Below are 194,088 nucleotides of genomic sequence, written 5' to 3'. Positions count from 1 at the left end.
CGAAGGGGGTAGTCGATGGGAACCACGTTAATATTCGTGGGCCTGGTGGTGTGTGACGGATCTCGTGTGTTGTACGATCTTATCGGATTGATCGTGCTTCGAAGAGGTCCCGGGAAATAGCCCCACCGTATAGACCGTACCCGAAACCGACACAGGTGGTCAGGTAGAGTATACCAAGGCGCTTGAGAGAAGTGTCCTGAAGGAACTCGGCAAATTGCCTCCGTACCTTCGGAAGAAGGAGGCCCTCACTGAGCGCAAGCTTTTTGAGGGGGCACAGGCCAGGGGGTAGCGACTGTTTAGCAAAAACACAGGGCTCTGCTAAGTCGGCTTCAAGACGACGTATAGGGTCTGACGCCTGCCCGGTGCCTGAAGGTTAAGTGGAGGGGTGCAAGCTCCGAAATGAAGCCCAGGTAAACGGCGGCCGTAACTATAACGGTCCTAAGGTAGCGAAATTCCTTGTCGGGTAAGTTCCGACCTGCACGAATGGCGTAACGACTTCCCCACTGTCTCCAGGACATGCTCAGCGAAATTGAATTCTCCGTGAAGATGCGGAGTACCCGCGGTTAGACGGAAAGACCCCGTGCACCTTTACTGCAGCTTCAGAGTGGCATTAGGAAGAAACTGTGTAGAATAGGTGGGAGGCTTTGAAGCATGGGCGCCAGCCCGTGTGGAGCCACAATGTGAAATACCACCCTGTTTGTTTCTGATGTCTAACCACGCACCGTCATCCGGTGCTGGGACCCTCTGTGGCGGGTAGTTTGACTGGGGCGGTCGCCTCCTAAAGAGTAACGGAGGCGCGCGAAGGTTGGCTCAGGACGGTTGGAAACCGTCTGTTAGAGTGCAATGGCATAAGCCAGCCTGACTGCGAGACTGACAAGTCGAGCAGAGACGAAAGTCGGTCATAGTGATCCGGTGGTCCCTCGTGGAAGGGCCATCGCTCAACGGATAAAAGGTACGCCGGGGATAACAGGCTGATAACCCCCAAGAGCTCATATCGACGGGGTTGTTTGGCACCTCGATGTCGGCTCATCACATCCTGGGGCTGGAGCAGGTCCCAAGGGTTTGGCTGTTCGCCAATTAAAGTGGTACGTGAGCTGGGTTCAGAACGTCGCGAGACAGTTTGGTCCCTATCTGCCGTGGGCGTCGAAATTTGAGAGGAGTTGACCCTAGTACGAGAGGACCGGGTTGAACATACCTCTGGTGTACCAGTCGTTCTGCCAAGAGCGCAGCTGGGTAGCTATGTATGGACGGGATAACCGCTGAAAGCATCTAAGCGGGAAGCCTCCCTCGAGATAAGATTTCATAGGACGGTCGGAGACCACGACCTTGATAGACTGGATGTGGAAGTACGGTAACGTATGGAGCTAACCAGTACTAATTGTCCTGTTCGCGCTTGAGAGTTCCACCATCAATGACAATTCTGGGTACAAACCCGGCGTTGCATATGGTCGGATGATCATCGCAGCTTGTATTCAACCGTGTGCACGGTATCGATTTGAACCCATGATTTTCAGCGCGTCTGCACGGGCTCCATTGCCTGGTGGCTATGGCGTCTGTGAACCACCCGATCCCATCCCGAACTCGGCCGTGAAACCAGACAGCGCCGATGGTACTATCGCTCAAGCGATGGAAGAGTAGGTCGCCGCCAGGCATTGCAGCTCGTGCAAATGCGCTGAAGATCAAAGGTTCTGCAAAGAAAAACCCATTCACAACGTCAGAAACGCCATCGGGGCGAAGCCCCGCAAGGCCGAACGGCCGCCGGGTTCCGGACCATGTCCGGGACGCGAAAGTCGCCGGCGCTTGAGGCAACAATGTGCCGCGGGATGGAGCAGCCCGGTAGCTCGTCAGGCTCATAACCTGAAGGTCGCAGGTTCAAATCCTGCTCCCGCAACCACACCACAACCAGACCGTCTCGGGACACCCCGGGGCGGTTTTTTTGTGCCTGTTCTCCAGCCCACGCCGGGTCGCACGGATCCAGAACCTCTCGCCGGATGCCGCTGGATGACACTACGTCGATTGGCATTTGGGGGTATTTTCTGGGGTAATCCCCGCAGACGCCTGCGGAGTACCCAAATGGCTCTCATCGGGGTTACGCCCACTGAGCGGCGGCAGTCATGCGAGGATGGCTCTGATCTAGCGCTATAACTGCGTAAGTCATCCCGTGCTTGCAGCCATATTTCACCGTTAAAGGCGACGGACGGATCTGCGGGAGTTTTCAGCGGAATGATACATTTGCATGAAGTATTGACGTAGCGAGAAGTGCTTGACTCGACGCTGCGTTTTGGAGGCAGGTTTGAGCCGAGGTGATCTGGCCGAAGCAGAGGCGCGTTCTGAATGACTTGGAGGCGCCGCTGGTACGAAATCGGTCGTTCGCTGACCTTGGCGATTCGCTTCGATTACCGACGAGCCCCATCCCCGCCGTCAGCCGAGTTCCGCCCTGAGCAACGCCGCGACCGAAACTCGTCCGGGGTCGAAACTCTGGATCGCGCCGGAGGCGATCATTGGCTCGAGGCCATCCAGGAAGCGGTTCGGATCGGTTGGATCGAGCGAAGCGAAGTCGACATAATTATAGTCCCACCATCGGCTGGCGAGTAGCCGCTCGACGGTCTCGTCGTCGAAGCGCATCCGAATGGTTCGGGCGGGAACCCCGCCGACGATCGCATAGGGCGGCACGTCCTTGCTGACGACCGACCCGGCCGCGACGATCGCGCCGTCGCCTATTGTGATGCCGCCCTTGATAAGCACATCTTGGCCGATCCACACGTCATTGCCGATCCTCACGGTCCCGAGGTCGGTCTGAAAATGACGGATTGGTACCTCACGGCCGAACTCATTTTTGGCGAGTTCATTCATATGCCAGCGCCAGGGCCAGAAGTGGCTCGATACCCAATCCGAGGGGTGTGTCGGCCCCATTACCCGTGTCCCCAAGGCGATCGAGCAATAACGGCCGGCTTCGAATGGCAAGATCAGTCCTGGCGACTGACAATAAGTGAAGGCTCCAAAATTTGCGAACCCGCCCCTCGGCATGGATGCAAAACGCTCGGGTCGCCAGGCGCCAGGGACCCGCACTGTTGTGCCGGGTGCGAACACGCCTTCCACCAACCATTCGTGGGCCAGATATATCTTCTCGCGCCTCAAGATGGCTTCGACGGCCGGAGACCAGCATGCCTCATAATCGGGGCCGGCAATGTCGCTGGCCGCGACCATCGAGAGAAGGTGCCCCCGGGCCCCGGTCAGAAGCGCGCTCGGACGTTTGGCGGACAGTTTGTCGATCTCTCGAACACCCGCCTCCGCTTTACCCATCGCGCCGTAGCAAAGCGCGAGGATGGTTGTCAGCGCAGCCTCCGCCTGAGGCTCGCGCTCTGCGTTGAGCCGGATCGCCACAGGTATGGCGAGATCCGGAAAATGGTCGAGAAACTGATGAAAGACAGGCCACAACTCGGGGTGATCGAGTTCGTCTGACAAATCCGGGACGATGATATCGATGATGCCGTTGTGATCCAGCGTCGACGCGGGCGCTTCATTCGTCGCCGGCAGCTCCTGATGAGCGGTCATTGTTCGAATCCCAATAATCATGCCTAACGCGCATTATAGGCGGCTGGCACCGTTCGAGCCTAAGTGCGGGATCCTGGAACGGTGGTCCTCGTTACCGTTCCGCCCGGCGGCGTGATGCGAGTCGAGCCTCGGCGAGTGCGCGGGGCGTCTGGCCCGCGTCCCCGCTTTTGCTCCGCGAGCGCCCGTGCCGGCGAAGTCTTTCTACAATGGGAGAGTTAACCACCGCCGGTGATCCGGCGAAGAGAGGGATTTCGTGACTCCGCAATTCGGCCGCGCCTGCTTCTTCGGACTGGACCATTCCCCTGAAGGAGGGATCAAGAGCTATCGCGCCCAGGTCGCCGAAGGCATCCGCCGCGATGGCGCGATCCGCCGTCTCGGCTATCTCGTTCGCGCCAATTACGCGTACAACTACATCTGGTGGTTCAAGACCCGGTCTAACGACCCGGCGAGGATCGCGCGACTCGGCAAAGTGGAGCGGCTTCTCAAGCAGCCTTTCGCCGCGCGTCGCCCGAGGACCGAACGCGCCGCCGAGTTCGACAATGCCGACTTTCACTTCGCCTCCGGCATGCTCGACCCGGCACTGCTGCAGAAGTTCGCAGGCGATCTCTATGCGGCCGGCCGCTACAACGAACCCTATCGCCCGGAGTTCGAGCATGTCGGCCGGCCGGAGGAGAGCGACAGTCCATTCCTCTACATGCTTCCGCAGACTCTCTTCGAGAACGAGACTTTCCTCGAAATCTGCTCCTCGCAGGCGCTGATCGACTTCTGCCGTGAGGCGCTCGGTCCCAAGGCGGCGATGAGCTGGGCGTGGTCGTGGATCAGTCAACCGAGCCAAGCGCCTTATCAGAACCAGAACTGGCACCGGGACGCCGCGGAGCCGTTAAACTTCGTGCGCGTCTTCATTCCGCTACAGGCGATCGAAACGCGCGCAGACGGCCCGACCGAACTCATTCCAGGCACTTCGGGGATGCGCGAATTCTACGAGATACGGCGATTTTCCGACGCCGAGCTCGAGCCTACGAAGGCGGCAAAGGGTGCGGGCGTGGTTCTGGCGGAACCGGGAGACGTCTATTTCGTCAACACCTTCGCATTGCACCGAGGCACCCCGCCGGCGAAGCGCCGCGCCCTCCTGACGCTGCTGATCTCGCTGTCGCCTTCGCACCGCACGCCCTCGATCCGCAAATTGTCGCTGCGCGAAGTTCCCGAGCGGCTGCGTCCGGCCATCCGCGCGAACAAATCGTTCTTCCGGCATCTCATCCGATAGGCCCCGAATGATCAAGCTCGTCATCTGGGATCTGGACGATACGCTCTGGCGCGGCACTCTCGCCGACGGCGACGATGTCGCGCTGTTCGAGAGCCGTGCCGCAATCGTGCGCGAACTCAATGCGCGCGGCGTCGTATCGTCGATCTGTTCGAAGAACGATCGGGACAACGCGAAAGCGAAGCTCATCGAACTCGGCCTGTGGGATGCGTTCGTCTTCGCGCACATCGCCTTTACCCCCAAGGCGGCGGCGATCGGAAAGATCATCGCCGACATGCAGCTGCGCGCCTGTAATGTGCTGTTCGTCGACGACAACCTGCTCAACCTCGAGGAAGTGCGGTTCGTCCTGCCCGAGATCCAGTTGCTCGACATCACCCGTCCCGACGCGGATGCACAGCTCCAGGCCCTGGTCGAGGCGCTCCCGGTCGGCAGAAGCCGGGTCGAGGAATACCGCATCCTCGAACGCAAGACCCGCGACCGCGACGTCAGCGCCGGCTCAAACGAGGACTTTCTCCGCTCGTGCGGCATCAAGGCCTGCGCGCCTTTCCTCATGGACAATCTCGATTTCACCGGCCGGCTCGCCGAGCTGATCAACCGCTCGAATCAGCTGAATTACACCGGATCACGCGTCGAGCGCGCCGATCTCGAGGCCTGCATCATCGACGTCGTCGGCTATGACAGCTGGTCGATTTTCGCCTGGGACCGCTATGGCGATTATGGCCTTGTCGGCTTCGTGATGGTCGATCGCCGCAGCCAGCATTTCGTCCATTTCGTCTTCTCGTGCCGGGCAATGCACATGGGTATCGAAGCCTATGCCATGTGCAAGGTGGAGGAAAAGTGGCCGGCGATCGACGCCGCACGGTGGCAGGACCGGTTCGACCGCGCCCGGCCCGACTGGATCGAGGACTGCTCCTTCCATGATCCGGACATCCGAAGCAGATTGATCGCCGGCCAGGTGACCAGTCTTGCCGAAGCGCCGGTGCTGCGGGTCATGTTCGATTGCCAGTCCGGCGGTATCGCTCATTTCAGCCGCAATCGCAGCCGCCTCGAGTTCGACAACAATCCGCGCCTGTTCGCGCTGCGAATGGTGTGGGACGACAGCCACAGGGAACAGACCTATCCGCCTTACGTGGTCTATGGCGCCGGGATAGACTATACCGATCCGCGCTGGCCGGGCCTCGCGCCAATGCTCGATCACGGGATCTATCGCGAGTGCGTTCGCAAATTCTGCGCATTCCTCGACGCGCAAGGCATGCGCGCGCTGATCGTGCTTCCGCCCGACAATGCGCCGGACGCGATGTATCGGCCCCAGATGAACCAGACGCGGGATCGCACGATGCGCTTCAACCGCGAATGGTGGCTGGCGGCGGCAGAATGGAAGTGCATCGACATCGTCGATCTATCTCAAGCGGACAGCGCAGACATGGCCGACGTCAGCCACTATCGGCCCAATCTGCTCGTCGAACTGGCTGAGACGATCGACGACTGGCTTGATGCAGCGGAGCCGGCGGCGCTCGACCAGGCGGCGTGACCTCCTTCATTCTTAACCGGTCTCGCTGATGCAGTTCAAGCCCGACGGACTGGGAACTCGACGGCCATACGCGTGATCGGTGGAGGGAATGTCCGCCCTCCCTGTCGCTTGCCTCATTCCGGCAACATCGGCCGTCCTCGTGATCGCGCTCTGTGCGCCCTCGCATCTAAACTGCTGTTCGCTCTCAAGCTAAACTAACGTCCGCTTTCAGGAGAGTGTCATGGCAGACGTCGAGTTATCGGGTTGGACATCGAGAAGTCCGTTTTCCAGCTGCGCGGTGTTGATGATGCCGGAGTGACGGTGCTGCAAAAGCGACAGACGCGAGCTCGCCTGCTGCCATTCTTCGAGCAACTTCCGCCCTGCCTGGTCGGGATCGAGGCGTGTGCCACCTCGCATTTCTGGGCTCGCGCGCTCACCCGGCTCGGTCACGAGGTGAAACTGTATGTGAAGCCATACGTAAAGCGGCAGAAGAACGACATGGCCGATGCCGAAGCGATCGCCGAGGCCGCCATCCGCCCGAATATGCGGTTTGTCGAACCAAAGGCGCCGGACGAGCAGAGCGCATGATGCTGCATAAGGTCCGACGGATGCTCACCCGGCAGCTGATCATGATCATCAACGCCACCCGCGCCCATATGGCGGAATTCGGGATTGTCGCGCCGGTCGGAAGAGCCGTCGTCGATCGACTGCTCGCGATCATCGACGATGAGACCGATATACCATCGGGTATACCAAGGTGATCACATCCGCGGTCCGAGCAATTCGATATCTTCGGCGATGTCGGGTGCCGGCTCGAACGGCCCGGTGCCCGGACGCAACGGCAGCCGCGAAGCCCTCGCGATCGGGATGGCCCAGCACAACCACGTGAAGCGGCTGAACGAGTGGCGTCGATTTCGAAAGCCGATCCATCAGATCGGTGCCGCCAGTACGGCTCCGCCAATGCGGCCAAAAGGATGACCGACAGCCTCGAACCGCCGATCAGGATGCGGAGCTTGCGCTCTGCCGCGCATCGATCCTCCGAAACTGCATGAGTGCAACGTTCATCTCAGCCTCCGATATCGGCAGCTGCTTTTCGGCCAGAGTGGAACGCAACGACATTGGGATGTTTACGGAGTTATTCCGACCGGGGGAGAGCGGCCGCTGCGGGGGCGTGGTGTGCGGCGCGCCATCGTCGCTGTCGCAGACCCTTGCCGTCATGCCCAAGGTCGCCATAGTGCCCGCCCGGGAGTTTGCTGCGGCGTGACCACGAGCCTTGATGATACGCCAGAGCAGGCAAGCGCCCGACCAGCGGCCCCCCGTGCCCGCCGGCCGTGGGGCCGTCTCTTCCTGACACTGGCGCTGCTGATCCTCGCCGCGCTCTTCGCGCTCTGGCTCCAGCGGCGGACGATCGCGCGCGAGTTCGTCGATCGCGAACTCGCGCGCCGGGGCGTGCGTGCGCAATATCAGATTGAGCGCCTTTCTCCCTGGCATCAGCGGCTTACCGGCGTAGTGATTGGCGATCCGCGCGACCCCGACCTGGTCGCCGACTGGGTCGAGATCGGGACCTCGCTGTCGCCGTGGAATGCCGAAGTGCTCGAGCTTCGCGCCGGCCGGGTCCAGCTGAAGGGCCGGGTGATCCATGGCCGGCTGTCGCTCGGTGCGATCGACCGGCTGCTGCCGCCGCCCTCCGGCAAGCCGTTCGCGCTTCCGCACGTCAAGCTCGACGTTGCGGACGCGCGGCTGCGCCTGAATAGCGGGCACGGCATCGTCGACGTGGCGCTGGCAGGGCGCGGCATGCTCGATGACGGGTTTGCCGGGACGGCGCGGCTCGCTGCGCCGCGGCTCGATCTGGCGGGCTGCTCGGCCTCGCGGGTGGCGGGAACCCTTAACTTGCAAATTCGCCGCGCCCGACCGGCGATCGCCGGGCCATTGGCAGCGGCACAGCTCGAATGCGGTGCGGTGCGTGTGGCGACACCGAAGGTGGCCGTGCAGGCGATCTTCGGCGCCGCGCTCGACAGCTGGACCGGGGCAGCCGACCTCGCGCTGGTCCGCCTCGATACGGCCGGACGCCGGGTCTCCGACCTCCGGGGACGCGTCTCGTTCGATGGCGGCGCCACGGGCACGCGCGGGAAGATCGCGCTGCATTCGGGGCGGTTCGTGGCGCCCGAGGCCGCCGGTGCGGCGCTGCACTTTGCGGGCGATTATAGCCAGCATGCCGGCCGGTTCGAATATCGCGGAAAGATCGTCGGGCGATCGGTGGGCGTGTCGCGTCCGTTGCGCGCGAGCATCGGCGGCACGGCTGCGGCGGCGCAGGGCACCCCGCTTGCGCCGATCGCCGCGCGGCTCGCGCAATCCGCGGCCGCTGCCGCGGCGGCGTTCGACGCGAGCGCCGATCTGTCGTTCGCCACTTCCCCGGCGGGAATAGTCTATAGCCTTCCCCGGCTCGAGATCGTCGCCGCTACGGGCGCGCGATTGTCTTTCGATCGCGGACGCGGGCTGACCGGCGCGACCAACCGAGCGAGTCCACGGATAGACGGCACGCTCGCGCTTCGCGGTGGCGGCATGCCCGAGGCGATGATCCGGCTTTCGCAGCGGCCCGGCGACGAACGCCTCCACGGCGTCGGCTTCGTCCAGCCTTACGCCGTCGGCGGTTCGACCCTTGCGCTCTCTCGAATCACCTTCGCGGTCGGGCAAGGCGGGGGCGCGTTGAAAACCGCCGCCACGATTTCCGGCCCGGTCCCGAATGGCCGGGTCGAAGGCCTGTCGCTTCCGCTCGATGCGCGCTGGCGCGGCACGCATGTCGCGCTGAATCCGGGCTGCGCCACGGTCCGCTACGCGCGCATCGCCATTGCCGGGGCGGTGCTGGCACCGGGGAGCGTGCGCGCCTGTCCGATCGGCGGCGCGATGTTCGAGGCGTCGCCGCATGGCGTGGCGGGAGGGATCCGCTTCGCGCAGCCCATGCTCGTCGGACGGGTCGGTTCGAGTCCGCTCCAGCTCGCCGCGGCCGAGGGCCGGCTCGATCTCGGGACGCGGCTATTCTCGCTCGCCGATACGCGCGTGCGGCTGGGAGCGGCGAGCGTCACGCGGCTCGATGTCGCATCGTTCAGCGGCAGCTTCGCCAAATCCATCGCCGGCGATTTCACAGGGCTGAGCGGGCAGATCGGCGCCGTCCCGCTGGTGATCTCGGGTGCCGCGGGCAATTGGCAGGTGCGCGACGCCGGGCTCTCGCTCGCCGGGAAGCTGCAACTGACCGACGCAGTCGCGCCGTCACGCTTCCATCCGCTGGTGAGCGAAGACGGCGCGCTGCGGCTGGCCGGCAATGTCATCATCGCGACGGCGGGGCTGAAGTCGCAGGCGACCGGAGTGTCCGTCGCGCGGGTCGAAATCCGGCACGATCTGGGCGATGGCCGGGGCCTCGCCTCGATCACGGTGCCGGCATTGCGTTTCGCCGAGGGGGGGCTCCAGCCCAGCGATCTCACACCGCTCACCTTCGGCGTCATCGCCGACGTGACCGGTACAGTAGAAGGCAGCGGCAGGATCACCTGGTCGCCCGACGGCGTGTCGAGCACTGGCCGCTTCGGCACGAGGGCGACCGATCTTGCGGCGGCGTTCGGGCCGGTGCGCGGCCTCGCGACCGAGCTGCGGTTCGACGACTTGCTCAACATGCGCACCGCCCCCGGGCAGATCGCGACCACCGTCGAGATCAACCCCGGCGTGCCGGTCCGCGACGGAACGATCCGCTTCCGCCTGCTCGACAGCCAGCGGGTCGAGGTCGAGGCTGCGCGCTGGCCCTTTGCCGGTGGCGAGCTGGTGCTCGAGCCCACGATCCTCGATTTCAGCGAGCGTCGCGAGCGGCGGATGACCTTCCGGGTGATCGGCGCCGATGCGGCGTTGTTCCTCAAGGAAATGGAGTTCGACAATCTCGACGCCACCGGCACGTTCGATGGCACGCTACCGATGATCTTCGACGCGAAAGGCGGGCGGATCGAAGGCGGATCCCTGCGCGCGCGTTCCGGCGGGTCGCTCGCTTATGTCGGCGAGATCTCGCAGCGTGACGTCGGGGTGTGGGGCAACATGGCATTCCAGGCCTTGAAAGCGCTCGACTATCGCAGCCTGACGATCGACATGAACGGCCCGATCGCGGGCGACATGGTGACCGAGATCCGCTTCGCCGGGGTCAGCCAAGGCAAGGGCACCAAATCCAATTTCCTGTTGCGGCGACTGGCGAAGCTCCCCTTCGTGTTCAACGTTCGGGTGAGCGCGCCGTTCAAGCAACTGCTCGATTCGGTACAATCCTGGTACGATCCCAACCGGTTGATCGAACGGAATTTGCCGGCATTGCTCCAGGAGCAAGACCAATCCGATGGCCAGAACGGCAGCAAGCCGGTTCAGCCGCGCGAAAGCGAGAAGCTGCGATGAAGGGAGCCGTAATGAGGTTGAATCGATCACGAGGCCTTTTGGCCATGGCGCCGGTCGGCGCTCTCGGGATGATGGCCGGGTGCGTCAATGTGAGCGCGCCGGACAAGCCGATCGTCATCAACCTCAACATATCGATCACACAGGAAGTGGTGTATCGTCTCGACAACAAGGCGAAGACACTGATCCAGGAAAACCCAGGGATATTCTGATGCGCCCAATGTTCTTCACTGCCGCACTCGCGGCAACCGCGCTGATCGCAGGTCCTGCATTCGCCCAGCGCGATCCGGCCTATTCGGCTGCGCGCGCCGCGGGTCAGGTGGGCGAGCAGCCCGACGGCTATCTCGGCGTGGTCGGGGCCTCGACGCCGACGCTCCAGGCTCTGGTCAACAACATCAACATCCAGCGCAAGAAGCAGTACACCGCGCAGGCCGCCAACGGCTCGACCGTCCAGCAAATGGCGTTCGTCACCGGCTGCAACCTCATCCTGCGCAGCGCGCCCGGCGAGAAATACCAGGCGCCCGACGGCCGCTGGCTCACCCGCGGTGCTGAGGCTCCGGTGCGCGATCCGCGCTGTTTGTAACAACCTTCAATCGTCATCCTGGCGAAAGCCGGGATCCAGAGGCACGAATGCTGTCCGATTTGACCCTGGATCCCCGCCTTCGCCGGGATGACGAAGAGGGAAACTAGTGCGCCGCGCCCATCTCGACCGTCCGTGTCGGCCGCGGGGTGAGCCAGATGATCATCGCCGCGAAGGCGAACACCACTGCCGAGATCAGGAAGATGTGCGTGGTGGCCAACGCCATCGCTTCCTTGTCGACCAATTGCGCGATCACCGCGCGGATCTGATCGACCGAGAAGCCCTGCGCGGCGAGCGCCTCGCTGGTGCCTTGCGTGTTGAGCTTCGAGACGATCTCGCTGCGCGCGATCCGGCCGCTATTGTCCCACATCGTCGCCGAGATCGAGGTCCCGATCGCGCCCGCCATGGTGCGCAGGAAGCTCATCACCCCCGCCGCCGACGCAGTTTCCTCCGGCTCCACCGCGCCGAGCGCCAGCGTGGTCAGCGGGATGAAGAAGAACGGCATGCCGAAGCCCTGGAGCAATTGCGGGAGAGCCAGCGTCCAGAAATCGGCGCCACTGTTCCAGTGGACCCGGAGCAGTGAGGTCATTCCCAGCCACAATATGCCGAAGCATACCAAGGCGCGCGGATCGAACTTCGACGACAGCTTGGCGACGATCGGAGACATGATCACCGCGGCCACGCCGGTGAAGGCAGTGGCGTAGCCCGCATAAGTCGCGGTGTAGCCCATGCTCGTCTGCAGCCATTGCGGGATGATCACCGCCGAAGCGAAGAAGGTCGCAAAGGCGAAGGACAGTGACGCCACCGCCACGGTGAAGCCGCGATGGCGAAACACCCGCAAATCGACGATCGGCTGGTCCTCGGTGAGCTCCCAGGCCAGGAACACCACCAGCCCCACCGCGGCGATCACTGCCAGCGCGACGATCGTCGGATCGCTGAACCAATCATGCTCGCGGCCGAGGTCGAGCATGATCTGCAGCGCGCCGATCCACAACAGCATCAGCGCGAGGCCCACCCCGTCGATCCGCAGCTTCTCGGTTTTGGTCTCGGACGAGCCCAGCAGCCGGGTCGCGCCGAACGCGCAGAGCGCGGCGACCGGCAAGTTGATGAAGAAGATCCAGTGCCACGACCAGGTGTCGCTGATCACTCCGCCCAGGATCGGGCCGAGGATCGGCGCAGTCACGGTGGTCATCGCCCACACCCCCATCGCCTGCGCACGTTGCTCGGGCTTGAAGATGCGCATCAGCAAGGTCTGGCTGAGCGGCATCAGCGGGCCGCCGCACAGTCCCTGCCCGATCCGGCAGGCGACGAGCATGCCGAGCGAGGTCGACACCCCGCACAGCAGAGAGAAGATGCCGAATCCGATCATCCCGAAGGTGAAGGTGCGCACCGCGCCGAACCGGCCGGCGAGCCAGCCGGTGAGCGGCACGCATACTGCTTCGGCGACGGCGTAGGACGTGATGATCCACGTCCCTTGGCTGGCCGAGATGCCGAGGCTGCCGGCGATGTGCGGCACCGAGACGTTGGCGATGGTGGTGTCGAGCACCACCATGAAATTGGTGAGCGCGAGCACTGCGCCCGCGAGCAGCAGACGCATGCCCGTGAGCGGCGCCGCAACCTCGGCTTTGGCGTTCATTGCAGCCGTCCTTAGTTGGCGGAGACGTCGATCTCGGCGTCCATCGACAGGCCGACCCGCAAGGGGTGCGCCTGCAATTCGCGCGGATCGAGCGCGACCCTGACGGGCAGGCGCTGGACCACCTTGATCCAGTTGCCGGTGGCGTTCTGCGCCGGGATCAGCGCGAACGACGATCCGGTGCCGCCCGAAAGCCCGACGACACGCCCATGATATTCGACATCGCCGCCATAAAGGTCGGACGTCAGCGTCACGGGCTGGCCGATCTTGACTCGGGTGAGCTGGCCTTCCTTGAAATTGGCGTCGACATAAAGCTGGCCGACGGGGACGATCAGCATCAGCGGCGTGCCGGGCGCGACACGCTGGCCGATCTGGACGTTGCGCCGCGTGATCACTCCGTCGATCGGCGCGCGGATCAGCGTGCGCTCGAGCTCGAGCTTCGCCTGCGCGACCCTGGCCTGCGCGGCGAGTACTTCGGGCGCGGTGGAAGCCGTGGTGCCGCTGATCAGCGCGTTGTTCGCGGCGAGCTGGCCGCTCGCGGCGCCGCGGGTTGAGCTCGCCTGCGCGATGGCCGCGCGCGCCAGTTCGAGATTCGCCCGCGCCGAGGCAAAGGCATTGACCGCCGAGCTCAGCTCGTCGCCCGACACCGCGCCATTGGGAGCGAGCTTCTGGCGCCGAGTGAGATCGAGGCGGGCTTTCTCATAGGCGGCCTGCGCGGCGTCAAGCTGCGCGCGGGCGCTGGTGATGTCGGCGCCACGCGCCTCGACCTGGGAGGCGAGCGCGGCACTGGTCGCCGTGGCCTGGCCATATTGGCGCCGCGCCGTTGCCATGTCCGCTTCGGCCTGGGCGAGCGCGATCCGCGCGTCGCTGTCGTCGAGCTGGACGAGTATGTCGCCCTTGCGCACGGCCTGGGTGTCGGCCACGCGGACATTGAGCACCTGCGCCGCGATCATCGGCGTGACGCTCGCGGTGTCGGCGCCGACATAGGCATTGTCGGTGCCGATATGATGGCTGCCGACCAAAGCGTACCAGCCACCGTACCCGGCGCCGATAAGCAGAACCGCGCCGGCGATGCCGCCGAGCAGCTTCTTGCGGAGCGTGTTGGGTTTGGCCTGTTCGGCGCGGAATTCGTGGAGCGCTGCGGGATCTGCGTCAGCCATGGGTCGGGTCCTTGCGCGCGGCCGCGGCCGCTTCGTTACTGGAAAAGCCTCCGCCGAGCGCGCGGACCAACTGGACGTCGAGCGTGAACGCCCGCGCCTCGAGGTCGGCGACGATCTGGCGGTTCTGCAGCGCCCTGTCTTCGGCAGTCAGAACATCGAGGAAGGTCGAAAGGCCGCCTTCAAAGCGTTGCCTCGCGATCGAATAAGCGGCTTCCGAATCGGCTAGCGCCTGCCGGCTCTCGGAAAGGCGGATGCCCAGCGCACGCTGGCTGGTCACTGCATCGGCGACTTCGCGGAACGCAGTCGCGACCAGGCCGTCATAATTGGCGACCGCCTCGTCATAACCGGCGCGCGCGCCTCGATACTGACCCGCGAGCTGGCCGCCGCGGAAGATCGGCAGGCTGATCGCAGGGCCGGCCTGACCGAAGGTCGAGCCGCTGTCGAACAGGTTGGACAGGCCAAGCGACTGGAGCCCGACCAGGGCACTGATATTGACCGATGGGTAGAAGTCGGCACGCGCCACCTTGATCCGGCTAGCGGCCGCCTCGACCCGCGCGCGGGCGGCGGCCACGTCGGGACGGCGACCGATCAGGTCGGTGGTGACCCCGGCGGGAAACGAGCGCGCCTCCGCAGGCTGGGCGGGAAGCGCGATGGTCAGCCCGCGATCGGGGCCCTTGCCGAGCAGCGCGGCGATGCGGTTGCGGGTGAGCCCGATCGCTTCGTCGGTCGCGGCGAGATTGGCACGCGCGCCCGGCACCGCTGAATCGGCCTGTTTGAGTTCGGCGCGGGTGTCGAGCCCGGCGGCGACCCGGTCGGCAACGAGCTTCTGCGTCTGGCTGCGCAGGCTCAGCGCCGTTTCCTGCACCCGGTGCTCGGCGGCGAGCCGCGCGAGATCGGCATAGGCACTGGCAATGTTGGTCGAAAGCACCAGCCGCGATTGTTCGAGCTCGATCCGTGCGGCCTCGGCGTCGGAAGTCGCGGCGGCAAGCGCGGCGCGGTTCTTTCCCCACAGGTCGAGGTCGAAACTCAGGCTCGCGGCGACTCGGCCGCTGTCGTTCCAGCCCTGTGGCACGAATGCGGGCGGAATCCCGTTGTTATAGCTCTGCTTGGCCTGGGTGGCGCTGGCCTCGAGCCCGATCGAGGGGAGGCGGGCGGCGCCGGCTTGCTGTGCATAAGCCTGCGCCGAGCGCAGTCGCGCCGCGGCGGCGGCGAGATCGGGCGAATCGGTAAGCCCTTCCTCGATCAGCGCACTGAGCTGCGGGTCGGCATAATCGGCCCACCAATTGCTCGCGGGCCAGGCCGAGGCGGTAGCCGCAGGCGCGAACGTCTGGCTGACGGCATAGCTGGCGCTGGCGCGAACCTCGGGGCGCGCGCCGAGCTGCGGCACCGGCGCGCAGGCGGAAAACAGCAAGGGGGTGGCCAGCGTTGCAAGAAGCGCGGGCCGGAAACGGAAAGTCATCATGATTTAAATACCGTACTATAGGGTACGGCAGCGCAGATGGTCTCGCCGGCGCGGCTTGTCAATAGAAAATCGTACCCTATAGTACGGTTATGGAAACCCTAACGGAAAAGGCGCCTGGCAAGCGCGAGGCGCGCAAGGAAGAGCGGCGGCTGGCGATCCTTCAGGTCGCCAAGCGCTCGTTTCTCGACAACGGCTATTCGGGGACGTCGATGTCGGCGATTTCGGCCGAGCTGGGCGGCTCCAAGGGCACTTTATGGAGCTATTTCCCGTCCAAGGAAGAGCTGTTCGCGGCGGTGCTCGACCATGCGACGACCTCCTATCGCCAAGAGCTCGGCGACTTGCTCGCGCCCTCCGCCGATCTGCGCGCGACCGTCTTCGCCTTTGCGCGAAGCTTCATCGCCAAGATCACTTCGCCCGAGGCGATGCGCCTGCACCGCCTCGTGGCGGCCGAATCGGGACGTTTCCCCGAGGTCGGGGAGATCTTCTACCGCCGCGCGCCGCAACCGACCCAGCAATTGATCGCCGGGTTCTTCGCCGTCCAGATGGACGCCGGGCATATGCGCCGCGACGATCCGCTCGCCGCCGCGCGCGTGCTGACCAGCCTGTGCATGGGCGGCGCGCATCAGCGGCTGCTATGGGGCATCGACACCAGCCCCGGCGACCTCGAGGCCGAGGCGCATTACGCTGCGGACATCTTCGCCCGCGCGTTCGAGATCACCTGACACCGTCTCCTCGCTCAATCGCAACCTCGGGTGAGTCAACGTGACGGCGTGGCACCGGCGCGTGGGTGTCGCGTCAGTGTTGTTTCAGTGCGGCGTCGATGCCGCGTGACGGGCGCGGCGACGGAGTGGAGTCAACCGAGCATCGCAAATTATACTTTTAAAAGAACGACGTAAGGAGATTGACTTGCCTGCAAAAGCCGCCGGCGAGTCAAGCGCCACTGCGTGCCGGCCCGCGACGTGCCGCGATAAGTTCGGCAGATGCTAGGCCTGGTTCCGTCGCCGCGGTTGCTGCGGACCGAAATTGAGGCGCCGGGTGACGTTATAATCGAGCACCGCCATGACGAAATAAGCGGCCAGTTGCTTTGCCCGCGTCCACAGGCCGGTGCGCGCCTTGTGGATTTCGGCGGTGATCAGCTCCGACTGGCCGATTTCCTGTTCGACGAAGCACCGGACGTGTGCGGCAAAGGCGCGATCCTCGATCCGCAGCATCAGCTCGAGGTTGAGGAACATGCTGCGAATGTCGAAATTGGCCGAGCCGATATGGACGACGTCGTCGATGACGAACAGCTTGGTATGCAGCTTGGTCGGCTGATATTCGTAGATCTTGACGTTCTTGCGGAGCAGGCCGGCATAAGTGAAATGCGCCGCCCACAAGGAGGCGGTGTGATCCACTTTCGACGGCAACACCAGCCGCACGCGGCCGCGCTTCCCGGCTTTGTCCAGCCGCCGCAGCATCGCCGGGTTGGGCGCGAAATAGGAAGTGATCAGGTCGATCGTCCGGGCGCGCTCCATCTCGCGCTTCACCACGCGGGCCCAGGGCGAGAGTCGCCGCATCGGCCCACCCAGCAGCCAGCGCGCCGCGCCATCCACCTCGCTTCCCGAATTGAGCGTGCGCCCCAGCGAGCGCATCGATGCGCGCGGTTGGCCGGTCCAGCGGCGCAGTGCGTCGAAATAGTTGACCAGTCGCGCGGCAGCCGGCCCTTCCACCAGCAGCCCGAGGTCGCGCCACGCATCCTGCTCGGGCGTGCCGAAATAGCTCTCCTCGATATTGAACCCGCCGATGAGCACCCGTTCCTCGTCGGCGAGCGCCAGCTTCTGGTGGTTGCGCAGCAGATAGCGGCGCCCCCAGCGCGGCACGAAACGGCAGACATCGACGCCCGCCGCGTGCAGCGGGTCGAAGAAATGGTGCGCGGCGGCCTGTTCGCTGCCAAGCCCGTCGACGATGAGGTGGACCTCCACGCCGCGACCCGCGGCTTCGATCAGAGCCTCCCGCACCGCGACACCGGCGCCGTCATCGACAAAGATGTAATAGAGCACTCTGAGCGACCGCTTCGCCGAGCGGATCAGGCCGAGCAGCGCCTCCATCCGTTCGGGCCCTTCGGGCAATATCGTCAGGCGATTGCCATCGACAGTGAAGGGTTTCGACCAGGGATCCATGCGGCGGTCATGGGCTGCACCTGCGCCATGGGCAAGGGCGACGGTGTCCGGTGCGCGCATCTCGGGCAAGTGCCCTTGGGGCGGCGAACCCTTGAACGCGCAGCCGGCGCGGCCGCTGCGCCTGGGCGGCGAACCGGCGTTTTTCTTGACAATCCACAGCCTCATGCCTAAGTGCCGCCCCTCTCCCGAATTCCCAAATCAAGGAAGCGTAGATGGCGCGCGTCACAGTCGAGGATTGCGTCGACAAGATCCCGAACCGGTTCGATCTGGTGCTGTTCGCAGCCCAGCGCGCGCGGCAGATCTCGGGCGGCGCCGAGCTGACCCTCGATCGCGACCGCGACAAGAACCCGGTGGTCGCGCTTCGCGAGATCGCCGAAGAAACTGTTCACCCCGCCCATCTCGAGGAATCGGTGGTCTCCGGTCTCCAGCGCGTCCAGATCGACGACGAGGAAGCGCCGGACGAAGTCGGCTCGCTGGCACAGTCGGCCGAGGCGCTCCGCCTCACCGCGGCGGCCCCGCCCCGCAACCAGAATCTGGGCGCCGATTACGAAGGCTGAGCCTTCAGGCGACCGAATCGAAAACGGCCCCGGAGCGATCCGGGGCCGTTTTTCATTCCGGCACTTCTTCGGTCCGCCCCTTGAAGCCTTGCGCCACGACGAACCATTCGACCGAGCCCTTGCGGCTGGCGGGCGGCTTGGCGTGCTTCACGGTAGTGAAGTTGCGCTTCATCTCGGCGACCAGCGCCGAATCGGCGCCGCCGGCGAACACCTTGGCGACGAAATCGCCGCCCGGCGCGAGCGTGCGTATCGCGAAGTCGAGCGCAGCTTCGACCAGCCCGAGCGTGCGCAATGCGTCGGTCTGCGCATGGCCCACGGTGTTGGCGGCCATGTCCGACAGGATCAGGTCGGGCGCGCCGCCAAGTTCTTCGACGAGCCGATCGGGCGCCGCGTCGTCCATGAAGTCCATCTGCAGGATCGTCGCGCCGTCGATCGGATCGACGGGGAGCAGGTCGATCCCCACTACTGCCGCCTTGGGGAGGCGCTTGCGTACCAGCTGTGTCCAGCCGCCCGGCGCGATGCCGAGGTCGATGACGCGTTTCGATCCTTTGAGGAAGTCGAATTTCTCGTCGAGTTCGAGCAGCTTGTAGACCGCGCGACTGCGATAGCCTTCGGCCTTGGCGCGTTTCACATAGGGGTCGTTGAGCTGGCGTTCGAGCCAGCGATTCGATTGCGGGGTCCGCCCCCGCGAAGTCTTGACGCGGGTATGTCCGCGTCCGCCGCCACGGCTCATAGTCGCTCCCCGTTCATCAGACGCCGCAATATGCCTTCGCGAATGCCGCGATCGGCGATCCCCAGGCGTTCGGCGGGCCACAAATCTATGATGGTCTCGAGGATCGCGCAGCCCGCTACCACCAGATCGGCACGCTCGGCGCCGATGCACGGCACTTGCGATCGCTCCGCCATGCTCATACCCGCAATCCGCTGGCTCACCTCGCGCATCGCCGCGGCGGGCACGATCAGCCCGTCCACCACCGAGCGATCATAGGCCGGCAGGCCGAGATGAACGCTCGCCAGGGTGGTCACGGTGCCCGACGTCCCGAGCAGCCGCCGCGTGCCCTTGGGGGTCCGCAGCCGCGCAACGAACGGCGCGAAGCTCTCCGAGACGCGCGCGCGCATATCGGCATAGACGGCGGCGCCATGGTCCGCGCCATCGGCGAGACCTGCGGCCTCGGTGAGCGACACCACGCCCCACGGCGCGCTGTGCCAGTCGAGGATGCGTGGAACTTCGGCGCGCGAGTCGACCAGGACGAGCTCGGTCGAACCACCGCCGATGTCGAACACCAAAGCCGGCCCGTCGCCGGGCTCGAGCAGCGCATGACAGCCCAGCACGGCGAGCCGCGCCTCCTCTTCGGCAGTGATGATGTCGAGCGCGATCCCCGTCTCGTGATAGACCCGCTCGATGAACTCGGCGCCGTTGGACGCCTGACGGCATGCCTCGGTCGCCACCGAGCGCGCCAGCGCGACGTTGCGCCGCTTGAGCTTGTCCGCACAGATCCGCAGCGCGGCAAGGGTGCGGTCGATCGCCGCGTCGGAAAGCTTGCCGTTGGTGGCAAGGCCTTCGCCCAGCCGGACGATCCGCGAGAAGGCGTCGATGACGGTGAAGCCCGTCCCTTGCGGCCTGGCGATCAGCAGCCGGCAATTATTGGTGCCGAGGTCGAGCGCGGCGAAATGGCGCGATTCGGGCCAGCGTGCGCGGGCCTGCCGCTCGGGCGGTGCTTTGGGTATCGGCCGGGCGGAACCGCCGCCCTGGCCACGGGGCACTCTGGCTGGGCCATCCCCCATCACGTTCACTCGCTTATATTCTGTTCCGTCTCGGCCACATGCGGCCGTCCGGTGCTTGGCAGCATGGCTAGCGCAGCCGCGCGGGCGGAGCAAGGCGCGGCCGAGAAGCGGCGTTGACAGCGCCGGGATGCCGCCCTATTTCGCCGGCCCTGTTGCCCCGTCGTCTAAAGGTAAGACTACGGACTCTGACTCCGTCAATTGAGGTTCGAATCCTCACGGGGCATCCAGGTTCTCCTGCTCATCGCGCCTCGGCGATCAGCTTCGCGGCTGCTCCCCCGGCCCAGTCGGTATCACCGAGTATCCGCCAGACTTCGCGGCCTGCCGAATCATAGAGAATCGTGGTCGGCAAATTGACGCCCAGCTGCGTGCTGAACGCGGTTTCAGCGTCGATATAAGGCTGGAGCTTCCTGAATTTCTTCTCGGCGAAGAACGGCGCGACCTTCGCCGCTTCGAAATCCTGGCTCACCGTCAACACCTGAAGCTTCTCGCCTTCGCGCACTGCCAGCGCGTCGAGCGTGGGCATCTCCTTGACGCAGGGCGCACACCACGTCGCCCACAGATTGAGCAACACAGGCTTGCCGCGAAAATCGGCGATCGTCAGCTTCTTGCCGCCGCTGTCGACAAAGGAAATCGCGGGTGCGGTCTCGCCCTTGTGGCTGCGGTCGAGCTTGTCGAGCTTCGCGGGCGACGTCGGCGCCGCCGCGGCGACATTCGTCCCCTCGGCTTGCTGCGTGGCCCCGGATTGCCTATCGCAGCCGCCGATCAGGCCTGCTGCTACGAGGAGAAGCGCGATAGTCGAGCGCAAGCATAGCTCCAATGCGATGTGGGGGGGGCGCTTCGCCGAAGGGCCGTCCGCCGTCATGCGCGAGATAAACGCGTCCATTCCTTTCGACAAGCGGATGTGGCGGCAGGATCTGCGCGGCTCGCAGGCGCATGTCGCGATGCTCGGCAAGCAGGGAATCGTGTCGGCTGAGGACGCCGCACGCATCGCCGAGGGGCTGGAACAGGTCGCCGCCGAGTTCGAGGCCGAGGGCGTCCCCGACGATCTCGCGCTCGAGGACATCCATATGCTCGCGGAGGCGCGGCTCGCCGACCTTATCGGACCATCTGCGGGCAGGCTCCACACTGCGCGCTCGCGCAACGACCAGGTCGCGACCGACTTCCGCCTCTGGGTGCGCGACGCGATCGACCAGGCCGAGGCCGCGTTGGAGGGGCTGCAGGATGCGTTGCTCTCACGCGCCGAGGAACATGCCGCAAGCGTGATGCCCGGCTTCACGCATCTCCAGAGCGCCCAGCCGGTGACGCTTGGGCACCACCTGATGGCCTATTTCGAGATGTTCGCGCGTGATCGCTCGCGGTTGACCGACGCCCGCGCCCGGATGAACCTGTGTCCGCTCGGCGCGGCTGCGCTCGCCGGGACCGGCTTCCCGCTCGATCGCGACGCCACCGCCGCCGCACTCGGCTTCGACGGGCCGACGCGCAATTCACTCGATTCGGTCTCGGACCGCGACTTCGCGATCGAATATCTGACCGCGGCGGTGCAGTGCAGCCTGCATCTCAGCCGCCTTGCCGAGGAATTCGTGATCTGGGCGAGCCAGCCCTTCGGTTTCGTCAGCCTCTCGGACCAATGGTCGACTGGCAGCTCGATCATGCCGCAGAAGCGCAACCCCGATGCCGCCGAGCTGGTGCGCGGGCATTCGGGGCGGATCGCCGGCGCTTTGGTCAGCCTGATGATGACGATGAAGGGCCTGCCGCTCGCTTACTCGAAGGACATGCAGGACGATAAGCCGCCCGTGTTCGAGGCGCACGATCTGCTCGGGCTGTGCATCGCGGCGATGACCGGCATGGTCGAAAGCGCGACCTTCCGCACCGATCGCATGCGCGCGCTCGCCGAATCGGGGTTTGCGACCGCCACCGACCTCGCCGACTGGCTCGTACGTGAAGCGGGCGTGCCGTTCCGCGAGGCGCACCACATCACCGGGCGCGCCGTCGCGGCAGCGGAGGGCGCGGGCATCCGGCTTGATCAGTTATCGCTCGATGCACTCAAGGAAATCGACGCGCGGATCGACGATCGCGTATATGGCGTGCTCAGCGTCGATGCTTCGGTAAACAGCCGGACGAGCTTCGGCGGCACTGCGCCGGTGCGGGTTCGCGCGGCGATCGTTGCGGCCCGCAAGGGCCTCGAGGAGGAAGGACGATGATGCGCGAGCTGTTGCTGCTCACCGCGATGCTGGCGCTGGCCGGCTGCGGCGCGCGCGAAGGTCTCAAACCGGCGGAAGGCGCGTCGCTGCCCCCCGCGCCTTATGGCGCGACTGCGACCCCCACGCCCGATGACTTGCTCAAGCCGCCGGTGCAGACGCGCCCGGCGCGCAGCGACGACCTCATCGAAAGCACGGACAAAAGGCGCACCGACAAGTTCGATCTGCCGCCTCCCAACTGACGGAATATCATGGACCATTACAATCTGATCGACGGCGAACTGCACGTCGAGGACGTACCGCTCGCGCGAATCGCCGAGGCAGTCGGCACGCCCGTTTATGTCTATTCGGCCGCGACCTTCCAGCGGCACGCCCGTGCCTTCCGCGACGGGCTCGCGGCCATCCCGCGCAAGCATCTTGCCTTTGCGGTCAAGGCCAATCCCAACCTCGCCGTGCTGCGGCTGCTCGCCAATGAAGGCTTCGGCGCCGACGTCGTCTCCGGCGGCGAGCTGGCGCGCGCGCTGGCCGCGGGCATGGCGGCCAAGGACGTGGTCTTTTCCGGCGTCGGCAAGACGCGGGCCGAACTCGACCAGGCGTTGCAGGTCGGCATTGGCCAGTTCAATCTCGAACTTGAGGAAGAGGGTGTCGTTCTCTCGCAACTCGCCGTGGCGCGCGGCGTCCGTGCCCCTGCCACAATCCGGGTGAATCCCGACGTCGATGCCGGCACCCATGAGAAAATCTCCACCGGGCGGGCCGAAAACAAGTTTGGACTGCCGATCGACGAGGCGTTGGCGATCTTCGGTCGGCTCGCGCCGTTGCCCGGGCTCGAGCTCCGCGGTGTCGCGCTCCATATCGGTAGCCAGCTCCAGAGCCTCGCGCCGCTCGAACGCGCGTTCGAACGGGTCGGCAGACTCGTCGCCGATCTTCGCGCCGCCGGCCACACGATCACGCATGTCGATCTCGGCGGCGGGCTTGGTGTGCGTTACCGGGCCGGCGACACGCCCCCATCGCCTGCCGAGTTCGGCGATATGGTCGCCCGCGTCACCCGTGACTGGGACGTCGAATTGATGTTCGAACCCGGCCGGGTGATCTCGGCCAATGCCGGCGTGCTGCTGACCGAAGTGCTCTGGGTCAAGCCGGGCCCGGTCAATCCTTGGGTGATCGTCGATTCGGCGATGAACGACCTCGCCCGCGTCGCGCTCTATGATGCGTGGCACGATTTCGAGGCGGTGCGGCCGAGCGGCGAGAAGATGACCGCCAATGTCGCCGGCCCGGTCTGCGAAAGCAGCGACGTCTTCGCCAAGGGCCGCGAGATCGATGTCGTCAAATCGGGCGATCTTGCGATCCTGCGCAGCGCCGGCGCTTATGGTGCGACGATGGCGAGCACTTACAACAGCCGCCCGCTCGTCCCCGAAGTGCTCGCTTCGGGCGACAGGTTCGAAATCGTCGCGGGCCGCATCTCGGCCGAGGCGATCATGGCCGAGGAACATGTCCCGGACTGGCTGAAATGAGCCTCGCTGCCCTGCCGATCTTTGTGAAACTGGTGGGGCGGCCGGTGATTTTGATCGGCGAAGGCGAGGCTGCGGAGGCCAAAAGGCGTCTGCTCGCACGCGCCGGCGCGTGCGTGGTAGACGAGGCGGCGGAAGCGGTGCTCGCGATCGTAGCGACCGACGATCCCGAGCCAATCGTCGCCCGCCTGCGCGCCCGCGGCATCCTGGTCAACGCAGTCGATCGGGCGGATCTCTGCGATTTCACGCTCCCCGCGATCATCGACCGCGATCCCGTGTTGATCGCGGTCGGCACCGGCGGCGTTTCGGCGGGGCTCGCGGCGGCGCTTCGCCAGCGGCTCGAGGCCGTGCTGCCAGCTTCGCTCGGCCGCCTCGCGCGCGCGCTGGCGGCGGCAAAACCCGCGCTCCGCAGCCGCTGGCCCGATGCCGGCGAGCGCCGTCGCGCCTTGGGTGCCGCGCTGGCCGGGCCGCTCGATCCTCTTGAGGACCATGGCGAAGCGGCGGTCGAGCGTTGGCTTGCGTATCCCGCAGAGCCGCGCGCGCCGCTGCTCCATTTCAGCCTGACTTCGCCCGATCCGGACGCGCTGACCCTGGGTCAGGCGCGTGCGCTTGCGCAGGCGGACCGGGTATATCATCGTCGAGACGTGCCCGAGGCCATATTAGACCGCGCCCGCGCCGATGCCGCGCGTATTCTTTGCGACGCGATACCCGCCGCGGCGGGCGCGGGCCTGTCGGTCTATCTAGAGATGCGACCGTGAGCGGCTTCGCTTATGTCGTGCGCGGCGGACAGGTCGAGTCACCGCCGCTCAAGCAGGCGCTCGGGATCCGTGCCGATCTCGCCTGGATCCACCTCACTACCAATGACGAGCGTGCCAAGGCGTGGCTCGGCGGCGAAGCTCGGCTTTCTCCCTATATCATCGAAGCGCTGACCGCCGCCGAGACGCGCCCGCGTTGCGATTCGGTCGGTCCTGGCGCAGTGATCAATTTGCGCGGCCTCTCTTCCGAAGCCCTCGCCGCTTCCGATCCGCTCGCCTCGATCCGCATCTATGCGCATGGCGGCTGCGTTTTCTCGGTCACCCGCAAGGCGTTGAACGCGCTCCACCCCGTCCGCGAACTGGTCGCGGCGGGGAAGATCCTCGATCCGGGCGACCTGATCGCCGCTTTGGCCCAGGCGATCACCGAGGAGCTCGACCCCGTCGTGGCCGATCTCGGCGACTCGCTCGATGATTGCGAGGAGCAGATCGCCACCGGTCATGCCTTCGATCTGCGGCGCATGGTCAATCGCGTCCGCAGTCAGGCCATCGGGTTTCGCCGCTTTCTCAATCCGCAGCGCGCCGCGTTGGAAAAGCTGGCGACCATCCCGAGCGACTGGCTGGGCGATGACGATCGGCTCCATCTCTCCGCCGCGGCCGACCGTGCAGCGCGCATGGCCGAGGAACTGGAGAGCATCCGCGAACGCGCCGCGCTGACTCATGAGACGCTCACCGATCTGCGCGCCGAGCAGCTGGATCAGCGCTCGCTGATCATCGCCATCGTCGCGATGGTGTTCCTGCCGCTGACATTCATTACCGGATTGCTGGGCATGAACGTCGACGGAATCCCGTTTGCGCACGAGCCCTGGGCGTTCTGGGGGGTGTTCTGGTTTTGCCTCACGATCGCCGTGGTGATCACGGTGTATTTCGTTGGCCGCCACTGGTTCGAGCGCTAGGCGGCGCTCCGCCGGGTGGCGAGCTCGTCGTTCAACTGGCGGACTGCGCCCAGCAGCCGGATGCGGTCGGCGCGGGCGGCGGCAAGCTCGGCCTGTGTCTCACCCAACTCGATCGCACGCGCCGCGATCCGCGCGTCGAGCGCCAGGTTGGAGCGCTTGAGTTCCTCGATCCGGCCCGCGCGTGCGAGCGTGCGTTCGATGCGCGCTGCGAGCACCTCGAAAGGCGCGGGCTTCAAAAGCCAGTCGTCGGCCCCGGCCGCGAAAGCCTCGACCGCGCCGTCCTCCCCGCTCAGCATGATCACCGGCAGATCGGCGGTATCGTGCGACCCGCGGATTTCGTTGAGCATGTGTATCGCGCCGGACTCGGGGTCGAGCGCATCAATGAGTACGAGATCGAAGCCACGCGCGGAGACGAGCTCCAGCGCCTGGCAAGCCGAGTCGCTGAGCACGACCAGATAGCCGAGATTGCCCAACCGCTGGGCAATGTCGTTCAGGCTCGCCCGGCAGCCGCCTGCCGCGAGGACGGTACGCACCGTCCTCCGACGCGCGCCGGCTATCGCGTGGCCTGAAGCCTGTATCATTCGCGCTCAAAACCCCCCTGATTTCAAAGATCGGTGTTAGCGCACAAGCCCTCACAAAAACGTTAAATGTAAAGATCAGCGGCGCAGGAAGTCGAAGATCTGGTCGACCATGATCTCCATCTGCGGCTGGCATTTCGCGATCGCGTCGCCCGGCTCGGCGGTGTTGATCGCGAGGCCCATAGGCGTCGGCCAGCCGCGCAGCGAATGGGTGATCGTGCGCAACGCCTGGAGCGTCGATACGGCCGCCTGCCAGCCCGCCGCCGTGGCTACCAGTCCCACGGGAAGCCCGTCGAAATAGACACGCTCGTCGGCGCGGAGCTGTTCGACATAATCGAGCGCGGTCTTGACCAGACCCGATAGCGTGCCGTGATAGCCGGGCGATCCCACGATCACGGCGTCGGCGCTGCGCAGCGCGTCCAGATAGCGGCCGATCGTCGTATTTCCCTCGGCATTGCCTGGCTCGTAGTGGGGAAAGGCGATGGCGTCACCCGTCAGCAGCGTCGTACGTGCGCCGCGGGCGGCGGCAATATCCAATGCCGCCGCAAGCAGCCTTCCGGTCACTGATTCGGGTCGCAATGTTCCGCCCAGGGCGACGATATGGGGTGCGCTCATGCCGCATGCGCTAGCCCAAAGGGGCAGACCGCGCCAGCATCCAGCGGGCGGCGTGCACTTGCCTTCGGATAGCTGGCGCGGTTGGATCGTTGATCGATCGATCGAACGAAAGGGAGAGGCGGGTGCTCGAACATGTTCCCCATTGGCTGGGCAGTGCGCTCAAGGGGCTGCGTGCCGGGTCGGACAAATTGGCGATCGCGCAACCCGGGCTGGGATCGTTCGAGTCGCTGCATCTCGTCAGCCCTGCCTTTGCCAACGGTGCGCGGCTGCCCGAGCGGTTCACCGCCGATGGCGAGGGCGTGTCGCCGCCTTTATTCTGGACCAGTGTACCCGAGGGTACCGAACGGCTCGCTTTGATCGTCGAGGATCCCGACGCCCCGGCGCCCCAGCCGCTGGTGCACGCGGTGGTCTGGGATTTGCCGCCCCACGAAGGTGAGCTCAAGGAAGGCGCAATCCGCGCCGACGGCGCCGGCAGCATCAGCGATGTAGGGCGTAACAGTTATTTCAGCGAAGGCTGGCTGCCGCCCGATCCGCCCACCGGACACGGGCTGCACAATTATGCGTTCCAGCTGTTCGCGCTCGGCCCGGGGCCCGACGCCGGCGAGACGCCCGGCCGCGGCGCGATTGTCCGGGCAATGTCGGGGCGGGTGCTTGCCGCCGGGCTGCTCACGGGCACTTATTCGCGCGGCGAAGAGGCGCCGATCCGGCTTATCGGCAGCGTCGCTCCCGCCTAACCGTTGACGATCGTCCCGCCATTGGGGTGGAGGACCTGGCCCGACATATAGCTCGAATCCTCGCAGGCGAGGAACAGGAAGGCGGGGGCGACTTCGTTGGGCTGGCCCGGCCGACCCATCGGCGTGTTCTCGCCGAAATTCTCGAGCTTTTCAGGGCTCGCGCCACCCATGGGGTTGAGCGGAGTCCAGATCGGTCCGGGGGCGACTGCGTTCACCCGGATGTCCCTCTCGACAAGGTTCTCGGACAGGCTGCGTGTGAAGGCGGTGATCGCGCCCTTGGTGCTCGAATAATCGAGCAGTTCCTTCGAGCCCTGATACATGGTGACCGAAGTGCAGTTCACGATCGCGGCGCCTTGCTTCAGGTGGGGCATCGCCGCCTGGACCATGAAGAACATCCCGAAGATGTTGGTCTGGAAGGTGCGCTTGAGCTGCTCCTCGGTGATGTCGGTGATGTCCTTGTCCGGATGCTGCTCGCCGGCATTGTTGACGAGCACGTCGATGCGGCCGAACTTCTCGATCACTTGCGCAATCGCCTTGGCGCAGAACGCCTTGTCGCCCACGTCGCCAGCGATGGTCAGCGCTTCTCGGCCTTCGGAACGGACGATGTCGGCGGTCATCGCGGCATCGTCATGCTCGCAAAGGTAGAGGATCGCGACATGGGCGCCTTCGCGAGCATAGAGCGCGGCGACGGCGCGGCCGATGCCGCTGTCGGCGCCGGTGATCACGGCGACCTTGTCCTGCAATCGGCCGGAGCCGGGGTAACGCGGCTCCCAATCAGGCTTGGGGTCGAGCGCGCTTTCGTGTCCCGGCAGCGCATCCTCGTGGATCATCTCGATCGTGTCGGTATCGCTCATCGGCGTGGCTCCATAGGGAGGGTTTGCCGAGGGAAAACCGGTGCGGAACGCCGGAGGTTCCGTCTGGCGCCTGCACTTTGGCGGGCGCCGGGTTCAGCCGAAGAGAGCCGAACCCTGCGCTGCGGTTGCGACGATCATCGTCGCGGTGAGGCCGAACGAGGCCAGTCCGAGCACTGCACTGCGTACCATGGTGATCTTCTCCATCTTCAGATTCCGGGTCATGCGATCGGCAGGACGGGGGTCGAATAGACCACGAAGGCGGCGGTGAAGAGCACGGCGCCGACGAGCGAGACGGCATAGTGGAGCGAGGAAAGACGAGCGGTCATTGAAGTTACTCCCTGGTGTCATCGGCGGGCCGGACCATCCGGCTGCCGATGCCAAGAGGTTAGCAGGGAGCGTGCCAACTACGCTAAGTAGCTGAAAATGCTGCGTGCGCCTTGATATCGCTCAAGGATGTTGGGAAATTTTACGCCTCACTTGGTGTAAATTGCCAATCAAGGGCGAACAGTCGTGTCCGATTTCGGTCAGTCTATGTGCAGACGGTTTCGTCCGGCGGTCTTGGCGGCATAGAGCAGGCGATCGGCGCGGTGAAACACGGTCGAAAGTCCGTCACCGGGAAGCGCCACCGAAATACCGGCGGAGAACGTGATTTCCCCCAGCGGCGCATCGCTTTCGCGTAGCCGATAGCGCTTGGTCGCCACCTTTACCCGGGCAGCGTCGAGGATGTCGCGCGCCCGGGCGAGGTCGACGCCGGCGAACAGCACTGCGAATTCCTCGCCGCCATACCGCGCGACCAGATGCCCCGAGCAGGTGTGGCTGAGCGCCTCGGCGATCGCCTTGAGGACGCGGTCGCCGACGGCGTGGCCGAAGCGGTCGTTGACCGATTTGAAGTGATCGACGTCGCAGACCGCGACGCAGATCGGCGACCCCGATGCCGATTGTGCTTTATAGGCTTCCTCGAGCGCGCGGCGGTTCGGGAGGTCGGTGAGCGGGTCGCGGCGGGCATTGTCGCGCGCTTCCTCGAGCTCACGGCGCAGGTCGCTCGCTTCCTGTGTCGCCGATTCGAGCCGCGTCTCGGCGCTGCGGACGCGGTCGAGCATCGCCGTGGTCAGCCGTGCGACCTCATCGATCATCGGCGCACCGCTCGCGTCGGTGGAGCGCGAGATCGCTTCCGCGCTGGCGGCGAGATCGCGGCCGAAATCTTCGGTCTCGGCGCGCATCGCGGTTACCATGTCCTGAAAGCCTTCAACCTGCATCTGGGTGCGGGCGACGAGACCGTCGGCCTTCTCCTTTGCGCCCTTGGCCACGGCGCCGGGCTGGATTTCACAGCCGAGAGTTTCGATGTCACGCTGGGTGAGGCGGACGCCGCCGTCGGTCAACGTGGTGACCGCGCGGGCGAGCGGCCCATTGGGATTGGCGAGCAGATGATAGGCGAACGCATAATTGGCGGGATCGGCGTCGAGACGCTGATCGACCAGGAAGTCGCCGATTCGGTCATAAAGGCGGCGCGACGGATCGCTTCCCTGTGCCGCCCGGACCGCCCTTGCGCCGGCCATAGGCTCTACCTTTGCTTCTCAAGTTGCGGACAATTTGCGGTCCCGCCCGCATATTTCTTGGACCAGCGGTTTAACGCCCAACTGCTAACATACGGTGAGCGAAAGCTTTCCCAAGCGTGAAGCCCGGCCTCCGGATCAGCCCCGCTTGCCCGCCTTGAGCTTGCGCACCGCATCGAGCGTCAGCCGGATATGACTGCCCGGATTCATGTCGGTGTGCGCGAAGACGATGTGGCCATCGGGCGCGATTACATAGCTGGTGCGGCTGGTGATCGTCGTCGCCGTGCCGTCGGGCTTCTTGAGCAGCACGTCATAGCCCTTGATCACTGCCGGGCTCGCTGCGGCGACGGCGAATTTGCCAGCGCAATGCTCGCTCGAGAAGGCGACGAGCTTGTCGACATTGCCTGCGGTCATGCCGATCACGGTTGCGCCTGCTTTGGTGAAATCCGGCAGCGCCGCGGCAAAGGCGGCCGCTTCGGCATTGCAGCCGCCGGTAAACGCCGCCGGGAAGAAATAGAGCACGACCGGGCCCTTTTTGAGCGCGGCCTTGAGGTTCACGCTGTGCGGTTTGCCGGCCATCGCGCCACCGGCCGAGAAAGCGGGGGCCACTGCGCCGGGCGCGAGCGCCGCCTCGACCGGCAGCGACAAGGGCAGAAGCAGGGCAGCGAAGAGAAGCTTGGTCCGCATGGCATCACTCCTGTAGGTCGGGTCGGTCTATCGCGTCAGTGCGATGCCGATCCGTGCATGGGTGTCGTTCCGTCGATAATCGTCGAGCGCCTCACCATAGCCGGTAAAGGCCTGGCCGAAGAGATAGAATCCGATCCCCCCGCCGAGCGGCGCCAGCGGCCAGGAGACGAACAGCTCGGCACCGCCGCGCCTCGTGTCGAAATTGCCGCGGCCGGTGAGTGCCAGCTTGAGCCCGTCTTTTTGGCGGATCGCGGCGGTGAGCGCGGTATAGCCGAGATAGTCCTTCACGTCGGGCGCGGTGCCGAACTTGCCTACATAGAACCAGGCTTGCGGCGCGACATCGAGATGCCAGTCGCCGCCGAGATCGAAGCTCTTCTCGACGCGGCCGAAGATGCGATTGACGTCGATCGAATTGACCATGCCCCGCCCGTTCGAATCGTGCCGCCAGCCGAGCGCGACCCTGGTGCTCTCATTGAAGGGAATGTCGGCATAGACTTCGGGGCTGTAATTGGTCGAGCGGAACGGACCCGAGGGCTCGCGCAGCGCCCAGAACATCGTCTGGGTGTAGGCGAAGCGCAGATTGCCGAGCTTGAGCGGGGCGTCCTCGGCAAAGGGCCGGAAGGCGAAGCTGACCTGCAGCTTGCCGCCGGCATCGCCGGTGCCGAACACGCCGTAGATCGGTTCGTGCGGCTCGAAGCGATCGACGAACGCCGCCGACGTACCGGTCGAGCTCTGGACCACCGTCTCCTCGGCGGGGATGATTGCGGCCGGGTGCTGCGCCGACGGAGGCACCGCGGCCTGCGCGACGCTCACCGGCACGTAGCGCGCCTTGGCGAAGCTGCCGGGCGCAATCACGGGCGTGGGGCCGGGGACCCGTTCGAGCACGAGCCGGGTGCCGTCCACCGCAGTGACTTCGATCTGGCGCGGCCCCGAATCCACGATCGGCGCCGCGCTCTCGTTGACGAGGAACACCTCGACTCCGCGCAGCGCCTCGACTTCGGAGGCCGGCTGGGCGGGCACCGCGCGCAGCTGCGCCGCGGCCGGCGTGGCGAGCGAAACGGCGATGGCGAGCAGGAAAAGGCGCATCGCCGAAACGACTGGCAGCGCTTTGTGACCTTGGCGAGTCAAAAACGGGCGGGTAGGGCTGAGCCATGCCCGTTTCCTCCAATGATATCGCGCTCGCCGAGCGTCTTGCCGACGCCGCCGGCGCCGCGATCCGCCCGCGCTTTCGCGGTTCGTTCGGGCTGGAGGCCAAAGACGATCTGTCGCCGGTGACTCTCGCGGACCGCGAAGCCGAGGAGGCGATGCGCCGGCTGATCGTCGCCGAGCGCCCGATGGACGGCATCATCGGCGAGGAATTCGGCATCCGCGAAGGCAGCAGCGGCCGCCAATGGGTGCTCGATCCGATCGACGGCACCCGCGCCTTCATCGCCGGCCGCCCGATCTTCGGCACCCTGATCGCCTTGCTGGAGGATGGCTGGCCGGTGCTCGGAATCATCGATCAGCCGATCATCGGCGAGCGCTGGCTCGGCGTCGCCGGGCGCCCGACCTTGTTCAACGGCAAGCCCGCACAGGCGCGCGCCTGTCGCGAGCTGAAGGGGGCGATCCTCGCCACCACGTCGCCGGCCTTGTTCGACGACGATCAGCTCCATGCCTTCGAACATCTCGACGCAGCGGTGATGAGCACGGTGCTGGGCGGCGACTGTTATAATTACGGCTGCGTCGCCAGCGGCTGGATGGACGTCGTGGTCGAGGCCGGGCTCAAGCTCCACGACTTCGCGGCTTTGGTGCCGGTGGTCGAGGGCGCGGGCGGGCGGATGTGCGACTGGCAGGGCGATCCACTCCACGCCGGCAGCAACGGCGAAGTGATCGCCGCGGGCGACCCGGCGCGCGTCGAGGACATCCTCGAGGCACTGGCCTGCCGGGGACATTGACTCGGCAAAGTTGCGGGAGTCGCGGTCCATTCGTAAACTTTGCCCCGGGCCGGAGCGGACCAACGAATCAGGGGCGGCGCGAAAGGGTCGGCGGCGCGGCATCGGGCCAGCCAAGCAGGCCAAATCCTACATTGCAAGGAAGATGGCGGTTGCGCTGGCGTTACGCCTTTAACGGGCCGCCGATCGACCAATGATGACCGAACGGATCGTCGAGCTGGCCGTAACGATCGCCCCAGAACTGGTTGTCGAGCGGCATTCGCACGGTTGCGCCGGCAGCGAGCGCGCGCTCCCACCATTGGTCGGCATCCTCGGTGTGGATGTGGAGCGTGACACCCGCCGGAACCGCGACGCCGCCGGTATATTCGGGGAAATCGTCGTTGAGCATCAGCGAACCCCCGTTAATCTTGAGATGCGAATGCATGATCCGCGTTCCATCTTCGGCAAGGTGTCGGCCGATCTCCTCGGCGCCGAACGCCGCCTGGTAGAAATCGACCGCCGCGCTGCCTTTGCCGTCGCGGATCGTGAGGTGCGCTGTGACGCCGTGCATCGGGTCTTGTTCGTCAGCCATACTCGCTCTCCTGAGTCGGGTGGCGCGAGTGTAGCGGTTCAGAAGATGCCGAGGAACTTCTTGCGCTGCTTCTGGCGGTCGCCCTTCGAGCGCTTGCCGTCTTCGGACTTGGCGGTGGTGCCCTTGCCGACATCGTCGCGCGGCTTACCCTTGTCGGTGCGCTGGCCGCCCGCCGAGGCGCCGGCGAGCACCGGGCCGCAATCGGCGGCCTTGGCATCGCCGACATCGACGAAGGCGATCACTGCCGCCAACGGGCTGGCGACGAGCGCGAGGCCTATCCCGGCGCCGGCGCGCCCGATCAGCTCCGGGCTGATCACGTTGAAGCTCGGCCGCGCGAAATAGCCGCCGATGCTCACCGGCGACTGGCCGGCGAACAGGCTGAACTTCTTGCTGTCGGCCCGGAAGGCCATGTCGATCGTCTCGTTCTTGAAGCTGAACCCGCCGCGGCCGAGCATCACGTTCTTCTGCGTATCGATCAGGATCGGGTCGGCCGCGGCGATGCCGCCCCGCACGCTGAAGCCGATCAGCCCGCAATTGATCTGCACCGGCTCCTTCAATTTCTTCTCGAACATCTTCTGGACGAAGGTGCCGATGTCGAGTTCGGAGAGTTGGATGTTGCGTGTCCAGAAGCTGCCCTTGGGCAGGATTACTGCGATGCGGCCGTTCGAATTGGCCAGCGAATCGTGCACGCTGTTGCCCGAACCGGTCAGCTGGACCCGCGCCTTCAAGGTGCCGGTAGTCCCCGATTCCTCGACCCCGAAGCCGGCGAGCAGCACGCCCATCGGAGTGGGCGAGAGGCGGATGTCATAGTCGGTGAAGACCGGCTGGCGGCGCGCGTTGATCGTGATGTCCGAATTGACCGTGCCGCGCGCGAGGCTGAAATTGAGCGGGCTGAGCTTGAGCAGCCGATTGTCGAGGTCGAGCCCGAGCGTGATGTTCGAGATCGGCAGCTTCTCGGCCCGCACGGTGCGCACCGTCCAGTTGACCTTGGCGTCGAAGTTCTTGAGCGATTCGACCCGGAGCGGAGCGTCGGGAAGGATCCGCGGGGTACCCGCGGCCTGCGTCACTACCGCGCCCGCGGCAGACGCCTGCGGGCTGTAGCCGATGAATGGCCCGGCATCGATGATGTCGAGCACGCGCGTCGCCAGATCGGCGGTGAGCAGCAGCCGCGGCTCCTTGAGTGCCACGGTGAACTTGCCCGACAGATCGCTGGCGCCGAAGCGGCCGCGCAAGCCGGTGAAGCGCCATTCATCGCCGCGCTTGGTCGTCGCCGCGCGCAGCCGGTAATTGCGGGTGTCGGGGACGGCGATGCCGAACACTGCGAAGATGTCGGCGAGGTTCTGGCCGCGCGCGTCGACATGGAGATCCGCACCCTCGAGCTCGGTCGCGCCGGGGAGCGTGCCCGAAACGTCGATGTTGGTGCGCACGCCCTCGACATGGAGCTGGAGTTCGTTCTCGCCGCCGCTGACCGTGGCGTTGGGACTCAGCAACGCGCCGTTCAGCGTGAAGCGCGTGCCGCGGGCAGTACCGTTGCCGTCGAAGCGGACGGCGTTGGCGACCTTGGTGTCGGTCGCCTCGACGGTGTGGACGCGGATCGCGGCCTCGATTTGCATCCGCGGATCGACATAGCGGACCAACGTGCCCTGGACGAGCGCGCGGCGGATCGCGGGAAGCTCGAACGGGTCGCCCTTCTTCTTCTGGCTGAAGGTCCATGTGTTGCGCTCGCCGGCCTTGTCCCATTGCAGATCGACATGGCCGTCCTCGATCCCCACCCAGTTGAAACGATATTTATGCGCGAACAGGCTCCAGGTGGAGATGCGCGTATCGATCTTCTTCGCCGAGAAGAAATTGCCGCGGCCAGCCCATTCGGGGTTCGAGACCGTCAGCCCTTCGGCGAGAAACTTGACGTTGAACGGGGCGAAATAGAGCTGGAAGTCGCCCGCGACATGCACGTTGCGATGGGTCTGCGCGGCGGCGATACGCTCGAAGGTGGATTTGAGAAAGCGTCCCTTGGTGACGAACAAAACCGTCCAGGCGAGCACGATCAGGCCGAGGAGGGTGGTGACGACGGCGATGATACTGGCCAAGGGCGTGCCTGGCGCGTGTGCGGGCCTTGCCGGAGAATCGCCGATCGGTGGCGCGGCCTCGGGAGTGGTGATTGAGGAGTCCCGGTCTGCCATCTGGGACAAAAAGCCTGTAGACCCTGAGGGTTCCGTTCCCCTTCCGTTTGCGGAGAGGTTAGGGGAAGGGCCCGACGGGGAGGGCCGCGCCGGACTCAGGTTGCATTGCGCGCCGTTCACGGTTATGCGCCCCGCTTTCCTCGAACGTCAGGAACACGCCCGGCCATCAAGGGCTGCCGCGGCTGTTCGCACGTTCGAGATTGCAAGGAGACCAAAATGCCCAAGCTCAAGACCAAGAGCGGTGTGAAGAAACGCTTCAAATTCACCGCCACTGGCAAGATCAAGCACGGATTCGCTGGCAAGCGTCACCGTCTGATCAGCCACAACGCCAAATATATCCGCCAGAATCGCGGCACTTCCGTGCTTGCTCATGCCGATACCGCTCGTGTGGTCGGCTGGGCTCCGTACGGTCTGAAGTAAGGAGCCCGAGACATGGCACGCGTCAAACGGGGTGTTACCACCCGCGCCAAGCACAAGAACATTCTGGAACAGGCGAAGGGCTATCGCGGCCGTCGCAAGAACACGATCCGCATCGCGCGGCAGGCCGTCGAGAAGGCCGGCCAGTACGCGTATCGCGACCGCAAGGTTAAGAAGCGGACCTTCCGGGGTCTGTGGATCCAGCGCATCAACGCCGGCGTCCGCGCCGAAGGCCTGACCTATTCGCAGTTCATGCACGGGCTCAAGCTCGCCGGCATCGAACTCGACCGGAAGGTCTTGGCCGACATCGCGATGCACGAAGGCGAGGCGTTCAGCGCCATCGTCGCGCAGGCGAAAGCGGCTTTGCCCCAGGCCGCCTGAGGCAGTCCGAAGCACGAAATCGAAGGGCGTCGGGGCTTGGCTCCGGCGCCCTTTTCGTGGCCGCGCCCTTACTTGCGGAGTTGACAGCGGGACCCCGGTGGCCGGATAGCCGGGGCATGGTTCCCCTTTCGTTCGGCAGTCATGATTTCGAGGCGTTGGCAGAAGGCGCGCTCTATTGGCGTGCCCGGCGGGCATTGCTCGTCGCCGATCTGCATTTCGAAAAGGGCAGCTGGTTCGCGAGCAAGGGGCAGATGCTGCCGCCTTACGATTCGCTGGCGACGCTCAGCCAGCTGGCGGCTTTGGTCGATCGTACCGGAGCGGCGGAATTATGGTGCCTCGGAGACAGTTTCCATGATTCGGCAGGCTGCGAGCGACTTCCCGCCGATGCCCGCGCGCTGCTCACCGGGCTGACCGCGCGGCTCGACTGGCGTTGGATCACCGGCAATCACGATTCGCTGCTCGTCGATCATTGCGGCGGGACGATCCTCGAGGAAGCCGAGGTCGACGGGCTCGTGCTTCGCCACGAGGCCGTACCGGGCGAGCCGCGGCCCGAGCTTTCGGGGCATTTCCATCCCAAGCTGCGGATCAGCGTGCGCGGCCGGCAAGTGGCGCGGCGCTGCTTCGTCGCCACCGCGACCAAGCTGATCCTGCCGGCGTTCGGCGCGCTCACCGGTGGGCTGGATGCGCATCATCCCGAGATCGTCCGCGCGGTCGGCCGCGGTGCGCAGGCGCTGGTCGCGCTCGACGATCGGCTGCTGCGCTTCCCGCTGGCCGCCTAGCGCCGGACGATCGTCCCCGAACATGCCATCGGCCCGGGGCCGCGCAGCGTGCATTCGGGCTTGCCGGTGATGGTGATCCCGCCGCTGGCCAGCGCCGTCGCGCGCGCAGTGAAGCGCACATCGATCCGGATGTTGCCGCTGCTCTCCGAAGTGAGGCTGGCATCGCCGGCGGTGAGGCCGCTCGCGTCGATCGAACCTGCGCCGTAATTGCGTATTCGGGCGCGCTGGGCGGTACCGGCCAGCGTCATCGTGCCGGTGCCGGTGAGGCTGGCGTTGAGATCGTCGGTGCGGATCGACGCTATTTCGAGCGTTCCCGTCCCGGTCTGCAGCAGTTCGACGCGGGCGCCGCGCATCTCCGCGACGCGCACCCTGGCGCCGCCGTTGAGGATCACCCCGCGCAGCGACCGGCTGGAGACACGCAGCGTCGGCAGCGTCCCCTTGCGGCCGGCCTGCGAGAGCGGGCCGCTGCTCACCACCAATGTATCGCCGTTGCTCCGCACCGAGACCTGATCGAGCGCGACACGGTCGCCGAACGCCGTTGCCCCGGGGGCGCCGGGAACGACCTCGACTTCGAACGGGCCGTCGACGCGTAGCCGCTCGAAGTCGCTGATCATGAAGCGGCGGTCCTGTGCCGGCGCGGCGGCGACGAGGAACAGCAACGGAGCGAGGAGCAGCGGACGCATCGCGCGACAGTCGCGCGGCGCGCCTGCCCAGGCAAGCTTTAGCTGCAGCGCGCCTCGCCCGAGCCCACTGCGTTGACCGAGCATTTGGCCCCGCCGCCGAGTTCGGCATCGCCCGATCCGACGATCGAGACCGAAGCCGGCCCCTTGACGGTGCCGAAGACATTGCCCGAACCGGCGATCGAGACATCGGCGTTCGCGGCGGTAAGGCGCCTGGCGTCGATGTTGCCCGAACCGGCGATCGAGGCGGACAGCTTCGACGCGCTTCCCGCGACGCTCATATCGCCCGATCCGGCCACCGACAGGTCGGCACTGCCGGCGCGAAGATCGGCGATGGTGAGATTGCCCGATCCGGAGACAGCGCCGCCGAAATCGCCCTCGGCGCGGTCGACGGTGAGATCGCCCGAGCCCCCCACGGCAGCCGCAGTGAGCCTGGGCATGACGACATGCACGCGCGCACCGCGGTCATTGCTGAACCATTTGCTGTCCTTGCGGGCGACGCGGAGCGTGCCGTTGACCACCCGGATGTCGAGCTGGTCGAGGACCTTCGTATCGCCCTCGGCGGTCACTGCGAAATTCGCCCCGGTCTTGACGTCGACATCGTCCGAGCCGCGCAATTCGACGCCAGTGAAGCCGGTAGCGGCGAAGGTGCGCGTGGCGCCGCTGCCGCTCGCCTGCGCGGCCTCGCCCTTCTTCTCCCAATTGGATTGGCATGCGGCCAGCGGCAGCAGCGCGACGATCAGCAACATACGCATTTCCTTCTCCCGAACCCGTGTATTACATGATCAATACACCAGATGGCGGAAAAGGAAAAGGGGCGGCGGTTTCCCGCGCGCCCCTTGCCGGTTTTCGACAAGTCCCCGGGATCAGGCGGGAACCTTGTCCTTGTTCCAGATCGCTGCGGCCTTGCGCAGGATGTCGAGGATCTTCTCGAGCGCGGTCGGCTCGTCGACTTCTTCCATCGCGGCGAGTTCGCGCGCGAGGCGGCTGGCGGCGGCTTCGAAGATCTGGCGCTCCGAATAGCTCTGCTCGGGCTGGTCTTCGGCGCGGAACAGATCGCGGACCACTTCGGCGATCGACACGAGGTCGCCCGAATTGATCTTGGCTTCATATTCCTGTGCGCGGCGCGACCACATGGTGCGCTTGACCTTGGGCTTGCCCTTGAGCGTCTCGAGCGCCTCGCGGAGCGTCTTGTCGCTCGAAAGCTTGCGCATCCCGACGCTCTCGGCCTTGTTGGTGGGCACGCGCAGCGTCATCTTCTCTTTTTCGAAGCGCAGCACATAGAGTTCGAGCTGCATGCCCGCAATTTCCTGTTTCTGCAGCTCGATAACACGGCCCACGCCGTGCTTGGGGTAAACGACATAATCGCCGACGTCGAAGGACAGCGCCTTGGCAGCCATGGGCTAGAGACCTTTCCGTGAATAACTGGTCCCGAACGGGTGCGGCGTCGGCCCTGACGCGGCTGGCGTCGGGCAGGCGGTTCGGGACAACAACCTATGCTTCTCCGGGCGGAAGGGCGATTTACCGCCTCCGTCCCGGACTATTTAACACGGTTGCAATAAAATTACCAGCCGCGCGTCATCCTCGCAGCGCATTTATGTGCACTGCGGCGAAGATTCCTGTCGATGGCCGGGCGCGGGGGGGCGCCGGGGATCAGCTTCCGGTGCCGGGGCTCGTCGAGAAATACTTCTCGAACTTGCCTTCCTCACCCTTCAACGCGTCGGCATCGGCGGGAACGTCGCCCTTCTGGGTGATGTTCGGCCATTCCTCGGAATAGGTCTTGTTGAGCTCGAGCCACTGTTCGAGGCCGTTCTCGGTATCGGGCAGGATCGCCTCGGCGGGGCATTCGGGCTCGCAGACGCCGCAGTCGATGCACTCGCTGGGGTTGATGACGAGCATGTTCTCGCCTTCGTAGAAACAGTCGACCGGGCACACCTCGACGCAATCCATGTACTTGCACCGGATGCAGGCGTCGGTGACGACATAGGTCATGGCAGGTCGGCTCCCCTGAGCGGCAATTGAGCGGCAATGGTCTGTAACGCGGCCCCTGCTATGCCCCGGATTCTGCGGCGTCAACGTTTCTGGGGCTCGCGGTTTCCAGTCGCGTGTAGAGTTGGGCCGCCTCGGCCGGCGGACCGCGGCGCTTCGGCAATGCCTCTACCCGCAGCGCTAGCACCTTGCCGTAGAGCGGGAAGACGATGATCGTCCCGACGCGCACTGCCGCCGCCGAACGCTCGATCCGGCGCCCATCGAGGCGCAGCGTGCCTTTTTCGGCGATCGCCTGCGCCGCGCTGCGCGACTTGGCGAGGCGAGCGAACCACAGGAAGCGGTCGAGCCGGAGAGTCTCGCCGTCAGCCATCGCGCAATCCCGCGAGTGCCGCGAAGGCATTGTCGATGGGCGCGGCACGGGGCCTCGCGACGGGTGTCAGGCCTTGCCAGATCCAGCGCTGCGGCTCGCCGTCACGCGGCTTCGCAGTTTTGAAGCCGAGTTGCGCCATCAGCCGGGCCAGCGTCTCGGTGGAAAGGCCGATCGAAGTGGCAAGCGCGGGATCGGGTGCGAAGGGCTTGCGCCCCTGCCGGGCGTCGTGCGCGGCGCGTGCGATTCGCTCGACCAGATCGACGCGAACCGCCTGCGCGCCCAGCGGGCGGTAGCCATAAGCGAGATCGGCGCCGGGGGCATTGCGTGCGAGCACTGTCGTGCCTTCGGCAGGCGCATCGGCCAGCCCCATCAGTGCGCGCCGCCAGCGCGCGGCGACGGGCTTGAGCAAGGCGGGCGCGAACAGGTCGAGCGTGCCGATCGTCACCCCGATTGATCGCAGCTGCTTGCGCGCGTCGCCGTCGAGGCTTTCGACCAAAATCGCGGCAGCCCGGCGCGGGAGCAGTCCACCGGAATCGAGCAGCGCGTTCGCCAGCGCGCGGAGCGGACTGCCGGCGGCAGGATCGCGGCTGGCGGCGTCGAGCTTGGCGAGGACGGGGAGATGGCGCTCGATCTGCGTGGCGAACCACGTCTCGAGCCGCGCCTGCACTGCGCTGCGCGCCTGCGGGTCGAGCACATCGAGTGCGCGATCGATCGTGATCCTGGGGCGAACCAGATTGACGCCGGGCCGCAGCATCGCGACCGCGAAGCCGCGCCATTCCACGGCATTGTTCGCAATAGCGAGATCGGCATCGCTCGACTCGATCAGCGCCTCGCCGCGTTTGCGAAATTCGCCCGCCAGCCTTTTCTCCGCCGCCGCGAGCAACATGCGCTTGTCCGCCGCCCGCGCTTCGGCCTGCACAGTGAAGCGGAAGCCCTCGAGCTTGCCCAGCGGATGCTCCTCGACGCTGACTTCGCCTTGCGCGCCGATCGTCACCGGCAGGTCCGAGGCGCCGGCGCCGATCTGGCGGAGCAATATTGTGGTGCGCTTGTCGACGAAGCGCTGGGTAAGGCTGGCGTGAAGCGCGTCGGAAAGCTTTTCCTCGATCGCTCGCGTACGTTCGGCCCAGTGGATCGGGTCCTCGAGCCAGTCGGCGCGGTGGGCGATATAGGCCCAGCTGCGCGCCGCGGCGATCCGTCCCGCAAGCGTTTCGACATCGCCGGCCATATTGTCCAGCCGCGCGATCTCGTCGGCGAACCATTGGTGCGGAACATGGCCATTGGCTTCGGAGAGGTGCCCGAACAGCCGGCCGACGAAGCGCGCATGCGGATCGACGCCCAGCTTGCGGAAATCGGGTAGGCCGCACGCCGCCCAGAGCCGCATCACCATCCGCGGCGCGCACACCCGCGCGCGCACCCAATCCTCTTCGGCGAGATGCTTGAGCACGGCGAGGTCCACCGCCTGCGGTGCGGCACGCAGCGCCTCGTCGCGGGGCTTGGCCTCGAGGCTGGCGATCAGCGCGTCGATGCTGGCGAAATCGGGCGCGCCTTCGCGCCAGAAGAGATGTTCGAGCCGGGGCACTTGATGCGCTTCGAGTGCCAGCACTTCCTCGGGCGTGAAGGCGCTGGGGCCTTCCTCGTGCAGCGCGCCGAAGGTGCCGTCGCGCTGGTGGCGGCCGGCGCGGCCGGCGATCTGCGCCATTTCCGCAATGGTCAGCCGGCGCTGGCGGCGGCCGTCGAACTTGGAGAGGCTGGCGAAGGCGACATGGTTCACATCCATGTTGAGCCCCATGCCGATCGCGTCGGTGGCGACGAGATAATCGACTTCGCCGGCCTGGAACATCGCGACCTGGGCGTTGCGGGTGCGCGGGGAAAGCGCGCCCATCACCACCGCAGCGCCGCCGCGCAGCCGCCGGAGCGCCTCGGCGACCGCGTAGACTTCCTCGGCCGAAAAGGCGACGATTGCCGAGCGGCGGGGAAGGCGCGAGAGCTTCTTCGCGCCGGCATAGCTCAAGGTCGAGAAGCGCGGGCGGCCAATGATCTCGGCATCGGGCACGAGCGCCTTGAGCATCGGCTTCAGCGAATCCGACCCCAGGATCATCGTTTCGGCATAGCCGCGCGCGCGCAGCAGCCGATCGGTGAAGACGTGCCCGCGCTCGGGGTCTGCGCCGATCTGCGCCTCGTCCAATCCGACGAACGCCACCTCGCGCTCGACTGGCATGCTCTCGGCAGTGCACAATAGCCAGCGGGCTTTCGGGGGCAGGATCTTCTCCTCGCCGGTGACCAGCCCGACCGATTCCACTCCCTTGATTCGGACGACGCGGTCATAGACCTCGCGCGCCAGCAGCCGCAGCGGGAAGCCGATCATGCCGCTGGCATGGCCGCACATCCGCTCGACCGCGAGGTGGGTCTTGCCGGTGTTGGTGGGGCCGAGCACCGCAGTGACCGGCGAACGCGCGAACTGGCTCATGTCGCTTCCAACATCGGTCCGAGTCAGCCCTTAAGCAACACCCCCTGATTGCGAAGCTTCCTTAACCATGTTGAATTATAGGGAGATTTGAGGCTGGACTTCCCTTTACCCCGGCGCCTGCACAGGTCGCCGCAGGCACGGGAACGAACCGGGGTGCTTAATTTGACTTTAAACGCTCTCTTCCACAGTGATTTGGTGTTCGCCGGGGGTGGCGGCACGTTCGACGACGGGGTTTTCGGGGGGCATCGCGCCTTGTTCCTGCGTAACGATCATGGCCTGGAGCTTGGCGGCGGTGCGGTGGTCACGCCTGCGTTTCCGCCTGTGCCCGGCACCGCGCTCAGCACCAGGCTCAAGCGCCGCGTCTTCGCCAATGTCGACCTCGCACCCGATCTCGGCGCGCGCATCGGCACGCTGACCTGGTATCGAGGCGTCGCGACCTGCGTCGGGCTTTGCGCGATGACGTTCCTGATGGCCCCGGGATTCGAGACTCCGATCTACGGGACCGTCGCGCCGGCGCTGATCGGCGCTGATCTCGACGCCGCGCGGGCGCAGGCGATCAAGCCGCTCGCGATGGGCGCAACCATGGGCTACCACGTCGCCGCGACCAGCCTCGTCGCGCCGCTGACCGACACGCCCGAGCGCCCGATCATCAGCCTCGATGCCAAGCTCGCTTCGGGCGACGCGCTGCTCAGCGTCCTCAAGCGGTCGGGCGTCGGTGCCGCCGATGCCGAGCAGGTCGGCGCGTTGGTCACCAAAGCGGTGTCGTTCGACCAGATCCAGCCGGGCACGATGCTCGACATCACATTGGGGCGCCGCACAGACAAGGCGCAAGCACGCCCGCTGCAGAACATGGCGTTCCGCGCCAGGTTCGACCTCAAGCTCGAAGTCGCCCGCAACGGTAACAGCCTGTCGCTCAAGCAGATCCCGATCGCGATCGATCACACGCCCCTGCGCGTCCAGGGTGCGATCGGATCGAGTCTCTATCGCTCGGCGCGTGCCGCCGGCGCGCCAGCCAAGGCTGTCGAATCCTTTATCCGCACGCTGGCGACGCGAGTGCCGGTCTCGCATCTCGGCTCGAACTGCAAGTTCGACATCATCGTCAAGCAGGCGCGTGCCGCCACCGGCGAGGTTCAGCTCGGCAATCTGCTCTATGCCGGAGTCAGCAGCTGCGACAACAAGGTCCAGCTGATGCCGTGGGAGAGCAACGGCAAGACCGAATGGTTCGACGGCGGCGGCAAGGGCAACAAGACCGGGATGATGGCGATGCCGGCCAATGGTCGCTTCTCGTCGGCGTTTGGAATGCGCCGCCATCCGATCCTCGGCTACAACCGCATGCACAAGGGCATCGATATCGCCGCGCCCTGGGGTACCCCGGTCTATGCCGCGACCGACGGCACCGTCCAGTTCGCCGGGCGCAGCGCGGGTTATGGCAATTTCATCAAGCTCAACCATGGCGGCGCGTTCGGCACCGGCTATGGCCATCTCAGCCGCATCGTTGTGCGTGGCGGCCAGAGCGTGCGCAAGGGGCAAGTGATCGGCGCGGTGGGCAATACCGGCATGTCGACCGGTCCGCATCTGCATTATGAGCTGTATAAGAATGGCGTCGCAGTGAATCCGCGCTCGGTGGCGTTCAGCTCGCTGCGCCAGCTGACCGGGAGCGATCTCGGCGCCTTCCGCTCGAAGCTCAGCCAGCTGCTGTCGGTGCCGGTGGGCCGCGGCGCGGCGAAGGACGAGGATTAAGCCCTGACGTCACCCCGGCGAAAGCCGGGCCTCGTGCCGTAAGCGCTTCGTCCGCCGCCTGAGATCCCGGCTTTCGCCGGGATGATGGAAATCTACCGCCCCTGTGAACGCCAGCGCTTGATCGTGCGTTCGAGCATCTGCTCCTCGCCGCCGCTTTCCCGCCACAGCTCGGAGAAGAGCGGATCGTCCGAAGCCGGGCGTTTGCCGTCTTCGAGAGCATCGAACAGCAGGCGGATCGGCGTGGCGACGCCTTCGCCGACCGCGATGCATTCGCGGTTCCTGAGCGCCGGGATCGAATCGAGGAAGCCGCGCGCGCCTTCGGGCATCGCCGCCTTGACGAAGGCCTGGTCGCGCTCGTTGTTGAGCCGCATCGCGAGAATCGTGCCGCACTGCGAGAGCACGCCCTCGGCGAGATCCGAGGGGCGCTGGGTGATCAGGCCGAGCGAGACGCCGTACTTGCGGCCTTCCTTGGCGATCCGGCTCAAGATGCGCCCGACCGACGAGCCGTCGGCATTGCGCTCGTTGGGGACGTAGCGGTGCGCCTCTTCGCAAACCAGCAGCACCGGGCGCTTCGATTCGCCGCGCGACCAGATCGCGAAATCGAACACCATCCGGCTGAGCACCGCGACCACCACCGACGTGATTTCCGAAGGCACGCCCGATACGTCGATGATCGAGATCGGCTTGCCGTCGCCCGGCAGGCGGAAGATGCGCGCGAGGAAGTTCGCCATCGTATCGGCGACGAGCATGCCCGAGAACATGAAGGTGTAGCGCGGATCGGCCTTGATCTCGTCGATCTTGCTGCGCAGGCGCAGATAGGGCGCCGTGTCGGTCGCCTTGTCCATCTTGCCCATTTCGAGCTGGAGGATCTGGGTCAGGTCCGACAGCAGATAGGGGATCGGGGCGTCGACGGTGAGCTTGCCGAATTCCTGCGCCAGCCGGTTCTTGCCCTTGGCGAGCAGGATGCATTTGGCGAGGATGTCGGCATCGACCTGGCGGGCCGAGTTCTGCGTGGTGAGGAACACCTCGCAATGCTCCTCGAAGTTCATCAGCCAATAGGGCATCTGCAGGTTCGAGACGTCGTAGAGCGCGCCGGTGGTCTTGAACGCGCTGCCATATTCGCCGTGCGGGTCGATCATCACGATGTGACCTTGCGGCGAGAGCTCGCAGATCCGGTGGAGGATCAAGGCCGCGGCGGTCGATTTGCCGGTACCCGTCGAGCCGAGCAGCGCGAAATGCTTGCCGAGCATCGCATCGACATAGAGCGCGGCACGAATGTCCCTGGTCGGATAGACATTGCCGATCTCGATGTGCGCGCGGTCGTCGGCGGCGTAGATCTGCTTGAGATCTGCGGTAGAGACCGGGAACACCGCGCAGCCGGGCGTGGGATAGCGCGTTACGCCGCGGCGAAACTTGTAGAGCTTGCCAGTGAGCTTCTCTTCGTCGCCTTCGCCGAGAAAATCGACCTGGGCGAGGATACGGTCGCCGCTGGCATCGAGGCGGAGCGAGCGGACATTGGCGATCAGCCAGGTGCTGCCGACGCGCATCTTGACCTGGCTGCCGACCTGCCCTGAATTGGCGATCGCGGCGTCGCTGCTGGCGCCGAGCGCCTCGACTTCCGCGGGATCGAACATCACCTGGCTCGACGAGCCAGCGATCTCGAGCACCGCGCCGATCGGGCGCCCTGCGGCGCGCGGCGCGGCCGCATCTCCCGACGAAATGGGCGCGGCATTCTCGAAGACGCGCGCGCCAAACTGACCTTCCATCGGATACTCCCCGGGTTTACGCCATGCACCATGCCCGAAGAGGGTAAATTTCAGGTTTCCCGAAGCGCACTTGTCCGACGATCAGAACCGCCGCCACAATGCGCCTGCGCCCCAGCCGAACAGCACCGACAGCGCCACTGCGACGAGGCCATAGGGAATGGAGTAGCGCTCGGCACTGGTCGCGACGAATCGCTCGAAGCCCGATTTGCGGATGTCGATCGGCCGCACTGCGGCGGCGAGCACCCGGCCGTTCTGGATCAGGAAGGTCTCGGCAGTGAAACGCCCGACCGGCACCCGCGCCGGAATGTCGATGCGGGCGCGATAGAGGACGCCGCCGGTGATCTCGACTGCGTGCGAATCCTCGTAGAACAGGCCGCTGCGAGTGCGCAGGGCGACCAGCCCGCGATCGAACCGCGCCTGCACTTCGGGCACCGCGCTCGACGCGGGGGAGAGCTGGAGGCTGTCGACCCCGAGCTCGTAGATCGCCCGGGTCCGCTCGTCGACGATGCCGCGCATCGGGCGCGACGAGGCGACGGCGTAGAAGCTCGGCGCCGAGCGATAGCGCATCGATTCGGCGTTGAGCCAGATGCCCGCGAGCTTTTCCTTCTCGCGAACCAGCACTGCCTGGGTCGGCCCGCGGACCACCACGACAATGTCGACCGGCCCATCCTCGGGATCGGGCGCACGTCCGCGTGGATAGAGGATTGCGCCGAACAGCAGCAATTCGGCGCCGGTGAACGAATAGGCGATCTCGATGTTGCGCTGCGACACGTCGGGAACGAGCACCGGCTTGGCCTGCCCCATCAACAGCGGGGCGGCGAGCATCAACAGGGCGGCGGCCAAGGTCTTTAGAGGCGCCCGCTTCACAGCAATTCGACCGAATAGATTTCGTCGGGCCGCCAGGCGAGCCCGAGCAGCATCCGCAATGCGACTGCGATTACGATCAGCGCCAGCGCGAGGCGGAGATATTCGGGCTTGGCCTTTTGGGCGAAGCGTGCGCCGAGTTGCGCCCCCGCCACCGATCCGATCAGCAACAGCACGGCGAGCACGATGTCGACTGCCTTGGTGGTGGTGGCGTGGACCATCGTCGCCGCCGCGGTGACGAACAGGATCTGGAACAGCGAGGTCCCGACTACGACCTGGGTACCCATGCCGAGCAGATAGAGCATCGCGGGGACGAGAATGAACCCGCCGCCCACGCCGAGCAGCACGGTGAGGATGCCGGTGAAGAAGCCGAGCAGCAACGGCGCGAGCGGCGAGATGTAGAGCCCGGAGCGATAGAAGCGCCAGCGCAGCGGCAGCATCGCGACCAGCGGATGGTGGCGGCGCTTGCGGGCGCGCGGAGGCACGGCACCGCGGCCGACGCGTACCGCGGTGATCGACTCGTGAAGCATCAGCCCGCCGATCGAGCCGAGCATCAGCACGTAGAGAATCGCAATCACCGTATCGATCACGCCGGTGACCTGGAGCAATCGGAACAGGCCCGCGCCGGCGATGCTGCCGACCACGCCGCCGGCGACGAGCACCAGCCCCATATGCACGTCGACGCCGCCGCGGCGGAAATGCGCGAACACGCCCGAGACGCTGGCGCCGGTCACCTGGCTCGCGGCCGAGGCGGCCGCGACGGTGGGCGGGATGCCGTAGAAGATCAGCAGCGGGGTGGTGAGGAAGCCGCCGCCTACGCCGAACATACCCGAAAGCAGGCCGACGCCGAGGCCCAGAGCCACGATCACCAGCGCATTGACCGAGAGATTGGCGATTGGGAGGTACAGATCCATCGGAAGCAGGCGATACCGCGTTTGCGTGGCGCTGCAAAAGCCCGCTTGGCTAGAAATCGCTCCCGAGGGTCAGCGCGAAGCCCGAGCCGGGGCGCGCGGTCCCGGCGACACGCTGCCGCCAGTCGAGCACGAGACGGACATTCTGCTTGCCGAGCGGCAGCGCGAGAGTGGCCGAGGGGCCGATGTCGAGCCGCGTCGCATCGCGCTGGGCCGCCGCCCAGGCGCCGCCGCCCAGCGCGAGGCGCTCTCCGCCGCCTTCGGCCAAGGTTCGCGTCACACGGACGGCGCCGTCGGCATAAGCTTCGGTGCGGAGGCGACGGATCGCCCCGGCCTGACCATAGGTTTCAAGCCGGAAACCCGGCCCGACGGTTCCTTCAAAGCCGCCGGCCACGCCCAGCCCGGGTCCGCCGCGGATGCCGTCGAGTCCGAACCGCTGCTCGGCGACGACGCGTACCGGCGCACGCGTCGGCTGCCATTCGAGGCCGATCGATGCTTCGGCGCCTTTGCCCCGGAGCGGAGTCACCAATCGACCGAAACCGGCCAGACGCTGCCTGGGCCAGAGCAGCCACGCGACGCGGAGTCCGGCCTGGCTGCCGCCGAGTTGGCTCGCGCCGGGCGCGGCGCCGAGGCCGGTGCCGGGACGCGCGACCAGCCACGCGCTCGCCGACCAGTGCGACGGCAGCGCCGGCAGATTTTCGGGCTGTGCCGCCGGAGGGAGTGGCGTAACGGCGGCGGCGACGATGGTTGCGGGCACGCCGTATTGGATCAGCCCCATCAGCGCCATCTGCACGCGCTCCGGGTCCGGGGCGGGCGCGGCCGGCCGGGTCGACAGGGGGGCTCCGCCGATCCGGCGCGGGCCGGGCGGAAGCCGGGCCGGTGGCAGTCCGGCGCGCTGCGCGGAATGCCCGACGGCGGTCGGGGTGGCCGGCATGTCCGGTGTCGCAGCGATTGGCGCAAAGGCGCGGATCGCCTCGGGAAGCGAGCCGGTGGCGGACCAGAGCAAGGCGATGCGGACGCCGATCCAGCCCAGCACGACCAATGCGAGGAACCGGATCGGCCGCCCCTGGCCCGTCACGGCGCGGCGCGCTCCGACAGATCGGGGAATTGGTGGTCGGTCTTGTCCCAGCGGGGCGCCGCGCCGAGGAGGATCCGGACGTAGAGGACGATCGCGCGGCGCGCTGCGAACAATGCGATATAGTTGCCGACCAACACGCGTGGCGCCGACCAGAACGCCTCGCCCCAGCCATAAGCCCGCTGGACGAACGCCGCACGGACCAGCAGCCGCCAGAGGAGCAAGGCGAAATTGACCCAGAGCAAGGTGCGTACCGCCGGGGCGAGCGCGGGCATGGCCGAGCGATCGATGAAGTGAAGCGTCATCGATACGCTCCACAGCAGCAGCGTGGCATAAGCGAGGGCGAGTACCGGCAGCGCGAGCGTGGCGCGGCGGTCGCGCATCCGCATCCAGTGATCGCCGGGGTTCAGCGTCGCGCGCCAGCCGGTCCGATCCCAGCCGGCGAGCGCGATGCCGGTGAGCCAACGCGCCTTTTGCCTGACGGCGGCGGCGGGCGTGTCGGGAAAATAGGCCCGCACCGCTACCGGCGGGCCGCCGGGCCGTTCGGCGACGCGCGCGAGGCACACCCGGCCCCCCTGGCGCTGATCGTGAGGCCTAGTTCGTAATCTTCGGTGAGGCTGGTCGCATCGAACGGAGCGCCCCCGCGTGCCGCGGCGATCCCGTCGAGAACGTCGCGCCGGATCGCACAGCCCACCCCGGCCAATGGCAGCCCCGCGCCCAGCGCCTGGCGTACGACGAGCACTTTGGCATGTGCCTCGGCGAACTCGTCGCAATAATGGCCGGCAACGAAGCGCGATCTCGGATGCGGCAGCGGCAGAACCGGCAGCTGCACCGTCGCGCAATGCTGCAACCAGCGGGCGTAGACCTGAAGTTCGAGCGGATGAACGATATCCTCGGCGTCGTGCAGGGCAATGCCTAGCGGAGCGACGCCCTCTGCCGCTTCGTCGCGCAGCAACGCGCGCCATAGCGCGTTGAGGCAATCGGCCTTGGTGGTGGGGCCAGGCACGCCGCCGATCACCAGCCGGACTCGCTGATCCAGCTCAGCGACTTCGGCGACCGCGGCGATCGTGGCGGGATCGTTGGGGTAGGTGCCGACATAGATCCGGTAATCGTCATGCTCGAAGCGGGCGAGCGCGGTGCGGAGCATCCGCCCGATCACGCCGGCCTCGTCCCACGCCGCGACGAATATGACGATCCGGCCGGACGGAACGGGCGTGGCGAGCGTCGAGACATCGGTGGGCGGACGAAACGGGAACAACAGTTGCAGATAAGCCCGTCTGGAAAAATAGATCAGGTCGACCAGAAGATCGTCTATACCGCCGACGAGGAACCAGATCGCAGCGAACAGCGTCGCCTCTCGGGCAATCGTGTCTATCGCGGTGATCAGCATGACCGTCCAGGCACCGCAATGTCTCCGATTCGGATGCAGTCATCTTCGGAGTTGTTTATTAAATGATCAAGTTGACTTGGAAGCGGCTGCGGCGATTTCAATCCGTTTCGGAGTCAGTCAATTGGGCGTTGGCGTGAATCCTCTCCGAGGCTAGGGTGCGGGCGCCTTTGGGGGAATTCGGTACCATGAAGCTCGTTGCCCGGCTCGGGATCCTGGCGCTGATCGCGGCGCCGCTCGGCGCGACGCTCGCGATGGGCGACAACAGCCCGCAAGTCGAAATGGCCACGCCCGGCGTCGGCGACGGCGCGATCGAGCGGTTCACTGCGCGGTTCAACCAGCCGATGGTGCCGCTCGGCGACCCGCGTGCGGCCGGGCCGTTCACCGTCGAATGCCCGGTGGGCGGCGAAGGGCGCTGGGTCGACCAGCAGACCTTCGTCCACGAATTTGCCAGCCCGCTCCCCGGCGGGGTGACCTGCACCTTTACGCTCAAGGACAAGCTCAAGAGCCTCGCCGGCTATGCGCTGACCGGCCAGACCAAATTCACCGTCGACAGCGGCGGCCCGATCGCCCGCGCGGTGCTGCCCAGCCGCTATGGTAACGAGATCGAGGAGGACCAGACCTTCCTCGTCGCCGCCAATCTGGCGCCCGATCGCGCCTCGGTCGGTGCCCATGCCTATTGCGCAGTCGACGGCGTGGGCGAGAAGATTCCCGTCGATGTGCTCCCCGCCGATGTTCCGGGCAAGCTGCTCGCCGGGCTCGGCACCGATCAATGGGCTGTGCAGAGCTTCCTCGAGGAAGCGGGCTTGCCCAAGGCGCTCCCCGCCAGCGACGCCGATCGCGCGAAAGCGACTGCCAGCGTCGTCGCGCTCAAGTGCCGCCGGCCGCTTCCGCCGGGGCGCGATGTCGCATTGGTCTGGAGCAAGGATATCGCCAGCGCCACGGGCCGCGTCGCGGGCACCGACCAGCGCTTCGACTTCACTGTGCGCAAGCCGTTCGCCGCGCGCTTCGAATGTTCGCGGGTCAACGCGCAGGCAGGGTGCAGCCCTGTGCAGGACGCATGGGTGCGTTTCTCGGCGCCGATCCCGCGCGCCCAGGCCGAGGCGATCCGCATCACCTTGCCCGACGGCAAGGCGCTGACCCCGGTCTTCTCCGACGAGGAGAAGCGCAAGGCAGTGATCGCCGACGTCAAGTTCAAGGCGCCGCTCCCCGCCGCGGTCACTGCCAAGCTGACGCTTCCCGCCAATGTCACCGACGAGAGCGGGCGCAAGCTCTCCAACGCCGAGCGATTCCCGCTCGACGTGCGCTTCGACGAGGCGCCGCCCTTGGTGAAGTTCGCCGCGGATTTCGGCATCCTCGAAGCGGCCGAGGGCGGCGTGCTGCCGGTCACCGTGCGCAACGTCGAGGGACAGCTAGGCGGATCCCAGATGGCAGTCGGCGGCCAGAGCCTCAAGGTCGAGGGTGGCGACGGCGAGATCGCCAAATGGCTGCGCGCGATCGACGATGCCGCCGAAACCAAGAGCGACGACATCAAGCGCGGCGAAGAGACGATCCGGATCAACCAGACCGGCGCGAAGCCGTTGCTGACACCGGCGACCGGCAAGCCGTTCCAGGTCTCGTTGCCGGGCAAAGGCAAGGACTTCGAAGTCGTCGGAATCCCGCTGACCAAGCCCGGATTCTATGTCGTCGAGCTCGCCAGTCCGCGGCTGGGCAACGCGCTGCTAGGCCGCAACGCCCCGCGGTACGTCGCCGCAGGCGCGCTCGTCACCAATATGAGCGTGCATTTCAAATGGGGCCGCGACACCTCGCTGGTCTGGGTCACTGCGCTCGACAGCGGCAAGGGCGTCGGCAGCGCCGAAGTGCGGATCACCGACAGCTGCACAGGGCAGGTTTTGGCAAAGGGCACTACGGATGCCTCGGGTCGGCTGGGTGTCCCCGCCGGGCTGCCCGAGCCCGAAACCTATTCGAGCTGCGAGAATGACAGCGGCTCGCCGCTGATGGTCTCGGCGCGCAAGGCCGACGATTTCAGCTTCACGCTCACCCAATGGGGCGAGGGCATCCGCCCGTACGACTTCGACCTGCCTTATGGCTATTCGGCGGCCGAGCAGGTGTTCCACACCGTGTTCGATCGCGCGCTCGTCCGCCAGGGCGAGACGGTCCACATGAAGCATATCGTGCGCAAGCCGATCGCCAGCGGTTTCGGCACCTCGCCGGCCTTTACGGGCACGCTGCGCCTCTCGCACCGCGGTTCGGACACCAAATACGATCTGCCGCTGACGATCGACGCCAATGGCATCGGCGAGACCGAATGGACCGCGCCGCAAGGCGCCAAGATGGGCGATTACGACATCCAGGTCGTGACCAACGAGGCCGAAAACGAGAAGGTCGTCTACACCAGCCAGTCGTTCAAGGTGGACGAATACAAGCTTCCGACGATGAAGGCTTCGGTCGCGGGACCGAAGGAGGCGGCGGTGCGCCCCTCGACGTTGCCGCTCGATCTGTTCGTCGGCTATCTCTCTGGCGGCGGCGCGGGCAATCTGCCGGTCGAATTGCGCGTCGGCTGGTTCGAAGGGCTGACAACGCCCGACGGCTATGACAGCTACAGCTTCGGCGGCCGCGCACTGACCGAAGGCGTCAAACCGTTGAACGGCGACAGCGAGACCGACGAGGAATCGACTCCGCTGCCGCCGACCCAGACCTTGCCGGTGACCTTGGGTGGCGACGGCACGGCGCGCACTTCGATCGAGGTGCCCAAGAGCCTCGACCAGCCGACCAACATGCAGATCGAGATGGATTATCAGGACGCCAATGGCGAGATCCTGACCGCGTCGCGACGCATCCCGATCTACACCTCCGCAGTCCAGCTCGGCATCAAGACCGACGGCTGGCTGATGAAGCAGGACGATCTGCGGCTGCGCTTTGTCGCGCTCGACACTTCGGGCAAGCCGCTCGCCAATCAGGCGATTTCGGTCGAGCTGTACAGCCGCGAGATACTGACGGCACGGCGCCGGCTGATCGGTGGCTTCTACGCCTATGACAACCAAATGAGGACGACGAAGCTGGGCGCGACCTGCTCCGCGACGACCGACGCGCAGGGGCTGGCCACGTGCCAGCTCGACCCGGGCGTGTCGGGCGAAGTCTATGCCGTCGCGACCACCAAGGACGCCAATGGCAATGTTGCGCGGGCGACGCGCTCGACCTGGCTGGTCGGCGACGATGATTGGTGGTTCGGCGGGGACAATGGCGACCGGATGGACGTCATCCCCGAACAGCTCGAATACAAAGCCGGCGAGACCGCCAAATTCCAGGTCCGCATGCCGTTCCGCGAAGCGACTGCGCTAGTCACCGTCGAGCGCGAAGGCGTGCTGTCCAGCTTCGTTGTCGGGCTCTCGGGCAAGGATCCGGTGATCGAAGTGCCGATGCCTGCCGCTTATGCGCCCGACGTCTATGTCTCGGTGATGGCGGTGCGTGGACGCGTGTCGGGCCTGTCCAACTGGGGATCGAGCCTCGCGCGCGACTGGGGGCTGCCCTTCTCGCAGGACGGCGGCAAGCCGACCGCGACGGTCGATCTCGCCAAGCCCGCTTATCGGCTCGGCATCGCCAAGGTGAAGGTCGGCTGGGAAGGCCATCGCCTCGGCGTCGCAGTCAAGGCCGAGAAGGCGACCTATGCCGCGCGCGACACCGCCAATGTCGACGTGCAGGTCAAGAACCCCGACGGCTCGCCGGCACGCGAGGCGGACGTGGCGTTCGTCGCGGTCGACGAGGCCCTGCTCCAGCTCGCGCCCAATGAGAGCTGGGACGTGCTGACCGCGATGATGGGCGATCGGCCGATCTCGGTGCTGACCTCGACCGCGCAGACGCAAGTCGTCGGCAAGCGCCATTACGGCAAGAAGGCCGTCGAGGCCGGCGGCGGCGGCGGCGGCGATCTCTCCGGGCTCAACCGCGAGAATTTTCAGCCGGTATTGCTTTGGAAGGGCAAGGTGCCGCTCGACGGCAAGGGCCGCGCACGGGTGCAGGTGCCGCTCTCGGATGCGCTGACGTCGTTCAAGCTGGTCGCGATCGCCACCAACGGCGCGCAATATTTCGGCACCGGCGAGGCGAACGTCCGCACCCATCAGGATCTCAGCATCTATCCGGGCGTGCCGCAGGTGGTGCGCACCGGCGATACGTTCGGGGCGATGTTCACGCTGCGCAACGGCTCCGACAAGCCGATGCGAGTGACGGCGGAGGTCGTGCTCACGCCTGCGGTTGCCCAGGGCAAGCCGCTGACCGTGGAGATTCCGGCGGGCGGCGCCGCGCCGGTGAGCTGGAACCTCACTGCGCCGAACGCGGCGGGCAAGCTCAGCTGGACGGTCTCGGCGAAATCCGCCGACGGCAAGGCAGTCGACAAGGTGACGGTGGCGCAGGACGTGATCCCTGCGGTGCCGGTCGAGACCTGGGCGGCGACTCTCGCCCGGGTCGGCGAAGGCACCAGCTTCTCGATCGCGCCGCCGGCGGGGGCCTTGCCGGGCTTCGGTATGGTCGACATCAGCCTCGCCGACACGCTCGCCCCGCCGCTGCAAGGGGTGCGCGACTATATGTCGGCCTATCCCTATGGCTGCCTCGAACAGCGCACTTCGCGCGCGATCGCGCTCGGTGACACCGGCATGTGGAACGGGATCGCCGGCGAGCTTCCCGCCTATCAGGACGCTGACGGGCTGCTGCGCTATTTCCCCGGCGAATGGGCGGGATCGGAGGCGCTCACGGCCTATATCCTGTCGATCACTGCCGAGGCCGGACTGCCGCTCCCCGAGGGGCCGCGCGCCAAGGCGATCGACGCGATGAAGGCCGTGCTCGACGGCCGCCTGCGTCGCGAGGATTATGGCGATGTCCGTCTCCAGCGGATCGCCGCCTTCTCGGCGCTCGCCCGTCAGGGTGCGGCGACCGGCGCGATGCTCGGCCAGCTGGGTATCGCGCCGGCCGAAATGCCGACTTCGTCGCTCGCCGACTATCTCGCGGCGTTGGGCAAGGTGCCCGGTCTCGCCAATGGCGCGCAGCTCCGCGCCGATGCCGAGAAGGTGCTGCGCACGCGGCTGGTCTATGAAGGCACGCGGATCGACCTCAGCGACAAGGGCAACATGCCGTGGTGGCTGATGTCGTCGGACGACGAGGCGGCGATCAAGGCGGTGATGGTGACGCTCGGCCGCCCCGGCTGGCAGGATGACTCCGCCAAGATGATGGTCGGCGTGGCGATGCGCCAGCAGCGCGGCCATTGGGGCACCACCACCGGCAATGCGTGGGGCACGATCGCCGCGCGGAAATTCATGGCGGCCTATCCGGCCGAAGCGATTGCGGGGGTGACCACCGCCAGCCTCGGCAGCGCCAGCGTCAGCCGGCCCTGGCCTTTGCTCGAGCCGCAGCGCAGCTTCAGCCTGCCATTGCCGACGGCGACGACGCCGCTGGTGATGCGCCAGGCGGGCGGAGCCGGGCCGTGGGCGTTCGTCCGCGTAAAAGCAGCGGTGCCGCTCACCCAGCCGCTGATGGCGGGCTACAAGATGACCAAACAGGTCAGCGTGGTGCAGGGGCTGGTGCCCGGGCGCCACACCCGCGGCGACGTGATCAAGGTGACAATCAGCGTCGAGGCTTCGGCCGAGCGCAACTGGGTGGTGATCAACGATCCGGTGCCGACCGGCGCCACGGTGATCGGCAGCCTCGGCGGGCAATCCGAGATGCTCAATGCGCAGGCGGGCACTGCCGAGGGTGTCTCGCCCAACTGGATCGAGCGCGGGCAAGGGTCGTGGCGGGCTTATTATGGCTGGGTGCCGCGGGGGAGCTTCACCATCTCGTACGTGATGCGACTCAATGCCTCGGGACGGTTTAGTCTGCCGGCGACGCGAGTCGAGGCGATGTACTCGCCCGAGATCCGGGCGCAGTTGCCCAACGCGGTAATGACGGTGGCGGAGCGGTGAAACCCTTCTTCGTCATCCCGACGAAGGCCGGGATCTCGGGCAATTGCGGGACGAGAGCCGTACGAGATCCCGGCGTTCGCCGGGATGACGAGGTATGAGGCAGCAGCTCAAAACCCTGATCACCCGCATCGACGACTTTCCCCCAACGCTCGCCGCATGGGGCCGACGCCAGCGCGACGCGGTTCGCGCGCGCGGCTGGCGCGGCATCTTCACGCCGATGCGCGTGGTGCTCGCGGCGGCGGCATTGCTCATCGGCAGCTTCGCTTCGCTGTCCTGGGTGACGCGGCCGCCGCCGCTCCCCGGCTACGACGTGGTGGTCGCCGGCTGGAAGCCGTCCGAGGCGTGGCTCTACGACCGCAACGGCCGGCTGATCGACAGCAGTCGCGTCGACTATCAGGCGCGGCGGCTCGGCTGGGTGCGGCTCGCCGATGTCGCGCCGGTAGCGCGCGACACGCTGATCGCCGCGGAGGACCGGCGCTTCCGCAGCCATAAGGGCGTCGACTGGTGGGCACTGGGCGGAGCGTTGCGCGACCGGATCGAAGGCAAGCGCGCGCGGGGTGCCTCGACGCTGTCGATGCAGGTCGCCGCTTATCTCGCGCCCGACCTCGCCTCGCCGGGCCATCGCGGGACCTGGGACAAATTGCGGCAGATGCGGGCGGCGCGCGCCCTCGAGGCGGAATGGAGCAAGGACCAGATTCTCGAGGCGTATCTCAATCTCGCGGGCTTCCGCGGCGAGGCGCAGGGGATCGCCGCCGCCTCGCTCGGTCTATTTGGCAAGACCCCGGCTACGCTCACCCGCGACGATGCGTTGCTGCTCGCGGCCTTGCTCCCCAATCCGGGTGCGGGATCGACCGAAGTCGCCCGGCGGGCCTGTGCGCTCGGCCGGGACAAGGATTGCAGCCGCTTCGCCGGCGCCGCCGCGTCGATGCTCGGCCCAGCGCGCAGCCTCGCACTCGATCCGGGGCTGGCGCCCCATCTCGCCGCGCGATTGCTCGACACGCCGGGTGCGCGGATCACCACGACGCTGGACGCGCGCATCCAGTCGGTCGCGATCGCCGCGCTGCGGCGCCAGCTGGAGGGGCTGGGCGGGACGCGCGCGCGCGATGGCGCGGTGGTCGTCGTGGACAATGCGAGCGGCGAGGTGCGCGCTTATGTCGGTGGGATCGGCGGCGAATCGACCGCGGCGGCCGTAGACGGCGCCTCGGCATACAGGCAGGCGGGATCGACGCTGAAGCCGTTCCTCTACGCGCAGGCGATCGAGAAGGGGTATCTGACCGCGGCCTCGATCCTCGACGATTCGCCGGTCCAGCTCGACACGGCCTCGGGACTCTACGTCCCACAGAATTACGATCATGCGTTCAAGGGGCCGGTCTCGGCGCGGATCGCGCTCGCGGGATCGCTCAACGTGCCCGCGGTGCGCACCTTGCTGCTCACCGGGGTCGACGCCTTCCGCGACCGGCTGTGGGATACCGGCTATCGCGGGCTGGTCGAGGACGGCCAATATTATGGCTATTCGCTGGCGCTGGGTTCGGCCGAGGTCACCCTGATCGAGCAGGTCGCCGCTTATCGCAGCCTTGCACTCGGCGGGCGCTGGACGCCGCTGCGGCTGACTGCGGCAGCACCGAAGGAGCGGCTGCGGGAGATCGTTTCGCCAGAGGCCGCGTGGATTGTCGCCGATATGCTCGCCGACCCCAATGCCCGTGCCGGCACCTTCGGAGTCGATTCGGCGCTGCGCCTGCCGTTCTGGGCCGCGGCCAAGACCGGGACGTCCAAGGCAATGCGCGACAATTGGTGCGTCGGGTTCAGCGACCGCTTCACTGTCGGCGTATGGGTGGGCAATCTCGAAGGCGATCCTATGCGCGCGGTGTCGGGCACCAGCGGCGCGGCACCGGTCTGGCGCGACGTCATGATGGCACTCCACGCCGCCGCTCCGGGCAAAGCGTCGCCTCCACCGCCCGGGGTCGAGGTGCGATCGATCCGTTTCGCCGACGGCATCGAGCAGCCGCGCCGCGAATATTTCATTCGGGGCACCGGGCTCAGCGAAATCGCTTCAGCACCCGCGGCGGCGCGACGACCACGGATCGTCAATCCAGTGGCGGGCAGCGTCTATGCGCTCGATCCTGACATTCCGGTGGATCGCCAGCGCCTTGCCATCGCCGTCGCGGGCGAGGTTGCCGGCCATCGCCTGCTGCTCGACCGGCACGATCTCGGCACCGCCGACACCCGACCGTTGATCCTGCCGCAGCGCGGCCAGCACCGGCTGAAGCTGGTCGATCTCGGCGGCCGGGTGGTCGATCAGATCCTTTTCACGATCCGCTGAAAACACGGTTTTGCTTCGGGAGCGGAATGCCTTTCGGCGCGTTATCCGCGCGGTCCCATCCCTTTCGGGGCTGTGCTCACGGGCACCGGCCGCGCCGCCGCATCGGCGCGGCCGAACCCCGGAGCGGCGCGGCCGCCCCGGGGCGTTCGGTTTACTGGTAGAAACCCGGGATCGTCCGGATCACGATGCCGCGACGCGTGTCGATGAGCAGCACGTCATCATAATGGCGGACCCAGCGCTGGCTGCGCCCGACTGACGGCAGGCGATAGCGCCACGGATCGGCAATCACATAGCGCGAACCCCAATAGCTCGGTGCGATCCGCACGCCGGTGCGAAATCGGGTATAGCCGAACGGTGCGCGCCAATTGCCACGGGCATAGACGCCGCGATTGCGCCCGCGATAATCGCGCCAGTCATTGTCGCCCCAACGGCGATTACGGTCGCGCAGATCCTCGCGATATTCCTGCCGAGCCTCGCGGACGTCGCGACGCTCCTCGCGGATGTCGCCGCGATCACCGCGACGGCGGGCGTCGCGCAGCTCGCGCTGCTCCTCGCGAATGTCCTGACGGTCGCGGCGAAGCTCGCGCTGCGACTGGGCGCTCGCCGCACTCGGCAGCGCTACCGCCGGCATGGCGACGGCGGCCAGCAGGGCTGCGGTGATGAACTTCTTCATGTGGATTCCTCCAAAACTTACAGGCCGGTTCTCTCCGGCACCGCTGCAATCTGGAGGAGTCTCGCTGAACCGCGCGGGAACGGCGCGGTCAGCAACCAGCAAGTTTCGTTACTGGCCCGAACCGCCCGGGGCGCCGCCGCCGCCGGTGCCGGGCGCGCCCACCGTGCCGATATTGCCGAACAGATCGCTGAAGAAGCTGCGCTTGCGGCCGAGGGTCGGGGTGGTCTTGCCATAGGGATCGACCGAGGCGATCAGATCCTGGTTCATCCGGTCGACCGCGGCGACGTTGCCGGCCGCGTCGAAGCGCACGCGGATCGTGGTCTGTTCGCGCACCTTGGGGTCGCTATAGCCGAAATTCCGGCTCTCGCGGGACACGTAATACCATTCACCCTGGTTGAACTGGCTGGTCAGCGTCGGCCGGCCGAGCGTCTGCATCACCGATTCGCGATTATCGATGCCGGGCTGGACCGAATCGACCAGCTCCTTGTCGATCACATAGCCTTGATGCGTCTTCATCGGCGCGCAGGCGGTGCTGCCCATGGCAATGAGGAGCGCGGCGCAACCGGCCAGGCGAACGGGGAAGGGCATCGAAATCTCCAGGCCAACGCGAGCACCGGCGCGCATTGCATCGCGCGCCATTCGCCTCAATATGCGGCAAAATGCGGCCAAACAAGGTCGCGCCCGCTTAGCATGGACGAAAGAACCAGGATGGGATTGCTCAAGCGCCTGTTCGGCGCTCCGGATCGCGGCACTTCGCCGCAGCTCTACGCCGCGATCGTCGCCACCGGCCGCGCGCCGCATTGGTATGCGCAAGGCGCAGTGCCCGACACGATCGACGGCCGATTCGACATGATTGCGGCAGTGCTGTCGCTGGTGCTGCTGCGGCTCGAGAACGAGCCCGAGGCGACTGCGCCGAGCACAGCGCTCGCCGAATGCTTCATCGAGGACATGGACGGCCAATTGCGCGAGATCGGTATCGGTGACGTCGTGGTCGGCAAGCATATGGGGCGGATGATGGGCATGGTCGGCGGCCGGCTCGGCGCCTATCGCGCTGGCCTTGGTGGAGACGGGTTGCGCGGAGCGCTGGTCCGCAACCTCTATCGGGGCGACGCGCCGGCCGATGCGGCCTTGTCTCATGTCGAGGCGGGATTGCTTGGTTTGCGCGACACGCTGGCGGCGATGCCGACAGCCGCAATCCTCGCCGGGGAATTGCCGCAATGACCCCCGAATTTCCGCGCCCGCACCGGCTCGACCAGATCGGCACCGTGGAGACCAATGTCGAGATCGAGGCCAGGCCTGAAGAATGCGCCGCGCTTGCCCGCCGCTTCGATCTGGTCGCGATCGAGCGGCTGCGCGCGCGCTTTACGCTCCGCCGTGCCGCGACCGGCTTTCTTGCCACCGGTCATTTGTCTTCGGCCGTCACACAGTCCTGCGGGGTCACCGGCGATCCGCTGCCGGCGACGATCGAGGAGGACTTCGCGATCCGCTTCCTGCCCGAACCGGGCGAGGACGAAACCCACGACGACATCGAGCTTGCCGAGGAGGAGATGGATACCGTCTTCTACGCAGGCAGCGCGCTCGATCTGGGCGAGGCAGCGGCGGAGACGCTCGCGCTGGCGCTCGATCCCTTTCCGCGCAGCCCGGCCGCGGCGGAAGCGCTCAGGGAGGCCGGTGTGATCAGCGAAGAGGAGGCGGCGCCGCTGAGTCCACTCGCCGCCGCGCTCAAGGGCAAGCTGCAAAAGAAGTAAGCGCGTAAGGCAGCGCCGTCCTGACTCCAGCATCAAAAACCATGATCTCCCAAGCACGCGGTGCGCGGACCTGCGGGAGATCGAAACTTGCCCCTGCGATTCGCTGTGGTAGCGATGATGAAAGCTCGGAGGGGTAATGTGACTCAACTCACGAATTTCGTGCGCCGCTATACATCGATATCTGCCGTCATCGACATTCTTCGGCGCAAGGAACTGCCGCTTCTCGATCCCCAGAACTGGGACGATCGAAACGATCGCTATTACATGGCGCTATACAAGCAGGAGAAGAAGCTCGGCGGCTTATATGGGCTGTGCGCTGCGCGTTGCTCTGAAACCTATCATCATTGGCGCGTCTTCACCGGAACCTCTGACGGGGCCTGCGTCGAGATCAAGCGGGGCGCGTTCGAAGAGGCGCTGGCCAAGCTGGAGGGGGTGCGGTTCGGCGAGGTCCAATATCTCCGGCTCGAGCAAATTGAACGCCCAAAGGCCATCGATGTTGATCGCATGCCCTTCGTAAAGCGAGAAGGCTTCACCGCCGAAGAGGAATATCGAGTCATTGCCGAAACGGGGGAAGATCAGAAGAGCGCGCTCTCGATCGAGTTCCCCCACAGCATGATCAATTGCATTTATCTGAATCCCTGGCTGCCCAAAACCGTCGCTGAAAGCATTCGCGAGACGCTGCGATCCTTGCCCGGCTGCGCCAAACTTCGGGTAAGCCGGTCGCAGCTCATCGAAAGCAGTCGATGGAAGCGTGCCGGCGATGAGATCGTCGGGAAAAAAGCGCAAGAGAAGCTGGTGCTGAGGGCCAGGTCTGTTCCGACGAAAAGCGCGTCCAAGACGTCACGCTCCACAAGCTGAAGAAGCCATAGCGTTGAACTCCCGCTGCGAGGCAGCCGGCAAGATGAAGAACCCGCCCGGGATATAGCCGTGCCAAACGCCACCACCGGGCGCTGAGCCGCTACCCGGTGTTGGTCGCGATCCCCCGCGCCAGCATCGCCGCCACCGTTTCGGCGATCGCCTCGGGCGCGACGTCCTCTTCCCAGACGCTGTAGCGCAGCCCGAGGAAAACGTTCATTCCCATGATCGCCCAGGCGTGGACCTCGCTCACCTCGTCGCGCACCTCGCCGCGTTCGGCTGCGGCGCGCAGACGTTTGGCGATACGGTCGGCGGTGGTCGCATAATGCATGCGGAAGCTCTCGGGATCGACGAATTCGGCCTCGTCGATGATCCGGTAGATTTCCTTGTGGGTGCGGGCGAACCGGATGAAGGCTAGCAAGGCCGCCTGCTCCGCCGCAATCTGGCCGGGGGCGTCCTTGAGCGCGGGCGCGACATGTTCGCGGACCTGTTCTGACATGTCGCGGACAAGCGCGCGGAACACCGCGTCCTTCGAGTCGAAATAGGTATAGAAGCTGCCGAGCGCGACGCCCGCGCGGCGGGTGATTCCGCTGATCGAGCCCTCGTGAAACCCCTTTTCGCCGAACTCCACCGCCGCTGCATCGAGGATCGCGCGCAGCGTCTTGCGGCCGCGCGCGGTGCGCGGTTCCTTGCCCAGGCTCGCTGCCTCGCTGTCCATGCCTCCGCCCCCATTCTTCCAAGTTGAAACCCGGTTCAGGTTTCAGTATAGGCTCTCTCGACAGCTTACAACCCGCACAAGACCGGGTCGAATTCTGGGGAGGAAAACCATGTCACGCCTGATGCCGTCTGCTCGAACGATTCTCCACGCCGGCGCCGCCTTCGCCGCGCTCGCCGCTGCGCCCGCCTTCGCGCAAGAGCGAGCTGCCGACGCCGCCCCGGCCGCGCAGACTGCCGACGCCGATCAGGCGGGGCCCAACGACGAGATCGTCGTCACGGCACGCCGCCGCGAGGAGAGCCTGATCGATGTTCCGATCTCGATGTCTGTGATCTCGGGCGATGCGCTGGTGCGCAGCGGTGCCGCCGACATCACCGCGCTGCAGGACAAGACCCCCAATCTCACGCTGCAGATCGCGCGCGGCTCGAATTCCACGCTGATCGCGTTCAGCCGCGGCGTCGGCCAGCAGGACCCGCTGTGGGGCTTCGAGCCCGGCGTCGCGCTGTATCTCGACGACGTCTATGTCGCGCGACCGCAGGGCGCCGTGCTCGACATCTTCGACGTCGAGCGCGTCGAGGTCCTGCGCGGACCGCAAGGCACACTCTATGGCCGCAACACGATTGGCGGCGCGGTCAAATACGTCACCCGCAAGCTCGGCAACCAGTTCCGCGGCACGGCGCGCGCGTCGTACGGCTCGTACAATCAGGTCGATCTGATCGGGCAGGTGACGATCCCGCTGACCGACAGCCTGTCGATCGGCGGCGCAGTGGCGCGCTACACTCGCGACGGCTTCGGCGAGAACCTCACCACCGGCGTCGAGCATTACAACAAGGACGTGATCGCGGCACGGCTCTCGGCCGAATTCGCACCGACCGACAACATCTTCTTCCGCGTCGCCGGCGATCGCACGCTCGACAAGTCGAGGCCGCGCCACGGCACTCGCCTGCTGCCCAACGGCGCCGACCCGCGCTATTTGCCCACCGACAGCGTCTACGACACCCGCGCCGGCATCGGCGACGACAACCGCGTCGAGAACCGGGGCGTCTCGGTCACCGGCGAGATCGGGGTGTCGGACACGCTGACCTTCAAGGCGATCACTGCGTGGCGCGACGGCAGCACCGATACGCTGATCGATTTCGACAACACCATACTCCCGACGCTCGACGTCCCGGCCTCCTATGACGATCGCCAGTTCACCCAGGAGCTGCAATTGCTGTTCGAGGGCGAGCGGCTGCAAGGCGTGGTCGGCCTCTATTATCTCAACGGCCGCGCGAGCGGCGCGTTCGACACCGTGGTCGGGCTGCTCAACACCACTACGCTCACTTCGGGCACGGTGGACACCAAGAGCTATGCCGCGTTCGGCGATCTGAGCTTCGATTTGACCGACAAGTTCAAGGTTTCGGGCGGGCTGCGTTACACCCGCGACGAGAAGACGGGTACGGTGTTCCGCCGTAACTATACTGGCATCCGCAGCCCGGTGTTCGGCAATGCCGCGGCGGTGCCCGGGCTGCTGCGCACCGATTACACCAACGACCGCAGCTTCGAGAAGCTGACGCCGCGGGTGAGCATCAGCTACGCGCCGCGTCAGGACCTCAATTTCTACGCGAGCTACGGCCAAGGCTTCAAATCGGGCGGGTTCGACATGCGCGGCGACGCGATCCTCACCCCGACCACGGTCAACGGCTACGAGCCGGAGACGATCGATTCGTGGGAGCTCGGGATGAAGGGCGCGTTCCTTCAGAACAGCCTGTTCGTGAACCTCGCCGGCTTCTTCTCCAACTATAAGGACCAGCAGGTCACGATCCAGGTGCCGGCTCTGCCGAGCGGGATCACCAGCTTCGTCGACAATGCCGGCAAGGCCGAGATCTACGGCTTCGAACTCGAGACGCGGATGGTGCCGTCGCGGCATTTCTCGGCCAGCGTAGTGCTCGGTTACACCCATGCCGATTACAAGGAGTTCCTGACCTATATCGGCGGCGGCACCACGCCGGTGGACGTCGCGGCCCAGCGCGCGTTCCAGAACACCCCGGAATGGACCGCGAATGCTTCGGCGACATGGTCCGAGGATCTCGCTGGCGGCACGATCGCGTTTACGCCTGCGGTGTCGCTGCGCAGCGATATCCAGATGTTCGAGATCGCGACGCCCGCGCTCGATCAGGACGGCTATGCTTTGGTCGAAGCCTCGCTCAACTGGACTTCGGAGGGCGGCCGCTACCGGATCGGCGTCGCCGGGCGCAATCTGACCGACGCGCGCTATCGTGTCGGAGGCTACAACTTCCCCGGCGCGCTCACCGGCAATTCGGTGATCGGTTATTATGGCCCGCCGCGCACCGTGACCGGGACGGTCGAAGTCCGCTTCTGATCTGATCGAGAGCCGGGCGTCGCGTGACGCCCGGCTTCGTTGCTGCCAGGGAGCCTCACATGGCCGAACCCACCCCGCGCACTCGCGGCGTCGTCCTTGCGATGCTGCTGCTCGTCTACACCTTCAATTTCCTCGACCGGCAGATCCTGAGCATCCTTGCCCAGCCGGTGAAGAAGGATCTCGGGCTCGACGACGCGCAGCTCGGGATGCTGGGCGGGCTTGCCTTCGCGGCGCTCTATTCGACCTTGGCGATTCCGCTGGCATTGCTCGCCGACCGGACCAGCCGGACATGGGTGATCACGGTGTCGCTCGGGGTGTGGAGCGGGTTCACGGCGTTGTGCGGGTTCGCGCAGAACTTCACCCAGATGTTTCTGTTCCGCCTCGGAGTGGGCGTCGGCGAGGCCGGCGGGGTCGCACCGTCCTACGCGCTGATCTCGGACTATTTCCCGCCCGAACGGCGCGCGCGGGCGCTGTCGATCTATTCGCTCGGCATTCCGCTGGGGGCCGCGGGCGGGGTGCTGCTGGGCGGCTATATCGCGCAGAATGTCGAGTGGCGGACCGGGTTCATCGTCGTCGGGCTCGCCGGGGTGGCGATCGCGCCGATCTTCCGGCTGGTGGTCAAGGATCGCCCGCGCCCCGCGGCCACGGTGGAGAATCAGGTGCCGGTGAGCAAGGTCTTCGCGATCCTCGCCGCGAAGCCGGGATTCTGGCTGATGGCATTCGGCGCGGCTGCCGGATCGATGTGCGGATACGGCGTGGCGTTCTGGCTGCCGAGCCTGATGCAGCGCAGCTTCGCGCTCAGCCTCGTCGAGACCGGCCAGTTTTTCGGCGCTTTGCTGCTCACCGGCGGCGTCGCGGGGATCCTGCTCGGCGGCTGGCTCGGCGACCGGCTAGGGCCGCGCAACCGCCGCTGGTACGCGCTGGCGCCGGCGATCTGCTACGTCGCGGGCGCGCCGCTGTTCATCGCGGGGGTGCTGGCAAACAGCTGGCCGATCGCCTTCGCCTTGTTCCTGCTGCCGCAAGCCCTGGTCTATGTCTGGCTCGGCCCGGTGCTCACCGCGGTCCAGCACCTCGTTCCGGCGCACATGCGCGCCACCGCCTCGGCGAGCTTCCTGCTGATCAACAATCTGATCGGGCTGGGGCTGGGGAGCTGGGCGATCGGCTCGCTCTCGAAGGCGCTGACGCCGGCTTATGGCGACGAGGCGCTGCGCTATGCGATCGCGGCGGGGCTATGCCTGTACGTCGTCGCCGGCGCGCTGATGGCGCTGGCGAGCCGCTTCCTGCAGCGCGATTGGGTGGACTAGCGCTCTCGCGTCGCCGCGAACTTCACCTTGGAGTAGCGGTCGGCAATATAGCCCACTTCCCACGCCGACTTGGCCATGAACACCGGATTGCCGTCGCGGTCCTTGGCCATCGCGCCGCGATTGAGCCCGATGAATTCCTGCAGGTCCTTGGGATCCTCCGCCGATATCCAGCGCGCCGTCTCGAACGGCGCCATCTCGAGCCCCGCTGCGACCTTATACTCGGCATCGAGCCGGCTGAGCAGCACGTCGAGCTGAAGCTGACCGACCACGCCGATGATCCAGTTCGAGCCGATCTCGGGATAGAAGACCTGCGTCACCCCCTCCTCGGCCATATCGTCGAGCGCCTTGCGCAGCTGCTTGGTCTTGGTCGGATCCTTGAGCTGGACGCGACGCAGGATTTCGGGCGCGAAATTGGGCAGCCCGGTGAAACGCACCTCGGCACGCTCGGACAAAGTATCGCCCACGCGCAAGGTGCCGTGGTTGGGAATCCCGATGATGTCGCCCGGATAGGCCTCGTCCGCCAACTCACGCTCGCGCGCGAAGAACAGGATCGGCGAGTGGATCGCGATCGGCTTGCCGTGCCCGGTCGGCGTCAGCTTCATGCCGCGCTTGAAGGTCCCCGAGCACAATCGCATGAACGCGATACGGTCGCGGTGGTTGGGGTCCATATTCGCCTGGACCTTGAACACGAAGCCGGTGACTTCATCGCGATCGGGCGCGACCGGCGCGGGCTCGGCGGGCTGCGAGCGCGGCGGTGGCGCGAAATCGGCGATCGCGTTGATCAGCGAATCGACCCCGAACTCCTTGAGCGCCGACCCGAAATACACCGGCGTCAGGTCGCCGTTTCGATAGGCCTCGCCGTCGAACTCGGGATAGCCGACCCCGGCCAGCTCGACATTCTCGCGCAGCTTGGCGAGATTATCGGCCGAGACGATCGCATCGAGCTGCGGATCGTCGAGCCCGGTCGTCTGGATCACCTTGCCCTGAAACTCGCGGCTGTCGCCCTCGGGAAGCAGCAGCCGCTTGTTGGCGAGGTCGTAAATGCCCTCGAAGGTGCCGCCCATTCCCACCGGCCACGTCATCGGTGTCACGTCGAGCGCAAGCAGATTCGCCACCTCGTCGAGAATGTCGAACACTTCGCGGCCCTCGCGATCGACCTTGTTGACGAAGGTGATGATCGGCACGTTGCGCAGCCGGCAGACCTCGAACAATTTGCGCGTCTGGCTCTCGATACCCTTGGCGACGTCGATCACCATGACGGCGGAGTCGACCGCGGTCAGCGTGCGATACGTGTCCTCGCTGAAATCCTCGTGCCCCGGGGTGTCGAGCAGGTTGAAGGTGATGCCCTTGCGCTCGAAGGTCATCACGCTCGACGTGACCGAAATCCCGCGCTGCTGCTCGATCTTCATCCAGTCCGAGCGCGCGCGCCGCGCCTGACCGCGCGCCTTGACCTCGCCAGCCAGGTGGATCGCGCCGCCGAACAGCAGCAATTTCTCGGTGAGCGTGGTCTTGCCGGCGTCGGGATGCGAGATGATCGCGAAGGTACGGCGGTCGTTGATATGGTCGGAAGGCATCGCGGCCCTCTAGCGGCTTAGTCCGCCAGCGTCACCTGCATGCTGAAAATGCGCGCTTCGCCCGGAGCGAAACGCAGCATTCCCGGCTTGTCCCAGATCTCGCCGTCGAAGCCGACCGGATCGGCGATCCCATGCCACGGCTCGATGCACACGAAACGCGCGCCCGGCCTGGTCCAGATGCCGAGCTTGGGCATGCCGGCAAAGCCGATCTCGAGCCCCGGGCCGTCGCCGCCGTCAAAACGCAGCGATTGGCTCTCGAGGCTGTCCCACACCAGCGCGTCGCGCTCGAACAGTTCGTCGTCAAGCCCCAGCTCGCGCCCATCCAGGGGGCTCGGCCAGGTCTCGGGCGCGATCCAGCCCCCCTTGATGATCGCCGAGAGTGCGGCCGGCTCGTGCTTTTCGAAGACGAGGCGGTGATCGCAGCGCGGCCGGTCGAACGGCAGCGGCCAGGCGAAGGCGGGGTGGAAGCCAAAGCTGGCGGGCATGGCGCGATTGCCGGTGTTGGTGACGGTGATGTCCATCGCCAGCGTCGCCGCGGCCAAGGTGAAGGCCGCGTCGAGCGTGAAGGCGAAGGGATAGACCGTGCGGGTTTCGTCATTGTCGGACAGGCGAAACACCGCGCGGTCCTTCGTCTGTTCGATCAGCGCGAAATTCTGCCGCCGCGCAAAGCCATGCTGCGGCAGCGGATAGTCCTTGCCGTCGAAACGATATTTGTCGCCCACCAGCCGCCCCACGATCGGGAACAGTAATGGCGCGCGCCCGCTCCAGAATGCCGGATCGGCATCCGTCATCAACTCGCGGCCGTCGGCATCGCGCAGGCTCGAAAGCTCCGCCCCCAGCGGGTCGATCGCCGCCGTCAGCCTCTCCGATGCAATTTCAATCATGGCGTTCTCCGCGCTTCGTGCTCGTGCGATATGGCGGCGGCACTATGGGGGCAATCGCGATATGCATGTCGAAGTCGAAACCTTCCTCGCCGCACTCGCGCCCGACAAGCGCGCGCTGACCGATCGGCTGCGCGCCTTGATTCACGCCGCCGCGCCGGCGCTCGACGAGCATATCAAATGGAACGCGCCGAGCTTCGACGATCGCGTGACGCTCAACTACGCGCCCAAGGGCGGGATGCGGGTGATCCTCCACCGCGGCGCGAAGCCGCGCGACACCGCCGGCTTCGCGTTCGACGACGCTGCCGGGCTGGCCGCCTGGCCGTCCCCCGATCGCGGGGTGGTGACGATCCGCGACATGGCCGATCTCGACGCCAAAGCCGCGAGTCTGTCGGCGCTGATCGCGGCATGGATCGCCGCGGCGCGCTGAGCCTCAGCCCTCGCGGTGGACGAGGAAGGGCGACCAGGCCTGGTTGACCGGCATCAGCTCCAATGCATTGATGTTGAGGTGCGGCGGCTGTTCGGCGACCCACAGCATCGTCCTGGCGATGTCCTCGGCGGTCATCGGGTTTACCCCGGCATAAACCCTGTCCGAGGCCTCCTGGCTGCCGGTGCGCACCAGGCTGAATTCGGTCTCGACCATGCCCGGCTCGATCGAGCAGACGCGCACCCCGGTGCCGATCAGGTCCGAGCGCAGATTGAGGCTGAACTGACGGACGAACGCCTTGGTGGCGCCGTACACATTGCCGCCGGGATAGGGGTAGTTCGCTGCGACCGAAGCGAGGTTGATGATCGCGCCCTTGCGCGCGATCAGCCCGGGCAGCAATTTGTGGGTGATCGAGACGAGCGCGGTGATGTTGGTGTCGATCATCGTCGTCCAGTTGGACAGCGACGCGTTCTGCGCGGGCTCCAGCCCGAGCGCGAGCCCGGCATTGTTGATCAGCAGGTCGATCTCGGCGAACGGCGCCGGCAGCGCGTCGAGCGCCGCGTCGCGGGCGGCCTCGTCGCGCACGTCGAACCGCGCGGCGTGGAAACGCTCGCCCAGCGCGCTTGCCAGCGCCTCGAGCCGGTCGGCGCGCCGGCCCGTGCCGACGACATGCCAGCCCGAATCGACGAACGCGCGCGCGGCGGCCTCGCCGATGCCGGCAGTCACGCCGGTGATGAGTGCGGTGGGCATGGCTTAGATCTCCTCGATGCTGCGCGGTTCGCCGAGGTGCCAGCGCTCGCCGTCGAACCGGTCTTCGTAATCGCCGTACTGGACAAGGGTCCCGGCTGGCGCGCCAAGTTCGGGCATGTGCAGGCGGATCAGCGCGCGCGCGCCTTCGACATCGGTCGCGTCGACATCGAGGATGCACGAGACGATTTCGTCCTCGCCGTCCTCATCCTCGTCTTCGTCCACCCCGCGGTACAGCGTGCCGCCGCCGACGCTGCATCCGAGGCCTGCGAGCCGCAGTTCGGCGTCGATATGGATGCTGAAGCGATAATGGCGATCGAACGGGTCGAGGTCGCCGGGGACGACCACGATCATCGGCTCATAAACGTCCGGGTCCTCCATCTTCTCCTGAAGACCGTGGAGGAACCGTTCGATCACGCGATCAGCTCCGGAGGCTCGCGCCGAGCTTCGCAGCCGCGGCGACCACCTTGTCGGCCACGCCCTTGAGCTCGGCATCGGTGAAGCTCTTCTCGCCCGGCTGGAGGGTGACTTCGACCGCGAGGCTCTTCTGCCCCTCGGGGACGCCGGTGCCGGTGAAGATGTCAAATAACCGCGCATCGACGATCATTGCCTTGTCGGCGCCCTTCACCGTCCGGACGAGATCCCCCGCGGCCAGCTCGGCCGGCACGAGAAAGGCGAAGTCGCGCGTTACCGCCTGCAGCGCGGGCGGGGTGTAGGCCGGGCGCATGAAGCCGGTGCCGCGCCTGGCGGGCAATGCATCGAGATAGATTTCGACCGCGGCGACATCGCCGTCGAGGTCGAACGCCTTGAGCACCGACGGGTGGACCATGCCGAATGCGGCGAGCACGGTCTTGGGTCCCAGCCGCAGCGTCGCCGACTGGCCGGGGTGATAGACCTCGCCCGCCTCGCCCATCACTTGCAGATTGGCGACCGGCGCGCCGGCGGCTTCCAGCAACGCCAGCGCCTCTGCCTTGGCGTCGTACGCACCGAAGCGCTGCGCCTTGCCGCCCTGCCACCCGCGCGCCGAACGGTCGCCCGCCAGCACCACGCCGAGCGTCAGCCGCTCTCTGTCGGCGAGATAGCGGCGGCCGATCTCGAACAGCCGGATGCCGCTCGCGCCGCGCTTCACATTGCGCTCCGCCGCGGCGAGCAGGCCGGGCAGCAGCGAGGGGCGCATCACCTTCAAGTCTTCGCTGATCGGATTGGCGAGGCTCCACGCGCCGCCACCAAAGGGCGTCGCCTCCTTTTCGGAGATGAAGCTCCACGTCACCGCTTCGTTGAGCCCCCGCGCCGCGGCGGTGCGGCGCAGCTTGCGTTCGAGCTTCTGCTCGGGCGTCGCGGTGGGCCGGGCGACGCCGGGAATGCGATCGAGCGGTGTCGAGGGGACCTTGTCGATGCCTTCGATGCGGATGACTTCCTCGACGAGATCCGCGGGGCCGTCCACGTCGCGGCGCCAGCTCGGCACGGTCACGTTCCAGCTCGGGTCCACAAGGAAGCCGAGGCTTTCGAGGATCGCCTTCTGCCGGTCGGGCGGCACGACGAGGCCGCCCAGGGTCGCGGCGAGATCCGGATCGTAAAGCGTGCTGCGGGGTTCGGTCGGCGCCTGCCCGGCGCGCGTCACTTCGCTCGCGCTGCCGCCGCACAGGTCGACAACGTAGCGCGCCGCGATCGCGATGCCGTCTTCGAGGAACGCGGGGTCCACCCCGCGCTCGAAACGCGAGCGGGCGTCGCTGGTCAGGTTGAGCTTCTGGCCCGTCTTCGCGATATGATCGGGATCGAAGAACGCGCATTCGATCACCACGTCGGTGGTGGCCTCGGACACGCCGGTGTTCTCGCCGCCCATGATCCCGCCGATATCGTGCACGCCTTCTGCGTCGGCGATCACCGTCACGCTGTCGTCGAGCGTGTAGGTCTTCTCGTTGAGCGCGAGCACCTGTTCGCCCGCCCTGGCCTTGCGGACGACCAGCGCGCCCGAGAGCTTGGCCTTGTCATAGACGTGGAGCGGCCGGCCGAGATCGATCATCACATAATTGGTGATGTCGACCAATGCCGAGATCGGGCGCTGGCCGATCGCCTTCAGGCGGCGCTGCATCCAGTCGGGCGACGCGCCGTTGGTGACGCCGCTGACGGTCTGGCCGAAATAGGCCGGGCACCCCTCGGGCGCCTCGATCCGCACTTCGGGCCCGGCGCCGCTGGTCGGCACAGGATCGACCTTGAGCGGTTTGAGGGTCCCCAGCCCGGCAGCAGCGAGGTCGCGCGCGATGCCGCGCACGCCCATGCAGTCCTGCCGGTTGGGGGTGATCGCGACGTCGATCACGGCATCGTTTAGCCCGGCATAATCGGGGTAGGGCGTGCCGACCGGCGCGTCGGCGGGAAGCTCGATGATCCCGTCATGATCGTCGCCGAGCTCCAGCTCGCGCGTCGAGCACATCATCCCGTTCGATTCGACCCCGCGCACCGCGGCGACCTTGAGCACCATGCCGTTGGCCGGAACCACCGCACCCGGAAGCCCGAGTACGCCGACCAGCCCGGCACGCGCATTGGGCGCGCCACAGACAACTTGCAGCGGCGGGCCTTCGCCGGTGTCGACGGTCAGCACCTGGAGCTTGTCGGCCTGCGGGTGGCGTTCGGCGGTGAGCACCTTGGCCACGCGGAAGGCGGCTAGCTTCGCGCCCGGATTCTCGACGCCCTCGACCTCGAGACCGACGCGCGTCAGCGTCTCGACGACATCGTCGAGCGATGCGGTGGTGTCGAGATGCTCCTTGAGCCAGTTCAACGTGAACTTCATGCGCCCACTCCCGCGCTCAGCGTGGGCACGTCGAGCGCCGAGAAGCCGTAATGGCGCGCCCAGCGCAGGTCGCTCTCGAAGAAGGGGCGCAAGTCGTCCATTCCGTATTTGAGCATCGCCAGCCGATCGACGCCGACGCCGAAGGCGAATCCCTGCCATTCGTCCGGATCGAGATTGCACGCCTCGATCACTTTGCGGTGGACCATCCCGCTGCCGAGCAGCTCCATCCAGCCGTCACTGCCCCCCAGCACGCGTTTGCCGTTCTGAATCGTGAAGCCGACGTCCACCTCGGCCGACGGCTCGGTGAAGGGGAAATAGCTGGGGCGCAAACGCAGGACGATATCATCGCGCTCGAAGAACGCCTTGAGCAGCGTCTCCAGCGTCCATTTGAGGTGGCCGAGCGTAATCCCCTTGTCGATCACCAGGCCTTCGATCTGGTGGAACATCGGGGTGTGCGTCGCATCCCAGTCGGAGCGGTAGACGCGGCCCGGCGCGATGATCCGGATCGGCGGCTTCTGCGCCATCATCGTGCGGATCTGCACCGGGCTGGTGTGCGTGCGCAGCACCATCTTCGGCTCGTGCTCACCGGCGAGGTAGAAGGTATCGTGCATCGCCCGCGCCGGATGGCTCTCGGGGATGTTGAGCGCCGTGAAATTATGCCAGTCGTCCTCGATCTCTGGCCCGGTCGCGACCGCGAAGCCGAGATCGGCGAAGATCTCCGCCAGCTCGTCCATCACCTGGCTGACCGGGTGCACGCTGCCCGGCGGCACGCCTTCGACCGGGAGGGTCATGTCGAGCGTCTCGCTCGCCAGCCGGGCGTCGAGCGCCAGCCGCTCGAGCACGGCCTTGCGTTCGACGAGCGCCGCGGTCACCGCCTCACGAAGGCCGTGGATGCGCGGGCCCTGCTCCTGTCGCTCCTCGGGGCTCATTCCGCCCAAGGTCTTGAGCAGCCCGGTGATCGCGCCCTGCTTGCCGAGCGCGTGGACGCGGACGGCCTCGACTGCGTCGAGCCCGGTCGCGGCCTGGATCGAGGCGAGCAGATCGTCGCGCAATTGTTCGAGATCGGGTGTCATGGATTTCCGTTCACTGTGCGAAGAGGCCCGAACCCCAGAGTGTGGGCGAGGTCAACCCTTCGGTGCAAGATTCGCCCCCCGGGGCGGGCCATCGCGAACATGGGGCGCCGCGACGCAGCCCGCTTCCCACCGATCGGCGATCATGAAACCATCGTCTGCATGTTGATGCAGGTACGACTCGAAACCGTCGATTGCCCCTGCTGCGAAAGCAAGGGTCATCGGCACTGGGCATCCGAAAACGGCTATGACGCTGTCAAATGCACCCGTTGCGGCACGGTCTATATCCGCGAGCGTCCGCGCCGTGAGGATATCTCGGCCGCCGCGCGCGACGGCGTCCACCCGACCGAGGACGGCGTGCTCGACCAGAGATTGCACCGCCAAGGCTGGAAGGTGCCCTTCTATGCGGGCATCGTCCGCCGCTTCTTCGAGGGCGAGAAGGGACTGCGCTGGCTCGACGTCGGCGCGGGCAATGGCGAGTTCGTCGAGGCGGTTCAGCGGGCGCTACCCGATGCCGAGGCCATGGGCATCGATCCGATGAAAGTGAAGGTCGCGTGCGCGCAGAAGCGCAGCGTGCCGATCACGGCCCAGACGTTGGAGGAAGTGACCGGCAGCTATGACGTGATCTCGATCATCAACGTCTTCTCGCACATCCCCGACTTCCAGCATTTCGGCAGGCTGATCCGCGCACGCCTCAAACCCGGCGGCTCGCTGTTCATCGAGACCGGCAATGGCGGCGACCTGCCTTCGCGCGCCGATTATCCGGGCGAGCTGCTGCTGCCCGACCATCTGGTCTTCTCAGGGATAGAGCAGATGAAGCAGACGCTGGGCAGGCTGGGCTTCGGGCGGGTCGAACATTTCAGCCGGCGCACCGATCACCCTCTCTGGGCTGCCAAGCAGATGGTGAAAGGCGCGCTCAAGGGGAGGCCAAGAGTGTTCATCCCGTGGACGCGCAAGTTTCGCACCATATTCTACCGGGCGTATCTCGACGGCTGAACGGCCTAGACCCGGCTGCCGAGCAGTGCGCCGCCGAAGCCGATGAACATCACGCCCGTCGCGCGGTTGAACAGCTTCTGGCGATTGGCCGGCGCCAGCCACCCGGCGAGCGAGCGCCCGCCCAGCGCATAGACGCCGTACCAGCAAGCTTCGATGACCACGAAGCTGACGACCAATATGCCAAGCTGGAGCCAGAACGGCCGGTTCATGTCGATGAACTGCGGAAAGAGCGCTGCGGCGAAGATGATTAATTTGGGGTTGGAGAGACCGGTGGCTAGCCCTGTTCCATAGAGCGCGCGCGCCGAGCGCAGGGTATGCGGGTCGTTGGCCGCGGCGCCCACCGGCGCGCGCCACGCCTTGATCCCCAGCCAGACCAGATAGGCGACGCCGGCATAGCGCAGCACGTCGTACAAAGCCGGCGACGCCTTGAGCAGCGCGCCGAGGCCCCCTGCGGAGGCGAGCAGGCAGAGCAGGACGGCGCTCATCAGCCCCGCCATCGCGAACAAAGCGCGGCGCGGGCCGTGATGGATGCTCTGCACCATCACGTGGAGCATGTTGGGCCCCGGAGTGCCCGAGATCAGGAACACCGCAGTGACGTAAAGCCACCAGGTCTGCATCGCCATCGTTTCACCCTTCTCAGGCGGTCGCCGCCTCCGGTTGTTCGGCATTGGCCATCGCGCCGAGTTCGTCGAGGATCCGCACCCACGAGCGGATGCCCTTGTGGAAGCTGTTGAGGTCGTATTTCTCGTTGGGCGAGTGGATATTATCGTCGTTGAGCGCAAAGCCGACCATCACGCTGTCCATGCCCAGAATCGATCGGATCGAATTGACCACCGGGATCGAGCCGCCGCTGGCGAGCAGCGCCGACTTGCCCCATTCGGCATCGAGCGCGGCGCGCGTGGCGGCGAGCGGCGGGCTGTCGCTCGCGAGACTGATCGCGCGCGATCCGCCGCGGACGTTGAATTCGGCGGTGCAGTCGCCCGGCAGGCGGGCGCGGACATGGTCCTCGAAGGCGTTCCAGACCTGATCTGGATCCTGATCGCCGACGAGCCGGAAGCTGACCTTGGCATGCGCTTCGGCAGGGATGACGGTCTTGAAGCCTTCGCCGGTATAGCCGCCCCAGATACCGTTGATCTCGGCAGTGGGGCGCGCCCAGCTCTGCTCGAGCACGCCGACGCCCGTCTCGCCAGCGGGAACGCTGAGCCCAACATCGCCGAGGAACGCGCGCGAATCGAAGCCGAGCGCGTCCCAGCTCGCCTGGACGTCGGCGTTCAGCGGGTGGACGCCGTCGTAAAAGCCCAGGAGCGTGACGCGGCCGTCTTTGTCCTTGAGGTCGGCGAGAATGTTGGTCAGCACCTGGATCGGATTGCGCGCCGGGCCACCATAGAGGCCGGAATGCAAATCGCGCGAGGGACCGCGGACGGTGACCTGGCCGCCGGCCATGCCGCGCAGGCCAATGGTGAGGCCGGGGGTCGCAGTGTCCCACATCGAGGTGTCGCAGATCAGCGCGAAATCGGCGCGGAGCTCGTCGGCATATTCGTGGAGGAACGGCTCGAGGCTCTCCGAGCCCGATTCCTCTTCGCCTTCGAACAATATGGTGACGCGAACCGGGAGCTTGCCGGCAGTCTCCTTCCACGCGCGGCAGGCCTCGACGAAGGTCCGCAATTGGCCCTTGTCGTCCGAGGCGCCGCGGCCGACGATTGCCTTCGTACCGTCGGCACGCGTCTCCAGCACCGGATCGAACGGATCGCGCTTCCACAATTCGAGCGGATCGACCGGCTGGACGTCGTAATGCCCGTAGAACAGGACGTGCGGACCCTCGCCGTCATGATGCGCGACTACCATCGGGTGTCCCGGCGTCGGCGCGACGCGCGCAGCGAAGCCGAGCGCGGTCAGTTCGTCGGTCAGCTGCTGCGCGGCGACGCGGCACTGCTCGGCATAAGCCGGATCGGTGGAGATCGACGGCACGCGCATCAGCGCGAACAGGCGATCGAGGCTGTCGTCGAGATGGCTCTCGACATAAGCGAGCGCAGTTGCGGAGTCGGTCATGGCCGAGCGCTAGCTCCGCATAGCCAGCGGGGCAAGAGAGCGGCGAGGCCCCCCCTCGAGCTGGAATGCATCAATCTTCAATAAATCATTACCGAAAATTAACCAATTATTAAACTATTAAGTATAGTTTAGTATTTCCAACGTACTGGTTTCACACTTGCGTCCGTTACCAGAATGGCGGAATGTGTCTTATAAGAAACGATCGCTTGTCGGCGTTGTTATCTTCAGACGGATAGTGGCTTACAGTGACTCAAAATGCGTCAGACCCGCCTCAAGTGGCGCATATCGATTTTGTTCGGCAGGGCATGGCCGTCGACAAGTCGGCCGCACATCTCGTCCATAACTTCAGGCTTAGTCTCCGTGCCGGCCGGTAGCGAATCGCTCGCCCGGCTCCTGCGCGACTGCGAGGCGCGTCTCATCGAGAGCAGGCGCAGCGTTGACGATGCGCTCGACCTGGTCAGGCGTGCATCGGAACTGGCACAAGGGGCGTCGCCGACGGGGGAGGGGCCCGCACTGCAAGCGGTGCTCGATTCGCATCGGGACGAGTTGGTCGGCCTGGTCCTCTCGGCGCTCGAGCAGGGCGGCAGGTCTCGCGAGACGCGAACCGACTATCTCAACGCGCTCGTTTATCGAGAAGAGGAAAACCAATACCGCGTCGGTCGCCGGCAGGTCGGCCTGACCGAATCGGAGAAGCGGGTGCTCGACTTGCTCTGGCAGGCGATGCCGCAGCCAGTCTCACGCCCGAACATCCATCGGGCGCTCTACGCTGACGGCGAGCAGGCGACGATCGGAACGATCGACGTGTTCGTCTCCAATCTTCGTCAGAAGCTCAAGCTTGCCAGCGGCGGCCGCGACTTCATCCAGTCGGTTCGCGGTCAGGGCTGGGCGCTCAAGCCCGATTACTGCCGTAGCCGTCCGCCCCAGAGTGAAAGTGCCAACGCCGAGGCGGGTCGCCAGCGCGCCTGAACCTCAGGCCTTGCCGCCCCGTACCAGCTTGAGCTGAAAGCGCGGGCGAGAACCGCTGCGATGCGCCTGATCCAACCCTTCGGCATAATCGCGAATACGCGCCCCCAGCGCGGCTGCCACGGCCGGATGGCGCTGGAGGGGGCTCGCCGCAATGTCGCCGAGCGCGTGCAGGCGTCGGGCCGCGGCGTCGGTTTCGAGCAGGCCCAGATTGACCAAGTCTACATAGATGGACGAGGCGAGCAGCGCCTGTGCCTCGATCAGCGTTTCGACGATCTCGGCGAGATCTTCGGAATGAACGGGCGTTTCCATGGCCGCAGACTAAAAGCCCTTCCGGAAACCGCGCAACGGATTCCGGAAGGGCAACAGGTTCAATCCGGGACAGTCGGGCGCGACGCCCGACGATCTTCAGGCTTCGAGATTGAATTCGAGACGATCGGTGTCGAAACCGGCGGCGCCGGGCTCCGCGAAGATCTCGCGATCGCGGATGCGCGGACCGGCGGTGCGGCCGATCACTGCGCGGCCCGAGCCGTCGAGCACGACGCGCTCCTCGCCGACGGCGACCACAGCGCCCTTCATCGAGCCGGGCGCATAGTTGACCACCAGCGCGTAACCACCGGGCGCGTTGCAATATTCGCGCAGCTCGCCGAGCCGATAGCCGGCACCCGCCGCGCTGATCGCGCTCTGATGGCTGACGGCGCAGATGACGGGGACGGTAAGCCGCAGGTTGAACGTGCCCGACGCAGTGGATTCGGCGCCTGCTGCGGATCCGCACAACAGCAGGATCACCGCAGAGAATTTGGGGAGAGAGCTGATCGGCATCGTTATATCCGTTGCTGGCTGATCAGCCCTGATCGCATCTCCCGTTGAAAATATGATTGATACGCAGGGTTAATGATCTAAGAATAGATCAACGCAGGGGCAAAGAGGCCGTTTCAGAATGGTCCGCGATCTGCGGTGAAGCGTGAAAACGACTCGACGGGACGCCGAGTCGCAACAGGCGGATGGGCCCTGGCAGGACCCAACGGCCTGCTTGCGGCCGCCGTCCTATAAAAATATATAAGGCACAACTCGCTGGAAATATTCCAGAAAAGTCCGGATGTGCGCTTCCGGGACGCCTTAACCACTTAATTAGATCGACTTCTTGCCCGTTCAAATCTTATTAAAGATTGAACGATGGACGGGGAGTTGAGGGTTATGTGCTCCGGGGGGAGCCGCCCGCGCCATCCGCAAACCGGTAGCCTGCGTGCCTTGGGTGGCGCGCAGACGACCGATTTCGTGGGTGCAGCGGCGGATTATAGGGTTGGTGTAGCGTCGCAGGACGCGCAACGGGCAGCCATTTCATCCAGCTTTGCAGGCAGACTCTTCGGCTCGGCGCGTGTGTGCTTCGCCAGTGCAGCTGTCGGCGCCGCGCTCATTCTGGGCGTGGCCGCATCACCTGCCTCCGCGCAGGATATCTCCAACGTCAAGTCGATGGACATCGCGGTGCAGGGCAGCATTGCCCAGCGCTGCCAGATGGGCACGATCCCGACCGCCGATTTCGGTGAGCTGACGCGCGCCGGAAGGTTTGCCGCCGCGAAGGTCGCGCTCGACTGCAACTTGCCGTTCACGATGCTGATCAAGGCCCAGAACGGCGCACTCGTACATTCCGAAATGCCGCACGGTCAGGGTCCCTATGCCGGCTCGGTGCCCTACAGCCTCGATGTCGAGCTGCCGGTGCGGCGGCCGGCCACCGAGATGATCTCCAAGGTTTTCGAGGGGCGTTCGCTCGTCGGCGGCCAGGAGATCTCCAGCGCTGGCGGCATCGCCATGGACGGGCTGCTGTTGCGGCTCAGTCTCGGCAGCGTCTCGAGCGAGGCGGGGTTGCTCGCCGGTCAGTATGGCGAGGTGATCGAGATCACCATCGCGCCAAACTAAAGAACATAGAACAATAACCCGAAGTAATGGGTCGCATCTGATCGATAAATGGCGCTCCAAATATCGATCATCACTAGATCATTGTTGTTCCTTTGATGAAACAATGGTGGTTAACGCAAACTAAATAATTGTTGAATGTTTGCGAATACTTGTTAAACATCAACCGTCGGTGATCGACTCGACAATAACGTCGGGGGCACCGAATCCAGAAGTGGGGATTTGCACATGAAGAAGCTTCTTTCGGCAGCCGCTCTCGCGCTGCTCTCGACCGCCGGCGTTGCACAGGCCGACGACATTGCGTTCTCGGGTCAGACCCCGGGCGTGTTCGGTGGCACCAGCAACCATTCGTCGCTCCTCGGCTATGCCGTTGGCGTGGTCCTGAGCGGCGGCGTCGGCTACAACCAGTTCGGCCTGAACGCCGGCAACACGCAGACCGCGTCGCCGACCGTCACCAACACCTGGCTGATCAAGGGCACCGTCACCAAGGATTGCTCCTATTATGGCGGCAGCAGCACGGCGCACACGCTCGACTTCGGCACGATCGGCGTCAACACCAACTCGAACACCAACGTGAACAGCGCGTTCGACATGGTTTCGCCGGCAACTGCCGTCGTCAACTCGACCACTGCAGGCTGCAACTTCAACAACACCGTGACGCTCTCGAAGCAGAACGGCGCGCAGGGCCTGCTGAACGGCGCAGCCGGCGGCTATGACTCGAACGAGTTCCAGGCGAACATCCCCTATTCGGTGGCTGCTTCGTTCCAGGGCACGACCAACACCTCGGCCGGCGCTGCTGGCAGCCCGCAGACCGTGACCGCCGCCACCGGCGACGCGTCGAAGGTCTGGACCGGCGGTGCATGGCGTTCGGACATGACGCTGACGATCAACGCTCCGACCCCGGGCAAGGCCCTGGTCGCCGGCAACTACCAGGACACGCTGACTGTCGAGCTCAAGGCTCTCTGATCCAGCTGGTCCGGCAGTAATGCCGACTTAAGGAAGGGGGAGGAGACAATCCTCCCCCTTTCGAGTATTGCGTAAGAATGCGCCCGTAGTCCGGGTGCAGTCACAGGGGTGGGGGCCTCGCCAGTGTTCAGCAGTTTCCAGCGGACAGCCGTCCGTTCGGCCATAGTTGCGACCGCGCTCGTCGCCGGTGCCGCTACGGTCTATGCGATGCGCGTTTCGCCGATGATCGTCGAGATGACCACCACGGGAAGCGATTCGGTCGCGCGCGTGGAAGTGCAAAATCTCAACGCCGGCAAGTTGCCGTTCGAGACGCGGATCACGCGCCTGAGCTTCGACGAGAACGGCGTGCCCAGCGAAACGGCTGCCGATGCCGATTTCATCGTCTTCCCGCCGCAAGGCATGCTGCCGCAGGGCGCGCGCCAGGTGATCCGCCTGCAATGGGTGGGCGGCGCGGACATCCCGACCTCGCAAGCCTATTACCTCTCGGTCAATCAGCTACCAATCCCGGTCGATCCGGGTGCGGGGGCACAGGCCGCGCAGGTGCAGGTCGTCTATCACATGAAGGCGCTCGTCGTGGTGGCTCCGCCGAACGCGCAGCCCAATGTCAGCGCGACCTCGGTCAAGCCGATCGACTATCAGCCGCCTGCCGCGAAGCAGGGCGACCCGCTGCCGCCGACGGTGCCGGGTCTCGAAGTCAGGATGAAGAACATCGGCCGTCGCCATGCGATGATGTCGGCGCTGAAATGGGTGATCGAGGGCAAGGACACCGCCGGCAAGTCGTTGCGGGTCCTGATCTCCGAAGAGGATCTCAATCGTGGCATCGGCAGCGGTTACGTTCCCGGCGGCGGCGGCACGCGCGTGTTCCGCTTCGCAGTGGTCAAGGCATTCGGACCCGGTCCTATCAACGTCAAGTTCGTGAAATGAAGCGCGGCAGGCTGCTCAGCGCGACGGCATGGTTCTGCCTGACCGGCGGGACCGCCGCGGCGCAGGTCTCCGTGCCGCTGCCGCGCACGCAGCCGGTGCCGCAGAGTGCGCCGCCGACATCGGCACCGCCGCAAAGCACGTCGGTGCCGTTGCCCGGCGGCACCAAACCGAACATCGATACGCTGCCCGTGGTCGGGCAGACCGGAACCGCGTCACTGCCGATCGGCAAATATGGCCGTCCCGACATCAATCCCTATGATCGCGACATGGATCTCACCGTGCCGTTGCTGTTCAAGCAGCGCGCGCTCGGCGACATGCCGATCCGGCTGACTTATGACGATCGACTGCTCGCCGAGCGCAAGCCGTTCGAAGGGCTGATCGGGCCGCTGCTCAACCAGCAAGCGCGCGATCAACTGCTCAAGGCGGCGGCGGGCAAGGATCACCTCGAGTCGGACGATCTGAAGCCGCTGGGCATTTCATTCGAATATGATCCGAGCAGCCTCGCCGTCGTCGTGCTGACGATCGATCCGTCGAAGCGGGCGCTTGAGCAATTGTTCTCGCCGCCCAATCCCGGCGACGAGAATATCGATCTGGCGCCGGCCGACTTCGCCGCGTTCCTCAACATCAACGGCTATTATGCGCGGTCGTGGGAGGGCAATTTCAACAGCCCGCCGTCAATCTCGCTCGGCGGCGCGATGCGCTATGGCGGCGTCGTTCTCGAGGCTGACGGCCAGTTCGGTAACCAGGGCTTCGGTGGCGGCGCCTATCGCTTCGATCGCAATTACGCGCGCTTCGTCTATGACGAGCCGGCCGATTATCGCCGCTGGTACCTCGGCGACCTGACTCCCGAAGTGCGCGGTCAGCAGGGCTATGTGCAAATCGGCGGCGTCGGCGTCAGCCGTCAGCGCCAGCGCTTCGATCCCTATCGGTCGTCGGTGCTGCAGGGAAATCGACAGCTCGTGCTCCAGCGCGACGCGAGCGTCCGCATCATGCGCAACGGCGTGTTGTATCGCGAGCTGCGGCTCGATGCGGGTTCGTACGATTTCAGTTCGCTGCCGCTGCTCGCGGGCAGCAACGACGTGCAGATCGAGGTCCGCGACAATAGCGGATCGGTCCAGTCGATCGCGTACAGCCAGTATCTCGACCCGATCGATCTGGTTCCCGGCGACTTCGAATATGCCGCCTATATCGGGCCGACGAGCAACAATTTCGGCCGCTCGCCCAGCTATAACGGTCCGGTCGCCTTCTCTGGCTTCTTCCGCAAGGCGTTCGTCGACGCGCCGGCGATCGGCGTCGGGCTGCAGGCCAGCGCGCAGGTCCAGACGCTGACCGGGCAGACCCAGTTCGTGCTCGGCGGCGGTTCGCGGCTATTGCTCGACGGCGGCCTCAGCCATTCGCGCGAAGTCGGCGAGGGCTTCTCCGGGGGCGTCGGCTTCGATCAGCTGATCGATCGCGGCGGGCTGGTCGATTCGGCGAGCATCCGCGCCGATTATCTCTCGCGGCACTATGCGTTCCTGTCCTCGCCTGAGGCGGACAATTCGAGCTCGGTCTCGATCAGCGGCCAATATACCCGCCAGATCAACCAGCGCCTGTCGGCGCTGATCACCGGCAGCTATCTCAAGAGCCGCAATCGCAACGACAGCTATCGCATCGGCGTCTCGGCGAACTATTATTTCGACCGGCGCGTAAGCGTACGCGCGGGCGTCGAATATTCGAGGTTCGACAGCACGATCGGGCGTGGCCGGGGGCTGGGCTTCAACATTGCTCTGGTGTTCCAGCCGACCTTCCGCGATCGTTTCGAAGCGCGGCACGAGAGCAGTACCGACACCAGTTCGCTGTCGTATCTGCATTCCTCGTCGAACCAGATCGGCAGCCTCGGCTATGGCGCGGTGGCGACCCGCGACGACCGCACGGTCGCGCTGCAGGGATTTGCCGACTATATCGCCAATCGCTTCGACGCGACGGTGAGTCATTCGAGTTACGGCCCCAACATTGGCGGGTTCGGTCAGGTCAATGTATCGTCGGTACGCGTCGGCACCTCGATCGCCTTTGCCGATGGCGTCGTCGGCGTCGGGCGCCGGGTGAACGACAGCTTCGCGCTGCTCTATCCGCACAAGAATTTGAAGGGCCACAGTGTGGTGGCCGGCCAGTCGCTGGTCAGCAGCGACTATATGAGCAAGAGCGGCACCTTCGGCGCGGCGGTCAACGGCTATCTGAACAGCTACGTCAACCAGCCGATCCAGTACGATGTCGAGAACCCGCCGATCGGCTATGATATCGGCCCGGGCACGGTGCGGGTGAACCCGCCTTATCACAGCGGCTACAAGCTCAAGATCGGTACCGACGCCTTCGTCAGCGCCGCGGGCGTGCTGACCTTCCCCGACGGCAAGCCGGTGGCGCTCGCCGGCGGACGCGTGATCGCCAAGGATGGCAAGGACAAGGAGCCGCTGCCGTTCTTCACCAATTCGGTGGGGCGCTTCGCGATCCAGAATCTGCGTCCCGCGGTCGATTACCGCGTCGAACTCGGCGCCGGCCCGACCGTGTTCGAGTTCAAGGTGCCCGCCGATACCACTGGTCTCGTCGATCTTAAAACTATAGTGCTGAAGCCGGCGAATTGAGGTGACCATGAAGACCCTGATTTCGGCCACTCTGGCAGGGGCCGCGGCGCTGGCCTCGGCAAGCCCGGCTTGGGCGCAACCTGCGTCGATCGCCTCGCGCGCCGATTGCGCGCTGCGCATCGAGAGCAGCTCGAGCAACTGGATCATCCAGGGCTATGATCCCTTCGCGACCAACGTGCCGATCGCGACCTATGACGTCGTGTTCAACAACGAAGGCGCCGCCGCCTGCGCGTTTGCGCCGGTCTTCGTAGTCGACCAGGAGCCGTTCGGCCTTGCCCTCGGAGGGCGAACCGGACGCGTCACCTATACGTTGCTCGACGAATTCTCGAACAGCAACGCGACTCCGCTCTCGGGCCGCACGATTGCGCGCGTGACCCAGCGGCCCGTGGTCGTCCAGCCGCGTAGCCAGCAACTGGTTCGCTTCCAGTTCGCCGTCAACGAGGACGGGCTGGTCGCCGACGGGTTGTACAGCCAGCGCGTCACGCTCGTCGCCGAGCAACAGGGGCGCGGCGACATGCTTGCCTCGCGTTCACTGGTGTTGGGCGTGAATGTGCTGCCTTCGGCGGTGCTCGGGCTTTCGGGCCAGTATCGTCGCAACGGCGGGCAAGCGCTCGTCGATCTGGGCGAACTGGCCGAGGGCATTGCGCAGGTGCCGCTGCAGATGACCGTGGCGAGCACCCGCGCCTATCGGCTCGAATTCGCTTCGAAGAATAACGGCCTGCTCAAGATGGCGAATGCCGACTGGAGCGTGCCCTATCAGCTGATGATCGGCGAGAGCACGCTCTCGCTGGCATCGACGGCGAACTATAATTCGTCGGGGACCGATCCCACGCGCGATGCGTTGCCAATGCGCTTCGTGATCGGGAGCGTCGCGGGCAAGCGCGCCGGTCTGTACAGCGATCTCATCACCGTTTCGATCGCTCCGCGATGATTCGCTGACCGGTCGCGTACCATATTCGCATTGCCGCGTTCCGGCGCGGCCCGTCAGTCCATTGTTCCGATAGCTGTCGCGCGTCATTTCCCCCCGGATGACCCGAACGCGGCAGCGCGGGCGCTCTCATTGCCCCACGCAGAGAGAGCGCCCGCATACTTTGGCGGGCATTGCTTAACGTCGGATTGACGCAAAGCGGCTCAGCGCAATGGCTTGCCGCTGTCCTTCCATTTGTCGAGGATCTGCGAGTCGGGCAGTGTGCTCTCGGCATAAGCAGCCATGGGCGCGCCGCTGTCGACATAAGCGGGTTGAACCGCGCGCGCCGGTTCCGGATTGGGAACGCTGGCCGGTCTCGCCATCGGGAGCGCGGCGACGACGACGGGCGTCACTGCGGCATGGGGCGCGGGTAGCGGCTCACCACCCTGATAGGATTGCCGGAATGCTGCGGCCATTCCCCACCAGCCTTTCCAGCGATGGAAGAAGTGCGCGCCGAATACCCCGGTCATTACAAGGCTGCGGTTCCACGACGGGGTCACCGCATAGGTATGATAGTGCGTCGCCATTCCAACCGGCGCGAACACGCTGCCGGCGAGCGCGGCCCCGGCGACGCGTTCGGCACGCGCCCAGGCAGCACGTGAAGGGATGCGTGCCATCGCGCCGTCGCAGGCGAAGCTGAACTGACAGCCGCGCTTCTCGGACCCCTGAAAGACGACGCCGCAGACGGTGGCGGGGAAGGCGGGGTGCCGCACGCGATTGAGCACCACCTGTGCGACGGCGCGCTGGCCATCGTCGGGCTCGCTTGCCGCTTCGTAATAGATTGCCTGGGTCAGGCACTGGAGCGCGCGGGCATGATCCATGGCGCCGCCGGCGAGGCGGAACGGCGCGGCAGGCTGGATCGACGAATCGATCACGGCGTTCTCGGGTACCGGCAGATCAGGCAATGCGATCGTGCCAGTGGTGCCGGTCGCCACGGCGGCGTCATCCGGAACGGCTGTGTAGAAGGCCGCACCGGGGAAATGGTCGTCGGCTTCATAGCCAGTGACCACCGGCTTCGGCGCGACGCTCGGCGTGTCGGGGCTCAGCGCCTGCGCGGAGAAGCCGGCGCCGACGAGCGAAACCAGCGCCCCTGCCGTCAGCCCCCGCATCTGCATTCGAGTGAACCGCTGCCAGAACAAATCCGCATGCCTCATACGAGCCAATGGCCCGGAAGGCGCTCCCTATATCGCGTAATCGTGAACGCGGCGCCCCCGGATTCCGCAGCGTCCCGCCACGGAACAGAAGATGGTTAAGCTAAGGCCTTGGGCGCGGTGCGATAGTCGCGGCGGAAATCGTTTGCGAACGCCGTCAGCCGGCCCTCGCCGATCGCCAGGCGCAAATCGGCCATCAGCTGCTGGTAGAACCAGAGATTGTGCTCGGTCATCAGCATCGCGCCGAGGATCTCGCCGGCGCGGACGAGATGATGGACATAGGCACGGCTCCAGCCGGCACAGGTCGGACAGGCGCAAGCCGGATCGAGCGGGCCCTGATCCTCGGCGAACTTCGCGTTGCGGATGTTGATCGGACCGGTGCGGGTGAACGCCTGGCCGGTGCGGCCGCTCCGTGTCGGGAGGACGCAATCGAACATGTCGACGCCGCGCTCGACCGCGCCGACGATGTCGTCGGGCTTGCCGACACCCATCAAGTAACGCGGCTTGGCCGCATCGAGCTGGCTGGGAGCGTAATCGAGCACGCCGAACATCGCCTCCTGACCCTCGCCGACCGCGAGGCCGCCGATCGCATATCCATCGAAGCCGATGTCGAGCAGCGCGTCGGCGCTGGCTTTGCGGAAGCTCTCGTCGAGCGCGCCCTGCTGGATGCCGAACAGCGCGTTGTTTTGGGCATGTTCCCCGCCCGCGTCGAAGCCGGCACGGCTGCGCTTCGCCCAGCGCATCGAGCGCTCCATCGCCGCGGCCTGCACCTCGCGCGTCGAAGTGGTGGGGACGAGTTCGTCGAACGCCATGACGATGTTCGAGCCGAGCAGCCGCTGGATCTCCATCGACCGTTCGGGGCTGAGCATGTGGCGCGAACCGTCGAGGTGCGACTTGAAGACGATGCCTTCCTCGCTGCGCTTGGTCAGCTCGGACAGGCTCATCACTTGATAACCGCCCGAATCGGTGAGGATCGGGCGGTCCCAGCCCATGAATTTATGGAGCCCGCCGAGCTTGTGGACGCGCTCGGCGGTGGGGCGGAGCATCAGATGATAGGTGTTGCCGAGCAATATGTCGGCGCCGCTCGCGCGCACGTCCTGCGGCTTGACTGCCTTAACCGTGGCGGCGGTGCCGACCGGCATGAAGGCGGGGGTACGGATTTCACCGCGCTGCATCGCGATGGCGCCGAGCCGGGCCTTGCCGTCGGTGGCGTGGATGGTGAAATGGAAGCGGGGAGCCGAGGGTGACATGGGGCGTTGCCCTAGCGACCTCCATCGCCTTGAGTCGAGGGATCATGCCGAACGAGACGACCGACAAGCTGCGTGACATGGCGGCGCACCGCGGACTCAAGCTCGTCACCTCGCGGCGGCGCAAGCCGGGCGGCGACTTCGGCAAATACGGGCTGAACGACGCCAAAGGCGCGCCGGTGTTTGGCGTCGACAAGGACCGCCTCACCGCCAGCGCCGAGGAAATCGAAGACTATCTTCGCGGTGCGGCGAGCAATGCGTGGAGCAAATCGGCCGGCTCGGTAAAGGCACGCCCCAAACCCAGGCCCGGGCCGAAAGCCGCGCCAACGCCGAAGCCGAAGCCACGCTTCAAGGTGAAGGTCGAGAATCTGCTCACCAGGCTGCCGGCGGCAAAACGGGCGGAGGCGTTCACCGAATTGCTCGCGCGCCCGGGAGTGCGGGTCGAGCGGATCGTCTCGCGCGGACAGGCGACCCCGGGGGGCGCACCGATGGTGCAGGCGCAGGACGAATGGGTGCTGCTGCTCGAAGGCGCGGCGGGGCTGCGGATCGAGGATTCGGACGAAGTGACGCTACATGCCGGCGACCATGTCTGGATCGCCGGCGGGCAGCAGCATTGGGTGACATGGACCGCAAAGGACCGCCCGACTGTCTGGCTGGCGATACATCTCGATTGAGGAGCCAGGGCATCGCTACCCCCGTTGCGCCGCGACATAATCGAGGATGTCCTGCGGCTCGCGGAACAGCGCGTCGGGCTGGAGCGCGGCGAGCACCGCCTCGCTGGCATAGCCCCATAATACCGAGCCGGCGCGCATCCCGACCTCGCGCGCCGCATCGATGTCGCGGGTCTCGTCGCCGACCGCCAGTGCCGCTGCGGCGGGAATCGCCATCTTCTTGAGCACGCGGCGGAACTTGGGCGCCTTGCCGAACAGCGAGGAGCCACAGGCATAGAAATCGATCCGGGCGGCGTGTTCCTCGCCGAGAATCTTGCGCGCATTGGCTTCGGAATTCGACGTCACCAGCGCGATCTTCACCCCGGTTTCCGCCAGTCGCTCAAGCAGGTCCGGGGTGCCGGGAAAGAGTTCGATCTGATGCGCGTTGAGGCCGACCATCTTGCGGAGATGGCGCGCGATCAGCGGCATCTTCCAGCGCGAGATGCCGAGGAAATCGATCACTTCGCGCGAGCTGCGGTGGCGCAGCATCTCGACCTCATCCGGGGCGACGGTGCGGAAGCGGAAGCGCCGCGCGAGCTGGTCGATTACCGACAGGAACCAGTCGCCGCTGTCGGACAGCGTGCCGTCGAAATCGAAGATCACCAGCCGGATCGGGGGGGCTTGGGGGCCGCTCGCGGACGCTGCCTCAACCATGGGCATGTCCGTGCATGCGGCATTCGGCGCCTTCGCCCAGCTCGATCTGGACCGTGGTGTGATCGATGCGGAATTCATGCGCCAGCCGGTGCTGGAGATCGATCAGGAACGCGTCGCCGGGATGGCCACCGGGCATCACCAGATGCGCAGTGAGTGCCGCTTCGGTGGTGCTCATCGGCCAGATATGGAGATCGTGGACGCGCACCACGCCGGGCAGGGCGATCAGCGCGCGCTCGACCTCCTCCGCGTCGATTCCGTCGGGCACCGCCTGCAGCGCCATGGTCAGCGATTCGCGCGCGAGGCCCCAGCTGCTCCACAGGATCACTGCGACGATGACGAGGCTGATCGCCGGATCGATCCAGCGCGCGCCGGTGAGCAGGATCAGTCCGCCGGCGATCACCACACCCACCGAGACCGCGGCGTCGGTCGCCATGTGGAGATAGGCGCCGCGGATGTTGATGTCGTGCTTGCGGCCACGCGCGAAGAGCAAGGCAGTCGACAGGTTCACGACGATGCCCACCGCCGCGACGATCATCACGATCTTGCCGGGGACGGCGGGGGGATCGGCGAAGCGCTGGATCGCTTCCCAGCCGATCGCGCCGACCGCGACCAGCAGGAGCACCGAATTGGTCAACGCGGCAAGGATCGAGCTGCCGCGGAAGCCATAAGTGAAGCGCTTCGAGGCCGGGCGCTTGGCGAGCTCGGCGCCCGCCCAGGCGACGAGCAGACCGAGTACGTCCGAGAGATTGTGTCCGGCATCGGCGAGCAAAGCGACCGAATCGGTCAAGAAGCCGGCGGCGCCCTCGACTGCGACGAAGCCGATGTTGAGGGCCGCCCCCAATGCGAATGCGCGGCCGAAATCCGCCGGGCCATGCGCGTGGTGATCGTGATCGTGATGTCCCGCCATTGGCGCTGGTTTAGCCGTGCATGTGCATGAGATGCTAGGACCTCAATTGCCGATCGCCACGAGGTCCCGCCGATTGCCGTAAAGGCCCTCGAACACCGCGACCCTGCCATAAGGAAGCGGGCGCTTCGTCATAAGCGGACGATCAGGGCGATATGAGCGAGATGGGACACAGGCGGGCGGTCAGTCGATCGCCTCGACGCCCTGCTCTTTCAGGCGCACGAGATGGTCTTTCATGTGCTGCAGCTGCTCGGGGGAATGGCCCTGCCAGTCGGCGAGCTCGCCGATGACGCACAGCGGCGCCTGCGAGCGATAGGATAAGGTCGGGTTGCCGGGGAATTTCTTGTCGGTGAGGTTGGGGTCGTCGACGAACGTCCCGGTCGGCTCGACGATGTAGATGCGCGCGCGGCCCTCGCCCTGCGCCAGCTCGGCGCCCCAGATCGCCGCGTCGAGCGTGCCCGCGAAATAGACCCACGACGCCTGCTTCTGCTGGCCGTAATTAGAGGCATAGCCGGCGGCGATCAGGTCGCCGGGGCGCAGATCGGCGCGGGTGCCGTGGTAAAAGCGGCGCGTGCCGGTCATCATGAGCTCTCCCTCTGGCTGCGGCGGCGGTTGATCCGGTTGACTGGGTAGCGCGCTATTGCGGCGGATGCGACCGGGAGGCGGTGGGTTCGCGCCGCTGCGGCAACCGGAACGCGACAGGGTGCGACACCTGTGCGACGCGAGGCGACGAGCCAGCCACATGCGCGCGTCACCGAGGCGAAAGGCGCGGGCCGGCGAATTGATGTGCGGAAGCGATGCGGATGGGACTAAGGTGCGGCGGGGCCTTTCGCTCCCGAAGGACAGGCGATGGCCAAGAGCCAGAAGAAATCGAACAAGGAAGTGCGCAAACCCAAGGCGGAAAAGGTCAAGACGATCGCCGCCAACGCATCGACCAAGGACAAGCCGGTCTCGATGGTCAACATCAAGAGCTGACGCGCGCCGGCGGGAGCGCGCTCAGGCGCGTTCGAAGTCCATCGTCCAGTTGGTTTCCCAGCTGGCGCCGCCATCGGCGGAAAGCGCCTGTTCCCAGCGCGGCGACGGGGTTTCGGTGCGCAGCCAGAGGAAGCGCATGCGGACGGGCGCGCCGTCCAGCACATCCTCGGCGTAGAAGCTGCCCACTTTGCGCTCGAACCGGCCGATGACGGGCGTGTCGAGCGCATGCGGGGCACGGCCGTCGAGCCACCAGATCGCCCAATTGCCGCTCGACGGGGCGTACGACCGGAGCGCGATCGCGCGGTAGCTGCCCGAGGGCAGATGGAGGAGATTGTCCTCGACATTGCCGTTGCCGCCGAGGATCGGGCGCTGCTCGCAAATGCCGGGGAATTCCTCCCAATCGGTGCAGCCGGCGAGCCGCGCCTTGAGCCGGCGATGCTGCACGCGCCAATTTCCCTGCTGGAAATCGAAATCGGGGCAATGTTCGGCTGGGGTCATGCGGCTTTCTCCGGCGAAAGAGTGCGCAGTCTGGCAGGGTCCGCGCGGCGTGGACAGGTGTGTGCGCTCGCTCAGCGGCGGTCGGCGAACGCCACCAGATCCCAGCGATTGCCATAGAGGTCCTCGAACACGGCGACCTTGCCGTAATCGTGGGTAGTCGGCTCGCGGACGAAGCGGACGCCCGCAGCGATGTAGGCGGCGTGGTCGCGATCGAAATCGTCGGTGGCGAGGAACAGGAAGACGCGGCCACCCGCCTGATCGCCGATAAAGGCCGCCTGCTCGGGCGTGGCCGCGCGGGCGAGGAGGATCGTGGTGGCGTTGGCCGCAGCGCCGGGCGGGCGGATGGTGACCCAGCGTTTGTTTTGCTCGGGCTGGTACGTGTCCTCGATCAGAATGAAACCGAGCTTGCCGATGTAGAAAGCGAGCGCTTCGTCATAGTCGCGGACGATCAGGGCGATGTGGGCGAGATGGGGCATTACCGTAATCCTGCGTCTGCGCGGAGCGGCCATCGCCCGTGCTCGATATGAGTGGTCTTGCCGACGATACTTTCGACCAGCGCGATCGAATCGACCGTCCAAGCGATCGGCGCGATCTTCTGGCTGCCGAGCCGGTCGCCGCGATAGTTGATCGTCACGTGCGGCTCGGGCGTGGTGCCGAGCATCATCGGGGCTTTGCGTTCCAGCAAATGGCGGATCAACGCCGCCTGGAGGGCGCGCGCTCCCGTCAGCGGCGCGCGGGTGCGCAGGGTGACGGCCTTGTGGTTCTCGATCCGGTCGAAGGCGAGCGGAAAGGCCGGGGCGTCGAAACTGTCGAGCGCGGCGATCACCGCCGAGAGCCATTCGGGCGGGGCGTAATGGAGATCGAACAGCGAAACCAGGGTGGCGTGGAGCAGGTCCGCGCCGCGGGAGGGATCGTTGCGCTGTAGCGCGGTAATCTGCGCCTGCACCGGCGGCGGGGGCTTGGCCATGATGTAGAGCGGGTTGCGGGCGCGCATGCCCGAGCCTTAGCAGAGGTGGCGACGCCGGACCAAAGTTGACACTGGCTTGACACTGTCACGTACCTTGCCGGCGGCGGCTGCGCGGGTACGCGTTGCTCGTCGGATCGAGGTGATAGCATAGGTCCGCGAACTCCGCGTCGGTCAGCTCGCCGCCAGCTTCGTCCTTCTTCAGCGCGGCGGCACCGCGCGCATCGCGCGCCGCGGCTTCTTCCGCCGCGCGCCGGTCATCGGACCTGGGCGTAGGCTGTTCGCCGAGAAAGTGCGGCAAGACGCCATCGGCCAGATCGGCGAGATGCAGCTCATGCGCCAAGGTCTCGGGATCGAGCAATTGTTCGGGCGGCGCCGGCAGAGCGGGCTCCATCGCACGGAGGCTTTCTTCCAGAACAGGCGTCCCCGCCGCCTGAGGCTCGGCCGACTCGTGCGGCGTGGCGCCGGGCGATCGGGCGCCGCCATAGCGTTGGGGCTTGAGGTGGCTGAGCAGATATTTGAGCAGGCGATTGTCGTGGACCAGCCGGGTGGCGATCACTTCGCCCTGCGCGCTGAGCACTTCCTGCTCGGTACCCTCGATCGCGCGTTCGAAGGCGATATCCTCGATCAGGCCACCGGCATGGTGGCGCGCCGCATCCCAGGCGCGCGCGAATGCGGCGCCATGCGGGCTGCGCCGCAGCTGATAGGCGCTCGCCCGCGACATGCCGACCGCCTTGGCCGCGACATTGACGAGGCCGGTATCGGCGAGCGTCTCGATGAAGCGGCGCTGCTTCTCCTCGGTCCAGCCGTCGGCGCGGGGGATGCGGCGGACGGGGACCCAGCGATAGTCGGCGGGGTCGTAGACTTCGGGCGGCGTGCCGGCATCGCCGGGCGCGGGCGGCACCGCGAGCGCATTGGCGCTTTCGGGCGGCGGGGCGCGATCGGGCGCGGGCGCCAGCTCGGCGAGGGTGACGGGATCGGCGGCACCAGCGGCGCGCGCGAAGGCGGCGGGGTCTGATCGCTTGCTCATCTACCAGCTTGGAGCAGATGAAATCCTACATTGGAAGAGGGTTTGTACTTTTTTTGTTCTTTTGCTGATCAGGTCGGCTGTCCGCCAGTAGACCTAAGCGCTTTTGTGCGCAGGGGCTCCGCGAAGGAGGCCTTCCGTACTCAGATCCTCGTCTATGTCCGGCCAATGAATTCCGAAGCCGCCTCCGGCCGGCTCCCAATGGCCACGTTGGGCTGGCGATGCCTTCAGGAGCCGGGGATACCATGCGAGGGGGACGGAAATGGTCCGTCCATCCATCAAATCGACGACGAGGCTGTCGGAATCGCAGCGCACATCGGCCACGCGCTCGTCCGTGATCCTAACCGAAATATTCATGCCACGCCTCCAGCAGCGCCGCGCGATGCTCCGCCACCAACGCCAATATGGCATTGATCTCCCTTGGGCGGAAGCCGCTGGCGTTGGCGAGTTCTACCGGATCGAGCCACGCCTTCAGCGTTGCACCGGCTTTGTCGACATGAACATGCGGCGGCTCATTCGGCTCGTGACTATAAAAGTAGAAGCGATATCCGTTCAGGCGAAGGACGGTCGGTACGAAACTCGCAACTGGCCGCGGCGCTTTTCACGAATGACGCATTCGTTGAAAGTGGCGCTCGAATGCTATACATGTATAGCAAGTGGAGGCGATCATGTTGGCAGTACGTCTGGATACCGAGACCGAAGCCCGGCTCGACGCGCTGGCGGCGCGGACGGGGCGTACCAAGACCTTCTATGCGCGCGAGGCGATTGCGGCGCATCTCGATGATCTCGAGGATTTCTACCTCGCCGAGGAGCGGCTGCGCGATTTCCGCGACGGCGACGCGATCCCGCTTGCCGATCTGAAGACCGAGCTTGGCCTGGAAGATTGAGTTCCTGCCCGAGGCGGCGAAGGAACTGAAGAAGCTCGACCGGACGGCGGCGGCGCGGATCATCAGGACGCTGGCGCAACGGATCGCAGTGCTGGACGACCCCCGCGCGCTGGGCTCAGCGCTGGTGGGGGATCATGCGGGCTATTGGCGCTGGCGGATCGGAGAGTATCGCGTGGTGGCGCGGATCGAGGATGCGCGGGTGCTGATCCTGGTGGTGCGCGTGGCGCATCGACGGGAGGTTTATCGGTGAGGCGGGGCTGTCGGCCATAATGCAGGCAGCGCTGGTGGTGACGCAGTGCCAAGTCAGTTTTCATTGGGACCGCGATCCCTTACCCGACGCTAGCTTAGCGCCACTGTCCCAAGTAGCGCTGGACTTCAGCTTCAGTCGCAGCGGGCTGGCTGAAGCGGCGACGCAATTTCGTCCAAGCCTCGGCGAGAGGGTGAACCAACGAACTTGTCTCTCCATCTAAGACACGAAATTCGTGCGTCACCTCGTTAACTAGAGCCATAGGCGGGTTGCCGATGAACGAGCGCCCCGGCCAGTGAAGGCCTTTTATTCCAGAGACGCCGACGCGGACACTAATCGGCGCCGTGCCGCCCCGGCCAATCAAGTCAGGGAGGGTATATCGAAGATACCTTGCCCAACCTTCCGTTACACCGCTCGCGTCTAATCTAAGTAAACCTTCCCATTCGGCCGTTATAGAGCGACGTATTGCCCATATCTCACCGGTACGGGGAAACCGAATAGTAAGCGCATGGACCCGTTCACTTTGCTCTACGATAACGCTGCCCGGATAGGTTAATATTCCATCGCTCGTATCCCCCCAACTGAAGCCGCCGCCACTCCACAAGAGCGTGTCGTGTAAATCGACATCGTCCGATCCTTTCCATTCCGTCGGCAAAATGCGCACAAAACTTGTTGGTGCTTCTGGAGTAGTTTTTGAGCCTGCCCCATGATCGGGCTCATTAATAAGAAAGGTGTGGCCGGCAGGGAACCACACGGAGGGATCACCTTCTCGGTGCGCGCGCCAAGGAAGGGGTGCAGGCGCCGCGATCGAAACACTTCGTAATATTATCTCCAGAGCATCTTGCAGATTGCGCGTTAGCGTTTCTCTAGCGGCCTTGAGATCACTTTTGGGAGCGCCTTCAGGAAGATGAAATGCGATCGGCCCGCGACGCCCTCGCATGTCAAAGGGAAGATCATCAGGTCCGCAGCCCGTAAATGCTGTGTTCCAAACTTGAATAATGCGTTCAGGGCCTAATGCCCTCTTCGCGTATCCCAACTCTATCAAAACGTTGGGATTAGCGACGTGCTTTGCTCTTTTTCCATCATCAGGCGACGAAATAGCAATAGGGGTTACGTCGGCAACGAAGGCAGTCGCCGCCTCAATCTTTCGGAGAATAGTCGCTGCGATATCGGGCGAGCCCCCGACGTCTTTGGTATCATGATCTAACGCGATTTTCTCGTCATCTGGTCTAGCGGCGTCCTCTACGGTGCTCGCTAGAGAACGAATGGCATCGGCCAAAGCATCACGAATTAAACCACGTGTCTCTCGCGAGGACCTGTCACTTTGCCACGACCAAAAAATAGTTGGCATAGAGCCTCCTCACGCAAGAATATTTGATGGCACCGAGAGGTAAATACAAGATCCGTGAGGATTGTTACTTCTCAACCAACTCAATCGTGCTCCCTACCCCGAGCTCCCATATACAGCTCGCTCCCGCTCTCCTTGAACACCCGGCTCATCTCTTCCATCCCCTTGAGCGCCGCGGCCTTGCTCGCCGCTGCAGTCTCCGCGCCCGTCGGCCCGGTGGCGAGGAAGCCTTCGACGCCCTGGTTCTGCTTCTTGGCGAAGTCGCGCACTTCCTGCGAAATCTGCATCGAGCAAAATTTCGGCCCACACATCGAGCAGAAATGCGCGGTCTTGGCCCCTTCGGCGGGGAGCGTCTGGTCGTGATATTCCTCGGCGGTGTCGGGATCGAGCGACAGGTTGAACTGGTCGCGCCAGCGGAACTCGAAGCGCGCCTTTGACAAAGCATTGTCGCGGACCTGCGCGGCGGGGTGGCCCTTGGCGAGATCGGCGGCGTGGGCGGCGAGCTTGTAGGTCACCACGCCGACCTTGACGTCGTCGCGGTCGGGGAGGCCGAGATGCTCCTTGGGGGTGACGTAACAGAGCATCGCAGTGCCGTACCAGCCGATCATCGCGGCGCCGATGCCGCTGGTGATGTGGTCGTAGCCCGGCGCGATATCGGTGGTGAGCGGCCCGAGCGTGTAGAAGGGCGCCTCGCCGCAGACCTCGAGCTGCTTGTCCATATTCTCCTTGATCTTGTGCATCGGCACATGGCCGGGGCCTTCGATCATCACCTGGACGTCCTGCTTCCACGCGCGGTGGGTGAGCTCGCCCAAGGTGTAGAGCTCGCTGAACTGGGCTTCGTCATTGGCGTCGGCGATGCTGCCGGGGCGCAGGCCATCGCCGAGCGAATAGGCGATGTCATAGGCCTTCATGATCTCGGTGATCTCGTCGAAGCGCTCGTAGAGGAAGCTCTCCTTGTGGTGCGCGAGGCACCATTTCGCCATGATGCTGCCGCCGCGCGAGACGATGCCGGTGACGCGCTTCGCCGCCATCGGGATGTAGCCGAGCCGCACGCCGGCATGGATGGTGAAATAGTCGACGCCCTGCTCGGCCTGCTCGATCAAAGTGTCGCGGAAGATCTCCCAGGTGAGGTCCTCGGCGACACCGCCGACCTTTTCGAGCGCCTGATAGATCGGGACAGTGCCGATCGGGACGGGGGAGTTGCGGAGAATCCATTCGCGGGTGTCGTGGATGTTGCGCCCGGTGGAGAGGTCCATCACCGTGTCCGCGCCCCAGCGGATCGACCAGACCATCTTGTCGACTTCGGCGGCGACGTTCGAGGCGACCGCGCTGTTGCCGATATTGGCGTTGATCTTGACGAGGAAATTGCGGCCGATCGCCATCGGCTCGGACTCGGGGTGGTTGATGTTGTTGGGGATGATCGCGCGGCCGCGCGCCACTTCGTCGCGGACGAATTCGGGGGTGACGTAATCGGGGATGGAAGCGCCGAAGCTCTCGCCGTCGCGTGCATATTCGGCGAGGCGCTCGCGGCCGAGATTCTCGCGGACCGCGACATATTCCATCTCGGGGGTGATGATGCCGCGGCGGGCGTAATACATCTGGCTGACATTGGCGCCGGGCTTGGCGCGCAAGGGGCGCTTGATCACGTTGGGGAAGGGCTCGACGCCGCCGCTGCGGTCGGGGCCGAGCTGGCCATTATCCTCGGGGCGGACTTGCCGGGCTTCGATCTGCTCGACATCGCCGCGGCCGAGGATCCAGTCGCGGCGGAGCGCGGGAAGGCCGGCCTTGATGTCGATGCGGGCGTCCGGATCGGTGTACGGGCCCGAGGTGTCGTAGACGCGGACCGGGGCCTCGCCCGAGCTGGGATCGAGATGGATCTCGCGCATCTTGACGCCGAGCGGGCCGACATGGATCTTCTTCGAGCCGCGGATCGGGCCGGTGGTTACGCCGATTTCGGTGCGTGCGGGGAGGTCGGCCATCGTGTCTTCTCCATTTGGGGAGAAAACGGACCTCATGTCGGGGTGCCGCTCCCTCCCTACGCCGGTGTCAGCCGGATCAGGTTCAGCGGGTCGAGGGCTGCGGCCCTCCTCTCAACCGCAGCGTGGGCGCCCATCAAAGGTTTACTTTGATGGGAACCCGTCAGCGGTCCCCCGGGGATGCCGTGGTCTTAGGCCGATGCGGGCAGGAGGGGAAACGAAAAAGGGCGCCAGCCTCGCGGCCGGCGCCCTCTCATGCCCTGCAGGCGGATTACATGTGGTTGGCGACCTGCTGCTCGACGCGGGCGTCGTCATTGTCGTCGGCCTTGTCGGCCGCGGCCTCGCCGCGATCCTCGACATTGTCGGCCTGCGCTTCGAGCGAATCGTGGAGCTGGTCGTTGCCCGCGGCCGCGGCGGCATCGGCCTGGTTCTCGAGCGCGTCCGAGTGATTCTCGGCCGCAGCCTCGATATTGTCGGCGGCCTTGTCGTCGGCATTGCCGCCGCATGCGCCGAGCGCGAGCAGACCGGCAATGGCGGTCGCCTTGAGCAGAAACTTCATCGGGTTCCCCTTATGGTTGCGTGGGCCGGCTGGAGCCGGGCCTCGCGCACCAATCGCCGAAACCGCGTGAGGTTCCGGATGCAGGGCCGGGGAGGCCCTGCGCTTACTTGATCTTGGCTTCCTTGAACTCGACATGCTTGCGCACGACGGGATCATATTTGCGGAAGGAGAACTTCTCGGTCTGCGTGCGGGGATTCTTCTTCGTGACGTAGAAGAAACCCGTGTCCGCCGTGCTGACGAGCTTGATCTTGACAGTGGTCGGCTTGGCCATGACCCGAAACCCTTGAATCGTGCGAAAAGAAATAGCGGCACGCGCAGGCGCACCGCTGTCAGGCCGCGGCGGATGCGCGAGTCTCGGGGAAAAGTCAAGAAGCGGCGGGCACCGGCCAGGCGTCTAGTCGCTTTTCTTCGCCTCGGCGGCGAGCTTGTCGGTGAGGGCGACCATGCGCTGCTGCATCCCGGCGATCGTTTCGGTCATCATCGAACGCTGGACCGCCATCAGATCGGGATCGGTCATGATCGTCGGCGCCAGCTCGACATAAGCGCGTCCTGCGGGCGTTTGGAAGAACGTGTCGAGAGCTTGCAACTGATCGAGCGTGAAGCGCCGGGCATAAGCCCGGGCCATCGCGTCGAACATTGCCGGCATCGATGTCTTGAGCGCGGCGATCGAACGCTCGAATTCGTCCTTCATGAAGCCTTCGAAGGTGGCCACCAATTTCGGATTCTCGGTCTTGGCATCCGCGAACAGCGGGCCGTTGAACATCGTGTCGCGAACGTTCTGCATCATCGGCCGTACCATCTGCTCGACCATCGCGTCGCGCCTGTCGGCCGGCATCACCCGCTCCATGAGCGCCGTCGCCGCGGCAAGCCGGGCGGGTTCGGGCGCGGCAACCGCCGATGGTGCGGCCTGGGCCTGGGCAGAACCGTTGGAGAAGCAAGCCGCGAGCGCGGCGGCGATGGCAAGCGAACGAAGCATCGTATTCCTCAAATCCTGCCGCTGGTCGACGGGCGCGTTGCTCGTGCCAGCACAATGTGACGATATGGCAGCCATGGAAGCCCTCGTCCCCGCCTTTTTGCTCGCCTTGCTCGCCCAGCCCGCCGACCGGCCGGCGTTGCTGACGGCGATCCTTGCCGATCGCTTCGGGCGGCCGATTACGGTCGCGCTTGCCGCAGGGCTGGCGCACGGTGTCGGCAGCCTGCTCGCCGCGCTGGCCGGGACGGCAGTGGGACCGACGCTCACTCCCGAGGCACAGTCGCTGCTGCTCGCGGTCGCCCTGGTAGCGGGCGCAATCACCGGCGTGATCCGCACGCGGCTGCCGAGCCGGCTCGACCGGTGGCACTTCGGACCGTGGCTCACGCCATTGCTGGGGGTGTTCGTGCTCGCGCTCGGCGAGCAGACGCAATTCTTCACCTTCGCGTTGGCGGCCGGCGGCGCGCCGTGGCTGGCGGCGACGGGAGCCACGCTCGGCGCGGTCGTCGTGGCGTTCGTTGCCGCGACCCTCGGCGAGGCCGGGTGGACCCGGCTGCCGCTGCGCTGGCTGCGTTATGCGGCGTCTCTGCTATTCCTGATCGCGGGGATCGTCATCGGGCTCGGCGCGTTGCGGCTGACGGGCTGATCGAAGGGGCTGATCGCAGTCATCGAAATTTGCCGTGGCAGCGCCCGGAGCCAACCCTATATCGGGCTCGTTGGGCAACCGTATCGTTTTCCGGAGGACATGATGGCAGATACCAAGGCGGCGCTACAGACGCCCACCGACCTCAATCGCAACGACACCAAAAGCGTCGCGGACGCGCTGAACAGTGCGCTGGCGGACAGCTTCGCGCTCTACTTCAAGACCAAGAATTTCCATTGGCACGTCTCGGGGCCGCATTTCCGCGACTATCACCTGCTGCTCGACGATCAGGCGGCGCAGATCTACGGCGTCACCGATGCGATCGCCGAGCGGGTGCGCAAGACCGGCAACGTCACGATCCGCTCGATCGGCGACATCGCGCGCCGCCAGACGATCAAGGACAATGATGCGGAGTTCGTCGCGCCCGGCGACATGCTCGCCGAACTGCGCGACGACAATCTCAAGCTGGTCGAGAGCTTCCGCGTCGTGAAGCAGGCGGCCGAGGATGCCGGCGACAACGCCACCAGCGGAATCGTCGACGAATGGACCGACCAGGCCGAGGAACGCGCCTGGTTCCTGTTCGAAGCCAGCCGCAAGGGCTGAACATCAAGGGCCGGGGCGATCCCCCGGCCCTTTCGATTCCGAACCGGTTACTTGATCGCGGCGAGGTCGGTTTCGACCTTCTTGAGCTGTTCGTCGGTGAGCTTGCCGCCCGACATCGGCTGCACGGCGCGCAGGCTCATGCTCTTGAACATGTCATAGGACGGATGCGCGGTCACCCCGGGCAGGTCAGCGTCGAGCACGGCCTTCGCCTTGGGATCGGCGACCAGCGCCTCGATCGGGGTATCGAGATTGAATTTCGCGGCCGTGGTTGCAGTGGCGGGAGCAGGCGCGGTCTGGGCGAACGCGCCCGGCGTGAGAAACGCAAGTGCGGCGGCGGCCGAAGCGATGAACTTCATGTGAGCGGAACCCTCTTCCCAAAGCCGGCCTTGCTGCCGGCGGCGCGAGCTTAGCCGCAACTTTGTGGCGGCGCCATGAACAGCGGGTGAAGCCTCGTTTCGACTCTGCCGCCAGCTGTGGCAGTCTCGCCGGTCCAACCACAAGAAGGACGTGCATCATGTATGTCTGCGGCCTCGTGATCCCCGTACCGGGCGAACGGATCCATGCCTATCGCCAATGGGCCGAGAACGGCGCGGCCTTCTTCAAGGAATATGGCTGCCTCGAAATCGTGGAATGCTGGGAGGATCTGGTGCCTGAGGGCAAGCAGACCGACTTCCGTCGCGCGGTCGCCGCGCAAGCGGGCGAGAAGATCGTCTTCACCTGGCAGATCTGGCCCGACAAGGCGTTTTTCCAAGCGGCCGAAGCCAGGATGCACGAGGATCCGCGGATGGACAGCGCAGGCGAGCCGCCCTTCGATGCCCGGCGGCTGATCCTCGGTTGCTTCGTGCCGATCGTCTCGATGGGGCGGGGCTGATTTCGTCTGCGGCGAGGCGCTTGTGCGTATCGGGAAGGAGTCGGCACAGCTCGCCACCTACCGATCGTCACCCCGGACTTGTTCCGGGGTCCACCGCACCGCGAGAGCCGGCGTTGAGCCTCTATCGCGTCGCTTGCCGCCTGGTGGACCCCGGACCAAGTCCGGGGTGACGACAGACTTCTGGTAGCCTGAATATCTATACGTCCTATCGCCCCGGTGCTGGTCCGAGCGTCAACAACCACAGGTCCGGCGGCGCGTTGAAGCGGAAGGGTATGGTGCCGCCGATGCCTCCGGTGACCACCACGGTGCGGGTGCCCTCGCGGATCACGCCGCAACGATAGCGGTCCTGATAGCGCGAGACCGGATCGAGCGACCCGTAAAAGGGGATGACCGCCTGTCCGCAATGGGTGTGGCCGGCGAGGAGCAACGGGAAGTCCGACGGCAGCTGGGGTGCGATGTCGGGCGAATGGGTGAGCACCAGTTTCGCCCCCGGCAGCTTGCGCGCTGCGGCGAGCGTAGGAGCGGTCCGCGCATGCTCCGAATAATCGTCGTCCACTGCGGCGATCGCCAGCGGCCCACGCGCCGTCGCCTGGTTCGCGAGCGAGGTCACTCCGGCCGCCTCGAGCGCGCTGCGCACTGCGCCGAGCCCGGTCCAGTGATCGTGATTGCCGGGCACCGCCACGACCCCGAGCCGCGCGCGCAGGCCCTTTAGCGGCGCGAGCGTGGCCGTCGCCGTCGCCGCGTCGACGGGCTCGTGACCCGGCAGGAAATCCCCGGCGATGAGGATGAGATCGGGCCGCAACTCGTTCACCTGCGCCACCACCCGCCGGAATCTTGCGGGCGTGACGGCAAGGTTTCCGGCATGCAGGTCACTCAGCAGCACTATCCGGAGCGGCGGCGCGCCCGCGGGCCAATCGCGCATCGCGATCGCAGCCTCGCGCACGACAGGATCGCGCCGAGCCTCCACGAAGCTGTAGCCTGCGACCGCCAACAGCACGAAGACTACGCCCGCAAGGACGGACAATACCGGGTTGCGCCTGATCATCGTGCCTCCTTGTCGATCCCGCCACTTCGTAACGGGAGCGCAAGCGTCATGCCATGCGTTGCCGAACCATGCGCGCCTTTGCCGATCTGCTCGATGCCCTCATCTACACCCGCTCGCGCAACGCCAAATTGCGGCTGATCGGCGATTATCTGGTCGGCACTCCCGATCCCGATCGCGGCTGGGCGATGGCGGCGCTGACCGGCAGCCTTGATCTGCCGGCGGTCAAGCCGGCGCTGATCCGGGCGCTGATCGAGGAGCGCGTCGATCCGGTACTGTTCGCGCTCAGCCGCGATTTCGTCGGCGATTCGGCCGAGACGGTGGCCTTGCTATGGCCCGAGCCCGAGGGCGAGAAAGTGGTGGCGGCGGCGCTGACGCTTTCGGAAGTGGTGCAGGTGCTCGGCACCATCTCGAAGTCCGACGCGCCGGCCGCACTGGCGTCGATGCTCGACCGGCTCGAGGCGGACGAGCGCTTCGCGTTGCTCAAGCTGGCCACCGGCGGCCTCAGGGTCGGGGTCTCGGCGCGGCTGGCCAAGACCGCGCTGGCGCAGGCGTTCGGGCTCGATGTCGATGCGGTCGAAGAGGTGTGGCACGGGCTGATGCCGCCTTATGCCCCGTTGTTCGATTGGGCCGAGGGGCGCGGAACGCAGCCGACGCCCGAGAACGTGCCCGTGTTCCGCCCGTTCATGCTCGCGCATCCGCTGGAAGAGACGCAGGTCAGCCTCGACGATTATGCCGCCGAGTGGAAGTGGGACGGAATCCGCGTCCAGCTCGTCCATGTCGCCGGCGAGACCCGGCTCTACAGCCGCGCCGGCGACGACATCACCCACAGTTTCCCCGAAGTAGCGCGCGCGTTCGCCACGCCGGGCGTGCTCGACGGCGAATTGTTGGTGAAGGGGACCGCACAGGGTGGTGAGGGCGGCGCGGGGAGCTTCAATGCGCTCCAGCAGCGGCTGGGGCGGAAATTGGTCTCGGCGAAGACGCTGGAGGAATATCCGGCGTTCGTGCGGCTCTACGACATATTGTTCGATCGCGCCGAGGATTTGCGTGCTTTGCCTTGGTCGGAACGGCGGAGGCGGCTGGAGGCGTATGCCGCCGGGCTCGATGCCGGGCGGTTCGACGTCTCGGCGGTGATCGAGGCGGCGAGCTTCGAGGCGCTCGAGGAAATCCGCGCCGGCGCACGCGACGCGGCGATCGAGGGGGTGATGCTCAAGCGGCGCGATTCGCCGTATGTCGGCGGGCGGCGCGCGGGTTTGTGGTACAAATGGAAGCGCGATCCGCTCAACGCCGATTGCGTGCTGATGTATGCCCAGCGCGGCAACGGCAAACGCAGCTCCTTTTATTCGGACTTCACTTTCGGCGCGTGGACCGACGCGGGCGAACTGCTGCCGGTGGGCAAGGCTTATTTCGGCTTCACCGATGAAGAGCTGAAGTGGCTCGACCACCATGTCCGCAACCATACGGTCAATCGCTTCGGCCCGGTGCGCGAGATCGACAAGTCGCTGGTGCTCGAAGTGGCGTTCGATTCGATCCACGAATCAAAGCGCCACAAATCGGGGCTGGCGATGCGCTTCCCGCGGATCAGCCGGATCCGCATCGACAAGCCGGCGCGCGAGGCCGACACGATCGCCGGCTTGCGCAAGCTGGTGACCTGAGCCCTCGACTTCGCCGGCCCGTGCAATAAGGTTGGCGAAAAGGGGAGATGCGCATGATCCGCAAACTGGTTGCCGCCGCCGCCTTGCTAGCCGGCGCGCCGCCGGCGCTGGCGCAAACCTATGCGATCCAGGCCGGGCATCTGATCACGGATGCGGCCAAGCCCGCGCGTGGGCCTTCGACGGTGATCGTCGAGAAGGGACGGATCGTGCGAGTCGAGGACGGCGCTACTGCGCCCGCCGGCGCGACGGTAGTCGATATGCGCGGCAAGACGGTGCTGCCCGGGCTGATCGACGTCCATGTCCATCTGACGATGAATGCCGGCGAACCCTGGTATCAGGGGCTGACCACCAAATATTCGGAGGCCTATGCGACCACGGTCGGGCTCAGGAACGCGCTGATCACGGCGCGCGCGGGCTTCACCACGGTGCGCGATCTCGGCGGCGGGATGAATGCCAGCGCTGCGCTGCGCGACGTGATCGCCGAGGGCGGCTTTCCCGGGCCGCGCATCCTCGTCTCGGGGCCGGCGCTGTCGATCATCGGCGGACATGGCGACATGACCGCGGGGCTGGCGCCCGAGCTGCGCGACGCGATCGAACATCGCGGCACCCAATATTGGGTGTGCACCGGCGCGGCCGAATGCGCCACGGCAGTGCGCAAGCTCGCCGCGGCGGGAGCCGACGCGATCAAGTTCCACGCCACCGGCGGGGTGCTCGATCCCGGCGCATTGGGGCTCGAACAGCATTTCACCGATGCCGAGATGAAGGCGATCTGCGACACCGCGCATGAGATGCACCGCAAATGCGCCGCCCACGCGCACGGCGCGCGCGGGATCGAGGCGGCGGTGCGCGCCGGAGTCGATTCGATCGAGCACGGCACCTTCGCCGACGATACCGACGTCCAGCTGATGAAGACCAAAGGGACGTACTTCTCGGCGACGTTGATGGCGTTCAGCGGGCTCAAAATGTATCTCGGCAAGGGCATCTTCAGCCCGAATAGCGAGATCAAGGCACGCCAGACGCTGGACCAATGGGGCAAGGCGCTTGGCCGCGCCTACAAGGCCGGAGTCAAGATCGCGCTCGGCACCGACGCCGCGGTCTATCCGCACGGCCGCAACGGCGAAGAGATCGGGCTGATGGTGTCGAAGGCCGGGATGACGCCGCGCGACGCGCTGATCGCCGCGACCAAAGGCGGGGCCGATTTGCTCGGGCTTTCCGCCGAGACCGGCACGCTCGAGCCGGGCAAATCGGCCGATCTGATCGCAGTCGACGGCGACCCGCTGAGCGATCCCGCGGCGGTGCTCCACATCGGCTATGTCATGGTCGCCGGCAAGCCGATCCCGATGCAGTGAGAGCGGAAACGCTCGCCCCGGCGATGATGATCGCCTCGGGCTCGATCCATGCGATCGTCAATGCGATCCTGAAGGGCGGCAAGGACAAGATGGCCGGGCGCGCGCTGATCGACGGATCGAGCGCCTTGCTGCTGCTGCCGGCGACCTTGCTGGTGCCGCTGCCGCATGGGGCGTGGGGCTGGCTCATCTTGAGCGCCGCTATCCATTGCCTCTATCTCTATGCGCTCGTCCGCGCCTTTGAGACGAGCGACTTTTCCGCGGCCTACCCGGTCATGCGCGGCGCCGCGCCGCTGCTCACAGCGTGTCTGGCGATCGGCGTCTTCGGCGAAGCCGCTTCTGCCGGGGAGCTCGCCGGCATCGCCGTGATGGGCGGTGCCATCGCCACGCTGGCGATCGGGCGCCACCTGGCGCGTGCGGGGCTCGTCTGGGCATTGCTCACCGCCGCGATGATCGGGTGCTATACCGTCGCCGACGCCCGGGGGTGCGTGCGGTTCCGCAGCCGGCGAGCTACATCGTCTGGTCGTTCGTGATTTCGGGTGCGGCGATCGTCACGATGTTCGCGTTGCTTTCGCGCGGGCGTATCTTCGCGGCGGCGCAGACCCAGTGGCGGGCTGGTGCCGTTGCGGGGGCGCTGTCGATCGTCACCTACGGGCTGGCGCTCAGTGCCTTCGCGCTCGGACCGACGGCACCGCTGGCGGCGCTGCGGGAGACGGGGATGGTGACCGCGCTGCTGATCGCGACGTTCGTGCTCAAGGAGCGCGTTACCGCAGGTCGGGCGATCGGCGTGTTGGGGATATTGGGCGGCGCGGTGTTGATCCTGACCGGGCGCGCTTAGTCCGGATCGTCCAGCAGCCGCGCGCAGGCGATCATCCGGGCTGCGAGTTCGGCGGCGGGGCAGGCGGCTTCGCCTCTTATCCACGTTCGGAGCATCGCCAGTTGCGCGGCGGCGGCCGCGATTGTCGGCATCGCCGCCGGCGCGGGAAGCCGTGCCGCGATCAGCGCGGCAAGCCGGCGCTGAAGCCGGTCGCCGGTACGGCCCTCGAAAAGCACGCGGGCGATCGCGCGCTGGTCCCAGACATGGTCGAGCGTCGCGCGCACCTGCACCTGGCTCGCGCGGCCGAGCGCAGCGCTGGCGAGCGTGTGCAGGATCGGCTCGACCGCCGACACAAGGACTTCCTCCTTGCTGCGGAAATGCTCGTAGAAGGTCGAGCGGCCGACACCGGCGGCGGCGATCAGGTCGGCGGTGCGGATCACGTCGTAGCGCCGGCTGAGCGCGAGCGCCGTGAAAGCGCCGAGAATCGCGGCTCTGGTGCGCCTCGCGCGGGGATCGACGTCGGCCTGGTCCATGCTGTCGGAACCGTAGCGCATCGCGCCGCGGCGGCGACGGACTTTTGGGCCGCTGTGTCCGGAAGCGGCGACTTGGGGCGAGTTCGAACTCGCGCGGGGCGAGTCGCCGGTGCAGGGTAGGGTGACAATTTCGGGAGTGGACGAATGAGCGAAGCGCACCGCGTGGTGGCGATCCTGCCGAGCGACGATCTGGATGCGAGCGAGCGATTCTATCAGCGGCTAGGGTTCGAAGTGGTCAGCGACCACGGCCATTACCGCATCCTCGCGGACGGGCGCGGCTGGCACCTTCATCTCAATCGCATGAAAGGCTGGCCGGCGAAACTGGAGGACAACCCCTTCGGGCTCTATCTCTATGTCGAGGATGTCGACGCCGTGGCGGAGCGGGTTCGCGAATTGATCATCGAGCCCGGCGCGCCGCACCGCAAGCCGTGGGGAACCTATGAATTCGCAGTGAGCGATCCGAGCGGGACCTTGGTACGGGTAGGACGGATTCTGGAATAGGACAGCGACGGGGCTCTTGCGCCGGAGGGGCCTGCCGCCCGAGGCCCCGGCTTTCGCCCGGGTGACGGACCGCGCCCCAAACGAAAAGGGCCGGACGTTGCCGCCCGGCCCCTTCGTGATACGATTGCTGAAGATCAGCTGCCGGGCGTGAGGTTCACTGCCGCGTACTTGCCGCGACGGTCGACCTCGAGCTCGAACTCGAGCCGGTCGCCTTCGTTGAGCGTCGGCATGCCGGCGCGTTCGACCGCACTGATGTGCACGAACGCATCGGGCTGGCCGTCGTCGCGTTGAATGAAGCCGAAGCCCTTCATCGCGTTGAAGAACTTGACGGTTCCGCTCGCCTTCTCGCCGGTCAACTGACGCTGCGGGCCACCCGCACCACCAGCGCCGCCGCGCGGGCCACCGGGGCCGGCGTCACGATCGCGCGGCGGACCCGAGTCGGTCACCGGCATCGGCTCGCCGTCGATCTTGAGATCGGTCGCCGAGATGCGGCCGCCACGATCGACGAGCGTGAAGCCCATCGGCTGGCCTTCGGCGAGACCGGTGAGGCCGGCCTGCTCGACTGCCGAGATGTGCACGAACACGTCCTCGCCGCCGTCATCGCGAACGACGAAGCCGAAGCCCTTTTGTGCGTTGAAGAATTTTACGACGCCAGTCGCTTCGCCGACGACCTGGGGGGGCATGCCGCCGCCACCGCCACCGCCGCCGCCGCGGAAACCACCGCCGCCGCCGCCGCCGCTGAAGCCGCCGCCACCACCGCCGCGATAGCCGCCGCCACCGCCGCCGCTGAACCCGCCGCCACCGCCGCTGAAGCCACCGCCGCCGAAGCCACCGCCGCCGCCAAAGCCGCCGCGATCACCACCGCCAAAGCTGCTACCGCCGCCGCCGCCTTCGTCGCCAAAACCGTCGCGCTTGTCTCTGCCGCGCCCGCCGCGATCCCCACGGCGCCCTCGATCAAAACTCATGCCCTGTTCGTCTTCCCGGTTCGCCCATACTCAATCAAAACCCAAGCGCCGGACGAATAACGCAGGTGTTCGGGCACAAAAAACAGCGCCACAGAATCGGTCATAGCCCAAATTCGGACAGGGTGCGACCGAAAATCGACTTGATTACGCCAGATTTGCGGAGACTGCGGCGCTTGCGCCACGGTTCGACGCACGGCAGAGGTGCGTCATGGAAACAATCGCCGAGTTGATCGCAAGTCCGGCCGCCTGGGCCGCGCTCGTCACATTGATCGTGATGGAGGTGGTGCTCGGCATCGACAACCTCATCTTCATCTCGATTCTGTCGAACAAGCTGCCCGAGGCACAGCGCCAGAAGGCGCGCACGATCGGCATCAGCCTGGCGCTGGTGATGCGGCTCGCATTGCTGACCATGATCGCGTGGATCGTCGGTCTCGTCGCGCCGGTGTTCGACCTCGGCATTACCGGCCCGCCGGGCGCGCATGGCGAGCCGGCGTTCGAGACGCAATTCTCGTGGCGCGACCTGATCCTGATCGCCGGCGGGGTCTTCCTGATGTGGAAGGCGACCACCGAGATCCACCACTCGGTCGATTCGGACGCGCACGACACCGACGACCTGCTCGACAAGAAGAAGGTCCTGTCGATCAGTTTCACCGCGGCGATCGTCCAGATACTCCTGCTGGATGTCGTATTCTCGATCGATTCGATCCTGACCGCGGTGGGGATGACCGAGCATGTCCAGATCATGTACGTCGCGGTCGTCTTCGCGGTGGCGGTGATGCTGTTCGCCGCCACCCCGCTCGCCAATTTCATCAACGGCAATCCCACCGTGGTGATGCTGGCACTGGGCTTCCTGCTGATGATCGGGATGGTGCTGATCGCAGAGGGGTTCGGCGCACACATTCCCAAGGGCTATATCTACACGGCGATGGCGTTCTCGGCGGGCGTCGAACTGCTCAATATCTGGTCCCGCCGGCGCAAGGCGAAGAAGCACGCGGCGGCGGGTGCGCCGTCCGATGCGTCCCCGCCCGCCAGCCATTGAGGTAAACGCGCAACGCGCCTATGCGCGCGGCATGACTGTGCATTTTCATGAAGAAGACCTGCCGGAGGACGTGTTCGCGCCCGGTGCTTCGATCGCCGTAGATACCGAGACGATGGGGCTGATCACCCCGCGCGACCGGCTGTGCGTCGTCCAGCTTTCCGATGGCAGCGGCGACGAGCATCTCGTCCGGTTTGGACCGCGTTCCGCTTACGACGCGCCCAATCTGCGCGCCGTGCTCGCCGATCCCGAGCGATTGAAGCTCTATCATTTCGCGCGCTTTGATCTGGCAGCGATCCGCTTCTATCTCGGCGTCACCGCCGCCCCGGTCTATTGCACCAAGATCGCCTCGCGGCTGGTGCGCACCTATACCGACCGGCACGGGCTCAAGGACCTCGTCCGCGAACTGGTGGGGCAGGAAATCTCGAAGCAGCAGCAATCCTCGGATTGGGGCGGACCCGATCTCTCGGACGCGCAGAAGGACTATGCCGCGTCGGACGTACGCTTTCTGCATGCGATGAAAGTGGAACTCGACAAGCGCCTCGAGCGTGAAGGACGCATGCCGCTCGCCCAGGCCGCCTTCGACTTCCTGCCCTGGCGGGCGGAACTGGATCTGGCCGGCTGGCCCGAGGTGGATATCTTTGCGCATATCTAGCGCCACGCCGATCCGATCCTATCTGGCGGACATGGTTTTCCATGTCTGACGTCGCCGCGCGCCTCCGCTCGCAGAAGCGTGGCTGGGCGCATCCCGGCAGCAACCACGACCGCGTCGTGCGGCTGGGGCTGATCGTGCTGCCGATGGGAATCGGCGTGCTCGGTGCATTCCTCGTCGTGGCGCCGTTGCTGATGGGCGGCGACGTGAGCTTCGTGCTCGACAAGAACAAGGTCGATATTTCCCCCGAACGGCTGCGCATCGACGCCGCCGAGTATCGCGGCGACGACGCCAAGGGGCGGCCCTTTCACTTGCATGCCGGATCGGCGGTGCAGCGCAGCTCGGCCGAGCCGATCGTGCGATTGAACGATCTCGCTGCCGAGATCCGGCTCGACGACGGCCCCGCTTCGATCAAGGCGGGCAGCGGGCATTACAACATGTCCACCGAGCGCGTCGCGATCGACGGGCCGCTCAAGTTCCAGACCTCGGACGGCTATGTGCTCAACACCAACAACGCGACCGTCGATCTCAAGACGCGCAAGCTGGAGAGCGGCGGGGCAGTCACCGGCAACACGCCGTCCGGCGTGTTCAGCGCAAACAAGCTGACTGCCGATCTCGAAAGCCGTACCGTCTCGTTGAGCGGCAATGCCCGCTTGCGGATCGTGCCCAGCCGCGCAAAGAGGCGATGATGACCGGCCTTTCCATGCTCCCGATCGGGCTGACGCTGGCGCTTGCCGCGTCGTCGTCTGCGTTCGCGCAGACCCGCCACAATACCGACGCACCGATCGATTTCGCCGCCCAGCAGATCGAATTGCAGGACAGGGCGAACCGTGTGCTGTTGAGCGGCAACGTTCGCATCACCCAAGCCGAGATGACACTCACGGCAGCGCGAATGACGGTGAGCTACACCGGGCAAGTCGTGGACGGATCGCCGCAGGTGTCGCGTCTCGACGCGGCCGGCGGCGTGACCGTATCGCGCCCCGAGCAGACCGCCAGGTCGCAATATGCGGTATACGACCTCAACCGCCGGGTGATCACCATGGTGGGCGCAGTCACCTTGCGCCAGGGCGCGAACAACATCTCCGGGGGCCGTCTATCGATCGATCTCGACACGGGCCGTGCGACGATCGACGGCTCGGGGGTCCGCGGCGGCGCGACGCCGGGCCAGCCGGGAGCGCAGAGCTCGGGCGGACGCGTGACCGGGCGTTTCTCCGTCCCCAAGCGCAGCGGGCAGTAAGCCGCGTTTTTCAACGCACTGCCGCAGTTTCGCTTTTCATCGCCGGCAATCTCCTGCAGGAATCCTGCCAACCGCCTATATGCGGTGCGGTATAATCCGTGCAGGAAGCCCGAATGAACGACGTCGCAGCCATAATCGAGCACCCCGTCGTCGATCCGGCGCCGCTCCCCGACAAGGGGCTCGCGGTCGTCTCGATCGCCAAATCCTATGACAAGCGCGTGGTGCTCACCGATGTCTCGGTCTCGGTCGGACGCGGCGAAGTGGTCGGCCTGCTCGGGCCCAACGGCGCGGGCAAGACCACTTGCTTCTATTCGGTGATGGGCCTCGTGAAGCCTGATTCGGGCCGCATCATGCTCGACGGCGAGGACATCACCCGGCTGCCGATGTATCGCCGCGCGATCCTCGGACTCGGCTATTTGCCGCAGGAGACTTCGATCTTCCGGGGCATGACGGTCGAGCAGAATATTTCGGCGGTGCTCGAGCTCGCCGAGCCCGACAAGGCAACGCGGCGCGCGCGGCTCGAGCAATTGCTCGACGAATTCGGTCTCACCCGGCTGCGCACCTCGCCGGCAATGGCGCTGTCGGGCGGTGAACGTCGTCGCGCCGAGATTGCCCGCGCACTTGCCGCCGATCCCACGATCATCCTGCTCGACGAACCGTTCGCGGGCATCGATCCGCTCTCGATCTCGGACATTCGCGAACTGGTGCTGCAGCTCAAGCAGCGCGGCATCGGCGTGCTGATCACCGATCACAACGTTCGCGAGACGCTCGACATCGTCGATCGCGGCTACATCATCTATGACGGTCGCGTGCTCTTCGCCGGCTCGCCCGAGGATCTCGTCCGCGACGAGAATGTCCGCCGGCTGTATCTCGGCGAGAGCTTCGAGCTGTAACGCCGATGAGCCTCGCGCCTCGCCTCGACCTGCGGCAGTCGCAATCGCTGGTGATGACGCCGCAGCTCCAGCAGGCGATCAAGCTGCTGGCGCTGTCCAACCTCGAGATCGAAACCTTCATCGCCGAGGAGCTCGACAAGAACCCGCTGCTCGATGCGCAGAGCGGCGGGGAGGAGGTGGGCGAGCCCGCGCCGCCCGGTCCCGAAGAGGACTTCGCGCCAGTGCGCGACGGCCCCGCCGATGCGAGCGAATTGCTGGCGAGCGGTGGCGAGGCAGCGGGCGAAGCCGCGCTCGACGTCGATTTCGCCGCGGAGACCTTCCATCACGACAGCCCCGCCGATTCCATGGGTGGGCTCGACGGCAGCCTCGGCATGGGCGGCACCGGCGCCGGCGGTTCGGAGGACGGTCCCGATTTCGACAATATGCGCGCTTCGGAGCTCAGCCTCGCCGACCATCTGATGGCGCAGGCGGGGGCGAGCGTGGGTGGTGCCGACCTGTTCATTGCGGCGCATCTGATCGATCAGATCGACGAGGCCGGCTATCTCACTGCTTCGCTGCTCGACATCGCCAGCCGGCTGAACGTGCCGCTCGCGCGGGTCGAGGCAGTGCTGGGCGTAATCCACACCTTCGATCCCACCGGGGTGGGCGCGCGCAGTCTGGCCGAATGCCTCGCGCTGCAGGCGAAGGAAGCCGATCGCTACGATCCGTGCATGGTTCGGCTGATCGACAATCTCGAACTCGTCGCGCGCGGCGATCTCGCGCGGCTCAAGCGGTTGTGCAACGTCGATGACGAGGATCTTGCGGACATGATCCGCGAGCTGCGCAACTATGATCCCAAGCCCGGCTGCCGTTATGGCGGAGAGCCGACCATGGCCGTGGTGCCCGACATCTTCGTTGCCCGACGCGGCGCGGGCTGGGCAGTCGAGATCAACGCGGCGACTTTGCCCAGGCTGCTGGTCAACCGCGCTTATTATGCCGAGATCTCCGCAGGCAAGCAGGACAAAGCGAGCAAGGCGTGGATGTCCGACATGCTCGCCAGCGCCAACTGGCTGGTCAAGGCGCTCGATCAGCGCCAGCGCACGATCATCAAGGTGGCGAGCGAGATCGTGACGCAGCAGGAGGCGTTCTTCCTCCACGGCGTCGCGCATCTGAAGCCGATGACCCTGCGGCAGGTCGCCGACGTGATCGAGATGCACGAATCGACGGTGAGCCGGGTCACGTCGAACAAATATCTGAGCTGCGCGCGCGGACTGTTCGAACTCAAATATTTCTTCACCAGCGCGATTCAGTCGTCCGAGGGCGGCGACGCGGTTTCGGCCGAGGCAGTGAAGAGCGCGATCCGCGCGCTGATCCAGGCTGAGGATCCGAAGAAGATCCTGTCGGACGACACGCTGGTGGAGCTGCTCAACGCCAAGGGCTTCGACATCGCGCGGCGCACCGTGGCGAAGTATCGCGAGGCGATCGGGATCGGCAGCTCGGTCCAGCGGCGTCGGCAAAAGGCGCTTGAGGGCGTGGGCTGAGCTTCGGTTCTGGTCGATCGTTTTTGCAACGAAACAACCGACTCAGAATTCGGAAACGGATTCGCCCTATAATGGTCGTATGAGCGCGACCTTCTCCATTGATACCGAGCCCGAGCTTGATCTGGTGCGGATCACGATGGCCGGATTATTCACGTCCGAGGACATCAAGGCCTTTTACGAGGCGCGCGACGCCGCGCATGCGAGGCTCACGTGCCGCCGTAACTGGCACCTGACGATCAATGATCTGCGCGGCATGAAGATTCAGCCGCAGGAAAGCGTGGTGAGGTTCCAGCAGATGCTCGGCGCACCCGAATATCGCTCGCGACGGCTCGCCTTCGTGATCGGCCGCACGCTGGCGCGTAGCCAGCTGCAGCGCGCGCTGTCGGAACGCGGGCCGGACACGCGGTGTTTCGACAGCGTCGCCGAGGCCGAGGCCTGGCTGTTTCAAGGCGCAATTATGGGATCGCTACGCGCCGCCGGCTGAGCTCGGTCGTCCTCGTCCTCGACGCGACCAGCTCTGGCGCGCCAGCCCCGGCATCGTCTCCGTGCCGATCTCCTCAGTTCGCCGGCTTGCCGTTGCCGGCCACGATCGCGTCGAATTTGGCCTTGGGCATATTGATCAGCAGCCCCTTGTTGTTCTTGGCGAACGACGCGAATTCCACTTCGATCTTGCCCCCCGGGCTGGCGACCACCGCGAACCCCGTGCCGACCGTGTCGACCACGCCGATCACGACGCCTTTCGAGTCCCGCACTTCACGGCCCGCAATGATATCTCCCGGACTCGCGGGGATCGGGCGAGTCGATCGGGTGGGGCCGGCCGTGTGCCTGGCGACGTCGTCGCGCAGCCTGTTGAAGTCGGTGACGCGATCATCGGGACCGCGCAGTTCGGGTGCGGACGGACCCGGCGCGCTTGGCGGCGGGGGAGCCCCGCCAGTCTGTGCATGCGCCGCGCCCGCCAGCGTCAGAGCGACAGCCGTCGCCGCGAATTCGAACCTGCGCATCCAGCCTCTCCCCTTTTTGCAGCGATGTTATCGCTAACAAGACCGACAGACAATCGCTCAGTCGTCTTCGTCCTCGAAGCCCACGAGTTCGAGCGCGCGCGCCTTGATCTGGCGCATCCGGCACCAATGGACGAGCGCATCCTCACGGCCGTGCGTCACCCACACTTCGCGCGGGGCGATCTCGCGGATTGTGGTGGTCAGCTCGTCCCAGTCGGCATGATCGGAAAGGATCAGCGGCAGCTCGACATTGCGCTGGCGGGCGCGCTGTCGGACGCGCATCCAGCCCGAGGCCATCGCCGTGATCGGATCGGGCAGGCGGCGCGACCAGCGGTCGTTGAGCGCACCCGGCGGGCACAGGATGATCCGGCCCTGCAGCTCGGCCTTGGGAACTCCGGTTGCGGGGCGCAGCTCGCCGAGATTGACGCCCTGCGCGACATAGAGGTCACACAAGCGCTGCAGCGCACCGTGGATGTAGATCGGATCGTCGAACCCCATCACGCGCAGCTCGCTGATCACGCGCTGCGCCTTGCCGAGCGCATAGGCGCCGACCAGCACGCAGCGCTGTGGATTGGCGCGAAGTGCGGCGAGCAGTTTATCGAGCTCGTCATGCGTCTCGGGATGGCGGAATACCGGAAGGCCGAACGTCGCTTCGGTAACGAAGATATCGCACGGCACCGGCTCGAACGGCGCGCAAGTGGGGTCTTCGCGGCGCTTATAGTCGCCTGAGACGACGATGCGTTCGCCGGCATGTTCGAGCACGATCTGTGCGGAGCCGAGGACATGGCCGGCGGGGACGTAGCCGATGTCGACATCGCCCATCCGCAGGCTTTCGCCATAGCCGACGGGACGGCCGTTCTGCGGCCCGTAGCGGCATTCCATTATCGCCAGCGTCTCGGGGGTCGCCCAGACCTCGCCATGACCGCCGCGGGCGTGATCGGCATGACCATGAGTGATCAGCGCGCGCGCCACCGGCTGCGATGGATCGACCCACGCATCGGCAGCGGGGATGTAGATGCCGGTGGGGTGGGGCTGAATCCAGCTGCCGATTGCCATGAAGGCTATATGGTCGGGCGGCGCTGCGGTTCCAGGGGGATCGAATTCGCGTGCGGCTTCGTTGGAAGCGCGAAACGCGAAGAGGTGTGTGATGGACTTGTCGAGCCTTCAGGGGATCATGGTGATCGTCGGACCGATCCTGCTCGCGATCGCGATCGCCTGGGCGATGTTCCACAACAAGGGATCGCGCCAGGAGGTGCAGGCGACCGAGGACGCGACGCGGCGGATGTACGACCAGCAGGACCGCGACGACAAGGCACGCGACAATGGCGGAGTCGCCTGAAAGGCTTGCGCTGAGCGGCTGAGTCGCGCGAACGCTGCCGGGTGTCCGATGCCGCGCTTCCCCAGATACTGACCGACTGGTTCGCCGGCCGCGGCTGGCGGCCGCGGCGGCACCAGCTCGACATGCTTGCCGCGGCGCGCGCGGGGCAGCATTCGCTGCTCGTCGCGGCGACCGGGGCGGGCAAGACGCTGGCCGGTTTCCTGCCGACACTGGTGGAGCTGATCGAGCGGCCGACGCAGGGGCTGCACACGCTCTACATCTCGCCGCTGAAGGCGTTGGCGGTCGACGTACAGCGCAATCTGCTCACGCCGATCGACGAGATGGGTGTCCCGATCCGCGTCGAAACGCGGACCGGCGACACGCCGCATGAACGGAAAGTGCGCCAGCGGGCGCGGCCACCCGAGATTTTGCTCACTACGCCCGAATCGTTGAGCCTGTTGCTGTCCTACGAAGACAGTTTGACGATGTTCGCAGGGCTGAAGACCGTCGTGATCGACGAAGTTCACGCCTTCGCCACCGGCAAGCGCGGCGATCTGCTCGCGCTGGCGATGGCGCGGCTGCAGCGGCTCGCGCCGGAAATGCGTCGGGTCGCGCTGTCGGCGACCGTCGCGGACCCCGACGGCTATCGCGCGTGGCTGGCACCCGATGGCGACATCGACGAGGTGACTCTGGTGCAGGGCGAGAAGGGTGCCGATCCGAACATCGCGATCCTGCTCCCCGAAGGCCGGGTGCCGTGGGCGGGGCATTCGGGGGTGTATGCGATCCCGCAGGTGATGGCGGAGATCGAAACCCATCGCACGACGATAGTCTTCTGCAACACCCGCGGCCTCGCCGAACTGGTCTTCCAGCAGCTGTGGAAGGCCAACGAACTCAAGCTGCCGATCGGCGTGCATCATGGCAGCCTCAGCCTCGAAGCGCGGCGCAAGGCCGAGCAGGCGATGGCCGACGGCAAATTGCGCGCATTGGTCGCGACCGCCAGCCTCGATCTCGGAGTCGATTGGGGCGATGTCGATTGCGTGATCCAGATGGGGGCGCCCAAGGGCTCGTCGCGATTGCTCCAGCGGATCGGGCGCGCCAATCACCGGCTCGACGAATCGAGCGAGGCAGTGCTCGTCCCCGGCAATCGCTTCGAATATCTGGAGGCGCGCGCGGCGCTCGACGCAGTCGAGCAAGGCGAGCTCGATCCCGACGTCTTCCGCCCCGGCGCACTCGACGTGCTGGCGCAGCACATCATGGCGTGCGCCTGCGCGGCGCCGTTCGATGCTGCGCAAATGCTGCAGGAAGTGCGTGCAGCATTGCCTTATTCGGCGCTCGAGCAGGAGACGTTCGATCGCGTCCTCAGCTTCATCGCCGATGGCGGCTATTCGCTGCGTGCCTATGACAAGTTCAAGCGGCTGACCAAGGGGCAGGACGGGCTGTGGCGCGTCACCAGACCCTCTTTCATCGCGCAGCACCGGCTCAATGCCGGGATCATCGTCGAGGCGCCGATGCTCGACGTGCGGTTCAAGAACGGCCGCCGCCTCGGCAAGGTCGAGGAGGCGTTCGGGTCGCAGCTTTCGCCGGGCGACACCTTTTTCTTCGCGGGGCTGAGCCTCGAGGTCGAGCGAGTCGAGCTGACCGACCTGATCGTGCGGGCGAGCGCGAAGCAGGCGCGGTATGTGTCGTATATGGGCGCGCGGCTGGCGATCACCGCGACCTTGGCCAATCGCGTCCGCGTCTTCCTCCACGATCGCGGCCAGTGGCAGCGTTTCCCGGCGGATGTGCGCGAATGGCTCGAAGTGCAGGAGCGCCGCTCGACGATCCCGGCGCCGGCGCAGGTGCTGGTCGAGACCTTCCCGCACGAGGGCAAGCACCACATGGTCGCCTACAGCTTCGAGGGTTGGAACGCACACCAGTCGCTCGGCATGCTGATCACCCGGCGGATGGAGGCGATGGGGCTCAAGCCCCTCGGCTTCGTCGCCAATGATTATGCACTGGCGGTCTACGGGCTCGAAAAGATCACCGATCCGGCTGCGCTGTTTTCGCCCGACATTCTCGAGCACGAGTTCGTCGATTGGGTGCAGCAATCGGCGCTGCTCAAACGCGCCTTCCGCGAAGTCGCGATCATCGGCGGGCTGGTCGAGCGCCAGCATCCCGGCAAGAAGAAGAGCGGCCGCCAGGTCACTTTCTCGACCGACCTGATCTACGACGTGCTGCGCAAATACGAGCCCGATCATCTGCTGCTCAAGGCCGCCTGGGCCGATGCGCGCGCGCGGATGACCGATGTCGGGCGGCTCGCGCATCTGCTCGACACCGCCGCCGACACGATGCTGCACATGGATCTGGAGCGGGTGAGCCCGATGGCGGTGCCGGTGCTGATCATGATCGGCCGCGAGCGCACGCCGCAGGGCAGCGGCGAGGACGCATTGCTGATCGAGGCCGAGGGCATTGCGGCGGAGGCGATGCGGCTCGACTGATTTCGATTGCTGCGCAATATGTGCAGGTATAACGTCACTCCATGCCCGGAGTCGTTTATCCGCTCCTGCTTCTGACCATGCCGATCGAGGCCCCCGGCGGTACGCCCGTGACTGCGCAGGATCCCGAGTTGATCACGCCCGAATCGGTTATGGAAGCCACGCTGCTGACGCTCGGCATGACCGACCAAAGGTTGACCGTTCCGGTCGCGGTCAATGCCAAGGGGCCGTACAATTTCATCATCGACACCGGCGCCGAACGCACCGTGGTGTCGCGCGAACTCGCCAACACGCTCCGGCTCAGCGCGGGCAATCCGGTGACCCTGTTGTCGATGACCGGACGCAGCAAGGTCGACACGGTGCTGGTGCCCGATCTGATGATCAAGTCGGTCGGCGTGCTGCACAGCGTGATCGCGCCCAAGCTCGAGGCACGCAACCTCGGCGCGATCGGGCTGCTCGGCATCGACACGTTGCGCAATCATCAGGTTTCGATCGACTTCGAGCGGGGCATCATGGAAGTGCGGCCGAGCCGGAAGCGCAACAAAGCCGTCCGGCGCGCCAGCGACGAGATCGTCGTGACCGCGAAGAGCCTGTACGGCCAGCTGATCGTCACCGATGCCTATTACGGCAATGTCCGGATTCAGGTCGTGCTCGATACCGGCAGCGCAGTGAGCATGGGCAACAGCGCGTTGCGCAGGCGCGTGGCGCGCCACCACAAGACCCAGCCGATCGAACTCACCGATGTGACCGGCCAGAAGACCATGGCCGACTATACGACGGTGCCGAACATCAAGGTGGGCGACGTGATGTTCGGATCGATGCCGGTGGCATTCGCCGATGTCGCGCCGTTCGAACGGTTCGGTCTCACCAAGCGGCCGGCGCTGCTGCTCGGCATGGATGCGCTGCGCAGCTTCCGTCGCGTCGATATCGACTTTCCCAATCGCCAGGTCCGCTTCCGGATGCCCGAGGGATCCGAGAGCCGATCGCGGATGACGACCGGGTCGCGGCTCCCCGGCGGTGCCGCGGGGACCTCGGTTCAATCCTATTAGTCCGGATTGACTTGAGCGGGTCCGACCTGCTTGGGCTCGCTGCATGCTATTGTCCCGCGCAACGCTTGCCCAGCTTCCCGGCACCGTCACTCGTCACGGCCGCGCCGTCGACGCCATCCGGACGGGGATCGTCCATTTCGGCCCCGGGGCGTTCCACCGCGCACATCAGGCGGCCTATGTAGATCGGCTGCTCGACAGCGATCCGCGCTGGGGAATCGCCGCGGTGTCGCTGCGCAGCGGCGGGACCACCGACGCGCTCAAGGCCCAGGACGGGCTCTACACGCTGGCGGTGATCGATCGCGCGCCAGGGATGCAGATCATCGCCGCGCATTCGGATGCGATCGGCCCGGGCGAAGGCGCGCGGCTGCGCAAACTGCTCGCCTCGCCCGAGGTGCGGATCGCCACGAGCACGGTCACCGAGAAAGGCTATTGCCTGGCGGGCGACGGAAGCCTCGATTTCGCGCATCCCGACATCGTCCACGACCGCGCCCGTCCCGCCGAGCCAACCAGCGTGATCGGCTGGATCGTCGCCGGGCTGGGGGACCGCCGCGCCGCCGGGCTGCCGCCGTTCGCGATGCTGTGCTGCGACAATATGTCCGGCAATGGCGCCAAACTCCGTGCCGCCTGTATCGCGCTGGCGCGCGAGCAGGATGCGGGGCTCGCCGACTGGATCGCCGGCGAAGTCGCCTTTCCGGATTCGATGGTGGATTCGATCACTCCCGCCAGCGATGCGGCGTTTCTCGCCAAGGTGCAGGCCGCGCTTGGCGTCGAGGATCGGGCGGCGGTGCAGCGCGAGAGCTTCACCCAATGGGTGCTTCAGCGCTTCGATCTGCCCGACGGACCCGATTTCGCTTCGGTTGGAGTGACGGTAACGAACGATGTGCGCGGTTATGAACAGGCCAAGTTGCGCATCCTCAACGGGGCGCATTCGACGCTCGCTTATGTCGGGCTCGCCCGCGGGCACGAGACGGTGTTCGAGGCAATGTCCGATTCCGCGCTCGAAGCCATGGTTTCACGGCTCGTCCATGAGGACATCGCCGCATCGCTGAAGCCGATCGAGGGGTTCGACAAGGCGGCTTATGCCGACGCAGTGCTGGATCGGTTCCGCAACCCCGAAATCCGCCACCTGCTGTCGCAGATCGCGTGGGACGGCTCGCAGAAGCTGCCTTATCGACTGCTCGACACCACGCGCGAGGCGCTCGATGCTGGGCGCGGCGTTGCGCGTCTCGCAGTACCGGTGGCGGCGTGGATCGCGTTCGTGCGGCGTAAGGCAGAAGCGGGCGAGGCGATCACGGACCCACTTGCCGACCTGCTTGCCGCCGCTGCGACCGGCGCCGATCCGGTGACGGCGATGCTGGCGGTAAAGCCGGTGTTCGGCGCCCGGCTGGCCAGCGACGCGCGGTTCGGCGCCGCGGTGCGCGAGGCATTCCAGCATTTCGCGCAGGGGGACGTGACTCCGCTGCTATCCCGTTAGCGGGGTGTCTTAAAGCGCGCGAGGGCCTTCCGCGCCAAGCACATGAGTGCAGAGCTGTGCCTCGGGCGTATCGTCGGCCTCGAGCGCGGCGACGGTTACCCAGCCCTCGGCACGCAGCTTCGCGCCGGCATCCGCCGACGTACCGAACGGCAGGAATAGCCGACGGCGTTCGCCTGTGCTGAGTCCGGCGTCGAGGATCGGATCGGTAAACAGCGAGAAGCCGACCGCGGGTTCCTCGCGGCCGTCGCCATGGAGGATCGTGTAGGTGCCGCCGCGCCCGATCTCGCCGCGCACGCCGCGCGCGAAGATCGAGAAGCCGAGCCAGCTTTGATACTCGAAGCCATGCCGCTCGGTCGGGTCGAGGGTGAGCGCGGCCTGTCCGTTCACGCTCGCGGCGATCCGCGCGAGCCCGTCGAGCCGGCTCGCCAGTGCGTTGCCGGCATCGATCGCGCGCAGCCGCTCCATTGCCGCGTCGAAGGGGCCGGCGGCTTCGATCAGCGGCAGCCAGCGCGCGTCGATCGCGGCGACACCACCGGCATCCTTGGCGTCGAGGCGCTGGCGCAGCGATTCGAGGGTGGCGGGATCGAGATCGCCGGCCAGCGTATCGGCGAGGTCGGGGAGGGTGAAATCGATCGCGAGACCGCCGACGCCGGCGGCTTGCAGCGCCTCGATCGCGACGCGGACAATTTCGATCGCCGCGGCGACGGTATCGAGCCCGATCAGCTCGCACCCCATCTGGCGCATCGCGCGCTGGGGATTGAGTTCCGAGGCGCTGAGCTTGACCACGGCGCCCGCGTAGGAAAGCCGCACCGGCCGGGGATGATGACCCATCCGGGTGACGGCGATGCGGCCGACCTGCGCGGTGAGATCGGGGCGGATCGCGAGCGTGCGCTGCGACACCGGATCGACGAAGCGTACCGCGTCGCGCACCCCGCCGGCCTTGAGCCGCGAAGCGAGTTCATCGGCGAATTCGGCGAGCGGCGGATCGACCTGCTCATAGCCATAGAGCCGCGCGAGGCCGAGCACGCGCCCCTCGAGCGCCGCCGCGGCATCGGCGGCGGGGGGAAGCCGGTCGTGAAAACCCTCGGGAAGAAGTCCGCTCATCACTCTCCCCTAGAACAATCCGTCGCCCCGGCGAAAGCCGGGATCTCGTGCCGCAAGCCGATCGCCTGCCGCACGAGATCCTGACTTTCGTCAGAACCGCAGCGCCATCGCGGTCTTCACGCCCGGAAGCGCGCGGACGCGGGCAACGAGCTCGGAGGTGACTTCGTTGTCGACCGAGAGCAGCAGCACCGCCTCACCGCCCGCATCGCGGCGGCCGAGGTGGAAGGTGCCGATATTGACGCCCGCCTCGCCGAGGGAAGTGCCGAGCCGGCCGATGAAACCGGGCGCGTCTTCGTTGACGACATAGAGCATGTGGCCGACCAGATCGGCCTCGACCTTGATCCCGAACAATTCGACGAGGCGCGGCTGCGCGTTCGAGAACAAGGTGCCGGCAACCGAGCGCTCGCCGGCGTCGGTCTTGAGCGAGACGCGCAGCAAGGTGTGGTAATCGCCTTCCTTCTCGTTGCGGACCTCGCGGATCTCCATGCCGCGCTCCTTGGCGAGGAACGGCGCGTTGACCATGTTCACCGTGTCCGAATGGACACGCAGGAAGCCCGCGAGCACGGCGCTGACGATCGGCTTCTGGTTGAGCTCGGCCGCGGCGCCTTCGCTGTGGATCGACACGCGGGCGATCTCGCCATGCGCGAGCTGGCCGATCAGGCTGCCGAGCTTCTCGGCCAGCGCCATATAGGGCTTGAGCCGCGGGGCTTCCTCGGCCGAGAGGCTGGGGAGGTTGAGCGCGTTGGTGACTCCGCCCGAGACCAGATAGTCCGCCATCTGTTCGGCGACCTGGATCGCGACATTGACCTGTGCCTCGTTGGTCGACGCGCCGAGATGCGGGGTCGAGATGAAGTTGGGGGTGCCGAACAACGGCGATTCCTTCGCCGGCTCCTGCACGAACACGTCGAGCGCGGCGCCGCCGATATGGCCGGATTCGAGGCCTTGCTTGAGCGCTGCCTCGTCAATCAGCCCGCCACGCGCGCAATTGATGATGCGGACGCCCTTGCGGGTCTTGGCGAGATTTTCAGCGGAAAGGATGTTGCGGGTCTGGTCGGTCAGCGGCGTGTGCAACGTGATGAAGTCGGCGCGCAGGAGGAGATCGTCGAGCGTCATCTTCTCGACGCCCATTTCGAGCGCGCGCTCGGGCGTGAGGAAGGGATCATAGGCGATCACCTTCATCTTGAGGCCGAGTGCGCGATCGGCGACGATCGAGCCGATATTGCCCGCGCCGATCAGGCCGAGCGTCTTGCCGGTGACCTCGACGCCCATGAAGCGGTTCTTCTCCCACTTGCCGGCCTGGGTCGACTTGTCGGCCTCGGGCAGGTCGCGGGCGAGCGCGAACATCAGGGCGATGGCGTGCTCGGCGGTGGTGATCGAATTGCCGAAGGGGGTGTTCATGACGACGACGCCCTTGGCCGAGGCCGCGGGAATATCGACATTGTCGACGCCGATCCCGGCGCGGCCGACGACCTTGAGGTTGGTCGCCGCATCGAGGATTTCCTTGGTCACCTTGGTCGAGCTGCGGATCGCGAGGCCGTCATAGTCGCCGATGATCGCCATGAGTTCCTCCGGCGTCTTGCCGGTGATCTCGTCCACCTCGACTCCGCGGGCGCGGAAGATCTCGGCGGCCTTGGGGTCCATTTTGTCGCTGATCAGTACCTTGGGCATTTAGCTGCTCCTGGAGAGAGCCGGTGCTCCTGCGAAAGCAGGAGCCCAGAGTTATAGCGGGAATCGCGTGCGATCCTGGGCTCCTGCTTCCGCAGGAGCACGAGGGTCAGGCTGTTTTCGCGGTCTCATACGCCCAGTCGAGCCACGGCCCGAGCGCCTCGATATCGGCGGTCTCGACCGTCGCGCCGCACCAGATGCGCAAGCCGGGGGGGGCGTCGCGATAGCCGGCGACATCATAGGCCGCGCCTTCCTTGTCGAGCAGCCCGGCGAACTTCTTGATGAAAGCTTCGTCCGCGCCCTCGACGGTGAGGCATACGCTGGTCTTCGAGCGGATGCTCTCATCTTCGGCGAGATGGCCGAGCCAGTCGCGCTCAGCGACGATCTTGTTGAGCGCCTCGGCATTCGCGTCCGAGCGAGCAATCAGGCCCCAGCCGCCGCCGATCGACTTGCCCCATTCGAGCGCGAAGATCGCATCCTCGACCGCGAGCATCGACGGGGTGTTGATCGTCTCGCCCTTGAACACGCCGTCGGCAAGCTTGCCCTTCGAGACGAGGCGGAACACCTTGGGCAGCGGCCAGGCGGGGGTGTAGTTCTCCAGCCGCTCGACAGCGCGCGGGCCGAGGATCAGCACGCCGTGGCCACCCTCGCCGCCCAGCACCTTCTGCCACGAGAAGGTCGCGACATCGATCTTGTCCCAGGGCAGGTCATAAGCGAACACCGCGCTGGTCGCGTCGGCGAAGCTCAGGCCCTCGCGGTCGTCGGGGATCCAGTCGCCGTTCGGCACCCGGACTCCGCTCGTGGTGCCGTTCCAGGTGAACAGCACGTCGTTCGACCAGTCGACTGCGTCGAGATCGGGTAGCTTGCCGTAATCGGCGCGCAGCACGGTCGGATCGAGCTTGAGCTGCTTCACCGCATCGGTGACCCAGCCTTCGCCGAAGCTCTCCCAGGCGAGCGTCGTCACGGGCTTGGCGCCCAGCATCGTCCACATCGCCATCTCGAAGGCGCCGGTGTCCGATCCCGGAACGATGCCAATGCGGTGGGTGTCGGGCAGGCCGAGCAGCGCGCGCATCAGGTCGATCGCATATTGGAGGCGGGTCTTGCCGATCTTCGAGCGATGCGAGCGGCCGAGCGATTCGCTGGCGAGCTTCGACGCATCCCAGCCCGGAGGCTTGGCGCAGGGACCGGAAGAGAAAAAGGGGCGTGCCGGCTTCGTAGCGGGCTTGGCGGCGGACGCAGCTTTGGCGTCGGTAACGGCAGAATCACTCATGTCAGTCTCTCCTCGCAGAGAGCACGCGCGGCGTTGGGACCGCGTGGCCCGCCGACGGCCCTAGCGGCGGCGCGGGCAAAGTCAATGTGGCTATCGTCATTCCGGGGAAGGCCGGGATCTCATGTGGTATCGCCTCGCCTGAGGTCCCGGCTTTCGCGGGGATGACGATTATTTTTCCGGGGGCCATTTGGCGAGCAGCCCGCGATCGGTCATCCAGTCGGTGATCCGCGCGGGCCAATTGCGCAGGCTGACCATCGGGGTGGTCTCGCCCATGTTGAAGGCGTGTCCGCCCGCCGCATACATATGGAGTTCGGACGAGGCACCCGCGGCGCGATAGGCGCCCAGCAAATCGATGATCGGCTGCGAGCAGCATTGATCGTCGTTGGTCGCGGTCATCAGTAAAGGCGGCGAATCGCGCGTTATCTTTTCCTCGGCGTGGAGCGGCCCGGGGAAGACGAGCACGCCGAAATCGGGGCGCGCCGACAGCCGGTCGATCGCGTCACCTTTGCCGGGCGCTTCCACCGGCGGGCTGAGCAAGGTGACGCGGGCGAGTTCGCCGCCGGCCGAGAAACCGACCACGCCGATCTTGTGCGGATCGAGCTTCCATTCGCCGGCGTGGCTCCGGATCGTCCGCATCGCGCGCTCGGCATCCTGCCGGGCATGCTCGAACGCGTAGGGCGAGTCCTTGCCGCGGAAGAGCCGGTAGCGCAGCACGAACGCCGCGATCCCGCGCTCGTTGAACCAGCGCGCCGCATCATTGCCTTCGCTGGTGATGACGAGGAACTCGTGCGCCCCGCCCGGCATCAGCAGCACCGCCGCGCCCGTCTCGCGGCCGGGGCGCGCGGGGAAATAGGTGATGCTGGGATCGTTGACCGGCTTGAGCCAATAGGCCTCCGCTTGCTCGGGGATGTTCTTGCGGCTCTCAAAGCCCGGCGCGCCATCGGCCCACAATGCGATCCGCTGCGGCATTACGGGCGGTTGCTGCGCCGCTGCCGGCGGGGCGAGCAGGGCGAGCGCCCAGGCGATGGCGGCGAACAGCTTGGTCATGTGCCTCTCCGGTGGATGCCATCTTCGCGCGGCATCCGCCAAATATGGTAGCGGTAACAGTGCCAGAGTCAAACCGGTGCAGGCGTGCGACCGGGAACGGCGAAATTCCGGAATCCGCGTGCTATGTCCCCTGCATGCGTCGCGGCATCCTGTTCCTCGCTTTGCTTCTCGCCAGCTGCATCGGCGGCGATGACGACCGCCCCGCGCCGATTCGCGAGCGCAAATCTGGGCCGATCACGCTCAATCGTCCGACGCCGCGCGAAACGCAGCAATGCTTCACCGATCTGTCGCGCGAGCAGGTCCGCTATTCGCCGCTGCCCGATCGGGACTTCGGGGGCGGCTGCATCGTCACCGGCGCAGTGCAATTGCTCGACATCGGCGTTCCGGTGACCAATCTCAAATCGATGCGCTGTCCGCTGGCGCGCAGCTTCGCGGCATGGGTGCGCTTCGCAGTGGCGCCGGCGGCAAAGCAGATCCTCGGCAGCGAGCTCGTCCGCGTCGAGAGCTTCGGCACCTATTCGTGCCGCGCGATCATCGGCAGCGGTGCCTCGGGGCGCATGTCGGAGCACGGGCTGGGCAATGCAGTCGACGTCGGCGGGTTCGTGCTCGCCGACGGGCGCAAGGTCCGCGTCGAGACCGGGTGGAAATCGGACGATCCCGCGGTGCGCGAATTCTTCCAGGTGATCCACCGATCGGCGTGCAAGCGATTCAAGACCGTGCTCGGCCCCGACTATAATGCGGCGCACTACAACCACCTGCATCTCGACATGGGCCGCGGCCCGTTCTGTGCTTGATCCGGGATTTGCAGCGGGGCGGCGATCGGCCTAAGCCGGCCCAAATGAGCAACGATACACGCGTCCCGAGCCGCGTCTTCCGCCCCGCGCAGGAAGAAGCCGAAAACGCCAACACCAACAGCGGCACGCCCCAGACCGAGCATCCGGCCTACCGCCTCGCCTTCCAGGACATGGATTTCCTGCTGCGCGAGGATCTCCGGCCGGTGCGCTTCCAGCTCGAGCTGCTAAAGCCCCAATTGATCCTCGACGCGGCCAATATCGCCTCGACCTTCGTCGTCTATGGCTCGGCACGAATTCCCGAGCCCGAAAAGGCGAAGGCGCTGCTCGAACTCGCCGACACGCCCGAGCAAAAGAAGGTGGCCGAGCGGCTGATCGAGAAATCACGTTATTACGACGTCGCGCGCGAACTGGCGCAGACGGTAAGCAATTTCCCGCTCGACGAGGCCGGCAAGCGCCACTTCGTGGTGTGCTCGGGCGGCGGCCCGTCGATCATGGAAGCGGCCAATCGCGGCGCGCGCGACGTGGGCGCCGACACCGTGGCGCTCAATATCGTGCTGCCGCACGAGCAGGCGCCCAATCCCTATGTCACGCCGTCGCTTTCGATGCAGTTCCACTATTTCGCGCTGCGCAAGATGCACTTCCTGCTGCACGCGCGCGCAGTGGCGGTGTTCCCCGGCGGGTTCGGCACGTTCGACGAGAGCTTCGAGCTGCTGACGCTGATCCAGACCGGCAAGATCGATCCGATCCCCGTGCTGTTCTACGGCAAGGACTTCTGGCAGCGCGTGGTGAACTTCGAGGCGCTGTGCGAGGAAGGCGTGATCTCGCCGCGCGACCTGAACCTGTTCCACTTCGTCGAGACGGCGGAAGAGGGTTGGCAGATCGTGCAGGACTTCTGGCGGGACAGGCAGCCGAAACGCTGAGCGTGGCGCCGTCGCCAACAAAAAGGCCGCCCCGAAAGGCGGCCTTTTCTGTTCGTACCAAGGAGGCTTAGTGGCCCTTCTTCTCGGCCTGGATCGCCGCCTGCGGGTCCTTGGCCGGAGTGCCTTCCGCCGGGGTCGCCTCGTTCGAGATATTGGCCGGTTCGGCGCCCTCTGCGACATTCGCCTCGGCGGCGTTGTCCGCCGCGGGCTCCTCGCCGGCGGCTGGTGCGGCTGGCAGCGGCAGGTTCGAGCCCTGCGCGTTGAGGTAGGCGATCACGTTCGCGCGATCCTGCGGATTGGCGATGCCCGCGAAGGTCATCTTGGTGCCCGGCGCGTATTTGCGTGGGGAGGTCAGCCACGCATCGAGCGCGTCGAAGGTCCAGTTGCCGGGAACGCCCTTGAGCGCGTCCGAATAGGCGAAACCGGGAACGTGGCCATGCGGCTTGCCGACCGAAGCATAGAGGTTCGGACCGATGCCGGAAGCGCCGCCCTGGTTGATCGTGTGGCAGGCAGTGCACTGTTTGAATATATCGGCGCCCTTGGCGAGGTCGGCAGCGGCAAGGCGCGTGGCGATCGGCGCAACGGCGACGGCGCCGCCTTCGCCGCTCTCCTCGACGCCTTCGATCACATAGCCCATTTTTTCGGGGCGCTCGGAGTGGAAGACCATACCGCTCACGATCGACAGGCCGAGCGCCGCAATGCCGCCCGCCAATGCCCAACCTGCAATCGTATTGAACCGATCGTCCATCACACGCCCCTAAAGGAAAGTCGTTCGCCCTTTAGGCTGCGGTTTTTGCTATCGCAAGCCGGGGTTGCCGCGGGAAACGCGCACGGCTAGCGCGCGATCCCATGGAGAATTTCGCCGCACCCGCACGTCCGATCGTCGCCGAGATGATTGCCAAGGCCTCCGCCGAGCCGGCGCGCGCCATCGCGTTTCAGGGCGCGCCAGGCGCCAATTCGCACATCGCGGTGCGCGAGGCCTTTGCCGACGGACTGCCGCTTCCGTGCTTCTCGTTCGAGGACGCGATCGACGCAGTGAAGGAAGGCCGCGCCGATCGCGCGATGATCCCCATCGAGAATTCGCTTCACGGCCGCGTCGCCGACATCCATTTCCTGCTGCCCGAATCCGGACTGGCGATCACTGGCGAGCATTTCCTGCCGATCCGCTACGGATTGATGGGCACCGGCAGTATCGATCAGGTCCGTGAGGCGATGAGCCATCCGCAGGCGCTCGGCCAGTGCCGGCATTGGCTGAAGGCAAACGGCATTGCGCCGCTGGCCTATCCGGACACCGCCGGCGCCGCGGCAGTGATCGCCGAGATGGCCGATCCCGCAGTCGCCGCGCTCGCGCCGCCGGGTGCTGCCGAGCTCTACGGACTCAATCTGCTCGAGACCGACCTTGCCGATGCCGAACACAATATGACGCGCTTCGTCGTGCTGGCGCGCGACGGGTTGTCGCTGCCGGTAGAGGGGCCGGTGATGACCACTTTCATCTTCGAAGTGCGCAATGTCTCGGCTGCGCTCTACAAGGCGCTGGGCGGCTTCGCGACCAATGGCGTCAACATGACCAAGCTGGAGAGCTACCAGCGCGGCGGCAGTTTCGCGGCGACCGAATTCTATGCCGACATCGTCGGCGGCCCGGGCGATCCGGCGATCGATCGCGCGCTCGAGGAATTGAAGTTCCACTCGAAATGGATGCGCGTGCTGGGCACTTATCGCCAGGCGCGCGAGCGGCCTTGACCTTCGGGTAGAAGCGCGTTTTGGGCGCGGTTGACTCACGGCATAGTTTGTTGTGTAAACGCAATAGTTCGTATTGCTGGGTCGCCATTGTGTCTGTCATCCATAACCGTATTGCCCTGTTCCGCGCCGAGCGCGGGATGAGTCGCCGCATGTTGGCCGACGCCGTGGGGGTCAATCCGCAGACGATCGGCTATCTCGAGCGCGGCGACTATAGCCCCAGCCTCGAGCTCGCGATGAAGATCGCCGGGCAGTTCGACGTGTCCGTCGAATTGCTCTTTTCCTTCCAGCCCTTCGAATCCGTCGCCACTGCGCTTCGGCGCGCAAGCGTCTGAGGCCGATGCGGAGCATAGCCATGTCCAGATTCAACGAGCGTTTTTTTACCCGACTCGACGCCGCCGCCGAGCGTACCGGCGTTCCGGCAGTGGCGCGGGGGCAGGCACGTCGCAGGCATCTCCGCTGGGTGCCGATCGTCGCGTTAGCGGTCGCCAGCGCGGGCATGATCATCGGCCTGGTCCGCGTCGAGCGCGTCAATGCCGGTTACGCGCTGATCATGCTGGGCTTTGCGATCGCCGTCTTGCTGCCGATCTTTGGGCCGCTAAAGCCGTGGGGATCGGCCGAACGGGTCGACGAATTCGATCGCGCGCTCCGGGCGCGCGCGATGCTCGCCGGGTTCGCGGCGGTGAGCATGGCAGCCTTTGCCGGGATCTGGCTGGTCGTCGGCCTTGGGATCATCGGCGACTGGCCGCGTCTCGCGATCCTCGACCAGCTGCGCTCGCTCGGCTTCTATCTGATCACGCTCCATTCGGCGGTGCCGACGCTTCACGCGAGCTGGGCAACAAGGCCGGTGGCCGAGGACGACGAGATTGGAGAGGTGTGTTCCTGACGAAAGAGACGGGATTAATCTATGCTTGAGATCGATACGATCCAGGCCCTCCCACCGGGCGAAAGCGGGGGTTCCAGAGCAGGAAGCGCGCCGCACGGCTGAGGAGCAGGAAGGTTCCACGAGCGCATCGAAAAATCGATACGGAACCAACATGAGTGGTTGCGGATTTTTCCTTACGTCGCCCGGCCCGCCGGGCTCACAACGGAGGGACTTGTCATGGGTCTTATTATTTGGCTCGTCATCGGCGGTGTCGTCGGCTGGCTTGCGAGCATCATCATGCGTACCGATGCTCAGCAGGGCATCTTTCTCAACATCATCGTCGGCATCGTCGGTGCGTTCATCGGCGGCCTGCTCTTCGGCGGGTCGATCAACAACGGCGCGATCACGCCGATGACCTTCCTGGTATCGCTGCTGGGTGCGGTCATCCTGCTTGCGATCGTCAATCTGGTGCGTCGCGGCGCAGTCCGCTAACCGCCGGACATAGACAAAAAGGGGCTGCCCGAGAGGGCGGCCCCTTTTTCATGCGCGGCTATTTGAGCAGGAAGCGGACGGAGAGCGACACGCGTAATTCCTGCTCGCCTGGGGCGATCTGCGTCTCGGCCTTGTCGGCGCTGAAGCGCTCGGCGCGTGCCATCATCGGCATCGGCGGCGGCATCGCGCCGGCTTCGGAAATCGACAGGATACGATCGACGCGCAGGCCCGCGGCCCTGGCGTACAGATCGGCGCGGGCACGGGCGGCCGCGACAGCCTTGGTGCGCGCTTCGTCGAGCGCGGCTTCGGGCTTGTCGATCGTCAGATTGGGACCCGCAATATTGTTAGCGCCCTCGCGCACCAGTGCGTCAAGTATCGTGCCGCTCTTCGCGATGTCGCGAAAGCGCACCGTCACCTGATTGCTCGCCTGATAGCCGGTGATCACCGGCGGCTGGTTCTCCGCGTAGCGATATTGCGGGCTGAGTGCGATGCTCGAAGTCTGGACGTCGCGCTCGGCGATTCCGGCCCGGCGCAGCGCCGCGAGCACCGCCGCCATCCGCGCGCTGTTTTGCTGCATCGCCTCGCCGGCCGTGGCGTGCTGAGTGACGACGCCGGCCTGGATGATCGCAAGATCTGGCGTCCGCGTGCTGGTGCCGTCGGCCGAGACTTCGAGCAGCGTGCCGTCGGCCGGCAACATCATCGGCCGAACTTCCTGCGCAGAGGCTGTCAGGCTGGCGAGCGACAGCCCCGCAGCGGTGGCGAACAAAGCAAAGCGAATCATCGATACTCTCCCGAAACAAGGTCGTTGCGCCGCCCTGCTGCACGCGGGCCGCACCCAAGCTGAACGACGCAGAAGGCCGCGGTTCAGATTCGCCGGACCATGATCGTTCGGTAGAGCAGCAACAGCACCACCGCCCCTGCGGTCGCCGCGGCATAGGCCTGCCACGTGCTGTCGCGGACTTCGAGTCCGAGCAGCGGAGTCAAATAAAATGCAAGCAGCGCTCCCACGATTCCGAACAGGATCGTGACGATGATTCCGCCGGGGTCGCGCCCCGGCATGATCAACTTGCCGAGCGCGCCGGCGACAAGGCCGATCAAAAGCCATCCCAGGATACCGTTGGGCATGCGATCCCCTCCCGTTGCGTCGGCCCTCAAGCCGAAAATGAGCGTTGCGCCACTGCGGCGCCATTGCAACCGTTTCTTGCAAACAACGATGCCGATCTTGCGAAAAAGGTCCAAAACGGGCATTGCGCACTGCACAAAGCGAAACGGCTCTTGTCGTCGGTGCTTTATTCATCTAACACAGTGCGATCAAGGGGGCATCGGCCGGACTGGCCGGATTCGAAAGCTCGCACATGAACTATGAGGCAGGGATGTTCGGACGGCAGGAGCGGCTGGAGTTCACCGGCGAGGAAACGACGCGCAAGAGCCGTCGCTGGCTATGGATTTCCGTGGCGGTGGTCCTGGCGGTGGGGGCACTCGCAATCTTCATGATGAGCGGTTCGAAGCCGGAGGCGCCAAAGGGCGCAGCGGGCAAGGCAGCGCCCGGCAGCCAATCGCAGATCCCGTCCGTCACCGTGGCCGCTCCCGGCCGCAAGACGGTGCAGACGATCGTCACCGGCACCGGCACCCTCGCGGCACGCCGCGAGATGCCGGTTGGCGTCGCCGGTGAAGGCGGCGTGGTCACGCGTGTGCTGGTCGAGCCGGGCAGCTGGGTGAGCAAGGGACAGGTGCTCGCCACTGTCGATCGCAGTGTACAGGTGCAGACCGCCGAGGCACTCGCGGCGTCGGTGCGCGTGGCCCAGGCCGACGCGCGCCTCGCCCAGGCAGAGCTGGATCGCGCGCGCAAGCTCGTTGCCAATGGCTTCATCTCCAAGGCCGATATCGACCGCAGGACCGCGACGCGCGACCAGGCGCAGGCCCGCGTCCGCGTCGCGCAGGCGCAGCTTTCCGAGACCCAGGCACGCAATCACCGGCTCGACATCCGCGCGCCTGAGGCCGGACTGGTGCTGACGCGCCAGGTCGAGCCCGGCCAGATCGTCAGCGCGGGATCAGGCGTGCTGTTCCGTATGGCGATGGGCGGCCAGATGGAACTGCGCACCCAGCTTTCCGAAGTCGACCTGCAGAAGCTGCATCCCGGTTCGGTAGCCGAAGTAACGCCGACGGGCACCACCCAGGTTTTCAGGGGCGAAGTCTGGCAGGTCTCGCCGGTGATCGATCCGCAGACCCGTCAGGGCATCGCGCGCGTCGCGCTCGCCTATAATCCGGCGCTGCGACCGGGCGGCTTCGCCAGCGCGCGCATCATCGCGGGTGGCGTGACCGCCGTGATGCTGCCCCAGTCGGCGGTGCAGAGCGACAATGACGGCAATTTCGTGTACATCATCGACGACAAGAACCAGGCGGCGCGCCGCGGCGTGACCACCGGCGACGTTACAGAGGCAGGCGTGTCGATCACCAGCGGGCTGAACGGCACCGAGCGCGTGGTGCTCACCGCCGGCGCCTTCCTCAATCCCGGTCAGAAGGTCATCCCGAACCTTCAAAAGTCGAAGTAAAGGCGAATAGCGATGGGCTTCCGGAACATCTCGGCCTGGGCGATCCGCAATCCGGTTCCGCCGATCGTCCTCTTCATCGCGCTGACGATCGCCGGGCTGGTCAGCTTCGGCCGGATGGACGTCAACAACGATCCGGACATCGATTTCCCGATCGTGTGGATCGCGATCAGCCAGCCTGGCGCAGCGCCGAGCGAGCTGGAGAACCAGATCACCCAGAAGGTGGAATCGGCGGTTCGCAGCCTTCAGGGCATCGACGAGATCAATTCGACCGTTTCGGAAGGCAGCAGCCAGACCGTTGTCCAGCTCGACATCGGCATGCCGATCGATCGTGCGGTGGAGGACGTGCGCAGCGCGATCCAGCAGATCCGCGGCGATTTGCCCGACGGCATCCTCGAGCCGCAGATCGGCCGCGTCGACACGTCGAGCGACAACGAAATCGCCAGCTTCACTGCAGTCGCCACCGACATGACGGTATCCGATCTCAGCTGGTACATCGACAACAGCGTGGCCAAGGAATTGCTCGCGATCTCGGGGATGTCCGCGGTCGAGCGCAATGGCGGCGTCGATCGCGAGATCCGCGTGGTCCTCGATCCTGCGAAACTCCAGTCGGTCGGACTCACTGCGAGCCAGGTCAACCAGCAGCTGCGCCAGGTCAACATGAATGCCGCCGGCGGCCGCGCCGAGATTTCAGGCTTCGAGCAGTCGGTGCGCGTGATCGGCAATGCCAGCAGTGCCTATACGCTCGGGCAGACGCAGATCTCGACCGGCGGCGGGCGGACCGTGCGTCTGGCGGACATCGCCAACGTCAAGGACGCCTATGCCGAGCAGCGTAGCCTGGCGAAGTATAACGGCCACCAGGTGATTTCGTTCGACATCAAGCGCGCCAAAGGCGCGTCTGACGTGATGGTGTTCGAGGATGCCGAAAAGGCACTGAAGAAGCTCGAGGAGCGCAACCCCAAGGTCAAGTTCGAGCTGCTCAACAACAACTCGAAATATGCCAAGCAGCAATATCACACCGCGATGGAAGCGATGATCGAAGGCGCAGTCCTTGCGGTAATCGTGGTGTTCATCTTCCTGCGCGACTGGCGCGCGACGGCGATCTCGGCGCTCGCGATCCCGCTTTCGGCGATTCCCAGCTTCTGGTTCATGGATATGCTGGGCTTCACGCTCAACCAGATGACCCTGCTTGCGCTTTCGCTTGTGGCGGGCGTGTTGGTCGACGATGCGATCGTCGAGATCGAGAACATCGTCCGACATATGCGCATGGGCAAATCGGCGTACCAGGCGTCGATCGACGCGGCCGACGAGATCGGTGTGGCAGTGCTCGCCACTACGATGGCGATCGTCGCGGTGTTCCTCCCCGTCGGGCTGATGCCAGGCATTTCGGGCCAGTTCTTCAAGAATTTCGGCCTGACCGTCGTCGCCGCGGTGCTGATGAGCCTTGCCGTGGCGCGATTGCTGACGCCGATGATCGCAGCCTATTTCCTCAAGGCCAAGGGTCACGCCAACCATGGCGAGGGCCGGATCATGGACGCCTATACCGGGCTGCTCCGCTGGACATTGCGGCATCGCTGGTCGGCCGTACTCGGCTATGTCGTCTCCCTGGGGGCGACGGTGCTTATGTTCGCCTCGATGCCGATGACCTTCCAGCCGGCGCAGGATCAGGACAGCGTCACCGCGACGATCGAGATGGTCCCGGGCACGCCGCTCGCCGATACCGAGCGCGTCGTCGCGCAAGTCGCCGGCATCCTGCGTCAGGAAGCGCTCGTCACCGACATCTATAGCCGTAGCTTCGTCGGCAACGGCCGCGTCACTGCGCAGCTCAAGGAGGATCGCGACGAGCAGAGCACGGCGTTCGAAAAGCGCCTGGCCCCCAAGCTGATCGCGATCCCCGACGCACGCGTGAATTTCCGCTCGCAGTTCGGCTGGGGTTCCTCCGGACGCGACCTGACGGTCACGCTTGGCGGTGAAGATCCCGCATTGCTCAACCAGACCGCGAATGCGCTGGTGAAGCAGATGGAAGGGATGAAGGAGGTCGTGGCGCCTCGCGTTGCGGGCGATCTCAACCGTCCGGAGATCGTGATTCGGCCGCGGCTCGATCTCGCCGCCAATCTCGGCGTGACTACCGCTGCGCTGTCCAGCGCGATCCGCATCGCGACTTTGGGCGATATCGATCAGAACAGTGCCAAATTCTCGCTCTCCGACCGCCAGATCCCGATCCGGGTGGCGATCGACGAGGACGCCCGCGCCAAGCTGTCGACGATCCAGAACATGCCGGTACAGACCCAGTCGGGAGGCTCGGTGCCGCTTTCGGTGGTCGCCGATATCGGCTTCGGCGCCGGCCCGACCCGTATCCAGCGGCTCAATCTGCAACGCCGCCTCGTGGTGGGCGCCGATCTCGCGATGGATCCCGCCACCGGCAAGCCGTTCGTCAACAACGAAGTGATGAAGAAGATCAACGAACTTCCCGTCATGAAGAACCTGCCGCAAGGCGTCGGCCAGATGACCGTCGGCCAGGCAAAGTGGCAGGCGGAGATGATCACCAACTTCCTCATCGCGCTCGCCTCGGGCATCTTCCTCGTCTTCGCGGTGCTGGTGCTGCTGTATCGCCGCTTCGTCTCGCCGCTGGTCAACATGGGCTCGCTTCTCAATGCACCGCTGGGCGGCCTGATCGCGCTGATGATGTTCGGGATGCCGGTTTCGCTGCCGGTGCTCATCGGCATCCTGATGCTGTTCGGCATCGTCGCGAAGAACTCGATCCTGCTGGTCGATTTCGCGCTCGAGGAGATGAGCAAGGGCGTCGACAAGTTCACTGCAATTGTCGACGCGGGCCACAAGCGCGCTCAGCCGATCGTGATGACCACCATCGCTATGGTCGCGGGCATGATACCGACGGCGCTGTCGCTGAGCGGCGACTCGTCGTGGCGTGCGCCGATGGGCGTGGTCGTCATCGGCGGCCTGATCCTGTCGACTATCCTCACGCTCGTGATGGTCCCGGCACTGTTCAGCCTCGCAGTCGGGCTCGAAGGCTGGCTAGGGCCGCGCCTGTCGCGCCGCCTGCTCACCTACAAAGCGGGCGACGACGGCAGTCGCGTGCTCGGTCAGGCGCATGGCGGCGGCGCGATCGATCACAAGCCCGGGGACGACACGCCACAACCTGCCGAGTGAACTTAGGCGTGGTTCGAGTATTGGGGAGCGTGTGACGAGATCGCGCGCTCCCCTTTCGATAGAGGCCGTTCCCCCGGGGCTCAGGCGCATGCGGCTGGTCGCGACCGGGCTGCTTGTGTTGATGGCCGCGATTTTCCTCGCGGCGCGGCAGTTCGATCATCTCCATCCGGCGATCGGTTATATCCGCGCCTTTTCCGAAGCGGCGATGGTCGGCGGGCTCGCCGACTGGTTCGCCGTGACGGCCTTGTTCCGCCATCCGCTCCATCTGCCGATTCCGCACACTGCGATCATTCCGCGCAACAAGGACCGGATTGCGGGGACGCTCGCGGCGTTCCTGCGCGACAATTTCCTGATACCCCGCGTCGTCGCGCGGCGGATGCAGCGCGTCGATGTGGCGCGTGCCGTCGGGCGTTGGCTCGCCGATCCGGGGGCAGGGCGCGGGCGATTGCGCGCGGGCATCGGCCGGCTCGCCGCCGACATGCTCGAAGCGCTCGATCAGGAGCGGCTGGGCGGCATGGCCAAGCGCGCACTGGCCGAGCGGCTACGCGGGCTGGAGATCGCGCCGCTGCTCGGGCGCGCGCTCGAGACCGCCATGAAGGAGAACCGGCATCGGCCATTGCTCGACGGCATCGTCCATTGGGCGGCCAAGATCCTCGACGCCAACGAGGACATGATCCGGCAGATGGTGCACGAGCGCTCGGGCTCGGTGATGCGCTGGACCGGACTCGACGAGACGCTCGCCAACAAGATCATCGCGGGTCTCGCAAAGCTGATCGGCGACATGGCCGAGGATGCCGGCCACCCGTTGCGGACCAAGGCCGACGAAGGACTGGCGCAGCTCGCGCACGACCTTCAGCATGACCCTGACAAGCGCGCGCGCGTCGAGGCGTTCAAAAACGAACTGCTCGACAATCCCGCGCTGGGCGACTGGTGGCTGGGAGTGTGGGAATCGGGCCGCGCCGCGCTGTTGCGGCTGGCGCGCGACCCCGATCGAGTGCTGTCAGGCGAGCTGGGCGGCGCGCTGCGGCAGCTCGGCGAGACGCTGCAAGGCGACGCACGACTTGCCGAGACGATCAATCGCTTCGTAAGGCGCGCCGCGGTGGGTGCCGCCTCGGACTATGGCGATGGCATCGTCCGGCTGGTTTCGGACACGATCCGGGGATGGGACGCGCAGACGATCACCGGGCGGCTGGAGAATGCCGTCGGGCGCGACCTGCAATATATCCGGATCAACGGGACGTTGGTGGGCGGGCTGGTTGGCGTGGCTATCCATACGGCGGACGCGGTGCTTTAGTCGCCGCTCGCTGCAAGGGGCAGGATTTAAAACGTAGCCGGCGCCCGTGTTTGCGAGGTCGCGCCTTCGAGGACGATCTCGCCCTGATCCTCACCGTCCCAATAATGTGCACGGATACCGTGAACCTTGATCAATGTGAGGCCCGGCGTGTCGACGCCCTCCTTGAACCACAGATCGAGATCCTTTGCCCAATGCGCCGCGAACTGCGCCTTGTCCTTGATCAGCTCGGCTTCGCCTTCGATGTGGACGAACACCGGCTTCATGCCGAGCAGCCCACCTTTGCCGTGGAAGCTCAGCGCGCAGGTCGGATTGGCGCGCAGATCCTGCACGGTGCGGGTATCTTCGCAAGCGAAGTACCAGCTGTCGCCGTCATACTCGACGTCGCCGTTGTTGCTCATCGGTCGGCCCGCGATGGTGCCACCTTGCGAATGGGTCGAGAGTGTCGCGAAGTCGATTTTCCCGATGAGCGCTGCCAGCTCGGCGAGTGTCTTGGTCACGCATCCTCTCCTCGTTGCGGGAGAGACAACGCAACCAGCCCGGATTATCTCCAGTCGAGCTGCCGCCAACCGCGCGCCTGCGCCAGCCTTTGGAGCGGACCATGTGCGTTGACTGCAAAGGGCTCGTCCGCCCATTCGAGCAACGGCACATCGGAGACATGATCGGAATAGGCGCGGACATGCACGTCCCGCCGCGAGACTCCTGCGCGCGCCATCCAGCTTTCGATCATGCGGAGCTTTACGGGCCCGTAACAGTTATCCCCTTCGATCAGGGAGAGAATACGGCCTTGCCCATCGCGTTGCGCCTGTGTGGCGACGACATCGTCGAACCCGAGCCGCCGCGCGATTGCCGCGGCATAGTAACCGTGCGACGCCGTGGCCATCACCAGCCGGTAACCGGCGGCTCGATCGGCCTCGATCCGTTCGCGCGCACCGTGGAGCACGCCCTTGCCGATTTCCGCATCGGCAAAGCGTTCGGCGACGATTTCGAGGTCCGTAGCGGTGAGCGCATGGCCGAGCAGCAGGCGCTGCGAAATCTGTTTGAGGCCGGCGCGATCGATCAGCCTGAGCAGATAGCCGAGCCCGGCCGCGCCGACGAGCGGCATCAGCGCGAGGCGCCATGGCGCGCGCGCGCGCGCCGCATGCACGAGGAAGCGCATCCATGTGGGCGCCGCAGTGATCGTCTTGTCCATGTCGTAGATTGCCAGGTGCTGCATTGGTGCATCTAGGCTTTCCCAGCTTGCCAGAGCAAATCCTTGCCGTTCCAGCGCGAATCGCCGAAAGGTGGCCGCGATGAGGGGAAGCGCGGATTTCGAACGAATCGATACGGGTGACGGCGCAACGCTGCGCTTCACCGGTAATCTGTCGCTTGCCTGCCTGCGGGACCTGCCCGAGCGGCTCAACGCCGTCGACGGTCCGGTGGCGAAGCTCGACCTGAGCGGAGTCGAGCGGATCGACACGGTGGGCGCGTGGCTGGTTCACCGCTTCGCGCGCGATCACGGATCTACCGTAGAGGGGCTCGAGGAAGACGAGCAGCATCTGCTCGATCAGGTCGCCGCCGCCGAACATCCGATCGAATTGCCGCGCAAGCCCGCCGATCCGTTCACCCGGATGCTCGGCGAAGTTGGCGACGCCATCTATGTCGCCGGCCATACCTTGTACGGCCTGCTCGGCTTCATGGGCGCGACGACGATCGCCTTCTGGAACGTCTTCACGCATCCCCGGCGCTTCCGCTTCAATGCCACCGTTCACCGCTTCGAAGTCGTTGGGGTCTCGGCGCTCGGTATCATCGGGCTGATGTGCTTCCTGATCGGCATCGTCATCGCACAGCAGGGCGCAGTGCAGCTCCGCCAGTTTGGCGCCGAGATCTATACGATCAACTTGGTCGGTCGCATCACGCTCCGGGAACTTGGGGTGTTGATGACTGCGATCATGGTCGCCGGCCGCTCCGGCTCGGCCTTCGCAGCGCAGATCGGCACGATGAAGCTGACTGAGGAGATCGATGCGATGCGCACGATCGGCGTTTCTCCAATGGAGGCGCTGGTGGTGCCGCGGACGCTGGCGGTGGTGCTGATGATGCCACTGCTCGCGTTCTATGCCTCCGTATGCGCGATCATTGGCGGCGGGCTGCTCTGCTGGATCAGTCTCGGCATCCCGCTTGTCACTTTCATCCAGACGATCCGTGAGGTCGTGCCACTCACCGACCTGTGGGTCGGTCTAGTCAAGGCGCCGGTGTTCGGCGCAATCATCGCCATCGCCGGCTGCTTTCAGGGCATGCAGGTCGAAGCAGACGCCGAGCAGGTCGGCATCCGGACAACGACTGCGGTCGTCCAAGCTATCTTCCTCGTAATCGTGCTCGACGCCTTCTTCGCCGTGTTCTTCACCAACGTGGGGTGGATATGAACCCGGCGCGCGGCAACGGTGAAACGATCATTACCGTTCGGGGCCTCAAGAACGGTTTCGGCGATCAGCTGGTGCACGACGGTCTTGACCTCGATGTCCGCCGCGGCGAGATTCTAGGTGTCGTCGGTGGCTCCGGCACGGGCAAGTCAGTGCTGATGCGCTCGATCATCGGCCTGCAGCCTCCGCTGGCGGGCGACATCAGCGTCTTTGGCGAAGCGACGATCGGCCTCGAAGAGCACGAGGCCACCGAAATCCGCAAGCGCTGGGGCATCCTCTTCCAAGGCGGCGCGCTGTTCTCGACTCTGACTGTGTCCGAGAACGTCCAGGTGCCCATCAAGGAATTCTACCCAGGGCTCGACGGCGCGCTGCTCGAGGAGATTGCGGCCTACAAGGTCGTGATGACCGGCCTCCCACCCGATGCCGGCCCCAAATTCCCAGCCGAACTTTCCGGCGGCATGAAGAAGCGAGCGGGACTTGCCCGCGCGCTGGCACTCGATCCGGAGCTGCTATTCCTCGACGAACCGACGGCGGGGCTCGACCCGATCGGCGCGGCGGCGTTCGACGAGCTCACTGCGTCGCTCCAGAAAACTCTGGGGCTGACGGTTTTCCTGATCACGCACGACCTCGATACGCTGTATGCGATATGCGACCGCGTCGCGGTGCTCGCCGACAAGCGCGTGATCGCCGTCGGCACGATCGACGAACTGCTCGCGCTGGATCACCCGTGGATCCAGGAATATTTCAAGGGGCCGCGCGGACGCGCCGCGGTCGCCAGCGCCGAGCGGGCGCAAGCGAGGACATGAGGCTCTGATGGAAACGCGATCGAACCATGTACTCGTCGGCGCCGTGGTGCTGATCCTGCTCGCGGTGCTGGCCTTGTTCATCGTCTGGCTGGCGCGGCTGGGCGGTGGCAACGAGCGCCAGTACGACATCTTCTTCAAGCAGGCGGTGGACGGGCTCAACCCGGGCTCGGCGGTGAGCTTTTCGGGCGTGCCTTCGGGGCAGGTGAAGGAAATCTCGTTCTGGAAGCCTGATCCCAGCCTCGTCCGCGTCCGCATCAGCGTCAACGATGACGTGCCGATCCTCGAAGGCACAACTGCCTCGATCCAGGGCAGTTTTACCGGACCGAGCACCGTGCAGCTCGACGGCGCCGTCAAGGGCGCCCCGTCGATCCGCTGCCCCGAGCAGAACCCGCGCGCAGCCTGCCCGCTCGGCGTGCCGGTGATCCCGACCAAGCAGGGCGGCCTCGGCGCGCTTTTGAGCTCGGCCCCGCAGCTACTCGAGCGCATCTCAACCCTGACCGAACGCCTTGGCGAGCTCCTCGGCGACAGGAACCAGAATTCGATCGCCGGCATCCTCGCCAATACCAACCGGCTCACCGACGCGCTCGCCGACCGCGGGCCGGAGATCGCCGCGACGCTCGCCGAGACCCGGATCGCGATCCAGAAGTTCGGGTTGGCGACCGAAGAGCTCGGCAAGCTGGCCACGACGACCAACGGGGTGATCGCCGAGGACGTCCGCCCGACGATCGCCAATCTCAACCGCACGATCGGCTCGGCGCGCAAGTCGATGGAGACGCTGGATGCGACGATCGGCGATGCCCGGCCCGGACTGCAGGCGCTGTCGAAGAAGACGATCCCCGAGATCGGCCAGCTCGTCCAGGATCTGCGGGTGATGTCGACCAGCCTCGCCTCGGTTGCCGAAAAGCTCGATCAGGGCGGCGCATCCAGCCTCGTCGGATCGCCCAAGCTGCCCGACTACAAGCCCAAATGAGGACCATGATGAACAAGCGCGCTTTGCTTCTCGCCATGCCGCTGCTCGCGGCCTCCTTGAGCGGCTGCATCTCGTTCGGCGGCAAGCCGCCCAAATCGCTGCTGACACTGACCCCCACGGCCACGCTGCCGGTCGGCGAATCGCAGCGTTCGAACGTCGCGGCGACGATCACGGTCGCCGTGCCGTCGCTGCCGCAGGAACTCGCCTCTTCGCGCGTGCCGGTGCATTCGGGCGGCACTGCCATCGCTTTCGTCAAGGACGCGCAATGGGTCGAGCGCCCGTCGCAGCTGCTCCAGCGCCTGCTCGGCGACACGATCACTGCCCGTACGGGCCGGCTGGTGCTGAGTTCGCGTCAGTCGCTCACGGATCCCGGCGCCTATCTGATGGGCGAGCTGCGCCGCTTCGGCGTGGAGGAAGAGGCCAAAGAGGTCGTGGTGACCTATGACGCTGCATTGATCCGTGGACCCGAGACCGTGGTCGAGAAGCGCCGCTTCGAGGCGCGCGTGGCGGTGACCGAGATCGAGGCGGCCGCGGTAGGCGTGGCGCTCAACCAGGCCGCGAACCAGGTCGCTACCGAGGTCGCCGACTGGGTCGGCAAATAATTCACGGTGCGCGGCGGATCGGCGCCTGTGCATTGCAGATGTCGGCGCCGCCTGCGGGCATGGTGAAGAAGGGCGGCTTGCGATTCTCGCGCTCGCTCAGCCACGCGGCGAAGCGTTCATTGTCGGTGGCGCGGACCTGGAAATGCGGACGCTCGTCCTCGGGCAGCTGGCTGGCGAGCCGGGCGGAGAGGATCGGAACGCGCTCGGCGGGATTCTCGTAGACGCCCAAACTTCCGCCGCCGCGCGGCAGCGCCGAGAGCCACTGGATTCCCTCGACGACGCGTCCGACGATCGCAATGTTGCGATCGAGATGGCGCGGCGCATGTCCGATCACGGTATAGAGTTCGGCGCCGCTGCCGGTGCTCGGCGCGAGATCGCGGGCCACGCCGACCATGCCATAGCAATGTGTGAGCCAGCTCGTCTTGCCGTCGGTGGCGAGCGGCCAGCCATCGGCGCTGTGCCCGGTCTTCACGGCATAGGGATCGGCGCGCGCGAAATTGGTGACGCCATCGTAGCGGCTCCATTCATATTCGGCAGGCGGATTCTCGATCACCGTCGGCGGCAACGTGGTCTTGTCATCGCCGCCGCCCCATTGGGCGACATAATTGTCCTGCACGCGATAGACGCTGGTGCCGTCCCACCAACGCGCCTCGGCGAGCTTGCGGATATTGGCGACGTGCGCGGGCGCATAGCGCGGAGCGAGCCGGATGAAGACCTGATGCCCGCCACGCAGCGTCATCACCAGCAGTTCGTTGTCGGGAATGGGTTGCCAATCCGACGCGGCGGCATCGGCTGCGGTCGGGGCGGCGGGCGCGGTCTGGGCAATTGCCGGGACGGCGGCGGTGAGGGCGGAAAGCGCGAGCAGGGGCTTGAGCATAATGCGAGACTGGCACGCGCGCCCGCGCTTGCCTAGCCCGCCCGCACGGGCTAGGGCCGCGCCTTCCGGGGTATGCGGAGCGGTGGCCGAGTGGTCGAAGGCGCTCGCCTGGAAAGTGAGTATACGCCAAAAGCGTATCGAGGGTTCGAATCCCTCCCGCTCCGCCAACTACGCCTTTTCCAAGGCTCGCCAATACCCTCAGAATCCGCAATAAGCCGCAGAAATCAGCGGTTTTTTTCGTCCTGCTGGATTTCAGAAGATCCGACACCACCCCCAAAAGTGTGGTAATTTCGGTGAGACGGGATGGGAAAGCTCACTCCATCCAAGGCCTTGGCTGAGCCGGGGCGATATTCTGATGGCGATGGGCTGTTCCTCGAACTGAACGGCAAAGATTCGGGACGCTGGCTCCTGCGAGTTCCATCAGGCGGACGTCGCCGAGAAATCGGCTTGGGGTCCTTGCGCTCTGTGTCGCTCGCAGACGCGCGGGAAGCCGCGTTCCTTGCGAGGAAGAGAATCACGCAAGAATCGATCCGGTTGCCGAGCGAAAGCAGGAGCGTCAGTTGATCCCAACGATCCGTAAGGCGGCCGTGCTAGTTCATGAAGAGCACGAAGCGGCCTATCGCCGGACCGACTTCCTGGACACGCGCCGACTTCTCATGGGGATTGGCAGCCTTCCGTAAAAAGGTACCCGCTCCATCCGATGAGGAGCGGGTGGAGGAATCAAGCGTCGCGCTTTCGCCGCACCAGGTGGCAGCCGTTCGATTGCTGTTCGAACACCCAGCGCTGGCCGGTGAAGCGCTCGATGATGTCGCGTGCGGTAAGCGCATGCTGGCTCGGTTTCACCGTAGTAAAGCTACCACTTCCCGCCAGCGCGAAAGGCAGCAAAAGCTGGTCTGCCAGATAAGGTCCTGCGAATGCATCGGAAGCCAGAAACCCGGCCATGCGATGCGCAGCTGTCTTGGCGAGCGATTCCGCCGACACGCCCAACTTGCCGAAACCCGTGACGATCTCGGTGGCATGCTCGAACACCGCCTCCAGCAACAAGACATTGCCCGGGCCTTGCTCGTCCGGAAGCTGTCGAACAGCGAAGGCATCCTCCGGCCAGTCCGGCAGCAACTTGCGTGCGGTCACGATTTCGCGCTCCGCGATGTTGTGCGCCAGCGCCGCGAACAATGCCGTACCCGAGACGGAGCGGAGCGCGCCACGATCGAGGCAATCGACCGGCGCCAGCGTGCCCGGGCCGATATCTACTTCTATCCGTCCTCCACCGCGTGGATAGAAGCCATGGCGAACCAGCCGCATCTCGATCTGCGCGCCCATCCGCCGCACCACCGGCACGAACGCCTTCGCCATGAAGTCGAACGGCGGCGCCAGCATGTTGTGGGTACCGCCCTCGAGGACGAGCCGCGAGGGTCCGCCGGCCAGCAGCAGCGGCATCAGCAGCGTCTGGAAGACCAGCCCGGTGCTTCCCGCAGTGCCCACCGCGAAATGATACTCGCCGGGCGTGACACGGCCGGGGGTGAAGGTGAAGTCGGACGCACCGACCGCCACGCCTTCGCAGACGGCGCCACCGATCGCGCACGCCGCCTCGATTGCAGTGACGTGCTGGCGCATCAGCCCCGGCTTCTGGCGCTTGCCGCGCGCATTGGTGATGCGGAAGGGCTGCCCGGTGACGAGCGACAGTGCGCAGGAATTGCGCACCACCTGCCCGCCGCCCTCGCCTTCCGATCCGTCGATGACGATCATGTGTTTGCCAGTTCAAGAAAGAGTTGATCCGCGCGATCGACGAAGCGATCGCGCACTTTGCGCGCCGGAAGCTCGCCCGCCCGCTCGAGCTCGCCGCGGATCAGCGCGTCGATCTCGGGCAGCCGGGCGCCGTTCGCACGTTCGTTGGTGCGGGCCTTCGCCTCGACCAGCGCATCGATCTGCTCGACCAGCATGGTCGGCAGATCGCTGGCAGCGACCAGCGCCTGCAGGTTCATCGGCGGGCGCGATGCCGGGTTCAGCCGGATTGCACGGATCGCCAGCGCAGGGCGTAGCGCGTAGAAATACTTCTTCACCGGCACCGCATCCCCACCATCGAGCCACCGATCCGCCGCCAGCTTGCCCGATCGCGCATAGTGATAGGCAATCGCGCGCGGATTGAGCAGATCGTCCGCAAGGCTCCCCAGCCGGGCGACAAAGGGATGGTCGGGCCGGTAGCGGATCGGCGATTCGACCCATTCGCTCACCACCGCGTTCGACTTGAGCAGCAGGGTAAGCGCCTTGCGCACGTCCCAACCATTCAGATCGATCTCATCCTCGATGGGGGTCTCGATCACGTCTCGGCCGGGCACGAGCGACAGATACCAGTCGCGCGGCCGGACATAGAGGAAGCGCACGTCATAGTCGCTGTCGGGCGAGGGAAAGCCCCAGGCGCGGGAGCCGGATTCGACGGCGAGCAGCAGGCGCACGCCATGCTCGGCCTCGATCCGGTCGAGGCGGGTTTCGATCTCGCGCCGCACGGCGGGAGGAATGGTCTTGTCAGCCTGCGTCATCTTTCTTCTCACCAGAACATCCAGGGATCGCCGTGCCGGTCGTCCGACGGAGCGATGCCGAAATCATTTTGCCCGATCGACAGGTCGATCAGCGCGGCCCGCAGAAACGGGGCACGCTTCGCCCCAAGTCCAAGGACCAGCCGGTCTTCGACCGGCTCGATGCCGAGCGTTTCCTGCCCGGGCCAATATTCGATCCGCAGCCGCGCGAACCGGTCCCCCTTGGGCGGGCCGAAGTTCGGCAGGGCCCAGGTCTCCGGAGTCACCGAGCCAAGCACCAGCGTGCGGTGACTCGGCTCGCCTCCCGCGACCATGCGGTCGATGAGATCCGCAACTGACTCGCAGCCGACACGATCGGCATGGAAATGCCAACCGCGCCGGCTGCGATTGAGGATCGCGTAGCGCCAGACATAGAGGTGTCCCGCCTGCTGCCAGGCCGCTACGTCCATGGTCATCTTCGGCCCTTTCGGGAAAATGGTGGTGTGCGCCAAAGGCTGACGAGAGCCTTTTAGCCCTTCACGCACACCACCTGCTTGAGCGTATGGACGATCTCGACCAGGTCGGCTTGCGCCGCCATCACGGCCTCGATCGGCTTGTACGCCTTCGGCGTTTCGTCGATCACGCCTTCGTCCTTGCGGCACTCGACGCCCGCGGTGTCGCGGATGTGCTCGTCTAGCGTCACCAGCTTCTTCGCCGCGGTGCGGGACATCACGCGCCCCGCGCCATGGCTGCAACTGTCGAACGACTCGGGGTTGCCCAGCCCCCGGACAATGAACGACTTGGCGCCCATCGATCCGGGGATAATGCCCAGCACGCCCTTCGCCGCGCGGACCGCGCCCTTGCGGGTGACCAGCACGTTCTCACCGAAGTGGTTCTCGCGCTGGACGTAGTTGTGGTGGCAGTTGACTGCCTCCAGCTCCGCATCGAACGGCTTGGCGATCTGGCCCCGCAGCGCGCGGATGACGTTGGTCATCATCATCCGCCGGTTCAGCGCCGCGAAGTCCTGCGCCCAGCCGACCGCCTCGACATAATCGTCGAAATGATCGGTTCCCTCCGGGAAATAAGCGAGGTTCTCGTCGGGCAGGTTGATGTGCCACTTGCGCATGTCCTGCTTCGCCAGCTCGATGAAATAGCTGCCGATCGCGTTGCCGACGCCGCGCGAACCCGAATGGAGCATCACCCACACGCGCTGGTCCTGGTCGAGGCACAGCTCGATGAAGTGGTTGCCCGTGCCCAGCGTACCCAGATGCACCAGGTTGTTGGTGTTCTTGAGCCGCGGATATTTGTCGGTGATCTTATCGAAGCGCTGGGCGAGCGTCGCCCAGGCCTCGACGATCGCGGGCGGCGGGCTGCCCCAGGAACCGGTATCACGCTTGCTGCGCCCCACCGAACGCCCGTGCGGCACCGCCTGCTCGATGGCCGAACGGATCGCCTCCAGATTGTCGGGCAGGTCGCTCGCCACCAGCGAGGTGCGCGCCGCCATCATGCCGCAGCCGATGTCGACGCCCACCGCCGCCGGGATCACCGCGCCCTTGGTCGGGATCACCGAGCCGACAGTCGCGCCGATGCCGATATGGACATCGGGCATCGCGGCCACGTGCTTGAACACGAACGGCATCTGCGCCGCACGTGCAAGCTGGGCGCGCGCACCGTCCTCGACCGGCACGCCACGGGTCCACATCTTGATCGGCACGCCACCTTCGACGTGCTGGAAATCATACAAAGCCTCGGTCATCTCGACCTCCCTCAAATGCGATCATGGTGCCGGCGACGAAAATTGGCGAGACATCCCGGGCGAACCCGGGGGCGGGGTCGAACCGCCTCGGCCTTTCGGCCTTTACCGATGTAGTCCCACCGGCATTCGCCAGCTTTAAATGGGTCACGGCGACGAGAATGAGAAAGACACCCCGAAGGGCCGGTGCTCTACCAGACTGAGCTACTGCCCTTGCGGGGCAGGCGGGATTCGAACCCGCGACAGCCGCATTACCAATGTAGTCCTTCCCGGCATTCGCCGTGATGTTCGTGTCGGGCCGTGGCGACGAGAGTGACGAGAACGTCCTTGAGCTACCGCTGCAACGGGGGGACTCGAACCCCATCTCCCGTTCGGCATTGCTGCTTCCCGGGCGCTCTACGCTGGACTTTCGGGTTTCCCCCTGGAGCAATGTAATCCCGTCGGCATTCGCCACGGCCCTGTTCGTTAAACCTCCGTCTGCTTGACGATGCTCACCCAGTCGCGCGTGTCGCCGGAGACGAAGCGCGCGATGGTGTCGAACACCGCGTCGGAGAAACCTCCGACATTCAATATGTCCGCCCGGCCCTGCGGCGCCTGGCTGGTGCCGTGGGGCTGGATGTCGACGCACACGAGCCTGGCGCCCGGGTTGCGGTTCTTCAGCCGCTCCCATTCGCGGATGGTACCGGTCGCGCCATACCGGGTGGCGTCCACCCAGGATTCGTTGTCCGAGACGATCACGACCAGGTCGACCTGCGCCCGCTCCGCATTGAGCAGAGCGAGCGGCGCCGAGACGTTGGTCCCGCCCCCGCCGACCGCCGCCAGCTTCGCCGCATTGACGGCGACGCGGGCTTGCGCGTCCAGCTTCAGCTTCACCACTGCCTGCTCGAACGGAAGGACGCGGGTATCGCGATTGGTCCGCAGCATCGCCGCCGCGACCAGAGCCGCGACATCGATGCACCGCACCTTGGACGAGGCGCCCTTGCGATAGCCGGTCGCCGGTGAACCCATCGACCCCGACACGTCGGGGCAGACGACCACATGGCCCGGCACTATCGGCACGCGGACGAGCGACTGCTCGAGCGCATCCTCCAGCGCCGCCTGCACCTTGAGCGGCACGCCCTCGCCGGCCTGCCCCAACGCCACCATCAGCTGATAGGGCATCGGCTTCACCTTTCCGAGCGCATCCGCGTCGGCGAGCCGCGCGGCCACCGCATCGGTGACCCCCGCCACGCCGAACGCGCCGTTGCGCGCCAGGGTGTTGAGGTTCATCCGCAGCGCCTGCCACCCGATCCGCGTGGACAGTTCCGCCCAGTTCCCGGCGGTGAGCGGAAAGGCGGTGAGCCACTCGAAAGGCACCGCCGGCAACGGCAGCGACCGATCGGCCTTCCACGCCTCGAACGCAGCGACCTCGGCGGGCAGCGCGGCAACGTCATAAGGACGCCCGACCAGCCAGCCATAAAAAGCGCGCCGCGCCGCATCGGCGGGCTTGGGGTGAACCATGCGGACGATATCCGCCAGGCTCGGGTCCTTGCCCGTCGCCGCGGCCATCAGCTGCGGCATCGATGCCTGCTCCAGCCAGTGCTGGACCAGCCGCTTCGGCCGCGAGCCGAGCGAGGAACGCCCCACCTGACCTGAGCGCATGATCTGCACGAAGTTGCGCAGCATGCGGCCATTGTCGATCACGCGGTTGAACACCGCGACCGCAAGATCGGGATCGGCAACCGTTAGATAGGCCGCCAGCAGCGACGGCATGTCCTTCATCGCGCCCGACTGGCGGGCATAGACCGCCGCCTGCGCCACGAACCAGGGATCGCAGGCGCGGGCCGCTTCCAGCACGTCCATGAGCTGCGTGTCGGCCGCGCCATAGAAGCTGTCGGTCAGCGTGACGGTCGCCGCGAGTTGGGCAAGCTTGTGCTCGGCCCCATAGGCATAGGCCGGCGCGCCCTCGCGGTTTCGCGTGTCCGCGGCCGGCAGCAGCGTTGCGATCGCCGACGCGAAAAGTCCCTTGTTGGCCATTGTCCAACCTCCTGCTGGCGCCTGTGCGGCGCCGTGAAATCCTCGGGGGCGGCCAGCCCATTCCGGCCGCCCCGCGTCCGCCGCCGGGTCAGGGTGTTCGATTGCCCTGTCCGACGCCGATGTCCTTCGCAGGGGGCGTGCCAGTTTATCGAAGCGGGCTGCGAAATTCTGATAACGCACTCAATATCACTGCTTTTATTGAAAGGTTCGGTCCAAACACTCTCTCGCGACAGGGCCAAGGACCTTGAATTTGCTATCGCAAAGGATCAAAACTTATCCTATTGTATAAGTATGAAACCTCTGACTGTTATCGGATTTCTCGGATCAACGCTGGATGCGAGCAAGTTCGGTCCCACGCGCTGGAACAAGTGGCGCCCCTCGGTAGCGCTTACGATGCACGAGGATCTGCGCGTCGATCGCTTCATCCTGCTCCATGGCGCGCCGCATAGCCGTCTGGCCGATTATGTCGCCGAGGATATCCAGTCCGTATCGCCCGAGACGCGCGTCGATCTGCGCCGGCTCGACTTCAGCGATCCGTGGGACTTCGAGGAAGTGTACGGCAAGTTGCTCGATTTTGCCCGCGCCGAGCCCTTTGATCCCGATGCCGAGGACTATCTGATCCACATCACTACCGGCACGCACGTCGCGCAAATCTGTCTCTTCCTGCTCACCGAGGCGCGCTATCTGCCTGGGCGGCTGCTTCAGACCCAGCCCGCCAAGCGTGCCGAGGACGGAGGCGCGCCCGGGCGCTGGACTGCGATCGATCTCGATCTCTCACGCTACGACAGCATCGCCACGCGCTTCGCCGTCGCCGCGCAGGAAGGCACTTCCTTTCTGAAATCCGGCATCGAGACGCAGAGCGTGGCGTTCAACCGCATGATCGACGAGATCGAGCGGGTAGCGCTGCGCTCGAAGGCCCCGATTTTGCTGATGGGGCCCACGGGCGCGGGCAAGAGCCAGCTCGCCCGCCGCATCTACGAGCTGAAGCGCCTCAAGCATCAGATCGCGGGTCCCTTCGTCGAAGTGAACTGCGCGACCTTGAAGGGCGATAGCGCGATGTCCGCGTTGTTCGGGCACCGCAAGGGCGCCTTTACCGGCGCAGTCGCCGACCGGCCCGGACTGCTGCGCGCGGCGGATGGGGGCATGTTGTTTCTCGACGAGATCGGCGAGCTGGGGCTCGACGAGCAGGCGATGATCCTGCGCGCGATCGAGGACAAGCGGTTCCTGCCCGTCGGCTCGGACAAGGAAGCTGCGTCGGAGTTCCAGTTGATCGCCGGCACCAATCGCGATCTCGGCGAGGCAGTGGCGGCGGGCGGGTTTCGCGACGATCTCTATGCGCGGCTCAACCTGTGGACGTTCCAGTTGCCTGGCCTTGCCGAGCGGCGCGAGGATATCGAACCCAATCTCGACTACGAGCTGGACCGCTTCGCGGAGCGCGAGGGCGATCGTGCCAGCTTCAACAAGGAGGCGCGTCAGAGCTATCTCGCTTTCGCGACCAACCCCGATGCGACCTGGCCAGGCAATTTCCGCGATCTCGCGGCCAGCGTCACCCGCATGGCAACGCTCAGCCCCAAGGGCCGCATCGACATGGATTGCGTCGAGGCCGAGATCGGACGCCTGAAGCGCCTATGGTCCGGGCAGCGTGACGACGGCGCCGACGGGCTCACGGAAATTCTTACGCCCGACGCTCTTGCCGAAATCGATCCGTTCGACCGGGGGCAACTCGCCGAAACCATTCGGATCTGCCGGAAGAGCCGCTCGCTTTCCGAAGCCGGCCGCACGCTCTTCTCGGCGTCGCGCGCTCGCCGGACGTCGGCGAACGATGCCGATCGGCTGCGCAAATATCTCGCGCGGTTTGGACTGGAGTGGTCCGGCGTGACATCGGTTTAGCCAAACGCGATATCGTCAACGGGGACCGGTCGAGCGATATCGGCGCGCGAATATCGAACTGCTGGGACGACGGGGCCGGCATCGAGCACCAGAGAGAGGATGGAGCCGCGGGTGATGCGGAAAAGGGAATGCAAGACAAAGGTAATGCCTCTTAGGCACTGCTAAGTTATTGTCTGCACATCGCTTTTCACAGAGATAGGCAGCGGCGCGGCCGAGACTCGCGGTGCCGGGCTATCGTTAAGCCATTGAACTAATTACAATTTTGCCGCTACTCGATGGAGACATGGGGCGCCGAAGACGGGACGGGAACGGACTGCGAGATAAAAGTGCCGCCGTCGGCCGGGGCGCATGTGGTTGTTCGAATTGTAGAATTTCTGCCACCGCCTTACCCCTATACTCGAATTAGATGCGTGCGGCTTTGACAAGACCTCCGGAAATGGCCCGGAAGACGATCTTGCGGCCTCCGGTGCTGCTCAGGGTGACATTTGAAGACAGCGCATCCGGGCGGCGAACTTGGCCGGCGCCGAGTCCCACGCTCCCGCCGCGCCGGGACCCCTGAAGCGCGCGCTGCCGCTGAACGCGTGCGCCTCGCGGCGTCCAGATCGCCCAGCTGCGAGTCCACCCGATCAAGCCGGGCACCGGGAAGGTAGCGAAGGATCGTCGTGGAGATGATCGATTCGCCCGCCGACCGGGAAAGGCTGGAGACGCGGGCGAAGCGAGCGGGCATGCGCAACCGCACGCTGGAGCGGTTGATCAGCCACGAGACGGGAATGAGCTTCGGGCGCTGGCGCCAGTAACTCGGTGTCGTGCTAGCAGTGAAGTGGCTGGCCGGCGGTGTTTCGATCCAGCAGGTCGCTGGCGATCTGCGCCTATGAGAGCGTGCCGGTTCTCGTGGCGATGTTCCGAAAAGCGCTCGGCAGGTCGCCGCGCGCTGTATATGGCGGAGCGGCATTCGCGGCGGTTCTGAGCTGCGGCGCTGATCGTTTTCGCCCCCTATATCCGTCGCGGGCGAGGGCGGGTGAGGATGAAGACTGCGCAACCCGCCAATCCGAGCGCCACGATCAGATCGGCTGCGAGGCTCGGGCGGACGCCCCACCAGAACAGCGCATATCCGACCGCCATGCCGCCGCAGGCCATGAACTTGGCCCGAGGTCCAATCGCACCATCCTCGTGCCAGGCACGCAATGTCGGGCCGAACCGTGGGTGATCCAACAGCCAGGCCTCGAGCCGCGGCGAGGATCTCGCGAAACAAGCTGCTGCCAGGATCAGGAAGATCGTCGTCGGCATCAGCGGCAACAGCGCGCCGATAAAACCTAGGGCGACGAACAGGAACCCGAGTGCGAGCCACAGCCATCGCCGCATCGGGCCCGCGCGCCCGTCCGAACGCTTATCGGGCGAAATTGGCATCGACCAGCGCCCGAACATGGGCAAATGCAGCTTCTGCACCGGCAATCAAACGCGTGTCCTCCTCGGGTTCCAGTTCGAGCGCATCGAGCGCCCCGGTGAATTCGTGCCAATGCTGCGCGCGCCCATTCTTGTGAATGTTCATCCGGTCCTCCCGAGGCTCTGAAGTGTCGCAACCTCAGTCTGCTCGGTCGGGACCGGATGAACAACCTATCGAAACCTCACAGCTGGCCACCACCTTCCGCCGTTCAGAAGTGGCCACGCCGAAGATCGCCAGCGGATGTCAAGAAAATGGTGTGAAGTGGTCATTCCACCGCCTTATCCGGGCAAGCTAAAATGGGCTCCCGCCGGGCAAGCCGCACGCGTCGATGTCTTTGGAGGAGATGCCACTCGCTCATGTTTGCGTAGAGCCGTTGCGCGCTCTGGGTCAGTCGTCACTATCGGCCAAGTAAGTCCGTAGCTTGGCGCGGCATTCTTGTTTCCTCAGCACCCCATCGAACAAAGTCCATCGACAGCAGCGATGCGACGAACGGTTCAATACGTCGCGTGAACCGCAGGTCAGAACCGTTGCGTAGCCGTCTCAGCCGATAATAATGTAATTTGAAATACAAAAGCGGCGAAGTTCGCGCAAAAAAGGGGAAGATGGATGCATCGCTTGAAGGCCGTGTATTTGGCCGGTGGAATGTTGACTGCCGTTCCCGCTATAGCTCAAGGTGTAGAACCTGCGGCGCCTCCCGCAAACCAAACTAGTTCCGGCTCCCCCGGCCAAGGCGAGGTCACCGATCCGGCAGGAGTCGGGCAGGAAGACACTGGCACAGATATCGTCGTCACCGGCATCCGGGGCAGTCTTGCCACCTCCGCGCGGATCAAGCGGGACGCGCAACAGATTGTAGACACGATCTCTGCCGAAGATGTCGGCAAATTTCCCGACGCCAACATCGCGGAGTCCCTGCAGCGCATCACTGGTGTCGCGATCGATCGATCGGGCGGCGAAGGGCAGTTCATCACAGTCCGCGGACTAGGGCCCGAGTTCAACACCGTGCTGGTCAACGGCCGCGTCATGGCGACGGACAATCCCGGACGAGAATTCTCCTTCGACGTGCTTTCCTCGAACATGATCCAGCGCACCGACGTGTTCAAATCCAGTGTGCCCCAGCTTCAGGAAGGCGGAATCGGCGCGACGGTGAACATCGTCACGGCACGTCCGCTCGACGGGCAGTCCGGCTTTCATTTCGCCGCATCTGCCGGGGGCATATACGACACGCTGCGCGAAAAGCTGGGCCCCGACGCCTCCGCGATCGTCTCCTGGACCAATAGCGACAAGACGTTCGGCGCCGTGCTCTCGGGATCGTACACCGACCGCAAGAGCCAGCTCGACTTCGTTCAGACCGAAGGCTGGCTGTTCGGCCCGCAACAGGTAGTGAACGCCGCGCCCGACGCGACCGGCCTGCCGGCGAGCGTGGTGACGACCAGCGCCGTGATCCACACGCCGCAGAACATCCAGTTCAACCGTTTCCGGGAGCGCCGCCGCCGGGTCAACGTCGCCGGGGCCGTTCAGGCGCAGCTCGGCGACACGCTGTTGCTGACCGTGGACGGCCTCTATTCCAAGTTCGACGTGTTCACCGACCGCAATTTTTTCGCCAGTTTCTACGCACAGCCGTTCCTCGGCCTGCAGTTTGACGAGAATGGCACCGTCACCAGTTTCAATCGCTTCGGCACAGATTTCCTCGCCGCCAATCCCGCGATCCGCGACGCCGGCTATCCCGCGGGCGTGATGGACAACATCGTCGGCCCCAGCAACCGACTGACGGAAACCTACCAGACTGGCGGCAATCTGAAGTGGAACCCCGCCGACGACGTCGAGGTGCGGCTCGACATCTCGCGCACGCAGGCAGTGCAGCGCAATCCGGGCAAGTTCGTGGTGGTCGGCGCCCGCTCACGCACCGCACCCGGCTTCGACCTCAACAAAGGGAGCGATCTGCCGATCGCGTCGAACCTCGGCGACCTCATCGATCCGTCGATGATGACGGCGCATTATCTCGACGTTTCAGACAATCGCGCGCGAGACAGGGGCTCGGAATATCATCTCGATACCGACTACAAGGTGCATGACAGCATCCTTCAGACGGTCCGCATCGGTTTTTCCTATTCTGATCGCAACAAGGTCCGGCGGTCGTTCAACAACCAGGACGGTCAGTGCGCCTATTGCGGCTATGAGATCCCGATCGATCCCTCGCTTCTGCGCGTCTACACGCTCGACAATTATCTTGCGGGTGCCTCGGGGGCCGAGAGTGTGCCTCGGCAATTCTTCACCTACGACCCCGATGCGATCATCGCCTATCTTTCCGACCCGGCAAGGCTCGCGCTGCCGCGGAGCGGGCGCACTGCCGAGCAGCAGGCCGCAGAGGCGGCGCGGCTGCTCGCCTTGCCAGGCGGCCCCTTTGGCGTGCGGGAGAATCTGGGCAACCGGCTCGACGTGACCGAAAGGCTGTGGGCGGGGTATGTCGCGATGGAGTTCGGCGGCCCGCGCTGGACGGCGAATGCCGGCATCCGCGTCGTGCGCACTGAGACGATTTCGCGCGGCTTCGATCTGCCCGTCACCGGCATCACCACGACGCCCGGCGATGATACCCTGACCTACACATTCGGACCATCGACCGCGATCGAGGTCAGGAACAGCTACGTCAACGCGCTGCCGTCGGCGAACATCAAGTATAATGTGACCGACAAGCTGATTGCGCGCGCGGCCTATTCGCAGACGGTCACGCGACCGACGCTCACCGATCTCGGCGTGGACAACAATTTCGGCGGCCGTGTCTCCGTGCCGCTTTCGGGTGGAGGCAATCCGACCCTGCTTCCCTTCAAGTCGACCAACTACGACGTGTCGGTCGAATGGTATCTGTCGCCGGTTAGCTATGTGAGCGTTGGCGGATTCCACAAGGACCTGAGTGATTTTCTCGAACTGCAAACCCTGCCGGTGACACGCTTCGGCCGCACTTTCCAGGACACCCGCACGCGCAACGGACAAAGCGGCTATATTCGCGGGATCGAAATCGGCGGCCAGTACGCCCTCGACTGGCTGCCCGGATTCGCATCCGGCTTCGGCGTCACCGGCAATTATACCTATGTCGACAGCCGGGTGCAGCGCGATCAGGCGCTGGCCGATTATGATTGCGGGTATAACGGGCTCTCGCCGCACTCTGCCAACGGAAGCGTTTTTTACGAGAAGTACGGCATTTCCGCGCGCGTATCGTACAACTGGCGATCGGAATATCTTCGCGCCTGCCGCTCGAGCCAAGGGCGACCGCGCAACCGATCCAGCTACGGCCAGCTGGATTTCAACCTCGGCTATGATGTCACTTCGAACTTTCAGCTCTACGTCCAAGGCGTGAATGTCACCAAACAGCGAGTGGACGAATGGTCGGCCATCGAGGATCGGTTCTTGCTTCTCCAGGATACAGGCGCACGATACAATTTCGGCGTTCGGGCGAAGTTCTAGCCATTGTCGCATTATCTGCGACGCGCTCCGTATCGCGGCAAACCAGCATGATACGCCATTCGGCTGCGAGATCGTTACCATTCCCATTGGATGGAACGGCAGCTCACAAGCCTCGGCACAAAACCGGTAGCGGCGGCAGTTGGGCGCATCGCTGTCGCCAGCCTTAGCGATGATATCGTGTCGGTTGCGAACGCACTTCTTTGCGAAAAGCTGCTGGTGCGCAAGCGCATCGCGCACTTTCGAACGGCACTTCCACTGAGTGGTGACGCCTCCGGCTTCGGCTTCTCGATCACATCGCCGCCTTTCATCCGTGTGGCGTCATTGGAAATCCGCTGTGACCGACAAGGTCGCACGCCTGCCCTGAAGCAAGGTGAAACCGCCGCCACTCGACACTTTCCAGCCGAAGACGTCGCCCACGTTCTTGACCTGTGCACGGAAGAGAGTCGGCACGCCGCCGATGCCGGTGCGATAGCGGGCGCCGATGTCGAGGATCGATCTGGCGGCCAGTTCCAGCGTACCCGCCGCATTGGCGACACGGCGGCCCTCATGCGTCGCGCGCAGATCGAGCGACAGGCCCGGCACCCAGCCCAATCGATAGTCGATCGCAGTATCGATCAGGATGCCCGTCCGCCCGATCGGACGATTGCCCAGACGACCATCATCCACGGCCTGACCGCTCACCCGCGGATGAAGCAGCACCGCCCCTGCGACGATGCTCAGGCTCTCGTACGGCCGGGCCGATAGCGACGCCTCGACTCCCTTGTGGGAAACCTCGCCCAACGCGCGATAGGCGGCGTTGGTGCGATCGATCTCGAAATAGGGTTTGGCGATGTCGAAGACAGCGGCGACCAGTCGCCAGTTCGCGCTCAACGTATAGCGAATGCCCAGTTCACGCTGCCGCGTCCGCAGCGCCGGCAACGCCTCGCCGCGATTGACCGCGTTGGCCGGCGCGACGCCGCTTTCTTCCAGTCCGCGCGTCGCCGCAGCAAAGAGCGTGAGCTGGTTGGTCGGCATCACCGCCACTGCCGCATTCCACAGCCAGGGACGCTCGTCCTGCCTTGCCTCCGGCAGGCCGGGCTGTCGAACGATCTTGCTATAGTCGCTGCGAGTGACGCCAAGATTGACTTCGGTGACATTCGGCCAGCGCATCTCGTAGCCCAGAGCGTAGCTCAACTGCCGCACGCGATCGTGCGTCAGCGGACCATAAGCCAAGTCCGGCTGCGGGCGAGGATCGGGAACGCCTACCTCGGCCGCACCGAGGTCGGCCAGCGCATAGCCGCCATAGTCGGTCCGAACGTCGCGACCGCGCACCGACGTCAGCAACCAGTGTCGTCGCGGTCCGTCGGCGAAAGCGCGGCTGATTCGGATCTCGCCCGAGGAGGAAGCGGCGCGTTGATCCACGCCGCTGAGCAGAAAGGAGCGGCCGACGCCCTCCCTGCTCACGTCGCTGTACCAGGCCGACGCATAGGAATCACGCGTGAAGCGGCTGTTGAAACCGCCCGCCGCCAGCTGCCACGATCCCAGGCTGGCCTTTACGAGCGCGCCCAGATTCTGGCTGTGCCCCGCCCAATCAGCCCATTGCTGGCCGAAGAAGCGCCGCCGCTCGACCTTGGGCGGGAGGTGATCGCCGGCGGGATAGAGCACCGGCGCCTGCTCCTCGTCGCCATAATCGTATCGCCCGAAGAACCCGGTCAGCTCGACCGCGTCGACGGGCCGCCAGCGCGCCACGCCACCATAACTGACGAACCACGCATCGGCGCCGTTGACATATTCGTCGTCGTAAAGCCCCCCGTCGAAATTGACGCTCAGCCGGTCGGTCACCGGGATCGCGGCGTCGACGATCAGATCGGTGCCGCGATAGTCGCCGCTGTTGAGCTGCACGCTCGCGACCGCCCGCTCGCCCGTCCGGCGAAGCTCGAGATCGACGATCCCGGTCGGCGCGGGCAGCGGATAACCGAACGCGGAAAGCCCCACCCGCACGGTGGAGCCGCGGACGATCACGTCGGTAACCGCGCCTGCCCGGTCGAAATACAGGCCCTCGATGCGGTTGTTGCCCGCCGCAGTGGCGCTGAACCCGCGCACTTCGCCGCCGGCGTAGATCCCGATCGACTCATTGCCGACGCTCTTGCCGAAACCGTCATCGGCTTCGCGTGCCGCATTCTCCTGCGTGCGCTGCGCTTCGGCCGGCGAGTCCCACGCGCCACAGGCAAACAGCAAGGTGGTACCGAGGAAGCGCTTCACAGCGCGAGCGCCAGCCGCGCGCGGATTGTGCGGGGCGCGCCGGGCGTGATCCACACGTCGCTGTACGAACTTTCGATATAATCGCGATCGAACAGATTCTCGGCGTCGAGGTGGAGCCGGACGCCGTGCGAAACCTGCCACGACAGATTCAGCCGCGCAGTCAGATAGCCCGGGAGCCGGAAGCCGCTGGCGATGTCGTCGCCTGCGCGCGCGCCGACATAGGTCAGCCCGGCACCGATACCCACCGATCCGGGCCGCGCCCGGTCGGACTGCCAGAAACCATAGATCGCACCGCTGTGCTTCGGCACATTCAGGAGCGCGCTGCCGACGAGCTGCGGACGCGTGTCCTCCAGAATCTTCGTATCGGTATAGGCATAGACTGCGGTCAGCGTCAGCCGGTCGTCCGGGGCATAATCGAGATCCGCCTCGACGCCTTCGCTGCGCGCGCGCCCGGCGGCGATGCTGAAGCCGCTATTGGCCGGGTCGGTGACGAGGATATTGTCCTTGGCGATGCGGAACAGCGAGACCGTGCCGCGCAGCCGACGGTCGAGCAGCGCGAGTTTGACGCCGCCTTCCAGCGCTTCACCGCGCTCCGGCGCAAAGGACGCGGACCCGGCGTCGACGCCCTGGTTGAATCGGAACGACCGCCCCCAGCTCAGATAAGCGGAGAAGCGATCGCTCGGCGCGAAGGTGAACGCCGCGCGCGGACTGGTCGCCGAAGGGGATTGGCGATCGGTGCGGTTGGTCCGGTAGTTGACGTTGTCCTGCCGGATCCAGTCGTGGCGGATGCCGAGCAGCAGCGAGAAACGATCGTCGAGCGTCAGCAGATCCTGCGCATAGACGCTTTCGCCGCGCAGCTGCTCGAGCAGGTCCTGGTTGAGCAATGCGACGGGCTTGGGCTGACCGTAAACCGGATCGAAGATGTCGATGTCGTAGGGTTTCGCTGCCGTCGGGCTGAAGCGGTAGAAGATTCGACGCTGCTCATAGCTGAAAGCGTCCATGCCGACGCGGAACTGGTGATCCACGCCCAGGATTTGGCGGTTTGCACTGAGTTCGATGCGCCCCGACAAATCCTGCCAGTCATAGTCGTGAATGCGGAGCTGACGCCGCAGCCGCGTCCCGAACAGCGCACTGTTGTGCGTCGACTGGCCCTTGAGCGTGCCATCACGATATTGGACGCCGCCCTCGAGCGCGATGCCGTCGGCGAGATCGACATAGATTGTGCCTTGATGCTGCGCGGTGCGCTGGGTGATCAGCCCGTCATTTGGTTCGCCGAGGAAGCGTTCGCGCGGCAGCGCCATGGCGTCGCCATTCACGGCAACCAGACCGCGATCGTGCGTGAAGTGCACGAGATTATATTCGAGCTGGTAGAGGAAACGGACGCGTTGGCCGAGCTGCAAGCTCAGGGAAGGCGCGAGCAGCAGGCGATCCGATTGATTGTGATCGCGAAAGCTGTCGCCCGCCTGATAGACTCCGATCACCCGCGTCGAGACGCCCTGCGTTGCCGGCCCCCCGATGTCGAAGCTTCCGCGCCACGTGTCGAAGCTGGCTACCGAGATATCGCCGCCGGCATGGAAATGATCGAGCGGCGCCTTGGTGACGATGTTGATCGAGCCCCCCGGCTCGCCCTTGCCCGACAGCGCCGATGCCGGACCTTTCAGCACCTGGAAGCTCTCCACGGTCGCAACGTCACGCCGCGCATTGAAGCCGCGATTGGCGGTGAAGCGATTGATCAGCAGATCTGGCCCCTGGTTGATGTCGCCCGAAAAGCCCCGGATCGAATAGGCGTCCCACGCGCCGCCGAAGCTGTTCTGCCGCGCCATGCCGCCCGACAGATCGTATAGCTGCGACAGATCGGTGAAGCCGGCGCGGGCGATCAGCTCCGCATCCAGAACGCGGACATTCTGTGGCAGCAATATCGGATCGACGGAAAGGCCGTTGATGCTTGCATTGGCCGCGCGCGAGCCGGTCACGACGATCACCTCGCCCGATTGCTCCGCATCCTCGCGCTCCTGCGCCCATGCTTCCACCGGCAGCAGCATGACGCCGGCCAGCACCCAACGCGTCCAAACTCCCATTATGATCCCCTTGATCGATGATATGATGTATCACGCGCCCCTAAGCTGCGCCGCACAAATGAGTCAATGATATGATGCAACATATCACTTGACGGACGCCGATTCGGCGGGTGACAGAGGCGGTCCGCAACCAGGAGAATCGCCTTGCCCGAAGCCGCACCGGCTCCGATCCTGCTCGACGACGTCGTGCTTTCCTACGGCTCCCACCGGGTCCTCGACCGGCTGTCGCTGACCGTACCGGCCGCGAGCGTCTATGCCCTGCTGGGCGGTAACGGCGCAGGCAAGTCGACCACCTTGTCGGTGCTGCTCGGCTTCGCGACCCCGGAGCGTGGTAGCGCGCGGGTCGCCGGAATCGACCCTTCGGCCGGCGCCGACGAAGCGCGGCGGCGCATTGCGTATCTTCCGGAAAATGTTGCGCTCTACGAGCATCTCTCGGCAGTCGAGAACGCCGATTATCTGCTGGCGCTGTCGGGCACGCCGCGGTCGCGCGCCGAGATCGTCGCCGCCTTCGACGCCGCTGGATTGCAGGAGCGGGCATGGGATCAGCGCCTCGGCGGCTTTTCCAAGGGCATGCGGCAGAAGGTGGCGATCGCGGTGGCCTTGCTTCGCGAAGTGCCGGTGCTTCTGCTCGACGAGCCGACTTCCGGCCTCGATCCACGGGCGACGAGCGATTTCAATCGCCTGCTCGCGGCGGTGCGCGATCGCGGCACTGCAGTGCTGATGGTCACCCACGACCTGCTCAGCGCCGCCGACGTCGCCGACCGGATCGGCTTTCTCGATGCCGGCCGGATTGTCGAGGAGGTTGCGGCGCAGGGCGTGGAGCGTTTCGACCTGCGGGCGCTCCATGCGCGCTTCGCTGCCGATACGGTGCGCGCGGCATGAGCCCGCTCCGCCTCATCGCGCGTGACGAATTGCGCCTGATGCTGCGCAATCGCGTCGCGGTGATCGCCTTTGCACTGCTCGTGCTGCTGACATTGGTCGCGGTGGCGACGTCGTGGAGCCACCAGCGCGGGGTCGCCGAGCTGCGCGCGCGCCAGCAAGCCGCAGCCGAAGCTGCGTTCGATGCCCAGCCCGACCGTCACCCGCACCGGGTGGTCCATTACGGCCATTTCATCTTCCGGCCGCTCGGGCCGCTCGCCGCTTTCGATCCCGGCGTGGATGCCTTCACGGGCAACAGCATGTTCCTCGAAGGCCATCGCCAGAACAGCGCGAACTTCGGCGACGTGCGGCAGAGTTCGCTACTCGTCCGCTTCGGGCAGCTGACCCCCGCTTTCGTGCTGCAGGCGGTGGCGCCGCTGCTGCTGATCTTCCTCGGTTTCGGCGTGATCGCACGCGAGCGCGAGCGCGGCACCCTCCAGCCGTTGATGCTGCAGGGCGCTTCCCGCGGGCAGATCGTGGCGGGCAAGCTCGGCGCGCTCGGACTGGTGGCATTGCTTGCAGGGCTTCCGGCAATGCTCGGCTTCGCGCTGATCGCGGGTCAGCCGGACGCGCTCGCCGCACCGATGGCAGTGATCGCACTTGGCTATGCCGCCTGGCTCGCGCTCTGGACGGTCGCCATCGTCCTCGTCTCGGCGCTGGTTCGGCGCAGTCGCGACGCGCTGCTGGCGCTGCTCGCCGTCTGGGCGGTCGTCGTGGTGCTGCTGCCGCGCGTGGCGCCGGATATCGCCAGCGCGGCTTATCCGCTCGCCAACCGCTTGCAGACCGACATCGCCATCGCGCGCGACCTGCGCGGCATGGGCGACAGCCACAATCCCGACGATCCTTATTTCGCGCGGTTCAAGCAATCGGTGCTCGCGCGCTACGGCGTGACCCGGATCGAGGATCTGCCGGTCAACTATAAAGGGCTGCTCGCGCTCGAGGGCGAGAAAATGACTTCGAGCCTGTTCGACCGCTATGCCGGCGAGAGCTTCGCGGCACAGGCAAATCAGAACGCGCTGGTCAGCACGATCGGCATGCTCAGCCCGGCGATCGGGCTGCGCGATCTGTCGATGGCGGCGGCCGGAACCGACTTTACCGGCCACCGGCGTTTCCTCGAACAGGCCGAAGCCTATCGCTACGATCTCGTCCAGCGCCTCAACAGACTGCAGGCCGAGGCTGTCTCCTACGCGAACGACACCGCGGGTGACGCCGGCGCCGATCGCCGCAAGCGCGTCTCCGGGAACCATTGGCAGGCCATGCCGGAGTTCAAGTTCCGCCAACCGGATGGCGCCACACTCGCGGACGCGGCTCTGCCCGGACTGGCAGTGGTGCTGATGTGGCTCGGGGCCGTCTCGATCCTGCTTTTCCTCGCCACGCGCCGTTTGGGAGTCCGCTGATGCGCCTCTGGATGCATGAATTGCGGTTGCTGCTGCGCGCCCGCCTCGCTTTGTTCGCCTTGTTGCTGCTCGGCGCACTGACGATCGCCGGGATCGTCGCCGGGATTGCCGAAGTCGAACGCCAGCGCACTGCGATCGAGGCGATCGCCAAACCTCAGGCAGAGGATATCGGCGCGATCGCAGCATGGGTCGACAAGTCCCGGGACCCCGGCAGCGCCGCTTATTACAGCTTCCATCCGACCTGGGATCCGCCCTCCCCGCTCGCCTTCGCCGCGATCGGCATGCGCGATGTGGCCCCCTACATGCTTCGCGTCCGCGCACTCGGCCTCGAGGCGCAGGTCCACGACGGCGACAATTTCAATCCGCAGCTCGCTCTGCCCGGCCGCTTCGACTTCGCGTTCGTGCTGGTTTTTCTTGCCCCGCTCTTCGTGATCGCGCTGTTCCACGATCTCGCATCCGGCGAACGCGAAGCCGGTCGCGCGCGGATGCTGGATGCGTTGCCCGGAACGCGCCGGCGCTTGTGGTTGCGGCGCGGCGGCCTGCGCTTCGCCCTGCTGTTCGTCGCGCTCGCATTGCCGTTCGCGACCGCAGCCGTGCTGTCCGGCGCGTCTCTTGTCGCCATCCTCGCGATCCTGAGCGTGACGGCGGCCTATCTGCTGTTCTGGATCGCCTTGTCGGTTCTGGTGAGCCGGCTACGCTGGAGCTCGGTCGCCAATGCCGCCACGCTTGCTGCGTGCTGGCTGGTGCTCGTCCTCGTCCTGCCGACGCTCGGCCATGTCGCCATCAATCGCGCGATCACGGTAGATCAGGGCGCCGAGATCGCGCTGGCGCAACGCGAGGCGGTCAACCGTGCCTGGGACATTCCGCGGGAGGAGACGATGCGGCGCTTCTATGCAAGCCACCCGCACTGGGCCGGCTCTCCGCCGTTGCCCGTCGACTTCCATTACAAATGGTACTTCGCGTTCCACCAGGTCGGAGACGAGAGCGTGGCGGATCGGGTTCGCGCCTATCGCACCGGCCTCGAACAGCGCGGCGCAGCGGCACGAACGCTCGGCTGGGTGCTGCCGTCGGTTGGCGTACAGGCGATCCTGACTCGCCTGGCGCAGACCGATCTGTCTGCGCAGCTAGCTTATCAGGATCGCATTCGCGCCTATCACGCGCGACTGCGGGAATTCTATTATGGCTATCTCTTCAACGATCGTCCCTTCTGCCAAAGCGATTTCGCGGCCGCGCCGCGTTTTGAACCATGAAGTCGAAGCGTTGTGGCCGCCGTACCATATCGTATGAACGTCCTGTGTGGATGGCTCCCGCGGAGGATGAAGGACCCCTTCTGGGCGCAAAGCGGTCATCGCAGGTGTGATAGCATTGCTCGGTCCTGTCCCTCTTAGTCTCCCCCGATGGTATCGGTCAGGGTAAGCAAGCGCACGGATAAGGCGGGATTCTGTTTCCCCTCCAATATGGCGATGACAACCGCGGGGGACAAAACGTCAGCCGCCAGGCGGGTGTGAGCCCCCGAATGGTGCGGCGGAGGAGAGAACAGGCCTCTGCCGCACCGTCCCACCTGCGCCACGGAGTGCCGATTCCAAAGGATCGATATCATGCTGAACTCCACGGACGCTGCCGCCGTGTCCGCAGTGGCGCGCGGACGCCACGCAACCGATTCCACAGACACGCCATTGTCTTTTCCGGCTCTTTCCCGATTGGCCCGGGTTCGTCCGAAGACGAGGTCGCGGACGAGAAGGACGGGAAGATGGATCTTTGAGCTTGCTGGCCGCCGCGGTGCTCGTGGCGGTGGTTCTGGCCGAGCGATCGCTGGCCAAGGCTATCGGCGGCGACATGATCGCCACGATGTTGCTTCTTGTCGCCGGGATCTTTGCAGTTGCGCTCGCAGCCCCGATCTTTGCGGTGAGCCGTCGCTAGAATTTTCAGATCGCGTAAGAGTTGGGGGGATGTTCCATCCGTTCAGTTCCCGCCGCCGATCGATCGGCGGAGGTGGTTCGATGGCCGAGGCGACGCCTATTCGCCGATAAAGGCAGCCAGCTCGCCCGGCGCTCCGGTCGGGAACGCCGATTTGAGGAAGTCGAGAAACGCCGACACTCGCGCGCTCAACAGGCGGCGCGATGGATAGAGCGCCCATAATGCGATGTCCGGGCCATCGATATCGCCCCAGTGCATCAGGGTGCCCGCCGCAAGGTCATGGCTGACCAGCGATATCGGAAGGCGCGCGGCGCCGCCCCCAGCCCGAATCGCATCTCGGACCATGATAATCGAGGAGAGACGGAGGACTGGGTCGACCGCGATGATCGCCTCTCCCTCCGAGGTTTGCATTCTCCACTGATCGGGCTGGTCACCGGATCCCCGGACAACCACGGGCGCGGCTGTTCCGTCCGTTGGCCTTGCGAGCGTCGGGCTCGCCACGACTACGAGCCGATCGCGCAGGAAGGCGCGTCCCACAAGGCTGTCGTCTGGATCGGGATTGACGCGGATAACAAGGTCATACCCTTCCTCGATCATGTCGACCGGGCGATCTTCGGTGGTCACCTCGAGCCGGACTTCAGGGAATCTCGCGGTGAATCCCGCGGCAAGCTTCCCCATCGCGATTTGCGAAAACAGCAGCGGCGCGCTGATCCGCAATCGACCTCGTGGCGTGTTCCCCCCCGATGTGATTGCAGCCGCCGTCTCGCCGAGTTCGGTGAGCAGCGCGCTTGTTCGCTGGTAGAGCGCGCGCCCCTCCTCGGTCAGCTTGAGCATGCGCGCGCCGCGCTCGAACAATCGCAGGTCCAGACTCGCTTCGAGCTCCGAGACCCGGCGCGACAGCGTCGCCTTGGGCCGCCCGGCGGCGCGGGCGGCGCGACCAAATCCTCCGTGCCGGGCGACGAGATTGAAATCCGCGAGGGCAAGCAGGTCCATGTGTTCCACCAGTGAGACTGTGTGTCCAGATATAGCGCCTATTGGATCGCTTGTGGATCGCTAATTTCCGGACTGCCAGTCGGGCATCAAACAAGGAGACACCGCATGACCATTCTCGTTACCGGCGCTACCGGCCGTATCGGCCGCCACGTGATCGACCAGCTCCTCGCCCGCGACGCCGATGTCCGCGCGCTCGTCCGCAATCCTGCAACGGCCAACCTCCCCGCGAGGGTCAGCGTCGTCCAGGGCGATCTGTTCGACACCGACTCGCTGCGCAGTGCATTCTCCGGCGTCTCGACGCTGTTCTTGCTGAACGCAGTGGCGGCAGATGAATTCACCCAGGCGCTGATCGCGCTAAACGTGGCCCGCGAGACCGGCATCGAGCGAGTCGTGTACCTGTCGGTGATCCACGGCGATCTCTACGCCAACGTACCGCACTTCGCGGTCAAATTCGCCGTGGAGCGCGCGATCGAGCAGATGGGCATGCCGGCCACTATCCTGCGCCCTGCCTATTTCATCGACAACGATATCACCATCAAGGACGTGGTAACCGGCCACGGGGTGTACCCGATGCCGATCGGCAGCAAGGGACTGGCGATGGTCGATGCGCGCGACATCGGCGAGATCGCGGCGATCGAGCTTCTGCGCCGCGAGCAGTCCAGCATCCCGCTGCCGCTCGATCACATCACGCTCGTCGGTCCCGATACGCTGACCGGCGCGGACGTCGCTGGCATCTGGACCGAGGTGCTTGGCCGCCCGATCGCTTATGCTGGCGACGACACTGCCAGGTTCGAGCAGACTTTGCGACAGTTCTCGCCGGGCTGGATGGCGTTCGACATGCGGCTGATGGCCGAGCGCTTCCAGAGCGAGGGCATGATCCCCGCTGCGGGCGAGGTCGAACGCCTCACCGCACTGCTCGGCCGGCCGCTGCGCTCCTATCGCGATTTCGCCGCCGAGATCGCCGCTTGAGCCCAGGCGCCGCAACCCCACACCAAAGAGACGTATCATGATCTATTCGACCGCCACCGTTCCTGTGAATCCCCAAGGCGAGATACCGCTGACCCGTGCGCAGGCATGGGCCGGCCTGGAGCTCAAGGCTCGGGACGCCCGTCTGTTCCTGCCGCCCGGCCTTTGCACGCGCTGCGAGGTCGTCGAAGAAAGCGCCACGCATTTCGTCCGCGAGGCGGTGATCGGGGGCGCCGATCTGCGGGAAATCATCACCCTCGAGCCCGAGAGCAAAGTGACCTTTTTCCAGGCCACCGGTCCGCGCGAAGGCGCGATCATCAACGAGCTCTACGAAGACGAGGCCGGGGCGCTTCAGTTGCGCTTCTATTGCTATCTCGGCCTGCGCGACAAGGAGCCGAACGGCCCGGAAGTACGGGCCGAACAAGCGCAGTTCGACAGCGACAAGGGGTACAAAGCCGCGCTGGTATCTACCCTGAAGCGCACCCGTGAGCTGCTCGCAGGGGGCAAGCTCTGATCAACACTGCAGACATGAGCCGCGAGACTTCGGCCCAAGCCGAGTCGCGCGGTTCGTATCTGGTATGCGCCGATTGGGTTGAAGAAGTCGGTCTAGAAGTAGCGCGGATGGTCTGATTCACTCTCCGGGAGAGAGCGGAGAGGGGCGATGATGGGCGAGCGGACGCTGGCGCAGGGGGCACTTTTCTTCAGCTTCAGCCTAGAGCGGCATGTGCCAGCGGACCATCTGCTGCACTCGATCGAGCGGTTCGGGCAAACCCCCTCGTCATTCGCCGCGTCGGCTAGCGCCAACAGCACCAGCATCTCGCTATCCGGCAGCGCCATGCCCCAGATCGCAGACATGATTCGGATGCTCACGCTCCGAACCTGAGCGAGGGGACGGCGCGCCGCGGTCGAGCGTTGGTCGCACATAACTCGCACGCCGGAACATAACCGGCGCGTGATTTGTCACTAAGTAGTTGAAAACATGGCGCACCCGACAGGATTCGAACCTGTGGCCTCTGCCTTCGGAGGGCAGCGCTCTATCCAGCTGAGCTACGGGTGCCTGAAAGCCGCGCCTAGCAAAGCAAAACCGGCCGCGCCAGCCGTTTCCGCGTCAGCGCGTTACGGACTTGCGTGCGGGCGGGGTGAGGGCCTTGGGCTTGTACGCGCACAGATCCATGACCACGCAGCGCCAGCATTCGGGCGTCCGCGCCTTGCAGGTGTAACGGCCGTGCAGGATCAGCCAGTGATGGGCATGCAACCGGAAGGGTTGGGGCACGCGCTTGTCGAGCTTGCGTTCCACCTCGAGCGGGTTCTTGCCGCGTGCCAGCCCGGTGCGGTTGCCGACGCGGAAGATGTGGGTGTCGACGGCGAAGGTCTCGCGTCCGAACGCCGAATTGAGCACGACATTGGCGGTCTTGCGCCCGACGCCGGGCAGCGCCTCGAGCAAATCGCGGTCGGCGGGGACTTCGCCACCATGTCGCTCGATCAGCGCGCGGCTGAGACCGAGGACGTTCTTTGCCTTGGTGTTGTAGAAGTTGATCGTCCGCAGCCGTTGCTTGAGCGTCTCCTCGCCGAGCGCGAGCATCTTCTCGGGGTATCGGCTTCGGCAAAGAGCGTGCGCGTCGCCTTGTTGACGCCGGCGTCGGTCATCTGCGCGGAGAGCACCACCGCGACTAGCAAGGTATAGGCGTTGCTATATTCGAGCTCGGTCTCCGGGTGCGGATTGTCGCCCGCGAGCCGCGCGAAGAACTCGACAGTCTCCGCCTTGTTCAAATGCCGAGCACCTCGTCCATCGTGTATCGGCCGGGCTGCTGCCCCTTGAGCCAGAGTGCCGCCTGCACCGCGCCGCGCGCGAAGATCGTGCGATCGTCGGCGCGGTGGATGAGCTCGATGCGCTCGCCGGCGGTGGCGAAGATCACGCTGTGATCGCCGACCACCGATCCGCCGCGCAGCGACGCCATGCCGATCGTGCCCTCCGCGCGGGGTCCTGTCAGGCCGGCGCGGTCGCTGACGCCCGCATCGGCAAGGGTCGTGCCGATGCCGTGCGCGGCGGCGTTGCCGAGCATCAGCGCGGTGCCCGAGGGCGCATCGGCCTTGTTGCGATGGTGCATCTCGACGATCTCGATGTCCCAGTCGGGGCCTAATCGCGCCGCCGCCTCGCGTACCAGCCGCGCCAGCAGCCCTATACCGAGCGAGGTGTTGCCGGTCTGGAGCACGGGGATTTCCGCGGCGGCGGCATCGATCAGCGCGTGATGGTGTGCGCCGATTCCGGTGGTGCCGATCACGATGGGCGTCCAGGCCGCACGCGCGGCGCCGAGATGCGCCTCAAGCGCGGCGGGCGCGGAAAAATCGACCAGCACATCGGCCTTGCGCGCGAGATCGGCCGGGCTGTCGCCGACATCCGCCCCCCTGCGACCCGCGCGCCGAGGCCGGGTGCCACGGCGGCGATCGCCTGTCCCATCCGCCCCATGCTTCCGAAAATACCGATGCTCGTCATGGCGCTGCTTTGGCACAATCATGGGGCGGCGCGACAGGGGCTATTTCGGCTTCCCGGCGCCCAGCGGGATCCGGAAGCGCAGCATCGCCCGGCGCGACGAGGCGCCTGGGAACTCGCGTCGCTCGAGCTCGGCCGAGAGCTCGCCCGGGCCCACCTGCTTCGCTGCGCGCACCGGCGGCTCGACATAACGCGGTTCGATCTTCTTCAGGCGGAACTGGCCCGGGTCGGCAGTGCCGCATACTACGATGTCCTCGGCTGCGGAATCGCAGCGCGGCGCGGCGGCGGTCGTTCGCGTCCCGTCTTCGTCCCCGCCCGGAACGAGGTTGCGATCCTGCGACACGGCCTGGACGAGCAGAAAGGCGAGCAGCATCGGCAGGCGCTCCAAAGCGGTGGTGCAATCAACAACGGATTTGCGGCAACCGCATGGCAGGCGGTAGAGATCGGCAATGCCCGATCGCCGCAACATCGTGATCCTCACCGGGGCGGGCATTTCCGCTGAGAGCGGCGTCGCGACCTTCCGCGGACCCGGCGGGCTTTGGGAAGGGCACCGGGTCGAGGATGTCTGCACCCCGCAGGCGCTCGCGCGCGATTCCGAACTGGTGCACCGCTTCTACGACGAACGGCGCGCGAAGCTGGCGAGCGTCGAGCCCAATGCCGCGCACCGCGCGCTCGCCGCGCTCGATGCGAAATGGCCAGGCGAGCTGCTGCTCGTCACTCAGAATGTCGACGATTTGCACGAGCGCGCCGGATCGGCGCGGCTGCTCCATATGCACGGCGAACTCAAATCGGCCTTGTGCGCTGCATGCGGTATCCGCATTGGCTGGGAAGACGCGCTGCCGCCCGAGACCGAATGCTCCAATTGCGGCACCCCGGCGCTGCGCCCCGACATCGTCTTCTTCGGGGAGATGCCGTACCAGATGGAGCGTATCGAGCACGCGCTCGCCCAAGCCCATCTGTTCGTCTCGATCGGCACTTCGGGCGCCGTTTATCCGGCGGCTGGCTTCGTCCAGACCGCGCGCTATCACGGCGCTGCGACGCTCGAACTCAATCTTGACCCGTCGGAAGGCAGCCTGTGGTTCGGCGAGAGTCGGATGGGACCCGCGGGCGTGCTGGTGCCCGCCTGGGTCGAGGAAGTGCTCGTCGGCGCCTAATCGACCCAGTCGAGCCCAATGTCGCGATAGAGCGCGCGATCTTCCTCCCATTTCGGGTTGACCTTGACGTGGAGGTAGAGGTGCACCGGTACCCCCATGATCCGCGACAGCTCGGCGCGGGCGCGAGCGCCGATCTCCTTGATCCGGGTGCCGCCCTTGCCGAGCACGATCGCGCGCTGGGTGTCGCGCGCGACGAGGATCTGCTGGTGGATCTCGACAGAGCCGTCGGGCCGCTCCGAATATTTCTCGGTCTCGACCGCGCTGGCATAAGGCAGCTCGGCGTGCAGCTGGAGGTAGAGCTGCTCGCGCGTCACCTCGGCGGCGATCATCCGCTCGGTGGCATCGGAAACCTGGTCCTCGGGAAAGTGCCACGCGCTCTCGGGCATCGCCGCGGCGAGCGCGGCCTTGAGTTCGGGGACGCCATCGCCGGTCTGCGCACTGACGAAGTAAGTCTCGTCGAACGGCAGCATCTCGTTGAGCTTGGCGACATGCCCGAGCAGCCGCGGCTTGTCTGCGATATCGACCTTGTTGAGGATCAGGATCTTGCGCTCGGGGCGCCCTGCGAGGCTCTCGACGACTTGCCGGACCTTGGACCCGGTCCCGCCCTTGCCGTCGACCACCAGCGCGATCAGGTCGGCGCCATCAGTGCCTTCCCACGCGGCTGCGACCATCGCGCGGTCGAGCCGGCGTTCGGGCGTGAAGATACCCGGCGTATCGACGAGGACGAGCTGGGCATCGCCGTGGATGGCAATGCCCATCAGCCGGGCGCGCGTGGTCTGCGCCTTGGGGCTGACGATCGCGACCTTCTGACCGACGAGCGCATTGACCAAGGTGGACTTGCCGGCGTTGGGCGCGCCGACGATTGCGACGACGCCGCAATGTGGATTGGTGGTTTCCATTCGAAAAATCCTTGTTCCCCTTCCGCTTGCGGGAGGGGTTAGGGGAGGGGCCATTCGGCCGTCGGCAGGGCTCATGCTCTCCCCCGCTCCCTCCCGCAAGCGGAAGGGGAGAGATTACTTCTCCAGCTTACCCAGCAATGCTGCAGCCGCCGCGGTCTCCGCTTCCTGCTTCGACGTACCTTCGCCTGTTGCCTCGGCGAGCTTGCCGATCGCCACCTTCACCGTAAAACGCGGCGAGTGGTTGGGTCCCGAACGGTCGATGACCTCATATTCGGGCGGACGGCGATTGTGCGCGGCGGCCCATTCCTGCAGCGCTGATTTGGGATGCTTGGGGGCCTGCCCCTGCGTGTCGATTCGCGACGCCCAAGCTTTACGAATGAAGCCGCGCGCCGCTTCCAGCCCGAATTCGAGATAGAAAGCGCCGATCAGCGCCTCGATCACGTCGCCCAGCACATTGTCGCTGTCCGCCGCGCCGTCTTCGCGCGCCTGCTTGCCGAGCCGCAGATAGGGCACCACACCGACTTCACGCGCGACGTCGGCGCAGACCGGCCCGGTCACCAGTGCGTTGAGGCGGCGCGACAGCGCGCCTTCGGGCTCCTCGGCGAAACTCTCGAACAGCCATTCGGCGATGACGAGGCCGAGCACGCGGTCACCGAGAAACTCCATCCGCTCATAATTGGCCGCGGCCTGACTGCCATGGGTCAGCGCGCGCTGATAGGCGGCGAGCTCCGCGGGCTTGCGGCCGAAAGTCTCAGCGATCCATCCCCCCAAAGCCGGGGCGGTCAGAAGCCTTCTCCAAGCCGATCCCAGCGCGCCGCGGTGAACCAGGTCCACGGCAGGAACCAGTTGGCGCTGCCGTCGGTCGACCAGAAGCTGACAACCGCCTTGCCCTCGATATTTTCCAGCGGCACGAACTCGATGCCCCCATCGGCGTGGCTGAAGCGGCTGTCCGTGGAATTGTCGCGATTGTCGCCCATAAGGAAGGCGTGGCCGGCGGGGACGGTATAAACGCCGGTGTTGTCCTTGGGGTAGGTGCCCTGATCGAGCACTTCATAGGTTTTGCCGTTTGGCAGGGTCTCGCGGAAGCGCGGGATGCTGCACACCGGATTGCCCGCGGCGTCGACATTCTGGAACTGCGGCTGGCAGCGTTCGAAATTGGGCGAGATCGGCAGCACGAACTGGGCGATGCGATTCTTGGGCACCGCCTTGCCGTTGAGGATAAGCTGCCCGCCGACCATCTGCACGCTGTCGCCCGGCAGACCGATGACGCGCTTGATCCAGTCGGTGTCGTTGCCCGGCGGCGCCTTGAACACCACCACGTCGCCGCGCTCGGGCGTGCCGGGGAAGACGCGGCCCGGAATCAGCGGCAGGCTCCAGGGCAGCGAATGCTTCGAATAGCCGTAATTCCACTTGGTGATGAACAGATAGTCGCCGATCAGCAGCCGCGGCAGCATCGATTCGCTGGGGATCGAGAAAGGCGAGAAGATGAAGCTGCGCACCACGAAGACGATCAGCGCCAGCTTGACGAGGAACGACGCGAGATCGCGCCATTCGGATTTGGGCTTTTCCGCGGCCGTGCCCACCGAATAGGGCTTGGGCGCATCGGCGGCGGGCGTTTCGGGCTCGGCGGAGGGCGCGTTTTCCATGGACTGTGCTCTGCTTGGGCTGGGCGGGTAGGTCAAGCGGCTGAATAGCGCTGGCAGGCGCCGTGAGGGGAGGATAGGGGCAGCCTGCGTTCAAGGAGATGAACATGGCATTGCCTGACTGGTCGACGATCCAAGCCCTCAAGCCCGCTTCGCTCAAGCAATTGTTCGACCAGGATCCGGCGCGGCTGGCGACGCTTTCGCTCGACGTGGCGGGGATCCATTTCGACTGGTCGAAGACGCATCTGACGAGCGACGCGGTGCAGGCCTTCGCCAGGCTGGCCGCCGACATGGGGCTCAGCGCGAGGCGCGACGCACTGTTCGCCGGCGAGGCAATCAACGTCACCGAAGGCCGCGCGGCCGAGCACACCGCCGAGCGTGGCGAGGGTTCGCCCGAGAGCGTGGCGCGGGCACGCGGCTTCCATGCGCGGATGCGCGCGCTGATCGACGCGATCGAGGCGGAGGCGCTGGGTCCAGTGCGCCACATCCTCCATATCGGCATCGGCGGATCGGCGCTCGGCCCGGAGCTGCTGGTCGACGCGCTCGGCCGCGATGCCGATCGCTACGACGTGGCGGTGGTCTCCAATGTCGACGGTGCCGCGCTCGAGGAAGCGCTCGATCGCTTCGATCCGCAGGCAACGCTGATCGCGATCGCCTCCAAGACCTTCACCACCACCGAGACTCTGCTCAATGCCGAGAGCGCGCTCGCCTGGCTTTCGGGCAACGGGGTCGAGGATCCCTATGGCCGCGTCGTCGCGCTGACCGCGGCGCCCGACAAGGCAGTCGAATGGGGTGTCGACGAGACTCGCGTGCTGCCCTTCGCCGAGAGCGTCGGCGGGCGCTATTCGCTCTGGTCGTCGATCGGTTTCCCCGCGGCGCTGGCGCTCGGCTGGGAGGCGTTCGAGGAAATGCTCGAAGGCGCGGCCGAGATGGACCGCCATTTCCGGCTGACCCCGCTCGACAGGAACGCGCCGGTGCTCGCCGCCTTCGCGGATCTCTATTATGCCCAGGCCCGCGGCTGCGAGACCCGCGCGACCTTCGCTTATGACGAACGGCTCCGCCTCCTGCCGAGCTACCTCCAGCAACTCGAGATGGAATCGAACGGCAAGCGCGTGACGGCGGACGGCCAGCCGGTTTCGTGGCCCACCGCGCCGATCACCTGGGGCGGCGTCGGCACCGATGCGCAGCATGCGGTGTTTCAGTTGCTCCATCAGGGCACCCGGCTGGTGCCCGTCGAATTCGTCGGAGTGATCGAGCCGGGCCACGCGCAGGGCGACTTGCACCACCGCCAGCTGCTGCTCAACATGTTCGCGCAAGGCGCGGCGCTGATGGCGGGCAAGGAGCATCAGGACCTCGCTCGCGCCTATCCGGGCGACCGGCCGTCCTCGACCTTGCTGCTGAGCGATCTCGATCCGCGCACGCTCGGCGCGTTGCTGGCGTTCTACGAGCAGCGGACCTTCGTCAACGCGGTGCTGCTCGGGCTCAATCCGTTCGATCAGTTCGGAGTCGAGCTCGGCAAGGAAATGGCGAGGGCCGCCGAGCAGGGCGGCGATTTCGACGCCTCGACCAGCGACTTGATCCAGCGGGCATTCGGCTGATGGTCGGCGGCGACGAAGACTATGTCTATGACGAGACGAGCGGAGAGTGGATTCCCGCCGCCGATGCCGCGGCTGCGGGCGGCGCGACCGACACCCTCGAGGTCCGCGATTCGGTCGGCAATGTCCTGCAGGACGGCGATCAGGTCACGCTGATCAAGGACCTGACCGTCAAGGGTGCCGGCCAGACGCTCAAGCGCGGCACGCTGATCAAGTCGATCCGGCTGACCGGCGACGCGCAGGAGATCGACTGCAAATATGAAGGCATCAAGGGGCTGGTGTTGCGCGCGGAGTTCGTGCGCAAGCGCTAGGCGGACGATCCGACCAACGCAGCGATATAGTCCTCCAGCCGGGTCTGGCCGCGGATCACGTCCTCGGGCCACTCCGCGGCCACCGTCGCCGCGGTCATCCGGGCATAGCTCTCCGCCGCCGCGTCCGAAAAGCCCGTCGCCTTGAATGCCGCCACCCATTGGTCGGGCGGCGTCGTCTCGACCCGGACCGGTCGCGCCAGCACCGCGGCGAACGCATCCGCCACGTCCTGTGGCGTGTAGCGGCGCGGCCCCTCGACGCGGAATATCCCGGTGCGATCGTCGGTCATCAGCGCCGCCGCGTGGCGCCCCAGATCTTCGGGCGCCACCATCGGCAGTTCGAAATCGGCATCGAACATCGTCCGCAGCACGCCATCCTCGCGCACTTCCTGCAGGTTCATCGCCCAGTTGCTGAAATAATAGGCGCCGCGGTTGATCGCATAAGGGACTGGCTGCGCCGCCAGCCCCTGTTCGAGCTCCCACAAGGTGTTGAGATCGCCACAGCGCTCCCCCGGCCGGGCGCCGTAGGTCGATTCGCCGACCAATTTCTCCAGCCCCGAACCCGCCACCGCGGCGAGGATCGCCGCTATCGTCCGGCGCTCCTCGGCATCGGTGTCGCCAGTGATCGCCGCCGGCGGATTGAGCAGGAAGGCGCGCCGCCCGGTACGCAGCACCGCGTGCAGCGCTTTGACGTCATACAGGTCGACCGCCGCGAAGGTCGCGCCTTTGGCTTCCCAGGTGGCCGCCTTGGCGGGGTCGTGGCCGACCACCGTCACCGGTTCGCCCTTTGCCAACAGCGTCTCCGCCACCGCCGACCCGACATGGCCGGTGCCGCCCAGAATGATGTGCATCGTCTCTCTCCTCACCCAGCCGAACCGGCGACATGCGCTTCGGCTCCGTTGGCATCGTGGACCTTCGCGCCTATCTGCGGCTGGGGCGCGACGAAGCGGGAGCAAATATAATGGCCGACTATGACTACGACCTCTTCGTCATCGGCGCGGGGTCGGGCGGGGTGCGCGCCTCGCGGGTGTCGGCCGCCTATGGTGCCAAGGTGGCGGTCGCCGAGGAATATCGCGTCGGAGGAACCTGCGTGATCCGCGGCTGCGTCCCCAAGAAGCTGCTCGTTTACGGCGCGCATTTCGCCGAGGATCTCAAGGACGCGCGCCGCTTCGGCTGGAACGTCCCCGATTGCAGCTTCGACTGGGCGACGTTGCGCGACAATGTCCTCGCGGATGTCGATCGCCTCAACGGCCTCTACACCCAGGGCCTCGACAATGCCGGCGCCGAGATCATCCTCGAGCGCGCCACCGTCACCGGTCCGCACGAAGTTACGCTGGCTTCGGGCAAGAAGATCACCGCGAAGTACATCCTGATCGCCACTGGCGCGCATCCGCACACCCCCGAATTCCCGGGCAACGAGCATGGCATCACGTCGAACGAGGTTTTCCACCTCGACAGCTTGCCGCGGCGGATCATGATCGCCGGCGGCGGTTATATCGCCAACGAGTTCGCCGGCATCTTCAACGAGTTCGGCAGCCATGTGACTGTGGTCAACCGCACCGACGTGATCCTGCGCGGCTATGACCATTCGGTGCGCGACCGGCTGCTCCAGATCTCGCTGACCAAGGGGATCGACTTTCGTTTCCATGCCGAGTTCGAGAAGATCGAGAAGCTCGAAAACGGCTGTCTCAAGGTGTTCCTCACCGGGCAGGAGCCGATGGAAGTCGATGTCGTGCTGTTCGCCACCGGACGGGTGCCCAATTCGACGGGGCTGGGGCTCGAGAAAGTCGGGGTCGAGCTCGACGCCAAGGGCGCAGTCAAGGTCGACGCGCAGAACCAGTCGAGCGTCGACAGCATCTATGCGGTGGGCGACGTCACCAATCGCATCCAGCTCACGCCGATCGCGATCCGCGAGGGGCAGGCGTTCGCCGACACGATCTTCGGCAACAATCCGCGGACGGTCGACTATAGCTGCGTGCCGAGTGCGGTGTTCAGCCATCCGCCGATCGCCAGCGTGGGCATGACCGAAGGCGAGGCGCGCAACAAGCTCGGCTCGGTCAAGGTTTATGCCTCCGATTTCCGCGCGATGAAGAACGTGCTGGCCAACCGCAACGAGCGGGCGCTCTACAAGATGGTGTGCGACGGGATGACCGGCCGGGTGGTGGGCATCCACATGATCGGGCCGGACGCGCCGGAGATCCTTCAGGCCGCCGCGGTTGCGGTGAAGGCGGGGCTCACCAAGGAAGCGTTCGACGACACCGTCGCGCTGCACCCGAGCATGGCCGAGGAACTGGTGCTGCTGAAATAGCCGGGCGTCCCGCCGCTAGCTAGACCGAATCGTGTCTGAGTATCGCGTCCGCCTCGTCGAGCGGCACCTTGCCCGCGCGGCGCGACAGCCAGCTCGTCGCCGCGAGGTCCCAGGTGACGTTACCGACGGTGCGCATGATGTCGGGCAGTGTCTCGACCGCGACGAGAAGGCCCAGCGGCGCCACCGGGGCACCGATCGTCGCGGCCACCGGCGCGATCGCACTGACATAGCTGACCGTACCGGGCAGGCTTACCGAGCCGAGCGAAGTGAGCGCGGCGACGACGGTTCCGACCGCCAACGTCGCGGGACTGAGCGGCACGCCGAACCAGGTGGCGACATAGATCGCCACCGCGAAGTTCATCGCCGGACCGGTTGCACGGAAGATCGCGACGGCCAGCGGCAAGGTGACGCCCGAGACGGCGACCGGCACCTCGAGGTCGCTCGCCCCCTCGATCATCACCGGCAGCGTCGCCAGTGAGGATTGGGTGCTGATCGCCACCGCCTGGCTGGGCAGCGCGGCACGGACATAACGGGCAAAGCGCACCCGGCCGCCGAACACCGCCACCGGATAGGCGAAGAGCGCGATGACGAAGCCGACACCCGCGACGATGAGGATATAATGGATCAGCGCGCCGAACGCGCCGGTTCCCGCCTTGGCGCCGACCACCAGCGCCAGCGCGAAGACGCCGATCGGCCCGATCCACAATACCCAGTCGATCACGACCAGCATCGCGTCGCGCACCGCCGCGAAGAAGCCGACGAGGAGCTTGCGCTGATCGTCGCCGACGCGGGTGATTGCGAAGGCGAAGACCAGCGAGAAGATGATGAGCGAGAGGAAGGCGTTCTCCGCCGCCGCCTTGATGATGTTGGCGGGGATGATTGCCGCGAAGAATTCTCCCAGCGGCGGCACCGGTCCGATCTTCTCCGCGCCGACCAGCGCCGCACGCAGGCTTGCCGCCGATTCTTGCGGCAGGGGCCAGATTTGCAGGAACAGCGGAGTCAGCACCGCCGCCGCCGCCGCCGACAGAAACAGCACGATCACGTAGAATGCGATCGCGCGGCCAGCCAGGCGGCCGGCCTGCGCCGCCTCGGCGGTGGCGGTCACTCCGGTGATCAGCAGCGCCACGACCAAGGGCACGATCGTCATCTGCAGCCCGTTGAGCCAGGCCTGCCCGATCGGCTGCGCCCATTCGGCGACGGCGAGTCCGGTCTGCGGCGCATAACCGGCGAACAGCGCTCCGACGGTCAGCCCGGCGATCAGGGCAAGGAGAATACGAGTAGGTTGCGACATGCTCGCCCTTTGTAGTTTTCGCCGCTATCTCTGCGGGCACGAAACGCCACAAGGGCGCGAACAGGCAGGGCATGGCAAGAAAATATTTCGGGACCGATGGAATCCGCGGCACGACCAACGTCTCGGCGATGACCGCGGCGATGGCGATGAAGGTCGGCATGGCCGCGGGGGCACATTTCGCGCGCGGCGATCACCGCCACCGCGTGGTGATCGGCAAGGACACGCGGCTTTCGGGCTATATGCTCGAAAACGCGATGGTCGCGGGGTTCACTTCGGTGGGCATGGACGTGGTGCTGGTCGGGCCGATGCCCACCCCGGCGGTGGCGATGCTCACCCAGTCGATGCGCGCCGACATGGGCGTGATGATCTCGGCGAGCCACAATCCCTATGCCGATAACGGAATCAAGCTGTTCGGCCCCGACGGCTACAAGCTCTCCGACGCGGACGAGCTGGCGATCGAGGCGTTGATCGACGGCGAGGTGCCGCTCGCCGCCTCTGCCGATATCGGCCGCGCACGCCGCGTAGAGGACGCCCGCGGACGCTATATCCACGCCGCCAAGTCGACTTTCCCCGGGGATCTCACGCTCGACGGGCTCAAGATCGTGATCGATTGCGCCAATGGCGCGGCGTATCAGGTCGCGCCCTCGGCGCTGTGGGAGCTCGGCGCCCAAGTGATCGCGATCGGCGTCACGCCCAACGGCAAGAACATCAACGACGGCGTCGGATCCACCGCGCCCGAAACGCTCTGCGAGACGGTGGTCGCCTCGGGCGCGCAGATCGGCATCGCGCTCGACGGCGACGCCGATCGGCTGATCGTGGTCGACGAGGCCGGCCGGGTGATCGACGGCGACCAGTTGATGGCGCTGATCGCCAGCGGCTGGGCGCGGCAGGGCCGGCTCGCCGGGGGCGGGCTGGTCACTACGGTGATGTCGAACCTCGGGCTCGAACGCCACCTCGCCGCGCAGGGCCTCGGCATGGTGCGCACTGCGGTCGGCGACCGCTACGTGCTCGAGAAGATGCGCGCCTCGGGCTATAATGTCGGTGGCGAGCAGAGCGGGCACATCATCCTCTCCGATTATGCCACCACCGGCGACGGGCTGGTCGCCGCGCTGCAGGTGCTCACCGAATTGGTCCGCGCCGGCGCGCCGGCGAGCGAAGTGCTCCACCGCTTCGATCCGCTGCCGCAGATCCTCAAGAATGTCCGCTTCAAGGGCGGCAAGCCGCTCGACGACGCGCGGGTGAAGGATGCGATCGCCGGCGCCGAGGCAGAACTGGACGGCAAGGGCCGGCTGGTGATCCGCGCATCGGGCACCGAGCCGGTTATTCGGGTGATGGCCGAGGGCGACGATCGCGGTCAGGTCGAAGCCGTGGTCGACCGGGTATGTGACGCAGTGCGCGAGGCGGCGGCGTAATGCTGGAGATGCGCCCCGATTGCGAACGCTGCGGCACGGATCTCCGCGCCGACGATCCCGGTGCGTTCATTTGCTCGTTCGAATGCACCTTTTGCGCCGCCTGCACCGATGCGCTCGACGATCATTGCCCCAATTGCGGCGGCGAATTGATGGACCGGCCGACGCGAACTGGTAAAGCGCTGGAGCGCCATCCGGCCTCGGCCGAGCGCAAGTTCAAGGGATAGACCAGTGACACCGCGTATCCTGATCATTGCCGGTTCGGACTCGGGCGGCGGCGCGGGGATCCAGGCCGATATCAAGACCGTGACGATGCTCGGCGGCCATGCGATGACGGCGATCACTGCGATCACCGCGCAGAACACGCTCGGCGTTGCCGCGGTGCATCCGGTGCCGACCGATATGGTGCTCGCCCAGATCGATGCGGTGGTGCGCGACATTGGCGTCGACGCGATCAAGATCGGCATGATCGGATCGGCGCGCACCGCGCTGGCGGTGGCGGAAAAGCTCGGCGAGCTGCCGGGCGTGCCGGTGGTGTTCGATCCGGTGATGGTCGCGACCAGCGGCGCGACGCTCGCCGACGACGCGACGATCGCGGCGTTCGAACGGCTGATGGCGCGCGCGACCGTGGTGACCCCCAATCTGCCCGAGCTCGACGCGCTGGGCGGCGACCCCGCCGCTCTGGTCGCCGCGCATGGCTGCGCGGTGCTGGTCAAGGGCGGGCACGCAGGCGACGCGCAAGTGACCGATCGGCTCTATTCGTCCAACCCCGAGGATCCGCCCGAGATCGAGTGGAGCGATCCGCGCATCGAGACCGAGGCGACCCACGGCACCGGCTGCACGCTCTCCTCGGCGATCGCCTGCGGGCTGGCGCAGGAATGGGACCTGCCCGAAGCAGTCGCGCGCGGCCGCCGCTTCGTCCGGATCGCGATGCGCGAGGCGCCGGGGCTGGGGCGCGGACACGGCCCGATGGGGCAACAAGCGGTCCGGCTCGATCTCAACATGAGCTTTTTCGAGCCGATGCTGAACCAGGTGACGGTGCCCGCCGAAGACCTTGCCGCGAGCGAGCGCTTCTATCGGCTGCTCGGCCTGCGCCAGGTGGTCCGCGCCAGCCCGCGTTATGCCCGGTTCGAGACCGAGGGCGGCGCCACCTTCTCGGTCGCCACCGACAAGGCCTACACTGCCCCGGTAGTCTATTTCGAATGCGGCGATCTCGACGTGACCGTCGCCTATCTCGAGCAGCAGGGAGTGAAGTTCGAGGGCGAGCCCAAGGACGAGCCTTGGGGCTGGCGCGAGGCGCGGCTACGCGATCCGGCGGGCAATGCGATTCGGCTCTATCAGGCTGGCGAGATGCGCCGCTTTCCGCCATGGCGCCTCGACGATGCCTGACCTCAAGTTCGAACGTCGCTACAAGCGCCTGCACAAGGGCCTCATCGCCGGCGTCGACGAGGCTGGACGCGGGCCGCTCGCCGGCCCGGTGGTCGCCGCCGCAGTGGTGCTCGATCCCAAATGCATCCCCGAGGGCATCGACGATTCGAAGGTGCTGACCGCGGCGAAGCGCGAGCGGCTGTGCGAAGAATTGCTCAAATGCGCCAAGGTCGGAGTCGGCATGGCGAGCGTCGAGGAGATCGATACGCTCAACATCTTCTGGGCGACGATGCTGGCGATGACCCGCGCGGTCGAGGCGCTCGGTTTCGTCCCCGCCTTCGTTCTGGTCGACGGCAATCGTTGCCCCGACTGGGGCCATCAGAGCCATGCCGTGATCGGCGGCGACGCCTTGTGCCTGTCGATCGCCGCTGCCTCGATCGTCGCCAAGCACAAGCGCGATTGCATGATGCACGAACTCGATGCGCTGCATCCGGGCTATGGCTGGGCCAGCAACAAAGGCTATTCGGCCAAATTCCATCAGGAAGCGCTGCGCACGCTCGGGCCGACGCCGCACCACCGCCGCAGCTTTGGGCCGGTCGCGCAGGCGGAGCTGAATTTCGGGCCGCGGATCGCCGCGGAATAGTCCTGCCGTGCTCCCGGCGAAGGCCGGAGCGGTGGCGGCTGGCACCGAGTTTCTGCCAACGCTCCGGCCTTCGCCGGAGCACAGCAAATGGATGGGAATAATAATGGCGAACAACCCGTGGCAGCATCATCGCTCGGCGAGCGTCGCCGACGATATCGACTTCGAGATCAAGGGGCAGGAGCTCCAGTTCGTCGAGATCGAGCTCGATCCCGGCGAGAGCGCAGTGGCCGAGGCCGGGGCGATGGTGTGGAAGGACGCGTCGGTCGAGATGACCACGGTGTTCGGCGACGGATCGGGCGGGCAGGGCGGCGGCTTCATGGGCAAGCTGCTCGGTGCGGGCAAAAGGCTGGTCACCGGCGAGAGCCTGTTCACCACGGTGTTCACGCACAACGGCAGCGGCAAGGCGCGCGTCGCCTTTTCCGCGCCGATCCCCGGCGCGATCCTGCCGCTCAGGCTCGCCGATTATGGCGGGCAGCTGATCTGCCAGAAGGACGCCTTCCTCGCCGCGGCGCGCGGCGTCTCGATCGGCATCGCCTTCCAGCGCAAGATGATGACCGGGCTGTTCGGCGGCGAGGGCTTCATCATGCAGAAGCTCGACGGCGACGGCTGGGTGTTCGTCCAGATGGGCGGCACTGTGATCGAGCGTCAGCTCGCGCCGGGCGAGCAGCTCCACGTGGATACCGGCTGCGTCGCCGCCTATACCTCGACGATTGATTTCGACGTGGTTGCCGCGGGCGGGGTCAAGAGCATGATCTTTGGCGGCGAAGGCGTGTTCTTCGCGCGGCTCACCGGCCCCGGCCATGTCTGGATCCAGTCGCTGCCCTTCTCGCGCCTTGCCGGGCGAATGATGGCCGCCTCGGGCTCCTATGGCGGGCAGAATCGCGGCGAAGGCTCGGTGCTGGGCGGGCTCGGCGATTTGATCGGCGGGAATCGCTAGCCTTTCCGTTCGTCCTGCCGAACGGGTGGAGAGCGGCTGGCGCGAGCCTCAGCCACGTGTCAGCCGGTCCACCCGTATCATCGCCAGTGCCGCGAGGACCAGCGTCCCCGCCGCGAACGCCATCGTCCAGATCGGCTCGCCGGGGAAGAAGCGCTTCATGATCGATCCCATCGCCGTGGCGACGAGCAATTGCGGCACCACCACGAAGACGTTGAACAGCCCCATATAGATGCCGAGCTTGGCCCGCGGCAGGCTGGAGGCGAGGATCGCATAGGGCATTGCGAGGATCGACGCCCAGGCAATGCCGATGCCGATCTCACTGAGCAGCAGCCAGCGCGCGTCGGGCAGGAAGAAGAAGCTGGCATAGCCCGCTGCGCCGCAGAGCAATCCGACGATATGGGTGCGCGCCTGGCCGATGCGGCGCGCGAGCAGCGGTAGCACGGTCAGCGCGGCCACCGCGGCGACGCCGTTATAGGTGGCGAAGAGCACGTCGACCCAGCTCGCGCCTTCCTGAAAGCGCGGGCTGGTGGCATCGGCGGCGCCGTAGAAATGGTGCGCGACGATCGGCGTGGTGTTGATCCACATGATGAACAGCGCCGACCAGCTGAAGAATTGCGCCAGTGCGAGCCGCTTCATCAAAACCGGCATGCCGGAGAAATCGCCGACGATGCTGCTGAGCATGTTGGCGGGCGATCCGCCCCGCGCCAGCGCGATCGCCGCGGCGCTGGCGAGCCCGTAGCCGAGCAGCAGCGCGCCGAGCAGATAGACCTCCTTTTCGAGCCGGAGCTGCCCCACCGCCCAGATCACCAGCGTTCCGGCCGCGAGCCAGATCAGACTGCTGGCGTAGCTCCGCGTGGCGAGGAGAGGGACCTCGTCGTTCGCCTCGGCGGTACCGGCGAATGCCGCCATGGCGTGGGGATCATATTCGCGCGTCGTCACTACGGTCCACAGCACCGACGCGAACAGCGCCGCCCCGCCGAACCAGAAGGCAAAGCGCACCGTATCCGGGATGCCTCCGTGAGCCGCGACATTGGACACGCCGAACTGCTCGAGTGCCCAGGGAAAGATCGATCCGACCACCGCGCCTGCGCCGATGAAGGCGGTCTGCACCGCGTAGCCAGCGGCGTGCTGGTCCTTGCGCAGCATGTCGCCGACGAACGCGCGGAACGGCTCCATCGAGACGTTGAGCGAAGCGTCGAGCACCCACAGCATCACTGCGGCGAACAGGAGGGCCGGCGCCAGCGGCATCGCGAACAGCGACAGCGCCGCGAGCAATGCGCCGGCGAAGAAATAAGGCCGCCGCCGCCCGAGCCGTCCCAGCCAGGTGCGATCGCTCAGATGCCCGATCACCGGCTGGACGAGCAATCCGGTGAGCGGCGCCGCCACCCATAGCCATGGCAGATCATCGATCCGCGCGCCGAAGGTCTGGAAGATCCGGCTCATATTGGCGTTCTGCAGCGCGAAGCCGATCTGGATGCCGAAGAATCCGAAGCTGATGTTCCACAGGCCGGCAAGCGACTGGCGTGGCTTTTCGGTCATTTGGGCTCCAGATGCTGATGACGTTGGCAAATCCCGGCTAGGCCACCGAGCCGCAGGACTTACGCACGATCAACTTCGTCGGCAGCAGCGCCGATCCCACCGGTTGCTCGCGGATGCGACCGATCAGCGTCTCGACCAATTTGCGCCCGGCGAGCCGCGGGTCCTGCATCACCGTGGTGAGCGGCGGGCTGGCCGAGCTTGCCGCGGGGATATCGTCGAAGCCGACCACCGCCACGTCTTCGGGCACGCGCAGTCTGGCGCTCGCCAGCGCGCGCATCGCGCCGATCGCGATCAGGTCGCTCGCCGCGAGGATCGCGTCGAACTTCTCGCCGCTGACGAGCAAGGCATTGGCGGCGGCGGCGCCCGATTCCTCGGTGGTGATCGCATCGAATTGCAGCTTCGGCCGCGGGAGCACACCGCCTTGTTTGAGCGCCGCGACATGGCCGCGATAGCGATCGTGGAACTCGGGATAATGGCTCGACGCGCTGCCGAGAAAGGCGATGTTGCGCCGCCCGAGCGCCAGCAGATGCTGAGTCGCGTCCCGGCCGCCGCCGCGATTGTCGCAGCCCACCGTCAGCCCCGAAGCTTCGGACTGGACCGAGCCCCAGCGCACGAAATGCGTCCCCGCATCCTCGAGCGCGCGCAGCCGGGTGCGATAGAGTTCGTAATCGCCATAGCCGAGCAGGATGATCCCGTCGGCCTTGCGCGAATCCTCATAATCATTGTGCCAGTCGCTGGAGAGCTGCTGGAAGCTGATCAGCAGGTCATGATCGTGCTCGGCGCAGGCGCGGATGATCGAACCGAGCATCGAATGGAAGAAGGGATTGATCAGCGAATCGTCGGCAGTGGGATCCTCGAAGAACAGCAAGGCCAAAGTCTGCGAATGGCGGGTGCGCAGGTTCGATGCGGCCTTGTCGACCCGGTAGTTGAGCTGCCTGGCGATCGATTCGATGCGCAGCCGCGTCGCCGGATTGACGCCCAGCTCGCCGCGCAGCGCGCGCGAGACGGTGGGCTGCGAGACCCCGGCCAATTGGGCGATATCGAACGAAGTCGGTTTGCGCTGCATGCCCCGGCTGTCCTTCCCTGCGCGCGGCTGTGTTCGCCGCTTCGCATACTATGCAGACAGCGCAGATCGCCTGCCGCGTCAACGCCGCGGGGGGCGCAAATCGGCCATGTCGGGCGGGGATCGCCATTGAATACGTATGTGGCCGGCTGGTCGAACGCCCCGGTTTCGGAAGAAGTGGGCGGCGACGGCGTGCAACAGCTTTGCAGGCCACAGGTTGCGCATTCGAATTGACCCGGTCGTCAGAGCCGGAGCGCGGCGCCGATTAGGGGAGACGGACTTTGACCAGCATTGATCGTGGCCACAGGGCCATTCGTATGACTCCCGGGGTGAGTGGCATGGCCCTCGCCGCCGCCCTCGCGCTCTTCGCCGCGCCCGCGTTCGCACAGGAAACGCCGGCCGCCGATCCGGCGCAGGCCGGCGACGCCGCGCAGGAGGACATCGTCGTCACCGGCTTCCGTGCCTCGCTCGCCACCTCGGTCGCAACCAAGCGCCAGTCGAACCAGATCGTCGAATCGGTCTCCGCCGAGGACATCGGCAAGCTGCCCGACAATTCGATCGCCGAGGCGATCGCGCGCCTGCCCGGCCTGACCGCACAGCGGCTCGACGGCCGCGCGCAGGTGATCTCGGTTCGCGGCCTCTCGCCCGATTTCGCCGCGACTCTGCTCAACGGCCGTGAACAGGTCACCACCGGCGACAATCGCGGAGTCGAGTTCGATCAATATCCTTCCGAGCTGATGGGCGCGGTCGATGTCTACAAGACGCCCTATGCCGGGCTGATCGGGCAGGGACTGTCGGGCACGATCAATTTGCGCACGATCCGTCCGCTCGATCACGGCAAGCGCGTGCTCGCCGCCAATGTCCGCGGCGAGATCGTCTCGCCCGGCAAGCTCAATGCCGGCACTACCGACAAGGGCTGGCGCGTCAGCGCGACGTATGTCGATCAGTTTGCCAACGACACGCTCGGCGTGATGATCGGCGTGGCGCACCTGACTTCGCCGACCCAGTTCGAGCGGTTCAATGCGTGGGGCTATCCGACCTTCGAGACCAACAACGACACTTACGGCATCCGCAACACCCAGGGGACGCCGGACGCCGCCGACGACACCTTCACCCCGCGCCCCGAATATGCCGCGGCGAACGGCGCGCTGATCATCGGCGGCTCGAAGCCCTATGTGCAGTCCGACGAGCTCGAGCGCACCGGCGCGATGGCGACGCTGCAATGGCGCCCCGATCCGGCGCTGAGCATCACTCTCGACGGCTATTATTCGCGCTTCCGCGACGAGCAGACGCTGCGTGGCATCGAATTTCCGCTGTATTGGGGCAATGCCATCCTCAATCCCGGCTATACGGTCACCGACGGGATCATCACCGACGGCACGTGGCGCAACGTCAAGGGCGTGGTGCGCAACGACGCCAATCTGCGCGAGGCGGATCTCTATTCGGGCGGGCTCAACGTCACGTACGAGGCCGACGGCTGGAAGCTGCTCGGCGATCTCAGCTATTCGCGGGTCGATCGCGAGGACAAGGTGCTCGAAACCTATGCGGGCACGTCGCGCGGCGCCGGCAACGGCCCCTATGACGTGCTCGGCTTCGGCGCCAATGACGACGGCACCTACACTTTCGATCCGACGCTCGATTATGCCAATGCCGGCGTGATCCAGCTGACCAGTCCGCAGGGCTGGGGCGCCGACAACACGCCGGGCGGGCAGGACGGCTTTCTCAACAATCCCAGGACCACCGACGAGCTGATCGCCTTTCGTGGCGCGGTCCAGCGCGAGCTCGGCCCGGACGCTGGCAAGATCGAGTTCGGCGCCAACTACACCCGGCGCGACAAGACGCTCGATCTCTCACGCTTCTATCTCGGGCTCAAGGCCAACGCCGCGGCACCGGCGCACGATGCGAGCGTGCCGGTCCCCTCGGATCAATTGCTCGATCCGACTGCGCTCGACTTCCTCGGCATCCCGGGGATGATCAGCTACGATCCGTTGAAGCTCGCTTATAGCGGCATCTATAATTTCAACGCCGCGACCGACGCCAATCTCTATGCCTTTGGCTGGTCGGTCAGCGAGAAGGTGCTGACCGGCTATGGGCGCTACGACATCGAGGCCGAGATGGCCGACGGCGCATCGCTGGCCGGCGATATCGGCGTGCAGGTGGTGCGGGTCGATCAGTCGTCCAACGGGCTCGCCGCGAGCGGATCTCCGGTCGCCGTGATCACCGACGTATCGGACCAGGTCACCTATACCCATTTGCTGCCGAGCATGAATCTCGTCGCGCGGCTCAATGGTGGTTGGTCGCTGCGTCTCGGCGTGGCGCGCCAGCTCGCCCGGCCGCGGATGGATCAGATGCGCGCATCGATCAATTTCACTTACGATGCCGCCCGCGCCGGCAATACCAGCATCAACTTCTCGCCATGGGGCGGATCGGGCGGCAATCCGCGGCTGCGCCCATGGGTCGCCGATTCGGTCGACGTGTCGGTCGAGAAATATTTCGGGCCGGACAGCTATGTCTCGCTGGCGGGCTATTACAAATATCTCGAGACCTATATCTACCAGCAGCAATTGCTGTACGATTTCAGCGGGTTCCCGGTCACCGGCGGACCCGAGCCCTTGCTCCGGCAGGGCGTGGTCAGCATCTTCCAGAACGGGCAGGGCGGGCATCTCTACGGCGCCGAGGCCGCGTTCGCTCTGTCCTTCGCGACGCTCACTTCCGCGCTCGACGGCTTCGGGATGCTGGGCAGCCTCTCCTATACCGAGAGCGGCATCACTCCCGATCCCGGCAACCCCGCCCAGCCGTTGCCGGGTCTGTCGAAATGGGTGGCGAGCGGCACGGTCTATTTCGAGAAATCGGGCTTTTCGGCGCGCGCCAGCGTGCGGCATCGCTCGGGCTTCCTCGCCGAATTGAGCGGAGTCGGCACCGATCGGATCCAGCGCCTCGCCCAGGCCGAGACGATCGTCGATGCGCAGATCGGCTATGAATTCCAGTCGGGCGCGCTGCAGGGCCTGGGTCTCCAGCTCCAGGCGCAGAACCTAACCGACGAGCCGTTCAGCACCTATGACCCCGCCGACGAGCGGCTGACGATCGACTATCAGCGCTATGGCGTGCGCTATCTGCTCGGCGCGAGCTACCGCTTCTGAGGCCCAATCGCCGCCCCGCCACCGCGGCGGGCGGCCAGTCGAGAGTTGACCGATGCGTAAGCTGCGCCTTTCCACGCCCCTGCTGCTCGCCATATCGGTGCTGTCGGCGCCCGCCGTGGCGCAGAGCTATCGCGATCGGCTGCCCGAGGACGAGATCCTCTATTTCCTGCTGCCCGACCGGTTCGAGAACGGCGACCCCGGCAACGATCGCGGCGGGTTGAAGGGCGATCGGCTGGTCACCGGGTTCGACCCGACCCATAAGGGCTTCTTCCATGGCGGCGACCTTGCGGGGCTGACCCGGCGGCTCGATTATATCGACGCGCTCGGCGCGACTGCGATCTGGGTCGGTCCGATCTTCAGGAACAAGCCGGTGCAGGGGCCGGCGGGGCAGGAATCGGCGGGGTATCATGGCTATTGGGTGACCGATTTCACCCAGGTCGATCCGCATTTCGGCACCAATGCCGAGTTCAAGGCGCTGGTCGATGCGGCGCATGCCCGCGGCATCAAGGTCTATATGGACATCATCGCCAACCACACGGCGGACGTGATCCAGTATCGCGAGTGCGGGGGCTGCGACTATCGCAGCCGCGCCGATTATCCCTATGGCCGCAAGGGGGGCGTCGCGGGCGAGGCGATCAATCCCGGCTTCGCGGGCGATCAGCTCCAGAACCCTGAGAATTTCGCGCGGCTGACGCGCCCGGACTTTGCTTATACGCCGTTCGTCCCCCGGCCGGGAAGGACGTGAAAGTCCCCGCGTGGCTCAACGATCCGATCTATTACCATAATCGCGGCAACTCGACCTTTGCCGGCGAGAGTTCGCTGCTCGGCGACTTCGCCGGGCTCGACGATCTGATGACCGAGAATCCTCGGGTGATCGCGGGGATGATCGAGATATTCGGAAGCTGGATCGATCGCTTCGGGATCGACGGCTTCCGCATCGATACCGCGCGCCACGTGAACCCCGAATTCTGGGCCGCCTTCGTCCCCGCGATGCAGGCGCGCGCCAAGGCGAAGGGCACCGCCCATTTCCACATCTTCGGCGAGGTCGCCGATCCCGACCCCTCGGCGCTCGCGCGGCACACCCGCGTCGATCGGCTGCCCGCGGTGCTCGACTTTGCCTTCGCGCGCGCGGCCAACGCAGTGAGCGCGGGTGAGGTGGGGACCGATCGGCTCGCGACGGTGTTCGCCGCCGATCCGCTCTACGAAGGCGGCGAGGTGACCGCGCGGCGGCTCCCGACTTTCCTCGGCAACCACGATCAGGGCCGCGCCGCCTATTTCATCCGCAAGGCCAATCCGCAGGCCAGTGCACAGGAACTGCTCGCGCGCGATCGGCTCGGCCATGCGATGCTGCTGCTCCTGCGCGGGGTGCCGACGATCTATTCGGGTGATGAGCAGGGTTTCATCGGCGACGGCGACGACCAGAATGCCCGCGAGGACATGTTCGCCAGTCAGGTCGCGATCTATAACGACAACCGGCAGCTTGGCACCGACAGGACCAACGCCATCGCGAGCTTCGACACCGGGCACCCGCTGTTTCGCGAGATCGCCACGCTTTCGAAGCTGCGCCGCGCCCATCCGGCGCTGACTCGCGGCCGGCAGATCACCCGCTTCGCCGGCGACAAGCCCGGGCTGTTCGCGGTGTCGCGCTTCGATCCCGCCACCGGTGCCGAGATCCTGATCGCGTTCAATTCGAGCCCGCAGCCCTGGACCGGCAATGTGCAGGTCGAGGTTGGCTCGACGGCATTCACCGCGCTTGCCGGTGCCTGCCTCGCCAAGGCCGCGGCGCCCGGCAGCCTCACCCTCTCTTTGCCCGCTTTCGGCTATGCCGTCTGCGCCGCCGGAAAGCCGCAATGAACGAGAAGCTCGCCCGCCAGCTCGATATAGATGCGCGTGAATGGTGGCGCGGATCGGTGATCTACCAGATCTATCCGCGTAGCTTCGCCGATTCGAACGGCGACGGAGTGGGTGATCTCGCCGGAGTCACTGCGCATCTCGATCATGTCGCATCGCTCGGCGTCGACGCGGTGTGGCTGTCCCCGTTCTTCACCTCGCCGATGGCCGATTTCGGCTACGACATCGCCGATTTCTGCGACGTCGACCCGATCTTCGGCACGCTTGCCGATTTCGACGCGCTGATCGCCCGCGCGCACCAGCTTGGACTGCGCGTAATCATCGATCAGGTCTATTCGCACAGCTCGGATCAGCATGCCTGGTTCAGGCAGAGCCGCGAGAGCCGAAGCAATCCCAAGGCCGACTGGTATGTCTGGGCCGACGCAAAGCCCGACGGCAGCCCGCCCAACAACTGGCAATCGGTATTCGGCGGCCCCGCATGGACATGGGACGCGCGCCGCGGCCAATATTATCTGCATAATTTCCTGCGCGAGCAGCCCGACCTCAATTTCCACAACGCGCAAGTCCAGGACGCGGCGCTGGCAATCGCCCGCTTCTGGTTCGAGCGCGGCGTCGACGGCTTCCGGCTCGACGCAATCAACTTCACGATGCACGATCCCGCGCTGCGCGATAACCCGCCAGCGCCCGACACCGGCACGCCGCGCACTCGCTCGTTCGATTTCCAGCAGCATATCTACAATCAAAGCCACGAGGATATTCCTCGCTTCCTCGAGAAATTGCGCCAGCTGGCGGACGGCTTTGGCGGTCGCTTCACCGTGGCCGAAGTCGGCGGCCCCGCGCCCGAGCCCGAAATGCATCTGTTCACCGAAGGCGATACGCGGCTCAACAGCGCCTATGGCTTCAACTTCCTCTACGCCGATCGGCTGACCCCGGCGCTGGTCCAGGGCGCGGTCGAAGGATGGCCGGACGCTCCGGGAATCGGCTGGCCGAGTTGGGCCTTCGAGAATCACGACGCGCCCCGCGCAATCTCGCGCTGGATCGGCCCTGCACATCGCGACGCTTTCGCCCGGCTCAAGATGCTGCTGCTGCTGTCGCTGCGTGGCAACGCGTTCCTTTATTATGGCGAGGAACTCGGTCTCACCCAGGTCGAGATCGGCTTCGAACATCTCCGCGATCCGGAGGCGATCGCGAATTGGCCGCTGACCCTCAGCCGCGATGGCGCGCGCACCCCGATGCCGTGGTCCGCCGATGCGCCGCAGCTCGGCTTTACCCGGGGCCAGCCATGGCTGCCGATCGGTCCCGATCATGCCGCGCTGGCGGTCGACCGGCAGGAAGCCGATCCGCACTCGCTGCTCAACCTCACCCGGCGGCTGATCGCGCTGCGCCATTCGAGCCCCGCGCTGATGACCGGATCGATCGCGATCCGCGAGGCCGGCGAGGCGCTGCTGATCTTCGAGCGCAAGGCGCCCGGCCAGACTCTGCTGTGCGCCTTCAATCTCGGCGAACGGGCGGTCGCACTGCCGGAGCATGTGCGGGGCCGGCATATTCTTCAGACAGTCAACGGCGCCACATCTTCCCGGCTGCCCCCCTTCGCCGGGCTGATCGCCGAATAGCCAATTTGCCTCAGCGGCGGCGGTGACATAGAATAGCTGCAGGGATTCGCATCTCTCCGGAAACTGCCGGCAACATATGGTCGCAGAGCCTGTTTGCCCCCAGTTCCAGGAGTTAGCGATGCCCGAATTTACCGGACCGGCGACCCCATTCAGTCAGGACGCCATCGAAGAGGCGGCCGACGATATCGGCTGCGACGTCGCCGCCGTCAAAGCCGTGATCGACGTGGAGAGCCGCGGCGGCTTTCTGGCCGATACCCGCCCCAAGATCCTCTTCGAGCGCCACGTGTTCAGCAAGCGCACCGGCGGCAGGTTCGATCCGTCGAACCCCGACATCTCGTCGCGTACGCCCGGCGGCTACAAGGGCGGCGCCGCCGAATATGACCGCCTTGGCGAGGCGATCGCGCTGGATCGCAAGGCGGCGCTCGAATCGGCGAGCTGGGGCGCGTTCCAGATCATGGGCTATCATCACGATTCGCTCGGCATGCCCGATGTCGAGGATTTCTGCCGCGCCATGTGCAATTCCGAGGACGACCATCTCGCCGCCTTCGTCCGTTTCGTGAAGCTCAACAATCTCGACGACGAACTCTGTCGGCGCGATTGGGCGGGGTTCGCCCGCGGCTATAACGGCCCCGCCTTTCTCAAGAACCGTTACGATACCAAGCTCGCCGCCGCCTATACGGTGCACGCGATTTCGCCGCCGCGCACCGACACTATCCAGCGCACGCTCAAGATGGGCGACGATGGTCCCGACGTCGCATTGCTCCAGAAGAAGCTCAGCCTCGTCGCCGACGGTGATTTCGGCCCGGCGACCAAGGCGGCGGTGATCGCCTTCCAGAAGAAGCGCGGCCTGGGGTCTGACGGGATCGTCGGCACGAAGACCCGGCAGGCGCTCGGGCTCTGAGATTGCCCGCCGCGCGGGTGCGGCTTATGGTGCCGCATCCGCGTGACTGGCGACCGGGATGGAGCACCATCGGGAAGCGCGGATGGAATCGCCGCATCGCCTGGGCACCCTCTCTTGTCGCCGGAGGAATCCATGCCCGAAACCGCACCGCTCCATATCGCCTTCCTGCTCTATCCCGACGTGACCCAGCTCGATCTGACCGGCCCGGCGCAAGTGCTCTCGCGCCTCGGCAATGTTCGGCTCGATCTGGTCGCAAAGACGCGTGAACCGGTGCAGACCGACGCCCAGTTCACGTTACTTCCCACTGCCAGCTTCGCCGAGGTCCGGCGCACCGACATCCTCTGCGTCCCCGGCGGCTTCGGCACCGTGGCGGTGATGGAGGATGCGGAGACGCTCGCCTGGGTGCGGCAGGTCGCCGATACGGCGCAATGGGTAACCAGCGTCTGCACCGGCTCGCTGATCCTCGCCGCGGCGGGGCTTCTCACCGGTTATCGCGCCGCCTGCCATTGGGCGTCGCGCGAGCAGCTGACCTGGTTCGGCGCCGAACCCGTTGCCGAACGCGTCGTCTTCGATCGCAACCGCGTCAGCGGCGGCGGCGTCACCGCGGGGATCGATTTCGCGCTGGCACTGACGGCGGCGATCCGCGGGGAGGCGCATGCGAAATTCGTCCAGCTCAGCCTCGAATATGATCCGGCGCCGCCGTTCGACAGCGGCTCACCCGAACGCGCCGACGCCGCCACGATCGCGCGCTATCGGGCGATGGTCGACAAGTTCGCGCCGGGCCGCGCCGACAAGGTACGGGCCATCGCGGAGCGACTGGCGCACGCGGCGCCGCCCCGCTAGGTCGCGCTTCATGCCCGATATCCTGACGATGAACGACGGCCGCACGATCCCCGCGATCGGCTTCGGCACCTATCTCGTACCAAACGACGATGCGGCCCGGATTACCCGCGAGGCGGTCGATGTCGGCTACACTCTTGCCGACACCGCCGCTTTTTACGGCAACGAGCGCGGAGTCGCCGAAGGGTTGGGCGGGCGCGACCAGATCTTTCTCACTACCAAGCTATGGCGCGACGACATGGGCTATGATGCCGCGCTGCGGGCGTTCGAACGGAGCCTCGAAAATTTGGGGCGGGAGAGCATCGATCTCTATCTGATCCATTGGCCGATGCCGGGGCTCGGCAAATATGTCGACACCTGGAAGGCGCTGGTCCGCC

188 protein-coding genes, 4 tRNA genes, 2 rRNA genes, 3 pseudogenes and 1 riboswitch (2 of these 198 running past the window's edge) are annotated in these 194,088 nt (G+C 65.8%); of the genes and pseudogenes, 102 read left to right on the top strand and 95 right to left on the bottom strand.

All coding sequences use genetic code 11. From position 1 onward, the window contains the following. The 3 genes from CVN68_RS14015 to CVN68_RS14005 form a co-directional block, all read left to right on the top strand. Nucleotides 1-1,398 (top strand): 23S ribosomal RNA (locus CVN68_RS14015); it begins 1,397 nt to the left of the window's first position. A 138-nt stretch (nucleotides 1,399-1,536) separates the two neighbouring features. Then, nucleotides 1,537-1,651 (top strand): 5S ribosomal RNA (rrf, locus tag CVN68_RS14010). A 166-nt stretch (nucleotides 1,652-1,817) separates the two neighbouring features. Next, nucleotides 1,818-1,894 (top strand) — tRNA-Met (locus CVN68_RS14005). A 527-nt stretch (nucleotides 1,895-2,421) separates the two neighbouring features. Here the strand turns inward: CVN68_RS14005 and CVN68_RS24325 are convergent. Further along, complete coding sequence (locus CVN68_RS24325; protein WP_324869959.1) at nucleotides 2,422-3,555, bottom strand: CatB-related O-acetyltransferase; 1,134 nt, start codon at nucleotides 3,553-3,555, stop codon at nucleotides 2,422-2,424. A 253-nt stretch (nucleotides 3,556-3,808) separates the two neighbouring features. Here CVN68_RS24325 and CVN68_RS13995 point away from each other — a divergent pair, with 253 nt between their 5' ends. The 7 genes from CVN68_RS13995 to CVN68_RS13965 all read left to right on the top strand — a co-directional run bounded on the left by CVN68_RS13995 (nucleotide 3,809) and on the right by CVN68_RS13965 (nucleotide 11,325). Beyond that, complete coding sequence (locus tag CVN68_RS13995; protein ID WP_100282745.1) at nucleotides 3,809-4,819, top strand: phytanoyl-CoA dioxygenase family protein; 1,011 nt, start codon at nucleotides 3,809-3,811, stop codon at nucleotides 4,817-4,819. A gap of 7 nt (nucleotides 4,820-4,826) precedes the next feature. Next, a complete protein-coding gene (locus CVN68_RS13990) occupies nucleotides 4,827-6,347 on the top strand; it encodes a hypothetical protein (protein WP_100282744.1) in 1,521 nt (506 codons plus the stop codon). A 243-nt stretch (nucleotides 6,348-6,590) separates the two neighbouring features. Further along, complete coding sequence (locus CVN68_RS13985; protein ID WP_100282743.1) at nucleotides 6,591-6,914, top strand: hypothetical protein; 324 nt, start codon at nucleotides 6,591-6,593, stop codon at nucleotides 6,912-6,914. Then, nucleotides 6,911-7,087 carry a hypothetical protein gene (locus tag CVN68_RS23245; RefSeq protein ID WP_158298887.1) on the top strand — a complete coding sequence of 59 codons (177 nt, stop codon included), beginning with the start codon at nucleotides 6,911-6,913 and terminating at the stop codon, nucleotides 7,085-7,087. Before CVN68_RS13985 ends, CVN68_RS23245 begins: the two co-directional genes overlap by 4 nt. Before the next feature lie 499 nt (nucleotides 7,088-7,586). Continuing rightward, nucleotides 7,587-10,745, top strand: coding sequence for an intermembrane phospholipid transport protein YdbH family protein (locus CVN68_RS13975; RefSeq protein ID WP_100282741.1), 3,159 nt, complete (start codon nucleotides 7,587-7,589; stop codon nucleotides 10,743-10,745). Nucleotides 10,746-10,789: 44 nt separating this feature from the next. Continuing rightward, nucleotides 10,790-10,954 carry a YnbE family lipoprotein gene (locus CVN68_RS13970; protein ID WP_233503358.1) on the top strand — a complete coding sequence of 55 codons (165 nt, stop codon included), beginning with the start codon at nucleotides 10,790-10,792 and terminating at the stop codon, nucleotides 10,952-10,954. Then, nucleotides 10,954-11,325 carry a YdbL family protein gene (locus CVN68_RS13965; protein WP_100282739.1) on the top strand — a complete coding sequence of 124 codons (372 nt, stop codon included), beginning with the start codon at nucleotides 10,954-10,956 and terminating at the stop codon, nucleotides 11,323-11,325. The genes CVN68_RS13970 and CVN68_RS13965 overlap by 1 nt, the downstream gene beginning before the upstream one ends. A 103-nt stretch (nucleotides 11,326-11,428) precedes the next feature. On the opposite strand, the gene CVN68_RS13960 is transcribed toward CVN68_RS13965, so the two are convergent. Genes CVN68_RS13960 through CVN68_RS13950 form a run of 3 tightly spaced genes read right to left on the bottom strand, consistent with a single transcriptional unit; the run spans nucleotide 11,429 to nucleotide 15,574 of the window. Beyond that, on the bottom strand, nucleotides 11,429-12,958 hold the full coding sequence (locus CVN68_RS13960) for a DHA2 family efflux MFS transporter permease subunit (protein WP_100282738.1): 1,530 nt from the start codon (nucleotides 12,956-12,958) through the stop codon (nucleotides 11,429-11,431). A gap of 11 nt (nucleotides 12,959-12,969) precedes the next feature. After that, a complete protein-coding gene (locus tag CVN68_RS13955; RefSeq protein ID WP_100282737.1) occupies nucleotides 12,970-14,115 on the bottom strand; it encodes an HlyD family secretion protein in 1,146 nt (381 codons plus the stop codon). Next, on the bottom strand, nucleotides 14,108-15,574 hold the full coding sequence (locus CVN68_RS13950; protein ID WP_233503357.1) for an efflux transporter outer membrane subunit: 1,467 nt from the start codon (nucleotides 15,572-15,574) through the stop codon (nucleotides 14,108-14,110). Before CVN68_RS13950 ends, CVN68_RS13955 begins: the two co-directional genes overlap by 8 nt. Nucleotides 15,575-15,666: 92 nt before the next feature. On the opposite strand from CVN68_RS13950, the gene CVN68_RS13945 reads away from it, so the two are divergent. Next, nucleotides 15,667-16,299, top strand: a complete 633-nt coding sequence (locus tag CVN68_RS13945) for a TetR/AcrR family transcriptional regulator (RefSeq protein ID WP_100282735.1) — start codon at nucleotides 15,667-15,669, stop codon at nucleotides 16,297-16,299. 261 nt (nucleotides 16,300-16,560) lie between these two features. On the opposite strand, the gene CVN68_RS13940 is transcribed toward CVN68_RS13945, so the two are convergent. Next, complete coding sequence (locus CVN68_RS13940; protein ID WP_100284418.1) at nucleotides 16,561-17,736, bottom strand: phospholipase D-like domain-containing protein; 1,176 nt, start codon at nucleotides 17,734-17,736, stop codon at nucleotides 16,561-16,563. Nucleotides 17,737-17,948: 212 nt separating this feature from the next. Here CVN68_RS13940 and rpoZ point away from each other — a divergent pair, with 212 nt between their 5' ends. Continuing rightward, nucleotides 17,949-18,293 (top strand): DNA-directed RNA polymerase subunit omega, encoded by a 345-nt coding sequence (gene rpoZ, locus CVN68_RS13935; RefSeq protein ID WP_100282734.1) that lies wholly within the window; start codon nucleotides 17,949-17,951, stop codon nucleotides 18,291-18,293. Nucleotides 18,294-18,345: 52 nt separating this feature from the next. On the opposite strand, the gene CVN68_RS13930 is transcribed toward rpoZ, so the two are convergent. Both CVN68_RS13930 and CVN68_RS13925 read right to left on the bottom strand, forming a co-directional pair. Then, a complete protein-coding gene (locus CVN68_RS13930; protein ID WP_100282733.1) occupies nucleotides 18,346-19,026 on the bottom strand; it encodes an RlmE family RNA methyltransferase in 681 nt (226 codons plus the stop codon). Continuing rightward, a complete protein-coding gene (locus CVN68_RS13925) occupies nucleotides 19,023-20,078 on the bottom strand; it encodes a Ppx/GppA phosphatase family protein (RefSeq protein WP_100282732.1) in 1,056 nt (351 codons plus the stop codon). The genes CVN68_RS13930 and CVN68_RS13925 overlap by 4 nt, the downstream gene beginning before the upstream one ends. A 153-nt stretch (nucleotides 20,079-20,231) precedes the next feature. Between CVN68_RS13925 and CVN68_RS13920 the strand changes: the two genes are divergently transcribed. Then, nucleotides 20,232-20,305, top strand: a tRNA-Gln gene (locus CVN68_RS13920). An 11-nt stretch (nucleotides 20,306-20,316) separates the two neighbouring features. On the opposite strand, the gene CVN68_RS13915 is transcribed toward CVN68_RS13920, so the two are convergent. Continuing rightward, a complete protein-coding gene (locus tag CVN68_RS13915; RefSeq protein ID WP_233503356.1) occupies nucleotides 20,317-20,883 on the bottom strand; it encodes a TlpA family protein disulfide reductase in 567 nt (188 codons plus the stop codon). Between the two features lie 16 nt (nucleotides 20,884-20,899). On the opposite strand from CVN68_RS13915, the gene argH reads away from it, so the two are divergent. The 5 genes from argH to CVN68_RS13890 are packed head-to-tail and all read left to right on the top strand — an operon-like array spanning nucleotide 20,900 to nucleotide 25,492. Continuing rightward, entirely contained in the window at nucleotides 20,900-22,279 is a 1,380-nt protein-coding gene (gene argH, locus CVN68_RS13910) for an argininosuccinate lyase (protein ID WP_100284415.1), read from the top strand. Beyond that, nucleotides 22,276-22,518, top strand: coding sequence for a hypothetical protein (locus CVN68_RS13905; protein WP_407695507.1), 243 nt, complete (start codon nucleotides 22,276-22,278; stop codon nucleotides 22,516-22,518). Before argH ends, CVN68_RS13905 begins: the two co-directional genes overlap by 4 nt. Nucleotides 22,519-22,527: 9 nt before the next feature. Beyond that, nucleotides 22,528-23,787: a diaminopimelate decarboxylase gene (lysA, locus tag CVN68_RS13900; RefSeq protein WP_100282731.1), complete on the top strand. Its 1,260-nt coding sequence runs from the start codon at nucleotides 22,528-22,530 to the stop codon at nucleotides 23,785-23,787. Continuing rightward, nucleotides 23,784-24,542, top strand: a complete 759-nt coding sequence (locus CVN68_RS13895; protein WP_100282730.1) for a precorrin-2 dehydrogenase/sirohydrochlorin ferrochelatase family protein — start codon at nucleotides 23,784-23,786, stop codon at nucleotides 24,540-24,542. Before lysA ends, CVN68_RS13895 begins: the two co-directional genes overlap by 4 nt. After that, nucleotides 24,539-25,492, top strand: a complete 954-nt coding sequence (locus tag CVN68_RS13890) for a CorA family divalent cation transporter (protein ID WP_100282729.1) — start codon at nucleotides 24,539-24,541, stop codon at nucleotides 25,490-25,492. The genes CVN68_RS13895 and CVN68_RS13890 overlap by 4 nt, the downstream gene beginning before the upstream one ends. Here CVN68_RS13890 and CVN68_RS13885 read toward each other — a convergent pair. Both CVN68_RS13885 and CVN68_RS13880 read right to left on the bottom strand, forming a co-directional pair. Then, entirely contained in the window at nucleotides 25,489-26,025 is a 537-nt protein-coding gene (locus tag CVN68_RS13885) for a response regulator (RefSeq protein WP_233503355.1), read from the bottom strand. The genes CVN68_RS13890 and CVN68_RS13885 overlap by 4 nt on opposite strands. Nucleotides 26,026-26,148: 123 nt before the next feature. Further along, on the bottom strand, nucleotides 26,149-26,685 hold the full coding sequence (locus CVN68_RS13880; RefSeq protein ID WP_100282727.1) for an NADPH-dependent FMN reductase: 537 nt from the start codon (nucleotides 26,683-26,685) through the stop codon (nucleotides 26,149-26,151). A 122-nt stretch (nucleotides 26,686-26,807) separates the two neighbouring features. On the opposite strand from CVN68_RS13880, the gene CVN68_RS13875 reads away from it, so the two are divergent. Beyond that, nucleotides 26,808-27,419: a YbhB/YbcL family Raf kinase inhibitor-like protein gene (locus tag CVN68_RS13875; protein WP_100282726.1), complete on the top strand. Its 612-nt coding sequence runs from the start codon at nucleotides 26,808-26,810 to the stop codon at nucleotides 27,417-27,419. Here CVN68_RS13875 and CVN68_RS13870 read toward each other — a convergent pair. From CVN68_RS13870 to CVN68_RS13855, 5 genes are all read right to left on the bottom strand, one after another. After that, nucleotides 27,416-28,273, bottom strand: coding sequence for a glucose 1-dehydrogenase (locus tag CVN68_RS13870; protein ID WP_100282725.1), 858 nt, complete (start codon nucleotides 28,271-28,273; stop codon nucleotides 27,416-27,418). The genes CVN68_RS13875 and CVN68_RS13870 overlap by 4 nt on opposite strands. 93 nt (nucleotides 28,274-28,366) lie before the next feature. After that, a complete protein-coding gene (locus tag CVN68_RS24205; RefSeq protein WP_267893702.1) occupies nucleotides 28,367-28,495 on the bottom strand; it encodes a hypothetical protein in 129 nt (42 codons plus the stop codon). A gap of 302 nt (nucleotides 28,496-28,797) precedes the next feature. Continuing rightward, on the bottom strand, nucleotides 28,798-29,829 hold the full coding sequence (locus CVN68_RS13865) for a GGDEF domain-containing protein (protein ID WP_100282724.1): 1,032 nt from the start codon (nucleotides 29,827-29,829) through the stop codon (nucleotides 28,798-28,800). A 135-nt stretch (nucleotides 29,830-29,964) separates the two neighbouring features. Beyond that, on the bottom strand, nucleotides 29,965-30,513 hold the full coding sequence (locus CVN68_RS13860; protein ID WP_100282723.1) for a redoxin domain-containing protein: 549 nt from the start codon (nucleotides 30,511-30,513) through the stop codon (nucleotides 29,965-29,967). 27 nt (nucleotides 30,514-30,540) lie between these two features. Beyond that, nucleotides 30,541-31,599 carry a phospholipase A gene (locus CVN68_RS13855; RefSeq protein ID WP_100282722.1) on the bottom strand — a complete coding sequence of 353 codons (1,059 nt, stop codon included), beginning with the start codon at nucleotides 31,597-31,599 and terminating at the stop codon, nucleotides 30,541-30,543. A gap of 65 nt (nucleotides 31,600-31,664) precedes the next feature. Here CVN68_RS13855 and hisN point away from each other — a divergent pair, with 65 nt between their 5' ends. Continuing rightward, on the top strand, nucleotides 31,665-32,447 hold the full coding sequence (hisN, locus tag CVN68_RS13850; protein ID WP_100282721.1) for a histidinol-phosphatase: 783 nt from the start codon (nucleotides 31,665-31,667) through the stop codon (nucleotides 32,445-32,447). Nucleotides 32,448-32,607: 160 nt separating this feature from the next. Here the strand turns inward: hisN and CVN68_RS13845 are convergent, their stop codons facing one another. Both CVN68_RS13845 and CVN68_RS13840 read right to left on the bottom strand, forming a co-directional pair. Next, on the bottom strand, nucleotides 32,608-33,015 hold the full coding sequence (locus CVN68_RS13845) for a VOC family protein (protein WP_100282720.1): 408 nt from the start codon (nucleotides 33,013-33,015) through the stop codon (nucleotides 32,608-32,610). A 38-nt stretch (nucleotides 33,016-33,053) separates the two neighbouring features. After that, on the bottom strand, nucleotides 33,054-35,195 hold the full coding sequence (locus tag CVN68_RS13840) for an AsmA family protein (RefSeq protein ID WP_100282719.1): 2,142 nt from the start codon (nucleotides 35,193-35,195) through the stop codon (nucleotides 33,054-33,056). 216 nt (nucleotides 35,196-35,411) lie between these two features. Here CVN68_RS13840 and rpmI point away from each other — a divergent pair, with 216 nt between their 5' ends. The 3 genes from rpmI (at nucleotide 35,412) to pdeM (ending at nucleotide 36,772) form a co-directional block, all read left to right on the top strand. Next, nucleotides 35,412-35,615 carry a 50S ribosomal protein L35 gene (rpmI, locus tag CVN68_RS13835; protein WP_100282718.1) on the top strand — a complete coding sequence of 68 codons (204 nt, stop codon included), beginning with the start codon at nucleotides 35,412-35,414 and terminating at the stop codon, nucleotides 35,613-35,615. Between the two features lie 12 nt (nucleotides 35,616-35,627). Beyond that, nucleotides 35,628-35,993 carry a 50S ribosomal protein L20 gene (rplT, locus tag CVN68_RS13830; protein ID WP_029936734.1) on the top strand — a complete coding sequence of 122 codons (366 nt, stop codon included), beginning with the start codon at nucleotides 35,628-35,630 and terminating at the stop codon, nucleotides 35,991-35,993. 116 nt (nucleotides 35,994-36,109) lie between these two features. Next, nucleotides 36,110-36,772 carry a ligase-associated DNA damage response endonuclease PdeM gene (gene pdeM, locus CVN68_RS13825; protein WP_100282717.1) on the top strand — a complete coding sequence of 221 codons (663 nt, stop codon included), beginning with the start codon at nucleotides 36,110-36,112 and terminating at the stop codon, nucleotides 36,770-36,772. Here pdeM and CVN68_RS13820 read toward each other — a convergent pair. From CVN68_RS13820 to CVN68_RS13795, 6 genes are all read right to left on the bottom strand, one after another. Further along, entirely contained in the window at nucleotides 36,769-37,455 is a 687-nt protein-coding gene (locus CVN68_RS13820) for a GIN domain-containing protein (RefSeq protein ID WP_158298886.1), read from the bottom strand. The two genes, pdeM and CVN68_RS13820, sit on opposite strands and share 4 nt — an antisense overlap. A 38-nt stretch (nucleotides 37,456-37,493) precedes the next feature. Next, entirely contained in the window at nucleotides 37,494-38,207 is a 714-nt protein-coding gene (locus CVN68_RS13815) for a head GIN domain-containing protein (protein ID WP_100282715.1), read from the bottom strand. 111 nt (nucleotides 38,208-38,318) lie between these two features. Further along, nucleotides 38,319-38,852 (bottom strand): CarD family transcriptional regulator, encoded by a 534-nt coding sequence (locus CVN68_RS13810; RefSeq protein ID WP_100282714.1) that lies wholly within the window; start codon nucleotides 38,850-38,852, stop codon nucleotides 38,319-38,321. A 253-nt stretch (nucleotides 38,853-39,105) separates the two neighbouring features. Continuing rightward, nucleotides 39,106-39,444, bottom strand: a complete 339-nt coding sequence (gene fdxA, locus CVN68_RS13805; RefSeq protein WP_100282713.1) for a ferredoxin FdxA — start codon at nucleotides 39,442-39,444, stop codon at nucleotides 39,106-39,108. Between the two features lie 58 nt (nucleotides 39,445-39,502). Next, nucleotides 39,503-39,811 (bottom strand): S4 domain-containing protein, encoded by a 309-nt coding sequence (locus CVN68_RS13800; protein ID WP_100282712.1) that lies wholly within the window; start codon nucleotides 39,809-39,811, stop codon nucleotides 39,503-39,505. Next, the gene (locus tag CVN68_RS13795) at nucleotides 39,804-42,278 is read right to left on the bottom strand and encodes a helicase-related protein (RefSeq protein WP_100282711.1); all 2,475 of its coding nucleotides are present in this window, start codon (nucleotides 42,276-42,278) and stop codon (nucleotides 39,804-39,806) included. The genes CVN68_RS13800 and CVN68_RS13795 overlap by 8 nt, the downstream gene beginning before the upstream one ends. 195 nt (nucleotides 42,279-42,473) lie before the next feature. On the opposite strand from CVN68_RS13795, the gene CVN68_RS13790 reads away from it, so the two are divergent. Then, on the top strand, nucleotides 42,474-44,018 hold the full coding sequence (locus CVN68_RS13790; protein WP_233503354.1) for a M23 family metallopeptidase: 1,545 nt from the start codon (nucleotides 42,474-42,476) through the stop codon (nucleotides 44,016-44,018). 92 nt (nucleotides 44,019-44,110) lie between these two features. On the opposite strand, the gene CVN68_RS13785 is transcribed toward CVN68_RS13790, so the two are convergent. From CVN68_RS13785 to CVN68_RS24315, 6 genes are all read right to left on the bottom strand, one after another. Continuing rightward, complete coding sequence (locus CVN68_RS13785) at nucleotides 44,111-45,784, bottom strand: ATP-binding protein (protein WP_100282710.1); 1,674 nt, start codon at nucleotides 45,782-45,784, stop codon at nucleotides 44,111-44,113. Between the two features lie 81 nt (nucleotides 45,785-45,865). Further along, nucleotides 45,866-46,588: a TIGR02186 family protein gene (locus tag CVN68_RS13780; RefSeq protein ID WP_100284413.1), complete on the bottom strand. Its 723-nt coding sequence runs from the start codon at nucleotides 46,586-46,588 to the stop codon at nucleotides 45,866-45,868. A 59-nt stretch (nucleotides 46,589-46,647) separates the two neighbouring features. After that, nucleotides 46,648-47,562, bottom strand: coding sequence for a sulfite exporter TauE/SafE family protein (locus CVN68_RS13775; RefSeq protein WP_100282709.1), 915 nt, complete (start codon nucleotides 47,560-47,562; stop codon nucleotides 46,648-46,650). Nucleotides 47,563-47,611: 49 nt separating this feature from the next. Beyond that, a complete protein-coding gene (locus tag CVN68_RS13770) occupies nucleotides 47,612-48,637 on the bottom strand; it encodes a hypothetical protein (RefSeq protein WP_100282708.1) in 1,026 nt (341 codons plus the stop codon). Continuing rightward, entirely contained in the window at nucleotides 48,634-49,200 is a 567-nt protein-coding gene (locus CVN68_RS24320) for a glycosyltransferase family protein (protein ID WP_324869930.1), read from the bottom strand. Before CVN68_RS24320 ends, CVN68_RS13770 begins: the two co-directional genes overlap by 4 nt. Next, complete coding sequence (locus CVN68_RS24315) at nucleotides 49,155-50,024, bottom strand: glycosyltransferase (protein ID WP_324869928.1); 870 nt, start codon at nucleotides 50,022-50,024, stop codon at nucleotides 49,155-49,157. Before CVN68_RS24315 ends, CVN68_RS24320 begins: the two co-directional genes overlap by 46 nt. Nucleotides 50,025-50,209: 185 nt before the next feature. On the opposite strand from CVN68_RS24315, the gene CVN68_RS13760 reads away from it, so the two are divergent. Both CVN68_RS13760 and pbpC read left to right on the top strand, forming a co-directional pair. Beyond that, complete coding sequence (locus CVN68_RS13760) at nucleotides 50,210-55,969, top strand: alpha-2-macroglobulin family protein (RefSeq protein WP_100282707.1); 5,760 nt, start codon at nucleotides 50,210-50,212, stop codon at nucleotides 55,967-55,969. Between the two features lie 217 nt (nucleotides 55,970-56,186). Then, nucleotides 56,187-58,289, top strand: coding sequence for a penicillin-binding protein 1C (gene pbpC / locus CVN68_RS13755; RefSeq protein WP_100284412.1), 2,103 nt, complete (start codon nucleotides 56,187-56,189; stop codon nucleotides 58,287-58,289). Between the two features lie 151 nt (nucleotides 58,290-58,440). Here the strand turns inward: pbpC and CVN68_RS13750 are convergent, their stop codons facing one another. Beyond that, nucleotides 58,441-58,962 (bottom strand): RcnB family protein, encoded by a 522-nt coding sequence (locus tag CVN68_RS13750; RefSeq protein WP_100282706.1) that lies wholly within the window; start codon nucleotides 58,960-58,962, stop codon nucleotides 58,441-58,443. A gap of 108 nt (nucleotides 58,963-59,070) precedes the next feature. Further along, nucleotides 59,071-59,478 carry an outer membrane protein assembly factor BamE gene (locus tag CVN68_RS13745; RefSeq protein ID WP_324869925.1) on the bottom strand — a complete coding sequence of 136 codons (408 nt, stop codon included), beginning with the start codon at nucleotides 59,476-59,478 and terminating at the stop codon, nucleotides 59,071-59,073. A gap of 192 nt (nucleotides 59,479-59,670) precedes the next feature. Between CVN68_RS13745 and CVN68_RS13740 the strand changes: the two genes are divergently transcribed. The 3 genes from CVN68_RS13740 (at nucleotide 59,671) to CVN68_RS13730 (ending at nucleotide 61,568) form a co-directional block, all read left to right on the top strand. Then, nucleotides 59,671-60,183, top strand: a complete 513-nt coding sequence (locus CVN68_RS13740) for a ubiquinol-cytochrome C chaperone family protein (protein ID WP_100282705.1) — start codon at nucleotides 59,671-59,673, stop codon at nucleotides 60,181-60,183. Then, nucleotides 60,180-60,710, top strand: coding sequence for a YceD family protein (locus tag CVN68_RS13735; RefSeq protein ID WP_100282704.1), 531 nt, complete (start codon nucleotides 60,180-60,182; stop codon nucleotides 60,708-60,710). The genes CVN68_RS13740 and CVN68_RS13735 overlap by 4 nt, the downstream gene beginning before the upstream one ends. A 138-nt stretch (nucleotides 60,711-60,848) precedes the next feature. Next, entirely contained in the window at nucleotides 60,849-61,568 is a 720-nt protein-coding gene (locus tag CVN68_RS13730; RefSeq protein ID WP_158298885.1) for a hypothetical protein, read from the top strand. A 100-nt stretch (nucleotides 61,569-61,668) separates the two neighbouring features. Here the strand turns inward: CVN68_RS13730 and CVN68_RS13725 are convergent, their stop codons facing one another. Beyond that, a complete protein-coding gene (locus tag CVN68_RS13725) occupies nucleotides 61,669-62,283 on the bottom strand; it encodes a TetR/AcrR family transcriptional regulator (protein WP_100282702.1) in 615 nt (204 codons plus the stop codon). Nucleotides 62,284-62,392: 109 nt separating this feature from the next. On the opposite strand from CVN68_RS13725, the gene CVN68_RS13720 reads away from it, so the two are divergent. Both CVN68_RS13720 and CVN68_RS13715 read left to right on the top strand, forming a co-directional pair. After that, the gene (locus tag CVN68_RS13720; RefSeq protein WP_100282701.1) at nucleotides 62,393-64,642 is read left to right on the top strand and encodes a TonB-dependent receptor; all 2,250 of its coding nucleotides are present in this window, start codon (nucleotides 62,393-62,395) and stop codon (nucleotides 64,640-64,642) included. 59 nt (nucleotides 64,643-64,701) lie between these two features. Then, nucleotides 64,702-65,946: a spinster family MFS transporter gene (locus tag CVN68_RS13715; RefSeq protein WP_100282700.1), complete on the top strand. Its 1,245-nt coding sequence runs from the start codon at nucleotides 64,702-64,704 to the stop codon at nucleotides 65,944-65,946. Here CVN68_RS13715 and CVN68_RS13710 read toward each other — a convergent pair. Both CVN68_RS13710 and CVN68_RS13705 read right to left on the bottom strand, forming a co-directional pair. Beyond that, nucleotides 65,943-67,520, bottom strand: coding sequence for a peptide chain release factor 3 (locus CVN68_RS13710; protein ID WP_100282699.1), 1,578 nt, complete (start codon nucleotides 67,518-67,520; stop codon nucleotides 65,943-65,945). The two genes, CVN68_RS13715 and CVN68_RS13710, sit on opposite strands and share 4 nt — an antisense overlap. A 17-nt stretch (nucleotides 67,521-67,537) precedes the next feature. Continuing rightward, nucleotides 67,538-68,404, bottom strand: a complete 867-nt coding sequence (locus tag CVN68_RS13705; RefSeq protein WP_100282698.1) for an aldose 1-epimerase family protein — start codon at nucleotides 68,402-68,404, stop codon at nucleotides 67,538-67,540. On the opposite strand from CVN68_RS13705, the gene CVN68_RS13700 reads away from it, so the two are divergent. Next, nucleotides 68,403-68,831, top strand: a complete 429-nt coding sequence (locus CVN68_RS13700) for a DUF1801 domain-containing protein (protein ID WP_233503353.1) — start codon at nucleotides 68,403-68,405, stop codon at nucleotides 68,829-68,831. The two genes, CVN68_RS13705 and CVN68_RS13700, sit on opposite strands and share 2 nt — an antisense overlap. Nucleotides 68,832-68,834: 3 nt before the next feature. Here the strand turns inward: CVN68_RS13700 and CVN68_RS13695 are convergent, their stop codons facing one another. The 4 genes from CVN68_RS13695 to pheS are packed head-to-tail and all read right to left on the bottom strand — an operon-like array spanning nucleotide 68,835 to nucleotide 73,436. After that, nucleotides 68,835-69,578 carry an SDR family NAD(P)-dependent oxidoreductase gene (locus tag CVN68_RS13695; protein ID WP_100282697.1) on the bottom strand — a complete coding sequence of 248 codons (744 nt, stop codon included), beginning with the start codon at nucleotides 69,576-69,578 and terminating at the stop codon, nucleotides 68,835-68,837. Nucleotides 69,579-69,581: 3 nt separating this feature from the next. Beyond that, nucleotides 69,582-69,992: a hypothetical protein gene (locus tag CVN68_RS13690; RefSeq protein WP_100282696.1), complete on the bottom strand. Its 411-nt coding sequence runs from the start codon at nucleotides 69,990-69,992 to the stop codon at nucleotides 69,582-69,584. Between the two features lie 4 nt (nucleotides 69,993-69,996). Next, complete coding sequence (pheT, locus tag CVN68_RS13685; RefSeq protein ID WP_100282695.1) at nucleotides 69,997-72,363, bottom strand: phenylalanine--tRNA ligase subunit beta; 2,367 nt, start codon at nucleotides 72,361-72,363, stop codon at nucleotides 69,997-69,999. Then, entirely contained in the window at nucleotides 72,360-73,436 is a 1,077-nt protein-coding gene (pheS, locus tag CVN68_RS13680; RefSeq protein WP_100282694.1) for a phenylalanine--tRNA ligase subunit alpha, read from the bottom strand. The genes pheT and pheS overlap by 4 nt, the downstream gene beginning before the upstream one ends. A 159-nt stretch (nucleotides 73,437-73,595) precedes the next feature. Here pheS and CVN68_RS13675 point away from each other — a divergent pair, with 159 nt between their 5' ends. Continuing rightward, entirely contained in the window at nucleotides 73,596-74,429 is an 834-nt protein-coding gene (locus tag CVN68_RS13675; RefSeq protein WP_233503352.1) for a class I SAM-dependent methyltransferase, read from the top strand. 5 nt (nucleotides 74,430-74,434) lie between these two features. On the opposite strand, the gene CVN68_RS13670 is transcribed toward CVN68_RS13675, so the two are convergent. Together CVN68_RS13670 and CVN68_RS13665 are read right to left on the bottom strand one after the other, a co-directional pair. Next, on the bottom strand, nucleotides 74,435-75,052 hold the full coding sequence (locus tag CVN68_RS13670) for a LysE family translocator (protein ID WP_100282692.1): 618 nt from the start codon (nucleotides 75,050-75,052) through the stop codon (nucleotides 74,435-74,437). Between the two features lie 13 nt (nucleotides 75,053-75,065). Beyond that, nucleotides 75,066-76,478: a M20/M25/M40 family metallo-hydrolase gene (locus CVN68_RS13665; RefSeq protein WP_100282691.1), complete on the bottom strand. Its 1,413-nt coding sequence runs from the start codon at nucleotides 76,476-76,478 to the stop codon at nucleotides 75,066-75,068. Nucleotides 76,479-76,733: 255 nt separating this feature from the next. Between CVN68_RS13665 and CVN68_RS13660 the strand changes: the two genes are divergently transcribed. Next, nucleotides 76,734-77,444, top strand: coding sequence for a winged helix-turn-helix domain-containing protein (locus CVN68_RS13660; RefSeq protein WP_100282690.1), 711 nt, complete (start codon nucleotides 76,734-76,736; stop codon nucleotides 77,442-77,444). A 3-nt stretch (nucleotides 77,445-77,447) separates the two neighbouring features. Here CVN68_RS13660 and CVN68_RS13655 read toward each other — a convergent pair whose 3' ends face one another. Together CVN68_RS13655 and CVN68_RS13650 are read right to left on the bottom strand one after the other, a co-directional pair. Then, complete coding sequence (locus CVN68_RS13655) at nucleotides 77,448-77,753, bottom strand: hypothetical protein (protein ID WP_100282689.1); 306 nt, start codon at nucleotides 77,751-77,753, stop codon at nucleotides 77,448-77,450. Between the two features lie 96 nt (nucleotides 77,754-77,849). Continuing rightward, a complete protein-coding gene (locus tag CVN68_RS13650) occupies nucleotides 77,850-78,263 on the bottom strand; it encodes a hypothetical protein (protein WP_233503351.1) in 414 nt (137 codons plus the stop codon). 354 nt (nucleotides 78,264-78,617) lie between these two features. On the opposite strand from CVN68_RS13650, the gene CVN68_RS13645 reads away from it, so the two are divergent. The 5 genes from CVN68_RS13645 to CVN68_RS13625 all read left to right on the top strand — a co-directional run bounded on the left by CVN68_RS13645 (nucleotide 78,618) and on the right by CVN68_RS13625 (nucleotide 84,794). Next, nucleotides 78,618-79,358 (top strand): hypothetical protein, encoded by a 741-nt coding sequence (locus CVN68_RS13645; RefSeq protein ID WP_233503350.1) that lies wholly within the window; start codon nucleotides 78,618-78,620, stop codon nucleotides 79,356-79,358. A gap of 225 nt (nucleotides 79,359-79,583) precedes the next feature. Beyond that, on the top strand, nucleotides 79,584-80,321 hold the full coding sequence (locus tag CVN68_RS13640; protein ID WP_100282688.1) for a hypothetical protein: 738 nt from the start codon (nucleotides 79,584-79,586) through the stop codon (nucleotides 80,319-80,321). A 123-nt stretch (nucleotides 80,322-80,444) separates the two neighbouring features. Next, complete coding sequence (locus tag CVN68_RS13635) at nucleotides 80,445-81,245, top strand: fimbria/pilus periplasmic chaperone (RefSeq protein WP_100282687.1); 801 nt, start codon at nucleotides 80,445-80,447, stop codon at nucleotides 81,243-81,245. Further along, entirely contained in the window at nucleotides 81,242-83,863 is a 2,622-nt protein-coding gene (locus CVN68_RS13630; RefSeq protein WP_233503349.1) for a fimbria/pilus outer membrane usher protein, read from the top strand. The genes CVN68_RS13635 and CVN68_RS13630 overlap by 4 nt, the downstream gene beginning before the upstream one ends. Before the next feature lie 7 nt (nucleotides 83,864-83,870). Then, complete coding sequence (locus CVN68_RS13625; protein ID WP_158298884.1) at nucleotides 83,871-84,794, top strand: hypothetical protein; 924 nt, start codon at nucleotides 83,871-83,873, stop codon at nucleotides 84,792-84,794. 200 nt (nucleotides 84,795-84,994) lie between these two features. Here the strand turns inward: CVN68_RS13625 and CVN68_RS13620 are convergent, their stop codons facing one another. Both CVN68_RS13620 and tgt read right to left on the bottom strand, forming a co-directional pair. Beyond that, on the bottom strand, nucleotides 84,995-85,939 hold the full coding sequence (locus CVN68_RS13620) for a cell wall hydrolase (protein ID WP_233503348.1): 945 nt from the start codon (nucleotides 85,937-85,939) through the stop codon (nucleotides 84,995-84,997). A 140-nt stretch (nucleotides 85,940-86,079) separates the two neighbouring features. Continuing rightward, nucleotides 86,080-87,231 (bottom strand): tRNA guanosine(34) transglycosylase Tgt, encoded by a 1,152-nt coding sequence (gene tgt / locus CVN68_RS13615; protein ID WP_100282684.1) that lies wholly within the window; start codon nucleotides 87,229-87,231, stop codon nucleotides 86,080-86,082. Between the two features lie 44 nt (nucleotides 87,232-87,275). On the opposite strand from tgt, the gene CVN68_RS23240 reads away from it, so the two are divergent. Continuing rightward, nucleotides 87,276-87,902: a cupin domain-containing protein gene (locus CVN68_RS23240; RefSeq protein ID WP_233503347.1), complete on the top strand. Its 627-nt coding sequence runs from the start codon at nucleotides 87,276-87,278 to the stop codon at nucleotides 87,900-87,902. Between the two features lie 15 nt (nucleotides 87,903-87,917). Here CVN68_RS23240 and CVN68_RS13605 read toward each other — a convergent pair whose 3' ends face one another. The 3 genes from CVN68_RS13605 to arr all read right to left on the bottom strand — a co-directional run bounded on the left by CVN68_RS13605 (nucleotide 87,918) and on the right by arr (nucleotide 90,081). Next, nucleotides 87,918-88,592: an HAD-IA family hydrolase gene (locus CVN68_RS13605; RefSeq protein ID WP_233503346.1), complete on the bottom strand. Its 675-nt coding sequence runs from the start codon at nucleotides 88,590-88,592 to the stop codon at nucleotides 87,918-87,920. After that, nucleotides 88,585-89,499 carry a cation diffusion facilitator family transporter gene (locus tag CVN68_RS13600; RefSeq protein ID WP_100282682.1) on the bottom strand — a complete coding sequence of 305 codons (915 nt, stop codon included), beginning with the start codon at nucleotides 89,497-89,499 and terminating at the stop codon, nucleotides 88,585-88,587. The genes CVN68_RS13605 and CVN68_RS13600 overlap by 8 nt, the downstream gene beginning before the upstream one ends. Before the next feature lie 180 nt (nucleotides 89,500-89,679). Continuing rightward, complete coding sequence (gene arr, locus CVN68_RS13595) at nucleotides 89,680-90,081, bottom strand: NAD(+)--rifampin ADP-ribosyltransferase (RefSeq protein ID WP_100282681.1); 402 nt, start codon at nucleotides 90,079-90,081, stop codon at nucleotides 89,680-89,682. A 264-nt stretch (nucleotides 90,082-90,345) separates the two neighbouring features. Between arr and CVN68_RS24200 the strand changes: the two genes are divergently transcribed. Next, entirely contained in the window at nucleotides 90,346-90,471 is a 126-nt protein-coding gene (locus CVN68_RS24200; protein ID WP_267893701.1) for a hypothetical protein, read from the top strand. A gap of 21 nt (nucleotides 90,472-90,492) precedes the next feature. Here CVN68_RS24200 and CVN68_RS13590 read toward each other — a convergent pair whose 3' ends face one another. The 6 genes from CVN68_RS13590 to CVN68_RS13565 form a co-directional block, all read right to left on the bottom strand. Then, entirely contained in the window at nucleotides 90,493-90,969 is a 477-nt protein-coding gene (locus CVN68_RS13590; RefSeq protein ID WP_100282680.1) for a DUF1579 domain-containing protein, read from the bottom strand. Between the two features lie 71 nt (nucleotides 90,970-91,040). Beyond that, nucleotides 91,041-91,445 (bottom strand): VOC family protein, encoded by a 405-nt coding sequence (locus CVN68_RS13585; RefSeq protein ID WP_233503344.1) that lies wholly within the window; start codon nucleotides 91,443-91,445, stop codon nucleotides 91,041-91,043. Next, entirely contained in the window at nucleotides 91,445-91,963 is a 519-nt protein-coding gene (locus CVN68_RS13580; RefSeq protein WP_100282678.1) for a 2'-5' RNA ligase family protein, read from the bottom strand. Before CVN68_RS13580 ends, CVN68_RS13585 begins: the two co-directional genes overlap by 1 nt. Nucleotides 91,964-92,021: 58 nt before the next feature. After that, the gene (locus CVN68_RS13575; protein WP_100282677.1) at nucleotides 92,022-92,963 is read right to left on the bottom strand and encodes a hypothetical protein; all 942 of its coding nucleotides are present in this window, start codon (nucleotides 92,961-92,963) and stop codon (nucleotides 92,022-92,024) included. A gap of 93 nt (nucleotides 92,964-93,056) precedes the next feature. Continuing rightward, nucleotides 93,057-93,239: a DUF2442 domain-containing protein gene (locus CVN68_RS13570; RefSeq protein WP_233503716.1), complete on the bottom strand. Its 183-nt coding sequence runs from the start codon at nucleotides 93,237-93,239 to the stop codon at nucleotides 93,057-93,059. Nucleotides 93,240-93,300: 61 nt separating this feature from the next. Beyond that, on the bottom strand, nucleotides 93,301-93,516 hold the full coding sequence (locus CVN68_RS13565; protein ID WP_100284405.1) for a DUF4160 domain-containing protein: 216 nt from the start codon (nucleotides 93,514-93,516) through the stop codon (nucleotides 93,301-93,303). Between the two features lie 112 nt (nucleotides 93,517-93,628). Between CVN68_RS13565 and relB the strand changes: the two genes are divergently transcribed. Beyond that, a complete protein-coding gene (gene relB / locus CVN68_RS13560) occupies nucleotides 93,629-93,847 on the top strand; it encodes a type II toxin-antitoxin system RelB family antitoxin (protein ID WP_100284404.1) in 219 nt (72 codons plus the stop codon). Continuing rightward, nucleotides 93,831-94,097, top strand: a complete 267-nt coding sequence (locus CVN68_RS13555; RefSeq protein WP_100282675.1) for a type II toxin-antitoxin system RelE family toxin — start codon at nucleotides 93,831-93,833, stop codon at nucleotides 94,095-94,097. Before relB ends, CVN68_RS13555 begins: the two co-directional genes overlap by 17 nt. A 94-nt stretch (nucleotides 94,098-94,191) precedes the next feature. Here CVN68_RS13555 and CVN68_RS23235 read toward each other — a convergent pair whose 3' ends face one another. The 5 genes from CVN68_RS23235 to CVN68_RS13535 all read right to left on the bottom strand — a co-directional run bounded on the left by CVN68_RS23235 (nucleotide 94,192) and on the right by CVN68_RS13535 (nucleotide 98,953). Beyond that, on the bottom strand, nucleotides 94,192-95,445 hold the full coding sequence (locus CVN68_RS23235) for a hypothetical protein (protein WP_158298883.1): 1,254 nt from the start codon (nucleotides 95,443-95,445) through the stop codon (nucleotides 94,192-94,194). Nucleotides 95,446-95,525: 80 nt separating this feature from the next. Then, a complete protein-coding gene (gene thiC, locus CVN68_RS13550; RefSeq protein WP_100282674.1) occupies nucleotides 95,526-97,421 on the bottom strand; it encodes a phosphomethylpyrimidine synthase ThiC in 1,896 nt (631 codons plus the stop codon). A gap of 268 nt (nucleotides 97,422-97,689) precedes the next feature. After that, the gene (locus CVN68_RS13545; protein ID WP_100282673.1) at nucleotides 97,690-97,977 is read right to left on the bottom strand and encodes a hypothetical protein; all 288 of its coding nucleotides are present in this window, start codon (nucleotides 97,975-97,977) and stop codon (nucleotides 97,690-97,692) included. 103 nt (nucleotides 97,978-98,080) lie between these two features. Beyond that, nucleotides 98,081-98,248: a 50S ribosomal protein L33 gene (rpmG, locus tag CVN68_RS13540; RefSeq protein WP_025560997.1), complete on the bottom strand. Its 168-nt coding sequence runs from the start codon at nucleotides 98,246-98,248 to the stop codon at nucleotides 98,081-98,083. A 123-nt stretch (nucleotides 98,249-98,371) separates the two neighbouring features. Continuing rightward, nucleotides 98,372-98,953: a DUF2059 domain-containing protein gene (locus tag CVN68_RS13535; RefSeq protein ID WP_158298882.1), complete on the bottom strand. Its 582-nt coding sequence runs from the start codon at nucleotides 98,951-98,953 to the stop codon at nucleotides 98,372-98,374. 73 nt (nucleotides 98,954-99,026) lie between these two features. On the opposite strand from CVN68_RS13535, the gene CVN68_RS13530 reads away from it, so the two are divergent. Further along, nucleotides 99,027-99,593: a TMEM165/GDT1 family protein gene (locus CVN68_RS13530; protein ID WP_100282671.1), complete on the top strand. Its 567-nt coding sequence runs from the start codon at nucleotides 99,027-99,029 to the stop codon at nucleotides 99,591-99,593. A 102-nt stretch (nucleotides 99,594-99,695) separates the two neighbouring features. Continuing rightward, entirely contained in the window at nucleotides 99,696-100,193 is a 498-nt protein-coding gene (locus CVN68_RS13525) for a Dps family protein (RefSeq protein ID WP_100284403.1), read from the top strand. A gap of 47 nt (nucleotides 100,194-100,240) precedes the next feature. Here the strand turns inward: CVN68_RS13525 and CVN68_RS13520 are convergent, their stop codons facing one another. Then, nucleotides 100,241-100,549: a hypothetical protein gene (locus CVN68_RS13520; RefSeq protein ID WP_100282670.1), complete on the bottom strand. Its 309-nt coding sequence runs from the start codon at nucleotides 100,547-100,549 to the stop codon at nucleotides 100,241-100,243. 158 nt (nucleotides 100,550-100,707) lie between these two features. Between CVN68_RS13520 and CVN68_RS13515 the strand changes: the two genes are divergently transcribed. After that, the gene (locus tag CVN68_RS13515) at nucleotides 100,708-101,064 is read left to right on the top strand and encodes a DUF1428 domain-containing protein (protein ID WP_100282669.1); all 357 of its coding nucleotides are present in this window, start codon (nucleotides 100,708-100,710) and stop codon (nucleotides 101,062-101,064) included. A gap of 205 nt (nucleotides 101,065-101,269) precedes the next feature. Here CVN68_RS13515 and CVN68_RS13510 read toward each other — a convergent pair whose 3' ends face one another. Beyond that, nucleotides 101,270-102,109 (bottom strand): metallophosphoesterase, encoded by an 840-nt coding sequence (locus CVN68_RS13510; RefSeq protein WP_100282668.1) that lies wholly within the window; start codon nucleotides 102,107-102,109, stop codon nucleotides 101,270-101,272. Between the two features lie 68 nt (nucleotides 102,110-102,177). On the opposite strand from CVN68_RS13510, the gene CVN68_RS13505 reads away from it, so the two are divergent. Genes CVN68_RS13505 through CVN68_RS23985 form a run of 4 tightly spaced genes read left to right on the top strand, consistent with a single transcriptional unit; the run spans nucleotide 102,178 to nucleotide 105,945 of the window. Then, nucleotides 102,178-103,761 carry a cisplatin damage response ATP-dependent DNA ligase gene (locus CVN68_RS13505; RefSeq protein WP_100282667.1) on the top strand — a complete coding sequence of 528 codons (1,584 nt, stop codon included), beginning with the start codon at nucleotides 102,178-102,180 and terminating at the stop codon, nucleotides 103,759-103,761. A gap of 53 nt (nucleotides 103,762-103,814) precedes the next feature. Continuing rightward, complete coding sequence (locus CVN68_RS13500) at nucleotides 103,815-105,110, top strand: metal-dependent hydrolase family protein (protein WP_100284402.1); 1,296 nt, start codon at nucleotides 103,815-103,817, stop codon at nucleotides 105,108-105,110. Continuing rightward, nucleotides 105,107-105,640 carry a hypothetical protein gene (locus CVN68_RS23990; protein WP_233503343.1) on the top strand — a complete coding sequence of 178 codons (534 nt, stop codon included), beginning with the start codon at nucleotides 105,107-105,109 and terminating at the stop codon, nucleotides 105,638-105,640. The genes CVN68_RS13500 and CVN68_RS23990 overlap by 4 nt, the downstream gene beginning before the upstream one ends. Next, nucleotides 105,592-105,945 (top strand): EamA family transporter, encoded by a 354-nt coding sequence (locus CVN68_RS23985; RefSeq protein WP_233503342.1) that lies wholly within the window; start codon nucleotides 105,592-105,594, stop codon nucleotides 105,943-105,945. Before CVN68_RS23990 ends, CVN68_RS23985 begins: the two co-directional genes overlap by 49 nt. On the opposite strand, the gene CVN68_RS13490 is transcribed toward CVN68_RS23985, so the two are convergent. After that, a complete protein-coding gene (locus CVN68_RS13490) occupies nucleotides 105,942-106,478 on the bottom strand; it encodes a TetR/AcrR family transcriptional regulator (protein WP_100282666.1) in 537 nt (178 codons plus the stop codon). The genes CVN68_RS23985 and CVN68_RS13490 overlap by 4 nt on opposite strands. A gap of 123 nt (nucleotides 106,479-106,601) precedes the next feature. Between CVN68_RS13490 and CVN68_RS13485 the strand changes: the two genes are divergently transcribed. Next, on the top strand, nucleotides 106,602-106,958 hold the full coding sequence (locus CVN68_RS13485) for a VOC family protein (RefSeq protein WP_100282665.1): 357 nt from the start codon (nucleotides 106,602-106,604) through the stop codon (nucleotides 106,956-106,958). A 134-nt stretch (nucleotides 106,959-107,092) separates the two neighbouring features. Here the strand turns inward: CVN68_RS13485 and CVN68_RS24310 are convergent, their stop codons facing one another. Continuing rightward, complete coding sequence (locus tag CVN68_RS24310; RefSeq protein ID WP_100282664.1) at nucleotides 107,093-107,923, bottom strand: cold-shock protein; 831 nt, start codon at nucleotides 107,921-107,923, stop codon at nucleotides 107,093-107,095. A gap of 208 nt (nucleotides 107,924-108,131) precedes the next feature. Between CVN68_RS24310 and CVN68_RS13475 the strand changes: the two genes are divergently transcribed. The 7 genes from CVN68_RS13475 (at nucleotide 108,132) to CVN68_RS13445 (ending at nucleotide 113,745) form a co-directional block, all read left to right on the top strand. Then, on the top strand, nucleotides 108,132-108,962 hold the full coding sequence (locus tag CVN68_RS13475; protein ID WP_100282663.1) for a TerC family protein: 831 nt from the start codon (nucleotides 108,132-108,134) through the stop codon (nucleotides 108,960-108,962). Between the two features lie 31 nt (nucleotides 108,963-108,993). Beyond that, a complete protein-coding gene (locus tag CVN68_RS13470; RefSeq protein ID WP_100282662.1) occupies nucleotides 108,994-109,614 on the top strand; it encodes a ribonuclease D in 621 nt (206 codons plus the stop codon). A 41-nt stretch (nucleotides 109,615-109,655) separates the two neighbouring features. Next, nucleotides 109,656-110,300, top strand: a complete 645-nt coding sequence (gene lptC, locus CVN68_RS13465) for an LPS export ABC transporter periplasmic protein LptC (RefSeq protein WP_100282661.1) — start codon at nucleotides 109,656-109,658, stop codon at nucleotides 110,298-110,300. Then, nucleotides 110,297-110,848, top strand: a complete 552-nt coding sequence (locus CVN68_RS13460; RefSeq protein ID WP_407695506.1) for an LptA/OstA family protein — start codon at nucleotides 110,297-110,299, stop codon at nucleotides 110,846-110,848. Before lptC ends, CVN68_RS13460 begins: the two co-directional genes overlap by 4 nt. A 113-nt stretch (nucleotides 110,849-110,961) precedes the next feature. Continuing rightward, the gene (gene lptB / locus CVN68_RS13455; protein ID WP_199560084.1) at nucleotides 110,962-111,741 is read left to right on the top strand and encodes an LPS export ABC transporter ATP-binding protein; all 780 of its coding nucleotides are present in this window, start codon (nucleotides 110,962-110,964) and stop codon (nucleotides 111,739-111,741) included. Between the two features lie 5 nt (nucleotides 111,742-111,746). Further along, nucleotides 111,747-113,261, top strand: coding sequence for an RNA polymerase factor sigma-54 (rpoN, locus tag CVN68_RS13450; RefSeq protein ID WP_100282659.1), 1,515 nt, complete (start codon nucleotides 111,747-111,749; stop codon nucleotides 113,259-113,261). A gap of 79 nt (nucleotides 113,262-113,340) precedes the next feature. After that, the gene (locus tag CVN68_RS13445) at nucleotides 113,341-113,745 is read left to right on the top strand and encodes a hypothetical protein (RefSeq protein ID WP_100282658.1); all 405 of its coding nucleotides are present in this window, start codon (nucleotides 113,341-113,343) and stop codon (nucleotides 113,743-113,745) included. Nucleotides 113,746-113,818: 73 nt separating this feature from the next. On the opposite strand, the gene CVN68_RS13440 is transcribed toward CVN68_RS13445, so the two are convergent. Continuing rightward, complete coding sequence (locus CVN68_RS13440) at nucleotides 113,819-114,262, bottom strand: hypothetical protein (protein WP_100282657.1); 444 nt, start codon at nucleotides 114,260-114,262, stop codon at nucleotides 113,819-113,821. A 57-nt stretch (nucleotides 114,263-114,319) separates the two neighbouring features. After that, nucleotides 114,320-115,315, bottom strand: coding sequence for a ligase-associated DNA damage response exonuclease (locus CVN68_RS13435; protein ID WP_100282656.1), 996 nt, complete (start codon nucleotides 115,313-115,315; stop codon nucleotides 114,320-114,322). Between the two features lie 91 nt (nucleotides 115,316-115,406). Here CVN68_RS13435 and CVN68_RS13430 point away from each other — a divergent pair, with 91 nt between their 5' ends. The 4 genes from CVN68_RS13430 to CVN68_RS13415 all read left to right on the top strand — a co-directional run bounded on the left by CVN68_RS13430 (nucleotide 115,407) and on the right by CVN68_RS13415 (nucleotide 120,574). Next, entirely contained in the window at nucleotides 115,407-115,598 is a 192-nt protein-coding gene (locus tag CVN68_RS13430) for a hypothetical protein (RefSeq protein WP_100282655.1), read from the top strand. 122 nt (nucleotides 115,599-115,720) lie between these two features. Then, a complete protein-coding gene (locus CVN68_RS13425; RefSeq protein WP_233503714.1) occupies nucleotides 115,721-118,054 on the top strand; it encodes a ligase-associated DNA damage response DEXH box helicase in 2,334 nt (777 codons plus the stop codon). Nucleotides 118,055-118,095: 41 nt separating this feature from the next. Beyond that, on the top strand, nucleotides 118,096-119,100 hold the full coding sequence (locus CVN68_RS13420) for an aspartyl protease family protein (protein WP_233503341.1): 1,005 nt from the start codon (nucleotides 118,096-118,098) through the stop codon (nucleotides 119,098-119,100). 43 nt (nucleotides 119,101-119,143) lie between these two features. Then, entirely contained in the window at nucleotides 119,144-120,574 is a 1,431-nt protein-coding gene (locus CVN68_RS13415) for a mannitol dehydrogenase family protein (RefSeq protein ID WP_100282654.1), read from the top strand. 9 nt (nucleotides 120,575-120,583) lie between these two features. Here CVN68_RS13415 and CVN68_RS13410 read toward each other — a convergent pair whose 3' ends face one another. The 4 genes from CVN68_RS13410 to CVN68_RS13395 form a co-directional block, all read right to left on the bottom strand. Then, nucleotides 120,584-121,678 (bottom strand): ATP phosphoribosyltransferase regulatory subunit, encoded by a 1,095-nt coding sequence (locus tag CVN68_RS13410; protein WP_100282653.1) that lies wholly within the window; start codon nucleotides 121,676-121,678, stop codon nucleotides 120,584-120,586. Between the two features lie 90 nt (nucleotides 121,679-121,768). Then, a complete protein-coding gene (serA, locus tag CVN68_RS13405) occupies nucleotides 121,769-123,346 on the bottom strand; it encodes a phosphoglycerate dehydrogenase (protein ID WP_100282652.1) in 1,578 nt (525 codons plus the stop codon). Between the two features lie 106 nt (nucleotides 123,347-123,452). Further along, nucleotides 123,453-124,613: a phosphoserine transaminase gene (locus CVN68_RS13400; RefSeq protein ID WP_100282651.1), complete on the bottom strand. Its 1,161-nt coding sequence runs from the start codon at nucleotides 124,611-124,613 to the stop codon at nucleotides 123,453-123,455. Nucleotides 124,614-124,781: 168 nt separating this feature from the next. After that, nucleotides 124,782-125,660 (bottom strand): alpha/beta hydrolase, encoded by an 879-nt coding sequence (locus tag CVN68_RS13395; protein ID WP_100282650.1) that lies wholly within the window; start codon nucleotides 125,658-125,660, stop codon nucleotides 124,782-124,784. Nucleotides 125,661-125,794: 134 nt separating this feature from the next. Between CVN68_RS13395 and CVN68_RS13390 the strand changes: the two genes are divergently transcribed. Then, nucleotides 125,795-126,454 (top strand): extensin family protein, encoded by a 660-nt coding sequence (locus tag CVN68_RS13390; protein ID WP_100282649.1) that lies wholly within the window; start codon nucleotides 125,795-125,797, stop codon nucleotides 126,452-126,454. Nucleotides 126,455-126,498: 44 nt separating this feature from the next. Further along, a complete protein-coding gene (locus tag CVN68_RS13385; RefSeq protein ID WP_100282648.1) occupies nucleotides 126,499-127,374 on the top strand; it encodes an LOG family protein in 876 nt (291 codons plus the stop codon). Between the two features lie 67 nt (nucleotides 127,375-127,441). On the opposite strand, the gene CVN68_RS13380 is transcribed toward CVN68_RS13385, so the two are convergent. Then, on the bottom strand, nucleotides 127,442-128,122 hold the full coding sequence (locus CVN68_RS13380) for a c-type cytochrome (RefSeq protein WP_100282647.1): 681 nt from the start codon (nucleotides 128,120-128,122) through the stop codon (nucleotides 127,442-127,444). A 101-nt stretch (nucleotides 128,123-128,223) separates the two neighbouring features. Between CVN68_RS13380 and CVN68_RS13375 the strand changes: the two genes are divergently transcribed. The 4 genes from CVN68_RS13375 to CVN68_RS13360 all read left to right on the top strand — a co-directional run bounded on the left by CVN68_RS13375 (nucleotide 128,224) and on the right by CVN68_RS13360 (nucleotide 130,468). Continuing rightward, complete coding sequence (locus CVN68_RS13375) at nucleotides 128,224-129,114, top strand: prephenate dehydratase (RefSeq protein WP_100282646.1); 891 nt, start codon at nucleotides 128,224-128,226, stop codon at nucleotides 129,112-129,114. Nucleotides 129,115-129,263: 149 nt separating this feature from the next. Beyond that, nucleotides 129,264-129,446: a helix-turn-helix transcriptional regulator gene (locus CVN68_RS13370; RefSeq protein ID WP_233503340.1), complete on the top strand. Its 183-nt coding sequence runs from the start codon at nucleotides 129,264-129,266 to the stop codon at nucleotides 129,444-129,446. A gap of 20 nt (nucleotides 129,447-129,466) precedes the next feature. Beyond that, entirely contained in the window at nucleotides 129,467-129,997 is a 531-nt protein-coding gene (locus CVN68_RS13365; protein ID WP_100282645.1) for a hypothetical protein, read from the top strand. A gap of 216 nt (nucleotides 129,998-130,213) precedes the next feature. Next, nucleotides 130,214-130,468, top strand: coding sequence for a GlsB/YeaQ/YmgE family stress response membrane protein (locus tag CVN68_RS13360; protein ID WP_100282644.1), 255 nt, complete (start codon nucleotides 130,214-130,216; stop codon nucleotides 130,466-130,468). Between the two features lie 58 nt (nucleotides 130,469-130,526). On the opposite strand, the gene CVN68_RS13355 is transcribed toward CVN68_RS13360, so the two are convergent. After that, nucleotides 130,527-131,249, bottom strand: a complete 723-nt coding sequence (locus CVN68_RS13355) for an SIMPL domain-containing protein (protein WP_100282643.1) — start codon at nucleotides 131,247-131,249, stop codon at nucleotides 130,527-130,529. An 83-nt stretch (nucleotides 131,250-131,332) separates the two neighbouring features. After that, complete coding sequence (locus CVN68_RS13350) at nucleotides 131,333-131,593, bottom strand: GlsB/YeaQ/YmgE family stress response membrane protein (RefSeq protein ID WP_100284397.1); 261 nt, start codon at nucleotides 131,591-131,593, stop codon at nucleotides 131,333-131,335. Nucleotides 131,594-131,823: 230 nt separating this feature from the next. Here CVN68_RS13350 and CVN68_RS13345 point away from each other — a divergent pair, with 230 nt between their 5' ends. The 3 genes from CVN68_RS13345 to CVN68_RS13335 all read left to right on the top strand — a co-directional run bounded on the left by CVN68_RS13345 (nucleotide 131,824) and on the right by CVN68_RS13335 (nucleotide 137,482). Next, nucleotides 131,824-133,020, top strand: coding sequence for an efflux RND transporter periplasmic adaptor subunit (locus tag CVN68_RS13345; protein WP_100282642.1), 1,197 nt, complete (start codon nucleotides 131,824-131,826; stop codon nucleotides 133,018-133,020). Between the two features lie 12 nt (nucleotides 133,021-133,032). Further along, nucleotides 133,033-136,188 (top strand): efflux RND transporter permease subunit, encoded by a 3,156-nt coding sequence (locus tag CVN68_RS13340; protein ID WP_100282641.1) that lies wholly within the window; start codon nucleotides 133,033-133,035, stop codon nucleotides 136,186-136,188. Nucleotides 136,189-136,276: 88 nt separating this feature from the next. Beyond that, a complete protein-coding gene (locus CVN68_RS13335) occupies nucleotides 136,277-137,482 on the top strand; it encodes a DUF445 domain-containing protein (protein WP_100282640.1) in 1,206 nt (401 codons plus the stop codon). A 26-nt stretch (nucleotides 137,483-137,508) separates the two neighbouring features. Here CVN68_RS13335 and CVN68_RS13330 read toward each other — a convergent pair whose 3' ends face one another. Both CVN68_RS13330 and CVN68_RS13325 read right to left on the bottom strand, forming a co-directional pair. Beyond that, nucleotides 137,509-137,979: a pyridoxamine 5'-phosphate oxidase family protein gene (locus CVN68_RS13330; RefSeq protein ID WP_233503339.1), complete on the bottom strand. Its 471-nt coding sequence runs from the start codon at nucleotides 137,977-137,979 to the stop codon at nucleotides 137,509-137,511. Between the two features lie 44 nt (nucleotides 137,980-138,023). Then, entirely contained in the window at nucleotides 138,024-138,695 is a 672-nt protein-coding gene (locus tag CVN68_RS13325; RefSeq protein ID WP_100282638.1) for an HAD family hydrolase, read from the bottom strand. Between the two features lie 76 nt (nucleotides 138,696-138,771). On the opposite strand from CVN68_RS13325, the gene CVN68_RS13320 reads away from it, so the two are divergent. From CVN68_RS13320 to CVN68_RS13305, 4 genes are read left to right on the top strand one after another with little or no spacing between them, the layout of a single operon-like run. Further along, entirely contained in the window at nucleotides 138,772-139,881 is a 1,110-nt protein-coding gene (locus CVN68_RS13320) for an ABC transporter permease (protein WP_100282637.1), read from the top strand. Next, nucleotides 139,878-140,684, top strand: coding sequence for an ABC transporter ATP-binding protein (locus tag CVN68_RS13315; RefSeq protein ID WP_100282636.1), 807 nt, complete (start codon nucleotides 139,878-139,880; stop codon nucleotides 140,682-140,684). The genes CVN68_RS13320 and CVN68_RS13315 overlap by 4 nt, the downstream gene beginning before the upstream one ends. Nucleotides 140,685-140,691: 7 nt before the next feature. Next, a complete protein-coding gene (locus CVN68_RS13310) occupies nucleotides 140,692-141,654 on the top strand; it encodes an MlaD family protein (RefSeq protein WP_100282635.1) in 963 nt (320 codons plus the stop codon). An 8-nt stretch (nucleotides 141,655-141,662) separates the two neighbouring features. Then, nucleotides 141,663-142,256 (top strand): ABC-type transport auxiliary lipoprotein family protein, encoded by a 594-nt coding sequence (locus tag CVN68_RS13305; protein ID WP_100284396.1) that lies wholly within the window; start codon nucleotides 141,663-141,665, stop codon nucleotides 142,254-142,256. Nucleotide 142,257: 1 nt separating this feature from the next. Here CVN68_RS13305 and CVN68_RS13300 read toward each other — a convergent pair whose 3' ends face one another. Beyond that, on the bottom strand, nucleotides 142,258-143,133 hold the full coding sequence (locus tag CVN68_RS13300; protein ID WP_100282634.1) for a peptidylprolyl isomerase: 876 nt from the start codon (nucleotides 143,131-143,133) through the stop codon (nucleotides 142,258-142,260). 76 nt (nucleotides 143,134-143,209) lie between these two features. On the opposite strand from CVN68_RS13300, the gene CVN68_RS13295 reads away from it, so the two are divergent. Both CVN68_RS13295 and CVN68_RS24470 read left to right on the top strand, forming a co-directional pair. Beyond that, nucleotides 143,210-143,300: transfer RNA gene (locus CVN68_RS13295), tRNA-Ser, on the top strand. 136 nt (nucleotides 143,301-143,436) lie between these two features. Next, nucleotides 143,437-143,697 (top strand): Arm DNA-binding domain-containing protein, encoded by a 261-nt coding sequence (locus CVN68_RS24470; RefSeq protein WP_407695505.1) that lies wholly within the window; start codon nucleotides 143,437-143,439, stop codon nucleotides 143,695-143,697. Between the two features lie 156 nt (nucleotides 143,698-143,853). Here the strand turns inward: CVN68_RS24470 and rtcA are convergent, their stop codons facing one another. The 5 genes from rtcA to CVN68_RS13265 form a co-directional block, all read right to left on the bottom strand. Beyond that, nucleotides 143,854-144,879: an RNA 3'-terminal phosphate cyclase gene (rtcA, locus tag CVN68_RS13285; protein ID WP_100282633.1), complete on the bottom strand. Its 1,026-nt coding sequence runs from the start codon at nucleotides 144,877-144,879 to the stop codon at nucleotides 143,854-143,856. After that, nucleotides 144,876-145,670, bottom strand: a complete 795-nt coding sequence (locus tag CVN68_RS13280) for a nucleotidyltransferase domain-containing protein (protein ID WP_100282632.1) — start codon at nucleotides 145,668-145,670, stop codon at nucleotides 144,876-144,878. Before CVN68_RS13280 ends, rtcA begins: the two co-directional genes overlap by 4 nt. Nucleotides 145,671-145,678: 8 nt before the next feature. Next, nucleotides 145,679-146,122: a hypothetical protein gene (locus tag CVN68_RS13275; protein WP_100282631.1), complete on the bottom strand. Its 444-nt coding sequence runs from the start codon at nucleotides 146,120-146,122 to the stop codon at nucleotides 145,679-145,681. A 53-nt stretch (nucleotides 146,123-146,175) separates the two neighbouring features. Then, entirely contained in the window at nucleotides 146,176-147,402 is a 1,227-nt protein-coding gene (locus tag CVN68_RS13270; RefSeq protein ID WP_100282630.1) for an RtcB family protein, read from the bottom strand. Between the two features lie 462 nt (nucleotides 147,403-147,864). Then, a complete protein-coding gene (locus CVN68_RS13265) occupies nucleotides 147,865-149,415 on the bottom strand; it encodes a vWA domain-containing protein (protein ID WP_100282629.1) in 1,551 nt (516 codons plus the stop codon). 291 nt (nucleotides 149,416-149,706) lie between these two features. Here CVN68_RS13265 and rtcR point away from each other — a divergent pair, with 291 nt between their 5' ends. Both rtcR and CVN68_RS24195 read left to right on the top strand, forming a co-directional pair. Beyond that, nucleotides 149,707-151,305, top strand: coding sequence for an RNA repair transcriptional activator RtcR (gene rtcR, locus CVN68_RS13260; RefSeq protein ID WP_100282628.1), 1,599 nt, complete (start codon nucleotides 149,707-149,709; stop codon nucleotides 151,303-151,305). Between the two features lie 668 nt (nucleotides 151,306-151,973). Next, nucleotides 151,974-152,102: a hypothetical protein gene (locus tag CVN68_RS24195; RefSeq protein WP_267893700.1), complete on the top strand. Its 129-nt coding sequence runs from the start codon at nucleotides 151,974-151,976 to the stop codon at nucleotides 152,100-152,102. Nucleotides 152,103-152,298: 196 nt separating this feature from the next. Here the strand turns inward: CVN68_RS24195 and CVN68_RS13250 are convergent, their stop codons facing one another. Together CVN68_RS13250 and CVN68_RS23230 are read right to left on the bottom strand one after the other, a co-directional pair. Further along, entirely contained in the window at nucleotides 152,299-152,667 is a 369-nt protein-coding gene (locus tag CVN68_RS13250; protein WP_100282627.1) for a YbaN family protein, read from the bottom strand. Between the two features lie 25 nt (nucleotides 152,668-152,692). Further along, entirely contained in the window at nucleotides 152,693-152,854 is a 162-nt protein-coding gene (locus CVN68_RS23230; RefSeq protein ID WP_158298881.1) for a biliverdin-producing heme oxygenase, read from the bottom strand. A 537-nt stretch (nucleotides 152,855-153,391) separates the two neighbouring features. Here CVN68_RS23230 and CVN68_RS13245 point away from each other — a divergent pair. Continuing rightward, nucleotides 153,392-156,208, top strand: a complete 2,817-nt coding sequence (locus CVN68_RS13245; RefSeq protein WP_158298880.1) for a TonB-dependent receptor — start codon at nucleotides 153,392-153,394, stop codon at nucleotides 156,206-156,208. A gap of 318 nt (nucleotides 156,209-156,526) precedes the next feature. On the opposite strand, the gene CVN68_RS13240 is transcribed toward CVN68_RS13245, so the two are convergent. After that, nucleotides 156,527-158,449, bottom strand: coding sequence for a TonB-dependent receptor (locus CVN68_RS13240; protein ID WP_158298879.1), 1,923 nt, complete (start codon nucleotides 158,447-158,449; stop codon nucleotides 156,527-156,529). Beyond that, the gene (locus CVN68_RS13235) at nucleotides 158,446-160,527 is read right to left on the bottom strand and encodes a TonB-dependent siderophore receptor (RefSeq protein ID WP_100282624.1); all 2,082 of its coding nucleotides are present in this window, start codon (nucleotides 160,525-160,527) and stop codon (nucleotides 158,446-158,448) included. The genes CVN68_RS13240 and CVN68_RS13235 overlap by 4 nt, the downstream gene beginning before the upstream one ends. A gap of 144 nt (nucleotides 160,528-160,671) precedes the next feature. On the opposite strand from CVN68_RS13235, the gene CVN68_RS13230 reads away from it, so the two are divergent. The 4 genes from CVN68_RS13230 to CVN68_RS23225 all read left to right on the top strand — a co-directional run bounded on the left by CVN68_RS13230 (nucleotide 160,672) and on the right by CVN68_RS23225 (nucleotide 164,762). Next, nucleotides 160,672-161,409: an ABC transporter ATP-binding protein gene (locus CVN68_RS13230; protein WP_100282623.1), complete on the top strand. Its 738-nt coding sequence runs from the start codon at nucleotides 160,672-160,674 to the stop codon at nucleotides 161,407-161,409. Beyond that, a complete protein-coding gene (locus tag CVN68_RS13225) occupies nucleotides 161,406-162,842 on the top strand; it encodes an ABC transporter permease (protein WP_100282622.1) in 1,437 nt (478 codons plus the stop codon). Before CVN68_RS13230 ends, CVN68_RS13225 begins: the two co-directional genes overlap by 4 nt. After that, nucleotides 162,842-164,092: an ABC transporter permease gene (locus CVN68_RS13220; protein ID WP_100282621.1), complete on the top strand. Its 1,251-nt coding sequence runs from the start codon at nucleotides 162,842-162,844 to the stop codon at nucleotides 164,090-164,092. The genes CVN68_RS13225 and CVN68_RS13220 overlap by 1 nt, the downstream gene beginning before the upstream one ends. Nucleotides 164,093-164,600: 508 nt before the next feature. Further along, nucleotides 164,601-164,762: a hypothetical protein gene (locus CVN68_RS23225; RefSeq protein WP_158298878.1), complete on the top strand. Its 162-nt coding sequence runs from the start codon at nucleotides 164,601-164,603 to the stop codon at nucleotides 164,760-164,762. A gap of 96 nt (nucleotides 164,763-164,858) precedes the next feature. On the opposite strand, the gene CVN68_RS13215 is transcribed toward CVN68_RS23225, so the two are convergent. Next, nucleotides 164,859-165,752 carry a LysR family transcriptional regulator gene (locus CVN68_RS13215; protein WP_100282620.1) on the bottom strand — a complete coding sequence of 298 codons (894 nt, stop codon included), beginning with the start codon at nucleotides 165,750-165,752 and terminating at the stop codon, nucleotides 164,859-164,861. 105 nt (nucleotides 165,753-165,857) lie between these two features. Between CVN68_RS13215 and CVN68_RS13210 the strand changes: the two genes are divergently transcribed. The 3 genes from CVN68_RS13210 to CVN68_RS13200 all read left to right on the top strand — a co-directional run bounded on the left by CVN68_RS13210 (nucleotide 165,858) and on the right by CVN68_RS13200 (nucleotide 167,601). Beyond that, nucleotides 165,858-166,721 (top strand): SDR family oxidoreductase, encoded by an 864-nt coding sequence (locus CVN68_RS13210; RefSeq protein ID WP_100282619.1) that lies wholly within the window; start codon nucleotides 165,858-165,860, stop codon nucleotides 166,719-166,721. Nucleotides 166,722-166,758: 37 nt separating this feature from the next. Next, nucleotides 166,759-167,232: an SRPBCC family protein gene (locus CVN68_RS13205; protein WP_100282618.1), complete on the top strand. Its 474-nt coding sequence runs from the start codon at nucleotides 166,759-166,761 to the stop codon at nucleotides 167,230-167,232. 147 nt (nucleotides 167,233-167,379) lie between these two features. Then, on the top strand, nucleotides 167,380-167,601 hold the full coding sequence (locus CVN68_RS13200; protein ID WP_100282617.1) for a hypothetical protein: 222 nt from the start codon (nucleotides 167,380-167,382) through the stop codon (nucleotides 167,599-167,601). Between the two features lie 97 nt (nucleotides 167,602-167,698). Here CVN68_RS13200 and CVN68_RS13195 read toward each other — a convergent pair. The 4 genes and pseudogenes from CVN68_RS13195 to CVN68_RS13180 form a co-directional block, all read right to left on the bottom strand. Next, nucleotides 167,699-167,775: transfer RNA gene (locus CVN68_RS13195), tRNA-Arg, on the bottom strand. A 51-nt stretch (nucleotides 167,776-167,826) separates the two neighbouring features. Next, nucleotides 167,827-168,488 (bottom strand): annotated as a pseudogene (gene nth, locus CVN68_RS13190) (endonuclease III). After that, a pseudogene (gene dapB, locus CVN68_RS13185) lies at nucleotides 168,485-169,212 on the bottom strand (4-hydroxy-tetrahydrodipicolinate reductase). Before dapB ends, nth begins: the two co-directional pseudogenes overlap by 4 nt. Nucleotides 169,213-169,252: 40 nt before the next feature. Then, a complete protein-coding gene (locus CVN68_RS13180) occupies nucleotides 169,253-169,582 on the bottom strand; it encodes a hypothetical protein (RefSeq protein ID WP_158298877.1) in 330 nt (109 codons plus the stop codon). A 76-nt stretch (nucleotides 169,583-169,658) separates the two neighbouring features. Between CVN68_RS13180 and CVN68_RS13175 the strand changes: the two genes are divergently transcribed. Next, nucleotides 169,659-170,363: an NAD-dependent deacylase gene (locus CVN68_RS13175; RefSeq protein ID WP_100282615.1), complete on the top strand. Its 705-nt coding sequence runs from the start codon at nucleotides 169,659-169,661 to the stop codon at nucleotides 170,361-170,363. On the opposite strand, the gene era is transcribed toward CVN68_RS13175, so the two are convergent. The 3 genes from era to lepB form a co-directional block, all read right to left on the bottom strand. Then, nucleotides 170,360-171,262 carry a GTPase Era gene (era, locus tag CVN68_RS13170; protein ID WP_100282614.1) on the bottom strand — a complete coding sequence of 301 codons (903 nt, stop codon included), beginning with the start codon at nucleotides 171,260-171,262 and terminating at the stop codon, nucleotides 170,360-170,362. The two genes, CVN68_RS13175 and era, sit on opposite strands and share 4 nt — an antisense overlap. A gap of 114 nt (nucleotides 171,263-171,376) precedes the next feature. Continuing rightward, nucleotides 171,377-172,033 carry a ribonuclease III gene (gene rnc / locus CVN68_RS13165; RefSeq protein WP_100282613.1) on the bottom strand — a complete coding sequence of 219 codons (657 nt, stop codon included), beginning with the start codon at nucleotides 172,031-172,033 and terminating at the stop codon, nucleotides 171,377-171,379. Between the two features lie 11 nt (nucleotides 172,034-172,044). Beyond that, the gene (gene lepB / locus CVN68_RS13160; RefSeq protein WP_100282612.1) at nucleotides 172,045-172,908 is read right to left on the bottom strand and encodes a signal peptidase I; all 864 of its coding nucleotides are present in this window, start codon (nucleotides 172,906-172,908) and stop codon (nucleotides 172,045-172,047) included. A 104-nt stretch (nucleotides 172,909-173,012) separates the two neighbouring features. Between lepB and pgi the strand changes: the two genes are divergently transcribed. Together pgi and CVN68_RS13150 are read left to right on the top strand one after the other, a co-directional pair. Continuing rightward, nucleotides 173,013-174,503 carry a glucose-6-phosphate isomerase gene (pgi, locus tag CVN68_RS13155; RefSeq protein ID WP_100284395.1) on the top strand — a complete coding sequence of 497 codons (1,491 nt, stop codon included), beginning with the start codon at nucleotides 173,013-173,015 and terminating at the stop codon, nucleotides 174,501-174,503. After that, nucleotides 174,503-174,811 (top strand): alkylphosphonate utilization protein, encoded by a 309-nt coding sequence (locus CVN68_RS13150; protein WP_100282611.1) that lies wholly within the window; start codon nucleotides 174,503-174,505, stop codon nucleotides 174,809-174,811. Before pgi ends, CVN68_RS13150 begins: the two co-directional genes overlap by 1 nt. Here CVN68_RS13150 and CVN68_RS13145 read toward each other — a convergent pair. Next, nucleotides 174,808-175,659, bottom strand: a complete 852-nt coding sequence (locus CVN68_RS13145) for an NmrA family NAD(P)-binding protein (RefSeq protein ID WP_100282610.1) — start codon at nucleotides 175,657-175,659, stop codon at nucleotides 174,808-174,810. The two genes, CVN68_RS13150 and CVN68_RS13145, sit on opposite strands and share 4 nt — an antisense overlap. 110 nt (nucleotides 175,660-175,769) lie before the next feature. Here CVN68_RS13145 and gorA point away from each other — a divergent pair, with 110 nt between their 5' ends. Then, nucleotides 175,770-177,116 (top strand): glutathione-disulfide reductase, encoded by a 1,347-nt coding sequence (gene gorA, locus CVN68_RS13140; RefSeq protein WP_100284394.1) that lies wholly within the window; start codon nucleotides 175,770-175,772, stop codon nucleotides 177,114-177,116. Between the two features lie 19 nt (nucleotides 177,117-177,135). Here gorA and CVN68_RS13135 read toward each other — a convergent pair whose 3' ends face one another. Then, nucleotides 177,136-178,407 (bottom strand): dicarboxylate/amino acid:cation symporter, encoded by a 1,272-nt coding sequence (locus tag CVN68_RS13135; RefSeq protein WP_100282609.1) that lies wholly within the window; start codon nucleotides 178,405-178,407, stop codon nucleotides 177,136-177,138. A gap of 71 nt (nucleotides 178,408-178,478) precedes the next feature. On the opposite strand from CVN68_RS13135, the gene glmM reads away from it, so the two are divergent. The 5 genes from glmM (at nucleotide 178,479) to CVN68_RS13110 (ending at nucleotide 182,764) form a co-directional block, all read left to right on the top strand. After that, the gene (gene glmM / locus CVN68_RS13130; protein WP_100282608.1) at nucleotides 178,479-179,819 is read left to right on the top strand and encodes a phosphoglucosamine mutase; all 1,341 of its coding nucleotides are present in this window, start codon (nucleotides 178,479-178,481) and stop codon (nucleotides 179,817-179,819) included. Next, nucleotides 179,819-180,043, top strand: a complete 225-nt coding sequence (locus CVN68_RS13125; protein WP_100282607.1) for a DUF1272 domain-containing protein — start codon at nucleotides 179,819-179,821, stop codon at nucleotides 180,041-180,043. The genes glmM and CVN68_RS13125 overlap by 1 nt, the downstream gene beginning before the upstream one ends. A gap of 4 nt (nucleotides 180,044-180,047) precedes the next feature. After that, nucleotides 180,048-181,205, top strand: coding sequence for a bifunctional hydroxymethylpyrimidine kinase/phosphomethylpyrimidine kinase (thiD, locus tag CVN68_RS13120; protein ID WP_100282606.1), 1,158 nt, complete (start codon nucleotides 180,048-180,050; stop codon nucleotides 181,203-181,205). Next, nucleotides 181,198-181,827, top strand: coding sequence for a ribonuclease HII (locus tag CVN68_RS13115; protein WP_100282605.1), 630 nt, complete (start codon nucleotides 181,198-181,200; stop codon nucleotides 181,825-181,827). The genes thiD and CVN68_RS13115 overlap by 8 nt, the downstream gene beginning before the upstream one ends. 103 nt (nucleotides 181,828-181,930) lie before the next feature. Next, a complete protein-coding gene (locus CVN68_RS13110; RefSeq protein ID WP_100284393.1) occupies nucleotides 181,931-182,764 on the top strand; it encodes a TIGR00266 family protein in 834 nt (277 codons plus the stop codon). 48 nt (nucleotides 182,765-182,812) lie between these two features. Here the strand turns inward: CVN68_RS13110 and CVN68_RS13105 are convergent, their stop codons facing one another. Further along, a complete protein-coding gene (locus CVN68_RS13105; protein ID WP_100282604.1) occupies nucleotides 182,813-184,303 on the bottom strand; it encodes an MFS transporter in 1,491 nt (496 codons plus the stop codon). A gap of 37 nt (nucleotides 184,304-184,340) precedes the next feature. Then, nucleotides 184,341-185,369: a LacI family DNA-binding transcriptional regulator gene (locus CVN68_RS13100; RefSeq protein WP_100282603.1), complete on the bottom strand. Its 1,029-nt coding sequence runs from the start codon at nucleotides 185,367-185,369 to the stop codon at nucleotides 184,341-184,343. A gap of 335 nt (nucleotides 185,370-185,704) precedes the next feature. Between CVN68_RS13100 and CVN68_RS13095 the strand changes: the two genes are divergently transcribed. The 6 genes and pseudogenes from CVN68_RS13095 to CVN68_RS13070 all read left to right on the top strand — a co-directional run. Beyond that, complete coding sequence (locus tag CVN68_RS13095) at nucleotides 185,705-188,506, top strand: TonB-dependent receptor (protein WP_100282602.1); 2,802 nt, start codon at nucleotides 185,705-185,707, stop codon at nucleotides 188,504-188,506. Nucleotides 188,507-188,558: 52 nt separating this feature from the next. Continuing rightward, nucleotides 188,559-190,360, top strand: a pseudogene (locus tag CVN68_RS13090) (alpha-amylase family glycosyl hydrolase). Further along, entirely contained in the window at nucleotides 190,357-191,970 is a 1,614-nt protein-coding gene (locus CVN68_RS13085; protein WP_100282601.1) for an alpha-amylase family glycosyl hydrolase, read from the top strand. The pseudogene CVN68_RS13090 and the gene CVN68_RS13085 overlap by 4 nt, the downstream one beginning before the upstream one ends. 118 nt (nucleotides 191,971-192,088) lie before the next feature. After that, nucleotides 192,089-192,871 (top strand): N-acetylmuramidase domain-containing protein, encoded by a 783-nt coding sequence (locus tag CVN68_RS13080; RefSeq protein ID WP_100282600.1) that lies wholly within the window; start codon nucleotides 192,089-192,091, stop codon nucleotides 192,869-192,871. Nucleotides 192,872-192,903: 32 nt separating this feature from the next. Beyond that, nucleotides 192,904-192,984, top strand: a riboswitch (ZMP/ZTP riboswitch). A gap of 19 nt (nucleotides 192,985-193,003) precedes the next feature. Beyond that, the gene (locus CVN68_RS13075; protein ID WP_100282599.1) at nucleotides 193,004-193,714 is read left to right on the top strand and encodes a DJ-1/PfpI family protein; all 711 of its coding nucleotides are present in this window, start codon (nucleotides 193,004-193,006) and stop codon (nucleotides 193,712-193,714) included. Between the two features lie 10 nt (nucleotides 193,715-193,724). Then, nucleotides 193,725-194,088: the 5' end (the start) of an aldo/keto reductase gene (locus tag CVN68_RS13070; RefSeq protein ID WP_100282598.1), read on the top strand. Its footprint extends 443 nt past the window's final position; only the first 364 of its 807 coding nucleotides appear in the window; it begins with the start codon at nucleotides 193,725-193,727; the stop codon falls past the right edge of the window.

Source organism: Sphingomonas psychrotolerans (genome assembly GCF_002796605.1).
Taxonomy (GTDB): domain Bacteria; phylum Pseudomonadota; class Alphaproteobacteria; order Sphingomonadales; family Sphingomonadaceae; genus Sphingomonas; species Sphingomonas psychrotolerans.
Note: the sequence above shows the minus strand (reverse complement) of the source record. Positions and strands in the feature narration are given on the sequence as shown.

What these genes read in the sequence shown, in the direction of transcription:
- CVN68_RS24325 (WP_324869959.1), bottom strand. Translation starts at nt 3,555, where the DNA reads ATGACCGCTCATCAGGAGCTGCCGGCGACGAATGAAGCGCCCGCGTCG.
- CVN68_RS13990 (WP_100282744.1), top strand. Translation starts at nt 4,827, where the DNA reads ATGATCAAGCTCGTCATCTGGGATCTGGACGATACGCTCTGGCGCGGC.
- CVN68_RS23245 (WP_158298887.1), top strand. Translation starts at nt 6,911, where the DNA reads ATGATGCTGCATAAGGTCCGACGGATGCTCACCCGGCAGCTGATCATG.
- CVN68_RS13970 (WP_233503358.1), top strand. Translation starts at nt 10,790, where the DNA reads ATGGCGCCGGTCGGCGCTCTCGGGATGATGGCCGGGTGCGTCAATGTG.
- CVN68_RS13965 (WP_100282739.1), top strand. Translation starts at nt 10,954, where the DNA reads ATGCGCCCAATGTTCTTCACTGCCGCACTCGCGGCAACCGCGCTGATC.
- CVN68_RS13960 (WP_100282738.1), bottom strand. Translation starts at nt 12,958, where the DNA reads ATGAACGCCAAAGCCGAGGTTGCGGCGCCGCTCACGGGCATGCGTCTG.
- CVN68_RS13955 (WP_100282737.1), bottom strand. Translation starts at nt 14,115, where the DNA reads ATGGCTGACGCAGATCCCGCAGCGCTCCACGAATTCCGCGCCGAACAG.
- CVN68_RS13950 (WP_233503357.1), bottom strand. Translation starts at nt 15,574, where the DNA reads ATGACTTTCCGTTTCCGGCCCGCGCTTCTTGCAACGCTGGCCACCCCC.
- CVN68_RS13945 (WP_100282735.1), top strand. Translation starts at nt 15,667, where the DNA reads ATGGAAACCCTAACGGAAAAGGCGCCTGGCAAGCGCGAGGCGCGCAAG.
- CVN68_RS13940 (WP_100284418.1), bottom strand. Translation starts at nt 17,736, where the DNA reads ATGGATCCCTGGTCGAAACCCTTCACTGTCGATGGCAATCGCCTGACG.
- rpoZ (WP_100282734.1), top strand. Translation starts at nt 17,949, where the DNA reads ATGGCGCGCGTCACAGTCGAGGATTGCGTCGACAAGATCCCGAACCGG.
- CVN68_RS13930 (WP_100282733.1), bottom strand. Translation starts at nt 19,026, where the DNA reads ATGAGCCGTGGCGGCGGACGCGGACATACCCGCGTCAAGACTTCGCGG.
- CVN68_RS13925 (WP_100282732.1), bottom strand. Translation starts at nt 20,078, where the DNA reads ATGGGGGATGGCCCAGCCAGAGTGCCCCGTGGCCAGGGCGGCGGTTCC.
- argH (WP_100284415.1), top strand. Translation starts at nt 20,900, where the DNA reads ATGTGGGGGGGGCGCTTCGCCGAAGGGCCGTCCGCCGTCATGCGCGAG.
- CVN68_RS13905 (WP_407695507.1), top strand. Translation starts at nt 22,276, where the DNA reads ATGATGCGCGAGCTGTTGCTGCTCACCGCGATGCTGGCGCTGGCCGGC.
- lysA (WP_100282731.1), top strand. Translation starts at nt 22,528, where the DNA reads ATGGACCATTACAATCTGATCGACGGCGAACTGCACGTCGAGGACGTA.
- CVN68_RS13895 (WP_100282730.1), top strand. Translation starts at nt 23,784, where the DNA reads ATGAGCCTCGCTGCCCTGCCGATCTTTGTGAAACTGGTGGGGCGGCCG.
- CVN68_RS13880 (WP_100282727.1), bottom strand. Translation starts at nt 26,685, where the DNA reads ATGAGCGCACCCCATATCGTCGCCCTGGGCGGAACATTGCGACCCGAA.
- CVN68_RS13870 (WP_100282725.1), bottom strand. Translation starts at nt 28,273, where the DNA reads ATGAGCGATACCGACACGATCGAGATGATCCACGAGGATGCGCTGCCG.
- CVN68_RS24205 (WP_267893702.1), bottom strand. Translation starts at nt 28,495, where the DNA reads ATGACCCGGAATCTGAAGATGGAGAAGATCACCATGGTACGCAGTGCA.
- CVN68_RS13865 (WP_100282724.1), bottom strand. Translation starts at nt 29,829, where the DNA reads ATGGCCGGCGCAAGGGCGGTCCGGGCGGCACAGGGAAGCGATCCGTCG.
- CVN68_RS13860 (WP_100282723.1), bottom strand. Translation starts at nt 30,513, where the DNA reads ATGCGGACCAAGCTTCTCTTCGCTGCCCTGCTTCTGCCCTTGTCGCTG.
- CVN68_RS13855 (WP_100282722.1), bottom strand. Translation starts at nt 31,599, where the DNA reads ATGCGCCTTTTCCTGCTCGCCATCGCCGTTTCGCTCGCCACGCCGGCC.
- hisN (WP_100282721.1), top strand. Translation starts at nt 31,665, where the DNA reads ATGCCCGTTTCCTCCAATGATATCGCGCTCGCCGAGCGTCTTGCCGAC.
- CVN68_RS13845 (WP_100282720.1), bottom strand. Translation starts at nt 33,015, where the DNA reads ATGGCTGACGAACAAGACCCGATGCACGGCGTCACAGCGCACCTCACG.
- CVN68_RS13840 (WP_100282719.1), bottom strand. Translation starts at nt 35,195, where the DNA reads ATGGCAGACCGGGACTCCTCAATCACCACTCCCGAGGCCGCGCCACCG.
- rpmI (WP_100282718.1), top strand. Translation starts at nt 35,412, where the DNA reads ATGCCCAAGCTCAAGACCAAGAGCGGTGTGAAGAAACGCTTCAAATTC.
- rplT (WP_029936734.1), top strand. Translation starts at nt 35,628, where the DNA reads ATGGCACGCGTCAAACGGGGTGTTACCACCCGCGCCAAGCACAAGAAC.
- pdeM (WP_100282717.1), top strand. Translation starts at nt 36,110, where the DNA reads ATGGTTCCCCTTTCGTTCGGCAGTCATGATTTCGAGGCGTTGGCAGAA.
- CVN68_RS13820 (WP_158298886.1), bottom strand. Translation starts at nt 37,455, where the DNA reads ATGCGTCCGCTGCTCCTCGCTCCGTTGCTGTTCCTCGTCGCCGCCGCG.
- CVN68_RS13815 (WP_100282715.1), bottom strand. Translation starts at nt 38,207, where the DNA reads ATGCGTATGTTGCTGATCGTCGCGCTGCTGCCGCTGGCCGCATGCCAA.
- CVN68_RS13810 (WP_100282714.1), bottom strand. Translation starts at nt 38,852, where the DNA reads ATGGCTGCCAAGGCGCTGTCCTTCGACGTCGGCGATTATGTCGTTTAC.
- fdxA (WP_100282713.1), bottom strand. Translation starts at nt 39,444, where the DNA reads ATGACCTATGTCGTCACCGACGCCTGCATCCGGTGCAAGTACATGGAT.
- CVN68_RS13800 (WP_100282712.1), bottom strand. Translation starts at nt 39,811, where the DNA reads ATGGCTGACGGCGAGACTCTCCGGCTCGACCGCTTCCTGTGGTTCGCT.
- CVN68_RS13795 (WP_100282711.1), bottom strand. Translation starts at nt 42,278, where the DNA reads ATGAGCCAGTTCGCGCGTTCGCCGGTCACTGCGGTGCTCGGCCCCACC.
- CVN68_RS13785 (WP_100282710.1), bottom strand. Translation starts at nt 45,784, where the DNA reads ATGGAAGGTCAGTTTGGCGCGCGCGTCTTCGAGAATGCCGCGCCCATT.
- CVN68_RS13780 (WP_100284413.1), bottom strand. Translation starts at nt 46,588, where the DNA reads ATGGGGCAGGCCAAGCCGGTGCTCGTTCCCGACGTGTCGCAGCGCAAC.
- CVN68_RS13775 (WP_100282709.1), bottom strand. Translation starts at nt 47,562, where the DNA reads ATGGATCTGTACCTCCCAATCGCCAATCTCTCGGTCAATGCGCTGGTG.
- CVN68_RS24315 (WP_324869928.1), bottom strand. Translation starts at nt 50,024, where the DNA reads ATGCTGATCACCGCGATAGACACGATTGCCCGAGAGGCGACGCTGTTC.
- CVN68_RS13760 (WP_100282707.1), top strand. Translation starts at nt 50,210, where the DNA reads ATGAAGCTCGTTGCCCGGCTCGGGATCCTGGCGCTGATCGCGGCGCCG.
- pbpC (WP_100284412.1), top strand. Translation starts at nt 56,187, where the DNA reads ATGCGCGTGGTGCTCGCGGCGGCGGCATTGCTCATCGGCAGCTTCGCT.
- CVN68_RS13750 (WP_100282706.1), bottom strand. Translation starts at nt 58,962, where the DNA reads ATGAAGAAGTTCATCACCGCAGCCCTGCTGGCCGCCGTCGCCATGCCG.
- CVN68_RS13745 (WP_324869925.1), bottom strand. Translation starts at nt 59,478, where the DNA reads ATGAAGACGCATCAAGGCTATGTGATCGACAAGGAGCTGGTCGATTCG.
- CVN68_RS13740 (WP_100282705.1), top strand. Translation starts at nt 59,671, where the DNA reads ATGGGATTGCTCAAGCGCCTGTTCGGCGCTCCGGATCGCGGCACTTCG.
- CVN68_RS13735 (WP_100282704.1), top strand. Translation starts at nt 60,180, where the DNA reads ATGACCCCCGAATTTCCGCGCCCGCACCGGCTCGACCAGATCGGCACC.
- CVN68_RS13725 (WP_100282702.1), bottom strand. Translation starts at nt 62,283, where the DNA reads ATGGACAGCGAGGCAGCGAGCCTGGGCAAGGAACCGCGCACCGCGCGC.
- CVN68_RS13720 (WP_100282701.1), top strand. Translation starts at nt 62,393, where the DNA reads ATGTCACGCCTGATGCCGTCTGCTCGAACGATTCTCCACGCCGGCGCC.
- CVN68_RS13715 (WP_100282700.1), top strand. Translation starts at nt 64,702, where the DNA reads ATGGCCGAACCCACCCCGCGCACTCGCGGCGTCGTCCTTGCGATGCTG.
- CVN68_RS13710 (WP_100282699.1), bottom strand. Translation starts at nt 67,520, where the DNA reads ATGCCTTCCGACCATATCAACGACCGCCGTACCTTCGCGATCATCTCG.
- CVN68_RS13700 (WP_233503353.1), top strand. Translation starts at nt 68,403, where the DNA reads ATGGCGTTCTCCGCGCTTCGTGCTCGTGCGATATGGCGGCGGCACTAT.
- CVN68_RS13705 (WP_100282698.1), bottom strand. Translation starts at nt 68,404, where the DNA reads ATGATTGAAATTGCATCGGAGAGGCTGACGGCGGCGATCGACCCGCTG.
- CVN68_RS13695 (WP_100282697.1), bottom strand. Translation starts at nt 69,578, where the DNA reads ATGCCCACCGCACTCATCACCGGCGTGACTGCCGGCATCGGCGAGGCC.
- pheT (WP_100282695.1), bottom strand. Translation starts at nt 72,363, where the DNA reads ATGAAGTTCACGTTGAACTGGCTCAAGGAGCATCTCGACACCACCGCA.
- pheS (WP_100282694.1), bottom strand. Translation starts at nt 73,436, where the DNA reads ATGACACCCGATCTCGAACAATTGCGCGACGATCTGCTCGCCTCGATC.
- CVN68_RS13675 (WP_233503352.1), top strand. Translation starts at nt 73,596, where the DNA reads ATGTTGATGCAGGTACGACTCGAAACCGTCGATTGCCCCTGCTGCGAA.
- CVN68_RS13670 (WP_100282692.1), bottom strand. Translation starts at nt 75,052, where the DNA reads ATGGCGATGCAGACCTGGTGGCTTTACGTCACTGCGGTGTTCCTGATC.
- CVN68_RS13665 (WP_100282691.1), bottom strand. Translation starts at nt 76,478, where the DNA reads ATGACCGACTCCGCAACTGCGCTCGCTTATGTCGAGAGCCATCTCGAC.
- CVN68_RS13660 (WP_100282690.1), top strand. Translation starts at nt 76,734, where the DNA reads ATGCGTCAGACCCGCCTCAAGTGGCGCATATCGATTTTGTTCGGCAGG.
- CVN68_RS13655 (WP_100282689.1), bottom strand. Translation starts at nt 77,753, where the DNA reads ATGGAAACGCCCGTTCATTCCGAAGATCTCGCCGAGATCGTCGAAACG.
- CVN68_RS13650 (WP_233503351.1), bottom strand. Translation starts at nt 78,263, where the DNA reads ATGCCGATCAGCTCTCTCCCCAAATTCTCTGCGGTGATCCTGCTGTTG.
- CVN68_RS13645 (WP_233503350.1), top strand. Translation starts at nt 78,618, where the DNA reads ATGGACGGGGAGTTGAGGGTTATGTGCTCCGGGGGGAGCCGCCCGCGC.
- CVN68_RS13640 (WP_100282688.1), top strand. Translation starts at nt 79,584, where the DNA reads ATGAAGAAGCTTCTTTCGGCAGCCGCTCTCGCGCTGCTCTCGACCGCC.
- CVN68_RS13630 (WP_233503349.1), top strand. Translation starts at nt 81,242, where the DNA reads ATGAAGCGCGGCAGGCTGCTCAGCGCGACGGCATGGTTCTGCCTGACC.
- CVN68_RS13625 (WP_158298884.1), top strand. Translation starts at nt 83,871, where the DNA reads ATGAAGACCCTGATTTCGGCCACTCTGGCAGGGGCCGCGGCGCTGGCC.
- CVN68_RS13620 (WP_233503348.1), bottom strand. Translation starts at nt 85,939, where the DNA reads ATGCGGGGGCTGACGGCAGGGGCGCTGGTTTCGCTCGTCGGCGCCGGC.
- tgt (WP_100282684.1), bottom strand. Translation starts at nt 87,231, where the DNA reads ATGTCACCCTCGGCTCCCCGCTTCCATTTCACCATCCACGCCACCGAC.
- CVN68_RS23240 (WP_233503347.1), top strand. Translation starts at nt 87,276, where the DNA reads ATGCCGAACGAGACGACCGACAAGCTGCGTGACATGGCGGCGCACCGC.
- CVN68_RS13605 (WP_233503346.1), bottom strand. Translation starts at nt 88,592, where the DNA reads ATGGTTGAGGCAGCGTCCGCGAGCGGCCCCCAAGCCCCCCCGATCCGG.
- CVN68_RS13600 (WP_100282682.1), bottom strand. Translation starts at nt 89,499, where the DNA reads ATGGCGGGACATCACGATCACGATCACCACGCGCATGGCCCGGCGGAT.
- arr (WP_100282681.1), bottom strand. Translation starts at nt 90,081, where the DNA reads ATGATGACCGGCACGCGCCGCTTTTACCACGGCACCCGCGCCGATCTG.
- CVN68_RS24200 (WP_267893701.1), top strand. Translation starts at nt 90,346, where the DNA reads ATGGCCAAGAGCCAGAAGAAATCGAACAAGGAAGTGCGCAAACCCAAG.
- CVN68_RS13590 (WP_100282680.1), bottom strand. Translation starts at nt 90,969, where the DNA reads ATGACCCCAGCCGAACATTGCCCCGATTTCGATTTCCAGCAGGGAAAT.
- CVN68_RS13585 (WP_233503344.1), bottom strand. Translation starts at nt 91,445, where the DNA reads ATGCCCCATCTCGCCCACATCGCCCTGATCGTCCGCGACTATGACGAA.
- CVN68_RS13580 (WP_100282678.1), bottom strand. Translation starts at nt 91,963, where the DNA reads ATGCGCGCCCGCAACCCGCTCTACATCATGGCCAAGCCCCCGCCGCCG.
- CVN68_RS13575 (WP_100282677.1), bottom strand. Translation starts at nt 92,963, where the DNA reads ATGAGCAAGCGATCAGACCCCGCCGCCTTCGCGCGCGCCGCTGGTGCC.
- CVN68_RS13570 (WP_233503716.1), bottom strand. Translation starts at nt 93,239, where the DNA reads ATGGATGGACGGACCATTTCCGTCCCCCTCGCATGGTATCCCCGGCTC.
- relB (WP_100284404.1), top strand. Translation starts at nt 93,629, where the DNA reads ATGTTGGCAGTACGTCTGGATACCGAGACCGAAGCCCGGCTCGACGCG.
- CVN68_RS23235 (WP_158298883.1), bottom strand. Translation starts at nt 95,445, where the DNA reads ATGCCAACTATTTTTTGGTCGTGGCAAAGTGACAGGTCCTCGCGAGAG.
- thiC (WP_100282674.1), bottom strand. Translation starts at nt 97,421, where the DNA reads ATGGCCGACCTCCCCGCACGCACCGAAATCGGCGTAACCACCGGCCCG.
- CVN68_RS13545 (WP_100282673.1), bottom strand. Translation starts at nt 97,977, where the DNA reads ATGAAGTTTCTGCTCAAGGCGACCGCCATTGCCGGTCTGCTCGCGCTC.
- rpmG (WP_025560997.1), bottom strand. Translation starts at nt 98,248, where the DNA reads ATGGCCAAGCCGACCACTGTCAAGATCAAGCTCGTCAGCACGGCGGAC.
- CVN68_RS13535 (WP_158298882.1), bottom strand. Translation starts at nt 98,953, where the DNA reads ATGCTTCGTTCGCTTGCCATCGCCGCCGCGCTCGCGGCTTGCTTCTCC.
- CVN68_RS13530 (WP_100282671.1), top strand. Translation starts at nt 99,027, where the DNA reads ATGGAAGCCCTCGTCCCCGCCTTTTTGCTCGCCTTGCTCGCCCAGCCC.
- CVN68_RS13525 (WP_100284403.1), top strand. Translation starts at nt 99,696, where the DNA reads ATGGCAGATACCAAGGCGGCGCTACAGACGCCCACCGACCTCAATCGC.
- CVN68_RS13520 (WP_100282670.1), bottom strand. Translation starts at nt 100,549, where the DNA reads ATGAAGTTCATCGCTTCGGCCGCCGCCGCACTTGCGTTTCTCACGCCG.
- CVN68_RS13515 (WP_100282669.1), top strand. Translation starts at nt 100,708, where the DNA reads ATGTATGTCTGCGGCCTCGTGATCCCCGTACCGGGCGAACGGATCCAT.
- CVN68_RS13510 (WP_100282668.1), bottom strand. Translation starts at nt 102,109, where the DNA reads ATGATCAGGCGCAACCCGGTATTGTCCGTCCTTGCGGGCGTAGTCTTC.
- CVN68_RS13505 (WP_100282667.1), top strand. Translation starts at nt 102,178, where the DNA reads ATGCGCGCCTTTGCCGATCTGCTCGATGCCCTCATCTACACCCGCTCG.
- CVN68_RS13500 (WP_100284402.1), top strand. Translation starts at nt 103,815, where the DNA reads ATGATCCGCAAACTGGTTGCCGCCGCCGCCTTGCTAGCCGGCGCGCCG.
- CVN68_RS13490 (WP_100282666.1), bottom strand. Translation starts at nt 106,478, where the DNA reads ATGCGCTACGGTTCCGACAGCATGGACCAGGCCGACGTCGATCCCCGC.
- CVN68_RS13485 (WP_100282665.1), top strand. Translation starts at nt 106,602, where the DNA reads ATGAGCGAAGCGCACCGCGTGGTGGCGATCCTGCCGAGCGACGATCTG.
- CVN68_RS24310 (WP_100282664.1), bottom strand. Translation starts at nt 107,923, where the DNA reads ATGAGTTTTGATCGAGGGCGCCGTGGGGATCGCGGCGGGCGCGGCAGA.
- CVN68_RS13475 (WP_100282663.1), top strand. Translation starts at nt 108,132, where the DNA reads ATGGAAACAATCGCCGAGTTGATCGCAAGTCCGGCCGCCTGGGCCGCG.
- CVN68_RS13470 (WP_100282662.1), top strand. Translation starts at nt 108,994, where the DNA reads ATGACTGTGCATTTTCATGAAGAAGACCTGCCGGAGGACGTGTTCGCG.
- lptC (WP_100282661.1), top strand. Translation starts at nt 109,656, where the DNA reads ATGTCTGACGTCGCCGCGCGCCTCCGCTCGCAGAAGCGTGGCTGGGCG.
- CVN68_RS13460 (WP_407695506.1), top strand. Translation starts at nt 110,297, where the DNA reads ATGATGACCGGCCTTTCCATGCTCCCGATCGGGCTGACGCTGGCGCTT.
- lptB (WP_199560084.1), top strand. Translation starts at nt 110,962, where the DNA reads ATGAACGACGTCGCAGCCATAATCGAGCACCCCGTCGTCGATCCGGCG.
- rpoN (WP_100282659.1), top strand. Translation starts at nt 111,747, where the DNA reads ATGAGCCTCGCGCCTCGCCTCGACCTGCGGCAGTCGCAATCGCTGGTG.
- CVN68_RS13445 (WP_100282658.1), top strand. Translation starts at nt 113,341, where the DNA reads ATGAGCGCGACCTTCTCCATTGATACCGAGCCCGAGCTTGATCTGGTG.
- CVN68_RS13440 (WP_100282657.1), bottom strand. Translation starts at nt 114,262, where the DNA reads ATGCGCAGGTTCGAATTCGCGGCGACGGCTGTCGCTCTGACGCTGGCG.
- CVN68_RS13435 (WP_100282656.1), bottom strand. Translation starts at nt 115,315, where the DNA reads ATGGCAATCGGCAGCTGGATTCAGCCCCACCCCACCGGCATCTACATC.
- CVN68_RS13430 (WP_100282655.1), top strand. Translation starts at nt 115,407, where the DNA reads ATGGACTTGTCGAGCCTTCAGGGGATCATGGTGATCGTCGGACCGATC.
- CVN68_RS13425 (WP_233503714.1), top strand. Translation starts at nt 115,721, where the DNA reads ATGCTTGCCGCGGCGCGCGCGGGGCAGCATTCGCTGCTCGTCGCGGCG.
- CVN68_RS13420 (WP_233503341.1), top strand. Translation starts at nt 118,096, where the DNA reads ATGCCCGGAGTCGTTTATCCGCTCCTGCTTCTGACCATGCCGATCGAG.
- CVN68_RS13415 (WP_100282654.1), top strand. Translation starts at nt 119,144, where the DNA reads ATGCTATTGTCCCGCGCAACGCTTGCCCAGCTTCCCGGCACCGTCACT.
- CVN68_RS13410 (WP_100282653.1), bottom strand. Translation starts at nt 121,678, where the DNA reads ATGAGCGGACTTCTTCCCGAGGGTTTTCACGACCGGCTTCCCCCCGCC.
- serA (WP_100282652.1), bottom strand. Translation starts at nt 123,346, where the DNA reads ATGCCCAAGGTACTGATCAGCGACAAAATGGACCCCAAGGCCGCCGAG.
- CVN68_RS13400 (WP_100282651.1), bottom strand. Translation starts at nt 124,613, where the DNA reads ATGAGTGATTCTGCCGTTACCGACGCCAAAGCTGCGTCCGCCGCCAAG.
- CVN68_RS13395 (WP_100282650.1), bottom strand. Translation starts at nt 125,660, where the DNA reads ATGACCAAGCTGTTCGCCGCCATCGCCTGGGCGCTCGCCCTGCTCGCC.
- CVN68_RS13390 (WP_100282649.1), top strand. Translation starts at nt 125,795, where the DNA reads ATGCGTCGCGGCATCCTGTTCCTCGCTTTGCTTCTCGCCAGCTGCATC.
- CVN68_RS13385 (WP_100282648.1), top strand. Translation starts at nt 126,499, where the DNA reads ATGAGCAACGATACACGCGTCCCGAGCCGCGTCTTCCGCCCCGCGCAG.
- CVN68_RS13380 (WP_100282647.1), bottom strand. Translation starts at nt 128,122, where the DNA reads ATGGACGATCGGTTCAATACGATTGCAGGTTGGGCATTGGCGGGCGGC.
- CVN68_RS13375 (WP_100282646.1), top strand. Translation starts at nt 128,224, where the DNA reads ATGGAGAATTTCGCCGCACCCGCACGTCCGATCGTCGCCGAGATGATT.
- CVN68_RS13370 (WP_233503340.1), top strand. Translation starts at nt 129,264, where the DNA reads ATGTTGGCCGACGCCGTGGGGGTCAATCCGCAGACGATCGGCTATCTC.
- CVN68_RS13365 (WP_100282645.1), top strand. Translation starts at nt 129,467, where the DNA reads ATGTCCAGATTCAACGAGCGTTTTTTTACCCGACTCGACGCCGCCGCC.
- CVN68_RS13360 (WP_100282644.1), top strand. Translation starts at nt 130,214, where the DNA reads ATGGGTCTTATTATTTGGCTCGTCATCGGCGGTGTCGTCGGCTGGCTT.
- CVN68_RS13355 (WP_100282643.1), bottom strand. Translation starts at nt 131,249, where the DNA reads ATGATTCGCTTTGCTTTGTTCGCCACCGCTGCGGGGCTGTCGCTCGCC.
- CVN68_RS13350 (WP_100284397.1), bottom strand. Translation starts at nt 131,593, where the DNA reads ATGCCCAACGGTATCCTGGGATGGCTTTTGATCGGCCTTGTCGCCGGC.
- CVN68_RS13345 (WP_100282642.1), top strand. Translation starts at nt 131,824, where the DNA reads ATGAACTATGAGGCAGGGATGTTCGGACGGCAGGAGCGGCTGGAGTTC.
- CVN68_RS13340 (WP_100282641.1), top strand. Translation starts at nt 133,033, where the DNA reads ATGGGCTTCCGGAACATCTCGGCCTGGGCGATCCGCAATCCGGTTCCG.
- CVN68_RS13335 (WP_100282640.1), top strand. Translation starts at nt 136,277, where the DNA reads ATGCGGCTGGTCGCGACCGGGCTGCTTGTGTTGATGGCCGCGATTTTC.
- CVN68_RS13325 (WP_100282638.1), bottom strand. Translation starts at nt 138,695, where the DNA reads ATGCAGCACCTGGCAATCTACGACATGGACAAGACGATCACTGCGGCG.
- CVN68_RS13320 (WP_100282637.1), top strand. Translation starts at nt 138,772, where the DNA reads ATGAGGGGAAGCGCGGATTTCGAACGAATCGATACGGGTGACGGCGCA.
- CVN68_RS13315 (WP_100282636.1), top strand. Translation starts at nt 139,878, where the DNA reads ATGAACCCGGCGCGCGGCAACGGTGAAACGATCATTACCGTTCGGGGC.
- CVN68_RS13310 (WP_100282635.1), top strand. Translation starts at nt 140,692, where the DNA reads ATGGAAACGCGATCGAACCATGTACTCGTCGGCGCCGTGGTGCTGATC.
- CVN68_RS13305 (WP_100284396.1), top strand. Translation starts at nt 141,663, where the DNA reads ATGAACAAGCGCGCTTTGCTTCTCGCCATGCCGCTGCTCGCGGCCTCC.
- CVN68_RS13300 (WP_100282634.1), bottom strand. Translation starts at nt 143,133, where the DNA reads ATGCTCAAGCCCCTGCTCGCGCTTTCCGCCCTCACCGCCGCCGTCCCG.
- CVN68_RS24470 (WP_407695505.1), top strand. Translation starts at nt 143,437, where the DNA reads ATGGGAAAGCTCACTCCATCCAAGGCCTTGGCTGAGCCGGGGCGATAT.
- rtcA (WP_100282633.1), bottom strand. Translation starts at nt 144,879, where the DNA reads ATGATCGTCATCGACGGATCGGAAGGCGAGGGCGGCGGGCAGGTGGTG.
- CVN68_RS13280 (WP_100282632.1), bottom strand. Translation starts at nt 145,670, where the DNA reads ATGACGCAGGCTGACAAGACCATTCCTCCCGCCGTGCGGCGCGAGATC.
- CVN68_RS13275 (WP_100282631.1), bottom strand. Translation starts at nt 146,122, where the DNA reads ATGACCATGGACGTAGCGGCCTGGCAGCAGGCGGGACACCTCTATGTC.
- CVN68_RS13270 (WP_100282630.1), bottom strand. Translation starts at nt 147,402, where the DNA reads ATGACCGAGGCTTTGTATGATTTCCAGCACGTCGAAGGTGGCGTGCCG.
- CVN68_RS13265 (WP_100282629.1), bottom strand. Translation starts at nt 149,415, where the DNA reads ATGGCCAACAAGGGACTTTTCGCGTCGGCGATCGCAACGCTGCTGCCG.
- rtcR (WP_100282628.1), top strand. Translation starts at nt 149,707, where the DNA reads ATGAAACCTCTGACTGTTATCGGATTTCTCGGATCAACGCTGGATGCG.
- CVN68_RS24195 (WP_267893700.1), top strand. Translation starts at nt 151,974, where the DNA reads ATGATCGATTCGCCCGCCGACCGGGAAAGGCTGGAGACGCGGGCGAAG.
- CVN68_RS13250 (WP_100282627.1), bottom strand. Translation starts at nt 152,667, where the DNA reads ATGCGGCGATGGCTGTGGCTCGCACTCGGGTTCCTGTTCGTCGCCCTA.
- CVN68_RS23230 (WP_158298881.1), bottom strand. Translation starts at nt 152,854, where the DNA reads ATGAACATTCACAAGAATGGGCGCGCGCAGCATTGGCACGAATTCACC.
- CVN68_RS13245 (WP_158298880.1), top strand. Translation starts at nt 153,392, where the DNA reads ATGTTGACTGCCGTTCCCGCTATAGCTCAAGGTGTAGAACCTGCGGCG.
- CVN68_RS13235 (WP_100282624.1), bottom strand. Translation starts at nt 160,527, where the DNA reads ATGGGAGTTTGGACGCGTTGGGTGCTGGCCGGCGTCATGCTGCTGCCG.
- CVN68_RS13225 (WP_100282622.1), top strand. Translation starts at nt 161,406, where the DNA reads ATGAGCCCGCTCCGCCTCATCGCGCGTGACGAATTGCGCCTGATGCTG.
- CVN68_RS13220 (WP_100282621.1), top strand. Translation starts at nt 162,842, where the DNA reads ATGCGCCTCTGGATGCATGAATTGCGGTTGCTGCTGCGCGCCCGCCTC.
- CVN68_RS13215 (WP_100282620.1), bottom strand. Translation starts at nt 165,752, where the DNA reads ATGGACCTGCTTGCCCTCGCGGATTTCAATCTCGTCGCCCGGCACGGA.
- CVN68_RS13210 (WP_100282619.1), top strand. Translation starts at nt 165,858, where the DNA reads ATGACCATTCTCGTTACCGGCGCTACCGGCCGTATCGGCCGCCACGTG.
- CVN68_RS13205 (WP_100282618.1), top strand. Translation starts at nt 166,759, where the DNA reads ATGATCTATTCGACCGCCACCGTTCCTGTGAATCCCCAAGGCGAGATA.
- CVN68_RS13200 (WP_100282617.1), top strand. Translation starts at nt 167,380, where the DNA reads ATGATGGGCGAGCGGACGCTGGCGCAGGGGGCACTTTTCTTCAGCTTC.
- CVN68_RS13180 (WP_158298877.1), bottom strand. Translation starts at nt 169,582, where the DNA reads ATGCTGCTCGCCTTTCTGCTCGTCCAGGCCGTGTCGCAGGATCGCAAC.
- CVN68_RS13175 (WP_100282615.1), top strand. Translation starts at nt 169,659, where the DNA reads ATGCCCGATCGCCGCAACATCGTGATCCTCACCGGGGCGGGCATTTCC.
- era (WP_100282614.1), bottom strand. Translation starts at nt 171,262, where the DNA reads ATGGAAACCACCAATCCACATTGCGGCGTCGTCGCAATCGTCGGCGCG.
- lepB (WP_100282612.1), bottom strand. Translation starts at nt 172,908, where the DNA reads ATGGAAAACGCGCCCTCCGCCGAGCCCGAAACGCCCGCCGCCGATGCG.
- pgi (WP_100284395.1), top strand. Translation starts at nt 173,013, where the DNA reads ATGGCATTGCCTGACTGGTCGACGATCCAAGCCCTCAAGCCCGCTTCG.
- CVN68_RS13150 (WP_100282611.1), top strand. Translation starts at nt 174,503, where the DNA reads ATGGTCGGCGGCGACGAAGACTATGTCTATGACGAGACGAGCGGAGAG.
- CVN68_RS13145 (WP_100282610.1), bottom strand. Translation starts at nt 175,659, where the DNA reads ATGCACATCATTCTGGGCGGCACCGGCCATGTCGGGTCGGCGGTGGCG.
- gorA (WP_100284394.1), top strand. Translation starts at nt 175,770, where the DNA reads ATGGCCGACTATGACTACGACCTCTTCGTCATCGGCGCGGGGTCGGGC.
- CVN68_RS13135 (WP_100282609.1), bottom strand. Translation starts at nt 178,407, where the DNA reads ATGTCGCAACCTACTCGTATTCTCCTTGCCCTGATCGCCGGGCTGACC.
- glmM (WP_100282608.1), top strand. Translation starts at nt 178,479, where the DNA reads ATGGCAAGAAAATATTTCGGGACCGATGGAATCCGCGGCACGACCAAC.
- CVN68_RS13125 (WP_100282607.1), top strand. Translation starts at nt 179,819, where the DNA reads ATGCTGGAGATGCGCCCCGATTGCGAACGCTGCGGCACGGATCTCCGC.
- CVN68_RS13115 (WP_100282605.1), top strand. Translation starts at nt 181,198, where the DNA reads ATGCCTGACCTCAAGTTCGAACGTCGCTACAAGCGCCTGCACAAGGGC.
- CVN68_RS13110 (WP_100284393.1), top strand. Translation starts at nt 181,931, where the DNA reads ATGGCGAACAACCCGTGGCAGCATCATCGCTCGGCGAGCGTCGCCGAC.
- CVN68_RS13105 (WP_100282604.1), bottom strand. Translation starts at nt 184,303, where the DNA reads ATGACCGAAAAGCCACGCCAGTCGCTTGCCGGCCTGTGGAACATCAGC.
- CVN68_RS13100 (WP_100282603.1), bottom strand. Translation starts at nt 185,369, where the DNA reads ATGCAGCGCAAACCGACTTCGTTCGATATCGCCCAATTGGCCGGGGTC.
- CVN68_RS13095 (WP_100282602.1), top strand. Translation starts at nt 185,705, where the DNA reads ATGGCCCTCGCCGCCGCCCTCGCGCTCTTCGCCGCGCCCGCGTTCGCA.
- CVN68_RS13085 (WP_100282601.1), top strand. Translation starts at nt 190,357, where the DNA reads ATGAACGAGAAGCTCGCCCGCCAGCTCGATATAGATGCGCGTGAATGG.
- CVN68_RS13080 (WP_100282600.1), top strand. Translation starts at nt 192,089, where the DNA reads ATGCCCGAATTTACCGGACCGGCGACCCCATTCAGTCAGGACGCCATC.
- CVN68_RS13075 (WP_100282599.1), top strand. Translation starts at nt 193,004, where the DNA reads ATGCCCGAAACCGCACCGCTCCATATCGCCTTCCTGCTCTATCCCGAC.